At 72.0% G+C, this 224,771-nt stretch carries 211 protein-coding genes and 1 riboswitch (2 of these 212 running past the window's edge); of the genes, 95 read left to right on the top strand and 116 right to left on the bottom strand.

Going from position 1 to position 224,771, the window contains the following annotated elements; all coding sequences use genetic code 11:
* Positions 1-256, bottom strand: partial view of a phosphotriesterase family protein gene (locus K2F47_RS31570; protein ID WP_242909579.1) — the 5' portion only. 803 nt of this gene lie to the left of the window's left edge; 256 of the gene's 1,059 nt are visible here — the first part of the coding sequence; the start codon lies at positions 254-256; its stop codon lies beyond the left edge, outside the window.
* Complete coding sequence (locus K2F47_RS31565) at positions 253-1,230, bottom strand: phosphotriesterase family protein (protein WP_242909578.1); 978 nt, start codon at positions 1,228-1,230, stop codon at positions 253-255. Before K2F47_RS31565 ends, K2F47_RS31570 begins: the two co-directional genes overlap by 4 nt.
* A gap of 350 nt (positions 1,231-1,580) precedes the next feature.
* Here K2F47_RS31565 and K2F47_RS31560 point away from each other — a divergent pair, with 350 nt between their 5' ends.
* Both K2F47_RS31560 and K2F47_RS31555 read left to right on the top strand, forming a co-directional pair.
* Complete coding sequence (locus K2F47_RS31560; protein ID WP_242909577.1) at positions 1,581-1,967, top strand: STAS domain-containing protein; 387 nt, start codon at positions 1,581-1,583, stop codon at positions 1,965-1,967.
* A 227-nt stretch (positions 1,968-2,194) separates the two neighbouring features.
* Positions 2,195-2,704 (top strand): GAF domain-containing protein, encoded by a 510-nt coding sequence (locus tag K2F47_RS31555; protein ID WP_242909576.1) that lies wholly within the window; start codon positions 2,195-2,197, stop codon positions 2,702-2,704.
* Positions 2,705-2,757: 53 nt separating this feature from the next.
* Here K2F47_RS31555 and K2F47_RS41010 read toward each other — a convergent pair whose 3' ends face one another.
* Positions 2,758-2,892, bottom strand: coding sequence for a hypothetical protein (locus tag K2F47_RS41010; RefSeq protein WP_272497693.1), 135 nt, complete (start codon positions 2,890-2,892; stop codon positions 2,758-2,760).
* Positions 2,893-3,268: 376 nt separating this feature from the next.
* Here K2F47_RS41010 and K2F47_RS31550 point away from each other — a divergent pair, with 376 nt between their 5' ends.
* From K2F47_RS31550 to cutA, 6 genes are all read left to right on the top strand, one after another.
* Entirely contained in the window at positions 3,269-3,472 is a 204-nt protein-coding gene (locus K2F47_RS31550) for a cold-shock protein (RefSeq protein WP_067460243.1), read from the top strand.
* 157 nt (positions 3,473-3,629) lie between these two features.
* Positions 3,630-5,030: a DEAD/DEAH box helicase gene (locus tag K2F47_RS31545; RefSeq protein WP_242909575.1), complete on the top strand. Its 1,401-nt coding sequence runs from the start codon at positions 3,630-3,632 to the stop codon at positions 5,028-5,030.
* Positions 5,031-5,171: 141 nt separating this feature from the next.
* Entirely contained in the window at positions 5,172-5,873 is a 702-nt protein-coding gene (locus K2F47_RS31540; protein ID WP_242909574.1) for a hypothetical protein, read from the top strand.
* A gap of 12 nt (positions 5,874-5,885) precedes the next feature.
* Entirely contained in the window at positions 5,886-6,761 is an 876-nt protein-coding gene (locus tag K2F47_RS31535; RefSeq protein WP_242909573.1) for an MBL fold metallo-hydrolase, read from the top strand.
* A complete protein-coding gene (locus K2F47_RS31530; protein WP_242909571.1) occupies positions 6,758-7,318 on the top strand; it encodes a carboxymuconolactone decarboxylase family protein in 561 nt (186 codons plus the stop codon). The genes K2F47_RS31535 and K2F47_RS31530 overlap by 4 nt, the downstream gene beginning before the upstream one ends.
* 47 nt (positions 7,319-7,365) lie before the next feature.
* On the top strand, positions 7,366-7,701 hold the full coding sequence (gene cutA, locus K2F47_RS31525) for a divalent-cation tolerance protein CutA (protein ID WP_242909569.1): 336 nt from the start codon (positions 7,366-7,368) through the stop codon (positions 7,699-7,701).
* On the opposite strand, the gene K2F47_RS31520 is transcribed toward cutA, so the two are convergent.
* Positions 7,664-8,998 carry an NsdA family TPR-like regulatory protein gene (locus K2F47_RS31520; protein WP_242909567.1) on the bottom strand — a complete coding sequence of 445 codons (1,335 nt, stop codon included), beginning with the start codon at positions 8,996-8,998 and terminating at the stop codon, positions 7,664-7,666. The two genes, cutA and K2F47_RS31520, sit on opposite strands and share 38 nt — an antisense overlap.
* 248 nt (positions 8,999-9,246) lie before the next feature.
* On the opposite strand from K2F47_RS31520, the gene K2F47_RS31515 reads away from it, so the two are divergent.
* The 3 genes from K2F47_RS31515 to K2F47_RS31505 are packed head-to-tail and all read left to right on the top strand — an operon-like array spanning position 9,247 to position 10,478.
* Entirely contained in the window at positions 9,247-9,711 is a 465-nt protein-coding gene (locus K2F47_RS31515) for an ATP-binding protein (protein ID WP_242909565.1), read from the top strand.
* 35 nt (positions 9,712-9,746) lie between these two features.
* On the top strand, positions 9,747-9,950 hold the full coding sequence (locus K2F47_RS31510; protein ID WP_242909563.1) for a BldC family transcriptional regulator: 204 nt from the start codon (positions 9,747-9,749) through the stop codon (positions 9,948-9,950).
* Between the two features lie 39 nt (positions 9,951-9,989).
* On the top strand, positions 9,990-10,478 hold the full coding sequence (locus tag K2F47_RS31505) for a glycine-rich domain-containing protein (protein ID WP_242909561.1): 489 nt from the start codon (positions 9,990-9,992) through the stop codon (positions 10,476-10,478).
* 121 nt (positions 10,479-10,599) lie between these two features.
* Here K2F47_RS31505 and K2F47_RS31500 read toward each other — a convergent pair whose 3' ends face one another.
* The 9 genes from K2F47_RS31500 to K2F47_RS31460 form a co-directional block, all read right to left on the bottom strand.
* Positions 10,600-11,355 (bottom strand): methyltransferase domain-containing protein, encoded by a 756-nt coding sequence (locus K2F47_RS31500; RefSeq protein ID WP_242909560.1) that lies wholly within the window; start codon positions 11,353-11,355, stop codon positions 10,600-10,602.
* Between the two features lie 443 nt (positions 11,356-11,798).
* On the bottom strand, positions 11,799-12,632 hold the full coding sequence (locus tag K2F47_RS31495; protein ID WP_242909559.1) for an SDR family oxidoreductase: 834 nt from the start codon (positions 12,630-12,632) through the stop codon (positions 11,799-11,801).
* A 9-nt stretch (positions 12,633-12,641) separates the two neighbouring features.
* Complete coding sequence (locus K2F47_RS31490; protein ID WP_242909558.1) at positions 12,642-13,733, bottom strand: ABC transporter substrate-binding protein; 1,092 nt, start codon at positions 13,731-13,733, stop codon at positions 12,642-12,644.
* 65 nt (positions 13,734-13,798) lie between these two features.
* The gene (locus K2F47_RS31485) at positions 13,799-14,956 is read right to left on the bottom strand and encodes an acyl-CoA dehydrogenase family protein (protein WP_242909557.1); all 1,158 of its coding nucleotides are present in this window, start codon (positions 14,954-14,956) and stop codon (positions 13,799-13,801) included.
* The gene (locus K2F47_RS31480; protein WP_242909555.1) at positions 14,956-17,064 is read right to left on the bottom strand and encodes an acetate--CoA ligase family protein; all 2,109 of its coding nucleotides are present in this window, start codon (positions 17,062-17,064) and stop codon (positions 14,956-14,958) included. The genes K2F47_RS31485 and K2F47_RS31480 overlap by 1 nt, the downstream gene beginning before the upstream one ends.
* Entirely contained in the window at positions 17,064-17,852 is a 789-nt protein-coding gene (locus K2F47_RS31475; protein ID WP_242909554.1) for an enoyl-CoA hydratase/isomerase family protein, read from the bottom strand. Before K2F47_RS31475 ends, K2F47_RS31480 begins: the two co-directional genes overlap by 1 nt.
* Before the next feature lie 93 nt (positions 17,853-17,945).
* Positions 17,946-19,106 carry an ABC transporter ATP-binding protein gene (locus K2F47_RS31470; protein WP_242909553.1) on the bottom strand — a complete coding sequence of 387 codons (1,161 nt, stop codon included), beginning with the start codon at positions 19,104-19,106 and terminating at the stop codon, positions 17,946-17,948.
* Complete coding sequence (locus tag K2F47_RS31465; RefSeq protein WP_242909552.1) at positions 19,103-19,978, bottom strand: ABC transporter permease; 876 nt, start codon at positions 19,976-19,978, stop codon at positions 19,103-19,105. The genes K2F47_RS31470 and K2F47_RS31465 overlap by 4 nt, the downstream gene beginning before the upstream one ends.
* Positions 19,975-20,874 (bottom strand): ABC transporter permease, encoded by a 900-nt coding sequence (locus K2F47_RS31460; RefSeq protein ID WP_242909551.1) that lies wholly within the window; start codon positions 20,872-20,874, stop codon positions 19,975-19,977. Before K2F47_RS31460 ends, K2F47_RS31465 begins: the two co-directional genes overlap by 4 nt.
* A 328-nt stretch (positions 20,875-21,202) precedes the next feature.
* Between K2F47_RS31460 and K2F47_RS31455 the strand changes: the two genes are divergently transcribed.
* From K2F47_RS31455 to K2F47_RS31405, 11 genes are all read left to right on the top strand, one after another.
* Positions 21,203-22,492, top strand: coding sequence for a PucR family transcriptional regulator (locus K2F47_RS31455; RefSeq protein ID WP_242909549.1), 1,290 nt, complete (start codon positions 21,203-21,205; stop codon positions 22,490-22,492).
* A gap of 154 nt (positions 22,493-22,646) precedes the next feature.
* Positions 22,647-24,080 carry an aldehyde dehydrogenase family protein gene (locus K2F47_RS31450; RefSeq protein ID WP_242909548.1) on the top strand — a complete coding sequence of 478 codons (1,434 nt, stop codon included), beginning with the start codon at positions 22,647-22,649 and terminating at the stop codon, positions 24,078-24,080.
* Complete coding sequence (locus tag K2F47_RS31445) at positions 24,077-25,723, top strand: thiamine pyrophosphate-binding protein (protein ID WP_242909547.1); 1,647 nt, start codon at positions 24,077-24,079, stop codon at positions 25,721-25,723. The genes K2F47_RS31450 and K2F47_RS31445 overlap by 4 nt, the downstream gene beginning before the upstream one ends.
* Positions 25,724-25,797: 74 nt before the next feature.
* Complete coding sequence (locus tag K2F47_RS31440; RefSeq protein WP_242909546.1) at positions 25,798-26,409, top strand: PadR family transcriptional regulator; 612 nt, start codon at positions 25,798-25,800, stop codon at positions 26,407-26,409.
* A gap of 52 nt (positions 26,410-26,461) precedes the next feature.
* Positions 26,462-28,090, top strand: a complete 1,629-nt coding sequence (gene hutU / locus K2F47_RS31435) for a urocanate hydratase (RefSeq protein ID WP_242909545.1) — start codon at positions 26,462-26,464, stop codon at positions 28,088-28,090.
* Positions 28,087-29,244: a CaiB/BaiF CoA transferase family protein gene (locus K2F47_RS31430; RefSeq protein ID WP_242909543.1), complete on the top strand. Its 1,158-nt coding sequence runs from the start codon at positions 28,087-28,089 to the stop codon at positions 29,242-29,244. The genes hutU and K2F47_RS31430 overlap by 4 nt, the downstream gene beginning before the upstream one ends.
* Positions 29,241-30,347, top strand: a complete 1,107-nt coding sequence (locus tag K2F47_RS31425; protein ID WP_242909541.1) for a GDSL-type esterase/lipase family protein — start codon at positions 29,241-29,243, stop codon at positions 30,345-30,347. The genes K2F47_RS31430 and K2F47_RS31425 overlap by 4 nt, the downstream gene beginning before the upstream one ends.
* A gap of 92 nt (positions 30,348-30,439) precedes the next feature.
* Positions 30,440-31,657, top strand: a complete 1,218-nt coding sequence (locus K2F47_RS31420) for a M20 family metallopeptidase (RefSeq protein ID WP_242909540.1) — start codon at positions 30,440-30,442, stop codon at positions 31,655-31,657.
* The gene (locus tag K2F47_RS31415; protein ID WP_242909538.1) at positions 31,650-32,918 is read left to right on the top strand and encodes a M20/M25/M40 family metallo-hydrolase; all 1,269 of its coding nucleotides are present in this window, start codon (positions 31,650-31,652) and stop codon (positions 32,916-32,918) included. Before K2F47_RS31420 ends, K2F47_RS31415 begins: the two co-directional genes overlap by 8 nt.
* A gap of 7 nt (positions 32,919-32,925) precedes the next feature.
* Complete coding sequence (locus K2F47_RS31410; RefSeq protein ID WP_242909536.1) at positions 32,926-34,389, top strand: flavin-containing monooxygenase; 1,464 nt, start codon at positions 32,926-32,928, stop codon at positions 34,387-34,389.
* Positions 34,386-35,060 carry a carboxymuconolactone decarboxylase family protein gene (locus tag K2F47_RS31405; RefSeq protein ID WP_242909535.1) on the top strand — a complete coding sequence of 225 codons (675 nt, stop codon included), beginning with the start codon at positions 34,386-34,388 and terminating at the stop codon, positions 35,058-35,060. The genes K2F47_RS31410 and K2F47_RS31405 overlap by 4 nt, the downstream gene beginning before the upstream one ends.
* On the opposite strand, the gene K2F47_RS31400 is transcribed toward K2F47_RS31405, so the two are convergent.
* On the bottom strand, positions 35,057-35,371 hold the full coding sequence (locus K2F47_RS31400) for a DUF1330 domain-containing protein (protein WP_242909534.1): 315 nt from the start codon (positions 35,369-35,371) through the stop codon (positions 35,057-35,059). The genes K2F47_RS31405 and K2F47_RS31400 overlap by 4 nt on opposite strands.
* Before the next feature lie 79 nt (positions 35,372-35,450).
* Between K2F47_RS31400 and K2F47_RS31395 the strand changes: the two genes are divergently transcribed.
* The 4 genes from K2F47_RS31395 (at position 35,451) to K2F47_RS31380 (ending at position 38,230) form a co-directional block, all read left to right on the top strand.
* Positions 35,451-36,158 (top strand): TetR/AcrR family transcriptional regulator, encoded by a 708-nt coding sequence (locus K2F47_RS31395; RefSeq protein WP_242909533.1) that lies wholly within the window; start codon positions 35,451-35,453, stop codon positions 36,156-36,158.
* Between the two features lie 32 nt (positions 36,159-36,190).
* A complete protein-coding gene (locus K2F47_RS31390) occupies positions 36,191-36,586 on the top strand; it encodes a DUF3224 domain-containing protein (protein ID WP_242909532.1) in 396 nt (131 codons plus the stop codon).
* A gap of 133 nt (positions 36,587-36,719) precedes the next feature.
* The gene (locus tag K2F47_RS31385) at positions 36,720-37,919 is read left to right on the top strand and encodes a helix-turn-helix domain-containing protein (RefSeq protein WP_242909531.1); all 1,200 of its coding nucleotides are present in this window, start codon (positions 36,720-36,722) and stop codon (positions 37,917-37,919) included.
* Between the two features lie 50 nt (positions 37,920-37,969).
* A complete protein-coding gene (locus K2F47_RS31380) occupies positions 37,970-38,230 on the top strand; it encodes a hypothetical protein (RefSeq protein ID WP_242909530.1) in 261 nt (86 codons plus the stop codon).
* 286 nt (positions 38,231-38,516) lie between these two features.
* Here the strand turns inward: K2F47_RS31380 and K2F47_RS31375 are convergent, their stop codons facing one another.
* The 3 genes from K2F47_RS31375 to K2F47_RS31365 form a co-directional block, all read right to left on the bottom strand.
* Positions 38,517-38,975, bottom strand: a complete 459-nt coding sequence (locus K2F47_RS31375; RefSeq protein ID WP_242909529.1) for an SgcJ/EcaC family oxidoreductase — start codon at positions 38,973-38,975, stop codon at positions 38,517-38,519.
* Between the two features lie 203 nt (positions 38,976-39,178).
* The gene (locus K2F47_RS31370; protein ID WP_242909527.1) at positions 39,179-39,838 is read right to left on the bottom strand and encodes a DNA alkylation repair protein; all 660 of its coding nucleotides are present in this window, start codon (positions 39,836-39,838) and stop codon (positions 39,179-39,181) included.
* Between the two features lie 477 nt (positions 39,839-40,315).
* Positions 40,316-40,783 carry a cupin domain-containing protein gene (locus tag K2F47_RS31365; RefSeq protein WP_242909526.1) on the bottom strand — a complete coding sequence of 156 codons (468 nt, stop codon included), beginning with the start codon at positions 40,781-40,783 and terminating at the stop codon, positions 40,316-40,318.
* 104 nt (positions 40,784-40,887) lie between these two features.
* On the opposite strand from K2F47_RS31365, the gene K2F47_RS31360 reads away from it, so the two are divergent.
* Positions 40,888-41,532 carry a TetR/AcrR family transcriptional regulator gene (locus K2F47_RS31360; RefSeq protein WP_242909525.1) on the top strand — a complete coding sequence of 215 codons (645 nt, stop codon included), beginning with the start codon at positions 40,888-40,890 and terminating at the stop codon, positions 41,530-41,532.
* Here K2F47_RS31360 and K2F47_RS31355 read toward each other — a convergent pair.
* Genes K2F47_RS31355 through K2F47_RS31335 form a run of 5 tightly spaced genes read right to left on the bottom strand, consistent with a single transcriptional unit; the run spans position 41,508 to position 47,455 of the window.
* Complete coding sequence (locus K2F47_RS31355) at positions 41,508-43,118, bottom strand: TIR-like protein FxsC (protein ID WP_242909524.1); 1,611 nt, start codon at positions 43,116-43,118, stop codon at positions 41,508-41,510. The genes K2F47_RS31360 and K2F47_RS31355 overlap by 25 nt on opposite strands.
* Positions 43,115-44,392 (bottom strand): CHAT domain-containing protein, encoded by a 1,278-nt coding sequence (locus tag K2F47_RS31350; protein WP_242909523.1) that lies wholly within the window; start codon positions 44,390-44,392, stop codon positions 43,115-43,117. Before K2F47_RS31350 ends, K2F47_RS31355 begins: the two co-directional genes overlap by 4 nt.
* A 5-nt stretch (positions 44,393-44,397) precedes the next feature.
* Positions 44,398-46,113, bottom strand: a complete 1,716-nt coding sequence (locus tag K2F47_RS31345; protein WP_242909522.1) for a hypothetical protein — start codon at positions 46,111-46,113, stop codon at positions 44,398-44,400.
* 2 nt (positions 46,114-46,115) lie between these two features.
* Entirely contained in the window at positions 46,116-47,075 is a 960-nt protein-coding gene (locus tag K2F47_RS31340; RefSeq protein WP_242909521.1) for an AAA family ATPase, read from the bottom strand.
* A 26-nt stretch (positions 47,076-47,101) separates the two neighbouring features.
* Positions 47,102-47,455 carry a CU044_2847 family protein gene (locus K2F47_RS31335; protein ID WP_242909520.1) on the bottom strand — a complete coding sequence of 118 codons (354 nt, stop codon included), beginning with the start codon at positions 47,453-47,455 and terminating at the stop codon, positions 47,102-47,104.
* Between the two features lie 180 nt (positions 47,456-47,635).
* On the opposite strand from K2F47_RS31335, the gene K2F47_RS31330 reads away from it, so the two are divergent.
* Positions 47,636-48,559 (top strand): LLM class flavin-dependent oxidoreductase, encoded by a 924-nt coding sequence (locus tag K2F47_RS31330; RefSeq protein ID WP_242909519.1) that lies wholly within the window; start codon positions 47,636-47,638, stop codon positions 48,557-48,559.
* A 46-nt stretch (positions 48,560-48,605) separates the two neighbouring features.
* Here K2F47_RS31330 and K2F47_RS31325 read toward each other — a convergent pair whose 3' ends face one another.
* Entirely contained in the window at positions 48,606-49,607 is a 1,002-nt protein-coding gene (locus tag K2F47_RS31325) for an alpha/beta fold hydrolase (RefSeq protein WP_242909518.1), read from the bottom strand.
* Positions 49,608-49,819: 212 nt separating this feature from the next.
* On the bottom strand, positions 49,820-50,827 hold the full coding sequence (locus K2F47_RS31320; RefSeq protein ID WP_242909517.1) for an alpha/beta fold hydrolase: 1,008 nt from the start codon (positions 50,825-50,827) through the stop codon (positions 49,820-49,822).
* Between the two features lie 203 nt (positions 50,828-51,030).
* Between K2F47_RS31320 and K2F47_RS31315 the strand changes: the two genes are divergently transcribed.
* Complete coding sequence (locus K2F47_RS31315) at positions 51,031-52,326, top strand: lipase family protein (protein WP_242909516.1); 1,296 nt, start codon at positions 51,031-51,033, stop codon at positions 52,324-52,326.
* Here K2F47_RS31315 and K2F47_RS31310 read toward each other — a convergent pair.
* Entirely contained in the window at positions 52,323-53,999 is a 1,677-nt protein-coding gene (locus K2F47_RS31310) for a serine/threonine-protein kinase (RefSeq protein WP_242909515.1), read from the bottom strand. The genes K2F47_RS31315 and K2F47_RS31310 overlap by 4 nt on opposite strands.
* An 81-nt stretch (positions 54,000-54,080) precedes the next feature.
* Positions 54,081-54,542 carry a hypothetical protein gene (locus K2F47_RS31305; RefSeq protein WP_242909514.1) on the bottom strand — a complete coding sequence of 154 codons (462 nt, stop codon included), beginning with the start codon at positions 54,540-54,542 and terminating at the stop codon, positions 54,081-54,083.
* Between the two features lie 165 nt (positions 54,543-54,707).
* On the opposite strand from K2F47_RS31305, the gene K2F47_RS31300 reads away from it, so the two are divergent.
* The gene (locus K2F47_RS31300; protein WP_242909513.1) at positions 54,708-55,943 is read left to right on the top strand and encodes a PucR family transcriptional regulator; all 1,236 of its coding nucleotides are present in this window, start codon (positions 54,708-54,710) and stop codon (positions 55,941-55,943) included.
* Between the two features lie 173 nt (positions 55,944-56,116).
* Here the strand turns inward: K2F47_RS31300 and K2F47_RS31295 are convergent, their stop codons facing one another.
* The 11 genes from K2F47_RS31295 to ccrA all read right to left on the bottom strand — a co-directional run bounded on the left by K2F47_RS31295 (position 56,117) and on the right by ccrA (position 66,788).
* Positions 56,117-56,857: an NlpC/P60 family protein gene (locus tag K2F47_RS31295; protein WP_242909512.1), complete on the bottom strand. Its 741-nt coding sequence runs from the start codon at positions 56,855-56,857 to the stop codon at positions 56,117-56,119.
* A gap of 10 nt (positions 56,858-56,867) precedes the next feature.
* A riboswitch (cyclic di-AMP (ydaO/yuaA leader) is annotated at positions 56,868-57,008 on the bottom strand.
* A gap of 237 nt (positions 57,009-57,245) precedes the next feature.
* Complete coding sequence (locus K2F47_RS31290) at positions 57,246-58,280, bottom strand: zinc-binding dehydrogenase (protein ID WP_242909511.1); 1,035 nt, start codon at positions 58,278-58,280, stop codon at positions 57,246-57,248.
* A gap of 7 nt (positions 58,281-58,287) precedes the next feature.
* Positions 58,288-59,619: an MmgE/PrpD family protein gene (locus tag K2F47_RS31285; RefSeq protein WP_242909510.1), complete on the bottom strand. Its 1,332-nt coding sequence runs from the start codon at positions 59,617-59,619 to the stop codon at positions 58,288-58,290.
* Positions 59,616-59,864, bottom strand: coding sequence for a biotin/lipoyl-containing protein (locus tag K2F47_RS31280; RefSeq protein ID WP_242909509.1), 249 nt, complete (start codon positions 59,862-59,864; stop codon positions 59,616-59,618). Before K2F47_RS31280 ends, K2F47_RS31285 begins: the two co-directional genes overlap by 4 nt.
* The gene (locus K2F47_RS31275) at positions 59,861-60,850 is read right to left on the bottom strand and encodes an alpha-ketoacid dehydrogenase subunit beta (RefSeq protein ID WP_242909508.1); all 990 of its coding nucleotides are present in this window, start codon (positions 60,848-60,850) and stop codon (positions 59,861-59,863) included. Before K2F47_RS31275 ends, K2F47_RS31280 begins: the two co-directional genes overlap by 4 nt.
* Positions 60,847-61,818 carry a thiamine pyrophosphate-dependent dehydrogenase E1 component subunit alpha gene (locus tag K2F47_RS31270; RefSeq protein ID WP_242909507.1) on the bottom strand — a complete coding sequence of 324 codons (972 nt, stop codon included), beginning with the start codon at positions 61,816-61,818 and terminating at the stop codon, positions 60,847-60,849. The genes K2F47_RS31275 and K2F47_RS31270 overlap by 4 nt, the downstream gene beginning before the upstream one ends.
* Positions 61,815-62,261: an FAS1-like dehydratase domain-containing protein gene (locus tag K2F47_RS31265; RefSeq protein ID WP_242909506.1), complete on the bottom strand. Its 447-nt coding sequence runs from the start codon at positions 62,259-62,261 to the stop codon at positions 61,815-61,817. Before K2F47_RS31265 ends, K2F47_RS31270 begins: the two co-directional genes overlap by 4 nt.
* A complete protein-coding gene (locus K2F47_RS31260; RefSeq protein ID WP_242909505.1) occupies positions 62,258-62,728 on the bottom strand; it encodes an FAS1-like dehydratase domain-containing protein in 471 nt (156 codons plus the stop codon). Before K2F47_RS31260 ends, K2F47_RS31265 begins: the two co-directional genes overlap by 4 nt.
* A complete protein-coding gene (locus tag K2F47_RS31255) occupies positions 62,725-64,293 on the bottom strand; it encodes an AMP-binding protein (RefSeq protein WP_242909504.1) in 1,569 nt (522 codons plus the stop codon). The genes K2F47_RS31260 and K2F47_RS31255 overlap by 4 nt, the downstream gene beginning before the upstream one ends.
* A gap of 15 nt (positions 64,294-64,308) precedes the next feature.
* Entirely contained in the window at positions 64,309-65,454 is a 1,146-nt protein-coding gene (locus K2F47_RS31250) for an acyl-CoA dehydrogenase family protein (RefSeq protein WP_242909503.1), read from the bottom strand.
* An 89-nt stretch (positions 65,455-65,543) separates the two neighbouring features.
* Entirely contained in the window at positions 65,544-66,788 is a 1,245-nt protein-coding gene (gene ccrA, locus K2F47_RS31245) for a crotonyl-CoA carboxylase/reductase (RefSeq protein ID WP_242909502.1), read from the bottom strand.
* A 407-nt stretch (positions 66,789-67,195) separates the two neighbouring features.
* On the opposite strand from ccrA, the gene K2F47_RS31240 reads away from it, so the two are divergent.
* Positions 67,196-68,617, top strand: coding sequence for an amidase (locus K2F47_RS31240; protein WP_242909501.1), 1,422 nt, complete (start codon positions 67,196-67,198; stop codon positions 68,615-68,617).
* Positions 68,618-68,641: 24 nt separating this feature from the next.
* Here K2F47_RS31240 and K2F47_RS31235 read toward each other — a convergent pair whose 3' ends face one another.
* Positions 68,642-69,472, bottom strand: a complete 831-nt coding sequence (locus K2F47_RS31235; RefSeq protein ID WP_242909500.1) for an LLM class F420-dependent oxidoreductase — start codon at positions 69,470-69,472, stop codon at positions 68,642-68,644.
* A 513-nt stretch (positions 69,473-69,985) separates the two neighbouring features.
* Between K2F47_RS31235 and K2F47_RS31230 the strand changes: the two genes are divergently transcribed.
* Positions 69,986-71,425 carry an MFS transporter gene (locus K2F47_RS31230; protein WP_242909499.1) on the top strand — a complete coding sequence of 480 codons (1,440 nt, stop codon included), beginning with the start codon at positions 69,986-69,988 and terminating at the stop codon, positions 71,423-71,425.
* A 96-nt stretch (positions 71,426-71,521) separates the two neighbouring features.
* Here K2F47_RS31230 and K2F47_RS31225 read toward each other — a convergent pair whose 3' ends face one another.
* From K2F47_RS31225 to K2F47_RS41005, 4 genes are all read right to left on the bottom strand, one after another.
* On the bottom strand, positions 71,522-72,136 hold the full coding sequence (locus K2F47_RS31225; protein ID WP_242909498.1) for a TetR/AcrR family transcriptional regulator: 615 nt from the start codon (positions 72,134-72,136) through the stop codon (positions 71,522-71,524).
* 197 nt (positions 72,137-72,333) lie between these two features.
* On the bottom strand, positions 72,334-73,830 hold the full coding sequence (locus tag K2F47_RS31220) for an SDR family oxidoreductase (protein ID WP_242909497.1): 1,497 nt from the start codon (positions 73,828-73,830) through the stop codon (positions 72,334-72,336).
* Positions 73,827-75,137, bottom strand: coding sequence for a cryptochrome/photolyase family protein (locus K2F47_RS31215; protein WP_242909496.1), 1,311 nt, complete (start codon positions 75,135-75,137; stop codon positions 73,827-73,829). Before K2F47_RS31215 ends, K2F47_RS31220 begins: the two co-directional genes overlap by 4 nt.
* A gap of 133 nt (positions 75,138-75,270) precedes the next feature.
* Entirely contained in the window at positions 75,271-75,867 is a 597-nt protein-coding gene (locus K2F47_RS41005) for a calcium-binding protein (protein ID WP_272497691.1), read from the bottom strand.
* A gap of 267 nt (positions 75,868-76,134) precedes the next feature.
* On the opposite strand from K2F47_RS41005, the gene K2F47_RS31205 reads away from it, so the two are divergent.
* Positions 76,135-76,512 (top strand): BlaI/MecI/CopY family transcriptional regulator, encoded by a 378-nt coding sequence (locus tag K2F47_RS31205; protein ID WP_242909495.1) that lies wholly within the window; start codon positions 76,135-76,137, stop codon positions 76,510-76,512.
* The gene (locus K2F47_RS31200) at positions 76,509-77,399 is read left to right on the top strand and encodes a M48 family metalloprotease (protein WP_242909493.1); all 891 of its coding nucleotides are present in this window, start codon (positions 76,509-76,511) and stop codon (positions 77,397-77,399) included. Before K2F47_RS31205 ends, K2F47_RS31200 begins: the two co-directional genes overlap by 4 nt.
* Before the next feature lie 22 nt (positions 77,400-77,421).
* On the opposite strand, the gene K2F47_RS31195 is transcribed toward K2F47_RS31200, so the two are convergent.
* Complete coding sequence (locus tag K2F47_RS31195) at positions 77,422-77,877, bottom strand: tellurite resistance TerB family protein (protein ID WP_242909492.1); 456 nt, start codon at positions 77,875-77,877, stop codon at positions 77,422-77,424.
* Positions 77,878-78,105: 228 nt separating this feature from the next.
* Between K2F47_RS31195 and K2F47_RS31190 the strand changes: the two genes are divergently transcribed.
* The 9 genes from K2F47_RS31190 to K2F47_RS31150 all read left to right on the top strand — a co-directional run bounded on the left by K2F47_RS31190 (position 78,106) and on the right by K2F47_RS31150 (position 90,879).
* Positions 78,106-78,402 carry a hypothetical protein gene (locus tag K2F47_RS31190; protein ID WP_242909491.1) on the top strand — a complete coding sequence of 99 codons (297 nt, stop codon included), beginning with the start codon at positions 78,106-78,108 and terminating at the stop codon, positions 78,400-78,402.
* A 194-nt stretch (positions 78,403-78,596) separates the two neighbouring features.
* Positions 78,597-78,902 (top strand): hypothetical protein, encoded by a 306-nt coding sequence (locus K2F47_RS31185; protein ID WP_242909490.1) that lies wholly within the window; start codon positions 78,597-78,599, stop codon positions 78,900-78,902.
* A 193-nt stretch (positions 78,903-79,095) separates the two neighbouring features.
* Complete coding sequence (locus K2F47_RS31180) at positions 79,096-81,912, top strand: AAA family ATPase (protein ID WP_242909724.1); 2,817 nt, start codon at positions 79,096-79,098, stop codon at positions 81,910-81,912.
* Positions 81,909-83,108, top strand: a complete 1,200-nt coding sequence (locus K2F47_RS31175) for a serine/threonine-protein kinase (protein ID WP_242909489.1) — start codon at positions 81,909-81,911, stop codon at positions 83,106-83,108. The genes K2F47_RS31180 and K2F47_RS31175 overlap by 4 nt, the downstream gene beginning before the upstream one ends.
* Position 83,109: 1 nt before the next feature.
* A complete protein-coding gene (locus K2F47_RS31170) occupies positions 83,110-86,133 on the top strand; it encodes a hypothetical protein (protein ID WP_242909488.1) in 3,024 nt (1,007 codons plus the stop codon).
* Positions 86,130-87,236 carry a hypothetical protein gene (locus tag K2F47_RS31165; protein WP_242909481.1) on the top strand — a complete coding sequence of 369 codons (1,107 nt, stop codon included), beginning with the start codon at positions 86,130-86,132 and terminating at the stop codon, positions 87,234-87,236. Before K2F47_RS31170 ends, K2F47_RS31165 begins: the two co-directional genes overlap by 4 nt.
* A 16-nt stretch (positions 87,237-87,252) precedes the next feature.
* On the top strand, positions 87,253-87,708 hold the full coding sequence (locus K2F47_RS31160) for a hypothetical protein (protein WP_242909479.1): 456 nt from the start codon (positions 87,253-87,255) through the stop codon (positions 87,706-87,708).
* Positions 87,692-88,321: a hypothetical protein gene (locus K2F47_RS31155; RefSeq protein ID WP_242909477.1), complete on the top strand. Its 630-nt coding sequence runs from the start codon at positions 87,692-87,694 to the stop codon at positions 88,319-88,321. Before K2F47_RS31160 ends, K2F47_RS31155 begins: the two co-directional genes overlap by 17 nt.
* Positions 88,318-90,879 carry an Hsp70 family protein gene (locus K2F47_RS31150; protein WP_242909475.1) on the top strand — a complete coding sequence of 854 codons (2,562 nt, stop codon included), beginning with the start codon at positions 88,318-88,320 and terminating at the stop codon, positions 90,877-90,879. The genes K2F47_RS31155 and K2F47_RS31150 overlap by 4 nt, the downstream gene beginning before the upstream one ends.
* Before the next feature lie 398 nt (positions 90,880-91,277).
* Here the strand turns inward: K2F47_RS31150 and K2F47_RS31145 are convergent, their stop codons facing one another.
* Together K2F47_RS31145 and K2F47_RS31140 are read right to left on the bottom strand one after the other, a co-directional pair.
* On the bottom strand, positions 91,278-93,617 hold the full coding sequence (locus tag K2F47_RS31145; protein ID WP_242909474.1) for a CHAT domain-containing protein: 2,340 nt from the start codon (positions 93,615-93,617) through the stop codon (positions 91,278-91,280).
* Positions 93,607-94,017 (bottom strand): effector-associated constant component EACC1, encoded by a 411-nt coding sequence (locus K2F47_RS31140; RefSeq protein WP_242909472.1) that lies wholly within the window; start codon positions 94,015-94,017, stop codon positions 93,607-93,609. Before K2F47_RS31140 ends, K2F47_RS31145 begins: the two co-directional genes overlap by 11 nt.
* A gap of 263 nt (positions 94,018-94,280) precedes the next feature.
* Here K2F47_RS31140 and K2F47_RS31135 point away from each other — a divergent pair, with 263 nt between their 5' ends.
* Positions 94,281-95,588, top strand: coding sequence for a M20 metallopeptidase family protein (locus K2F47_RS31135; RefSeq protein ID WP_242909471.1), 1,308 nt, complete (start codon positions 94,281-94,283; stop codon positions 95,586-95,588).
* Positions 95,589-95,663: 75 nt separating this feature from the next.
* Here K2F47_RS31135 and K2F47_RS31130 read toward each other — a convergent pair whose 3' ends face one another.
* Positions 95,664-96,728, bottom strand: a complete 1,065-nt coding sequence (locus K2F47_RS31130) for a cobalamin-independent methionine synthase II family protein (RefSeq protein WP_242909470.1) — start codon at positions 96,726-96,728, stop codon at positions 95,664-95,666.
* Positions 96,729-96,851: 123 nt separating this feature from the next.
* Positions 96,852-97,574, bottom strand: a complete 723-nt coding sequence (locus K2F47_RS31125; protein ID WP_242909469.1) for a TetR/AcrR family transcriptional regulator — start codon at positions 97,572-97,574, stop codon at positions 96,852-96,854.
* Positions 97,575-97,631: 57 nt separating this feature from the next.
* On the opposite strand from K2F47_RS31125, the gene K2F47_RS31120 reads away from it, so the two are divergent.
* The gene (locus K2F47_RS31120) at positions 97,632-98,543 is read left to right on the top strand and encodes an MBL fold metallo-hydrolase (RefSeq protein WP_242909468.1); all 912 of its coding nucleotides are present in this window, start codon (positions 97,632-97,634) and stop codon (positions 98,541-98,543) included.
* Between the two features lie 60 nt (positions 98,544-98,603).
* The gene (locus tag K2F47_RS31115) at positions 98,604-99,830 is read left to right on the top strand and encodes a metal-dependent hydrolase family protein (protein WP_242909467.1); all 1,227 of its coding nucleotides are present in this window, start codon (positions 98,604-98,606) and stop codon (positions 99,828-99,830) included.
* Here the strand turns inward: K2F47_RS31115 and K2F47_RS31110 are convergent.
* The gene (locus K2F47_RS31110) at positions 99,827-100,612 is read right to left on the bottom strand and encodes a VOC family protein (RefSeq protein ID WP_242909466.1); all 786 of its coding nucleotides are present in this window, start codon (positions 100,610-100,612) and stop codon (positions 99,827-99,829) included. The genes K2F47_RS31115 and K2F47_RS31110 overlap by 4 nt on opposite strands.
* A 413-nt stretch (positions 100,613-101,025) precedes the next feature.
* On the opposite strand from K2F47_RS31110, the gene K2F47_RS31105 reads away from it, so the two are divergent.
* The gene (locus tag K2F47_RS31105; protein ID WP_372490945.1) at positions 101,026-101,265 is read left to right on the top strand and encodes a three-helix bundle dimerization domain-containing protein; all 240 of its coding nucleotides are present in this window, start codon (positions 101,026-101,028) and stop codon (positions 101,263-101,265) included.
* Between the two features lie 7 nt (positions 101,266-101,272).
* Here the strand turns inward: K2F47_RS31105 and K2F47_RS31100 are convergent, their stop codons facing one another.
* Both K2F47_RS31100 and K2F47_RS31095 read right to left on the bottom strand, forming a co-directional pair.
* The gene (locus K2F47_RS31100; protein WP_242909464.1) at positions 101,273-102,859 is read right to left on the bottom strand and encodes a glycosyltransferase family protein; all 1,587 of its coding nucleotides are present in this window, start codon (positions 102,857-102,859) and stop codon (positions 101,273-101,275) included.
* 379 nt (positions 102,860-103,238) lie between these two features.
* A complete protein-coding gene (locus tag K2F47_RS31095) occupies positions 103,239-104,258 on the bottom strand; it encodes a hypothetical protein (RefSeq protein WP_242909463.1) in 1,020 nt (339 codons plus the stop codon).
* 149 nt (positions 104,259-104,407) lie between these two features.
* Here K2F47_RS31095 and K2F47_RS31090 point away from each other — a divergent pair, with 149 nt between their 5' ends.
* Positions 104,408-105,619, top strand: a complete 1,212-nt coding sequence (locus tag K2F47_RS31090; protein ID WP_242909462.1) for a low temperature requirement protein A — start codon at positions 104,408-104,410, stop codon at positions 105,617-105,619.
* Here the strand turns inward: K2F47_RS31090 and K2F47_RS31085 are convergent.
* The gene (locus K2F47_RS31085) at positions 105,580-106,266 is read right to left on the bottom strand and encodes a response regulator (protein WP_242909461.1); all 687 of its coding nucleotides are present in this window, start codon (positions 106,264-106,266) and stop codon (positions 105,580-105,582) included. The genes K2F47_RS31090 and K2F47_RS31085 overlap by 40 nt on opposite strands.
* Positions 106,235-107,521 carry a sensor histidine kinase gene (locus K2F47_RS31080; protein WP_242909460.1) on the bottom strand — a complete coding sequence of 429 codons (1,287 nt, stop codon included), beginning with the start codon at positions 107,519-107,521 and terminating at the stop codon, positions 106,235-106,237. Before K2F47_RS31080 ends, K2F47_RS31085 begins: the two co-directional genes overlap by 32 nt.
* Before the next feature lie 199 nt (positions 107,522-107,720).
* On the opposite strand from K2F47_RS31080, the gene K2F47_RS31075 reads away from it, so the two are divergent.
* The 3 genes from K2F47_RS31075 (at position 107,721) to K2F47_RS31065 (ending at position 113,401) form a co-directional block, all read left to right on the top strand.
* Entirely contained in the window at positions 107,721-110,501 is a 2,781-nt protein-coding gene (locus K2F47_RS31075; RefSeq protein WP_242909458.1) for an AAA family ATPase, read from the top strand.
* A 28-nt stretch (positions 110,502-110,529) separates the two neighbouring features.
* The gene (locus K2F47_RS31070; RefSeq protein WP_242909456.1) at positions 110,530-111,720 is read left to right on the top strand and encodes a UDP-N-acetylglucosamine--N-acetylmuramyl-(pentapeptide) pyrophosphoryl-undecaprenol N-acetylglucosamine transferase; all 1,191 of its coding nucleotides are present in this window, start codon (positions 110,530-110,532) and stop codon (positions 111,718-111,720) included.
* Positions 111,721-112,012: 292 nt separating this feature from the next.
* Positions 112,013-113,401, top strand: coding sequence for a UDP-N-acetylmuramoyl-tripeptide--D-alanyl-D-alanine ligase (locus tag K2F47_RS31065; RefSeq protein WP_242909454.1), 1,389 nt, complete (start codon positions 112,013-112,015; stop codon positions 113,399-113,401).
* Between the two features lie 3 nt (positions 113,402-113,404).
* On the opposite strand, the gene K2F47_RS31060 is transcribed toward K2F47_RS31065, so the two are convergent.
* Positions 113,405-114,070 (bottom strand): S1 family peptidase, encoded by a 666-nt coding sequence (locus tag K2F47_RS31060; protein WP_242909452.1) that lies wholly within the window; start codon positions 114,068-114,070, stop codon positions 113,405-113,407.
* 241 nt (positions 114,071-114,311) lie between these two features.
* Between K2F47_RS31060 and K2F47_RS31055 the strand changes: the two genes are divergently transcribed.
* The 5 genes from K2F47_RS31055 to K2F47_RS31035 all read left to right on the top strand — a co-directional run bounded on the left by K2F47_RS31055 (position 114,312) and on the right by K2F47_RS31035 (position 119,789).
* The gene (locus K2F47_RS31055; RefSeq protein WP_242909450.1) at positions 114,312-114,986 is read left to right on the top strand and encodes a hypothetical protein; all 675 of its coding nucleotides are present in this window, start codon (positions 114,312-114,314) and stop codon (positions 114,984-114,986) included.
* Positions 114,983-115,849: an MNIO family bufferin maturase gene (gene bufB, locus K2F47_RS31050; RefSeq protein ID WP_242909448.1), complete on the top strand. Its 867-nt coding sequence runs from the start codon at positions 114,983-114,985 to the stop codon at positions 115,847-115,849. The genes K2F47_RS31055 and bufB overlap by 4 nt, the downstream gene beginning before the upstream one ends.
* Positions 115,842-116,642, top strand: coding sequence for an HvfC/BufC N-terminal domain-containing protein (locus tag K2F47_RS31045; protein ID WP_242909446.1), 801 nt, complete (start codon positions 115,842-115,844; stop codon positions 116,640-116,642). Before bufB ends, K2F47_RS31045 begins: the two co-directional genes overlap by 8 nt.
* Entirely contained in the window at positions 116,639-118,081 is a 1,443-nt protein-coding gene (locus tag K2F47_RS31040; protein WP_242909445.1) for a ferritin-like domain-containing protein, read from the top strand. The genes K2F47_RS31045 and K2F47_RS31040 overlap by 4 nt, the downstream gene beginning before the upstream one ends.
* A gap of 100 nt (positions 118,082-118,181) precedes the next feature.
* A complete protein-coding gene (locus tag K2F47_RS31035; RefSeq protein WP_242909443.1) occupies positions 118,182-119,789 on the top strand; it encodes an FAD-binding oxidoreductase in 1,608 nt (535 codons plus the stop codon).
* A gap of 171 nt (positions 119,790-119,960) precedes the next feature.
* Here the strand turns inward: K2F47_RS31035 and K2F47_RS31030 are convergent, their stop codons facing one another.
* The 25 genes from K2F47_RS31030 to K2F47_RS30910 form a co-directional block, all read right to left on the bottom strand.
* Complete coding sequence (locus tag K2F47_RS31030) at positions 119,961-121,076, bottom strand: LLM class flavin-dependent oxidoreductase (RefSeq protein WP_242909441.1); 1,116 nt, start codon at positions 121,074-121,076, stop codon at positions 119,961-119,963.
* The gene (locus K2F47_RS31025; RefSeq protein WP_242909439.1) at positions 121,073-122,230 is read right to left on the bottom strand and encodes an LLM class flavin-dependent oxidoreductase; all 1,158 of its coding nucleotides are present in this window, start codon (positions 122,228-122,230) and stop codon (positions 121,073-121,075) included. Before K2F47_RS31025 ends, K2F47_RS31030 begins: the two co-directional genes overlap by 4 nt.
* The gene (locus tag K2F47_RS31020; RefSeq protein WP_242909437.1) at positions 122,227-123,552 is read right to left on the bottom strand and encodes an NtaA/DmoA family FMN-dependent monooxygenase; all 1,326 of its coding nucleotides are present in this window, start codon (positions 123,550-123,552) and stop codon (positions 122,227-122,229) included. The genes K2F47_RS31025 and K2F47_RS31020 overlap by 4 nt, the downstream gene beginning before the upstream one ends.
* 15 nt (positions 123,553-123,567) lie before the next feature.
* Positions 123,568-124,095 (bottom strand): NADPH-dependent FMN reductase, encoded by a 528-nt coding sequence (locus K2F47_RS31015; RefSeq protein ID WP_242909435.1) that lies wholly within the window; start codon positions 124,093-124,095, stop codon positions 123,568-123,570.
* 13 nt (positions 124,096-124,108) lie between these two features.
* A complete protein-coding gene (locus tag K2F47_RS31010) occupies positions 124,109-124,606 on the bottom strand; it encodes a GNAT family N-acetyltransferase (RefSeq protein ID WP_242909434.1) in 498 nt (165 codons plus the stop codon).
* A gap of 10 nt (positions 124,607-124,616) precedes the next feature.
* Entirely contained in the window at positions 124,617-125,090 is a 474-nt protein-coding gene (locus K2F47_RS31005) for a flavin reductase family protein (protein WP_242909432.1), read from the bottom strand.
* Entirely contained in the window at positions 125,087-126,259 is a 1,173-nt protein-coding gene (locus K2F47_RS31000) for an LLM class flavin-dependent oxidoreductase (protein ID WP_242909431.1), read from the bottom strand. Before K2F47_RS31000 ends, K2F47_RS31005 begins: the two co-directional genes overlap by 4 nt.
* Positions 126,260-126,276: 17 nt before the next feature.
* The gene (locus K2F47_RS30995; protein ID WP_242909430.1) at positions 126,277-127,485 is read right to left on the bottom strand and encodes an SfnB family sulfur acquisition oxidoreductase; all 1,209 of its coding nucleotides are present in this window, start codon (positions 127,483-127,485) and stop codon (positions 126,277-126,279) included.
* An 8-nt stretch (positions 127,486-127,493) separates the two neighbouring features.
* Positions 127,494-128,726: an acyl-CoA dehydrogenase family protein gene (locus tag K2F47_RS30990; RefSeq protein ID WP_242909429.1), complete on the bottom strand. Its 1,233-nt coding sequence runs from the start codon at positions 128,724-128,726 to the stop codon at positions 127,494-127,496.
* Between the two features lie 23 nt (positions 128,727-128,749).
* A complete protein-coding gene (gene sfnG, locus K2F47_RS30985; protein ID WP_242909428.1) occupies positions 128,750-129,862 on the bottom strand; it encodes a dimethylsulfone monooxygenase SfnG in 1,113 nt (370 codons plus the stop codon).
* 57 nt (positions 129,863-129,919) lie between these two features.
* Positions 129,920-130,264 (bottom strand): 4Fe-4S dicluster domain-containing protein, encoded by a 345-nt coding sequence (locus K2F47_RS30980; protein WP_242909427.1) that lies wholly within the window; start codon positions 130,262-130,264, stop codon positions 129,920-129,922.
* On the bottom strand, positions 130,261-131,808 hold the full coding sequence (locus tag K2F47_RS30975) for an FAD-binding protein (RefSeq protein WP_242909426.1): 1,548 nt from the start codon (positions 131,806-131,808) through the stop codon (positions 130,261-130,263). Before K2F47_RS30975 ends, K2F47_RS30980 begins: the two co-directional genes overlap by 4 nt.
* A complete protein-coding gene (locus K2F47_RS30970; RefSeq protein ID WP_242909425.1) occupies positions 131,805-132,794 on the bottom strand; it encodes an ABC transporter substrate-binding protein in 990 nt (329 codons plus the stop codon). The genes K2F47_RS30975 and K2F47_RS30970 overlap by 4 nt, the downstream gene beginning before the upstream one ends.
* 72 nt (positions 132,795-132,866) lie before the next feature.
* Positions 132,867-133,211: a 4Fe-4S dicluster domain-containing protein gene (locus tag K2F47_RS30965; RefSeq protein ID WP_242909423.1), complete on the bottom strand. Its 345-nt coding sequence runs from the start codon at positions 133,209-133,211 to the stop codon at positions 132,867-132,869.
* Positions 133,208-134,788, bottom strand: coding sequence for an FAD-binding protein (locus K2F47_RS30960; RefSeq protein WP_242909421.1), 1,581 nt, complete (start codon positions 134,786-134,788; stop codon positions 133,208-133,210). The genes K2F47_RS30965 and K2F47_RS30960 overlap by 4 nt, the downstream gene beginning before the upstream one ends.
* Positions 134,785-135,537: an ABC transporter ATP-binding protein gene (locus K2F47_RS30955; RefSeq protein ID WP_242909420.1), complete on the bottom strand. Its 753-nt coding sequence runs from the start codon at positions 135,535-135,537 to the stop codon at positions 134,785-134,787. The genes K2F47_RS30960 and K2F47_RS30955 overlap by 4 nt, the downstream gene beginning before the upstream one ends.
* Complete coding sequence (locus tag K2F47_RS30950) at positions 135,534-136,382, bottom strand: ABC transporter permease (RefSeq protein WP_242909419.1); 849 nt, start codon at positions 136,380-136,382, stop codon at positions 135,534-135,536. Before K2F47_RS30950 ends, K2F47_RS30955 begins: the two co-directional genes overlap by 4 nt.
* A gap of 573 nt (positions 136,383-136,955) precedes the next feature.
* Positions 136,956-137,990: a 3-oxoacyl-ACP synthase III family protein gene (locus K2F47_RS30945; RefSeq protein WP_242909418.1), complete on the bottom strand. Its 1,035-nt coding sequence runs from the start codon at positions 137,988-137,990 to the stop codon at positions 136,956-136,958.
* 100 nt (positions 137,991-138,090) lie between these two features.
* The gene (locus tag K2F47_RS30940; protein ID WP_242909417.1) at positions 138,091-138,792 is read right to left on the bottom strand and encodes an HAD family hydrolase; all 702 of its coding nucleotides are present in this window, start codon (positions 138,790-138,792) and stop codon (positions 138,091-138,093) included.
* Positions 138,789-139,877 (bottom strand): ScbA/BarX family gamma-butyrolactone biosynthesis protein, encoded by a 1,089-nt coding sequence (locus K2F47_RS30935; RefSeq protein ID WP_242909416.1) that lies wholly within the window; start codon positions 139,875-139,877, stop codon positions 138,789-138,791. The genes K2F47_RS30940 and K2F47_RS30935 overlap by 4 nt, the downstream gene beginning before the upstream one ends.
* Positions 139,878-140,271: 394 nt before the next feature.
* The gene (locus tag K2F47_RS30930; protein WP_242909415.1) at positions 140,272-141,336 is read right to left on the bottom strand and encodes an aldo/keto reductase; all 1,065 of its coding nucleotides are present in this window, start codon (positions 141,334-141,336) and stop codon (positions 140,272-140,274) included.
* 99 nt (positions 141,337-141,435) lie between these two features.
* On the bottom strand, positions 141,436-143,073 hold the full coding sequence (locus K2F47_RS30925; protein ID WP_242909414.1) for an MFS transporter: 1,638 nt from the start codon (positions 143,071-143,073) through the stop codon (positions 141,436-141,438).
* 619 nt (positions 143,074-143,692) lie between these two features.
* Positions 143,693-144,655: an aldo/keto reductase gene (locus K2F47_RS30920; RefSeq protein ID WP_242909413.1), complete on the bottom strand. Its 963-nt coding sequence runs from the start codon at positions 144,653-144,655 to the stop codon at positions 143,693-143,695.
* A complete protein-coding gene (locus K2F47_RS30915; RefSeq protein ID WP_242909412.1) occupies positions 144,652-145,077 on the bottom strand; it encodes an Atu4866 domain-containing protein in 426 nt (141 codons plus the stop codon). Before K2F47_RS30915 ends, K2F47_RS30920 begins: the two co-directional genes overlap by 4 nt.
* 64 nt (positions 145,078-145,141) lie before the next feature.
* The gene (locus K2F47_RS30910; RefSeq protein WP_242909411.1) at positions 145,142-145,618 is read right to left on the bottom strand and encodes a cupredoxin domain-containing protein; all 477 of its coding nucleotides are present in this window, start codon (positions 145,616-145,618) and stop codon (positions 145,142-145,144) included.
* Between the two features lie 239 nt (positions 145,619-145,857).
* On the opposite strand from K2F47_RS30910, the gene K2F47_RS30905 reads away from it, so the two are divergent.
* From K2F47_RS30905 to K2F47_RS30895, 3 genes are all read left to right on the top strand, one after another.
* Positions 145,858-147,516: an FAD-dependent monooxygenase gene (locus K2F47_RS30905; protein ID WP_242909410.1), complete on the top strand. Its 1,659-nt coding sequence runs from the start codon at positions 145,858-145,860 to the stop codon at positions 147,514-147,516.
* A 24-nt stretch (positions 147,517-147,540) separates the two neighbouring features.
* Positions 147,541-147,999, top strand: coding sequence for a MarR family winged helix-turn-helix transcriptional regulator (locus tag K2F47_RS30900; protein WP_242909409.1), 459 nt, complete (start codon positions 147,541-147,543; stop codon positions 147,997-147,999).
* A 264-nt stretch (positions 148,000-148,263) separates the two neighbouring features.
* The gene (locus tag K2F47_RS30895; RefSeq protein WP_242909408.1) at positions 148,264-149,124 is read left to right on the top strand and encodes a helix-turn-helix domain-containing protein; all 861 of its coding nucleotides are present in this window, start codon (positions 148,264-148,266) and stop codon (positions 149,122-149,124) included.
* 2 nt (positions 149,125-149,126) lie between these two features.
* Here K2F47_RS30895 and K2F47_RS30890 read toward each other — a convergent pair whose 3' ends face one another.
* From K2F47_RS30890 to K2F47_RS30860, 7 genes are all read right to left on the bottom strand, one after another.
* The gene (locus K2F47_RS30890) at positions 149,127-150,899 is read right to left on the bottom strand and encodes an acetyl/propionyl/methylcrotonyl-CoA carboxylase subunit alpha (RefSeq protein WP_242909407.1); all 1,773 of its coding nucleotides are present in this window, start codon (positions 150,897-150,899) and stop codon (positions 149,127-149,129) included.
* A 26-nt stretch (positions 150,900-150,925) separates the two neighbouring features.
* Positions 150,926-151,303 (bottom strand): PNPOx family protein, encoded by a 378-nt coding sequence (locus K2F47_RS30885; protein WP_242909406.1) that lies wholly within the window; start codon positions 151,301-151,303, stop codon positions 150,926-150,928.
* Between the two features lie 54 nt (positions 151,304-151,357).
* Positions 151,358-152,866: an FAD-binding oxidoreductase gene (locus tag K2F47_RS30880; RefSeq protein ID WP_242909405.1), complete on the bottom strand. Its 1,509-nt coding sequence runs from the start codon at positions 152,864-152,866 to the stop codon at positions 151,358-151,360.
* Positions 152,867-152,870: 4 nt separating this feature from the next.
* Positions 152,871-153,398, bottom strand: a complete 528-nt coding sequence (locus K2F47_RS30875; RefSeq protein WP_242909404.1) for a flavin reductase family protein — start codon at positions 153,396-153,398, stop codon at positions 152,871-152,873.
* Positions 153,399-153,461: 63 nt separating this feature from the next.
* A complete protein-coding gene (locus tag K2F47_RS30870) occupies positions 153,462-154,109 on the bottom strand; it encodes a hemerythrin domain-containing protein (RefSeq protein ID WP_242909403.1) in 648 nt (215 codons plus the stop codon).
* Positions 154,106-154,582, bottom strand: coding sequence for a cupin domain-containing protein (locus tag K2F47_RS30865; RefSeq protein WP_242909402.1), 477 nt, complete (start codon positions 154,580-154,582; stop codon positions 154,106-154,108). Before K2F47_RS30865 ends, K2F47_RS30870 begins: the two co-directional genes overlap by 4 nt.
* Positions 154,579-156,300: an MFS transporter gene (locus tag K2F47_RS30860; protein ID WP_242909401.1), complete on the bottom strand. Its 1,722-nt coding sequence runs from the start codon at positions 156,298-156,300 to the stop codon at positions 154,579-154,581. The genes K2F47_RS30865 and K2F47_RS30860 overlap by 4 nt, the downstream gene beginning before the upstream one ends.
* Before the next feature lie 103 nt (positions 156,301-156,403).
* Between K2F47_RS30860 and K2F47_RS30855 the strand changes: the two genes are divergently transcribed.
* On the top strand, positions 156,404-156,934 hold the full coding sequence (locus K2F47_RS30855) for a MarR family winged helix-turn-helix transcriptional regulator (protein ID WP_242909400.1): 531 nt from the start codon (positions 156,404-156,406) through the stop codon (positions 156,932-156,934).
* 48 nt (positions 156,935-156,982) lie between these two features.
* On the opposite strand, the gene K2F47_RS30850 is transcribed toward K2F47_RS30855, so the two are convergent.
* The 13 genes from K2F47_RS30850 to K2F47_RS30790 form a co-directional block, all read right to left on the bottom strand.
* On the bottom strand, positions 156,983-158,272 hold the full coding sequence (locus K2F47_RS30850; protein WP_242909399.1) for a cation:proton antiporter domain-containing protein: 1,290 nt from the start codon (positions 158,270-158,272) through the stop codon (positions 156,983-156,985).
* Between the two features lie 12 nt (positions 158,273-158,284).
* Positions 158,285-158,944: a hemerythrin domain-containing protein gene (locus tag K2F47_RS30845; protein WP_242909398.1), complete on the bottom strand. Its 660-nt coding sequence runs from the start codon at positions 158,942-158,944 to the stop codon at positions 158,285-158,287.
* 46 nt (positions 158,945-158,990) lie between these two features.
* Positions 158,991-160,682, bottom strand: a complete 1,692-nt coding sequence (locus K2F47_RS30840; RefSeq protein ID WP_242909396.1) for an NAD(P)/FAD-dependent oxidoreductase — start codon at positions 160,680-160,682, stop codon at positions 158,991-158,993.
* Positions 160,682-161,839: an FAD-dependent monooxygenase gene (locus K2F47_RS30835; protein ID WP_242909395.1), complete on the bottom strand. Its 1,158-nt coding sequence runs from the start codon at positions 161,837-161,839 to the stop codon at positions 160,682-160,684. The genes K2F47_RS30840 and K2F47_RS30835 overlap by 1 nt, the downstream gene beginning before the upstream one ends.
* A gap of 1 nt (position 161,840) precedes the next feature.
* The gene (locus tag K2F47_RS30830) at positions 161,841-162,788 is read right to left on the bottom strand and encodes an aromatase/cyclase (RefSeq protein WP_242909393.1); all 948 of its coding nucleotides are present in this window, start codon (positions 162,786-162,788) and stop codon (positions 161,841-161,843) included.
* 32 nt (positions 162,789-162,820) lie between these two features.
* Positions 162,821-163,621 carry a 3-oxoacyl-ACP reductase FabG gene (gene fabG / locus K2F47_RS30825; RefSeq protein ID WP_242909391.1) on the bottom strand — a complete coding sequence of 267 codons (801 nt, stop codon included), beginning with the start codon at positions 163,619-163,621 and terminating at the stop codon, positions 162,821-162,823.
* A gap of 38 nt (positions 163,622-163,659) precedes the next feature.
* Positions 163,660-163,917 carry an acyl carrier protein gene (locus tag K2F47_RS30820; protein WP_242909389.1) on the bottom strand — a complete coding sequence of 86 codons (258 nt, stop codon included), beginning with the start codon at positions 163,915-163,917 and terminating at the stop codon, positions 163,660-163,662.
* Positions 163,918-163,941: 24 nt separating this feature from the next.
* Positions 163,942-165,171 carry a ketosynthase chain-length factor gene (locus K2F47_RS30815; protein ID WP_242909387.1) on the bottom strand — a complete coding sequence of 410 codons (1,230 nt, stop codon included), beginning with the start codon at positions 165,169-165,171 and terminating at the stop codon, positions 163,942-163,944.
* Positions 165,168-166,424 (bottom strand): beta-ketoacyl-[acyl-carrier-protein] synthase family protein, encoded by a 1,257-nt coding sequence (locus K2F47_RS30810; RefSeq protein ID WP_272497689.1) that lies wholly within the window; start codon positions 166,422-166,424, stop codon positions 165,168-165,170. Before K2F47_RS30810 ends, K2F47_RS30815 begins: the two co-directional genes overlap by 4 nt.
* Positions 166,425-166,444: 20 nt before the next feature.
* A complete protein-coding gene (locus K2F47_RS30805) occupies positions 166,445-166,771 on the bottom strand; it encodes a TcmI family type II polyketide cyclase (RefSeq protein ID WP_242909383.1) in 327 nt (108 codons plus the stop codon).
* 33 nt (positions 166,772-166,804) lie between these two features.
* Complete coding sequence (locus K2F47_RS30800) at positions 166,805-168,262, bottom strand: FAD-dependent monooxygenase (protein ID WP_242909382.1); 1,458 nt, start codon at positions 168,260-168,262, stop codon at positions 166,805-166,807.
* Between the two features lie 126 nt (positions 168,263-168,388).
* Positions 168,389-168,580 carry a hypothetical protein gene (locus K2F47_RS30795; protein ID WP_242909381.1) on the bottom strand — a complete coding sequence of 64 codons (192 nt, stop codon included), beginning with the start codon at positions 168,578-168,580 and terminating at the stop codon, positions 168,389-168,391.
* Positions 168,577-170,157, bottom strand: coding sequence for an acyl-CoA carboxylase subunit beta (locus K2F47_RS30790; protein WP_372490944.1), 1,581 nt, complete (start codon positions 170,155-170,157; stop codon positions 168,577-168,579). The genes K2F47_RS30795 and K2F47_RS30790 overlap by 4 nt, the downstream gene beginning before the upstream one ends.
* A gap of 1,143 nt (positions 170,158-171,300) precedes the next feature.
* Here K2F47_RS30790 and K2F47_RS30785 point away from each other — a divergent pair.
* The 4 genes from K2F47_RS30785 to K2F47_RS30770 all read left to right on the top strand — a co-directional run bounded on the left by K2F47_RS30785 (position 171,301) and on the right by K2F47_RS30770 (position 173,371).
* Complete coding sequence (locus K2F47_RS30785) at positions 171,301-171,702, top strand: hypothetical protein (protein ID WP_242909380.1); 402 nt, start codon at positions 171,301-171,303, stop codon at positions 171,700-171,702.
* Positions 171,699-171,890, top strand: a complete 192-nt coding sequence (locus tag K2F47_RS30780; protein ID WP_242909379.1) for a MerR family transcriptional regulator — start codon at positions 171,699-171,701, stop codon at positions 171,888-171,890. The genes K2F47_RS30785 and K2F47_RS30780 overlap by 4 nt, the downstream gene beginning before the upstream one ends.
* Positions 171,891-172,175: 285 nt before the next feature.
* Complete coding sequence (locus tag K2F47_RS30775; RefSeq protein WP_242909378.1) at positions 172,176-173,081, top strand: MarR family winged helix-turn-helix transcriptional regulator; 906 nt, start codon at positions 172,176-172,178, stop codon at positions 173,079-173,081.
* Positions 173,078-173,371 carry a hypothetical protein gene (locus K2F47_RS30770; RefSeq protein ID WP_242909377.1) on the top strand — a complete coding sequence of 98 codons (294 nt, stop codon included), beginning with the start codon at positions 173,078-173,080 and terminating at the stop codon, positions 173,369-173,371. The genes K2F47_RS30775 and K2F47_RS30770 overlap by 4 nt, the downstream gene beginning before the upstream one ends.
* A gap of 10 nt (positions 173,372-173,381) precedes the next feature.
* Here the strand turns inward: K2F47_RS30770 and K2F47_RS30765 are convergent, their stop codons facing one another.
* A complete protein-coding gene (locus K2F47_RS30765; protein WP_242909376.1) occupies positions 173,382-174,923 on the bottom strand; it encodes an alpha/beta fold hydrolase in 1,542 nt (513 codons plus the stop codon).
* 133 nt (positions 174,924-175,056) lie between these two features.
* Here K2F47_RS30765 and K2F47_RS30760 point away from each other — a divergent pair, with 133 nt between their 5' ends.
* The 20 genes from K2F47_RS30760 (at position 175,057) to K2F47_RS30665 (ending at position 201,571) form a co-directional block, all read left to right on the top strand.
* Positions 175,057-176,208 carry a sensor histidine kinase gene (locus tag K2F47_RS30760; protein ID WP_242909375.1) on the top strand — a complete coding sequence of 384 codons (1,152 nt, stop codon included), beginning with the start codon at positions 175,057-175,059 and terminating at the stop codon, positions 176,206-176,208.
* On the top strand, positions 176,196-176,864 hold the full coding sequence (locus tag K2F47_RS30755; RefSeq protein ID WP_242909374.1) for a response regulator transcription factor: 669 nt from the start codon (positions 176,196-176,198) through the stop codon (positions 176,862-176,864). The genes K2F47_RS30760 and K2F47_RS30755 overlap by 13 nt, the downstream gene beginning before the upstream one ends.
* A 338-nt stretch (positions 176,865-177,202) precedes the next feature.
* Positions 177,203-181,336, top strand: a complete 4,134-nt coding sequence (locus K2F47_RS30750; RefSeq protein WP_242909373.1) for a Pls/PosA family non-ribosomal peptide synthetase — start codon at positions 177,203-177,205, stop codon at positions 181,334-181,336.
* A gap of 51 nt (positions 181,337-181,387) precedes the next feature.
* Entirely contained in the window at positions 181,388-182,908 is a 1,521-nt protein-coding gene (locus K2F47_RS30745; RefSeq protein WP_242909372.1) for an MDR family MFS transporter, read from the top strand.
* Between the two features lie 366 nt (positions 182,909-183,274).
* Positions 183,275-184,858 (top strand): ABC transporter substrate-binding protein, encoded by a 1,584-nt coding sequence (locus tag K2F47_RS30740; RefSeq protein ID WP_242909371.1) that lies wholly within the window; start codon positions 183,275-183,277, stop codon positions 184,856-184,858.
* Positions 184,859-184,986: 128 nt separating this feature from the next.
* A complete protein-coding gene (locus tag K2F47_RS30735; RefSeq protein WP_242909370.1) occupies positions 184,987-185,931 on the top strand; it encodes an ABC transporter permease in 945 nt (314 codons plus the stop codon).
* Positions 185,928-186,848, top strand: a complete 921-nt coding sequence (locus tag K2F47_RS30730) for an ABC transporter permease (RefSeq protein WP_242909369.1) — start codon at positions 185,928-185,930, stop codon at positions 186,846-186,848. Before K2F47_RS30735 ends, K2F47_RS30730 begins: the two co-directional genes overlap by 4 nt.
* Positions 186,845-187,852, top strand: coding sequence for an ABC transporter ATP-binding protein (locus K2F47_RS30725; RefSeq protein WP_242909368.1), 1,008 nt, complete (start codon positions 186,845-186,847; stop codon positions 187,850-187,852). Before K2F47_RS30730 ends, K2F47_RS30725 begins: the two co-directional genes overlap by 4 nt.
* Positions 187,853-187,857: 5 nt before the next feature.
* Positions 187,858-188,928 carry an ABC transporter ATP-binding protein gene (locus tag K2F47_RS30720; RefSeq protein ID WP_242909367.1) on the top strand — a complete coding sequence of 357 codons (1,071 nt, stop codon included), beginning with the start codon at positions 187,858-187,860 and terminating at the stop codon, positions 188,926-188,928.
* A 100-nt stretch (positions 188,929-189,028) separates the two neighbouring features.
* Positions 189,029-189,709: a GntR family transcriptional regulator gene (locus K2F47_RS30715; RefSeq protein ID WP_242909366.1), complete on the top strand. Its 681-nt coding sequence runs from the start codon at positions 189,029-189,031 to the stop codon at positions 189,707-189,709.
* Positions 189,710-189,718: 9 nt separating this feature from the next.
* Complete coding sequence (locus K2F47_RS30710) at positions 189,719-190,894, top strand: thiolase family protein (protein ID WP_242909365.1); 1,176 nt, start codon at positions 189,719-189,721, stop codon at positions 190,892-190,894.
* 12 nt (positions 190,895-190,906) lie between these two features.
* Positions 190,907-191,326, top strand: a complete 420-nt coding sequence (locus K2F47_RS30705) for a Zn-ribbon domain-containing OB-fold protein (protein ID WP_242909364.1) — start codon at positions 190,907-190,909, stop codon at positions 191,324-191,326.
* Between the two features lie 162 nt (positions 191,327-191,488).
* Complete coding sequence (locus K2F47_RS30700; protein WP_242909363.1) at positions 191,489-193,822, top strand: CaiB/BaiF CoA-transferase family protein; 2,334 nt, start codon at positions 191,489-191,491, stop codon at positions 193,820-193,822.
* On the top strand, positions 193,819-194,994 hold the full coding sequence (locus K2F47_RS30695) for a thiolase domain-containing protein (RefSeq protein ID WP_242909361.1): 1,176 nt from the start codon (positions 193,819-193,821) through the stop codon (positions 194,992-194,994). Before K2F47_RS30700 ends, K2F47_RS30695 begins: the two co-directional genes overlap by 4 nt.
* Positions 194,991-195,434: a Zn-ribbon domain-containing OB-fold protein gene (locus K2F47_RS30690; protein WP_242909359.1), complete on the top strand. Its 444-nt coding sequence runs from the start codon at positions 194,991-194,993 to the stop codon at positions 195,432-195,434. The genes K2F47_RS30695 and K2F47_RS30690 overlap by 4 nt, the downstream gene beginning before the upstream one ends.
* Entirely contained in the window at positions 195,431-196,843 is a 1,413-nt protein-coding gene (locus K2F47_RS30685; protein ID WP_242909357.1) for a 3-oxoacid CoA-transferase, read from the top strand. The genes K2F47_RS30690 and K2F47_RS30685 overlap by 4 nt, the downstream gene beginning before the upstream one ends.
* A gap of 55 nt (positions 196,844-196,898) precedes the next feature.
* On the top strand, positions 196,899-198,329 hold the full coding sequence (locus K2F47_RS30680; protein ID WP_242909355.1) for an amidase: 1,431 nt from the start codon (positions 196,899-196,901) through the stop codon (positions 198,327-198,329).
* Positions 198,326-199,759 carry an aldehyde dehydrogenase family protein gene (locus K2F47_RS30675; RefSeq protein WP_242909353.1) on the top strand — a complete coding sequence of 478 codons (1,434 nt, stop codon included), beginning with the start codon at positions 198,326-198,328 and terminating at the stop codon, positions 199,757-199,759. Before K2F47_RS30680 ends, K2F47_RS30675 begins: the two co-directional genes overlap by 4 nt.
* A 1-nt stretch (position 199,760) precedes the next feature.
* Positions 199,761-200,810, top strand: coding sequence for an Ldh family oxidoreductase (locus K2F47_RS30670; protein ID WP_242909351.1), 1,050 nt, complete (start codon positions 199,761-199,763; stop codon positions 200,808-200,810).
* Positions 200,807-201,571 carry an N-acyl homoserine lactonase family protein gene (locus K2F47_RS30665; protein ID WP_242909349.1) on the top strand — a complete coding sequence of 255 codons (765 nt, stop codon included), beginning with the start codon at positions 200,807-200,809 and terminating at the stop codon, positions 201,569-201,571. The genes K2F47_RS30670 and K2F47_RS30665 overlap by 4 nt, the downstream gene beginning before the upstream one ends.
* Positions 201,572-201,704: 133 nt before the next feature.
* Here K2F47_RS30665 and K2F47_RS30660 read toward each other — a convergent pair whose 3' ends face one another.
* On the bottom strand, positions 201,705-202,034 hold the full coding sequence (locus K2F47_RS30660; protein WP_242909347.1) for a hypothetical protein: 330 nt from the start codon (positions 202,032-202,034) through the stop codon (positions 201,705-201,707).
* A gap of 287 nt (positions 202,035-202,321) precedes the next feature.
* Here K2F47_RS30660 and K2F47_RS30655 point away from each other — a divergent pair, with 287 nt between their 5' ends.
* Both K2F47_RS30655 and K2F47_RS30650 read left to right on the top strand, forming a co-directional pair.
* A complete protein-coding gene (locus K2F47_RS30655) occupies positions 202,322-202,654 on the top strand; it encodes a hypothetical protein (protein ID WP_242909346.1) in 333 nt (110 codons plus the stop codon).
* Between the two features lie 112 nt (positions 202,655-202,766).
* Positions 202,767-203,360, top strand: a complete 594-nt coding sequence (locus K2F47_RS30650; RefSeq protein ID WP_242909344.1) for an NUDIX domain-containing protein — start codon at positions 202,767-202,769, stop codon at positions 203,358-203,360.
* Here the strand turns inward: K2F47_RS30650 and K2F47_RS30645 are convergent.
* Positions 203,350-203,724 carry a VOC family protein gene (locus K2F47_RS30645; protein WP_242909343.1) on the bottom strand — a complete coding sequence of 125 codons (375 nt, stop codon included), beginning with the start codon at positions 203,722-203,724 and terminating at the stop codon, positions 203,350-203,352. The two genes, K2F47_RS30650 and K2F47_RS30645, sit on opposite strands and share 11 nt — an antisense overlap.
* Positions 203,725-203,978: 254 nt before the next feature.
* Here K2F47_RS30645 and K2F47_RS30640 point away from each other — a divergent pair, with 254 nt between their 5' ends.
* Positions 203,979-204,551 carry an RICIN domain-containing protein gene (locus K2F47_RS30640; RefSeq protein ID WP_242909342.1) on the top strand — a complete coding sequence of 191 codons (573 nt, stop codon included), beginning with the start codon at positions 203,979-203,981 and terminating at the stop codon, positions 204,549-204,551.
* 90 nt (positions 204,552-204,641) lie between these two features.
* Positions 204,642-205,109: an NUDIX domain-containing protein gene (locus tag K2F47_RS30635; RefSeq protein ID WP_242909341.1), complete on the top strand. Its 468-nt coding sequence runs from the start codon at positions 204,642-204,644 to the stop codon at positions 205,107-205,109.
* A gap of 30 nt (positions 205,110-205,139) precedes the next feature.
* On the opposite strand, the gene K2F47_RS30630 is transcribed toward K2F47_RS30635, so the two are convergent.
* The 3 genes from K2F47_RS30630 to K2F47_RS30620 all read right to left on the bottom strand — a co-directional run bounded on the left by K2F47_RS30630 (position 205,140) and on the right by K2F47_RS30620 (position 207,559).
* Complete coding sequence (locus K2F47_RS30630) at positions 205,140-206,408, bottom strand: FAD-dependent monooxygenase (protein WP_242909340.1); 1,269 nt, start codon at positions 206,406-206,408, stop codon at positions 205,140-205,142.
* A 156-nt stretch (positions 206,409-206,564) separates the two neighbouring features.
* Positions 206,565-206,759 carry a DUF397 domain-containing protein gene (locus K2F47_RS30625; RefSeq protein WP_242909339.1) on the bottom strand — a complete coding sequence of 65 codons (195 nt, stop codon included), beginning with the start codon at positions 206,757-206,759 and terminating at the stop codon, positions 206,565-206,567.
* Complete coding sequence (locus tag K2F47_RS30620; RefSeq protein WP_242909337.1) at positions 206,756-207,559, bottom strand: helix-turn-helix domain-containing protein; 804 nt, start codon at positions 207,557-207,559, stop codon at positions 206,756-206,758. The genes K2F47_RS30625 and K2F47_RS30620 overlap by 4 nt, the downstream gene beginning before the upstream one ends.
* A 428-nt stretch (positions 207,560-207,987) precedes the next feature.
* Here K2F47_RS30620 and K2F47_RS30615 point away from each other — a divergent pair, with 428 nt between their 5' ends.
* Complete coding sequence (locus tag K2F47_RS30615) at positions 207,988-208,452, top strand: ATP-binding protein (protein WP_242909335.1); 465 nt, start codon at positions 207,988-207,990, stop codon at positions 208,450-208,452.
* 25 nt (positions 208,453-208,477) lie between these two features.
* A complete protein-coding gene (locus K2F47_RS30610) occupies positions 208,478-208,681 on the top strand; it encodes a BldC family transcriptional regulator (protein WP_242909333.1) in 204 nt (67 codons plus the stop codon).
* 3 nt (positions 208,682-208,684) lie between these two features.
* On the opposite strand, the gene K2F47_RS41000 is transcribed toward K2F47_RS30610, so the two are convergent.
* Together K2F47_RS41000 and K2F47_RS30605 are read right to left on the bottom strand one after the other, a co-directional pair.
* Complete coding sequence (locus K2F47_RS41000) at positions 208,685-208,813, bottom strand: hypothetical protein (RefSeq protein ID WP_272497686.1); 129 nt, start codon at positions 208,811-208,813, stop codon at positions 208,685-208,687.
* Positions 208,814-209,181: 368 nt separating this feature from the next.
* Entirely contained in the window at positions 209,182-209,664 is a 483-nt protein-coding gene (locus tag K2F47_RS30605; RefSeq protein ID WP_242909331.1) for a hypothetical protein, read from the bottom strand.
* A 656-nt stretch (positions 209,665-210,320) separates the two neighbouring features.
* On the opposite strand from K2F47_RS30605, the gene K2F47_RS30600 reads away from it, so the two are divergent.
* On the top strand, positions 210,321-210,932 hold the full coding sequence (locus tag K2F47_RS30600; RefSeq protein ID WP_242909329.1) for a hypothetical protein: 612 nt from the start codon (positions 210,321-210,323) through the stop codon (positions 210,930-210,932).
* Positions 210,933-210,941: 9 nt separating this feature from the next.
* Complete coding sequence (locus tag K2F47_RS30595) at positions 210,942-211,355, top strand: hypothetical protein (protein ID WP_242909327.1); 414 nt, start codon at positions 210,942-210,944, stop codon at positions 211,353-211,355.
* Between the two features lie 495 nt (positions 211,356-211,850).
* Here the strand turns inward: K2F47_RS30595 and K2F47_RS30590 are convergent, their stop codons facing one another.
* Positions 211,851-212,057, bottom strand: coding sequence for a hypothetical protein (locus tag K2F47_RS30590; protein ID WP_242909325.1), 207 nt, complete (start codon positions 212,055-212,057; stop codon positions 211,851-211,853).
* A gap of 441 nt (positions 212,058-212,498) precedes the next feature.
* On the opposite strand from K2F47_RS30590, the gene K2F47_RS30585 reads away from it, so the two are divergent.
* Positions 212,499-212,867, top strand: coding sequence for an STAS domain-containing protein (locus K2F47_RS30585; protein WP_242909324.1), 369 nt, complete (start codon positions 212,499-212,501; stop codon positions 212,865-212,867).
* A 9-nt stretch (positions 212,868-212,876) separates the two neighbouring features.
* Here K2F47_RS30585 and K2F47_RS30580 read toward each other — a convergent pair whose 3' ends face one another.
* The 3 genes from K2F47_RS30580 to K2F47_RS30570 all read right to left on the bottom strand — a co-directional run bounded on the left by K2F47_RS30580 (position 212,877) and on the right by K2F47_RS30570 (position 215,868).
* On the bottom strand, positions 212,877-213,677 hold the full coding sequence (locus tag K2F47_RS30580) for an SAM-dependent methyltransferase (RefSeq protein ID WP_242909322.1): 801 nt from the start codon (positions 213,675-213,677) through the stop codon (positions 212,877-212,879).
* Positions 213,678-213,779: 102 nt separating this feature from the next.
* On the bottom strand, positions 213,780-214,676 hold the full coding sequence (locus K2F47_RS30575; protein WP_242909320.1) for a carbohydrate kinase family protein: 897 nt from the start codon (positions 214,674-214,676) through the stop codon (positions 213,780-213,782).
* 10 nt (positions 214,677-214,686) lie between these two features.
* Positions 214,687-215,868 carry an MFS transporter gene (locus tag K2F47_RS30570; RefSeq protein WP_242909318.1) on the bottom strand — a complete coding sequence of 394 codons (1,182 nt, stop codon included), beginning with the start codon at positions 215,866-215,868 and terminating at the stop codon, positions 214,687-214,689.
* 85 nt (positions 215,869-215,953) lie between these two features.
* Here K2F47_RS30570 and K2F47_RS30565 point away from each other — a divergent pair, with 85 nt between their 5' ends.
* Complete coding sequence (locus K2F47_RS30565; RefSeq protein ID WP_242909316.1) at positions 215,954-216,397, top strand: winged helix-turn-helix transcriptional regulator; 444 nt, start codon at positions 215,954-215,956, stop codon at positions 216,395-216,397.
* Between the two features lie 213 nt (positions 216,398-216,610).
* Entirely contained in the window at positions 216,611-216,976 is a 366-nt protein-coding gene (locus K2F47_RS30560; RefSeq protein ID WP_242909314.1) for a peptidase inhibitor family I36 protein, read from the top strand.
* A 73-nt stretch (positions 216,977-217,049) separates the two neighbouring features.
* Here K2F47_RS30560 and K2F47_RS30555 read toward each other — a convergent pair whose 3' ends face one another.
* The 6 genes in view from K2F47_RS30555 to K2F47_RS30530 are tightly spaced (at most 56 nt apart) and all read right to left on the bottom strand, a layout consistent with a single transcriptional unit that may run on beyond the window.
* The gene (locus K2F47_RS30555) at positions 217,050-217,949 is read right to left on the bottom strand and encodes a toll/interleukin-1 receptor domain-containing protein (RefSeq protein ID WP_242909312.1); all 900 of its coding nucleotides are present in this window, start codon (positions 217,947-217,949) and stop codon (positions 217,050-217,052) included.
* Complete coding sequence (locus tag K2F47_RS30550; protein WP_242909310.1) at positions 217,927-220,515, bottom strand: CHAT domain-containing protein; 2,589 nt, start codon at positions 220,513-220,515, stop codon at positions 217,927-217,929. The genes K2F47_RS30555 and K2F47_RS30550 overlap by 23 nt, the downstream gene beginning before the upstream one ends.
* 14 nt (positions 220,516-220,529) lie before the next feature.
* Complete coding sequence (locus K2F47_RS30545) at positions 220,530-222,551, bottom strand: hypothetical protein (RefSeq protein ID WP_242909308.1); 2,022 nt, start codon at positions 222,549-222,551, stop codon at positions 220,530-220,532.
* Positions 222,458-223,717 (bottom strand): hypothetical protein, encoded by a 1,260-nt coding sequence (locus tag K2F47_RS30540; protein WP_242909306.1) that lies wholly within the window; start codon positions 223,715-223,717, stop codon positions 222,458-222,460. Before K2F47_RS30540 ends, K2F47_RS30545 begins: the two co-directional genes overlap by 94 nt.
* 24 nt (positions 223,718-223,741) lie before the next feature.
* On the bottom strand, positions 223,742-224,548 hold the full coding sequence (locus tag K2F47_RS30535; RefSeq protein WP_242909304.1) for a hypothetical protein: 807 nt from the start codon (positions 224,546-224,548) through the stop codon (positions 223,742-223,744).
* Positions 224,549-224,604: 56 nt separating this feature from the next.
* Positions 224,605-224,771 carry the final stretch of a Crp/Fnr family transcriptional regulator gene (locus K2F47_RS30530; RefSeq protein ID WP_272497685.1) on the bottom strand. Its footprint extends 571 nt past the window's final position, so only the last 167 of its 738 coding nucleotides appear in the window; its start codon lies beyond the right edge, outside the window; it ends in the stop codon at positions 224,605-224,607.

The following is a 224,771-nucleotide window of genomic DNA, read 5'->3' as shown; positions in this document are numbered from 1 at the left end:
CGACCTCGGCGAGCATCTCCTCGAAGTCGGCGAGGACGTCGTTGTCGGCGTTGACGCCGCCGTGCCGCGTCCGGGCCAGGTTCTCGAGCGTCAGCGGTTCGAGCGCCTCGGGGGAGTCCTCGCCCGGACGCAGCGCGTGGGCCGGACGGCGCAGGTCGAGGAACAGGTGCTCGTGCATGAGCGTCGGGCCGAGCGCCGACGGGTCGACCGGTCCCGCGACCGTCAGCACCCGGCCGGCGAGGTTGGGGATGGTCATCGGCGTTCCTCCGTGATCGTCAGCCAGCGCGCCGGGTTCGCCTCGGTCAGGGCGTGCACGAGCGCGTCGTCCGCGCCCTGGAACCGCAGGAAGGGGACGAACTGCTGGACGACGAACCCGTACCCGCCGCCGCCGAAGCCCTTCAGGTCGATCTTGCGGGACACGCCGGGGGACAGCAGCACCCGGTCGGCGTGGCCCTGCCCCGCCAGCGCGAGGACGGCGGCGGCGACGTCCTGGTCGTCGACCTCCGTGTAGACGTTCGTGAGCCGCCCGAGCCGGTCGAACTGGACCGATACGCCGCGCTCGGCCAGCGAGGCGAGCGCGTCCGGGTCGGTGGCGAAGGTGTCGCAGGCGCCCACGGCGACGCGTGCCGGGTCCACCCCGTCCAGCAGGTCGAGGACGCGGTGCGTCGCCTCCGGGGTCGCGGCGCGGTCGATCAGCACCGGCGCGCCCGTCCGGCGGGCGGCCTCGGCGACGCACGCCGCCACGGCCCGGTGCGCCGCGCGGTCGGGGTCGAGCGTCCCGATCTTGCCGATCACGCCCGCGCGGACGCCGTCCACCCCGTCCACGATCTCGCGGACGATCTCGTTCGCGAAGCCCCTGGAGGAGCCCATGACGACGTTCACGCCGGTCGTGCGGGCGAGCCGCGCCAGGGCCAGCGGGTCGCGGCCGCGACCGGCGCCGGTCACGTCCACGACCGTCCCGCCGCCGAGCTTGGCGAAGTCGGCCAGTTCGGCGGCCGCGTTCTCCTCGGTCAGCCGCGCGTTGTCGCGGTTCGCGGCGCCCAGGCTGAGCGCGCCGAGCGACCCGATGCCGACCGGGGTGTCGTCGACGTCCCCGCCGTTCCGGTCGCCGTCCATGTCGCTCACCACGTGGACGGAGGTGACGGTGTGCCCGAGGGCGTCCGGGGCGACCGGCCCGGTGACGGTCATGACCCGCCCGGCCGCCGCCTCGGGTGTGTCGGGCGCGCTCATCGAGACTCCACCGGTTCTCCTCGCTCACAGACATAAGCCGCGCGGCACCGAAAACCGCGTCCCGCCTGCGTGAGCATAAAGGGGCGTCCACCTGCCCGCGCGAGCCGCCCCGCCTCGCGCGTCCCGCCCCGCGGCCCCGGAGGGCGTAGGCTCGGGTGCGGACAAGGGGTTCTCGACGCGGGCGGCCAAGCCCGTTTCCCCCTGGTTCGCCACTACGCGGCCTCCTGAAGGGTCCGGATCGGCCCGGCGCCCATGACGCCCCGACACCATCCCGCCCGGATGCCGGCAACGCCGTCCGCGCCATGGCGTCCGGACCCGGCGGTCGCGTACTCCGGATCGGAGACACCAGCATGACCAGCGCCGATCGTCCCGCATCCCCGACCGTGCTGAGCCGCGAGCGCCGCCCGGGAGCCATCGTCGTCGCCATCCACGGCGAACTCGACGTCGCGTCCACCCCGTCGCTGAGGGAGGGCCTGCGGATCGCCCTGCGCGACCCGGGCGCCCTCATCGTCATCGACCTCTCGGACGTGACCTTCTGCGACGCCTCCGGCCTCGCCCTCCTCGTCGGCACGCGGCGGCGGGCGGAGCGCGACGGCGCCGCCGTCGTGCTCGCCGCCCCCCGCCCGCAGCTCGCGAAGCTGCTGCGGGTCAGCGGCCTGGACCGGTACTTCAGCGTGCACGGCACCGTCGCCGCGGCCGGGTTCGCCGGGCCCGGCGGCGGATCGGCCGCGGCCTGAACACGCCGGGAACCGGGACGCCGCCCGAGGCGTCCCGGCCGAACGAGGAGACCCGGCAGGACCCCGTGCCCCCGCCCGGCGCCGCGCCTTCAGGGGGCGCCGCGCCTTCAGAGGGCGGTGCGGCTTCGCGGGGTGGTCCGGGGCCCGGAGGTCCGCCGATCAGCTGGCGGCCGGCGGCGGCGCGGCCCGCCGAGGACCGGCACCGGCTCGCGGCGACGTTCGACCTCATGGCCGCGATCCTCGCCGGAGCCGAGCCCGCGGAGGCGCTCGACCTCGTCGCCGAGCACGCCCGCGCCATGGCCCGGGCGCCGCTGGCGTTCGTCGCGCTGCCCGCCGAGGACGGCGGCAACACGCTGCGGATCGACGTCGCGGTCGGCGCCGGCGCCGACCGGCTGCGCGGGCTGACCGTCCGGCGCGGCCGGTCGATGATCGGACGCGTGTTCAGCTCACGGCGGGCCCTCTCCTCGCGGATCGCCGTCGACCAGGGGCTCAGCGATCTTCCGCCGGGGCCCGTGCTGATGCTCCCGCTGGAGACGGGCGAGGCGACCCGCGGGGTGCTGGCGGTCGTCGACCGGCCCGGCGCGTCGCCGTTCACGACGGCCGTCGCCCGGGACCTGATGCTCTTCGCCGACATGTCGGCGCGACTGATCGAGCTCGCGGAGGAACGCCGCGCGACCGGGCTCGCGGAGGAACGCCGCGAGACCGGGCCCGCCCCGGCGCCCAGGACGTGCTCCTGAGCGCGCGGTGCCGCACCGGCGGCCGGGACCTGCGAGCGGTGAAGGGCCCGGCCTCAGAGTGGAAAGAGCTTCGCGTACGGCGCCGGGATCCGCACCTTGCGGGTGCCGAAGTCGACGAAGACGGCGTCGCGCTCGACCTCGACGACACGGCCGAGGCCGTACTTGTCGTGGGTCACGCGGTCCTCCACGGCGAACTCCTTGACTGGCGGAGCCGGTGGCGGTGGCTTGAAGGGACTGGTGGGCAGGTGTCGCCGCTGCGCGGCTCGCGGGGGTCTCATCAGCGCCAGTATGCGCCTGTCCGGGCCGTGGTGGGGCCTCGATCGGTGACCGCTTGGCGAATTCGTTGCGTCCGAGGGGGCCAGAGGGGCTTCCAGGACGCTCCGGTGGAGGGGCCCCGCGGTCATGTGGTAGTCTCCACGATGTTGCGGTTCCCATAGACATTTGTGTGCGCCTGCTGGTTTCACCTCAGGCGCATTTTTGTTGTTCGGATCTTCCGGATGGGCCATCGCGGCGTCCGCGGGCCCACAAGGTGTGGGGCCCGGACTGAGCCAAAAGGAGATCACCATGGCCACCGGCACCGTCAAGTGGTTCAACGCCGAAAAGGGTTTCGGCTTCATCGAGCAGGACGGCGGAGGCGCTGACGTCTTCGCCCACTACTCCAACATCGCGGCGCAGGGCTTCCGCGAGCTCCAGGAAGGCCAGAAGGTGTCGTTCGACGTCACCCAGGGCCAGAAGGGCCTCCAGGCGGAGAACATCGTCCCCGCCTGACACCCTGTACGGCGCGGCGCGGGCGGGCCTCGGCCCGTCCGCGCCGTTCCGGCGTACATCGTCTCCCGGTTCGTTCTTGAGATTTCTTCGCCCGGCCCCAGGCCGGTCCCGCGCAGCGGAGCACTCCTCGACACGCGCCATCACTGAGGAAGGTTCCATGCCTCGATCCGCCACCCGCAGCCGCCGTTCCACTCATCACAGCGGCCCCACTGGTGCCGCTCGTCCCGCCCGCCCCGCCCGTCCCGCGCTGCCCCCGGTCGGCTCGTTCGCCGAGCTGGAGCTGCCGTCCGCCCTGCTCGCGGCGCTGACCCGCGAGGGCGTGACCGACCCGTTCCCGATCCAGGCGGCGACGCTCCCGAACGCCCTCGCCGGACGGGACGTCCTCGGCCGGGGCCGCACCGGCTCCGGCAAGACCCTCGCGTTCGGCCTCGCCACACTCGCCCGGCTCAACGGCCGGCGCGCCGAGCCCCGGCGCCCGCTGGCGCTGGTCCTCGTCCCGACCCGCGAGCTCGCGCAGCAGGTCACCACCGCGCTCACCCCGTACGCGGACGCGGTCCGCCTGCGGCTGGTCACCGTCGTCGGCGGCCTCCCGATCGCACGCCAGGCCACCGCGCTCGAACGCGGCGCCGACGTCCTGGTCGCCACGCCCGGCCGCCTCGCCGACCTGATCGAGCGCGGCGACTGCCGGCTCGGCGACGTGGAGATCACCGTCCTGGACGAGGCCGACCAGATGACCGACATGGGCTTCCTGCCGCAGGTCACCCGGCTCCTCGACCAGACCCCGCCGAGCGGGCAGCGGATGCTGTTCTCCGCGACGCTCGACCGGAACGTCGACACGCTCGTCCGCCGCTTCCTGGACGACCCGGTGACGCACTCCGTCGACCCGTTCGCGGGCGCGGTCACGACGATGGAGCACCACCTGCTGCACGTCGTCGACACCGACAAGCTGGAGACGACCGCGCACATCGCCGCCCGCGACGGCCGCGTGATCATGTTCGTGGGCAAGAAGCACGGCGCGGACCGGCTCGTCCGCAAGCTGCGGTCCCGGGGCGTGCTCGCCGCGGCGCTGCACGGCGGCAAGACCCAGTCGCAGCGCAACCGCACGCTGGAGGGCTTCAAGACCGGCGACGTCGCCGTCCTGGTCGCCACCAACGTCGCCGCGCGCGGCATCCACGTGGACGACCTCGACCTCGTCGTCAACGTCGACCCGCCCGCCGACCACAAGGACTACCTGCACCGGGGCGGCCGCACCGCGCGCGCCGGCGCGTCCGGGACCGTCGTCACGCTCGTCCTGCCCGACCAGCGCCGCGAGGTGGACGCGATGATGTCGGCCGCCGGGATCGCGCCGCGCACCACCCGCGTCCGTCCGGGCGACGAGGAACTGGCCCGGATCACCGGCGCCAAGGCACCGTCGGGCACCCCGGTCGCCGCACCCGCCCGCCCGGCGAGCAAGCCGGCCGCCAAGGCGGCTGCCAGGCCCGCCGCCGCACCGTCCGGCCAGGCGCGGCGCCCGCGCCGCCGCAAGCCCCGGCGCGGCGCCTCGTCCAACAACACCTGACCTCGCGTTACCGGCACCCCGCCTCTCCGGCGGGGTGCTTTCGCATGCCGTTGACATGGTGCAGAATGTATGGTTCATTCTGAATGATTGCTCGAACGATGTCTCCGCCCGCGCGGCCGGAGCGGAGGTGGCGACGGTCCCATGGGTGTACAACCGCTGAGCTGCCCGTTCTTTCACGCGGTGGGGCTGAACACCCGTCCGGACGCGCCCGAGAGTGAGAAGCGCGCACTCGCCGACTTCTACGACGAGGTCCACCTGCGCGAGGTCGTCGCCCTCAACGAGGGGTTCGTCAGCGCCGCGCGCTACGAGCTGACCGACTCCGGCGGCGCGGGCGACGGCGTCCCCCGCTTCCTGGCGGTCTACGGCATCGACGGCGAGGAGTCCGCGCGCCGCTTCCTCGCCCGCCTGGACGGCCCCGAAGAGCAGCGCGTCGCCTACACGCCGGGCCCCGACTGGGACCGCATCACGATCCTGTGGCGGATGATCTGGCGGAACACCGGCACGACCGGCGTGACCGACCTCACACCCGGCCGCATCGCCATGATCGGCATGGACCCGGCCGCCGATGCCTCGCCCGCCGAGGTCGCGGAGTTCGACGACTTCTACACACAAACGCACCTCCCGGAGGTCGTCGCCAACTTCGGCTACGACCGGGGGAGCCGCTTCCAGCTCTGGCACGAGTTCAGCCATCCCGCGCCCGGCTGCCCCGCCTACAACGCGGTCTACGAGGCGGAAGAGGCGAAGGCGCCCCCACCCCCGACGGGTGTCGCCCTCACACCGGGCCCCCGCGCGTGGGAAGAACGCCGAGTGCGATGGCGGGTCAAATATCAGCGGATGGGATAGGGGTGGTGGGACGTGGTCTCGGCGACGCTCGATGTCGGCCGCATGCGGGTGACGCACATCAGTGACGGGGTCGCGCAGCGGTCGAGCCGGTACTGGTTCCACGGCGTCGATCCGGCGGAGTGGATGCCCGCCGTGGGCGTCTCCGACCCCGACACGCCGTTCACCGTGACCTTCGGCGGTTTCCTCGTCACCGGCGACGGCCATGTGACATTGGTCGACACCGGCTGGGGCCACCGCGCGGGCGAGATCCCGGGGATGGCGGGCGCGGGCGAGCTGCCCGCGACGCTGGCGAAGCTCGGGGTGGAGCCCGGCGACGTCGACCGGATCGTCCAGACGCACCTGCACGCCGACCACTGCGGCTGGCTGGTGAAGGACGACGCGAACACGCTGACGTTCCCGAACGCGACCGTCTACGTCCACGAGCGCGAGGTCGACTACTGGACGAGCGACGAGGTCGACGAGATCCCGGTGAACCGCGAGTTCGCGACCAAGGCGCGCCCCCGCCTGCGCGCGGTCACCGGCGCCGGACGCCTGCACGCGTTCACCGGTGAGCTGCCGCTCTCCGACGAGATGACCATCCTCCCCACACCTGGCCACACCCCAGGCCATGTGTCGGTGATGGTGGCCTCCGCGGGCGAGACCGCGCTGCTGGTCGGCGACCTCGCGCATCACCCCGTCCACCTGGAACACCACTGCTGGCTGCCGAGGGTCGACCACGACCCGGTCCAGTCGCTCCGCAGCCGCGAGCGGATCACCGCGCTCGCCGCCGACCGGAACGCGACGATCCTCGCGCCGCACTTCCCGATCCCCACCGCCGTCGACCTTGACCGCGACCCGGCGGGCGCCCTGCGCACCGCCGTCCGAAACGACCTTGGGACACTCTCGTGAAAGAACCCCGCATCGCCCCGCTCCCCGTCGAGCAGTACCAGGCGCTCGAACGCGAACTGTTCGGCGACGCCGCGTTCACCGGAAACATGCACGTCGGCCGGACATGGGCGCACAACCCGGGCCTGATGAAGGCGCAGCGCCCGCTCCAGGAGTACCTGCTGAACGCCTCGTCGCTGCCCGGCCGCGACCGCGAGCTGGCGATCCTGCGGATCGTCTGGCGACGCGGCTCGGAGTACGCCTTCGGCCAGCACACCCGCATGGGCCGCGCCGCCGGCCTCACCGACGCGGAGATCGAACGCGTCCCCCACGGCCCCGACGCCGAAGGCTGGACGGCGTTCCAGAAGCTCCTCCTACAAGCAGTGGACGAACTCCACGACGACGGCCGCCTCTCCGACGACACCTGGCAGGCGCTCTCCCGCCGCTACGACACCGCCCAGCTCATCGACCTGATCGCCGTCGTAGGCCGCTACTGGGCAGTCGCCGTCATGCTGAAGACCGTAGGCGTCCAACCCGAACCCGGCCTCCCCGGCTTCCCCACCACCGCCCCCCAGAGTTAACGCCGCAACCGGACGAGGCCCGGCTGGGACAGGGTTAGGGTTCGAACATGGCTCAGAACCTTGAAGTGCACGTCACGGCGGGCAGCCGGGACGAGGCAGAGAAGGTCGTCCAGGCCGCGGTCAATGAACGGCTCGCTGCCTGTGCCCAGATCAGCGGGCCGATCACGTCCACCTACTGGTGGCAGGGAAAGCTGGAGAAGGACGAAGAGTTCTTCATCGCCATGAAGACGACCGACGAGCGTCTTGACGCACTGATCGCCAGCGTCAAGGCCAACCATTCGTACGACACCCCCGAAATCGTGGCCGTGCCGATCGTCGGGGGCTTGGGCGAGTACCTGACCTGGATCAAAGAAGAGACGGCGGCTCCGTCTTCGGACGGCTAGCCGAGTACTCCTCGCGGAACCGGTTCGCGGCCTGCGCCGTGCTGGCGGAGAACTCGTCCACGACGTGGTCGAGGCGGTCCCACCCGAGTGGGGCCGCCATGGCGGTGGTCGCCTCCAGCGACGAGCGCGCGCAGTTCACGGCTTCGGAGACGTCTCCGAGACGGAAAAAGGACAGTGCCAGGTCCGCCTGGACCACACAGAGCTTTTTGGTCTCGACGCCGGGTCCCATGAAGGCCGTGACCCGGCCACTGGCGTCCACGGCCCGATCTTCTTCGCGCACTCTGGAGTAGACCGAAAGGCACATGGAGGCGAATCGAGCCTGGTCAAGGAAGCAGGTCCACGGTCGTGCGTTGTGGTCGGCCCCTGCGTAGACGTCTTCGGCCTCCCTGATGGACTCCAGGGCGGTCCTACGGTCCCCGAGGAGAGCGGATTCCTCGCCCTTCCGAGCGAGAAGCCACGCTCTCGTCGCCGCATCGGCATCCCCCAGCCGTTCCAGGGCGCTTGAGGCCAGTTGGACCCCCACAGCGTGGTCCCCGCCGGTCATGTAGGTCTGATAGCCGGTCATGCAGGCCGCGGAAGCGGCATCCCCGGCCTGCTTCGCGGCGACTCCGACAAGATGAGCCTGCTCTCCCGCTCGGTGCGGATCTCCCAGTTCCCAAGCGAACCATGCGGCCAGGACGGCCGACTCCGCTGCCGCCATCGCGAGGCGATGACGCAACTCCTCGTCGCGATTGGCCTCCAGGAGTGAGCTGATCTCGTTGATGTGGGTCAGCAGAGCCGGATACAGCCGCTTGGCGGGGAGATGCTCCTCGATCCTGTGGAAGCCACGGGTTCGAGCTTCCAGATGTCGGACGGTCTCGATGTCCGGACGATGGGTTCCGGTGAGCGCTCGAAGAAGGCGCTCGCCGGGCTCAAGGGCGCTGGATCCCGCCGCCGCGATGGCGGCGAGTTGGAACAACGATCTTCTGTCCACGCGCTGACCCAGCCTTCCTACAGTCCAGGCGAGTAATAGGGGATCTACGAGTTCCTCTGGGCCCGTGGCCGGTACGGGATCGAAGACCTCTGAGTACCGGGCGAAGAGGCGCCGGTACAACTCCGCGTAGACCCGTCCCACGGGCGCGCCACTCTGGTGCGCCCGTATCCGGCGAGCGATCGAGTCGATGGAGGGTAGTTGTGCGCGCTCCTTGGGGGTCGCGGCATCCCGCATCTCTCTCGCCAGGTGATCCTGGGACCAGATCTTCCGCTCCAGGAGAAGCCGTATCTCGTTGGCCAGCTCCACCTGTCCATCATCGCTCACCGGCACGCCTCCGTCCGATGTCTCACCTGGACGATGTCCGCTGACATCCGCTCGCGTCCTTCTACATCCGCCATTTTGAACTAGAACTCGCGTCCTGTGGAGTGGTTTCTTTCATTCATCAGCTCGACGGACCCCGCCGTTTCGCTGATCAAGGAGCCCGACCTGTCGGGGAATGTCGGAATGTGGACTGTTCTGGGGTCAAGATACGCATGGCCGTTTTGCTCCAGCCTTTGTTCAAGGAGAGGTCGGTGACCACGACTCTGGACGACACGCGATTCTCGCCCCTGGCGGTGCGGCACAAGCTGGCCAGTACGCCGAGTGTGATTCCGAGCGTCCGGTGCTTGGTGCGGGCTGCGGCGAGCACCTACAACATCGGCGTGGAGACGACCGAGGACGCGGTACTCGTGGCCGTCGAACTCGTCACCAACTCGATCAAGGCGACCCACAAGCCGATCACACTACGGATGTTCGTCGGACGGGACGGCTTCCATATCGAGGTACACGATCGCTCCAAGGGCGAGCCTAAGAAGGGCGTGCCTGATCTGACGATGCCCGCCGGACCGGTTCCCGACGACGCGCCCGACCCGCACGGCTGGGGCTTGGCCATCGTGGAGGAACTCTCCCGGGACCACGGTATGAGAAAAGAGCGTGGCGGGAAGACGGTGTGGGCAGTGCTGCGCATCTCCTCCGTCCGGCGGCTTTCCCTTCCCTGAGTTCCCCAAGACCTTCAACCGGAGAACCCCCGACCATGCCACAAAAGACAACGGAAATTGATGCGCTGCTCACACCTGCGGAGGTCGCCGTCATGTTTCGCGTGGACGCCAAGACCGTCAACCGGTGGGCCCAGCGCGGATTGATCCCCCACGTCTGGACCCTGGGCGGCCACCGCCGCTATCCCGAAAAGGCTGTACGCGAACTACTCGCGCGAGACATCACACGCCGTGAGGCATAAGGAAGGCCGAATGGCCATCAAGGAGAACGGAGAAACCGCATGACGCTCACAATCCAGGCCCCACCTCGCAACCCCAGGGAGTTGGTCTCCCCCGACCTGTTCGACCGGCTCGTGGAGCGCCTCCGGAACGAGTACGTGTACGTCGCTCGCTTCTACGCCGAGGCGATGGTGGAGCAGATGATGTGCTTCCTCGCGACGGCCGCCGAGTACGACCCGGCCGACCCGCCCGAGGGCATCGTGCAGGACGAGGCGGAGTTCAACCACCTCACGCCGAGTAAGGAGATCGACGACGCGCTGCACGCCTTCCTGGACCTGACCGAGGACTACCGGGAATTCTGCGAGAAGCTGACCGGAGGCCGGTTCATCGATCACCAGCCGGTCACCAACTCGTCCATCACCGGTGGCCGGTCGGTCGCCATCACCGTCCGAGCGATGCGCCACTACGGGTGGCCGTTGGACGATCATTTCTGGGGAACGGGCACGAGCTGTTGTACGGACGTTTGCCAGGGCCGCGTCACCAAGAGGTAGGGACACATGAGGCGAAGCGACTGGAATGACCTGCCCGTCTCCGCACGGGAACTCGTTCACGACGTGGCCAAGGCGGTCCCACCCGAGTGGGGCCGTCATGGGGACGGCAGGAACGGCTATGTCACTGCCCGCCTGGGGGCTCATCCCTTGGGGAACGGAGCATCATGAACCGAGCACGGCCGTAGCGCTTCACAGTGGCCTCGCCGTCCTCGTGAACCACAAGGCTCACAAGTTCCCGCCGGTAGGGCGCGACGAGGATTCCGCCTGTCTTTGTTTGATCGATCCATTGCGGCGGAATTTCATCGATCCCGCAGGTGATATGTATCCGGTCGAAGGGAGCTTTACCGGGGAATCCGTCCACGCCGTCGCCGGTCACGAGATGTGGTGCGTAACCAGCGGACCGCAGGTGCTGTGCGGCCTGAATTCCGATCTCTTTGTCGATTTCGATCGAAGTGACGTTTCGGTCCCCGACGACGGCGCTTAGCAGCGCCGCCGTCCAGCCTGTTCCAGTGCCGATTTCGAGGACATTGTGCCCTTTGCTCGCACCTAGAAGCGATAGGAACGCGATGACGGTCGACGGCGCGGATGCCGACGATGTGAACCTAGCGCCGTCTTTCCCGGCGTCCGTTATGGGGTATTCACCGTCATTTATCTGAGTGATGATTGCCACGTCCATGTATGCGGAACGCAACCACTTTTCGGGGTCCGCTCTCCTGTCGATGATGTAGCTATCATCGTCGTCGGGCGACACGTAAGCGACGTCCGGAATGAACAGATGCCGGGGAACAGCCAGAAGTGCGTCACGCCACGGGCCGATATCTCCGAGTTCCTCAATCTCTCGGATCATCGCTCGGTTAAGGCGTTCCGCCTGGTTCACTTCCCCTTCTCGTGCTTCCCGCCTCCGTCAGGATTCGGCTTCTCTGGTGGTGGGATCGGTCGCCCCTTCTCCTGGCCATTTTTGCTCGGGTCGTTGTGGTTACCCATCGCGCCGTTACCCTCCTTGTTCGGTGGTTCTAGATCGTGCCTGTCAAGTGTTCACTCCGGGTCAAGTATCAAGATCGCAGAATCCATGCGCCTAGCCCACCTCCAACCTCGTGGGCACCGTGGCAAGTCTCTCCCACGAAAAACCCATTGCCTAGGCAGCTGGGGAGACAGTCCCGTCGCCTCCAACGCGCGAGTGATGATCGACCGGGAGCTCGCCTTACTGGGGACGCGGGACGTCCGCTCGCCGTCAGGAACGCGGAGGTATGTGCCTACCGGCCGGCCGTCCCTTCCGTGCACGGTGCTCGGGAGGGGGGTGGAGGCCGGCCGGTAGGACGTTCAGTGTCGCGTTCCAGCGGCGGGAGCGCCTCCTCCGTTGGTCGTGGTCTCGGTGAGGGGCGGGCCGTAGATCTGTTTGCCCAGCCACTGGCCGCCGTCGGCGGTGAGGGTCTCGCCGGTGATGTAGGACGCGCGGTCGCTGAGCAGGAAGCCGGTGAGGTCGCCGATCTCGGGCGGGCCCGCGAAGCGGTTCAGGGGTACCGACGCCAGGACGCGTGCGCGGTCCTCCGGGGTCGCCCATAGCGCGCCGCCCGCGCCGTCGGTCTCGGTGGGGCCGGGGGCGATGCAGTTCAGGCGGATGCCGTGCCGGGCCCACTCGACGGCGAGCGTCCGCGTCATCGAGACGACGCCCGCCTTGGCGGCGGCGCTGTGCACGGTGCCGGGGTGGCCCGTCCAGGCGTAGGTCGCGATCACGCTGACGATGGAGCCGGGGGTGCCCGCGTCGATCATCGCGCGGGCCACCGCCGAGGTGCAGTTCCAGGTGCCGTTGAGGACGATGTCGACGACCGCGCGCCAGCCGTTCGGGGAGAGGCGCTCGGCGGGCGTGACGAAGTTCCCGGCGGCGTTGTTGACGAGGCCGTCGACCCCTCCGAACCGGTCGAGGCTCGCGTCCAGGCCCGCTTGTACGGCTTCCGGGTCGCGGACGTCGGCGGGGAACGCCAGGGCGTGCCCGCCCCGGCGCTCCACCTCGGCGGCGACCGTCTCCAGCGGCTCCTTCCGGCGCCCGAGCACGGTCACGGACGCGCCGAGCCGGGCGAGGTGGAGCGCGGTGGCCGCGCCGATGCCGCTGCCGCCCCCGGTGACGAGGTAGGCACGGCCTGCCAGTGATTCCACAAATTCTCCTCAGGACTTCGCGAACTGCTGGAACCGCTTCAGGACGGCGTCGCGGTTCTTCCCCCACCACTCGCTGTTCTGGAGGAACTGGACCTCCAGGTTCGCCGGGTGGGAGGGGAGCGTCTTGGCGAACTCCTTGTCCATCAGCGCGAGCGCCTTGGAGTTCGCGGGGCCGTTCGGATACTTGCTCCAGATCGTCGCCTGCACCTGCGGCCGGACGGAGTACTCGATGAGCTTGAAGGCGTTCTCCTTGTTCGGCGCGCCCTTGGGCACCGACCAGCTCGCCAGCTCGAACATGCCGCCGTTGTAGGTGAAGTCGAGCGGCGCGCCCTTGGCCTTCAGCTCGCCGACCCGTCCGGAGAAGATGCTCGTGGCGCCGACCTGCTTGCTGACGAGCATCTGGCCCGGCTGGGCGCCCGACACCCACCACTGCGGCACCTGGCCCTTGATCCGGTCGAGGCTGCGGAACGCGCGGTCGACGTCAATTGGGTACACCGCCCTCGGGTCGACGCCGTCGCCGAGCACCGCGAACTCCATGTCCGGCGGGACGCCGTTGTCGGCGCCGCGCAGCGACCTGCGTCCGGGGAACTTCTGGGTGTCCCAGAAGTCACGCCAGCCGGTCAGCCGCTTACCGGCCCCGATCACGGAGGTGTTCCAGCCCAGCACGACCGAGAACAGGTAGTAGGTGACCCAGTTCTTGTCGACGTAGGACGGGTCGATGCCGGGGATGTTGAGCAGGTTGTCGGGCAGCGCCTCGAAGTACTCGCGCCCGATCGGCAGGACGGTGCCGGGCCCGCCCGCGATGAGGTCCCACTCGATGTTGCCGGTGTCGACCATTCCCTTGATCTTGGCGCCGGTCGGCGGGCCGGAGACGACGACCTCGATGCCGGTCTCCTTGCTGAACGGCTCGAAGATGTATTTCTTCTCGGCCTCGACGAGCGCGCCGCCCCAGTCGGCGACCACGACGCGCTTGCCGCCCCCGCCGCCGGAGCCGCCGCAGGCGCCGAGCACGGGCGCCGCCGCGAGGCTGCCCGCCAGCAGCGCGCCGCCCTTCAGGACGCCGCGGCGCGAGAGCGAGGGGGAGTTGCCGGTGATCTTCATGGCTGATCCTTCGTGGGGTGGGCGGCGGGTGTGACCTCGTGGTGAGTGGGCGGGCGGGACGGGGTTCAGAACATGCCGCGTTTCAGGAGCTGCCGGGCGAGGATGATGCGCTGGATCTCGGAGGTGCCCTCCCAGATCCGCTCGATCCGCGCGTTGCGGTAGGCGCGCTCGACGTAGGTCTCGTTCATGTAGCCGGTGCCGCCGAAGATCTGGAGGACGCGGTCGGCGACCCGGCCGAGCGCCTCGCTCGCGAACAGCTTGGCCGCCGACGCCCGGGCATGGACGATCTTGGGCGCCTCGCCCTGGTCGGCCGCCCACGCGGCGTTGTAGGTCATCAGCCGGGCGGCGTGCAGGTCGGTGGCGCAGTCGGCGAGCATGAACTGGATCGCCTGGTAGTCGGCGATGGGCTTGCCGAACTGCACCCGCTGCTTGGCCCACTCGACGCCGTCGTCGATGAGCCGGGCCATCGGGCCGAGGCAGCGCGCGGCGGTCATGATCCGTCCGCTGCTGAGCCCGCCGTGCGCGATGCCGAAACCGCGTCCCGGCTCGCCGAGCACGTTCCTCTCCGGGACGGCGCAGTCGTCGAAGACCAGCTCCGCCTGCCGGTAGCCGCGGTGCCCCATCGTCTTGTGGAGCTGCCCGACGCTGAACCCGGGCGTGCCCTTCTCGACGAGGAACGCGGTGATCCGGTCCTGCTCGCGGTCGGGGTGGGTGAGCGCGAAGACGATCGCGAAGTCGGCCGAGTCGCCGTGGCTGATGAAGCGCTTGCGCCCGTTGATCACCCAGGAGCCGTCGCGGAGCTGCGCGCGGGTGCTGATGCCCGCCGCGTCCGACCCGGTGTCGGGCTCGGTCAGCGCGAAGCACCACTGGATGTCGCCACGCACGCACGGCAGCAGGAACCGCTCGCGCTGCTCGCCCTCGCAGGCGAGCAGGATGCCCGGTGTCGTCGGGACGACCTCGGCGAGGCCGCCGAGCGCGCGGAACAGCTCCTCGGTGACCAGGACCTGGCTAAGCACGTCCAGCCCGCCGCCGCCGACCTCCTCGGGCATGCCCATCGAGTTCAGGCCCATCGCGACGGCGCGTTCCCGGATGCGGTGCTCGACCTCCTCGGGCAGCCCGTCGTGCTCCTCCACGTAGTCCTCGTGGGGGATCAGCTCGGTCTCGGTGAACCTGCGGACGGCCTCGCGGAACTCCACGAGGTGGTCGGGAATCGCGAAGTCCATCAGTTCCGCCCTCCTTTCTCCACCGGGCGGCGGACGACCAGCGCGTCGAGCGCGAGACAGCCGTCCGGCCCGGCCAGCAGTGGGTTGACGTCGAGCTCGGCGACCTCGGGCAGCTCGGCGAGCAGGCGGCCCACGGCGGTCGCCGCGTCCGCGAGCGCGCCGAGGTCGGCGGGGGGCGCGCCCCGGTAGCCGCGCAGGAGCGCGCCGATCCGCAGCCGGTCCACCGCGTCGAGGACGTCGTCGCGGGTGAACGGCCAGAGCAGGCCCACGGAGTCGCCGATCAGTTCGGTGAGCACGCCGCCTGCGCCGAGGACGACGAGGGAACCGGCGGCGTCGTTGCGCCCGCCGACGATCAGTTCGGTGCCGGGGCCCGCCATCCGCTCGACGAGCACGCTGGGGGCGTGCCGTGTCATCCGGGCGAACGCCTCGCGCAACGCGTCCTCGTCGCGCAGCCCGACCTCGACGCCGCCGATGTCGGACTTGTGGGCGATGCCGGGCGCGTGGAGCTTGCACACGACGGGGTAGCCGATGCGGTCGGCGATCGCGGCTGCGGTGTCGGTGTCGTTGGCGACCTCGCCGGGCGGCGACTCGATCCCGTAGAGCCTCAGCAGCTCCTTGGCCTGCGACTCCGACAGAGGCCCGCTTAGGAGTGCGGTGGCGCGGCGCCTCCTTTCGGGGTCGGCGGGCGGCTCGTCCACGCGGGGAATGGCCGGACGCGGCGTCCCCGCCAGCGCGATCGCCCGTAGCGCCGGACGCGCCCCCGCGAGCAGCGGCACACCGTGCCGCCGCGCCAGCGCGATCAGCCCGGACGTGACGTCGGTGGTCGTCGTCATCAGCACGACCGGCACGTCCAGCTCCGCCGCCGCCTCGCCCGCGCCGCCGACCATCTCCGGCCAGCCGATCTCGTCCAGCGGCTCGGAGTGGGTGGGGGCGTCGCCCACGAAAGCGACGACGTCCACGTCCGGCGAATTGCCCATGGCGAGCGCGGCCGTCCGGTACATGGCCTGGTCGCCCCACGCGTTGGCGCCGAGGTCGAGCGGGTTGCGCACCGGCATGTAGGGCGGCAGCGCGGCGGCCAGCCGGTCGCGCGCGACCGTGTCGAGGCCGGCGAGCGCGACGCCGGTCGCGTCGGCGAGGTCGGCGACCAGCCCGCACTCGCCGCCGGAGCTGGCGTAGACGCCGACGGTCCCGCCGCGCGGGCGGCGCGGCGCGGCCAGCAGTGCGCTGAGCGCGATCATCTCGTCCAGGTCGTCGACCCGGTGCACGCCGGTCTGCCGGAACAGCGCGTCGTAGGAGGCGTCCCGTCCGGCGAGCGTGCCGGTGTGCGCGACCGTCGCGGCCTCGCCCACCGCCGACCGCCCGACCTTCAGCACGATCACCGCGACGTCGCGCGCGGCGGCCCGCTCGGCCAGGACGCGGAACCGCGCCAGGTCGGCCAGCCCCTCCATCACCAGGCAGACGACGCGGACGCCGGGGTCGGTGAGGAAGTACTCCAGGCAGTCCGCGAGGTCGAGGACGGCCTGGTTGCCCGCCGACACCCCGTAGGCGACCGACGGGAGCCGTCCCGACAGCATCGTGGTCAGCGCCATGTTGCCGCTCTGCGCGGCGAGCGCGACGACGCCGTCGGCGTCCGCGTGCAGCAGCGGCAGTTCGATGCCCCAGAGCGCGGCGCGGCCCCGGAAGCTCGCGACGCCCAGGCAGTTCGGCCCGATCAGCGGGAGCCGTCCGTCGGCGGCGGCGACCAGGTCGCGTTGCAGGCGGCGGCCCGCCTCGTCCCGCTCGGCGAACCCGGCGCCGAACACGACCATGGAGCCCGCGCCGAGGTCGGCCGCCTCCGCCGCCAGCGCCGGGACGCCCGCCGCCGGGATCGCGGCGGCCACCGCGTCCGGCACCTCGGGCAGGTCGCGGAGCGAACGGTAGGCGCGCACCCCGTCCACCTCCGCATGGGACGGATGGACCGCGTACAGCCGCCCGGTGAACCCGGCGCCGCGCGTGTTCCGCAGCGTCCGCAGCCCGTAGCCGCCCTTCGGCGAGGCGCCGACGACCGCGACGCTCGCGGGACGGAACAGCCGGTCGAGCCGGTGCCTGACCGCGTGCTCGATTGTCATCAGCGCCCCACGAAGACCGGGCGGCGCTTCTCGATCGCCGCCTGGAGGCCCTCGGCCTTGTCCTCGGTGTGCACGCAGATGCGCGCGCCCCGGGCCTCGTTGCGCAGCGCCTCCTCGATCCCGATCGTGTGCCCGAGCCGGATGTTCTGCTTGGCCTCGCCGATCGCCACCGTCGGCCCGGACGCGAAGATCCGCGCCTGTTCCAGCGCCCGCTCCATCAGCTTCTCCGGCGGCACGACCTCGCTGACGACGCCGATGCGCAGCGCCTCGTCCGCGTCGATGATCCGGCCGGTGTAGATCAGCTCGGCGGCGCGGGTCTCGCCGACGAGCCGGGGCAGCAGGTAGGAGCCGCCCGCGTCGGGGCAGATGCCGCGCTGCGCGTAGACCTGGCCGAACCGGGCGGCGGTCGAGCCGAACCGCATGTCGGCGGTCAGCGCGAGGTCGAAGCCCGACCCGGCCGCGACGCCGTTCACCGCCGCGACGACCGGCTTCGGCAGCCAGTACAGGCGCGCGATCGTCCGGTGCATCTTCGCTGGCCAGGACTCCTCATCCGCGTCGGACCGCGCCGCCCACTCCTTGACGTCCGCGCCCGAGCAGAAGCCGCGCCCCGCCCCCGTGATCACCAGCGCGCGGACGGCGGGGTCCTTGCCCGCCCGCATGATCACGCGGTCCAGCTCGTCGATGTCGGTGTTGGCGATCGCGTTGAGCCGTTCCGGACGGTTCAGCGTCAGCACACCGACATCGCCGTCCATATGCCAGGTGCAGCACTCGAGTGCTGGGACTTCCATCACTTCGCCTTTCCGATGCGGATCACGGCATGCTCGAACAGAGGTCGCGGCGGGGGAGTGTCTTCTCGAACGCCGGTCGCCCGGCCGGGTGGATCAGTTGACGCGGGCGAGGAAGCGGCAGTCGCGCGCCGTCCAGCTCAGCCAGTGCGCCGAGCCGGTCGTGTACTCGGCCTTGGCCGCCGACGGCACGACGACCTGCATCTCCGCGCCCTGCTCGGTGCGCAGGTGCACCTCGATCTGCGGGCCGAGGTACACGTGCGCCGCGACCGTGCAGGCGACCGCGTTGCGCTCGGCCGTGTCGGGCTTGTCGGCACCGATCCGGATCCGCTCGGGACGGATCATGAACTCGCCGCCCGTCTCCGCCGAGCAGTCGTTCTCGGAGTCGACGAGGACGCGGCCCGCGATCCCCTCCACCTCCACGACCGTGTGCGCGCCCCGCTCCACCCGGGTCGCGGGCAGGCAGATCGAGTGGCCGAGGAACTTCGCGACGAACGAGTTGACGGGCTTCTCGTAGAGCTCGTCCGGCGGCGCGGTCTGCTGGAGGACGCCCTGGTGCATGACGCCGATCCGGTCGGACAGCGCCAGCGCCTCGTCCTGGTCGTGGGTGACGTACAGGACGGTCGCCCCGATCCGCCGCTGGAGCGACTTCAGCTCCAGCCGCATGTGGTCGCGCAGGTTGCGGTCGAGGGCGCCGAGCGGCTCGTCCATCAGCAGGACGCTCGGGTCGAACACGAACGCCCGCGCGAGCGCCACCCGCTGCTGCTGGCCGCCCGAAAGCTGGCGCGGGTAGCGGTCGCGGTACGGCGTGAGCTGCGTCATCGTCAGGACGCGGTCGACGTGCCCCTGCGCCTCGGCCTTCTTCATCCGCCGCATCCGCAGCGGGAACGCGATGTTCTGCGCGACGGTCATGTGCGGGAACAGCGCGTAGTTCTGGAACACGAGCCCGATGTTGCGCTTCTCGGGGACCTCGTCGGTGACCGCGCGTCCCGCGAGGTAGACCTCCCCGGCGGTCGCCGCCTCCAGGCCCGCGAGGATGCGCAGGCTCGTGGTCTTGCCCGAGCCGCTCGGCCCGAGCAGCGTCACGAACTCGCCCTTGCCGATCGCGAGGCTGAAGTCGTGCACGGCGGGCGCGTCCCCGTACCACTTGTGGACGCCGTCGAACACGACCTGCCCGGCCGCCCTCGCCGCGCCGGTCCCGGCGGGCCGCTCGTCGGTCATCTGCGCGCCGCGCCCGGCGCGTCCCTGCTCGGTCATCGGCGCTCCCGCCGCTCGCGGATGGTCTTGATCAGCTCGGAGAGGCAGAACAGCCCGACGCAGACGGCGATGAGGATCGTTCCGGCGACCGCGAGCGTGGGGGTCAGGTCGTAGCGCACGCTGTCCCACAGCTTGCGCGCGAGCGTGACCGAGTCGTTGCCGGCCACGAACAGGATGATCACGGCCTCGTCGAAGGCGATCACGAACGCGAACAGCGCGCCCGCCGAGATCGCCGAGGTCAGCGACGGCAGCGTGATCCGCAGCAGCGTCCGGGTCATGCCGGCGCCGAGCGTGCGCGCCGCGTTCTCCAGCTCGGGGTCGAACTGCTGGAGCGCGCTCGACACCGACACGAGGACGTAGGGGATGCCCATCACCGAGTACGCGACCGCGACCATCTGCCACTGGCCGATCAGCTTGTAGTCGGCGAACGTGAAGTAGTAGCTCATCGCGAGCACGATGATGGGGATCACCAGCGGCGAGTACAGCAGCGCGAACACCACGCCCTTGCCCCGGCTGGCGCTGCGGGCGAGGCCCCAGGCCGCGATCGTGCCGACCACGGTGGCGATCGCCGCCGCCAGCAGCGCGATCCGCGCGGACAGCAGCGTCGCGTCCACCCACGCCGAGTCGGCGAAGAACCGCCGGTAGTGGTGCAGCGACCAGCCCTCCAGCGGGAACGACAGGTAGTCGGCGCTGTTGAAGGACTCCAGCACGACGATCACGATCGGGATCACCAGGAACGCGAACACCAGCGTGACCACGCCCAGCAGCGACCAGTGCAGCACGTGCTCGACCGGCGTCGCGGGCAGCCGCTTCCGTCGCCGTGCCGGCGGCTTCACCCGTGCCGGGACGGTCGGCGCCTCGATCGCGCTCACAGGGACACCAGCCCCTTCACCTTCGTGAGGCGGCGCACGACCAGCGTCAGCGCGGTCGCCAGCACCAGCAGCATGGTCGCGAGCGTCGCGGCCATCCCCCAGTCGAAGTTCACCTGGACGTTCTGCGCGATCACCACGGCGATCGTGCTCTGCTTCGGGCCGCCGACCAGCGCGGGCGTGACGTAGAAGCCGAGCCCGATGACGAACACGAGCATGCCGCTGCTCACGATCGCCGGGACCGCCAGCGGCAGGTACACCTGGACGAACGCCCGTACCGGGCCCGCGCCGAGCGACCGCGCCGCGCGCGGCAGCGACGCGTCGATCTGGTCGAGCGTGCCCTTGATGATCAGGATCGGGAACGGGAGCAGGATGTGGGTCATGGCGATGACCACCGCGCTCTCGCTGTAGAGCAGGCCCTTCGAGTCCCCGGTGAGCGGGTCGAGCACCGTGGTCACCAGCCCGTTGTCGCCGAGCAGGACGATCCAGGCGAACGAGCGGACGAGGATGCTCGTCCAGAACGGAATGACCACGAGAAGGGAGAGGAAACGCGCTTTACGGGCGGACGTGCGGGCCAGGAAATAGGCCACCGGAAACCCGAGGACGACGGTCAGCACCGCCACTTCGAGTGACAGCCGAACGGTCACCCAGAGGACGTCCCAGATCGCGCCGTCGGTCGCCGCCTCGGTGAAGTTCCCGAATCCCGCCTTCGGCTCGGTGACGCTTTTCGCCAGCATCTTGCCGACCGGATAGGCGTACACGATCGCCATGAAGGCGACCGGCAGGCCGAGCGCCATCGTGACGAAGGTCGGACGCCTGCCGCGCGCTCTCGGCGCGACCCGTCCCGGGGAAACGCCACCGCCAGGGGGCGGCCTCGTAATGGTGGTGCGCGCCGTCATGATCTCACCGTCCCTCCGTTCCTGCGTGCACCCGGAACGGGCGACACGCGGTTCCGCTGGGGACCGGTGGCGCCGGTCCGCGCCGCATGTCGACACAGTCAACGTTCACGGCCGCCCGATGTCATGAGGTCGCGCTCACAAAAGTCGCTCAGGGCCCCTGTGCCGGTGACACAGTCCACAGGCGTGTTCACGGGGCGGAAGGGCGCCGGTGAGGGCCCGCGCCGTGCCCATAGGCCGTTGACGTGGGACGACATAGCGTGTTAGACCACCACGACCCGGGTCTTCGAGGCGCTGCCGATCTTGCGGGCCCGGTCCTGGGAGGGTGATCATGGCACCATCCGGCACGTCGCCCGCCACCGCCGATCACATGACGGCGGTGTCGCGCGAGTTGAGTTCGGCGTCGACGGCTCTCGCGAACGAGTTCGTCCGCCAGTACGTGACCACGACCGACTCCGGTTCGGTCGACCGCCAGGCGCCCGTCGAGGCGTTCGAGATGGCGGTCCACGTGATCGACCTGTGCGCGAACGGGCTGGTCGACCGTCCGCCGTCGGGCGGAGCCTCACCCGACGGGATGCCCGCGACCGGGCCGCCGTCCGCGCGCGGCGCCCGCATCGCCCTGCAAGGCAAGCCGGTCGCCGAGGCCGTCGAGTGGCTGCGGCTGCTGGAGCGGGTCGTCACCGACCACGTCCTCGCGCACGCCACCGGCGGGATGGACGAGGTCCGCGTCGTGCTCGGCAAGCTCGCCGAGCTGTTCGACGTCCTGTGCACGCGGGAGCTGGAGTCGTTCACCGCCACCTACAACGAGCTGGCCGGCTGGCAGGCGCGGGTCAGCACCGACCTGCTCAGCTGCCTGATCGCCGGGCCCGTGGTCGACGCGAGCACGGTGAACGACCAGGCCAGGATGCTCAACATCAACCCGCACCAGCGGTTCCGCGCGGTCGCCGCCTACCACGACCCGGCGCCGACCTCGCAGCAGTGGGTGCGGGCCCGGCGGCGGATCATGGAGGTGCTGTGGCGGCACGACCCGCGCCGGGAGATCCTGCTGCGCGAGCGGCGCGGGCTGCTGCTGGCGCTCGTGCCGATCGACCGGGCGGGCCCCGGCCTGGTCGACCTACTCACGACCATGCTGGACGGCGAGCCGGGCAGGGCGCTGTTCGTCTCGGCGGGCGAGCCGGGCCAGTCGCTGTCGGCCGCCGGGCACAGCTGCCGGCAGGCGCTGTCGGCCCTGGAGATCAGCATCTACCGGGACCAGCGCGGCCAGGTCACCCAGTGCACCGACGTGATCCTCGAAGTGCTGCTCGCGCACAACCGGTGGGTGTCCAAGCGGCTCATCGAGACCCGGATCGGGCAGCTCGTCGAGAAACCGCACCTGCTCGACACGCTGCGCGTCTATATCGCCTGCGATATGGCGTTGCAGCGCACCGCCGAGGAACTCGTCGTGCATCCGAACACGGTCGCCTACCGGCTCCGGCAGATCGCCACGCTCACCGGACGCGATATGCGCCGGATCACCGACATCGGCGATCTCAACGTGGCGTTGATGGCCTTTGACGCGATCCAGATGCGGCGCGACCGGGAAGAGGCGCGGACGGATCTGCGCGCGCGGTTGTTCGCCTGATCGGCGGGCGCTCGGGCCGGGCCCCTGTGCCGCCCACCCTGTGCCGCTCACATAATGACCGCCGGATTTCTTTGGTGGCCCGGCCCGAACAGGTCTTCGCCGTTTGATCCTAGGCTTCGAGACCAATCGCCCAGGACCTGGTGAGCGGAGCGTCATGGACCATCGTGCGGACACCTACATCGACGGGCAATGGGTCGAGAACAATGGCGACGACGTCATCGCGGTCATCGACCCCTCGACCGGGCAGTGCGTCGCCACCGTCCGCGAGTCGTCCACCGATGACATGGACCGGGCCGTCGCGGCGGCCGGGCGCGCCCGTCCCGTCCTGCGGGCGATGCCGCCGGAGGAGCGGGCCGCCCTCCTCGACCGGATCGCCGACGAGCTGGCGGCGCGGGAGGGCGGGCTCGCCGAGCTGATCTCCAGTGAGATGGGCATGCCGCGCAGGCACTGCCTCGGCTACCAGGTGCGGACCGCGATCGGAACGTTCCGCAACAGCGCGGCGGCGGCGCGCGGGATGGACTTCACCGAGCGGATCGGCGGGTCCACCGTGCTCCGCGAGCCGGTCGGCGTGGTCGCCGCGATGACGCCCTGGAACTTCCCGCTGCTGCAAACCGCCGCGAAGCTCGGCCCGGCGCTCGCGGCGGGCTGCCCGGTCGTGCTCAAGCCGAGCGAGATCACGCCGCTGGACGCGTTCGTGCTGGCGGAGGCCGTGCACGCGGCGGGCGCGCCGCCCGGCGCGCTCAACCTGCTGTTCGGAAACGGCCTGCACGTCGGCGAGTACATGACCCGCCATCCCGGGGTGTCGATGGTGTCGCTGACCGGCTCGACCCGCGCGGGCCGCCGGGTGGCCGAGCTGGCCGCCGCGTCCATCAAGCGGGTGACGCTGGAGCTGGGCGGCAAGTCGGCCGCGATCGTGCTGCCGGACGGGGACCTGGAGGCGGCGGTGGAGCGCGTCGTCCGCACGGTCGCGATCAACACCGGGCAGACGTGTACCGCGCTGACCCGGCTGCTCGTCCCGTTCGAGGCGATGCCGGACGCCGAGGAGCTGGTCGCGGCGGCGTTCGCCGGATACCGGGTCGGCCCGGCGCACGACCCGGACGCCGACGTCGGCCCGCTCGCCAGCGCGAACCAGCGGCACCGCGTGAACGACCACCTCGAACGCGCGCTCGTCGACGGCGCCCGCACGATCTGGGCCTACCCGGACGCGGAGCTGCCGCGCGCCGGGTTCTTCACCGGCCCCGCCGCGTTCGCGGTCTCCGACCCGCGCATCGTCCTCGCGCAGCAGGAGGTGTTCGGGCCCGTTCTCGCGGTGATCCCCTACGTCGGCGAGGACGAGGCGGTCGCGATCGCCAACGGCACCCCGTACGGGCTCGCGGGCGCGGTCTGGTCGCGCGACGAGGAGCACGCGCTGCGGGTCGCCGAGCGGATCGAGGCGGGCAGCATCGAGATCAACGGCGCGCCGTTCAACGGGCTCGCGCCGTTCGGCGGCTACAAGCAGTCGGGCTACGGGCGCGAGCTGGGCGCGCACGGCATCGCGCAGTTCACGGAGCTCAAGGCGATCCAGCGGCCGACGGCGGCGACCCGATGACCGCCCGCAACGGCGGCGACCTCGTCGCGGAGGCGCTGCTCGCGCTCGGCGTCGAGCACGTGTTCGGCGTGGCGAGCGTCCACAACCTGCCGATCCTGGACGCGATCCGGCGGCATGGCGGCATCACGGTCGTGAACGTCCGGCACGAGCAGGGCGCCGTGCACGCGGCCGACGGCTACGCCCGCGTCACCGGACGGCTCGGCGTCGCGCTGGCCTCGACCGGCCCCGGCACGGCCAACACGATGGGCGGGCTGTTCGAGGCGCACTTCGCGGGCTCGCCGGTGCTGCTGATCACCGGGCAGATCGAGAGCCGCTTCTACGGCCGGTCCAAGGGCTACCTGCACGAGGCGGAGCAGCAGCTCACGATGCTGCGCACGCTCACCCGCGAGGCGTGGACGGTGCGCCGCGCCGAGGACATCGGGGACACGGTCGTCACGGCGGGCCGCGCCGCGAGGACCGGGGCGCCGCGTCCGACCGCCGTCGAGATCCCTGTCGACCTCCAGTACGCGCCGGTACCGGAGTCGCTGACGGTCTCGGGGCCCGCGCCGGACGTCCACCCCGTGCCGCCCGAGGACCGGCTGCGCGCGGCGGCCGACCTGCTCGCGGGGGCGCGGCGGCCGCTGATCTGGGCGGGCGGCGGCGTGCTGAGCGGCGGCGCCTGGCCCGAGCTGCGCCGCCTCGTCGACCGGCTGGAGATCCCGGTGGTGACGTCCGTCCAAGGACGCGGCGCGCTGCCCGAGGACCACCCGCTCTGCCTCGGCGCGCTGGTCACGACGCCGCCGCTGCGCGAGAAGGTGGAGAGCGCCGACGTCGTCCTCGCCGTGGGCGCGCGGTTCCAGATGTACACGACGGACGCGTGGCGCCTCCGCCTCACCGACAAGCTCGTCCACATCGACGCCGACACCAGCGTGTTCGGCCGGACCTACCCGCCCGCCGTCGCCCTGCACGGCGACGCCCGCGCGACCCTCCGCGCGCTGGACGAGCGCGTCGCCACCTGCGACGCCGCCGCCGACTGGGTGCCGGGTGCGCGCGAGGCCGCGGCCCAGGCGCGGGAGGCGTCGCTGGAGGCGCTCGGCCCCGATCACCGCGCGATCGTCGAGGTCATCCGGCGGGCGCTGCCGCGCACGGGCGTGATCGTCCGCGACTCGACCGTGCCCGCCTACGCCTGGGGCGACCGGCTGCTGCCGATCCTGGCGGCGCGGACGTCGCTGCATCCCGCGTCCGCCGCGATCGGCCCCGGGCTGCCGCTCGGGATCGGCGCGGCGATCGGCAGCGGGGAGCGGACGGTCGTCGTGCACGGTGACGGCGGGATCATGCTGTCGATCGGCGAGCTGTCGACGCTCGCGCAGGCGGACGCGCCCGTGACCGTCTGCGTGTTCAACGACCAGGGGTACGGGGTGCTGCGCGACGTCCAGCGCGCCACCTTCGACGGCGCCCGCAACGACGTCGACCTGCACACCCCCGACTTCGTCGCGCTCGCGGCGGCGATGGGCGTGCGCGGCGAGAAGGTCACCGACGTCGCCGGGTTCGACCGGGCGCTCACCCGCTCGGTCGCCGGTTCGGGCCCGTACCTGATCGAGATCGACCTGGCCGCGCTGGCGCCGATGAAGCGCCGGATCGGCCGCCAGCAACTGCTGAGCTGAGCGTTCGCCGATGGTGCTGAACGGGAGACGAGCGTGCCCTATGACCGTCCAGAATGGATGGTACAGTTCGATCCATGACGATCCACCTCTCGTCCAGCTCGTACCTGGTGCTCGGCCTGATCGGCCTGCGCGGGCCGAGCTCGTCCTACCAGCTCAAGCGGGCCGTCGAGCGCTCGGTCGGCTACTTCTGGCCGTTCCCGCACAGCCAGCTCTACGTCGAGCCGAAGCGGCTGGCCGAAGCCGGCCTGCTGGAGGAGTCGGCGGAGACCGAGGGACGCCGCCGCCGCACGTACTCGCTGACCCCCGCCGGACGCGACGCCCTGCGCGCGTGGCTCGGCGACCCCGGCACCGAAGTCTTCCAGGTCCGCAACGAGGCGGAGCTGAAGCTGTTCTTCAGCGAGCTCGGCGACGAGGGGACGGTGGAGCGGCTCGCCGACGCGCAGGTCGGCTACCACAGCGAGCGCCTCGCCGGGTTCCGGGAGACGCTGGAGCGCCTCGGCACCGTCCCCGACCTGGAGAAGCGGGTCGCGCCGCTCGTCCTCGGCGTGCGGATCGAGGCGGCCTGCCTGTCGTTCTGGGAGGACGTCCGCGAGTCGGGCGTGGGCGGCGCGCTGGCCCGGACCGCGCCGGTCGCCGATGGCACCGCCGGGTCGCCGGATGGGAGATCGGGGCACCACCCGGGCTGAGCAACGCGCCCCGCGACACGCGGCCCCCGCCGCGGGAAGGAAGGGGACCAAGATGGTGATCGCCGACGCCGCCGGAGGCGGGACGCGCTGCCGGGGTCCGCGCCAGGAGACGCTGCTGCGCATGCTGGAGAACACGCTGGCGCACGCGGAGCGGCCCGACGAGCTGATCGTCTACGCGGGGCTGGCCAAGGCCGCCCGGGACCACGACGCGCTGAAGCAGATCGTCGCGGCGCTGGCGGAGCTGGAGGAGCACGAGACGCTCGTCGTCCAGTCCGGCAAGCCGATCGGGGTGTTCCCCACCGGGACGCGGGCGCCGCTGGTCCTCATGGCCAACAGCAACCTCGTCGGACGCTGGGCCACCGGCGAGCACTTCTACGAGCTGGAGCGGCGCGGGCTGATCGCCTGGGGCGGCTACACCGCGGGGGACTGGCAGTACATCGGGTCGCAGGGCATCGTCCAGGGCACCTACCAGACGCTCGCCGCCGTCGCCGCCGCGCACTTCGGCGGTGACCTGGCCGGACGCCTCGTCGTGACGGCCGGGCTCGGCGGCATGGGCGGCGCGCAGCCGCTGGCCGCGGTGATGGCGGGCGGCGTCGCGCTGTGCGTCGAGGTCGACCCCGACCGGATCCGGCGGCGGATCGACGGCGGCTACCTCGACCGCTCCACCGCCTCTCTCGATGAAGCGCTCGCCTGGGTGCGGGACGCCGTCGAGGCCCGCACGGCGTCATCGATCGGGCTGCTCGGCAACGCCGCCGAGGTGCTGCCCGCGCTGCGCGCACGCGGCCTCGTCCCGGACGTCGTCACCGACCAGACCGCCGCGCACGACCTGCTCTACGGGTACGTCCCGGCCGGGATGGCCCCGGCGGAGGCTGCCGAGCTGCGGACCACCGACCCGGACGAGCTGACCCGCCGGGCGCGCGCGTCCATCGCCACGCACGTGGAGGCCATGCTCGCCTGGCAGGAGGACGGCGCGGTCGTCTTCGAGTACGGCAACAACCTGCGCGCGCAGGCGGCCGAGAACGGCGTGGACGCCTTCCGCATCCCGATCTTCATCGAGCGCTACATCCGCCCGCTGTTCTGCCGGGGCCTCGGCCCGTTCCGGTGGGTCGCCTCGTCCGGGGACGCCACCGACATCGACTTCATCGACGCGCTGGTCGTGCGTGAGTTCCCGGACAACGACCTCGTCCAGCGGTGGATCCCGATCGCGCGCGAGCACGTCCGGCAGGCGGGGCTGCCCTCGCGCATCTCGTGGCTGGCGCACGGCGAGCGCGCGAAGCTCGCGCTGCTGGTCAACGACGCCGTCCGGCGCGGCGAGCTGAAGGGCCCGGTCGCCTTCACCCGCGACCACCTCGACGCGGGCGGGGTGTCGCAGCCGCTGCGCGAGACCGAGAACATGCCGGACGGCTCGGACGCCGTCTCCGACTGGCCGCTGCTGAACGCGCTGCTCAACGCCGGTTCGGGCGCCGACCTCGTCGCGATCCACGCCGGGGGAGGCGGCTACGCGGGCTACATGCAGAGCGCGGGCGTCACGCTGGTCGCCGACGGCACCGACGCCGCCGCCGACCGGATCCGCTCCGCGCTCACCGCCGACACCGGCATCGGGATCATGCGCTACGCCGACGCCGGATACGAGGACGCGGCCGACACCGTCCGCGCGAGCGGCCTGCGGTGGTTCGGATGACCGCCGCCCTCGACGACGTGCGCGTCCTGGACCTGAGCCGCATCCTGTCCGGCCCGCTGTGCACGCGGATGCTCGCCGACCTCGGCGCCGAGGTGATCAAGGTCGAGTCCCCGGCGGGCGACGACGGCCGGTTCTTCGGCCCGTTCGTCGACGGCGAGAGCACCTTCCACCGGCTGCTCAACCGCAACAAGCTCGGCGTCACGCTGAACCTCAAGGACCCCGCCGACCGGGAGCGGTTCGCGGGGCTGGTCGAGCGCTCCGACGTGCTGGTCGAGAACTTCCGGCCGGGCGTGCTCGACCGGCTCGGGTTCCCGCCCGAGGAGCTGGCGCGCCTCAACCCGGGGCTCGTCGCGGTCTCGATCAGCGGGTTCGGACGCGGCGGGCCGCTCGCCGACCGTCCGGCCTACGACCTGATCGTCCAGGCGATGTCGGGGCTGATGTCGGTCACCGGGCCGGACGGCGGGCCCGGCGTGCGCGTCGGCATCAGCGTCGGCGACATCGTGCCCGCGCTCTACGCGACGGTCGCGGTGCTGTCGGCGCTGCGCGAGCGCGAGCGGACCGGGCTTGGCCAGCACATCGACGTGTCCATGTTCGACGGCTTGGTGTCCGTGCTGGAGTCGGTCGCGATGCGGGCGCTGCACACCGACGAGCCTGTGCTGCCGACCGGCGGCCACCACGCGATCAGCGCGCCCTACGGGACGTTCGCGGTCAAGGACGGCACGATCACGATCGCGGTCGCCGGTGACGCGCTGTTCGCCCGGCTCGCCGCCGTCCTGGACCGGCCGCGCTGGCTGGAGGACGACCGCTACGCCAGCGACGCCGAACGCGGCCGCAACCGCGAACCGCTGCGGCTGGAGGTCGAGGAGGCGCTCGCCTGTTTGAACCGCGAACAGGCCCTCGCGTTGCTCGCGGAAGCCGGGGTGCCGTGCGGGCCGGTGCTCGGCGTCCGCGAGGCGTTGTCGCTTCCGCACACGCACGCCCGCGGCCTGGTCGCCGAGGAGGCCGACGGGTTCCGGACGCTCGCGGGCGGCGTCCGCACGACCGGCACGGTTCGCGAGTTCCGCCGCGCGCCCGACCAAGGCGAGCACGACCACCTGCTGGAACGCTGGCTGGCGGAGGAACCGCGCCATTCTCGGACGGAGGACGCGTCGTGACCGCGGTCGAATTCGACGGCCTATTGGCGGGCGCCCTCGATGTCGAGCGCACCGAGACCGGCCTTATCCCGCGCCGGTTGCCCGCATGGACGCGCCCGCAGATCACCGACTCCTATATGCGGCTGATGGTGCCGAGACCGGCCGGGGTTCGGCTCGTCCTGCGCACGGATGCCGACACCCTGGAACTGGACGTCTTCGTGACGCGGTTCCGCAACGCCTATTTCCCCCTGTTCCCCGTCGCGTTCGACGCGGTCGTGGACGGGACGCGCGTGCTCTCCCGCCCCGTCCGGGACGGCGAGCTGTGCGTCGTCCGCGCGGGCGCGGTCACCGACACCGTCCGGGGCGTGCCGGAGACGATCCGCTTCGACGATCTCGGCCCCGGCTGGAAGGACGTGGAGATCTGGTTGCCGCAGGCCGCCATCGTCGAACTGCGGGAACTGCGCGCCGACGGCGAGGTCACCCCCGGGCGGCTCCCCGAACGCAAATGGGTGCACTACGGCAGCTCGATCAGCCACTGCGCCGAGGCGGGCGGCCCCACCGACGCCTGGCCCGCCCGGGTCGCACGCGCCGCCGGACTCGACCTGACCTGCCTGGCGTTCGCGGGGAACTGCCACCTCGACCCCTTCGTCGCCCGGACGATCCGTGACCTGCCCGCCGACGTCATCACGCTCAAGGTCGGCATCAACGTCCAGAACCTCGACTCGCTCAAGGAGCGGACGTTCGGCCCGATGCTGCACGGCTTCCTCGACACGGTCCGCGAGGGGCACCCGGAGACGCCGCTGGTCGTGGTCTCGCCGATCCTGTGCCCGACCGCCGAGGACCGCGCCGGGCCCACCGTCCAGGACGGGAAGGGCCGCTACCACGCGACGGGCTCGACGTCGGGGCTGACGCTCGTCCGGATGCGGGAGCTGATCGCGGAGGTCGTCACGTCCCGGGAGGATGCCGCGCTCTCGTGCCTGGACGGCCGTTCCCTGTTCGGCCCGGACGACGCCGGCGACCTCTACGACGGCCTCCACCCGAACGCGGCCGGATATCGCCGAATCGCCGACCGTTTCCACGCACTCGTCTTCGGCCCGAATGGGACGGCTGTGCCGGGCGCATAGCCGTCCCGTGAATTCTTTGGTCCGGCGGCCCCAAGACGTCCCGCGAAAAGGCTCCTACGCTCGAAACGAATCGCATGGAACGGACGAATGCCATGACCACCGTAGCGACCGAGGACGACGCGGCCCGCGTGATCGGCGTCATCGATCAGCACGAACCGGAACTCGTCGCCTTTCTCCGCGACCTCATCCGCATTCCGAGCGTCTGGGGCGACGGACCCGCGCTCACGACGGCGGCCGAGCACCTCGCCGCCCCGCTCGCCGAGGCCGGGCTCATCGTCGAACTGCCCGATTCGGGTACCCCCGGCATGCCGAACATGCTCGCCCGCACGGGCACCGGCGACCCGTCCAACGCGCTGATCTTCAACGGCCACATGGAGGTGTACCCACCCTCGACCTCCTGGCGCCGCGACCCGTTCGGCGGCGAGATCGACGGCGGCGCCATCCACGGGGTGGGCGTCGCGGACATGAAGGCCGGGACGGCCGCGATGACGATGGCGGCGGTGATGCTCGCGCGGTCGGGCGTCCCGCTGCCCCGCGACGTCGTCGTGCTCGCCGTCCCGAACCACTTCGAGGGCGGCGAGGGCACCCGGCAGGCGCTGCGCGACGGGCTGCGCGGCGCGTACGCGATCAACTGCGAGCCCAGCGACCTGCGGGTCCTCACCGGCCAGCGCGGCATCGCCTACGTCACCGTCACCGTGCGCGGGCGCGCCGCGCACACCACCGCGCTCGACATCGGCGTGAACGCGGTCGCGCGGGCGGCGGAGGTCGTCCGCGCGGTGCTCGCGATGCCGATCACCGCCGCCGACGGCCGAGTGCTGGACGACGTCAAGATCTGCAACGTCGCGCAGATCTCCGGCGGCGTCGCGCACAACCTTGTCCCGGAACGCTGCGACATCACCTTCGACTTCCGCTTCCCGCCCGCGCAGACGCAGGACGACGTGCTCCGCGACGTCCGCGCCGCAGTGGAACGCGCGCTCGACGACCTCGCCGAGTTCCCCGTGGACGTGTCGCTGGAGGCGACCTGCGTGAAGAACCCGCGCAGCTCCCTCCAGGTGCCGGACGGCGAAGGCCTGCTCGCGGGCGTCGCCGCCGCGCACCGCGCCTCCACCGGACGGGACGCCGCGCACGGCTTCCACCAGGCGTGGCCCGACACACCGATCTTCTGGGAGGCGGGCATCAAGGCCGTCACCTACGGCCCCGGCTCGATGGACTGCTACTGGGACGACGAGTCCGTGCCGGTGGAGGACTACCTCGCCGCCGTCCGGACCTACGCCCTGGCCGCCCTGACCTTGGGCGACGCCGATGGCTGAGGTCGAGGAGATCTGCGCCGACCTGATCCGCTTCGACACCACCAACCCGGGCGGCCGCGAACGCGAGGCGGCCGAATACGTCGCGGCCCTCCTCTCCGACATGGGCCTGGACCCGAAGATCATCGAAGCCGAGCCCGGCCGCTCCAACGTGGTCGCCCGCGTCGTCGGCACCGACCCCTCGGCGCCCGCGCTGCTCGTCCAGGGCCACCTCGACACCGTCCCCGCGCAGGCCGCCGACTGGACGCGCCACCCCCACAGCGGCGACATCGCCGACGGCCACGTCTGGGGACGCGGCGCCGTCGACATGAAGAACGCCGTCGCGATGACGCTCTCGGCGTTCGGCACCGCGCTCGCCGAGGGCCGCCGTCCCCGCCGCGACATCGTCCTCGCGTTCGTCGCCGACGAGGAGACCGGCGGCCGCCTCGGCGCCGGACACCTCGTCGCCGAGCACGCCGACCTGTTCGAGGGCTGCCGCGCCGCGATCGGCGAGGTCGGCGGCTTCAACGTGCCGACCCCGTCCGGCCCGCCGCTGTTCGCGGTGTCGGTCGCCGACAAGGGCCTGCGCTGGTACGGGGTGCGCGCGAAGGGCGTCGCCGGGCACGGCAGCATGATCGCCCAGGACAACCCGATCCCGCGCCTCGCGAAGACGACGCTGCGGCTGCTGTCGGCCGACCGCCCCTACACGGTCACCGAGCCGATGCGCGTCCTCGCCTCGCGGGTCGCGGGCCGCCCGGTGTCCTCCCCGGCCGAGGTCGCGGACGTCCTCGCCACCCAGACCGGCCCCTTCGGACGGATGTTCGCCGCCGGTGTCCAGGGCACCGTCAACGTGACCCGGCTCGGCGCGGGCTACAAGGAGAACGTCATCCCCGGCGAGGCGTGGGCGCGGTTCGACTGCCGCTTCGTCCCGGGCCACGAGGACGAACTACACGAACACCTCTGCGCCCTCACCGAGGACGCGGAGGTGACGCTGCTCCGGCGCAGCCCACCCGTCCTCTCGTCCCATGAGGGTGAATGGTTCGCCCTCCTCACCCGCGCGCTGCACGCCGTAAGCCCCGGCTGCGACGTCGCCCCCTTCGTGTTCAGCGGCGGCACCGACAACAAATGGTTCCGGACGCTCGGAATGGAGACCTACGGCTTCACGCCGATGCTGTTCCCCACCGGCTACGACTATCCGGCGATGTTCCACGGCGTCGACGAACGCTGCCCGGTGGACGCGCTGCGGTTCGGCGTCCGGGTGATGGACGAACTGATATCCCTGTGAGGACCGGATGACACGGCGCAGTGCAAGCCCCCGGGTGGCGATCATCGGCTGCGGCCTCGGCGGAATCGCCACCGCGGTGAAACTGAAGAAGAAGGGCCTCACCCGGTTCACCGTCTTCGAGCAGTCCGCAGGCCCCGGCGGAACCTGGTGGGACAACCGCTACCCCGGCTGCGAGGTCGACATCGCCTCGCACGCCTACTCCTTCTCCTTCCTCACCTACGACTGGACGCGCACCCACGCCCGCCAACCGGAATTGCAGGCGTACGCCGAACACGTCCTCGACCGCTTCGACCTGCGCCGCCACTGCCGCTTCGGCGTCCGCGTCGAATCGGCGACCTGGGACGAGGAGAACTCCCGCTACGACCTCCTGCTGCCCGGCGGCCGGATCGAACGGTTCGACGTCGTGATCAGCTGCCTCGGCCTGCTGAACCAGCCCCGCTACCCCGACTGGCCCGGCCTGGACGACTTCGAGGGCCCGAAGTTCCACACCGCCCGCTGGCCGGCCGACCAGGACCTCACCGGCAAACGCGTCGCGGTCGTCGGCACCGGCTCCACCGCGACCCAGATCGTCCCGGCGATTGCCGAACAGGTCGAAAAGCTCTACGTCTTCCAACGCCAGCCCGGGTGGATCCTCCCCAAGGGCGAACGCGACTTCACCCCCCGCGAACGGGCGCTGTACCGGCTCCCGCTCGCTCAAAAACTGCGCCGACTGCGCCTCTTCTACCAGTTCCGCCAGATGTTCAAGGGCTACGACCTGCACGGCGAACGCCAACAGCAGAACCTCCGGGCCTGCCGCGCCTACATCAAATCCACAATCCACGACCCCGACCTCCGGGCCGCCCTCACCCCCGACTACCCCTGGGGATGCAAACGCCCGGTCCTGGCAACCGGCTTCTACCCGGCCCTCAACCGCCCGAACGTGTCCCTAGTTCCCCACGCCGTAACCCGCATAACACCCAAGGGAATCATCGACACCACGGGCACCGAACACGAGATCGACGTCCTCGTCATGGCCACCGGCTTCCGCGCGACGAAATACCTGGCCTCCCTAGAAGTGCGAGGAACGGGCGGCGTCTCCGTCCACGACACCTGGAAGGACGACCCGAGAGCGTTCCTCGGCATCACCGTCCCCGGCTATCCCAACTTCTTCATGCTCTACGGCCCCAACACCAACGGCGGCTTCTCCATCATCGCCCAGCTGGAACGCCAGGCCGAAGTGGCCGCCCGCATGGTCGCCCGAATGCGCCGCAAACGCCTACGCGTAGTCGACACCCGCCCCGGCGCCGCCGAACGCTGGGTCAACTGGGTGGACGCGCAACTCCACCGCCACGCGTCCGCGATGGAGGCGAACTGCACGAACTACTACCACGCCGAGAGCGGCCGCAACGTCACCCAATGGCCGAAACCCCACGGCGAGTACTACCTCCTGACAAAGGCCCTCCCCTTCCTAGGCTTCACAGGCCGCCGATGAACCCCCCGCTCCGCGCGCTCCTGGCGTCCGACCCCGAACTCCTGGCCGCCTGCACCGCCCTGGTAGACGTCCCCGCGAACCATGGCGCCCTCGACCCGAAGACCCAAGAACTGATAGCCCTGGCAGTGAACGCCGCCCCCACCCACCTCCACACCCCCGGCATCCGCCGCCACACCCGCGCCGCCCTGGCCCACGGCGCGACCCGCGAAGAAGTCATGGAAACCCTCCAGCTGGCCGCGACCCTGGGCATCCACGCCGCAAGCACAGGCTTCCCCCTCCTGGACGACCTCCCCGCCGCCACCCCCGAAACAGAACGACTGCGCGCCGAATTCACCCGCCGCCGCGGCTACTGGGACCCGTCCTGGGAAAACGTCCTACGCCACGCCCCCACCCTCTTCGCCGCATACCTGAACTTCTCCGCGATCCCCTGGACCAGAAACGCCCTCCCACCCAAAACCAAAGAACTCATCTACATAGCCATAGACGCCTCGGCGACCCATATGTTCACCGAAGGCCTAAAAGTCCACATCACCAACGCCAAAAACCACGGCGCCACCCCGCCCGAAATAGCCGCCACCCTAGAAATCGCAAGCCTCATAGGCCTCCAAACCCTAGAAGTAGCCCTCCCCATCCTCCAAGAAGAAACTGATCGACCCCCACTCGGCTCCTAGGAGGGGAGGGTGAAGCCTTCGGGTGGGGAGCCTTCGGCGAAGAGCAGCTCGACCCGGGCCTTGCCGTCCCGGATCTCTTTGGCCCGCCGGTACTCGGGGGAGTCGTACCACTGGCGGACGCGGTCCATGTCGGGGAACTCGATGATCTGGAGGCGGGAGGAGGGCCAGGAGCCCTCGGCCGGTTCGGGGACCGGGCCCGCGACCAGGTAGCGGCCGCCGTGGTCGAGGATCGACGGCTGGGCCGCGCGGGCGTAGGCCCAGCCGGCCTCCTCGTCGAGCACATCGACGAGGGCGATGACGTACGCGGGCATATGGAAACCCCGTTTCCTTTGGACACGGCGTGTACTTTTGACTCGGTGCAGAGTAACGCAACCCTGTAACCTGCTCAAGGTGGACATCGACGAGGGCGGGCTGAGCCGCCGGGAGCGGCTGCGTGTCGAGGCGAGCCGGGAGATCAAGGCCATCGCGCTCCGGCAGATGGCCGAGGGCGGGCCGGGAGCGATCTCGCTGCGGGGCATCGCCCGCGAGATGAGGATGACCGCGCGCGCGATCTACAGCTACTTCCCCACCCGGGACGACCTGATCACGGCACTGATCAGCGAGATCGCCGCATCGCTCGCCGAGGCGCTGGAGTCCGCCAGCGACGCGGTGCCCGACACCGACCCCGGTGGCAGGTTGATGGCCTGGGGCCAGGCGCTGAGGGATTGGGCACTGGCCCATCCGGAGAGCTTCCGCCTCTTCTACGGCCAGCCCGTCCCCGGCTACAAGCCCCCCGAGGACGGGCCGGTCGACCAGACGGCCCGCCGCGTGTGCCGCGAACTCACCCGCCTGGTGGCGACCGCATGGCCGCAGGCCCGGCACCACCAGCCCGAGGACACGTCCTGGTCCGACCTCCATCCGGACTACGTGGCGAAGATCCAGGAAGACCTCCCCGACGTGCCGCCCGCCGCGGCGGCGCTCGCGCTACGCGTCTGGGGCCGGATGCACGGCCTGGTCGCCCTGGAGATCGACGGCCACATCCACCCCGTGGCGGGCAACCCGGCCGCCCTGCACCGCGCCGAGATGCTCGACCTCGTCAAATCACTGGGCCTGGACTGAGCGGTCTCCACCGTGGACTAACCTCGGTCCTCATGTCTGACCAGCACGAAGAGCGCACCGTCGAGGCCAAATTCGAGATCGTCGAGTTCGACGAGACGGTCTACGAGGAGCCCGCCGACGGCCCCAAGCTGACCCGCGTCACGATCAGGAAGCGCTACGAGGGAGTCATCGAGGGCACGGGCGTGACCCACGTCCTCACGGCCCAAGGCGCGGCGGGCGGCGGCTACGTGGCGTCCGAACGAATCGAAGGCACCCTGGACGGCCGCCGGGGCACGTTCGTCATCCAGCACCACGGCCTGGCCGACGGCGAAACACAAAACAGCGACGGACGAATCATCCCGAACTCCGGAACCGGTGAACTCACCGGCATCTCAGGCAAAGCAATGGAACGGGAGTTCAAGGTACTCACCCTCGTCTACTCCCTCTGAAATGGTTTCCACACGGAAAGCCCGCGAGGTGACTCTTATGTAGCGTGCTGCGCTGGAACGAGTGGATCATCGCCGCCCCCCGACACGCTCGCCGTAGCCTGGGGACGCCGAGACCTCCGGAGGTGCGACGCCGATGTACGACGAGGCCACTATTGGAGCCAACGTACGAAGGTTGCGCCGCTGGCGGGGGATGTCGCTGCGAACCCTGGCTGACCTGGCAGGGCTCAGCCAGGGTTTCCTGTCCAAAGTGGAGAACGGCAAGCAGCCCCTTGACCGCCGCTCCCACATCGCCGCCGTCGCCCAGGCCCTCCAGGTCTCCGAAACCGACCTCATGGGCGGCCCCCACCTCACGCAGGATCCCGTGCAGGCCAGTGGCCACAGCGCTGTTCCGGCGCTACGGACGGCGCTCACCGTCAACACGCTTGACGACGCCAGGACCGATCGTCCGCGCCCCCTTGATGACCTCGCCGCCGCACTGGACGGACCAGTGCACAAGGCCGAGAAGAGCGCCGACTACGCCACGCGCGGTACCTTGCTCGCGCCGATCCTGGCGGAGTTGCATGCCCACGTCGCCGGAGGTGGAGAAGCGGACCAGCTTCGCGCCCTGCCGCTGCTCGTCCAGGCGAGTCACGGTGTCGCGATGACCGCACGGTTCCTCGGTTACGACGACCTTGCGGCGCTGGCCGCTCACCGTGCCTGTGAAGCGGCGGCGCGCCTGGAGGACCCTGTGGTCGGTGGACGCGCCGCATGGGTGAGGGCGCAGACGCTGCCACGCGGCACGGTCACCGGGAGGCGTGTCGCCGCGCATGCGGCCGACCATCTGCAGGGTATGGACAGCCCTGAGGCGCAGGAGACCTACGGGATGCTCCACCTGAACGCGGCGATGTGCGCTGCGACCCTCAACGACCTTGGGGCTGCCGAGGTGCACCTTGCCGAGGCTCGCGAGACCGCGTCCCGCATGGGTGAGCACCCCGGAGCCTGGGGCAGTTTCGGCCCTGCGAACGTGGGTGTGTGGGGCGTCGCCATCGCGACGGAGGTCGGCGACTACGAGGGCGCGGTTCGTACGGCCGAGACGGTCGACCCGGAGCAGTTGGGCAGTCGAGAGCGGCAGGCGATGCTGTGGGCTGACTTCGGGCGAGCGCTGGCACACATGCCAGGCCGTCAGCGGGACGCGGTGACCGCCCTCGTGCGCGCCGAGCGAATCGCCCCGCAGCGGATCCGCAACAGCGGTCCCGCGCGGCACGCCATCGAGGTCATGCTGTCGCAGGCGAGGGAGGCGGCCGTGGGGCGTGAGCTGCGGGGGATGGCCGCCCGAATGGGCGTCCCGCATTAGGTTTCCACATAGCATCACCGTGGGTGGTCATCTGGCTACCTTCTCGCGTCATGGACGCGACAATCACCGCACATCTGGAGCGGCTGGCGGGTGAGCTGAAGGTTCGGGGATGGCACGCGAAAATTCGTGTCGAGCCTGGCCGGACGCCCTGCCTGCATGTCCGCAACCCGGAGGCGCCTCGTATGAACGACGACGTCGTCGCCGACGCGTCCGCCTATCGGTGGACGTGGGGCAAGGACATCGGCCCGCTCTCGGAGACGGCGGCAGTAGCCGACCGTGTCATGTACGTACTGCGCACGAACGGCATGTGAAGACGTGAGCGCGGCGGCCGTGGCAAAGGCGCGGACGCGGCCGCCGTGCTCACTTGGAACGTCGCCCACGCTGTTCCCCGTGCCGGTGCTGTGATGGACGACGGTGCGTTCGTGAGGGCGCGGTGATCGGCGAGCGAGAAGGAGATGAGTGTGCGGGGCGATGGTGAGCGGAGGCCACAGGTGACAACCCGGCGGTAATGGCCCTGAAGCCCGTTTCGACGGCATCCCGCGCCGGGCGCGGCGTCGCCCCGTGACATGGAGTGGTTTCAGGCGCCGAGTTCGGTCCTCATCTGCCGGGGTCAAAGATAGGCCGGCTCGTCGTCGCCGAATCCAGCTCGTCATCGGGTGCGCCGATGTTCTGAGCGGCGGTCAGGAGCCACCTCCCGTTCTCCTTTGCCATGACCCACAGCGGAGAGCCCACGTCCGGCCCCTCGGGCGTCTGGTATATCTGGCGCAGCTTGACGGCAGCGACGTCAGGGCGGATGAACAGTACGTGCTCCAGTTCGAAGGTGATTGTCAGGTCCTGCATCCCACCAGGAAGCACTTGGTGTGTGAAGGCCGAGATCTCCTCGATGCCGAAGAGGCGCTTTCCGCCGCCCGTCGTCCAGATGGCGTCGGCTCGGAACAGCCTGAGGAATTCTTCGGGGAGTTCGTTGTTCTGTGCGTGTTCGACGCTGGCGATCACTTGCAGGATCGCTTCGATCTCAGCCTTGCTTGATTGTGCGTCGAGGCCCGATGTGCTCATGAAGGCTACTCTGCGACCTCGACCGTGCTTGAGGTCAAGATGTTTCGGGCGCCGTGTCACCGCTGCGTCGTGGGCGCGGTGGGGTCGCGGGTGCCAGCGCGGGTGGTATCGGCCAGGGGCGCGCGCACCTCGGCGGGCGGTGGACCGCACGGGCCAGTCCCCGTCCCGGTGTCGCCGGCCGTTGGCGTTGCGGGGATGTCGTGTCAGGGGACGTGGCGGGAGATCATTTCGGTGATCCAGGTGGGGGCGTAGGGGGACGTGCAGCCTGGGGGCGTCGGATAGTCCTTGAGTACTTCCAGGTGTTCGCCGATGTTGAGCGCGCGGGCGCGGTGGGTGGGGTGGGCTATGCCTATCTGGGCTAGGCAGTGGTTCATTTCCCATTGCAGGCGGTCTGGGGCGTCCTTCATTTGCGCTTCGATGGTGTCCAGGAGCGCTGGGAGGTCTAGGCCGTCGGGGTTCTTTGTTACGCGGTCGGTGGTCAGGGCCCAGGCGGCGCTGGCTACGACCGGGTCCGGGTCGGTGAACCAGGTCTGGCGTAGTTCTTCGGCGTGCGGGCTCTTCTTCACGACGTAGTTCACCAGCCAGTCGTGGACCTTGGGGGTGCGGGCCTCGCGCAGCATCGCGTCCAGGTCGGTGCTTTCGAAGTTCTTGGGGCGGCAGATCAGGGTGGCCAGGAGTTTCGCGGCGCTGTCGTCGGTCTGCCAGAGTTGGACCGCTAGTTCGTGTTGTGTCTTCAGTCGTTTCGCCAGTGCCCGAAGTTTGCTGAGGTTCACGGCGTGGTCGTCGCCGTGGCGCTCGTTCACCGCGCGTTTCTTCGGGTCCGCGAGGGCAGCCAGTTCGGCCATCACATCGTTGATCATCATGCTCAGCCTCCCACCGTCCGGGTTCAAAGTATGGCCGATTCCGATCGGAGGGGGTGTCGGAGGCCCGCAGGTCGGGGGAAAGAGTTTCGGCCGTGAACGGCCGCGTGGGGACTAGGGCCGGAACGTCGTCTGCCGTGGTTTCTTCAACCCTATTTCGATTTCGCTCCCGTGGTAATGTCACGTGCATGATCATTGAATTGAAGGGCTTGGCTGTTGGTCTGGTCACGATGGGGGTGACCGTAATTGCGCTCGCAGGCTCGGTCTCCGCGGAGCCGCCTCCGCCGGGTCAGCCGCCCGCCCTGTCGAGGGCAGAACAGCAACTGTTGGATTCGGGGGCGCCGAAAGACGTCGTCATCGACCCGCGTGATGGGCGGGTGCTATCGGTGACTCCGCGAAACGGTTTGCGGAGTTAACGGAGGTGGCGGGGGTGGGGGCCGGGCCGCCGGGCGTTCCCCTCTTGCGACCGGCGGCCCGGGGTCAGCGGGGCGGGCCTATGACGATCTGGCCGTAGGCGTCGGCGGCGGCTGACAGGGCTTCTTTCGAGATCTCGAAGTTTTCTGGGCGGGGAGTGGAGAGGTCGCGGCCGGCTTGGCGGAACATGCCCTCCAGGCCGCCGGGGGTGGCGATCATCAGGAGGTCCGCGCGGTCGGAGGTGATGCGGTAGCCGTGCGGGATGTTGCGGGGGAGGTAGACGATGCCGCCCTCGGACAGCTCCATCTCGTCGTCGCCCGCCCAGAGGAGGGCGGTGCCCTTGATGAGGAGGAAGACCTCGTCCTCGCGGGTGTGCATGTGGAACGGCGGCGCCTCGCCCTTGGAGACGTCGAACCGGCCGACGGTGAGTTGGCCCTCGGTCGCCGCCGCGTCCAGCAGGACGGAGAAGGTGCCGCCGTCGAGCCATTCGAGCTTCTGCTGGTCCTCGCGCTGGGCCAGGTACGGGATGCTCACGGCGCCTCCTTCGAAGCGGACGATTTCATCCGCTTAGCGCCGAGCATAGCTCGTCGCGAGGGTAAGCGGAAGCATTCGTCCGCTTTGCTGGCATACTGGGGCGCATGACTGCTGGTGGGCGGCGTCCGCGGCGCGACGCCGAGGCGAACCGTGAGCGGCTCCTTGCCGCGGCGGTCACGGCGATGCTCCGGGAGGGACGCGGCGTCCCGCTCGCGACCATCGCCGCCGAGGCGGGGGTCGGCGTCGGGACGCTGTATCGCAAGTATCCGGACCGGCAGGCGCTACTGCATGCGCTGGAGTACCGCGCTTATGGGCTGCTTGTCGACATGTTGGGGGATATTGACGAGCTGCGTTGTTCCGGGCTAGAGGCCGTCCAGGAGTATTTGAGGCGGAACGTTGAGGTGGGGGATCAGCTTGTTCTGCCGCTGCATGGGGCGCCGCCGTTGATGAGTGTGGAGGCGGTCGGGGCGCGGGGCGAAATTTATCGGTATTTGGACGGGTTTCTAGCGCGCGGGCGTGAGGACGGGAGTATCCGCGCGGACGTCAACGCCACCGATGTCATCGCGTTCGGCGCCCTCATCACGCAGCCGTTGTCGTTCGGGCCCCGTTGGCCGCGTATGGCGGAGCGTCAGATCGCGCTGTTCCTGAACGGACTTGCGGTGGTGGGGGTGGTTGGGCTTGGGGACGGGATTCGGCGCGAGGATATTGAGGACGCCTTTGCCCCTCAGTCTGGGCTTAGAGGGCCGTAGCGGCGGCGGATGGCGTGCGGGGACTGCGGTACATCCGCTGTCGTGAGATAACGGGACAGCGCCTCGTGGACGGCCGAGCGGAAGGCCAGGCGGAATGCGTCGAACGAGGGTATGCCGATGGTCGACCCGGTCAGCTCGCAGCTCCTCGGTAGCGTTTCGCGCAGCTCGCGGGAGAGTTCGGTCATCTCGTCCCTCGTCTGGGGGTCTGAGGAGTTGAGCGGGGCGAGCGTGATCAGGGGTTTCTCGTCCAGCTGCCGGAGGCGGTCGCGCAGGACGGGGTCCCGAAGTGCCCAGGGGTCGACGATCAGTACGCGCGGCGCGTCGGCGGGGTCGGGCAGGGCGTTGCCGAGGGTTTCGATGACGCAGTTGGTCTGGGAGGCGCTGAGCATCTGTTCGACGATCGGGATGCTCGTGTGTCCGCGGTAGGGAGTCCATTCGGACGGCTCGCGGCCGTAGTAGTAGGCGTCGCGACCGGACGGGAGCCGGCCGATGGACGGGACGACGAGCGTGAGCAGGACCAGTGGCAGGGTGGGGCGGCCCAGGTTGGCGGCGAACACGCTTTGCACCACGGAGAGGTCGGGGATGCGGCGGGGTGGGAGGGCGGTGAGCATCGCATGGTCGCGGATCGCGGCCGCGAGCCGCAGTACGGTCTCCTTGTACTGCTCACGGAACCGGCCCAGTTTCATGATCCCGTACAGGCCCTCCGCCGTGTAGGCGGGTGGGAAGTCCGAGGATATGAACTGCATTGAGCGCGCCGGCGCGGGGATGTCGGCGCTGCCCATCGGCATCCAGAGCGCGGGGACGATCGGCATGGGACGCGGCGCGTTCGGGGCCTCCAGCAGTGCCTCCTGCGCGCGTTCCTGGAACGCCGCCCATTCCTTCCCGCAGTATTCGCTGGCGAAATAGCCGGGCGAGAACAAGGGGACGAAGACGCGGCAGTTCGACAACGCGTTCATGATCTGGTTCGGCCAGCCGGCGGCCAGCGGCAGTTGGCGGTCCATGAAACCCGGGTTCGGTGAATCCGTCATCTGGCCGAGGTCCGCGCACAGGTCTTCGAAGAACTTGACCACCCATCGGTCGGTGTCCTCTGGACGGTAGCGTGAGCGCGCGTAGCTGAGGAAGAAGAGCGGGCGCTGGTCGTCGGCCGGGGACGGTTGTTCTTTGGGCCGCCTGGGGCGTGTCGACGGGATCTCGACCGGTTTCGACGGTGGGGGTGGTGAGCCGTCGTCTAGGACGGTGACCTGGAGTTCGTCGCTGCGTATCGTCGCGCCGCCCTGCGTCATCATCGTGAGCGTCAGCGGGTGTTTTCCCGGGTCGGTCGTGGGGGTCGGTCTGATGACGAAACGGGCCGGGCTGTAGCTTCCGCCGAAACGGTGGACGATCACCGTGTTGTCGTCCACCGACGAGACCGTGAAGTCGGGGCCGCCGTCCAGGACGCAGGTCAGCGCCACCTCCTCGGCCTCGTACGGCCAGGCTCCGGGCTCCTGGAGGACGCGGCATTCCACCGTGACGAGGTATTCCTCCCCGCGCCGCACCTGGCGCGGCCAGCCGATGACGGGTTGCAGGTTGACCGCGTGCACCGTCATGGTTCCCCGGCCTCCCTCGATCGCAGTTCGAGAACGGTGTCGGGATACCCGTAGTACACGTACATGAAGGCGTAGAAGAACGGGAAGAGGCGGCGGGCGGTTTCGGTGTCGGTGCCCCGGGACGGTTCCGGGGCGGTGGCGGCGATCCGGCGGCGGTAGTCGCGTAGCGCGGTGGCGATCGGCGCGTTTCCTGGGCGCATGACGTGGGCGACGAGGTCGCGTCCCGCCTCGTGTCCGGCGCGCATTCCGACGGCGCCGAGGGTCCCGATGAAACCGGACGCGCCGGAGCGCAGGAAGACCTCGGCGAAACCGCGCAGGGTGGCGTCGTCGAGTTCGGGGTCGAACGCCTGGCGTCCGGAATGGCAGGCGTTGAGGAACACCACGCTCCGCGAGGAGGAGATGCGGCGGAAGGTGCGGGCGTCGATGTCGCGGACGGTGACGACGTCCCAGTCGGCGGGGCCGTCCCTGAGCCTGATCTTCGCGCCGGACGGCTCGGCGGACGGGTACTCGCCGTGGCAGGCGATGTAGACGAGCGCGACCGGGTCGCCGGGCTGGTCGAGGTGGAGGAAGAGGCCGTCGAGCGAGTCGTCCCAGATCCGGGCGGAGAGGTGGTCGAGGAGGCGGCGGTCGGCGCGCATCTCCTTGTTGATGTAGGCGGCGACGTCGCCCTTGCAGGTCTCCGGCGGCGGTTCGGCCAGGCGCCGCCGCTCGACCGCCGTCGTGGACCGCGTCACGGTGACGAGGGCGCCCATCCATCCCTGCTCCGGCGGCTCGGTCAGCCAGAGCAGTTCCCAGGGCAGGTCGTAGTCGGTGAGGTCCAGGATGATCAGCCGGAGGTCGGCGCCGTGCGCGCGGCGGATCGCGGCGAGCCAGCCGTGCAGGCGCTCGTTGAGGTGGATCGACCACGACCTGAGGCGTTTCCACGTCTCGGACGGTGACTCGCCGCCCTCCTCGGGCGTGATCAGCGAGCCGAGCGACAGGCGCGGTGGGCGCGCCTGGGTGCGCGGGGCCGTGTAGGGGAGTTCGATGCCGCAGCAGCAGGCGCCGGTGAGCCCGAAGACCTCGGTGTCGCCGCTGTGGTCGCGGGTCACGGTCAGCCGCGCGGTCCCGGTCGGCAGCGCGTCGGTGAGGGCGGACGGCCGCGCCGCCAGGGCCACCGGTTCGGGCCGGTCGGCGGGCGGGGCGGGGCGGCGTCCGGTGGTGGGACGCGGCGGGCGGGCGAGCGGCCGTTGCAGCTTCTGCCCGGCGAGCGCCTTGTTCAGCCGACTGATCATGCCGCTCATGGCGCCTCGCGGTCGGACAGCAGCCGCGCGCCGAGCGCCTCGGACAGTTGGACGGTCAGCCGCGCGTTGTGCCGCGGCCCGGGGTCGACCACGACGGTCTCGACGTGGCCGAGGGCGCGGATCGTCCGGGCGACGTGCAGGCTGTCGCGGAAGCCCTCGCCGCCCGCGTAGTCCGGGAGCGCGCCGAGGCGGCTGGCGGCCAGCGGGACGTTGCCGCGCCCGTCGGTGACGACGACGAGCAGTACGTCCTCGGACGGCAGTCGCCCGCGGTGCATGCGGTCGCGCAGCAGCGAGGCGACCAGGTCGAGGCCGTGCGCGAGCGGTGTGCAGCGTCCGCGCGGGCGGTCGAGTGCCTGGAGGACGCGCGGGTCGAGCAGCCCGGCGGCGAGGAACCGCTGTGCGCGGGCCTCGCACGCCGCGTCCTGCGCGCCGACCTCGACCACGCAGACCGCCGCCCGCCCGGAGTAGGCCCACTGGAGGTACGGGGCTAAGGGCCGCGTCCAGTCCCACCGGTCGTGGCAGGTGTGGTCGAGGACGAGTGCCAGCAGCTTGTTCGGCCGCCCGCCGCGCCGGTAGGAGCGCAGGTCCGTCGCCCGCATGTGGGTCGCGTGGCCCGCCGTGAAGTGGTCGGGGCAGCGCCGCGCCTGGTGGCGGGCCGCTTCGAGGAACGTCGCGACGACCGCGATGTCGTCGACGCGGTCGGCGGGACGGACGCCGATCGGCCAGCCGCCGTTCAGCGCGGGCAGCGCCCTGCGGGACGGGCTCGGACGCAGCGTCCCCGGCTCCCGCCCGACCTCGACCTCGTCCTCGGGGTAGGGGGTGAACGGGGCGGCGAGGGTGAACGCGTCGGGACCGGTCGGCTCCGGGGCGTCCGGCTCGATGACCTCGCGGGTGACGGGCTCGGCCTCGGCGGCGGGCGGCCCCGAGGCGTCGCCCGGGCGGTCCGGTGAGGGTTCGTCGGCGCCGGGACGGTGGTCGGGACCGGCGGCCAGGCCGATCAGCGACGCGGCGGCGTCGACGTCGCCCATCGTCGTGGCCGCCCGTCCGGCGAGGGTCGCGAGCGCGCGGGCGAGCCTGATCAGCGCGAGTTCCCTGCGCATGCCGGGGGACGTTCGTCCGGTGAGCGCCATGACGTCGCCGATCACGTCCGAGGGGACCGTCGCGGGCGGCCCGGCCGGCAGGGAGTGGAGCCGGTCCAGCGCGTCCAGGACCTCCGGCGTCAGCTCGGACGCGTCGATCCGGATCGGGAACCGGTCGAGCAGGTGCGGGGACACCCGTCCGACGTCGGCGCGGGCGCACGCGGCGAGCCAGCGGCTGCGCGGCGTCCAGGTGAGGCTGAGGCCGTCGCGTTCCAGGTGGGCGACGTCGCCGTCCAGCAGCGTGATCGCGGCGCGGCGCTCGGCCAGCCCGAGCCGCGCCAGGTCGCCGACGACGACCACCGGGGGCGGGCCGTCCGGCGGGTCGACGAGCGGGCCGGGGGAGATCGTGATGCCGGAGCCCGCGCGGGGTGTCGGACGGCTCCACAGCGCGTCCTCGCGCGCGCCCGAGCCCAGGTGCGTCGTGCGTTCGGTTCCCAGCGCCTGCGCGAGGCGGCGGCCGAGCGGCGCGGCGAGTTCGGGACGCAGGTCGAACAGCAGTACGCCGCGCAGCTCGGGATCGAAGGCGGCGCAGGCCAGCGCCGTCGCCACGCGGTCGAGGACGGTGTCGGCCACGGCTATCCCGCCGTGATTTCGTCCAGCCGCTTCTGGTCGTCCTCGGTCCACTCGATGGCCTCGCCGAACGCCGCCTCGGGGAGCCGGTGCGCCAGCGCGTAGGGCGCGACGGCGCGCACGTCGGCCACGGTCGTCGTGTTCTCCCATCCGCGCAGCGCGGCATGGGCGCGCGCGGCGAGCGCCGTCACGATGTCGCCCCGGTGCCCGGCGACGCCGAACTCCGCCGCGATCGTCGCCGACAGCTCGACGATGTCGCCGGGGATCTCGTGCTTGCGGACGAGCCGCCGCGCCTCCTTGAGTTCGAGCCGCCGCCTCCGGTCGAACAGGTTGCCCTTCACCAGCCAGGACGACTTCGGGGCGTCCTTCTCCTGCTGGAACCGCAGGACGGTCTCGACCACGCGCCGCCGCACGAGCGCCGAGGTCTCCGTCGTGATCGGCACCAGCAGCCCGAACCGGTCGAGCAGCTGCGGGCGCAGCCCGCCCTCCTCCGGGTTCATCGTGCCGACCAGCGAGAACCGCACCGGGACCTCGGGCCGGTCGAGCCCCTCCCGCTGGACGTTGAGCACGCCCGTGGACGCCACGTCCAGGATCAGGTTGACCAGGTGGTCGTCGAGCAGGTTGACCTCGTCCACGTAGAGCAGGCCGGTCTTGTTGGCCTCCTCCAGCAGGCCGGGCTGCTGCCGCGTCTCGCCCGCCATCAGCGCGTCGATGCGCCAGCCGCCGAGCACGCGGTCGTCGGTGGCGTTGATGGGCAGCGTGACGGGCAGGGCGCCGAACATCATCCGGCTGAACGCGCGGACGGCCGTGGACTTCGCCGTCCCGCGCTCGCCGGTGATCAGCAGGCCGCCGATCCCGGGCTCGATGTAGGACAGCTCCAGGCACATGCGCAGCGCGTCCTGGCCCACGAGGTAGCTGTAGGGCAGGATCGGGACCGTGGGCTTGCCGGGCACGGGCACGGGCACGGGCCCGGTCTCCGCAGACTCGCCGGTCACGGGCGCGCGGGCTGCCAGCGGAGCGTGACCTGCAACTGGCAGCCGGACGTGAGTTCGACGATCTTCGCGCCGACCTTGCCGTCCACCTTCACGCCCATCTGGAGCTCGACCTCGTGCGGACGGGAGGCCGCGGGCATCGTCTCCAACTGCGCCGCGACCTCGTCGGCGCAGTTGCGGACGAGGGCGACGGCCTCCTGGAACAGCGGGCGGCTGACGCGCACGACCCGGTCGCCGGCGCCGCGCGTCTCCCTCCCGTCGTACAGGTCCGCGTGGTCGGCGGCGGGAGCGTCCTCGACCTCGATCTGGATGACGCCTCGTCCGTCGCTGCTCTCGTCGACCACCACGGCCATGGGACCCCCTGAAAACGGGTGCGGGACCGGCTTTCGCCGCGAATTTCCATCGTAATCACGCCGGTGCGGTGGGTCCCGGTATCGCCGCATCGCTGCCCGTATGTGGACACGGAAGGGCCCGCGCCCGCCGGGCCGACCCGGGCGGAGGCCGAGGTCACGCCTTGGGTTAGTGTCGGAAAGATGCGCTTCGCGATCTCCATTCCCCAGGACCTCACCGACCGCGCGTTCGACCCGGCCGCGTTCCGCGCCCACATGCGGCGGGTGGAGGAACTCGGGTTCGACGGCGCCTGGACGCAGGAGCAGGTGCTCGGTTCGGCGGGCCGGTCGAGCCCGGTCGAGATCCTCACCTACGCCGCCGCGTGCACCGAGCGGGTCCGGCTCGGCTGCGCGGTGTTCGTGACCACCACGCACAGCCCCGTCCACCTGGCCAAGAGCCTGAGCACGCTGGACCAGCTCAGCGGCGGACGGCTGGAGGTCGGCGTCGGCATCGGCAACCGGGGGCCGGGCATGGCGGCGTTCGGCGTCGATCCCGAGGACGGCCTGGTCGCCCGGTTCACCGAGGGCCTGGACGTGATGAAGGCGCTCTGGACCGAGCCCAGCGTCACCCTCGACGGACGGTTCTGGCAGCTCACCGACGCGACCATGGAGCCGAAGCCCTACCAGCGTCCGCACCCGCCGCTGTGGTTCGGCGCCCGCGCCCCGGCGGCGCTGCGGCGCGCGGTCCGGCGCGGGGACGGGTTCTTCGGCGCCGGGTCGTCGACGACCGCGCAGTTCACCGAGCAGGTCGGGATCGTCCGCGAGGCCCTCGCCGAGGACGGCCGCGACCCCGCGACGTTCTCCATCGCCAAGCGCGTCTACATCGCCGTGGGCGACGACGCGGCTGAGGTCCGGGAGCGGGTCGCCGCGTCTTTGGAGCGCCTCTACGGGCGGGGCGGCCTGGAGGCGGTCGCCGTCTCCGGGTCCGCCGACGCGTGCGCGGAGGGGTTGCGCGAGGTGCGGGACGCGGGCGCCGAGCTGGTCCTGCTCACCCCGCTCTACGACGACGCGGAGCAGATGGAACGGCTCGCCGCCGAGGTCGTCCCGCAGCTGACCGGGAAGAACTAACGGAAAGGCCCCGGAACGCGGGCTGCGTTCCGGGGCCGGACTCCGTCTACCGCGAGTGCTTGCGGAAGAACTTGTTCAGCGTCGGGTTGAAGACGTCCGAGCGCTCCCACTGCGGCATGTGGCCGCTCTCGTTGGCGACGACGGTCTCGACGCCGCGGATGTGGGACGCCATGACCCGCTGGACGCTCGGCGGGCTGTAGAGGTCGCCGTCGCCCCACAGCAGCAGCGTGGGGACGCGGATCTTCTCGACGTCGGCCCAGGAGGGCTTGTTGATGTTGGGCTGCGAGATCTCGGTGTGGATGGCCCGGTCGTGGATCTCGACCCATTCCTTCACACCGGCCGGGTTGAGCGCCCGGTAGGACGGCCCGAGCTCGATGAAGTCGGCCGGCATGTCGTAGAAGCCCTCGGGCCGCAGCCGGGCGAGCATGTCCTTGTAGGCCTGGTCGGTGATGCCGGTCAGGCTTCCGCTGAGGACCAGGCTGAGCAGCCGCTCGGGGTGGGTCAGCGCGTAGTCGAGCGCGATGCCGCCGCCCGCCGCGACGCCGACCGCGTGGAACTTCTTGATGCCGAGGTGCTCGATGAGGGCGTGCAGGTCGCCGGCACCGGTCCCGGGGTCGTCCTTCGAGCCCGCGTCGGACTTGAAGTAGCCGCGGCGCGAGTAGGCGATGACGCGGTACCCGGCCTTGGCGAAGTAGGGCTGCTGGTAGGGCCAGCTCTCCGCACTGCCGGTGCCGGGGTGCAGGAAGACGACGGGGGTTCCGTTGCCTCCGGTGTCCCAGTAGTACAGCCGCGCGCCGGGCACCGGCACGTAGCCCTCCCGCGCCCGGACCTGCTCGGGCACGGGGATGATGCGCAGCGGCGACGCCGGCCCGGGGATGCGGCCGCCACCGAGCGCTCCGGCGGCGCTCGCGGTGCCGGAGCCGACGGCGAGCGCCGCCCCCCCGGCGGCGAGCGCCGTCACGCCGCCCAGCAGGCCGCGGCGGCCGATGCCGCGGCGGTCGGTGCCGGGAACGCCACCCGTGCGTTCGGCGCTGTCGTTGGTCGTCACTCAAGACCTCCCAAGATCCTTGATGGGACGACCCCGCGTATCCCCCCGGGCGGCAGGGCTCGTCAGGCCAGGAATATAACTCACTGTTGATGCGATCAACAGCCCGCCTTGCAGGGAAAACATGCTGAAACGCCATTTACTGGCGATGTTGACGGAGACAACAGAGACGTCAGTTCGGGGTGGCTACCGTGAGCTACGGGCGGCCGGTGGGGTCACCGGGCCAGGAGTTCGGCGAGCGCGGCGTCGATGAACGCGGTGTCGACGGGGTTGCTGCCGTGGCCCGAGAAGTGCCCCCACACGCCGGGGATCACGCGCAGTTCCGCGTTCGGGATGTGCTGGACGGCCCACGCCTCGTCCTCGGGCGGGAAGTACAGGTCCTTCTCGCCCGGCATGACCAGCGCCCGCGCCTTGATGGACGCGAGGGCCGCCTTGGTGTCGCCGTTGAAGCCCGGGGTCAGGCCGACGTCGGCGTTCTGCCACGTCCACAGCATCGTGAGCAGGTTGTTCGCGTCGCGGTCGTCCAGGAAGAAGCCCTCCCAGAAGCCGACGAGGAAGTCCTCGAGCGAGCTGTAGCCGAGGGTCTCGTAGAGGCGGTCCCAGTAGAACGCCTGGGAGAACCCCCAGCCCGCGTAGACGCGGGCGGCGGCGCGCAGGCCGCGCGTCGGCGGCGAGGTGTACCAGCCCTCCGCGAACGCGGCGTCGGCGGTGAGCGCGGCCTTGACGCCTTCGAGGAACACCTTGTTGTGGTAGCTGGTGCGGGACGAGCCGCAGAACGGCGCGATGCGCTCGACCATCTCGGGGTGGCTGACGCCCCACTGGTAGGTCTGCCCGGCGCCCATCGACCAGCCGGTCACCAGCGGCAGCCGCTCGATGCCGAAGTGCTCGGTGACGAGCCGGTACTGCGCCTCGACGTTGTCGTACATCGTGACGTTCGGGAACCGGCTCTGGTTGTAGGGCGGCGGCGTGTTGCTCGGCGAGCTGGAGAGCCCGTTGCCGAGCATGTTCGGCACGATGATGAAGTAGCGGGACGGGTCCAGCGCCATGCCCTCGCCGATCAGCCACTCGTTGTCCTGGTGCCGCCCGGAGTACCAGGTCGGGTAGACGATCGCGTTGCCCTTGTCGGCCGCCAGCGTGCCGTAGGTCTCGTAGGTGAGCTGTGCGCCGCGCAGGGTCGCGCCGCCCTGGAGGACGAAGTCGCCGAGCTCGTATGTCGTGGCCATGTGGGAACCCCCTTATTTTCCGCCGAAACTATTTCGGACGGAACCAATGGTCAAGAGGGGACAGGACGGATCGCCCCCACGACGTCCCCACGCCGCCCCCCACTGTCGCCGTCCCCATCCGGCGGGGGGTGAATCCAGGTACACCCCCGGCGGGGGTCTAGGCGCATTGGGCGGCGGCCGGGCCCGCCCTAGCGTCGTTGGGCATGAAGAACTCCATCGTTCGCCTCCGGTCCCGCAGGGCCGGGGTCGCCCTCGTCGGCGGGGCGGTCGTCCTCACCGCCGTCCCCGCCGCCGCTTTCGCCTTCGACGACTCGGGGTCCTCCACCCCGGCTCACCACGTGTCCTCCAGGGACGCGGCGGCCGCGCCGGGACGCGGCACGGTCGTGTCGGCGACCCGCGTCGCCCACATGACGGGCAAGCAGACCGGCGCCTACCTCAAGGACAACGACGACGCCCTGGCGTCGCCGCGTCCGCGCAACGGCGTGGACGCCTACCGCGTCGTCTACCGGACGATCACGCCCACCGGGAGGCCCACGACCGCGAGCGGCATCGTGGCGCTGCCGTCGACGGCCCCGAGGAAGGCGTTGCGGGCGGTCAGCTTCGCCCACGGCACGCTCGCGAACAAGAAGGACGCGGGCGGGACCGCCGAGGACGGGCAGGGGCGGGTCGCCGCCGTCTACTACGCCGCCGCCGGATACGCGGGCGTCGCGCCCGACTACCTCGGGCTGGGGCTCGGGCCGGGCCCGCATCCGTACATGCACTCCGCGTCCGAGGCGTCGGCGTCGCTGGACATGCTGCGCGCCGCGCGGACGGTGGCGGCGTCCCACGGCGTCCGGTTCCAGCCGCGCGTCACGGTGACCGGGTTCTCCCAGGGCGGGGTGGCGGCCATGGCGCTCGGCCGCGAGTTGGGCCGTGGGGCCGATCCCCACCTGCGGCTCGGTCCGATCGCCACCATCAGCGGGCCGTTCGACCTGCTGCGCGCGCAGTTGCCGGAGTCGCTGTCGCCGAGGTCGACGCTCGCGCCGAAGGCGTCGGTGTTCTACCTCGCGTACATCACGACGGCCTGGAAGCACGGGTTCGGCCTGTACCGGTCGCCGTCGGAGGTGTTCAACGCCCCTTACGCCTCGATCGTGGAGGGGCTGTTCGACGGGTCGAAGAACGAGGTCACCGAGATCCTGCCGAAGCTCCCCGACACGCCGGAGCAGCTGCTCACCCCGGCGTACCGGAAGCGGCTGGCGCATCCGTCCGGCACGCTGCTGAAGGCGATCCGGTCGTCGGACGGGACGTGCGACTGGAGGCCGGACGTCCCGGTCCGGCTGTTCGCCGGGTCCGGTGACGAGCAGGTCGCCTACGCCAACACGCTCTCGTGCGCCCGCGCCCTCCGCGCGCACGGCGCGAGGCCGCAGGTCGTCGACTACGGGCCGAAGTCGCAGCACATGGGGTCGCTCAAGCGCGGCCTCCCCGACATCCTGCGCTGGCTGGGTCGGAGCGGGCGCTAGGAGTCTGCCGGGTAGGTCTTGATGACCTTGCCCTGGGTGTTGACCGCGAGGTAGCCGCCGTCGTACTCGTCGGTGAAGTGGATCATCATCGTGGGCCGGTCGCCGTTGAAGGTCCACTTGGCGCTGACGATGATGTACCGGTTCGTCGGCTTCGGCACCTTGAGCGTCCGCGCGGCCCGGTCGAGCAGGGCGGGTAGCGCGTCCCAGTTGAAGATGTTGGGGTCCACCTTGGCGTCGCCGGTCGTGATGGCGATGCTCGGACGGCTGCGGATCGCCGCGTCCGCGCCCTTCTCGTAGGTGTAGTTGTCGAAGGCGGCGCGGCGCCCGGCGACGGGGGCGTCGGCGTCCGCGCGCTCCTCGTACACGGTGAGCTCCGCGAACCGCTTGCTGCCCGACGCCTGCTCGAACTTCTTGATGACGTCGCGGACGGCGGCGGGGGTCAGCAGCGTCTTCGGCTCCGCGCCGCCCTTCTTGTCGCCGGTCCCGTTCCCGGTGCCTCCGCGCGGGGTGTTCGTGTGGGAGGTACCGGGAGGGCCGGCGGCCGCGCTGTCGAGTTCCTCCAGCAAGCGGGGGACGGCGATGACGACCGCGGTGAGGACCGCCGCGACCGCCCCGACCGCGAGGATGATGACGGCCGTCGCGTTCGTCCGCGACCGGCGGCGCGGAGGCGGCGGTGCCGCCGGGCCGGTGATCCGCATCGGCGGCGGGAACGTACTGGGGAACGAGCCGGGGTCTGTTCCACGCGGGGGCGGCGAGAACGAGCCGGGGTCGGTGCCGGGTGGGAGCGGGGGCGGCGGGGCCGGGAGGGAGACCGGCATCGCGCCCGAGCCCGAGGTGGCCGCCGACCCGGCGGCGTGGGCGAGCATGCGGTCGAGCTGGTCGGGCCCCGGACGGGCGGCCGGGTCGCGCACCAGCAGCGCGTGCAGGACGGGTGCCAGCCGCCCCGCGCGGTGGGCCGGGGGGATCTGCGCGGTCATGACGGCGGCGAGCGTCGCGGCGGGGGTCGGGCGCCGCACCGGGTTGCGGCCCTCCACGGCGACGTACAGCAGCATGCCGAGCGACCACAGGTCCGACGCCGGGTCGCCCTCGGTGCCGTGCAGCCGCTCCGGCGCGATGTACTCCGGCGAGCCCACGAGTCCGCCGGTCGCGGTGACGCGGGACGCCTCGTCCAGGACCGCGATGCCGAAGTCGGTGAGGACGGGCGTGCCGTCCGTCCGCAGGAGGACGTTGCCGGGCTTGACGTCGCGGTGGCAGATCCCGGCCTGGTGGGCCGCGCGCAACGCGGCGAGGATGCCGCGTCCGACGGCGGCGCCCTCGGCGGGCGACAGCGGCCCCTCCTCCAGCCGGTCCTGGAGGGACCTCCCCCGGACGAGCTCCATCACCAGCCACGGGTGCGGCATCTCGGGGGAGTCCACGATGTGGTGGATGGTCACCACGTTCGGGTGGTCGACGCGGGCGAGCGCGCGGGCCTCGCGCATCACCCGCTCGCGCAGCATCCGCGCGAGCTTCGGGTCGAGGGCGGACATGTCGGTCTCGGCGAGCCGCACCTCCTTGAGCGCGACCTCGCGTTCCAGCGCGAGGTCGAGCGCGCGCCAGACCGTGCCCATCCCGCCGCTGCCGAGCCGTTCCCGCAGCTCGAAGCGCCCGTCGATCACCATCTGCCCTGAGGTCACGGCGGACAGCCTAGAACGACGACCACCATGAAAGCGCCCAAATCGCCCTGGAGCGGGCTCGTGGTCCGGGGCTGGTCAGGGCTACCAGCGCGGCTTGGCGCCGAGGCGCCAGCCCTCCTCGCACGCGGCCATCCACGCGGCGCGTCCGGCCGGGAACTTGCCGCCGCCCTTGACGCCCTCCAGGTAGGACTTGGCGCAGAAGTTCGACGGCGCGGTCTTCATCGTCGCGCGCATGCCCGCCGCCAGCTGGGCCATCTTCGTGTAGGTGTAGCTCTTGCCGTCCGGGTCGATCATCACGATCGTCTTGCTTGTAGGGAGCTTGGGCTCGGTGGGCGAGGTCACCGGCTTCGTCGGGGACGGAACCGCCGCGCTGGGGCTGGTGGGCGCGGGGGTACTCGGCGCGGCCGCACTCGGCGTGGTGGCGGCCGCCGACGGCGTGGACGGCCCGGCCTTCGCCTCCTTCCCGCCGCCGTCGTCGTTGCACGCGGCGGCGCCCAGCATCAGCCCGCCGACGGCCAGCGTGATCGCGATCTTTTTGGGCACGGGACAGCTCCAGGGGGCCGGTAGGGGCATTGCGGTCGGACCCTAACAGAACGATCGGCAGCCGACCGCTGGCGGAGGGTCACGATCGCGGCCGGTACCGGTCGCGGCGGTGACGATCCACCGTCCCCTCTCGCGCGAATCAGCCGAGACTCGAAAGGGGACGGGATGGGAGATCTATTCGCGACGCTGGACAGGCGGGTGGACGCGAACGCGCGCAGGGCGGTGGAGCTCTACGCGCGTGAGCTGCCCGAGTACAAGGCGCTGGCCTCGGGCGACCGCGAGCACACCGACCTGCTGGAGTTCGCGGTGCTGCTGCGGCGCCGCGGGGTGGAGCTGGCCGCGCACGACCGGCCGTTCACGGGCGCCGACCTGGCGGTCATCGCCTCGGTCGGGCACGAGCGCGGCCGGGCGGGGATCTCGCTGCCCGCCCACCGGGCCGTCCTCGGCCTGCACTCCACGCTGACGGTGCGGGAGATCCACGAGGCGGCGGACCCCTCCGACCTGGACGACCTCATGCGGATCCTCGGCTGGATCGGCCCGCAGGGGACGGCCGCGCAGAACGCCTACACGCGCGGCTTCCTGGACGGGCAGCGGCACGTCCTGCCGTTCGCCGAGCGCGTCCAGGAGCTCGCGGCGGCGCTGCTCGGCGGGGACCCGTCGGGGCCCGAGCTGGCACGCCGGCTCGGCCTGCCCGTCCCGGAGGACTACCTGCTGACCGTGGTCCGGATCGCGGACCAGGACCCGCCGCTGCCGCCCGCCGCTCTCGCCGAGGCCATCGGCGTCCTGGTCGACCTGGAGCGGGTGCCGATGCGCTGGCAGGACCCCCGGGAGTTCGTCGCGCTGCTGCCGATCCCGAGCGGCGAGCCGTGCGAGGCCTCCGAGCGGGACGGGATGCCCGAGCGGGAGGGGGAGGCCGAACGCGACGGGGTGCCCGAGCCGATCAGGGAGCGTGCCTTAAGCATGGCCGCCGTCCTCGCCGAGACGACCGGACGGCGCTGCGCCGCCGGTGCCGCGGTCGCGGGCGTGGCCGCGCTGCCGGGCGCGCTGCCGCTCGCGCGGCGCATCAGCGGGGTGGCGCCGGTCGAGGCCGTCCCGCACCGGATCACGATGCTCGCCGACGTCTTCGTCGAGCTCGGCGCCGCGCGGGTGCCCGAGGTCGACCGCTGGCTCAAGGGGATCGCCGACCGCCTGTTCCAAGGGCCCGACCTGGTCTCCACCCTGGACGCCTACTACCGCCATGACATGAACCGGCTGCTCACGGCCGCGCACCTGTACGTCCACCCCCGCACCCTCGACTACCGCCTGCGCCGGGCGCGGGAGCTGACCGGCATCGACCCGACGAGCACGCGGGGCGTCCGGGCCCTGAGCGCCACCGTCGCCCGCATCCTCGCCGACACCTGAGCGAAACACCGAAGGCCCGGTGCCTGTACGGAAGCGCCTCAGCCGTCACGCGGGCGCGTAGCTGACCGGTGGGGCCGACGCCGAAGGCGAGGCCCCACCGGGAAGATCGCGAAGCGATTCCGCGCCCGCAAAGACGCGGCCGTGGGCCGGGTCTTCATGAACAGAGTGTGCGGTTAGAGGTTCGTCGGGCGGTATGCCTTGTACTCGCTGCCGGACGAGAGGCCGTAGTCGCGCGTCCGGTGGTCGGTGCCGTAGTGGCCGCGCTGCTCGTAGGCCCAGTAGGACGTGTGGGCGCTGTTCGCCCACTTCTCGAAGATGACGACGTGCCGGGTGGTGTTGGTGCCCGACGCGTCCATGACGAGGTCGCCCTTCTTCAGCTCCGACATCGAAATGCGCTCGGTGTAGCGCGAGGACGTCAGGCCGACGGTGTTCTCGCCGGGCTTGGGCAGGCCGAGCGCCATCGAGACGAAGCCCGAGCAGTCGGTGCGGTAGCCGTTGTGGTAGTCGGACTGGCTGTAGGAGACGCGGTCGGAGGTGCCCGGGTTCCAGGTTTTGGCCCGTTCGATGACCTCCGACCGGGGGCTGGCCACCGGTTCCGGGGTCGCCTCCTTGCGGCGCTCGCGGGACGCGCGGTCGCGGGTGTCGCGTTCGCGCACGTCCGACTTGCGCTTCTCGGCCTTGGGCCCCGCCGCCTCGGGCGCGGTCGCCGGGGACGGGTCCGCCTGTTTCGGTGCCCGCGGGACGGTCTGGACGGCGGCCACCGAGTCGGCGGAGCCGGAGCCGGAGCCGAACGGGTCGGCCGTGACCTGCACGATGCCGCCGATCACGCCGAGCGCGGCGACTCCGGCCAGGGCGCCTGCGGCGCGGGGGTTGAGGTTGCGGAAGGTCCGGTACTTGCCGTGCTTGCCTTGCACAGGGGGGAACTCCTTGGCTTCCAGACGCCTACCGGGTTAGCTGACGGGTTCGGGCTGGAAGTCGCCCTACGGCCTGGTGACAGGCCGATTCACCCCCATGCGAGGTTGGGTCCCCGGCTCCGCGCGACGGCGGACTCGGCGTCGCCGCTGCGGTGCAGCGGCGCTGATGTTGTGGCCCGGACGAGGAGAATCGCCCCGGGTCATATCAATGCCCCCATCTAGGGACACTGGTGACAGAGCGCCTGGATGGCGTCCGAGTGGGACAAGTTACTCATATCGCCAAGGGTTGGCAAACCCCCGCAAAATCAAAATCTAGCGTGAAGACGCACGTCAGGGCCCTGCGCGGCCTTGCGGCAGGGCCCTGCGGGGGTCTGGAGCACGTGTCGGGTCAGGGTTGGACGAGCACCTTCAGCGCCTCGCGGTCGCTCATCGCGCGGAAGCCGTCCGCGATGTCGTCCAGGCTCACCGAGAGGTCGAACACCTCGCCCGGCGTGATCGTGCCGTCGAGCACCTCGGCCAGCAGTTCGGGGACGTAGCGGCGGGCCGGGGCGACGCCGCCGGTGATGGTGAGGTTGCGCATGAAGACGTCGAAGTCCAGGCGCGCCTCGGTGTACTGCGGGACGCCGACCCGGCTGATCGTGCCGCCGTCGCGGACGCCGCCGAGCGCCGTCTCGAACGCCTCGCCGTTGCCGACGCATTCGAGCACGTGCGGGACGCCGTCGCCGCCGGTGAGCTCGCGCAGCGCGGCGACCGCCGCCGCGCCGCGCTCGGGGACCACGTCGGTCGCGCCGAACCGGCGGCCGAGGTCGGTGCGGGCCTGATGGCGGCCCAGCAGGACGATCCGCTCGGCGCCGAGCCGCGCGGCCGCCAGCACCGCGCACAGCCCGACCGCGCCGTCGCCGATGACCGCGACCGTGGCGCCCTTGCCGACCCCGGCGGTGACGGCGGCGTGGTGGCCGGTGGGCAGCACGTCCGACAGCGCCATCACCGACGGGATCACCGGGTCGTCGGCGCCGACCGGCAGCTTGATCAATGTGCCGTCGGCCTGCGGGACGCGGGCGGCCTCGCCCTGCCCGCCGTCCAGGCCGCCGACGGCCCAGCGGCCGCCGTTGCGGCAGGAGCCGTGCAGGCCGTCCCGGCAGAAGTCGCAGGAGTTGTCGCACCACAGGAACGGGACGAGCACGACGTCGCCGCGCCGCACCGAGCCCACGTCGGCGCCGGTCTCCTCGACGACGCCCATGAACTCGTGGCCGATGCGCAGCCCCTCGTCCACGGGGTCCATGCCGCGGTAGCGGTGCAGGTCGCTGCCGCAGACACAGGCACGCGTCACCCGCACGATCGCGTCGGTCGGCTCCCGCAGCACCGGGTCGGGCACCTCCTCGACCCGGACGTCGCCGCGGCCGTAGATGAGGGTGGCTCGCATCAGGGGGTCACTCCTTCGAGTCGATGATCGTTGCGTCGACCAGGTCGCGCACCGGCCGGTGGTCGAGGTCGAGGACGACCTCGACGAACTCCTCCAGCCGCGCGGGGGTCAGCGGCGTCTCGGCCGTCATCGCGCGCAGCCGGTCGGCGGTCTCGTCCCGGTCCCAGTCGAACGTGGACGGGTCGGGCGCGTGCTCGGCGACCCGCGTCCCGCCCTCCCGGGTCTGGACGGTGATCCGGCAGGCACCGCGCGGTATGCCCGCCGGGACGACCCTGACACGGCGGACCAGGTCCATCAGCTCGGGGTCGTCGTACCCGTAGAGGTCGTCCAGTTCGATGCCGCCCTTCCGGATCGCGACCGCGAGGCAGTAGGGCAGGCTCATCAGCGTCCCGCCGACGTCCCGGAACGGGCCGTGCGCGTCGACGCCGGGGTAGGCGGCGTCGTCCGCCGGGAGTTCGACGACGGCTTCCACGACGTCCTCGGCCCGGATGTCGAGGCCGGTCAGCAGCGTGACCGGGATCTGGTTGATCGCGCAGACCGGATACGGCTTGTAGGTGACGGACCGGAGCCGCCAGTCCTCGCCGAGCCGCAGCTCAGGGGTATCGGGGACGGTGCCGGTGAACGCGCGCAGGTGCCCGGCGGCGCCGTCGAGCGCGTCCGGTGCGCCGGTGACGCCGCGCGCGGCCAGCAGCGCCGCGACCATGCCGTTGCGGCTCGCCGCGCCGACCTGGTAGCGCCACTCCTGCGTGCCCGCGACCCACGTCTGGTTCGTGCCGCCGCCGAACGCGGCGGCGAGGCCGAGGGCCGAGACCGTCTGCTCGGCGGTCAGGCCCAGCAGCCGCGCCGACCCGGCCGCCGCCGCGAACGGCCCGTAGACGCTGCTCGCGCGGAACCCCCGCGCGGTCGAGACGTCGGCGTTGCCCTCCGCGATGACGGACGCGGCCTCGTATCCGGCGATCAGCGCGGCCAGCAGGTCGCTTCCGTGCAGCCCGGCGCGGTCGGCGAGCGCGAGCAGCGCGGGCAGCGTCGTCGCGCCGAGGTGCGTGGACACCGCGACCTGCGTGTCGTCCTGCGTCCGCGCGTGGACGAGCGCGCCGGTCGCGAGCGCGAACGCCTCGACCGTCACTGACGTGCCGTCGATCAGCAGCCGTGCGCCGTGCGGCGCGGCGCCCTCCTCGCGGGCGAACGCGTAGGCGGTCGCGGCGAGGCGGTGCCCGGCGAGGCCCACGCCGAGGTCGTGCAGGACCGTCACCTTCGCCTTCTCGACCAGCTCGGCGGGGACGGACGACAGCTTCAGGTTCGCGGTGAAGTCGGCGACGCGTTCGGCGAGGGTCGTCACGGCGCCTCGCCCTCCGCCGCCACGCGGGCGATGACCTGGCCCACGACGACGTCGGCGTCCTTCTCGACGAGCAGCTCCACGATCGTCCCGCCGACCGGGCTGACGATCTCGGCCTGCGCCTTGTCGGTCTCCATCTCGGCGATCGGCTCGTCCTCGGCGACCCGGTCGCCGACGTTCTTCAGCCACTGGACGATCGTCGCCTCGTCCATGGTCGCGCCCCATTTCGGTACCACGATGTCCGTCACGCCCTGGTCCTCTCGATCGTCGCGACGGCCGCCGACACCACGTCCTCGGCCCCGGGGTAGTAGGCGCGCTCCAGGTCGGGCGCGAACGGCACCGGCGCGAACGGTGGTCTGACCTGCGCGGCCGGTGCGCGCAGCGATGCGAACCCGTCGGTGGCGGCGAGCCGGACCACCTCCGAGCCGACGCTGCACGGGCCCTGCGCGTCCTGGACGACGACGAGCCGTCCCGTCCGGCGGAGCGACTCCAGGATCAGCGGCTCGTCGAGCGGGCTGAGCGTCCGCAGGTCGAGCACCTCGGCGTCCACGCCGCGATCGGCGAGCGTCTCGGCGGCCTCCGTCGCGACCGGGACCGTGTCGCCCCAGCAGACGAGCGTCACGTCCGTCCCCGGGCGGCGGACGAGCCCGGCGCCGATCGGCACGACGTGGTCGGGATCGTCGGGGACCTCGCCGCGCCGCGTCCACAGCCCGAGGCTCTCGATGACGATGACCGGGTCGTCGTCCCGGATCGCGGCCTTGAGCAGGCCCTTCGCGTCGGCGGGCGTGCCGCCCCAGACGACCTTCAGCCCGGGGACGGCCGCGAGCCAGCCCTCCAGGCTCTGCGAGTGCTGCGGGCCCGAGCCGCGGTGGCCGCCGCACAGCGTCCGGATCGTCAGCGGCACCGAGAACGCGCCGTCGGACATGTAGGACATCTTCGCGGCCTGGTTGACGAGCTGGTCCATCGCCAGCGTCATGAAGTCGAAGTACATGATCTCGGCGACCGGGCGCAGCCCCGCCATCGCCGCGCCCACCGCCATGCCGGTGAACGCCGCCTCGCTGATCGGGGTGTCGCGCACCCGCCACTCGCCGAACCTGTCCCGCAGCCCGCGCGTCGCCGCGAACGGGCCGCCGGGCACGCCGACGTCCTCGCCGAAGACGTGGACGGAGTCGTCGCGTTCGAGCTCCTCGTGCAGGGCCGCGTTCACCGCCCGCCAGTACTTGGTCGTGCTCATCGCGCGGCACCCCCGCTGTAGACGTGCGCGCTGTAGACGTGCGCGGTCACCGATCCGGGCGCGGCGAGCGGCTCCGCCTCGGCCGCGACGACGGCGTCCGCGATCTCCCGCTTCGCCTCCGCGTCGATCGCCGCGAGGTCGGACGCCGCGTCCGGGAGGGCGTCGGCCAGGCGTTTCAGCGGGTCGGCGGCCTTCCACTCCGCGACCTCGGCGTCCTCGCGGTACTGCTGCGGGTCGCCCTCGAAATGGCCGTGCCAGCGGTAGGTCATGCACTCCAGCAGGGTCGGGCCGCCGCCGTCGCGCGCCCGCCCCACCGCCTCGTCGGCCGCGCTCCGGACGGCCAGCACGTCGTTGCCGTCCACCCGCACGCCCGGGACGCCGTAGGGCGCGGCATGGTCGGCGACGCGCTTGGCGGCGAGGTGCACCGACACCGGCGTCAGCTCCGCATACAGGTTGTTCTCGCAGACCAGCACCAGCGGCAGCCGCCACAGCGCCGCGAGGTTCAGCGACTCGTGGAACACGCCCTGCGCGACCGCGCCTTCGCCGAAGAACGCGACCGCGACGCCGCCGCGTCCCTTCCGAGCGGCCGCGAAGGCGCCGCCGAGCGCGATCGGGATGCCCGCGCCGACGATCGCGTTCGCGCCGAGGATTCCGGCCGCCGGGTCGGCGATGTGCATCGAGCCCGACCGCCCGCCGCAGTACCCGGTCGCGCGGCCGAGCAGCTCGGCCAGCATCGACGTCGGCTCGCCGCCCTTGGCGAGGCAGTGCCCGTGGCCCCGGTGCGTGGTCGTGATGTGGTCGTCCTCGCGCAGGACGTCGCAGACGCCCGCCGCGACCGCCTCCTGGCCGATCGACACGTGCAGCGTGCCGGGCAGCTTCCCGGCCGCCATCAGCCGGGACGCCCCGATCTCGAACTGCCGGATCCGCGCCATCGTCCGGTAGAGGCGGAGAGCCGTTTCCGCGGTCATGGTCCGTCCTTCCTGGGGAGTCTCGGGAGTTCCAGGACGGCGGTGCCCGGCGCGCACAGCACCCCGTCGGCGTTGTGCTCCTCCAGCTCGCACTCGACGACCCCGGCGCCCGACTCGTCCACCCGGCAGGCGGTGACGACGCCCGTGCAGGTCAGCGTGTCGCCGGGGACGGCGATGTGCCGGTTGCGCCAGCCGAACCGGCGCAGCCGCGCGCCCGGCCCGGCCCAGGTGAGCGCCGTCCGAACGAGGAAGCAGCCGTGCAGATGGGACTGGACGAGGACGTCCGGATACCCCTCGCGCGCCGCGTACTCGATGTCGTAATGGATGCGGTGCGCGTTCCAGGTCGCCGCGCTGAACCGGAAGACCTGGACCCGGGTGGGCCGCATCGTGAGGGGGTCCAGTTTCGTGCCGGGCGCGACGTCCTCGAAGAAGCGTGTCGTCACAGTTCCGCCTCCGGACGCGCGATGAGGTTCTCCCGGGAGGTCACGAGCGGCGTGCCCGACGCGTCGCGGTAGGCGCGCAGCAGCGTGACGACCAGGAACGGGCCCGAGCGGCCCTCCTTGAGCGCCACGTCCTCGATCGAGGTCTCGCGCACGATGTGCGTGCCGTCGCGGACCGGCGCGTGGAAGTCGATGTCCTGACCGGCGCCCATCATCCGCAGTCCGGCGAGGGGGAGGTCGGCCATCTCGTCGTCGGTCGTGCCGTCGGGACGCAGCGCGTCCTGCGGCGGCCCGGCCTCCCAGCCGAGCACGCTGGTCGGGAACAGCGGCGGTGCCACCGCGCCCGGCGGCTCGCCCGCCGCGACCGCGAACCGCTGGAAGTCGCGCGCGGTCACGCGTCCGAGGTCCTCGCGGCGGGACGTCCCGACGTGCTCCAGGACGCGCCGGTACACCTCGTCGAGGGTGCTCATCGCTCATCTCCCCCTGGAAGCCCGGCGAGCCGCAGCCGCAGCAGCTTCTTCTCGATCTTGCCGATGGACGTCTTCGGAAGTTCGGGCACGACATGGATCCGGGTGGGCACCTTGAAGGCGGCGAGGCGCGTCCGGCAGTGCGCGGCGATCTCCTCGAACGTCGGGGCCTCGCCCGGCGGCGCGACGACGAACGCGACGACCTCCTCGTCGCGCACCGGGTCGCGCCCGGCGACGACCGCCGCCTCGGTGATCGCGGGATGGGCCAGCAGCGCGAACTCCACCTCGCTCGCCGACACGTTCTCCCCGGCGCGCTTGATGACGTCCTTGCGGCGGTCGAAGAAGTAGACGTAACCCTGCTCGTCCAGGTAGCCGTTGTCGCCGGTGTGCAGCCACCCGTCCCGGACGGTCGCGGCCGTGGCCTCCGGGTCCTTGAAGTAGCCCTTCATCAGCGTCCGGCCCGGCACCCCGGACACGAGGATCTCGCCGACCTCGCCCGCCGGGACGTCGCGCCCGTCCTCGCCGACGATCCGGATCCGGCGGTCGAAGTTCGGCAGCCCGATCGACGGCCACCGGCGGTCGCCGAACACCGGCGACATCGTGACGACGGTCCCGCCCTCCGACAGCCCGTACCCGTTGATCAGCTCGACGCCGAACCGGCGCTCGAAGGCGTCCTTCTCCTGCTCGGTGACATTGATCGCGTAGACGCAGCGGCGGATCTCGTGCTCGGCGTCCCGCTCGGTCGGCGGCTGCGCGAGCAGCGTCCGCGCCTGCATCGCGACCAGGCTCACCGCCGTCGCGCGGTGCCGCCGCACCGCCGCCCAGAACCCGCTCGCGTGGTAGTCCTCCAGCACGACGGCCGTTCCGCCGACGGTCAGCGCCGCCAGCAGCGTGATCTCCTGCGCGTTGATGTGGAACAGCGGCAGCGCGGTCAGCAGCCGGTCGCGCTCGTCCAGCGCGGCGCCGCGCGACACCCGCTCCCCGCCCCACAGGCAGTTCGCGTGCGTGATCATCACGGCCTTGGGGCGCGCGGTCGTGCCCGAGGTGAACAGCATCTCCGCCACGTCCTCGGGACCGATGTTCTCGGACGGCGGGGCGGGCGGCGCGGCCAGCAGGTCGGCGAACGGCACGAAACCGTCGGCGTCGCCGCGTGCGACGATCCGGTGCGCGACCTCCGGGACGTCCGCGAAGACGTCCGCGAAGAGGGCGATGTAGTCGGGTTCGGTGAGCACGCCGACGGCCTCGGAGTGCTCGATCAGATACGTCAGCTCGGCGGGGGAGTTCGCGATGTTCGACGGCACCATGACGGCGCCGAGCCAGGCCAGCCCGAACCAGGCGAACACGAACTCGGCGCTGTTGCGCAGGTGCAGGACGACCGCGTCGCCGCGTCCGACGCCGAGGGCCGCGAACCCGCCCGCCGCGCGGCGGACGGCGTCCAGCACCTCCGCGTAGGTGTACTCGGTGACGGCGCCCGCGCGGTCCTCGACGACGAGGCAGGCGCGGTGCGGGTGCCGTGCGTCCCGCTCGGTGAGCAGGTCGGCGAGGGTGCGGTTCCCGATCAGATCCATGACGGCTCCCGGTGCTCAGTCCCGCGAGGACAGGCCGAGCAGGTTGCGCGCGATCATCCAGCGGTGGATCTCCGAGGACCCGTGCCCGATCCGCCACACCCGCACCTGCCGGAAGAAGCTCTGGATCGGCAGCTCCTTGCTGTAGCCGAGGCCGCCGAACACCTGGAGGCAGCGGTCGGTGACGCGCTGGGCCATCTCGGTCGCGTACAGCTTGGCGATGAACGCCTCGTTGCGGATCGGCTGCCCCTCGTCGGCCATCCACGCGGCCCGGTACACCAGGTACCGCGCCGCCTCCAGCTCGACCGCGCTGTCGGCCAGCATCCACTGGACGCCCTGCCGCGTCGCGATCGGCTTGCCCCAGGTCACCCGCTCCTTGGCCCACTCGACGGCCATGTCCAGGCAGCGCTGGGCGATGCCGAGCTGGAACGCGGCGATCTTGAGACGGCCGTGCGTGAGCTGCTCGTTCGCGAGCGCCCAGCCGCCGCCGACCGGCCCGAGCCGCGCCGAGTCGGGGACGACGCAGTCGCTGAACGACAGCTCGTAGGGCTCCCAGTCGTCGCCCATCGTCGGGATCGGCCGGGACGCGTCGAAGCCGGGCGTCCCCATGTCGATCAGGAAGCAGGTGATGCCCCGCGACCCCGCCTCGGGATCGGTGCTGGCGAACAGGATGCAGAAGTCGGCGCGGTCGACCTCGGAGATGAAGATCTTCGTGCCGTTGATGGCCCAGTTGTCGCCGTCGCGCACGGCCGTCGTGGCGATGCGGGCGAAGTCCGAACCCGTGCCGGGCTCGGTGAAGGCGTAGCAGCTGCGCCGCTCGCCCTCGATGACCGGGTACAGGTAGCGCTTCTTCTGCTCCTCGTCCGCCTGGTAGAGGACGGGTTCGGGGCTGCCGCCGAACTCGAACATCCCCGGGTGCTTGTACAGCTCCTCGACGACCAGGCAGGTCGCGAGCGTGCCCATGCCCTGGCCGCCGTACTCCTCCGGCACGTCCAGCGCCCAGAGCCCCTGCGATCTGGCACGTTCCTGGAGGTCGCGGCGCTCCTGCGGGGTGAACCTCCCCTCGGTCAGGAACCGCTGCTCCAGCGGCATCAGCTCCCGCTCGCGGAAGCGCCGCACGGAGTCGACGAACATGCTGAGCTCGGCCGGGATGCTGAAGTCCATGCGCCGTCACCCTCCACGTTGTCCGGCTATCGACCGACTAGTCGGTCGGTTTCGACTTTTACACGGGCTCGGATCGGTGTCAACGGCCATCAGGTCGCCGCGCCCGCGTGCTCGTCGGGGGCGCCGACCAGCGCGACCCGGTTGCCGAACACCTCGATCCCGTTCGCCATGTCGTGGTGGGCGCGCCCGATCTCGTGGAAGGGGACGACCTCGCCCAGCGCCGGGTCGATCCGCTTCTCCCGGACCAGGTCGTTGTAGGCGCGGGCCTGCTCGTCGTTCGTCCCGTGCGAGCCCTGGAGCCGCTTCTGCATCACCCACTGGTAGCGAAGGTCTACCGTCGCCGAATACCCGGACGTCCCGGCGCAGATCACGACCATGCCACCGGGCGCGCACAGGAACACGCTCGTGGGGATCGTCGCCTCGCCCGGATGCTCGAACACGATGCGCGGGCTGCGCCGTCCCGCGATGTCCGTGAGCGCCTGCCGGAACCGGCGCGCCTCCTTCAGCCACGCGCCGTAGCCCGGCGCGTCGTCCCAGTGCGGCGGGACGCCCCAGTGCGCGAAGTCGTTCCGGTTCAGGTAGCCGATCGCGCCGAGGCGGGTCGCGTACTCGCCGCGCCGGTCGTCGGAGACCACGGCGACCGCGTCCGCGCCGTGCGCGACCGCCAGCTGGATCGCCTGCGTGCCGAGCCCGCCCGAGCCGCCCCACACGAGCACGAGGTCCCCGGGACGCAGCCGGTGCCCGTCCCAGCCGAACAGCATGCGGTAGGCGGTCGTCCCGACGAGCGTCGGCGCGGCGGCCTCCGCCCAGGTCAGGTGCGGTGCCTTCGGGAGGAGCTGGTGCTCCTGGGCCAGGCAGAACTGCGCGAACGACCCGAAGTTCGTGTTGTATCCCCAGATCTTGGCGCTGGGGGCGAGCATGGGATCGTTGCCGTCCTTCACCCACGGGTCGTCCGGGTCCCAGTAGCCGGGGTGGACGACGATGTGGTCGCCGGGCGACACCGACTCCACGCCCTCGCCCACCGCGTGGACGATCCCGGACGCGTCGCTCCCGCCGATGTGGAAGTCCCACGGCTCGCCCTTGCGCCGGCGGTCGGCGATCACGTCGATCGGCGTGCCGCGCGCCGCCCACACGTTGTTGAAGTTGATGCCCGCCGCCATCACCGCGACCAGCACCTCGCCGGGCCCCGGCTCGGGCACCGGCACCTCCTCGATCTGGAAGGCGGTCAGCGGGTCGCCGAACCGGCCCTGCCGGACGACCTGCGCGAACATGCGTCCGGGACGGGTGCCGGGGGGCGGCGTCTCGCCGACCGGAATCCTCGCGTCAATGGACAACGATCGCTCCTGCCTTTTCGGGGCTCACGGGTTGCTCGGATGCGCTGATCAACATTTCTCGACGACCGCCTGTTTCGGATGGAACTACGCGTCGCGGCGAAATGTCAATCCCCGTTCCCGGAGGGTTGACGGCTCTGCTATGGCGAGGTAACTTTAAGTCGCCCGACCGGTCGGTCGGGTCATGGTCGAGCGACGATCGCCTCGCGTCCACCTGCGTCGACACCCCATCATCCGCAGCTCACCTCCTGGCCAGCCCGGCGGGTTCCGCCGACCGGCTCGCCATTGTTTCCACCCCCTCTCCGAGCGTCGATCAATCGACGGCCGTCCCGTCGAGAATGCGCATCGACGTTTTCTCCTGCCCTTTTGGCGGAGTGTGGAATTTTCAGCCCGAATTCTCAGGAGGACCGATGGCCGGCGTCCGAGACGACAGCCCCACGGCGGCGGAGCTGGTGGCCGCCTACGCCGCCGGGACGATCTCCCCGGTGGAGGCGACGACCGCGGCCCTGGAGGCGATCCGGCGGCACGACGGCGACTACAACGCCTTCGCGCTCGTCGACGCCGAGAGCGCGCTGGCGGACGCCCGCGCGGCCGAGCGGCGCTGGCGGGACGGCACCCCGGCCAGCCCGATCGACGGCGTCCCGATGTCGATCAAGGACCTGTTCCTGACCCGGGGCTGGCCGACGCTGCGCGGCTCGCGGTGCGTGGACCCGAACCAGCCCTGGGACGTCGACAGCCCGGCCGCCGCCCGGCTGCGCGAGGCCGGGGCCGTCCTGCTCGGCAAGACCACCACGCCCGAGATGGGGTGGAAGGGCGTCTGCGACAACCCGCTGACCGGCGTGACCCGCAACCCCTGGGACACGACCCGCACCACGGGCGGCTCCAGCGGCGGCAGCGCGGCGGCGGTCGCGTCCGGCATGGGCGCGCTGTCGGTCGGCACCGACGGCGGCGGCTCGGTCCGCATCCCGGCGGCGTTCTGCGGCGTCGTCGGCCTGAAACCGACCCACGGCCGCGTCCCGCAGTACCCGCTGAGCGCCCTCGCGGTCCTCGCGCACGCCGGGCCGATGGCGCGCACCGTCGAGGACGCGGCGCTGCTGCTGGACGTGCTCGCGGGGCCCGACCCCCGCGACCCGTTCGCGCTCGGCCCGCTCGCCACCCCCTACACCGACGAGCTCGGCCGCGACGTCACCGGCGTCACCGCCGCCTTCTCCCCGGACCTCGGCCACGCACGGGTGGACCCCGAGATCGCCGCCGCCGTCGCGTCCGCCGCGCGGGCCCTGCAAGACGTCGGGGTCCGCGTCGAGCAGGCCGACCCGGGCTTCCCCGACCCCTACGACGCGTTCGACATCCTGTGGTGCGCGGGGGCGGCCAAGTGGCGCGACGTCCTCGGGGACGGCGCCGACATCGACCCCGGCCTGCGCGCCGTCATCGAACGCGGGCTCACCTGCTCCGCCGCCGACTACCTCGCGGCGGAGGTGGAGCGGGTCGCGCTCGGCGTCCGGATGGGCGAGTTCCACACCCGGCACGACGTGCTGATCACCCCGACCGTCCCGATCCCCGCGTTCGAGGCCGGGCACGACGTCCCGCCGGGGAGCGGGCTGAGCGACTGGCCGAGGTGGACGCCGTTCACCTACCCGTTCAACATGACCCACCAGCCCGCGATCAGCGTGCCGGTCGGCCGCACGTCCCGGGGGCTGCCGATCGGCCTCCAGATCGTCGGCCCCCGGCACGCGGACGCGCTGGTCCTGGCGGTGGCACGGGCGGTGGAGCGGGTGCACCCGATGCCGGGTCCACCCGCCGCCCACGCGACCGAGCCCGCCTCGACCTCCTGAGAGCGGTCAGCGTCCTGGGGGCGGTCAGCGCAGGGTGTCGGTGAAGGCGGCCAGTTCGTCCAGGGCGCGGAGCGAGTCGCCTTCGGACGTGGTCGGGTGCTCGAACGCGATCCGCTCCACGCCCGCCTCGGCGAGCGCCGCGACCCTCTCCGCGTCGGGGCCCAGCCCGGCCAGCGTGATCGGGACGTCCGGGCGGCCCCGCTCGGCCAGCCGCGCGGAGAACCGGCGGATCTCGTCGGGCGTCGTGGCGGCGCGGGGGAGCCAGCCGTCGCCGAACCGGGCGATCCGGTCGAGCGAGGCCTCGCTCTCCCCGCCGACGTAGATCGGCGGGTGCGGGCGGCGCTCCGGCTTCGGCCACAGGTGGATCGGGTCGAAGTCGACGTGCTCGCCGTGGAACTCGGCCTCGTCCTGCGTCCATATCGCCTTGATCGCGGCGAGCCGCTCGTTCAGCAGCGCGCCCCTGGTGCGCGGGTCGGTGCCGTGGTTGCGCATCTCCTCGCGGTTCCAGCCGGAGCCGACCCCGAGGATCACCCGCCCGCCGGACAGGACGTCGAGCGTCGCCACCTCCTTGGCGGTGTGGATCGGGTCCCGCTGGGCGAGCAGCGCGACGGCGGTGCCGAGCAGCAGCGTGGAGGTCACCGCCGACGCCGCCGCGAGCGCGGGGAAGGGCGCGAGCGTGCGGTAGTAGGCGTGCGGCAGCTCGGCGCTGCCCTGCCAGAGGGTCTCGCGGCGGACGGGAATATGCGAATGCTCGGCGATGAACAGCGAGTCGAAGCCGCGTTCCTCCGCCGCGCGCGCCAATACATCGGGCCGGATGCTCTCGGCCGTCAAAAGCGTGTAGATGCCGAACTTCATGGGGTCTCCGAGCGTTGTCGTCGTCCTGCTGATTTCGCCGGGGATGGCAGGGCCGATTTCCGTGTCCGGGCGACTTCGATCTTAGGTGGACGCGGCGCCGAGCGGCAACGCGACAACCCGGAGAAAACGCCAGCTCAAGGGTTGACACCCCCGGTAACGGCTGCAATCGTATTCATACGACCGACCGGTCGGTCGTCAACTCGGAGGCGCGGCGACGACACCGCTCAAAAGGCGGGCGACCACTGCGGATCCGGAACCGGTGGCCGTACAACCGCCGCCGTCGTGGGCGACCAGACACCGTCGGCGTGGGCACAGTCGACGGCCGCCCGGCGCCCCGTGGCACCGGCGGCCCTCCCAGCGCTGCCCGGGGGACTCAGCGCATACGTCGGCCGACACGCGAAACGCGCCGCCCGGACCGCTGCAATTTCCGGGTGATCACGCTTTCCGCGCGCATGGCAAGTGGTCGCGGGACCGCCGCCTGGCGGTCCGCCACGTCGCTGAAAGGAAAAGCGGATGGTCCCAGGAAAGACACCCCCGAAGGACGCATCCAAAAAGAGCACGCTGAAGATCGCCGCCGCGGCGCTGGCCGCGTCGAGCATCGAGAACTACGACTTCTTCATTTACGGGACCGCCGCCGCGCTGGTCTTCCCGGACCTGTTCTTTCCCGGTCAGAGCCCGCTGGCCGGAGCGCTGCTGTCGTTCTCCACGTTCGCGATCGGGTTCATCGCCCGGCCGGTGGGCGCGGTGATCTTCGGCCACCTCGGCGACGTGCACGGCCGCAAACGCTCGCTCGTCATGGTGCTGCTGACGATGGGCCTCGGCACCACGCTCATCGGCGTGCTGCCCACCTACGACGCGATCGGTCCCGGGGCGCCGCTGCTGCTGGTGGCGCTGCGGCTCGTCCAGGGGATCGCGCTCGGCGGCCAGACCGGCGGGGTGATCCTGCTGGCCATGGAGAGCGCGCCGCCGCGCCGCCGCGGCTTCTACTCCAGCTTCGCCCTGGCGGGCGGCCCGGCGGGCATCCTGGTCGGCAACTTCGCGTTCCTGATCACCGACGCCCTCACCGACTCGGGCTCGTTCGACTCGTGGGGCTGGCGGCTGCCGTTCCTCGCGAGCATGGCGCTGCTCGGCCTGACGATCTACATCCAGCTCCGGATCGAGGAGACCAAGGCGTTCAAGCGCCTCCAGGACGCCGTACAGGAGGGGAGCGGGGAGGAGGACGGGCGCGTCGTCGCCCCCGTGCCGGTGGCCAAGCCGGAGGGGCGTGCCGCACGGGCCGCGCGCTCGCCCGTGCTGGAGGCGGTGCGCCGCTACCCGAGGCGGATCGTCCTGATCGGCGGCGCCTACATCGGTATCAACGTGACCTACTACCTGTTCATGACCTTCGCCGTCGCCTACGGCACCAACGACGACATCCTCGACATGCCGAAGAGCCGGATGCTGGTGGGCGTGCTGTGCGGGGCGGCGGTCCAGCTCGTCATGCTGCCGGTCGCGGGCGCGCTGTCGGACCGCTTCGGCCGCAAGGGCATGCTGACGGCCGGGTCGGCGCTGGTCGGGACGTGGGCGTTCGTGTTCTGGCCGCTGCTCAACACCGAGTCGCCGGTCGTCATCGTGATCGCGTTCGTCGTCGGGCTCGGCCTGATGCACACGACGATGTACGCGCCGCAGGGCGCGTTCTTCGCCGAGACGTTCCCGACCGAGACGCGTTATTCGGCGATGTCGCTGAGCATCCAGGTCGCCTCGGTGGTCGGCGGGGCGCTGGCGCCGCTGATCGCGACGTCCCTGTACGCGTGGACGGATTCCTGGGTGGCGATCGCGGCCTACATGGCGGGCGTCTGCCTCATCACTGCGGTCTCGGTCCTGCTGTTGCCGGAAACCTTCCGGAACGACGACGACGCGGTCGCGGTGAGGCCCGCCGAAGCCGATGAGGCGGGCACGGTCACCAGTATTTGATCGCGGCCCGGCGTGCCCGCCCGGGGCCCTCGACGCACCGGGCGGGCGCGCCGGTCGGATATCTCAGCAAACACTGCGGCGGATATCGCAATGGTCTCAAGGGCGCAGCCCGCGGTAGGCGTAGTCCCAGAAAGCGTCGGCGATCTCCTCGTGCGTGAACTTCCCGTCGGAGTGGTACCACTGGTAGGCCCAGTTGCTCATCCCGAATATCGCGAGGCTGAACAGCTTGGTATCGACGTCGCGGAACGTTCCCGCCGCGATTCCGTCGCGGACGGCCTCCTCCACCATCGCCTCGTAGCGGGTGCGTTTCTCGGTGGCGACGGCGAGGTCGGCGTCGGGCAGTTCGCGGTGGTTCTCGAAGAACACCCGGCACTGGCCGCGCCTGGTCGCGATGTTCTCCAGGAAGTCGTGGATGACGCCGCGCAGCAGCTCGACCGGGTCGGCGCCGCGTTCGACGCGGGCGCGGTGCGCGTCGATCAGGCCGTCGATCAGCTCCTCGTGCATATACCACAGCAGTTCGGACTTGCTGCGGAAGTAGTGGTACAGAGTGGGCTTACCGATTCCGACGGCGGCGGCGATGTCGTCCATCGAGGCGCCCGCGTACCCCAGTTTCTCGAAGAGGTCGGCGGCGGTTCGGATGATCTCCGCGCGGCGCTCGTCCTTGGACATCTGGCGCCGCCTCGACCGCCGCTCGAAATCAGCTTCCGCCATCGGTGTTCACTCCGCATCGCTGGGAAATACCAAGGGTCGAGCCGACCGTGTGAGCCGGACGCGTGCCCCCGCCGGATCGCTCGTTCCCAAAGTATACCAGGATGTTCACAATTGGCTTACCGTGCTGCCTGATCACCGGTCGGATTGCGTGTCGGAAAGTGGTCGCCCGCGCACTTAACAATGCGAACTTCCGTGCATTATTGAGACTCTCGCGCGCTGCCGGCGTCCGACTCGGCCGCGGCGCGGGCGATGCCCCGGCACATGCCGCCGAAGATCCGGTCGTGGAAGGGGCGGAACGCCCACCAGTAGGCGTGCCCGGCGAGGCCGCGCGGGTGGAACAGCGCCCGCTGGGTGAGGCGCGCGCGGCCGTCCTCGTCCCCGACGCGCAGTTCGAGCCAGGCCAGGCCGGGGAGGCGCATCTCGGCGCGCAGCCGCAGCAGCCGTCCGGGCTCGATCGCCTCCACCCGCCAGAAGTCGACGCTCTCCCCGACCCGGAGGCGGCGCGGGTCCCGGCGCCCGCGCCGCAGGCCCACGCCGCCGACCAGCCGGTCGATAACGCCCCGGACGCGCCAGGCGAGCGGGAAGGAGTACCAGCCGCGCTCGCCGCCGATGCCCTCGACGACGTCCCACAGGCGGTGCGGCGGGGCGTCCGCGCGGCACGTCCGCTCGTCGGTGTAGAGGCTGCCGCCCGCCCAGTCCGGGTCGGTCGGCAGCGGGTCGCTGGGCGCGCCCGGGACGCTCGCCGACGACCAGCGCGTCGCGACGTCGGCCTCCCGGACGCGGCGCAGCGCCAGCTCCACCGACCGCTCGAAACCGGTCCCGCCGCCCGGCGGGGGCGGGACGTACCGGTCGATGTCGTCGTCCGCGGCCACCACCTCGTTGCGCAGCGACTCCACCAGCGGGCGCGCGAGGCCGCCCGGGACGGGGGTGATCGCGCCCACCCACAGGCTCGACAGCCAGGGGCTGAGCAGCGGGACGGGCGCGATCACGCGCCGCCTGAGCCCGGCGACGGCGGCGTAGCGGCGCATCATGTCGGCGTAGGTCAGCACGTCCGGGCCGCCGATGTCGAACCCCCGGCTGACCTCGGCGGGCAGGTCCGCGACGGCCACGAGGTAGCGCAGGACGTCCCGGATCGCGATCGGCTGGATGCGGGTGTGCACCCACGTCGGGGTGACCATCACCGGCAGCCGCTCGGTGAGGTAGCGCAGCATCTCGAACGACGCCGACCCCGACCCGATGATGACGGCGGCGCGCAGCCACGCCGTCGGGACGCCGCTGTCCAGCAGGATCTCGCCGACCTCGGCACGCGACCGCAGATGCGGCGACAGGTCCCCGCCGGGGGCCATGCCGCCGAGGTAGACCAGCCGCCCGATGCCCGCCCGGCGGGACGCGGCGGCGAACGTCCGGGCGGCGCGGCGGTCGTTCTCGGCGAAGCCCCCCGCGCCGCCGATCGCGTGGATCAGGTAGTAGGCGACGTCCACCCCGTCCAGGGCCCGCACGGTCGCCTCGGCGTCGGTGGCGTCGGCCTCCACGACCTCCACCCGGTCGGCCCAGGGGTGGTCGCGCAGCCGTCCGGCCGAGCGCGCCATGCAGCGCACCCGGTACCCGGCGTCGAGCAGCTCGGGGACGAGTCTCCCGCCGATGTAGCCGGTGGCCCCAGTGACCAGGCACAACGCACCTTCTGTTTCGCTCATTCGTCCTCCCCGGGCGTCCTGTACCCCGAGATGGGCGGCGGATAGTCGAGTGCGCGCCTGCGGTCGTCGGGCAGGGTCCAGGGGCGGTGGACGTGCCGCGCGTCCAGGTCCGCGAGCTCGGGCACGTAGCGCTGGACGTACACACCGCCCGGGTCGAACCGGGCGGCCTGCCGGAGCGGGTTCATCACCTGGCCCGGACGGGTGTTGTTGCCCGTTCCGGCGACCCACTGCCAGTTCCCGGCGTTGTCGGCGACGTCGCCGTCGGTCAGCCAGGCGTCGAAGTGGCGGAGGCCGTCGCGCCAGTCGATGTTCAGGTTCCGGGTGAGGAACGACGCCGTGACCAGGCGAGCGCGGTTGTGCATGTAGCCCTCGCGGCGGAGCTGGCGCATGCCCGCGTCCACGATCGGGACGCCGGTCGTGCCGTCCCGCCAGGCGGCGAGGGCGTCGTCGTCGCGGTTCCAGGCGCGCTCGCGCGGCCGGTAGTCGCGCCGGGCGAGCGCGGGGAAGGCGGCCGCGACCTGGTGGTGGAAGTCGCGCCAGGCGAGCTGGCGCCGGAACTCCTCCCGCTTCTCGCCCCGGACCGCCCGCGCCAGCTCCAGCGGCGAGACGCAGCCGAACTTGATGTACGGGCTGAGCCGCGAGGTGCGGTCGGCGGCGAGGTCGTCATGGATCCGGTCGTACTCGTCGGCCGTCTCGCGCAGCCACGCCTTCATCCGCGCCCGTCCCGCGCGCTCGCCGCCCGGCGCCGGATCGGGGGAGTAGGGACCGGACGTCAGCTCGGCGAGGTCGGGGAGCGGCCCGGCGTCCAGGCCGTCCGGCAGGCGGACCGTCTTCGGCGCGCGTGCCTCCGCACGCCACCGCGCCGCGTCCCAGGCGCGCCAGTACGGCGTGAAGACCCGGTAGTGGTCGCCGCTCACCGGGGTCAGCTCGCCCGGCGGGACGACCGTGACGCCCGGGTGCGCCGACACCGCGAGGTCCAGGTCCCGCAGCGCGGCGAGCCGCCGGGTCCCGTACGCGGACCGCTCGTCGGCGAGGTGCAGCGCGTCCGCGCCGGTCGCGCGGGCGAGCCGCGCGACCTCGGCGGCCGGATCGCCGCGCCGGACGAGGAGGTCGCCGCCCGCCGCCCGGAGCGAGTCGCGGAGGCCGGCGAGGCTCTCCAGCAGGAACCGGACGCGGTTCGGCACGCCGCGGATCGCGTCGTCGAGCACGAAGAGCGGCACGACCCGCTCCGCCCGGCACGCGGCGGCCAGCGCCGGGTTGTCGTGGACGCGCAGGTCACGGGTGAACAGCAGGATCGAGGTACTCATCACCCGTACTTCGTGGCGGCGCCCGCGACCGGATGCGTCCGCGGCGTGCGGATCTGCGGGCGCCCGGCCGTCTGGCGGTGACCGGCCGGGCGCGTTTCAGCGGGTGCGAAATTGTTATTCGAGCCGGGAAGAATCAGCTGAACTTTTCACAGTTGATGATGTACGCCTTATCGTCGCCACCAACGCAGGTGTCGATTCCGGGGCCGCCGTCGATGATGTCGCTGCCCTCTCCGGCGTCGATGTAGTCGTTCCCCTCACCGCCCCAGAGGTTGTCGTTTCCGTCCTCGCCCTTCAGGTGGTCGTTGCCGTCGTTGCCGATCAGGTTGTCGGTTCCGGCGTTGCCGTTGAGGTAGTCGTCGTTGGTGCCGCCGATCAGCGTGTCGGCGCCCGTCCCGCCGCGCGCCGAGATCGAGCCGGTGGGCTGGGCGATGTAGGAGCCGATCCAGTCGTTGTCGCCGTCGCCGCAGGTCACCGTGTCCGACGGGAACGGGCCGTCGGTGATCTGGTCGAGGAAGATCCGGTCGTCGCCGGCCAGCGTGGAGGCGACGTTGCCGTTCACGACCCAGGGGTTGTCGGAGCCGCTCCCGCCGAGGACGGTGACCGTCATGTCCTTGCCGGTCCGCTCGTCCTTGCAGGTCGCGAAGCCGGCCGAGGCCGAGCCCGCGGGCAGCACCGGGACCAGTGCCGCGCCGACCAGCGTCAGCGCCGTGGCGATCGTCTTGATGCGCATCTGTCCGTTCTCCCTCCGGCACCGGGCGATCGCCGGCGCCGCCTCCATTCGCACTTTCCGGGCCCGGTTGATCAAGCGCGGTGACCGGCTGAGGACAATGGACAATGATCAATGTCGAATGGATTGGGAACTGTCACAAAAGGCGGGCGGCGACTCACGCGGAATGACGAGTCCCGGCACGCGGTCGGGCGCGTGCGGACGGTGAGGGCGGCCGGGCCGGGATACGGTCTGTCGTGAATCGACGTCCGCCGTGAAGGGGTGAGGCCGGTGGCGCGCAGACCGCTCGGGCAACTGGAGGCGGAGGTGCTCGCCGCGCTGGCCGGGCTCGGCGGCTCGGCGCGGACGGCGGAGCTGGTCGAGCGCCTCGACGGCGCGCCCGCCTACACCACGGTCAACACGATCCTGCACCGGCTTTACGAGAAGCGGCTGGTCACCCGGACGCGGGCCGGGCGGCACTACCGCTACCGGCTCGCCATCGACGAGTCCGAGCTGGTCGCGGGCCGCATGCGCGAGCACCTGCGGCTCGCCAGCGACCCCGGGACGGTGCTGAGCCGGTTCGTGAGCACGCTCAGCGACGAGGAGGCGCGCCAGCTGCGCGAGTTCCTCGAAGGCGAGTCCCTCGACGGCCGGGGTGAACGGGGGTGAGCTGGTTCACCTTCCTGCCGCTCGCCATCATGCTCGCGCTCGGCACCGTGCTCGGCCGGGTGCCGGTGCCGCTGCATCCGTCCTGGTCGGCGCGGCTGCTGGCGACGACCGGCGCGATGAGCGCGGTCGCCGCGCTCGGCACCGGCGTGTTCGTGGCGATCAACTACGGGGCGACGCTGACGCCGTCCGCCGCAGCGCACGTCCCCGAGTGGGCGCTGTTCGGCGACGACCGCCCGGTGCCGGACGTGGTGGGGGTCCCGGCGGCGCTGCTGTCGGCCGCCGGGCTGCTCGTCGCCGCGTGGACGGTCGTGCGCTGGGCCCGCGAGCTGCGCGCCGTCCGGTCGCGGTCGGGGGCGCCGCTGGAGACCGAGGCGCCGATCGCGGTCGCGGTCCCGGGACGGCACGGGGGAGTGCTGCTGTCGCGCGGGCTGCTGCGGCGGCTGGCGCCCGCCGAGCTGCACGTGGTGTTCCAGCACGAGAGCTCGCACCTGCGGCACCGGCACCACCGCTACCTGGCGTCCGGCGCGCTGGCCCGCGCCCTGCTCCCGGCGCTGCGCCCGCTGGACCGGCGGCTGCGCCTCGCCGTGGAGCGCTGGGCGGACGAGGACGCCGCCGAGGCCGTCGGCGACCGCGCCTTCGTCGCCCGCACGATCGCCAAGGTCGCCCTCGCCCACCCGGCGGCGCCGGGCCCCGCCGCGGCGTTCGCCGAGTCGGGCGTCATGGAGCGCGTCGAGGCGCTGCTCGACGCGCCGCCCGCCAAGAATTCCGTCACCGGACCGCTGCTGTTCATGGGCAACGGCGTCGTCACCAGCACGCTCACCGCCGCGACCCTCCAACTGGACCACGCCCTCGCGTCGGCCCTGCTGGCCCTGCTCGCGCTCCGCTGAAAGATCCGCTGAAAGAGGCGGGTCAGAGCTCGAACTCGGACGGGTCCAGGCCGACGGCGAAGCACGCCTCGCGGACCACGGCCTTCTCGCTCTCGTCGAAGTGGCCGTCGGCGCCGCCGATGATGATGCCGATCTGGATGACGGCGCGCGCCTCGGCGGGCTTCTTCTTGGTCTTGCCGATGTCCTGGAGGACGCCGACCTTCCCGAAGTCGAAGTCGGCGGTCAGCTTGGAGACGTAGTCGTTGAAGCGCCGCTGGAGGTCGTCGGCCGGGAAGTTCTGGAGCACCTCGTTGGAGGCGATGAGCGAGGCCGTCCGCTGGCGCTCGGACGGGTCGACGCTGCCGTCGGCCGCCGCCACCAGCGCGCACATCGCCATGCTCGCGTCCCGGAACGCCCCGCTCTTCAGTTCGTTCTTCTTGCTGAGGAGCTGCGTCTGCATGGTCTGTGTGGATTCGCGCAGCTTGTCCCAGAAGGGCATTGGATCCTCCGCTCGTCGTCGGTCATCCCCGACCCTAACCGACCTGCTACATCTGTAGCAGAAGCCCCCGGCGCCCCACGCCGGCGCCTGGAACGCTCCCCGCGACCGTCTCCGGCCACGCGGCTGTACGGCGCGCAGCCGGACGCGCACACTCGGGGGCGCCCCTGTCCGGCCGTTCGCCGGAGGAACGCGGAGTACCCCGGCGGCCCTGTCCAGACCTGGAATGCCATGCGCCCGCACGCACGCACGAGGATCGTCCTGACGGCCGCCACCGTGGCGTCCGTCGCCGCCCTGTCGCCGCCGGCATCCGCCGACCTGGCCCGCCCGGACCCGCAATTGCCCCGGTGCACGATCCTGACGAACGTGCCGGAGGGGTACCGCAAGATCGTCGAGAGCTACTTCACCTGCGAGCTCTGCTTCAGGGACGGCGACTACGGCCTCGCCCACGGAGCCTGGACCGACTACCGCTGCAAGAAGTACTTCGTCGGCCTGGACGTCTTCGCCGCCCTGTGGGTCTACCCCTGAGAAACCTCGGCCCCCGAGGCCCGGCTCCGCGTCACCGGTCGCGGCTCGGAAATCGGACCGCTCCCTTTCGACCGTCTCCGGCCACGCGGCTGTACGGCGCGCAGTCGGACGCGCACACTCGGGGGCGCCCCCATCCGGCCGTTCGCCGGAGGCACGCGGAGTACCCCGGCGGCCCCGTCCAGACTTGGAATGCCATGCGCCCGCACGCACTCAAGCGACTCGTGCTGACGGCCGTCACCGTCCTGGCGCCCGTCGCCGCCCTGTCGCCGCCGGCCCACGCCGACACGGCGGGTGCCGCCGCCTCTTCGGACAAATGCACGATGTGGCCGTGGCCGCCGGTTCCGCCGGGCTTCCAGAAGATCGCCGACGGCTACTTCACCTGCGAGAGCTGCTCCCACGACGGGGAGTACGGCCTCGCCCGCGGAAGCTGGACCGACTACCGCTGCGTCACGCACCAGGCGGGCATGGAGGTCTTCGACGCGCTGTACGTCCTCCGCTGAGAGCGGGCGTCCGCACTCCGGGTTCGCGTCACGGGACACAGTTCAGAAAGTCCTGCGACGGTAGGGTCTGTTCCGGTGTGTGCAATCGTCCATACCCTTTTCATGACGTGGCTGGTATCACCACCGAAGGCGGGGGATTTTTGCCACCATGACCGGGGAACGGGCAAACACATTGGAGTGATCATTGCTGTTCGTGGACGGCGTCCTCTCCCCGGCCGACCTCGCCGACCCACGGGTGGCCGATGTGCTGTACGCCGCCACCGACCGGGCGGGCGCGCGGGTCCGCCCCAGCGACCTGCTGTACGCCGCGATCGACTCCGCGGACCAGGGCATGCGCTCGATGCTCGCCCGCGCGTTGCAGGACGGCGCCTACGTCCGTGACCTGCTGGAGAGCATCGGGGCGTACAACCCGGGCGGCTCCGGCCGCGGCGCTTTCGGCGGTCGCCGCGAGGACTTCAGCCCCGAGGCGCTCGCCGCGCTCGACGAGTTCGTCCAACGGCTGGGCGCACTCCCGCCGGAGGGCGACCACGGGAAGCGGCTCGGGCTGGAGCTGTTCGTCGGGTGCGTGCTGTCCCATCTGGACGACGACGACCGCCTCTACCTGACCTACCTCGACGCCGAGCGGGCCGCCGCCGCCCTCTTCGAGCAGGTGCGGGTCGAGACCGAGCCGCTGCCCCCGCTGCTGGACGAGGCGTCCGGCCGCGTCCGGTCCGAGGAGTTCACCGAGGCGGCGTGGGCGGCGCTGGAGCAGTCCGGCGAGCAGGCCGCCGAACTCGGCTACGACCGCGTCCTGCCGCCGCACCTGCTGCTGGCCCTGCTCGCCGAGACCGAGGGCCCGGCCGAGCACCTCATGCGGTTGCAGGTGCAGCCGCAGATCGGGCTGGCGAAGGTCGCCTCGTCGCTGGCCGACGCCTTCCGCATCGCGCAGCGCAAACGCGGCGCGGCCGCGCTCGCGCCGAGCCGCGAGGCGTTCGGGCTGCCGCTCCTCGACCTGCTGGGGCGGGCGCAGCGCAGCGCGGCCGTCTGGGACTGCGAGCGCATCGACACCCCGCACCTGCTGGACGCGCTGCTGGAGGACCCGCCCGCCCGGCTCGTGTCGGTGCTCCAGGCCCCGCCGCTGAAGCTGAGCCTCGACCAGCTGCGCGCCCACCTCGACGAGGAGCTGCGGGAGGTGGGCGGCGCGTCGACGGCCCGCGAGAACGCGTTCCGCCTGCCCGCGGGTCCGGCGCCGTCCCAGGACCTGACCTGGCTCGCCCGCACCGAGGGCATCACGCCCGCCCTGCACGTCGACGGCCAGGTGGAGCTGCTGAGCAAGGCCCTGCACCGCGTCACCGCGCCGCACGTCGTCATCACCGGCCTGCCCGGCGTCGGGACGACGACGCTGCTGCGCGAGCTGGCCCGGCGCGCCGCCGAGGGCGAGATCCGCTTCCTCGCGCGCAAGCGCTTCCTGCACGTCGACTGCGGCGACCTCGCCCCGGCCGACAGCGGGGACGCGCTGGCCGAGATCATCGAGCACATCGCCGGCCGTACCGACGTGATCGTCTGCGTCGACGGGCTCGGCTCGCTGATCCGCGGCCCGGGCGGCACCGACCACCGGCTGACGCTGCGCAGCGCCCTCAAGCAGGGCCGCCTCCACCTCGTCGGCGTGATGTCCGCGCACGAGTTCGACGACCTCATCGGCTCCGACCGCACCCTGCGGGAGCTGGTCTCCCGGGTCGACACGGCCGAGCCGGGCCGGGCCGAGACGCAGGACATGGCCGCCGCCGCGGCGCGCGCCCTCGCGGCCGAGTTCGGCGTCGGCGTCGACGAGCGGGCGGTCGAGGACGCCGTCGCGCTGTCCACCGACTTCATCCTCAACGAGCGGCAGCCGTCGAAGGCGATCCGCGTCCTGCGCCGCGCCTGCGACGACCTCCACTACCGCCGCACCCAGGCGGGCAGCGCGGACGCCCGGGTCGGCACCGCCGACATCGTCGCCGTCGTCGCGGAGATCTCCGGCGTGCCCGCCGAGCAGATCTCGGGCACCGGCGGCGCCCGGATCGACTTCGAGCGCTCGCTCGGCGAGGTCGTGGTCGGGCAGCAGGAGGCGGTGCGGGTCGTCGCGAGCGAGCTGCGCCGGATCAAGCTGGGGCTGACCGGCGTCGGCGGGCGTCCCGCCTCGGTGATGCTGTTCGCGGGTCTCACCGGCGTCGGCAAGACCGAGCTGGCGAAGGCGGTCGCGCGGTTCTACTCCGCGTCCAAGGGGCTGCACGTCTACCCGATGGAGAACTACTCCGAGCCGCAGAGCGTCTCGGGGATCATCGGCGTCCCGGCCGGCTACCACGGCCACGACCAGGGCGGCCCGCTCATCAACGACCTCAACGCCGACCCGTACTGCGTGTTCCTGCTGGACGAGGGGGAGAAGGCGCACCCCGAGGTGTGGCGGCCGTTCCTCAACCTGTTCGACGAGGGCTGGATCGTCGACCGGCGCGGCGTCAAGGCGTTCGGCGACCGCGCCATCTTCATCATCACCTCCAACGCCGGGCACGAGACCATCGCGCGGCTGAGCGAGCGCGGCGCCGCGGAGGAGGAGATCGCCGAGGCCGTCCGCCGCGACCTGCTGAACATCCGCGACCGGCACCACCAGGCGGTGTTCGCGCCGGAGTTCCTCGGCCGGCTGCGGCAGATCATCGTCTTCCGCCCGCTGGACCGCGCCGCCATGCTCGGGATCTCCCGCAAGGTGTTCGACGAGCAGCGCGAGCTGTGGGAGCGGCGCGGCAAGGTGCTCGTGGTGCCGGACGCCCTCGTCGAGTACGTCGCCGACCGCAGCCACGAGACCGACCGGCGCTCCGGGGGCACCGAGGGCGGCCGGATCGTCGCCAAGACGGTCGCCCGGCTGGTGGAGGACGAGATCACGCTGGCCGCCGAGCGGCAGCAGGCGGCGTTCGAGCGGAGCACGCGGATCGAGCTGGCGTTCCGGCCGGGCGGCGTCCCGCCCGTCGGGGTCGCCTTCGGCGGCGGGGACCCGGTATGAGCGCCGGCGGCGCGGGCGACGCGGAGCTGAAGGGCCTGCTCGGACGGGTGATCGACGGCCGCTACGAGCTGCGCGAGTTCATCGGCGGCGGCGCGTTCGGGGCCGTGTTCCGGGCGCAGCAGCGGCTGCTCGGCGTCCCCGTCCGGCAGGTCGCGGTGAAGCTGTCCCGCAAGGGCGGGCTGAGCGAGGAGGTCGCCCGCGACCAGTTCGCCGACGCGCTGCTGCTGGCCGGCGCGCTGGAGGAGATGACCGACGCGGAGGCGCGCGACCACCTCGTCCCGGTCTATGACGCGGGGGTGGCGCTGGAGGCGGGCCGCCGCGCGTTCCTGGTCATGGAGCACGTCCGGGGGCGGACGCTCGGGGAGGAGTTCGCCGGGTTCGGCGCCGGGGTGCCCGCCGCCTCGCTCATCCGATGGGGGCGGCAGATCTGCCTCGCGCTCCGCGGCCTGCACGGGCTCGTCCCGGCGCTGCTGCACCGCGACCTCAAGCCGGACAACGTGCTGGTCGACGAGCTCACCGGCCGGGCGCGGGTCGTCGACTTCGGGCTGGCCGCCCGGCTGATCGAGCGCGGGCACGCCCCGGGCGCGGCGGGAGCGCTCCACTACAGGGCGCCGGAGTCCGTCCGGGGGGAGAGCGTGCCCGCCTCCGACCTGTACGCGGTCGGGATGATCCTCTACGAGGGCCTCACCGGCAGGCACCCCTACGGGCAGCTCCAGCCGCCGGACCACCTTCCGGTCGCGCTCCACGGCGACTGGCTGGTCGAGGCGCGGGACAACTGCGTGGTCCCGCCGCCGTCGGCGCTGAACTACTCGGTCGGCGAGGCGCTGGACGAACTCGTGCTGCGCTGCCTCGACCCCGACCCGAGGCGCCGGTTCACCTCGGCGAGCGAACTGATGCGGGCGCTGGAGAAGGCCGACCGCCCCGCCGCCCCGCGCGCCCGGCCCCCCGCCGAGCAGGTCGGCGACCTCGTGCAGCAGGCCGGGAGGCAGCTGGGATCGAGGCGGGGCCAGGCCGCCGTCCAGTCGTGCCTGGACGCCTGGAAGATCATCGACCGGCACCCGGCCGCGCTGCCGAGCCGCGTCGAGCGCGCCGACCTCGCCGCGACGACCGCCCGCGCCTACGAGCTCACGGGCAACGCCTTCCAGGCCGCGCGCTGGCGGCGGCGCCGCGACGACGAGCTGAACGGGGGACGCTGAGGTGCTCGATCGCGTCCGCGGAACCCGGCGGCTCCGCAGGGCGGTGCACAACGCGGCCGGCGACCACGACCCGGCCGGCGCGCTGGCGGCGCTGCGCCAGGCGCGCGCCGAGGTCTCCGGGGCGCTCGCCGACGCCGACGAGGCGGCGCTGACCGAACTCGTCGAGGCGACCGTGCGGCCCGCGCTCCTCCCGCTGCTCATCGAGGCCGACTTCCACGAGCTGGAGGCCGTCGGCCTCCACGTCGTGCGGGCCGCCGCCGAGCGGCACGAGCCGAGCGGCGCCTGGCGTCCGCTGCTCGCCGCCCGCGACGCCCGCGGGGAGTACGACGCCGCGCGCGGGCTGCTGATGCGGGTCTATCCGGTCCTCGACCCGGCGGACCCGGCGAAGCAGGAGGTCGCGACCGCGCTGGCGCGCCGCAGCGTCCTGCCCGGCGAGACCGAGGCACCGGAGACCGAACTCTCGATCTACGTGGACGCGCTGACCCGCGAGCCCGCGTTCATGCGGGAGATCATCGACGTCGTCGCGTCCGTGCTGCGGGTCGACCTGGAGTCCGGCGAGCGGCGGATGCGGCAGGCGGCCGAGCTGGCGCTGGACCTGTCCAACCGGAAGATCCCGGCGCCCGGCCTGGACGCCGCGCTCGGCCTCGCCCACCTGATCGTCATGGACCGGCCCGACACCGCGATCACCTATCTGATCCGGGCGCGGGACGCGGGGCGCGACGACGAGGCGTTCCGCGCCATGCTCACCGCCGCCTACCTGCGGGCCGGCGACCGGGTGGCGGCGGAGGCGCTCGGTGGGCACGCGGCGCCGACCTCGTCCCGGTGGGCCAGGGAGATCGCGTTCCTGCTGCGGACGCTGACCTGGTTGGACGATCCGGCGAGCGAGGAGCCGCCCCCGATCGAGGCCGCCGCGCTCCGGGACTTCGTGATCGGCGAGCTGACCGGGCCGTGGCTCGGCTACGCGGCCGGGCGCATGTTCCTGCTGGAGGGCGACCAGCGGAGCGCGGCGTCCCTGCTCCTGCCGCTGGTGGACGCCGATCCTGTCCGCCCGGACTGGATCTACCACGCGGCCTGGGCGGCGCTGCTCACCGGCGACCGGGCGGGCGTCGCGCGGTGCTTCGACCGGGTCCGCGGCCAGCCCATGGAATGGGCGGTCGCCTGCCTCTGCCTCGACGCCGACCCCGAGAGCGACCGCGCCGACGAGATCGCCGACGCGGTGCGGGCCGCGCCGCCGCCGTTCACCGCCCTCGCCGAGATCCGCGCGTGGATGGCGCGCGGCGGAAACGTCCGCGCGGACACCGGGCCCGACCCGGAACTGGAGTGGGACCCCACCGAGGGCATGCTGCCCGAGCTGCTCGAAGCCTTCCGGACGGTCATGGCCCGCCATGTCGGACGGAAGGACGACCGGCTCGCCCAGCTCGTCGACCTGCCGCCGTTCGTCCGGCTCCCCGGCCAGGAACGCCTGATGTGGATGGGGCTCTCGCTCCGCGCGACCGAGCCCGACCAGGGACGCGAGCTGCTGGACCAGGCCGCGCGCGTCTACGGCTACGGCCGCGCCGCGCTCGTCCTCGCCGCGTGGGACGCCGGGGAGAACCGTCCCGGGACGGCGCTGGAGCTGCTCGGCGACGACGTACCGCGCGCGGGCGTCAAGGCGGCGTCGCTGGCGGCCTGGGCCATGGCCCGCGAAGGCCGGGACGCCGAGGCGTCGGAGATCCTGCACGAGCTGAAGGAGCGCGGGCAGCACCAGGCGGGCTTCATGCTCGGGCAGCTCCGGATGCGCGCCGCGCTCGAACGGCACGCCGCCGGTGACCCCGCCGGGGCGCGGCAGATCGCCGCCGAGGCCGCGTCGGAGCTGGCGGAGGCCGTCGCGACGGTCCCGGCCGGCACCGGCGAGATCGCGCGCCTGCTCGGCGGCGCCGCCGCGGCCTTCGCCGGGACGGGCGGCCCGGAGGCCCCGGCGCCGCAGCCGTCCATGCAGGCCCACCCGTGGGCCGTCTGGATCCTCGGGATCGCCGCCGCGACCCGTGACCCCGCCGGCGCCGACCTCGGCCTCCTCGAATACCTCGTGATCCTGCTCGACCGGGACGACCGGCTCGGCCCCGAGCCCTACATCGACCTCGCCCGGGCCCTCGCGCTCGCCTGCCACCGCGGCCGCGACCGCGCCCGCACGGGCACGCTGGTCGAGCTGCTCGGGCGGCTCGCGGCACGGGCCCGGGGGCGTGCCGACCTCGCCGAGGTCGTGGCGCTGCACGACCGCGCGGTCCTCGGGCAGGCGCAGCGGGAGTCCGACGAGTCCGCGCCGCCCCTCCCGGCCGCCCCCGGCAGCGTGGCGGTCGCGATCGTGCAGGCCGCGCGCGTGCTCGACGGCGGCGACCCCGCCGAGGCGGCGCGGCTGCTGCGCGAGGCCGGCGACGGCGACGACACGGGCGGCACGGACGCCTGGATCTGCGCGGTCCTCGCGGGCGCGGTGCAGGGGACCCCGGTCGCGGACGCGGCGCCGGAACCGCCGCTCGACGACCTCTCCGCGCGGGCGCGGCTGGCCGTCCACCTCGCCGAGGCGGCGAGCCTCTCGGTGGACGAGCCGGAACGCTGCCTCGAACAGGTCGCCGCGCTGCTGTCGTCCCCCGGCGCGGAGGCGGTCTCGCGCCTGGTCGACATCGACCGCGTCCTGCCCATGCTGTGCGCCGCGAAGGGCGGCACGCGGCGGGCGTCGTCGTCGCCGCTGGCCGAGTTCGTGGAGGGGCTGGCCGAGACGCCGGGCGTGCGGTTCGACCCGGTCGTCCTCGCCCGCTGCGCCACGGCGACCGGCGCGCTGGACACCGCCGACCGGCTGTGGCGGCGCGCCCTGGCCGCCGCCGGGCCCGACCCGGCCGCGTCCCTGCGCGAGGAGTTCGCCCGCCTCCTCTGCCACCGCGCCCAGCGCGCCCGGCAGGAGGGGTCCCCTCTGGACGCGGCGAGACTGCTCCGGCAGGCCGGGCATGTCCTGTCGACCGGCTCCCCCATTCCAGAAGGGACGACCACGTGAGATCGATGCCGTCCGCCGACGACCTTTTCGCGCTCGCCGACGCCCTGGAACTGGAGGCGTGCTCGGACCGTCTGATCGCTCTGGAATCCCTTGAGGGCCCGGAGTCGATGAAACGCAGCGGCCGTTACCGCAAGCTCGAAGCCGCCATTGCGGAGAACGGCGATCTGCGGGCGGCCCTGCTCCAGGAGACCGACGCCGAGGCGGCCCGGCAATGGGCGCGGCATCTGGAGGTGCAGGGGCCGGACATCGACGTCTACCACACGCTCGCGGTCGCCTATCGGGAAAGGGCGTTCCGGCGGACGGCCGACACCGGCCCGGCGGAGGCGGAACTGGAGGCGGCCACCGCGCTCTGGTTCCTGCTGCTGGCCAGCCCGGCGTTCTGGGAGCGCCAGGGCGACCTGGACGACGAGGCCCGCGTCCGCGCGTCGCTCGCCCGCGAGCTGCTGGAGATCCACGCCCGCGAGGGCGCCCGGGCCCTGGCGGCGGGCGACCACCTGGTCGCCCGCCTGCACGTGCACTGCCTCGCCACCTGCCGGTCGGGGAGCGACGCGGTCGAGGCGCTGCTCCAGCGGCAGGGGCTCCCCTACGACTACGCGGTGGACCGCGAGCGCGCGGACGAGATCGCCGAGATCGCCGCCGGACTCCTCGACGACTGGTGCGCCGACGCCGTCCAGACCGCCGAGCGGATGACGACCGACGCCGAGCGGGTGGGCCGGCTGCCGGCGGGGCTCACCGCCGACTACGCCGCCGGAATAGATCACCTGAAGCCTTTTCTGAGCCTCGGCGTTCCGTTCAAACGCGCGCTGCGAACATCTCTGGAATGGTATAACTTGTGGTCTGTTTTCCTGTGGAACGACCGCGCGGAGACGCGGGCCGGGGAGGTCGTGAACCAGGCCCGGCCCTGCGCGGAGGAACTGGCCGCGATCTGCGAAAAGGGAGAATCGCTGAAGATCGAGAATCAGGCCCTCTCCATCCATTACTACCATCGCGCCGTCATGCTCGGCCGCGAATTCGACGCCGAACGCGAGTTGGCCGCGGCGCTGGAATGGAACCCGAGCAACGTCCAGGCCAGCGAGGCGCTCGCGGAAATCCGGCCGCGGTGACGGGAGGGGCCGGACGGTGAGCGACATGCCGGGGGTCAACCCCTTCCACGTGCTCGGGCTGCCCGTCGACGCCGACCGGGAGCTCATCGTCGAGCGCGGCCAGGAGCTGGCCGACCTCGCCGCCACCGACGAGGAGCGCGGCCGCATCCAGTGGGCCGTCGGCGAACTGATCCACGACGAGGCCGTCCGCCGCGTCCACGCGATCCTCGAGGTCCCCGGGACCGACTACGACGACGGCCGCTGGGCCCGGTTCCAGCGGCGGCACCGCGGCAACCCGGTGGACCTCAAGACCCTCGGCGCGGTGGGCCCGCCCTCGCCCGAGGTGTTCGACATCCCGCAGATCATCGACGTCGTCCTGGACTGGAGGCTCACCCCGCCCGAGGTGGACGTCGACGAGGCCGTCCGGCACGTACCCGTCCGACCCCGGCTCGACGAGCCACCGCTGGAGGTGTCCGATGTCCTCTTCGGATGAGGGCGAGCGCCCCGTCCCCGACGGCCTGCCCTACGGGTGGGACGTCTTCGCGGACCGTCCGGCGCCCCCGGACCCGGTGCTCGTCTCGCCCGCCGCCGAGATGGGCGCGGCGCTCCAGCTGCACCGGTCCGCGCTCAACGCCGAGCGGAAGCGCGCCCGGGCCGAGCTCGACCAGACCCTCGACGTGGCCTACGACCTGGTGACCCTCCTCGCCCAGTGGGACGCGGCGCTGACCCGGAGCCGGGACGCGCTCACCGATGCGGGGCTGGGCCGCGTCCACCAGCAGTTCCGGCTGCTGAAGGACGACGCGCTGGAGATCCTGCGGCGCGGCGGCGTCACCTACGAGGACCCGGCCGACCGGCCGCTCGCCGAGGTCGAGGACCGGGTCGAGGTGAAGGGCTGGAAGTACAGCGCCGACTACACCACCGAGGTCGTGGCGCGGACGATCGATCCGATCGTGCTCCGCGACGGGGCGGTGGTCCGTCCCGGGCTGGTGCAGATGGGGGCGCCGCCCCGCGAGGAAGAAGCAGCCGAAGCGGCCGAGGAACAACCGGCCGAGGAACAAGCAGGACACGACGCAAGCGACGACCATGATGGGGAAGGCACGCGATGACACAGATCGTGAGCAAGGCGGTCGGCATCGACCTCGGCACCACCAACAGCGCCGTCGCCATCATGGATCCGACCGACACCGACATCGTCATCCACCGCGACCCGGTCACCAAGTTCCGCACGACGCCGAGCTGCGTCTGGCGCTCGGGCCCGGACGCCGATCTCGTGGTCGGACGCCGGGCGCGCAACCAGGTCGGGCGCCGCCCCGAGCCGATCACCTCGATCAAGCGGAGCATGGGGCAGCAGACGAGCGTGCAGCTCGCGGGCGCGCCGATCACGCCCGAGGCGGTGTCGGCGGCGATCCTCGCCGAGATGAAGCGCCAGATCGAGGAGGACGTCGCGAACTTCGCGACCTCCGACACGACCTGGCAGGTGGACCGCGCGATCGTCACCGTGCCCGCCTACTTCGACCAGCCGCAGATCGACGCGACCCGCCGGGCCGCCGAGATGGCGGGCCTGGAATGCCTGGAGCTGCTGCACGAGCCGACGGCCGCCGCGTCCCACCACTGCTGGCGCACCGGCCGCCGCGACGGGACGTTCATGGTCTACGACCTCGGCGGCGGGACGTTCGACGTCAGCGTCGTGCGGTGCACGGCCGGGGTCTACGAGGTGCTCGGGATCAGCGGCAACAACCGGCTCGGCGGCGACGACATCGACGCCGACTTCACCCGGCACCTGCTGGAGATGCTGTGCGCCGAGGGCGCCGCGCTCGACCTCGACCCGAACGGCGACGCCGACGACCGGCTGCTGTTCGACGACGTCAAGCGGCTCGCCGAGGGCGTCAAGGTCGGGCTGTCCAGCGAGCCCGAGTACGCCTGGCGGGAGAACGGGCGGCTGCTCGACAAGGCGGGCGACCCCGTCCTGATCGAGGCGGTGATCGAGCGGTCCGAGCTCGACGCGGTCGTCCGGCCGCACGTCGAGCGGACGCTCCTCTACTGCCACGAGGCCCTCGAACGCGCGCAGGAGAAGGCGGGGATCTCCCTGTCGGACGTGGACGAGATCATCCTCGCGGGCGGCTCGACGCACATCCCGCTCGTCCGGGAGATGGTCGCCGCCGAGCTCTGCGCGGGCGCCAAGTGCGACGAGCCCGTCTACGACCAGGTCGACACGGTCGTGGCCATGGGCGCCGCGATCCGCGCGGCGGTGACGGGCGGGATGTCGGTCTACGACCCGGGACGCACCGTCCGGGTCTCCTTCCGCGGCACCTCGGCCAGCGCGCGGGAGACCACGCACGTCGGCGGGACGGTCGAGTCGCTCACCGGGGAGCACGACCTCACCGGCGGCTACGTCAAGCTCCAGACCCCCGACGGCGTGGAGGACGACTCCGACATCGACGCGCGCGGCAACTTCGCCTTCAAGGGCGTCGCGCTCCGGCCGGGCGTGGAGACGATGCTCGGATTCGAGGTGTTCGACGGTGACGAGCAGCTCGTCGCGGCCGTCGGGCGTCCGATCACCCAGAGCGAGAAGGCGCGCAAGCTGCCCAGCGTGAGCAACACCGCCGTCTGCCCCAAGGCCGTTCTGCTGGAGGTCAACCAGGGCGGCCAGAAGGTGCGCAAGACGCTCATTCCCGAGCTCCAGGAACTGCCGACGAGCGCGGAGTTCGACTTCTCCCACCCCGGCGACACCGACACGCTGCTGTTCCCCATCTACCAGCGCAGCAAGAACATTCAGGTGATCCGGATCCCGGTGGACTCCTCGACGCCGAGCGGCACGCGGATTCGCCTGGAAGTGCAGATGGACCGCCATTCCTACCTCACCGCCCAGGGCACGATCGGCGACCAGCCTTTCGAGTTCGACGTGCAGGCCCCGGCGGAACGCGAGATGCCCGCGCCCGACGAGGTCGCCGGGCTGGAGCAGGGCTTCGAGGACGCCGCGTCCTTCCTGCCCGCCGGACGCCGCGCCACGGCCTCCATCCAGTTCGACATGGCGCGCAAGGCGTTCCAGCGCTCGCGGGAGACCGGCGACGAGAAGGGCGCCGTGCACGAGTTCGAGCAGATGGAGGAGATCCTCGCCGGCATCCAGGTGGCCACCACGCCGCTCCAGCCGCCGAAGGAGGACTTCGACAAGCTCGTCAACGACTGCGTCGAGGTCAACTCCGCCGTGACGGACGTGGACAAGGTCCACGACGCGCAGGAGATGAGCCGCGCGATCGAGGCGCAGCGCGCCCGGGGCGAGAAGGCGTTCCGGGAGGGCGACCAGGCCGTCTACAGCGAGGTCCTCCGGCAGCTGGAGGCGTACATGTCCCATCTCATCAGCCGCTACCGGCAGAACAGGCCGGCGGGGTCGGAGCTGACGCCGGAGCAGCGGGCCGACCTGCTCGTGGAGATCGCGGAGGAGGAGGCCGAGTCCGTCCACCGCCACGCCGTGCTCATGCGGCGGAACGATCTGCGGGGCGAGGTCGAGCAGGTCCAGCGGGAGCTGAAGGGGCTCGCCGGGCGCGCCGCCCGCGAACCGCAGCCGGTCACCGCGCGGGCGCAGCAGCTGCGCGCCCAGCTGAAGCGGATCAAGCACCGCCTCCAGGGCGACGACGGCGTGGACAACCTCGTCAAGGCGCACTAGGAGGGGTTCGATGGACATGGGTTCGATGAACGCGGAACCGATGAACGCGGGTTCGATGAACGCGGTGACGGTGAAATGCCCCTTCCCGCGGTGCGGGGCCGAGAACGGATACGACGCGGCTGAATGCGGCAGGTGCGGGGCGCCTATCGGGAGCTACGCCCTGCTGTCGGTGTATTCCGCGCACCTGTTCAACCGGGGCCTTGCGGCGGCGCGGGAGGACCGGCTCGCGGAGGCGCACGGCTATTTCGCGGCGGTGGTGCACTGGTGCCCGTCCGACATCGAGGCGCGCAACGCACTCGCGCTCGCCTGCCAGGCGCTCGGCCATTCCGCCGAGGCGCGGGACGCGTGGGAGGAGGTGCTGCGCCGCAGGCCGGGCGACCGGCTCGCGGACCTCGGGCTCAACCCGCCGAAGGCTGCTTCCGATCCTCCTCCGGATCCGGTTCCCGTTCCCGCTGATCCTCCGCTGGACGAGGGTCGGGAACCGGCTGCGGCTCCGGCGGCTCCGGGTCGGCCGACCGGAGGTCCATGAGCAGCCGGTCGATGTCCACGCCGAGCTGGCTGAGGAACATGTGGGCGGCGGACTTCGGGTCCGACAGCAGGACGCGCAGGACCGCCGCCTCGCCGATCGGCACGCCCGCGCCGTCGTCCCAGGCCTTGGTGAGGGCGCCGAACGAGCGCTGGGTGAACTTCTTCGGCCTGATGCCCGGCGCGTAGAGGACGTGGAGGGCGTCCTCGGCCGTGCTGCCCTGCGCCTCCAGCGCCCGGCGCAGGACCGTGCTGCCCGCCGCGCCGAACCCCTGGAGGAAGGTGTGCGACTCGACCGGCCGCCGCTTGCCCGCCGCCAGGACGAGGGCCGCGGTGACGGCCTTGAGCGTGCCGTCGTCCAGCAGTTCGGCGGGTAGCTTCCCGTTCGCGTCGAGCAGCGGGTCCGGCTTCGTCGTCTTCGCCGACGGCGCGATCTTCACGTCGGGCTCGGTGGGGGCGACGGTGCCGGTCGCAGTGCCGGTCGCGGTGTTGGGCGCGGTGTCGGTCGGTGTGTCGGTCGCGGTGTTGGGCGCGGTGTCGGTCGGTGTGTCGGTCGCGATGTTCGTCGCGTCGCTCAGGGCGGTGGCCGCGTCGGTGGCCGTGTCGGGTGGTGTGTTGGTGGCCGTGTCGGGCGCCGTCTCGGTGGGCGCGTCGGTCTCGGGGGCGGCCGGGGCGTCGAGGCCGAAGAGCTCGCGGACCGTGACGCCGACGACCTCCGGGATCTCCGCCGACGTCCCGCCGTCGGTGCCGGCGAACGCGAGCGCGATGTCGTGCGGGCTGATGATCGTGCGGCCCTGGGCCGTCGCGTCCTCCTCGGCCTGGAGCAGGACGCCGTGGACGGTGTCCGACAGCTCGATCTCCTCCGACTGCCGCTCGACGACGCCGTCCTTCGTACCGACGATCATGTGCAGTATCGCGGAGAGCATCGCCAGCCGCTCGGCCCCCACCCCGCGCACCATCGTGGACTGGAGTTCGGTCTCGGTGATGAGGGCGAAGAGCAGTTCGACGGAGGTGACCAGGCCGCTGGTCTCCGCGACGGTGAAGGCGCGGCGCATCAGTTCGGTGGCCGACGCGGAATAGTTGACCTGCCCTTCGTCGTCCTCCGCCGCCGCAGGGGGCGCGGCCGCCGCGACCGGGGGCGGGCCGCCCGTGATGTGCACCCCGGGGTTGCTGTACAGGAGGAAGGACGCCCATCCGGCGTCGGCCTCGTCCAGCAGGGCGTAGCGCGCGTTGCGCACCGCCGAGCCGGCCGTCTGGTCCTTCAGCAGCCGCTGGTAGAACTCCTCGGCGAACAGCTTGGCGCTGCGTTCGGAGACCTCGACCCGGGTGCCCACGACCACCTTCGCGCCCATCGTCAGGAACGACAGGCACAGGTTCGCGATCGGACGGGCGGACTGGCAGCCGTTGATGAACACCACGGGCGGCGCCCCCACCATCGCGGCGACCCGCAGCGCGGCCTCGTTGAGGATCTCGCGGCCGTGCAGCATCAGACCGCTGTCGGCCGGCTTGTTCATGATGGAGACGTGCCCGCAGTAGTGCAGCAGGTCGAAGGGGGTGGAGATGAGGAGCCTGACGACGCTGATCAGCGTGGCCTGGGCGCCCACCAGCAGCGTGCACTCCGTCCCCTGCCTGGTCAGCCAGGCGGCGACGTGCTCGGCCTCCGCCCGCGCCATGGGCAGGTCCCCGAGGGGGTCGCCGACGATCAGCGCCCGCTCGATGCGGCCCACCTCCCGGCCGCTGAGCGGGACCTTCTGCACGACCGACCCCTGCCCGAGATCCTGGGTGAGGCCGAGGAAGTCCGTCCCGTCGTGGAGCAGGTCCCAGGGGACCAGCGACTCGTAGGTCCGCACGAGCAGCGGACCCGGCGACAGGCGCATGCGGGCCACGATCTCGGGCTCGTCGGCGCCCTGCGTCGACTGGAACAGGAACTTGTACAGCAGGTGCCCGTACTCGGCGAGCTTCGCGCGGTGGTCCACCAGGTCGCCCGGCCCGGCCTGGCCGCTCGTCGCCCTGTCGAGCGCCGATCGCAGGACGTTGTTGATGTCGTTGCAGACGCCCTCGATCAGCCCCTGGTGCACCTCGACCGTGTACTCGTACTCCAGCGCGCCGCCGACCTCGCTGCCGGCGGTGCGCAGGCCGTAGGAGTAGTGCCGGGTCGGCCCCTCGTTCCGGCCGACCATGACGCGCAGCATCGTCGCCGGTTCATTGCCCATCGTGGCCGCCCGCGTTGCCGTGCACGGCGATGAACCGCTCGATGATCTCCGTTTCGGCCGGGGTCGGCGGGCTGGTCATGGTCAGGGAGTTCGCGCCGAACGTCAGCGTGATCGAGGGCGGCGGCGCCTCCGTTTCGCGCGGGGTCCGCTGGAGCCAGATCTGCACGATCTGGACCACGGTGGCGAGCGTCGCGGCCGACTCCACGACCAGGCCGAAGATCTCCGACGTGGCGGCCCGCCGGCCGGGGGGCGGCGTTCCGACGTTGACCTCGTGGATCTTGCGGACGGCGGCGTCCGGGGAGTCCTCCAGCGTGTTCCGCAGCTCACGGCGCAGTCGCTCCGCGTAATGGTGATCGTCGACTCCGTCGAGTCTCAGTTCGAATTCCAGACGGGGGCTCATGGGGATTGTTCCTCTGCGGACGCGTTCGACCAGGGACGACCTCAACTCTGCCATCAACCGCTCGTCGAAATCGAGCGGTTCGCCATGAAGCCGGTGGGCGGAACCTCACACATTGTTCGTCCGGCCGAAGTCGCGCTTCGATTGATCGCGATTAGGACCTTCGGGCGAGGCGGCGGATGGCGCTTTGGAGGGGAGACGGTTCGGCGCGGCGGCTTCTAGCGTTCGGAACGGCGGCTACCGAACACGTCACTATCTCTGGGGGAATGGTGTCACAGTCCAAGAAGCCCGTCCTGACCCGTCGGTCCCTGCTCGGCGGCGCCACCGTCGCGGGCGTCGGAGCGGCGTTCGGCTCCGTTCTGCCCGCCCACGCCGACGGGCGGAGCGCGGTCCGGCCGAACGCGATCGAGCAGGCGCGGATCGACGCGGTCACGGCGCGGCTCGACCGCGACCTGGTCCGGTTGCGCCGCGACATCCACCGGCACCCCGAGGCGGCGGGCGAGGAGCGGCGCACCGCCGCGCTGGTGGCGGCCCGGCTCCGCGCCGCCGGGCTCTCGGTGCGGCGCGGCGTCGGCGGGACCGGCGTCGTCGGCCTACTGGACGGCGCGCTCCCCGGCCGCACCGTCGCCTACCGCGCCGACATGGACGCGGTGCCCCCGCAGGACCAGATCGAGGGCGGTCCGGAGGTCGCGCACTGCTGCGGGCACGATCTGCACACGGTGATCGGCGTCGGCATCGCGCAGGTCCTCGCGCGCCTGCGCGACCGGCTCAGCGGCAGGCTGGTGTTCTTCTTCCAGCCGGGCGAGGAGGCCCTGATGGGCGCCCGCGCGATGATCGACGCCGGGGTGCTGGAGTGGACGCGGCCCGAGGAGATCCACGCGCTGCACTGCGGCCCGTTCCCGGTCGGCCGGTTCGCGGTCACGCCGGGGGTGGGGCTGCCGGGGCTGGACCGTCCGAGCGTCGTCCTGCCGGGGCCGGACGCGCCGGAGCAGGCCGCCCGCCTCGTCGACGCGATCAACGGGCTCAGCACGGTCGCGTGGCCGCAGACGCCGGCGGACTACGAGCGGGTCGTCCACGAGCTGGAGACGCCGGACGGCCCGCTGGCGCGGTTCGTGCTGACCAACGCGCGGGCGGGCGAGCCCGACGCGGCGGGCCGCGTCACGGTGGAGGCGGCGTACCGCTGCTGGCCCGAGGAGCGGTACGTGGAGGTCAGGGAGCAGATCAGCCGTCTCGCCGCGGCCTACCCGGGCGCGCGGGTGGACTTCGGCGGCGACCCGTTCCCCGCGATGGTCTGCCCGGAGAAGGACGCGCTCGCGCTGAACGGCTACCTGCGCGGCACGTTCGGCTCCGACGCCACGACCGAGTTGCACGCCGCGTTCCCGTTCAACGGCGAGGACTTCGCGCTGTTCCTCGACCGCCTGCCCGGCACGTTCACCTTCCTCGGCGTCCGGAGGCCCGGCGCGGGCATCACGACCTGCTACCCGCACTTCGGCAGCTTCGACCCGGACGAGCGGGCGATCGGCGCCGGCGTCCGCGCGATGTCGGGCTGGCTCGCAGAGCGCCTCCGGAAGTGACGCGGGTTTGACGCCGTGGTCCCGGCCGGGAGCCGCTCCGGCCGGGACCACGGCAATGGCCCTTGAGACCCCGGGTCAGACCCCGAGCTGCTCGGACGCGAGCGCCGTGCCCTCGACCCGGGCGCGGACCTTGGCGAACGCGATGTCGCGGGAGGTGGAGGTGTCGTCGGCGAAGGGCGAGAACCCGCAGTCGTCGCAGCTGCCGAGGCGGTCGGCCGGCAGGTGGCGGGCGGCGGCGAGGACGCGGTCGCGCACCTCCTCCGCCGACTCGACGCGCGGGTCGATCGGGTCGGTCACGCCGACGAAGACCCGGGCCTCGGCGGGCAGGTGCTCGGCGATGACCGCCAGCACCCGGTCGGGGTCGGGTTCGCTGGCGAGCTGGAGGTAGAAGTTGCCGGCCTTGAGCTGGAACAGCTTCGGCAGCAGCCCGGCGTAGTCGACGTCGAGGCTGTGCGTGGAGTCCTGGTCGCCGCCCGGGCAGGAGTGCACGCCGATGCGGGCGCGCTCCTCGTCGCCGAACCGCTCCAGCACCTGGTTGTTGAGCGCGATGAAGTTGTCGAGGAGGCCGCCGCTCGGGTCGAGCTTCAGCGAGAGCCGCGCCTCGGTGAAGTCGATCTGGACGACGTGCGCGCCCGCGTCCAGGCAGGCACGGATGTCGGCCTCGGCCTCCGCAGCCAGGTCGTCGAGGAACTCCTTGGTCGGATACCCGTCGATGCCGTCGGCGGGGTAGAGCAGGCTCAGCACGGACGGCGCGATCACCGCCTGCTTGACCGGGACGGTCGCGTGCTCCCGCGCGGCGCGCAGGTAGGACTCGGCCCGTTCCGCGTAGCGGAACGGACCCGCCGTCAGCTGGGGGAGCTGCCGGGTGTGGCCGTCGGCGAACGGGATGACGACGCCGTCGGGGGCGAGCCCGGACAGGCCCGCGATCGGGTAGGTGGCGAAGCTCGGCTTGGTCTGCTCGCCATCGGTGACGACCGGCGAGCCGGCCTCCTCCAGCCGCCGGATCGTGTCGGCGACGGCCCGGCTGCCGGCCTCGCCCAGTTCGGCGTCGCTCAGGCCGCCCTCGGCGTGCGCCTGGACGGCGGCCAGCAGCTCGGCGGGACGGGGAATGCTGCCGATCGGTTCGGTGGGGATGCCCATACGGCGAACCTAGATCACCGCATCGGCCATTTCAATTACGCAGCGTTATTTTCTGGCTACCTGGCCGCATCAGGTCATCCGGCGGCCTGGAAGGCCGTCCGGGAACGCCAATTATCCCCAGTCTCATTCTGCATCGGCGCCGCGATTACGCCAGCTTTTCTGGGATGAATTTTCGTGGTTTTCCGGAGTTGTCGGTTTGGTCGCCGCGAGCCGCTCGGAGTGGGCGGATCCGGCGGCCGGCCACCCGCCCTCCGGCGGCGGCGCCTCGTGGGCCAGCCCCGCGAGGACGGCCCGCACGAGCCGTTCCGCCTCAAGCTCGACCGCGCGCCGTCCGTCCAGCCGGACGAGACCCTCCATGAGCAGCGTGGCGAGCCCGTGGACGGCGGCCCAGAAGAGGAACTCGGCGCCGGGACGCGACGAGGGCGCGAGGCCGCCGGAGGCCAGCAGCCGGTCGAGTTCCACGGTGAGCGCGTCGTGCGGGTGCGGCGAGACCGGGCCGACCGTCCCCCCGGCGCCGAAGGCGAGGCGCGCGACGGCCGGGTCGTCCACGGCCCAGGTGACGTAGCCGCGGCCGTAGGCGATGAGGCGTTCCAGCGGGTCGGCGGACGCGGCGTCCGCGTCCCGCGCGAGCCGTTCGCCGAGCCGCGCGAGGACGCGCTGGGAGAGGGCGCCGACGAGCGCGCCGCGCGAGTCGAAGTGGTGGTAGGCGGCGCTGGGGCTGACGCCGACCCGGGCCGACGCCTCGCGCAGCGACCAGCCGTCCGGTCCGCGCTCGCGGACGAGCGCCTCGGCGGCGTCGAGCAGCGCGCCCCTGAGGTCGCCGTGGTGGTAGCGGGCCCTGGCCATGGCCGCGATCTTAACACCGTTCAGATATGCGCTACGCTCGGACGTAGTATCTGAACAGTGCTCAGATTGGAGTTCGCCATGTGCCCATCGCCCACTGTTTCCGAGCAGGCGCCGCCGCCCCGCGTCCAGGGGGAGCCGGTCGAGGTCGCGCCCGGGGTGTTCGTGATCGCGGATCGCCGGGTGCCGATCGTCCCCAACGTCGGGATCGTCCTCGGCGCGGACGCGGCGCTGGTCATCGACACCGGTATCGGCCCGCGCAACGGCGCGTACGTCCTGGAGCAGGCAAAACGGCTGACAGAAGACCGGCCGCTCTACCTGACCCTCACCCATTTCCACCCCGAGCACGGGTTCGGCGCGCAGGCGTTCAAGGGCGAGGCGACGATCGTCTACAACCGCGCCCAGCGGGACGAGCTGCACCGCAAGGGCGCCGGATATGTCGAGATGTTCAGGGGACTGAGCCCGGCGGTCGCCGCCGAACTCGAAGGCGTCCGGCTGGTCGACCCGGACGTGGTCTACACCGGCGAGGCGGAGATCGACCTCGGCGGGCGGACCGCCCTGCTGCGCGAGGTCGGCCCGGCGCACACCGTCGGCGACCAGGTCGTCCTCGTGGACGGCCGGACGCTGTTCGGCGGCGACCTGCTGGAGACCCGCATGTTCCCGATCACGCCGTTCTTCCCGCCGCACGACACCGACGTCGACGCGGGCCGGTGGATCGATGTGCTCGACGACCTCCTCGCGCTCGACCCCGAGGTCGTCGTCCCCGGCCACGGCGAGGTGGGCGGCGCCGGGATCGTCAAGGACGTGCGCGGCTACCTCGACCACGTCCGGGCCGAGACGGCGCGGCTGCGCGCCAGCGGCGTCCCCGTCGAGGAGGCGGCCGAGACGATCGGCGCGGACGCCCGCGCCCGCTGGGACACCTGGGACCACGGGGAATGGATCGGCCTCGCCGTCCGCGTCTTCTACGGCTGAGCCCGGCGACCCGGCCTTCCCAGTGATCGTCACGGGTCGGTACGGTCGGGGCGGAGGTGCATGGTGGCGAGTCTGGTGTTGCGGAACGCGTCCCTGCTCGACGTCGAGTCGGGGGAGTACCGGGAAGGCGATCTGCTGTCGGTGGACGGGCGGATCGCGGAGAGCGGGCCGGGGCTGCGGGCCCCGGCCGATGCCGAGACGCTGGAGCTCGGCGGCGCGGTGGTGCTGCCCGGCCTGATCGACGCGCACGTCCATGTCGCGGCCGCGACGGCGGACATGGCCGAGATGGCGGTCTGGCCGCCGTCCTACACGGCCGCGCGCGCGGCGCGGATCATGGCGGGGATGCTGGAGCGCGGGTTCACCACCGTCCGGGACGTGGGGGGCGCCGACTTCGGGCTCGCCGACGCGCAGGCCGAGGGGCTGATCCGGGGGCCGCGGCTCGCGTTCTGCGGGCACGCGCTGAGCCAGACCGGCGGCCACGGCGACATGCGCGTGCGCGGCGACGACACCCCGGCCGAGCTGAAGTGCTGCCTCGGCTCCGACCGGGTGGCCGACGGCGTGGACGGGGTCCGCGTCGCCGCCCGCGACGAGCTGCGCAAGGGCGCCGACCTCATCAAGGTCAACGCCGCCGGGGGGATCGCCTCGCCCACCGACCGCATCGACTCCACCCAGTACTCGATGGAGGAGCTGCGCGCGATCGTGGACGAGGCGGAGGCGGCCAACCGGTACGTCGCCGCGCACGCCTACACCGCGCGTGCGGTGAACCGGGCGCTGGAGGCGGGCGTCCGCAGCATCGAGCACGGCAACTACATCGACGACCGCAGCGTGGAGCTGTTCCTCGAACGCGGCGCGTTCCTCGTGCCGACGCTCGCGACGTACTGGGCGATGGAGCGGGAGGGCGCCGCCTACGGGCTCCCCGAGGTCAGCCGCCGCAAGGCCGCGGGCGTGCTGGAGGCCGGGATGGAGGCGCTCGAACGCGCCCAGCGCGGCGGCGTCACTATCGTGTTCGGCACCGACCTGCTCGGCCCGGCACACCGCTACCAGAACGAGGAGTTCCGGATCCGCGCGAAGGTCCAGGAGCCGATCGACATCATCCGGTCGGCGACGTCGACCGCCGCCGAACTGCTGCGCAGGACCGGCGAGATCGGCACGCTGCGGGACGGCGCGCTCGCCGACCTGGTCGTGCTGGACGGCGACCCGCTGGCCGACATCAACGTCCTCGCCGACCCCTCCCACATCCGCCACGTCATTCAGGACGGCGTCGTCCAGGACGGCCGGGTCCGCTAGAACACACGCCCCGGGGTCACGATCGCGAGCCGCGCCCCGACCGGGTCGTTCATCACCGCGAACCGCGCGGTCGGGACGTCGCTCGGCGGGACGCGCAGCCGCGCGCCGAGCTCGACCGCGCGCTCGGCGGAGGCGTCGCAGTCGGCGACGGCGAAGTAGGGCATCCAGTGCGTGGGGTGGTCGGCGGGCCAGAACTCGTCCATCGGGATCATGCCCGCGACCGGCCGGTCGTCCACGTGGCAGACGTAGTAGCCGGAGCGGTAGTAGGGGCGCTCGATCGTCGTCCAGCCGAAGACCTCGCCGTAGAAGCGCTCGGCCTCCACGATGTCGGGGGTGACGAGTTCCACCCAGGCGAGCGCGGACGGCTCGTCCCACAGGGCCGCGCCGTGGAACTCATACGGCTCCCAGACGCCGAAGTCGGCGCCGCGCGTGTCGGCGAACTGCGCGATGCGTCCGAGGTGGGCGACCGGGTAGGGCTCGGCCTGCTCCTGCCCGCCCGCGGCGGCGACGGCGCGCGAGGCCTCCTCGGCGTCGCGGGTGCTGAAGTAGCACGTCCAGCTCGGCTCCTCGGTGCTGTCGAGGAGCGTCTGCATCGCCGCCACCTCCGGCCCCTGGACGCCGCCGAGCGTGAACATCTCGTAGTCGCCGAACGCCTCGACGGTGAGCGTGTAGGAGGACCATCCGAACAGCCCGCGGTAGAACTCCTTGGACGCCGCGACGTCGGGGCTGGCCAGGTCGACCCAGCAGGGCGCCCCGGTGCCGTACCGGGTCACCTCGGCCATCGGCGCCCCTGGAGATCGGGCGTGGACACCGCAGTACACATGCGCTCCACGCTACGGCCGGATCCGCAATCGCAATGGCGGCGGGCGTGAGGGGACTCTTCAAGTCCGTGCCAATACCTCGTATTGTCGCCCGCCCGACTTGCCGGTGTTACGTCATTGGTGAACCGGGTGCGCCGAGTCGTCCCGAGTGACGCGTGTGAACGATTCCTGGTGACAGCGCGTGACGGGCGTCGAACGCGGGCCGAATTGGCGTGGTCCTACTGATCGTCCCCGTACTGAGCGCACGCTCAATACCATCGGCATACCCTACGGGAAAAAGCTTTCATGTTCCGTGTACGACGCTTGTTCGTGGGTCATAATCACGTCACGGTAAAGGGCAGGGATATGAATCGCTAACCCGAAGGGGGCAGGCGTTGTCCACGCAGGGCGATCCAGCGGTACGCGAGGCACAGGCACTGAAGGAGGTGACCGACCGCCTGCGGCGGTCGTTCGGGGACAGCTACAGCGAGCACCAGGTCACCGAGACGGTGACCGCCGTCCTCCACCGCTTCGACGACAGACCCATCCGCGACTTCGTCCCGATCCTCGTCGAGCGCATGGCGCGCGAGCGGCTCGGCGCCGCTGACTCGCTCGGCCCGGCCGACACGCTCTGATCCATCCCTATCCGGGGGCGAGCCGGTAGACGCGGACCACGCGGTCGGTGGTCCCGTAGACCGGCCGCCATCCGGGCCCGGCCCAGACCGGATCGCGCAGCATGGTCTGGGCCGACACCCGGCAGAGCGCGCACACCCGCCCTGTCTCGGCGTCGAACACCACGAGCAGGTCCCCGGGCCGGGGCCGCTCGCCGCCCGGCAGGGCCGAGCGGATCCGCCCCGGCCACGCCTGCCCGCCGAACGCGCCGTTCTGGTAGACCCCGAGCACCTTCCGGGTGTGCTTGTCGGTCCACACCCGCGTGTTCGGACCCTGGTCGTTGCCGTGCATCCAGGACCGCAGGGCCTCCAGCTGCGTCCCGCCGCCCGCCCTGGTCGCGGGCCCCGCCCACCACGAGTGCGCGGCGGTGCCGACCGTGATCGCGGCGACGGCCAGGACGGCGGCGGCGGGCAGCACGGCCGACAGCTTCGGCCGCGCCGTCCACCGCGTCCGTCCGGCCAGGGCGGTTGTCGCGATCCAGATGAGGCCGACGCCGCCCAGCACGAACGCCGGGAAGACGGGGAACCAGTACCGGATCAGTTGCAGCCGCAGCTTGGGGGCGCTCGGGTCCAGGACGCCGCCGAGCAGCGTCAGCGGCAGCCACAGCGACGCGCAGGCCGCCACCAGGACGAGTATCCGCCGCATCCGCAGCAGCCCGCCCACCAGCGTCAGCCCGAGCATCAGCTCAAGGAGGCGCCCCTCCGGATAGTCGCGCAGCGTGTGCGGCAGCCGCAGCACGTACGCCATCCGGGGCTTGTCGCGGTAGGACGCGGCGATGCTCGGCGTGGACGGCCGCTGCCCGTGCCCGAGGACCGCCTTCGCCCGCGCGAGCGGGTCGCCGTAGAGCTGCCAGCACAGCGCCAGCTCGGCGATGCCGATGACGGCGATCGGGGCCGCGACCCACAGCAGGCCGGTCCAGCGCGTCCGGTGGAACAGCACGGCCACGACGACCGGCCACATGAACACGACGAACTCGCGGGCCAGATAGGACCAGCCGAGCAGCGCCCCCACGGCCAGCAGCGCCCCGGGCCCCGGCGCGTCCGGACGCCGCCGCAGCCACACCGCGAGCGCCAGCGCGCACACGAACAAACCGGTCGCGAACACGTCCGGCAGCAGATCGGTGGAGTCGATGGCGACCGGCGTCGCCGCGACCACGATCAGCGCGCCCGCCACCCCGGCCGAGCGGGCGAACAGGAGCGTTCCGAGCGCGTAGGTGCCGAGCAGCAGCGTCAGCGTCGCGAGGATCGGCACGGTCGCGTACGCGGCCTGCGAGTACCCGAACACCATGATCGCCAGCCGCACCGGGACGATCAGCCCGAACCGCGTCACCTGGTGCATCTCCGTGGTGGCCTCGACCCGGCGCGGGAAGCGGTCCGCCGCCAGCATGTAGTTGAGCTGGTCGGACGGCACCGGCGTGCGCAGGTTGACGATCAGCACCCCGAGCCAGGCCAGCCCGAGGAGCCCCGGCACGAGCCAGGGTGAGTCCGTCCAGCGGCGGGCCGGTGAGTCCGGCGGGTCCGCCCGCCGGGACGCGGTGTCGGTCAAGCCCACGGGCACGTGGGCAATCTCCCCGCATCCACCCGACGCCCCGGCGTCCAAACGGTGTCCAACGGATGAATTCCCCCAGGCCAGCGCCCTGATCGCCCGCTATTTCACCCGATCTCACCACTTACCGGGCGCCCCTCCGGGGCGGTCCAGCTGCTCAGCTGTGTTTATTGCAATCTCGGCCCAGCGTGCTCGCCTGGCGGCTCGCACACTGACCAATCTTGTGCGGGCGCGGATCGCTTCGCGATCTTCGCGGTGGGGCCTCGCCTCCGGCGTCGGCCCCACCGCTCAGCTACGCGCCCGCGTGACGGCTGAGGTCGCTGCGCAACACGCCCTCGACCTTCAGCGACTCCCGCACCGGCTCGAACGCCGAGTCGGTTTCGTGGTCGCGCTAGACGGGCTCGGCCTTCAGCAGTTCCCGCACGGGCTCGAAGGCCGAGTTCTTGGGCCAGCGCCGGTCGACGTCGCGGGACAGGGTGGCGACCCGGTCGATGAGGGTGGCGTAGCCGTGGTTGTCGGGGAGCGTGGCGAGAGCCTTCAGTGTCTCGTCGGCGGCGGCGTCCAAGAGCCCGCTCTTGGCCCGGGCCTCGGCCAGGTTGAGCCGAGCGTGGCAGCGTATTACGTGCGCGTTCTCGGGAAGCGTGTTGAGGGCTTCGTGCGTGTGGGCCTCGACCGCCGCGAGAAGCTGTGCGAAGGGCACGAGAGAACGCGCGGCGAACGCGTGGGCCTGAGGCTTGGTCCACGTGCTCAGCGTTGGCGCCTCGGGGTCACCGGCCAGGTGCACCGACTGTTCGACCGCCTGTACGGCTTCCCGGCACTCGTAGCGCTGTGACGCCAGCCTTGCGCGTAGGGCATATACCGGGCCCAGTCTTTGCGCGGACTTACCGTGCTGGCCCGCGATGTACATGCTGGTACGTACGGTGCGGTCCGGAGCGTGCCACCAGATGCCCGCCACGCTCTCGTGGTAGTGGGTGAGGGAGATGAGGTCGTTGTCGCCCGCGATGCGGGCATAGACCCCGGCCGTATCGAACCACTTCGGGCCGTTCTTGCTGTCCATGGTGGTGATCGCGTTGGCCCCCGCGTTGATTGCGGTGCGGGCCTTTAGGGCGGCGACCGCCCTGTTGGTGTGCTGGCCGAGCCCGACGAGGTTGGCCCAGGTGGCGTAGATGGCCACCCGGATCTCGGACGAAGGGCGGAGCGGCTCGTTGACGGCGATCCAGTCGAGTTCGCGGCTGATCCGGTCGAGTTCTTCGGCCAGCGAGCCGCGCTCGTCGAAGAGGCGGGTGTAGGGCGCGACGGCGTTGAGGAGCGGGGCGGCCAGGGCGACCCCAGCGATCTTGGTGGAAGCGGCCAGGATGTCTCGTCGGCTCTCCATGGTTCGAGCATCCGTGCTGCGAGGAAAGATGTCCATGGCTCCGGCCTCCCCGGGCTCTGCCTGGCGTGGGACACCGAATGTAGACGAGTGATCTACGGTGTGTGAGGGATTTCTGGGAAGGACGGCCAGAGCTGTCGTCGTGGTTAGGTAGCTCTGACCAGCGTGGACGGCGGCGGAGGAGTGGGATGAGCATTGGCGGGCCGCTGCGGCGGGTCATGGGCGGGCGCGATCCGGGGGAGGAGCACCGGGCCTCGACGCCGCTTGAGCTGCTGTTCGACCTGACGTTCGTGGTCGCGGTCTCGCAGGCCGCGGCCCAGCTCCACCACGCCCTGGCCGAGGACCACCTCGGCTCGGGGCTGGCGGGGTACGCGGCGGTGTTCTTCGCGATCTGGTGGGCGTGGATGAACTTCACGTGGTTCGCGTCCTCCTATGACACGGACGACGTGTTCTACCGGCTGCTGACGCTCGTCCAGATGGGCGGGGTGCTGGTGCTCGCGTCTGGAGTGGAGGACGCGTTCGACGGCGACTTCAAGCTCGTCGTGGTCGGGTACGTCATCATGCGCGTCGCGCTGATCGCGCAGTGGCTGCGCGCCGCCGCCGAGCATCCCGCCGGACGCGCGGCGGCGTTCCGGTACGCGGCCGGTGTCGCCGTCGTGCAGGCCGGGTGGATCGCGCGGTTGTGGGCCACCGGCGTGTGGGAGCCGGTCACCTTCGTCGCGCTGGTCGTGGCGGAGCTGGCCGTCCCCGCGTGGGCCGAGTTCCGGGGCAACCCGACCAACTGGCATCCCGGCCACATCGCCGAGCGCTACGGGCTGTTCACGATCATCGTGCTCGGGGAGGTCATCCTCGGCACGCAGTCGGCCGTGCGGGCGGCGGTCACCGACCGGGGGCTGTCCGCGCCCGTGCTGCTGATCGCGATCGGCGGGCTGCTGCTGGTCTTCGCGCTCTGGTGGATCTACTTCACCGGCGCGCAGGCCGGGCTCACGACGTTGCGGACGGCGCTGACCTGGGGATATGGGCACTACTTCGTGTTCGCGTCGGTGGCCGCGCTCGGCGCGGGGCTGGAGGTCGCGCTGGAGACCACCGAGCACCACGCGCACCTGACCGAGCGGGCGGCGGGGCTGGCGGTCGCCGTCCCGGTGGTGGTCGTGCTGGCCGTGCTCGGCGTCCTGCACCGGCTGACCGGGACCGGCGCGGTCGGGCACGGGCTGCTGGTCGCGGGCGGGGCGCTGGTGGTGCTGGCGCTCGGCTTCAGTCCGCCTGTGTTCGGGCTCGGCGGCGCCGTGCTCGGGATGGGGCTCGCGGTCGCGTTGACGCTGGCCGCCAACATCGCCGTGCTGCGCCGCGGGACGGGCGGTCAGGGGGCCGCGCGGGGGGCGACGAGCCCGGTGTCGTAGGCGAGGATCACCGCCTGGACGCGGCTGCGGAGCTGGAACTTCTCGAAGATGTTCGCGATGTGCGTCTTGATCGTCGCCTCGCTGACCGTGAGGTGCTCGGCGATCTCGGCGTTGGACAGGCCGCTCGCCATCGCGCGCAGGACGTCCAGCTCGCGGGCGGTGAGGGCGTCCAGGCTCCGGGGGACCGCCGCCTCCTCCGGCTGGGGCTGCTCCTGTTCCGGGATGCGGGCGAAGCGGTCCAGGAGCCTGCGGGTCACGCGCGGGGCGAGGATCGCGTCGCCGGTGGCGACGGTCCTGATCGCGGCGACGAGGGAGTCGGCCGGGCCGTCCTTCACCAGGAAGCCGCTGGCCCCGGCCCGCAGCGCGTCCAGGACGTGGGCGTCGAGGTCGAAGGTGGTCAGGATGATGACCCTGCTCGTGGGCCCGGACCCCGCGATGAGCCGGGTGGCCTCGACGCCGTCCAGCCTCGGCATGCGGATGTCCATCAGGACGATGTCGGGCCGCAGCGCGGCGGTGTCGCGCACGGCGGCCATGCCGTCCGCGGACTCGCCGACCACTTCGATGTCCGGCTCGGTCTCCAGGATGAGCCGGAAACCGGTGCGGATCATCGGCTGGTCATCGACCAGCAGAACACGGATCGGCGGCATCGGGGGTTCCTTCGTTGGCGGACACGGGCACGGGGATGGTGGCGTGCACGCAGAACCCGCCTCCGGGGCGTGGACCTGTCTCCAGTATCCCGCCGACCGCGGCGATCCGCTCGGCCATCCCGACGAGTCCGTGGCCTGTTCTCCGGGACGGGTCGGCCGCGACCGGTTCGCCGTCGCGGCGCTCCCCGTCGTCGCAGATTCGCAGGTTCAGGCGGCGCGGAGCCTCCAGCCAGGAGACGGTCAGCCGGCACTCGGTGGGCCCGGCGTGCTTGAGCGTGTTGGTGAACGCCTCCTGGACGACGCGGTAGGCGGCCAGCTCCGTCCCGGCGGGCAGCGGGACGGGGGCGCCGCTCGCCCGGTACTCGACCCGCAGGCCCGCGGCGCGCATCGACTCGACCAGGTCGGGCAGGGCCGCGATCGTGGGCTGCGGCGGCTGCGGGCACTGGTCGGAGTCCGCGTCGCCCTCGTCGTCGGTCCGCAGCACGTCGAGCAGCCGCCGCAGCTCGGCGACCGTCGCCCGGCCCGTCTCCTCGATCGCGCGGTGCAGCTCGTGCGTCTTGGCCTGGTCGCGCTCCTGCATCCGGTCGGCGGCGATGGTCTGCACCACCATCAGACTGACGTTGTGGGCGACGATGTCGTGCAGCTCGCGGGCGATGCGCGTCCGCTCGTGCGCGACGGCCTCGCGGGCGACCGCCGTCTGCTCGCGGGCGACGGCCGCGGCGCGCCGCACCGCCTCCTGCCCGACGAGGCGGCGCGCGACGAACAGCGTCCCGACCGTCCAGGCGCCGAGGATCAGCACCGCCGCCGCGGACGCGGTCCCGACCCAGTAGGCGCGGGTGAGCAGCGCCTCGGTGACGACGACCGCCACGGACAGGACGAGGAGGAACCACGTCGCCCCGGGCGCGCGCAGCACGGTCAGGAACACCGCGATCGTGATCCCCACGTAGGGCGCGCCGACGGCGGGGCCGCCCCACGGGCCCATCATCGGGTAGATGTAGTCGCAGCCCTGCAAGACCAGGGTCGCGACGCACATCGTGACCACCACCGGCACCGGGCGGAGGCGGTGGACGGCCATCGGCGCCGCGGTCGCCAGCAGGAGCAGCACCGCCCACACGTCCAGCGGCCGTAACTCCTCCTTGCCGGGCGCCTTCCCGGTGACGGTGACGACGCTGCCCACCAGGATCATCACGGCCAGCGGAACGTCGACGGCCATGGGCGGGAGGCGGCGCCGCACGATCGCGTCGAAGAGGCCCATGGCTCGACGGTAGCGCCGGCTCCGGTGGTCGCGCTCTAGTCCTTTCGTGGGAGGGAGGGCGGCTCCTCCTCTTTTCGAACCGCGTCGGGAGGGGCCCAACATCCTCTGCGCGGCCGAAGAAAAACGACCTGCCGCGCTCATACCGTTCATGTCATGAACGGGGAGACGCCACCCGCATTCGCGTGCAGGGCGGGTGATCATGAAGACATGTGAACCGGACATCGACGGCGGGCCGGGCGTCCGCCCTGGCGGGAGGCTGTACGGGCGGGAGTCCGAGACGGCTGCCCTCACCTCCGCGCTGGACGCCGCCGAGCGCGGGCTGCGGATGCTCTCGCTCGAAGGCGCGGCGGGCGCCGGCCGGAGCGCGCTGCTCGCCGCCGTCCGCGACGACGCCCGGCGGCGCGGCTGGACGCTGCTGGCCGGACGCGCCACGATCCTGGAGACCGCCAACGACTTCGGCGTGCTGCGGCAGATCCTCGCCGGGCTGCCCGCGCCGCCGGACGGGCGGCCCGCCACCGCGCTCGCCGCGCGCGGCGGGGACGCCTCGCCGTTCGAGGTGTTCGAGCGGGTGTCGGCCCACCTGTGCGGGGTCACCCGCGGCGGCCCGACGCTGATCACGCTGGACGACGCGCAGTGGTGCGACGCGCTGACGCTGCGCTGGCTCGCCCACCTCGCGCACCGCAGCGTCGACCGGCCGCTCGCGATCGTGCTCGCCCGCTCGCCGGGCGAGAGCGGCGAGCGGCGGCTGCTGCTGGACGAGTTGGTCGCGGCGAGTGAGCGGCGGGTGCTGCGGCCGCTGACGCCCGCGCAGGTCAGGCAGTGGATCACCGATGTCATGGGGGCCCGCCCCGACGAGGCGTTCGCCGAGCGGTGTCACCGCGCGACGCGCGGCAACGCGGCGCTGCTGGCCTCGCTGCTGCCCGCGCTCGCGGTGCGGTCCGTCCCGCCGGTGCGGGCGTCGGCGGGCTCGATCGAGAGCATGGGCGTGATGGCGGGCCGCCGGATGCTGCCGTGGATCATGCGGGGCGGGCCGGAGGCGCTGGCCGTCGCGCAGGCGGTGGTCGTGCTCGGCGACGACAGCGAGCCGGTGCTGGTCGCCAAGCTCGCGGGCCTGGAGCTGGACGAGGCCGCCGCCGCGCTCGACCGGCTGATCGAGCTCGGCATCCTGTCCGACAGCACGCCGCTGCGCTACGTCCATCCGCTGGTGCGGGCGGCCGTGGACGCGCAGATCTCCACCGGCCTGCGGACCTCGCAGCGGCTGCGCGCGGCCCGCATGGTCCGCGACCACCACGCCGAGCCGGAGCGGGCCGCCGACCACCTGATGGCCGTCGAGATGCTCGGCGAGCCGTGGGCGCTCGACACGCTCCGCGCCGCCGCCGCGAACGCGCTGGACGGCGGCCTGCCGCAGCGCGCGCTCGGCTACCTGCGCCGCGCGCTCGCCGAGCCGATGAGCGAATCCGTCCGCGCGGAGTTACTGGCCGACATCGGCGCGGCGGAGATCGGCGCGGGCGTCCCCGGCGGGGAGCGGACGCTGCTGGAGGCGCTCGGGCTGGCGGACGAGCCGTCCCTGCGGGCCCGGATCGGCGCCGAGCTGGCCCGCCTGCACGCGTGTGCCGGGCGTCCGCTGAACACGGCGCTGAAGGTCGTCGAGGAGGTGCGGTCGCTGGTGCCGCCCGAGCGCGGCGAGGTGGCGGTCGAGGTGGAGCTGGGCGCGTTCGTCGCGTACGCGGCGTCCGCAGACGCCGACGAGTTCGTCGAGCGGCGGCTCCCGGACCTCGCGGAACTGGCCGCAGGCGACGCCCGGCTGAGCGCACTGACCGGCATCGCCGACGCGTGGACCGACACCCGGCACGGCCGCGAGCGCGCGGCGAGCGTGCGGCGCGCAAAGGCCGCGATGCGGGCCATCGACCCGCACCGGACGTGGGAGGCGCGGCTCGGGATGCTGGCGCATTGCGTCCTGCTCAGCGCCGACCAGGACGGCACGGCCTGGGATCCGGACGAGAGCGGCGGCCACTCCACGCGCTGCCAGACCGTGCCGGGCGGCGCGGCGCTCATCGCCTACGCGCGCGGATGCGTCCTGCACGGCCGCGGCGCGCTCCGCGAGGCGCGGGCGGAGCTCGACGCGGCGCTGGAGGCCCCGTTCGACGTCGGCACGGCCGCGGCGGCGCGGCTGACGCGCGTCCTGACCGACCTCGGCGATCTGGACGCGGCCGACCAGCTGCTCCGCGACCGCGCCGCGCTGTCGCACGCGTCGCCCGCCTGGGCCGCCGCCGTGTTCGCGTTCGCGAGGGCGTCGCTGGCGATGGCCCGCGACCAGCACGAGGACGCGCTGGAGGCGTTCCTGGAGACGGGCGAGACGCTGCGCCCGCTCGGCATCGCCAACCCGGCGCTGTCGGCGTGGCGGTCGGGGGCCGCGCGGTGCGCCGCCGTGCTCGGCGACACGCGGGCGGCGGCGTCGCTGGCCGCGGAGGAGCTCGCGCTGGCCCGCCGGTGGGGCGCGCCGCGTCCGTTGAGCGCCGCGCTCGCCGCGTCCGCCGTGGTCAACGCGGACCCCGACGCGGCGCGCGAGGCCGTCGCCGTCCTCGACCCGCTGGAGGACGCCGGGCTGCACCGCGCGGCGGCGCTGATCGACCTCGGCGCCGTCCTGCTGCGCGGCGGCGACACCGAGCGGGCCCACGAGCGCCTCCAGGACGGGTTCGCGCTGGCCCACGAGATCGGCGCGCGGCCGCTCTGGCTGCGCGCGGCCCGCCACCTGCGCCGTGCGGGCGGCAAGCCCGACCTCGGGCGGCTCAGCGGCGTCAGCGCGCTCACCGCGCAGGAGCGCGCCGCCGCCGACCGCGCCGCCTCCGGCGCCACCAACCGCCAGATCGCCGAGGAGATGGTGCTGACCCAGCGCACCGTCGAGCAGTACCTCACCAGCGCCTACCGCAAGCTCGGCATCACCGGGCGCCGCCAGCTCGCCGCCGCCCTCTCCGCCTGAGCCCCGATTTCCGTCCCATGGAGCGGTCATGACGCATGTCGTCGTTCCCCAAGCCCTGATCGACCGGCGCGACCCGGTCCGGCTCGTCGTCAGCGGCGGCGGCAGCGGCGGCCACACGTTCCCCGCCGTCGCGGTCGTGCGGGCGGCGCGGACCGCGTTCCGCGCCCACGGCCTGGAGCTCCAGCCGTTCTGGGTGGGCGGCGAGCGCGGCGTCGAGGCCAAGGTCGCGGCGGAGGAGGGCGTGCCGTTCACCGCGATCCCCACCGGCGGAACGTTCCGCGGAAGTAACCGGCTCTCCCGGCTGTCGTCCGCCGTGGGCCGGGTGCCGGTCGGGGTGCGGGAGGCGGTCAACATCGTCCGGGGGATTCGTCCCCACGCCGTGCTGTGCACCGGTGGGTACGCGTCGGTGCCGGTCGGGCTGGCGGCGCGGCTCTGCCACCGGCCGCTGCTCGTCCACGAGCAGGCGGTGCGGGTGGAGCTCGCCAACCGGATCACGATGCGGGGTGCGGCGCGCGTCGCGCTCAGCGCCGAGCCGACCATGGACCTGCTCCCCGAGCGGCTGCGCGGGCGCGCGGTGGTGACCGGCAACCCGCTGCGTCCGGGCCTCGCGGACGGCGACGCGCGGGCCGCGCCCGCACGGCTGGGCTGGGACGGCTGGACGCCCTCGCTGCCGACCGTCTACGTCACCGGCGGCTCCCGGGGCGCGCGCCACATCAACGAGCTGGTCACCGCGGCCCTGCCCGAGCTGCTGCGCTACGCCAACGTGTTCCACCAGGCGGGCGCGGAGCCGGCCGGGCCGGTGCCGGCGGCGGTCGAGCGGCTGCCGCCCGACCTGCGTCCCCGGTATCTCGCGCGCGGGTTCGTCGGCGAGGAGCTCGCCGACCTGCTCGCCCTCGCCGATGTCGTGGTCTCGGGCGGCGGCTGCGGGACGGTCGGCGAGCTGACCGCGCTCGGCAAGCCGTCGGTGCTCGTGCTGCCCGCCCGCCCGGCCGGGGACGAGCGGCGCCGCAACGCCGAGCACCTCGCCGCGCACGGCGCCGCCCGCGTGCTGGTCGGGGAGGAGGCGGCGCCCGCGCGACTGGTCGGGGAGCTGGCGCTGCTGCTGACCGATCCGCTGCGCCGCTCGGAGATGTCGGCGATGGCGCGCCGCCTCGGCCGGCCGGGCGCCGCCGCCGCGCTGACCAACGAGGTCCTCGCGCTCTGCGCGGCGGCGTCATGAGCTGCGATCGGGCCGGCCGATGCCCGGTGCGGGGAGCCGGAACCCCCGGTGCGGCCGCGCCGAATGCCCGGTATCCCGGTGTGTTTACCCCGTTTTACGATCTGGCGCAGACGGGTGGCGGCGAAGCCGGACGGGAGACCATGCAGGCGATCACTGGACTCCTGAGGGGGGAGTACCGTCCCGTCGTCGGGGGCGATCGGGACGGTACCTGGAGGCCGGAACCGCCCACGGCGGTCGTCGAGACCGCCGTGGGCGGGGCCGGTGGGCCCCGCCGGACGGCGCGGCCCGTCCCGTGATCCCGCTGACCCTGCACGAGATCGCGCTGGCGGTCGGCGGAACGGTGCACGGCGCCCCGGCGCCCGGGCCCACCGTCACCGGGCCCGTCGTCGCCGACCCGCGGGACGCCACCGCCGGCGCGCTGTTCGTGGCCCTCGCCGGGCGGCGGGGAGACGGGCACGACCTCGCCGAGCGCGCCTACGCCTTCGGCGCGTGCGCGGTGCTCGGCACCCGCGCCGTCGACGGGCCGTGCGTCGTCGTCGACGAGGTCGTCTCCGCGCTGACCGACCTCGCCATGTTCGTCCGGGACATGCTGGACCTGGTCGTCATCGGCGTCACGGGGTCGGTCGGCAAGACCACGACCAAGGACCTGCTCGCCCAGATCCTCGAACGCGAGGCGCCGACGGTGGCCAGCACCGGCTCGCGGGACGACGAGGTCGGGCTGCCGCTGACGGTGCTGCGCGCCGACCGGTGGACGCGCTACCTCGTCCTGGAGATGGGGGCGGCGCGTCCGGGCGACATCACCCATCTCGCGTGGGTGGCGCGCCCCCAGTTCGGGCTGGTGCTGAACGTCGGGCCCGCGCACCTGCTCACGCTCGGCGGGATCGTCGGCGTCGCGCGGGCGAAGACCGAGCTGGTGCGGGCGCTGCCCCCGGCGGGGGAGGGCGGCCTCGCGTTCCTCAACGCCGACGACGCGGCCGTGGCGTCCATGGAGGGCGCGACGTCGGCGGGCGTCGTCACCTACGGGACGGACGCCGGCGCGGCCGTCCGGGCGGTCGGCGTCACGGTCGACGGCGCCGGGCACGCGTCGTTCATCCTGCACACGCCGTCCGGCGCGGCGGTCGTGCGGCTGGGGCTGCCCGGCGAGCACCAGGTCGGCAACGCGCTGGCCGCCGCGAGCGTCGCCGACGTCCTCGGCGTCACGACCCGGCGGATCGCGGCGCGGCTGAGCAGCGCCGCGCCGCGCTCGCCGAACCGGTTCCAACTGGTCGAGCGGGACGACGGCGTCACGGTCATCGACGACGCCTGCCACGCCAACCCCGTCTCCATGCGCGCCGCGCTGCGCACGCTGGCGACGATGTCGGCCGGACGCCGGACGATCGCCGTCCTCGGCGAGATGACCGGGCAGGCCGGGGAGACGGCACGGGAGCACGCCGCCGTCGGCAGGCTCGCCGCCGAACTGGGCGTCGCGATCCTCGTCGTGGTCGGGTCGGGGGAGGGGCCCGAGGCCCTGTCCGAGGCCGCCCGCCGGGCGGGCGTGGTCACCCACGCGCTGCCGCGCCGCCGGGACGTGGTGCACCTGCTGCGCGTGCTGCTGCGGCCGTCCGACCTCGTGCTGGTGAAGGCGTCGGACGAGGTGGGCCTGTCCGCGGTCGCGACGGCGCTGCGGGACCCGCGCCCCTGATCGTCAGTAGACGGCGACTCCGAAGGCGCTGAGGACCGGGCTGATCGGCTGGAAGTAGGACGAGGTGCCGCCGACGCAGCCACCGGAGGTCCCGATCTCCATCCCGACCGCTCTGCCGTCGGTGAAGTAGGGCGCGCCCGGGAGCTCGCTCGCGCAGATGCTCGTCCGCGAGACGCCGTTGATCACTCCGTCCGGGAGGTTGATGGTCTGGTTGACCGCCGTGACGGACCCGCAGACCACGTGGCTCACCGGGCCGCTGCGGCAGACCCGCTGGCCGACGGACGGCATCCCCGCCGACGTGATCTCCAGTGAGCCGGGATAGGTGTGGACGGTGCCGGGCTGCTGCTTCTTCGGGTCCACGTACTGGGCGAGCGCGACCTTGAAGCCGCCGCCCATGACCTGGGCGACCGTGCCGAGCGGGACGGTCCGGGCCTCGTCGGCGTAGATGTGCAGGCCGCCCTGCGCGCAGCCGCCCGCGGTGAGGAAGTAGTAGCTGCCGTTCCTGACCACGTTGAACCCGATCACGCAGCGCGCGCCGTTGCTCCCGAAGATCGCCCGCCCGCCCTCCGGCGGCGGCGGGGCGGTGGTCGCGCCGGCGGCCGTGCCGGGGACGAGCAGGCTCAGGGCGGTCGCGACACACGCGAAGATCACAGAAATGCGGGCTCTCACGGGGCCTCCTACCGGGGGGCTGTTCTTCCGGAATAGTGCGGAAAAGGCGCGGCCCCCGGCAAGGGGAGGAACTGCCAAGGTTGGCTGCCGCCTTGTATCAAAATCAGGTGATCGTCAATTTTCGGTCAACGGCGGCGCATGTCGATTCCGCGTGTCGTAATAAGTCGAGCCGCGCGCTTACTGATCTTCGTCCCGGGTGAAGACGCAGGTGGACCGGCAATTCGCTGAATTTGGGGACGGCATGGCAAAGGTGAGGCGCGAGCACAACGGGCACGACCGGGCGGCGGGCCCGGAGGTGCTGTCGTCGCAGGACTACGCGGTCGAGCAGCACTACGACGCCAGCGGGCGCAGTTTCGGGGGCGCGAGTTGCGGCGCGCCCGCCGAGGGACTGGAACAGCACGTGTGCATGGGCCTGAACGCCTGCAACGCCTTCGACATCGACGGCGGGGCCGTGATGGCGGGAACCGGGAACTGCGCGACCGTCCGCCATGTCTGCCACGGCGAGGGGCAGTGCCGCGGGCAGGGCGGCTGCGGCTACGCCGGAAGCGACGAGCAGCAGTGGCGGCCCGGGGAGCAGTCGTGCCGGTTCAACGGGAGCTGCGCGAGCCCGCTCAACGTCAGCCGCGTGTTCAGCGCCGGGCCGATGAAGGGCCGGAGCGTGTGGATGCAGGCCCGGCGGCTCATGGAGGACCGCATGTACCGGTCGGGGCTCGCCTTCGGCCCGTCCCCGGGCGACGGGATTCCCGACGACCTGCTGCCCGAGTACGACGTCGACGACGGCCAGGACCTGGTGGGCCCGGTGGGGCGGCGCGGCGCCGCGTCCGGGGACGGGGCGCGCAAGCGCGCGGCGGGCGACGGCGCGCGCCGCAAGAGCACCGCCAAGACCCGGAGGGCCGCGCCGAGGAAGGCCCGGTGACCTGGGCCGACGCTGCCACGAACACGTTGGGGTTCGGGATCGGGCTGCGCGGGCCGCACATGGACCACGTCCGGCGGCACCGGCCGGACGTCGGCTTCTTCGAGGTGATCTCGGAGAACTTCATGGACTGCGCGGGCGGCCGCCGCCGCGCCCTGGAGGCGATCGCCGAGCACTACCCGATCGCGCTGCACGGGGTCTCGCTGTCGATCGGCGGCACCGACCCGCTCGACCTCGGCTACCTGGCGCGGCTGCGCGACCTGGCCGCGGCGGTGCGGGCGCCGCTCGTCTCCGACCACGTCTGCTGGACGGGGGTCATGGGCCGCAACACCCACGACCTGCTCCCGCTCCCCTTCACCGAGGCGGCGCTGGCGCACGTGGTGCAACGCGTCCGGATCGCGCAGGACGTCCTGGAACGCAGGCTGGTGCTGGAGAACCCGAGCACCTATGTCGGGTTCACCGCCTCGACGATGCCCGAGCAGGAGTTCATGACCCGGCTGGCCGAGGACGCCGGCTGCGGGCTGCTGCTGGACGTCAACAACGTCTACGTCTCGGCGACCAACCACGACTTCGACCCGGTCGACTATCTCGACGCGCTGCCGCTGGAGCGCGTCGAGCAGATCCATCTGGCCGGGCACGCCGATCACGGGACCCACCTCATCGACACCCACGACCGTCCGGTCACCGACGCCGTCTGGGACCTCTACCGGCTCGTCACCGAACGCGCCGGGCCGATTCCCACGCTGCTCGAATGGGACGACCGGCTCCCGGAATTCCCCGTCCTGGAGGCCGAACTCGACAAGGCGAGGCTCGCCGCCGCCGGACGCGACCCGGTCTCGGCCCTTCAGGGTGCCCCGGATGCCTGAACCGGCGGCGGAACTGGCCGGAATCCAGCGGTGGATGCAGGCCGCCATTCTCGGCGACGACACGGCCGACGGCGTCGAGGAACTGCTCACGACATCCTCCGCGCTCACCGCGCGGCAGCGGCTCGGGATCTACTGGCGCGGCTACCGGCTCCGGCTGCTGGAGAACATGCGCGGCCTGCACCCCGGGCTGACCCGGCTGCTCGGCGAGGACATGTTCGACCGGTTCGCCCTCGACTACCTGGACGCGCGGCCGTCCCAGGCGTACACGCTCACCCGCCTGGACGAGGAGTTCGCCGACCACCTCGCGGCGACCCGGCCGGACGACGCGGCGCACCGCGAGCGCTGGCCCGACCTCATCATCGACATGGCCCGGCTGGAGCGGATCATCACGGAGGTCGTCGAGGGCCCCGGCACCGAGGACGGCCCCGTCCTGCACCCGGACGACCTCCCGCCGACCCCCGACCTGCGCCTGGAGCCGGCGCCGTGCCTGCGGCTGCCGGTCTTCGCCTTCCCCGTCAACGAGTACCTGGCGGCCGTCCGGCGCGGCGAGGACCCCGAGCCGCCCGCGCCGCGTCCGGTGGCGCTGGCGGTCAGCCGCCGCGACTACCGGGTCGTGATGCGCGAACTCGACCCCGCCGCGCACCGGGCGCTGCGGGCGCTGGCCGGGGGCGCGACGGTGGGCGAAGCCCTCGCGGGCCCGGCCCCGGACGCGCTCCGCCGCTGGGCCGCACTCGGCTACTTCACCCGCGCGTACCGCGTACCGGAACACCCGAAAGAGAGGGCGACACGATGACCACCGCCACGACCAGGACGAAGTCCGGCAAGACCGCCTCCAAGACACAGTCCAGGACGCAGACGAAGACGAAGGCGAAGGCACGGGCCACGGCGGCCAAGACGAGGAAGGACGCGCGGAAGGCGGGCGACCGGCTGGTGCGGACGCGGCCGATCCGGCAGCTCGACCCGGCGGCCGGCATCAAGACCGTGGGCGACCTGGCCGACCACCTGTACGTCGCCGCGCAGGTGGAGCTGTCCACGATCCCGATGTACCTGTTCGCCGCGTACTCGATCAGGACGCGCGGGCACTCGCAGTGGGCCGCGCCGCGCGGCGTGCTGCGCTCGCTGATCGGGATCTCGATCGAGGAGATGCTGCACCTGTCGCTGGTGCGCAACCTGATGGTCGCCATCGGGTACGGCGACGACATCTCCTTCTACGACGAGGACTTCATCCCGTCCTACCCGAGCACGATGCTGAACCGCTACAACCCCGAGGACCCGGACGGCCCGGAGATCGTCCTCACCCTGGAGCGCCTGTCCAGGGACCAGGTCGGCACGTTCCGCCGGGTCGAGATGCCCGACGACATCGACCTCGGCGCGACCGCGTTCGCGCGGCACCCGGAGGACATCGGCCAGTACCGGAGCCTCGGCGAGTTCTACCGCGCGATCGAACAGGGCTTCATCGATCTGGAGGACGAGATCGAGTGGGCGGTCGACGACGTGCGCAAGCAGTACAAGCGCGGGTTCTGGAACGAGTTCGGCAACGGCAAGCCGATCCGCGTCCACAACCTCGCCACCGCCCGGCAGGCGCTGCGGATCATCATCGAGCAGGGCGAGGGCACGATCACCGACCACAAGACGATCGAGGTCAGGCCCGGCGTCGAGGACTACACCCACTACGAGAAGTTCGTCCGCATCCAGGACGGCATCGAGGGCATCGGCGCGGTCGACGGCGGACGCGACCACGAGATCGGCATCGACGACCCGGAGGCGACCTACCCGGTCGTCGCCGACCCGCGCGTCGAGGACTTCGACGGCCAGCCGGGCGTCCAGAGCCTGATGACGCTGTTCAACGCCGCCTACTGCTACACGCTGTGCCTGCTGGACGAGACCTACGCGCATTCCACCGACGACGTGAAGACCAGGAAGTTCCCGGGCACCGGCCGCGAGGAGATGTTCAGCCACCGGTACGGGCTCGAACGCAACGACGTCGCCGCGATGCAGGGCATCCTCTACCCCCTCGCGCAGGCGCTGGTCACGACGCCGATCCTGGACGGCGGGCACAAGGGCGAGCACGCCGCGCCCTCGTTCGAGTTCTACGACTTCGACGCGGACGAGTTCGGGCGCACCAAGAAGCAGCAGCTCGTCGACCTGTGCGCGGACGCCATCGAGCACTTCCCGATTCTCGGCGGCCCGGACGGCGTCGAACGGCAGATCGGGCTGCTCATGGACATCTGACATCCGGGGGCCTGAGTCCACCGTCGAGGTGGTGCCAGGCCCCGTGACCGCGTTCCGCGCCCTCCCTACGTTGTTGGTCATTCGCGATCGAGGAGCCTGAATGACCGAGCACACCAGGAGGAACGTCCTGTGGGGCGGGCTGGCCGCGACGGCGGCGGGAATCGCGGCGCCCGCCCTGGGGACCGCCCCGGCGGAGGCCGCCGCGCCCTTCACGTCACCGCCGCCTCCGGCGTCCGAGGTCGGACGCGGTGACCCGCGCTACCCGTCCCTCGCCGGGCGCGGCTACAACCGGCGGTTCGTCGGCGACCCCGAGCACGTCTGGGTGGTCGGGACGACCGAGGACGTCGTCCGGGCGGTGCAGAAGGCCGTCGACACCGGGAAGCGGGTGACGGTCCGCAGCGGTGGCCACGGTTTCGAGGGGTTCGTCGGCGATCCCGCCGTCCAGGTCGTCGTGGACACCTCCGCCATGACCGGCGTCTACTACGACGCCTCCCGCCGCGCCTTCGCCGTGGAGGCGGGCGCCCTGCTCGGCGACGTGTACCGCAGGCTCTACCTGGGGTGGGGCGTCACGATTCCCGCCGGGTGGTGCCCGACGGTCGGCGCGGGCGGGCACGTGCCGGGCGGCGGCTTCGGACCCCTGTCGCGCATGCTGGGCCTGGCCGTCGACCACCTCCACGGCGTCGAGGTGGTGGTCGTGGGCCGGGACGGGCGGGCCCGCGGCGTCGTCGCGACGGCCGACGCGTCCGACCCGAACCGGGACCTGTGGTGGGCGCACACCGGCGGCGGGGGCGGCACGTTCGGCATCGTCACCCGCTACTGGTTCCGCACGCCGGGCGCGCGCGGCGACGACCCGTCCCGGCTGCTGCCCGCGCCGCCGTCGACGGCGCTGACCTTCTCCGTCGACTGGGACTGGAAGAAGATCGACAAAGCGGGGTTCGAGCGGCTCGTCCGCAACCACGGCACGTGGGTGGAGCGCAACAGCGCCCCGGGCTCTCCGGCGACCGCCCTCTACAGCGAACTCCAGCTGAGCCGTGCGGCGTTCGGGACGATCGGCATGATCGGCCAGGTCGCCGCCGGGTCGGGGCTGCCCGCCGCCGAGCGGCTGCTCGACGACCACATCGCCGCGATCAACGAGGGCGTGCCGGTCACGCCGGTCCGGACGGTGCGCGGGCGCGACTGGCTCGCCGCCGCGCTGGCCGGGTCCCCGGGCGACCCCGGGCCGCTCTACCGGCTGAAGGTGAAGTCGGCCTACCTGCGCCGCCGCCTGACCGACCGGCAGATCGACGTCCTGCACCGCCACCTGACCCGGACCGACTACGACCACCCGGGCGCGTTCCTCAGCCTCTACACCTTCGGCGGGCAGGTGAACACCGCCCGCCCGGACGCGACGGCGGCGCCGCACCGCGACACGATCATGAAGGTGTTCCTCATCAACGGGTGGGAGGACGTCGCCGACGACGCCCGGCACATCGCGTTCACGCGCGAGGTCTACCGCGACCTCTTCGCGGACACCGGCGGCGTGCCCGCCGCCGACGACGGCGCGTTCATCAACTACCCCGACACCGACCTCGCGGACCCGGCCCTGAACAACGGCGCGCCGTGGCACGTCCTGTACTTCCGGGACAATTACCCGCGGCTCCAGCAGATCAAGGCGAAATGGGATCCGCACGACGTCTTCCGCCACGCGCTGTCCGTCCGCGCCACGTGAGCGCGTACCGCAGAGGCTCGAAAAGTGTCCTATGTGGTGCGTCGATTGCGCCTTGCGCGCAGCGGCGTAACGTGGGACTACACGGCGCCGTGGACGCAGCGGAGGCTGGACCCCAACAACCTGGCCACGATGGTGCGGGTGTACTGCTGAGGCCGGTGCACGGCACCCGCCCTAGGCCGCCCACGCCTCGGCGATCAGCTCGAACGAGCGGACGCGGTCGGCGTGGTCGTGGGTGATGGTGGTGAGCAGCAGCTCGTCCGCGCCGGTGACGCGGCGCAGCGTCTCCAGCTGCGCGACGACCGTGCGGGGCGTCCCGACGAACTGGGTCTCGACGCGGTCGGCGACGAGGTCGAGGTCCTCGGCCCGCCACTCGTGTGCGGCGGCCTGCGCGGGCGTCGGGAACGGGATCGCGCCGCCGCCCGCCCGGATGCTGTGCACCCACAGCGCGTAGGGGGCGGCGAGCTCGCGCGCCTCCGCCTCGGTGGGCGCCGCGACCACGTCGGCGGAGACGAGGACGTACGGCTCGGCCAGCGTCGCGGACGGGCGGAACGCCGCGCGGTAGGCGTCCACGGCCTCCAGCACGCTCGCCGGGGCGACGTGGTAGTTCGCCGCGAACGGCAGCCCCCGCTCGCCCGCGACGCGGGCGCTCTCGCCGCCGCTGCTGCCGAGGATCCACAGCGCGAGCGCCGCGCCCTCGCCGGGGGTGGCGTGCGCGTCGACGCCGTCGCGGCTGAGCGTCCCGTCCAGGAGCGCGATGATCTCGTCGATGGCGTCGGTGAAGCGCGGTGGCCGCGCCCCGGCCTGGCGCAGCAGCGAGTCCTGGAGCAGCAGCCTCGGCGACGACGCGGCCCGCGTGGTGTCGTAGGGGGTGGGGAGGAGCAGGCCGTCCACGAACGTGGCCTCGCGCGCGGGACGCTTCGGCGCGCCCGACCGGCTCGCGGCCTCCTGGCGCTTCTGCCCGGAGCGGCCGATGCCGAGGTCGACGCGGCCCGGGTGGAGCGCGTCCAACGTGCCGAACTGCTCGACGATCGCCAGCGGCGTCCAGTGCCCGGTCTGGACGGCGCCGGACCCGACCCTGATCCGGGACGTGGCGGCCGCGACCGCGCCGATCAGCACCTGCGGCGCCGCGCTCGCGACGCCCGGCGAGAGGTGGTGCTCGGCGAGCCAGTACCGGTGGTAGCCGGCGGCCTCGGCCCGGCGCGCGAGGTCGAGGACGTTGCGCACGGCGTCGCGCGCGGTGCCGCCGGCCGACACCGGCGCGAGGTCGAGGACGGACAGCGGTGTCACGGGCGGCTCCCGGGGTCGGATGCGGCGTAGCGGTTCGCGGGGCGCGGCAGCCCGAGGTGCCCGCGCAGCGTCGCCGCCTCGTAGGCGTCGCGGAACGCGCCGCGCCCGCGCAGGATCGGCACCAGCTCGCGCGTGATCGCGACGAGGTCGGACGGCAGCACGCCCGGCCGCAGCCGGAACCCGTCCAGGCCCGCCTCGCCCCAGTCGACCAGCAGGTCGGCGAGGTCGCCGGGGGTACCGGTGAACGTCTCGGCGTCGAAGGCGCGGCTCGGGTCGAAGGCGAGGCTCGCGGGGCCGTCCAGCCGGGCGCGCCGGGCGTTCGCGGCCCCGGGCACCGAGTCGAGGAACACGACCAGCTCGCCGAGGATGCGCAGCGGCTCGCCGGTCCGCTCGACGGTGCGCTCGGCCTCCCTGACCTGGGCGACGACGGTCACGGCGTCCCGGCGGGAGCGCGGGGCGACCAGGACGACGTCGGCGGCGCGCGCCGCGAACTCATAGCCGTCGACGTCGTCGGCCAGCACGGTCACCGGCGGCTGGCCCTGCGGCGGGCGCGGCGTGATCGACGGCCCCCGGACCCGGAGGTGCTCGCCCGCGAAGTCGATGTAGTGCAGCTTCTCCCGGTCCAGGAACCGGCCGGTGGCGACGTCGCGGATCTCCGCGTCGTCCTCCCAGGAGTCCCACAGCCGCCGGACGATCTCGGTGTACTCGGCCGCCTCGTCGAGCAGCGGCGTGCCGGGGAGGTCGCGGCGGCCGAAGTGCGCGGCGTGGGCGTGGTGGGCGGGGTCGGTGTCGGGCCGCCAGCCGGCGCGGCCGCGGCTCGCGTGGTCGAGCGAGGCGATGCCGATCGACACGTGGAACGGCTCGGTGTGCGGGACGACGGTCGCGGGCACGAGCCCGATCCGGGACGTCGCGGGCGCGAGCCGCGCGGCGATCAGCACGGCGTCCAGCCGCGCCGGGACCCCCTTGTCCAAGGCGGGCGGGCCGAGCGCGTCCTCGATCGTGACGAAGTCGAGCAGGCCCCGCTCGGCCTCGGCGGCGAGGCCGCTCCAGTACCCGGCGGTGAACAGCTCGGCCGGGCGGGCCGCCGGGTCGCGCCACGCCGCCGAGTGCCATCCGGCGTCGTGCAGCGCGGCGGCGAGATGCAACCGCGTCATCGCGCCTCCAGCCCGAGGTGGTCGCGCAGCGTCGGGCCGGTGTAGTCGGCGCGGAAGACGCCCTTCTCCTGGAGCAGCGGCACGACGTGGTCGACCAGGTCGTCCAGGCCGGTCGGGGTCAGGTGCGGGACGAGCACGAACCCGTCCGCGGCGTCGGTCTGCACGAACTCGTCGATCTGGTCGGCGACCGAGCGCGGCGTGCCGACGAACGTCTGCCGCCCGGTGGCCTCGATGACCAGCTCGCGGATCGTGAGGCCGCGCTCCCCGGCCAGCGCCCGCCACCGGCGGACGGTCTCGCCGCGGTCGCCGCGGAACTGGGCCCGGCCCTTGGAGACGCCCTCGCCGAGGTCGGGCTCGATGTCGGGCAGCGGGCCGTCCGGGTCGTGGCCGGACAGGTCGCGCCCCCAGTAGCCCTCCAGGTAGGCCAGCGCGCCCTGCGGGGTGACCTGCGCGCGGCGGATGTCGGCGGCGCGCTCGGCGGCGTCCTCCTCGGTGTCGCCGAGCACGTAGGTGACGGCGGGCATGATCTTCAGCTCGTCGGGGCGGCGGCCGTACCTGGCGAGCCTGCTCTTGACGTCCTTGTAGAAGGCGCGGCCGTCCTCCAGCGTGCCGTGCCGGCTGAAGATGACGTCGGCTTCGGCGGCGGCGAACTCGCGTCCCTCCGGCGAGTCCCCGGCCTGGATGATGACCGGGTGGCCCTGCGGCGGGCGCGGCGCGTTGAACCGTCCGGCGATGTCGAACTGCGGGCCGTGGTGCGCGAACGTCCCGGCGCCCGGACGGGCGAACGTGCCCGAGGCGGGGTCGGCGACGAGGTCGCCGTGCGTCCAGGAGTCCCACAGCTCGCGGGCGGTGCGCAGGAACTCGCGGGCGCGGTTGTAGCGGTCCTCCTCCGCCAGGTACCCGCCGCGCCGGAAGTTCTCGCCGGTGAACGCGTCCCAGCTGGTGACGACGTTCCAGGCGGCGCGTCCGGCGCTGAGGTGGTCGAGGGTCGCGAGGCGCCGCGCCACCTCGTAGGGCTCGTTGAACGTCGAGTTGACGGTCGCGGCGAGCCCGAGCCGGGTGGTGACGGCCGACAGCGCCGACAGGACGGTCAGCGACTCGGGCCGCCCGGCGACGTCGAGGTCGTGGATGCGGCCCTTCATCTCGCGCAGCCGCAGCCCCTCCGCGAGAAAGAAGAAGTCGAACCTGCCGTGTTCGGCGGTCTCCGCGAGGTGGGTGAAGGAGTCGAAGTCGATCTGGCTCCCTGATTTTGGATCGGACCAGACCGTCGTGTTGTTGACGCCGGGGAAATGGGCGGCCAGATGGATCTGCTTGACCGGCACCGGGGACCTCCTTTCTCAGATCCGCGCGGCGTCGCGGGCGAGCTCCGCCGCCACCACCTGCGGCGCGACCGTGCCCGCCCACGCGCCGAGCACCTCGTCGGCGTCCGGGAGCTGCGACTCCAGGAACGCCAGCCCCGGCGTGGGGACGACCGCGCCCAGCTCCACCAGCAGGGGCCGCAGGTGCACCTCCACCGCGAGGGAGTGCTTGGGATGGCCCATCACCAGCAGCGGCACCGCGATCGTCGACTCCAGCGCGCCCCCCGGCAGCCGGTCGAGGAACACCTTCAGCAGGCCGGTGTAGGTGCCCTTGTAGGTCGGGCTCGCGACCAGCAGGATGTCGGCGCCGGCGACCCGGTCCAGCGCCTCCTGTACCTCCTGGGGTGGGACGACGCTGAGCAGGTCGGGCGCCAGGGCCGACAGATCGACGGCGTCGAGGGGGTCGCCGTCCCCGATCCGTTCGGCTATCGCGGCCGCGGCTTTCAGAGCGATCTGAAAGGTTCGGGACTGGGGGCGAGGATTCCCCACCAGAACGACGATGCTCATGTTCACTCCTTAGTTACAACACTTTTGCCATGCAAATCGAGAAATGCAACCGTTCGTACGGGGGAAATATCGGGACGCGGGTGTAGCCCGCGCGCTCGTACAGCCGGACCGCGTCCGGCTGCCGGTCACCGGTCTGCAAGACGAGCCGGGGCGCGCCGAGCGCGCGCGCCGCGTCCTCCATCGCCGCCAGCAGCGCCGTGGAGACGCCCGTGCCGCGCGCGGCGGACGCGACGTACATCCGCTTCAGCTCCAGGTCACCGCCCTCCAGGCGGCGCAGCGCCGCGTGCCCCACGGGCTCACCGGAGGCGTAGGCGACGGCGACGTGGACGGCCTCGTGCGGTTCGACCACGAGCGCGCTCCGCCAGTCGGGCTCGGTGACGAGCGCCTCGATCTCCTCCAGCCGGTCCTCGTAGCGGTCGCGCATCTCCGCGTCCATGGCTTTGCGCAGCGCCTCGGCGGCGGGGTCGTCCCAGGGCGTGGCGCGGACTTCGACGTGGACGCTGACGGGCAACGCGGGCTCCTTAGCGAAGGGAACGGAACGTGCTGGCGTGGAACACCAGCGGGGGGACGTCGTGCGCGGCGTCCAGGTCTTCGACGCGGAAGACGACGATGTCGTGGTCCCCGGAGCGGACCTGCTGCTCGACGACGCAGTCGAACCACGCCGACGCGCCCTCCACCAGCACGGAGCCGTCGTCGGTGGCCCGCCACTCGACGCCCGCGAACCGGTCGCCGTCGCGGGCGCCGAGGCGGCGGCCGACGTGCTCCTGGTGCGCGCCGAGCACGCTGATCCCGATGCTGCGCCGCTCGCGCAGCCGGGGCCAGGTCGTGGACGTGTGCGCGACGCACACCGACACCAGCGGCGGGTCGAGCGACACCGGCACGAACGAGCTGGCGGCGATCCCGGCGGGGCGCCCGCCGACCAGGCCCGCGACCACCGCGACGCCGGTCGGGTAGGCGCCGTAGACGCGGCGCAGGTCGAGTCCGAGCGCCGTCATCGCGCCGCGCCCTTCGGCAGGAACGCCGTCGCACCCGAGGCCGCTCCGGGCGAACCGTGGAAGAGGCCGCGTTCGGCCAGGCGGGGCAGCACGCCCTCGCCGACCCAGTACAGCTCCTCCAGGTGCGGGTAGCCCGACAGGACGAACTCGTCGATGCCGAGCTCGGCGTACTCGGCGATGCGGTCCGCGACCTCGGCGTGGCTGCCGACCAGCGCGGTCCCGGCGCCGCCCCGGACGAGTCCGACGCCCGCCCACAGGTTCGGCGCGATCTCCAGGGCGCGGGGGTCGCGCCACGAGCCGTTCGAGCGGCTCGTCTCGTGGAGTTCGCGCATCCGCCGCTGGCCGACGGACTCGCTGCGGGCGAGCGCGGCCTGGGCGGCGGCGACGGTGTCCTCGCCGAGCGCCTCGACCAGCCGTCCCGCGAGCTGCCACGCCTCCTCGGCGGTGTCGCGGGTGATGACGTGCAGCCGTATTCCGAACCTCGGTTTCCGGCCTCGGGACGCGGCGAGCCCGCGAATCCACTCGACCTTGGCGGCCACCGCGTCGAGCGGCTCGCCCCAGGTCAGGTACACGTCGGCGTGCTCGGCGGCGACCGGCCCGGCGGCGGCCGACGACCCGCCGAAGTACAGCGGCGGGACGGGGACGGGGAGGGTCGGCAGCCGCGCCGCGTCGATGTCCAGGTGCGTGCCGCGATGGGTGACGGTCTCGCCGTCCCACAGCCGCCGCACGACCGAGAGGAACTCGGCGCAGCGCGCGTACCGCTCGTCCTTGGACAGGTGGTCGCCGTAGGCGCGCTGCTCGTGCGCCTCGCCGCCGGTGACGACGTTGAGCAGCAGCCGTCCCGGCGCGTGCGCGCTGAACGTGGCGGCCATCTGCGCGGCGAGCGTCGGGCTGATCAGTCCGGGCCGGAACGCGACCAGGAACGCCAGCCGCTCGGACTCGCGCGCCAGCATCGCCGTGGTCAGCCACGCGTCCTCGCACCACGCGCCGGTCGGGGTGAGCGCGCCGGTGAAGCCCAGCTCCTCGGCGCCGCGCACGATCGAGGACAGGTAGCCGATCGAGGCGCGCCGGTCGCCGGACGCCGCGTCCGCGAGGCGGCCGTGGCCGCCGCCCACGATGAAGCGCGAGTCGCCGTAGGTGGGCAGGAACCAGTGGAACGACAGGGTCACGGTCAGGGATTCCTTCCTCAGAGCTGCCCGTGCCGGGGCGGGGGCGTCCCGGTCAGCAGCCAGCGTCCGATGTGCTGCACCTTCCAGCGTTCGGGGTCGTGCAGGGTGTGGGTGCGCGCGTCCCGCCAGTGCCGCGACAGGTTCAGCGCGCCCGCCGCCGACCGCGTCCCGCCCAGCTCGAACAGGGTCGAGGCGGCGTCCAGCGCGGCACGTCCGGTGGCGACCTTGGCGGCGGCGGTCGCGATCGACGCCTGCGCGGTCGCATCCGCGGACGGGTCGCGCTCGGCCGCGTCGATCGCCTCGGCGGCCTCCCGCAGCAGCGCCTCGGCGGCCCGGACGGTGATCTCCAGCTCGCCCGCCCGCTGGACGAGCAGCGGGTCGCCGGTCGCGGTCTCGGCGCCGCTCTCGAACCACGGCCGGGCCTTTCCGGCGGCGGTGACGGCTGCGGCGACCGCGCCCCGGGCGATGCCCGCGTCCAGCGCGGCGTGCAGCACCTGCGCCCGCGCGCCGTAGGTCGTCGGCCCGTCGAAGATGGCGTTGTAGGGGACGACGTCCTTCGCGCCGACCCGGACGCCCTCCAGCCGGACCGTTCCACTCGCGGTGGTCCGCTGCCCCATGCCGTCCCAGTCGTCTTCGATGACGACGCCGGGGGTGTCGCGCGGGATGTAGGCGAGCGCCTTGGGCGCCGACCCGTCCGGCAGCGGCGGCTCGTCGGCGAGGACGGCGCGGACGACCAGCACGTCGGCGAACAGCGCGCCGGTGCTGTAGTACTTCACCCCGTCGAGGACGTAGCGGCCGGGTTTCGTCAGGCGGAGTGCGGTCGCGTCGTCGGTGACGGTGCGGCCGCCGCGCTCGGTCTGGGCGTTGGCGAAGCGCGCGCCGTCCAGCGCCTTCGCGAAGTAGCGGGCCTGCTGCTGCTCGCTGCCCTGCCGCCGCAGCGCGTCCAGGAACACGAAATGGCTCTGCGGGATCTGCGCGAGGCTCGCGTCGGCGGCGGCGAGCGTCCGGAACACCTCGGCCAGCACGGCGACGCCCACCTCGGCGCCGCCGTGCCGGGCGGGCACCGTGACGCCGAGCAGGCCCGAGCGCGACAGCTCGTCCAGCTCGGCGGCCGGTGCCCGCCGGTCCCGGTCGCGCTCGCCCGCCTGCACGGCGACGGCGGCGGCGAGCTTGCGCGCGACCTCCACGGCCTCCGCGCCCGAGCGGATCACGTGCGCGTTCGGCATCGTCGTCCTCAGCGGTAGAGGGAGAAGGCGGGGGCGCGGCGGTTCAGCGTCCAGTCGCCGACCTCGCGTGCCTTGTAGGCGACCGGGTCGTGGACGGTGTGCGTGCGCAGGTTCCGCCAGTGCCGGTCGAAGCCGTAGGCGCTGGTCGTGGCCCGCGCGCCCTGGATCTCGAACAGCCGGGACGCGACCGACAGCGCGACCTTCGTCGACAGGTACTTGGCCTCGTAGACCGCGACCGCCGCGTCCGCGCGCTCCTCCTCGGTGATCGACTCGCCGATGCCGAGCGCGTGCTGGAGCGCGTCCCCGGCCCGGTCGGCGAGCAGGGCGGCGGCGCGGATCTCGCTGCGCAGCTCCCCGACGGTTTGCAGGACGTACGGGTCGTCGGTCGCGCTGTCGACGCCGGAGGTCTCCCACGGGGCGGCGTGCAGGCGCGTCCAGTCCAGCGCCTCGTCGAGGGCGCCCTCCGCCGTACCCACATAGAAGTTCACGAACGCCAGCTGCCAGTGCGGGGTGACGAGCGTCTGGTACGGGGTGATCGTCCGTCCGGTGAGCGGGTCGGGGCCGAGGATCTCGTGCCGCTCGACGGGCGTCGCGGTGAACTCGACGCCGCCGGAATCGGTGAGCCGCTGGCCGATGTTGTCCCAGTCGCCGAGTGCGCGGAAGCCCTTGCGCCCGCCGGGCAGCGCGACGAACACCAGCTCGCCCTCGAAGGCGGCGGTGACCGACAGGTAGTCGCCGAGCCCGGCGCCCGAGGCGAACGAGCGGCGGCCGTCCAGCCGGAACCGGTCGCCGTCGCGCGTCAGCACGACGTCGGAGCCGCCGCGCGGGTTCTGCACGCCGCCCCAGAACACCTTCTCCTGAGCGTTGCGGCGCGACAGCTCGGCGTCCTGCTCGGGCGTGCCGAACAGCGAGGCGACGCGGGTCTGCGCGTAGTGGTAGCCGATCAGGTGCGCGATCGAGGTGTCGCCGCGCGCGATCCGCCGCACGATCTGCGCCGCCTGCGCGAACGACAGCCCGTCCCCGCCGTACTCGACGGGCTCCTGCACCTGGAGCAGGTCGGCCCGGCGCAGCAGCTCGACCTCCTCGCGCGGCGTCCGGTTGGCGCGGTCGCGTTCGGCGGCGGTGGCGCGCAGCTCGGCGGCGACGAGGTCGGCGCGGTGCAGCGCCGCCGCGAAACGCTCGTCCTGCGTCGTCTGGATGCTCTGCTCGGTCTCGACGGACTGCTCGGTCTCGACGGACATTGCCTCTCCTGTCTCGGGGGTTTTCAGGAGTTCACGCGTGCGGGAGTCTTCAGGTCCGCTTCCAGCTCGCGTACGAGGGGGAGGATGCGCTTGCCGAAGTACTCGACGTCCTCCAGGTAGTGCAGGAAGCCGAGCAGGAACAGGTCGACGCCGAGCCGCTTGTAGGCGACGATCCGCTCGGCGATCTGCTCGGGCGTGCCGATCAGGCCGGTGCGGAACCCGTCGTTGTACTGGACGAGGTCGGCGAACTCCGAGTCCTGCCACATGCCCTTGCCGTCCGACGCCGACTGCCCGGCCTGCTTCACCGCCGCCCCGAAGCCCTCCACGGCCTTCCGGTCGGCCTTCGCGACGATCTCGCGCAGCACCTCGCGGGCCTCGGCCTCGGTGTCGCGCGCGATCAGGAAGGCGTTCAGCCCGAACCGGACGCGCCGCCCGTACAGCCCGGCCTCGGCCCGCACGTCGTGGATCTGCTCGGTGACGCCGTCGAAGTCGCGGCCGTTGCTGAAGTACCAGTCCGACACCCGCCCGGCCATCCGGCGGGCGCTGGTGGAGTTGCCGCCCTGGAAGATCTCCGGGTGCGGGCGGCCCGGCCCCGACACCGGCTTCGGCCGCAGGTCGAAGTCGTGCAGCCGGTAGAAGTCGCCGCCGAACTCCGCGTGCTCGGACGTCCAGATCTCCCGCAGGACCCGGATGAACTCCTCGCTGCGCCGGTACCGCTCGTCGTGCTCCAGCCACGGCTCGCCGAGCTTGGTGAACTCGTCCTTGAACCAGCCGCTGACGACGTTGACGGCGGCGCGGCCGCCGGAGAGCTGGTCGGCGGTCGCGATGAACTTCGAGAGCACCCCCGGGTGCCACAGCCCGGGGTGGACGGCGGCGATCACCTTCAGCCGCCGCGTCGCGAGCAGCAGCGCGAGGCTGAACCCGGTCGACTCGTGCTGGTAGGCGGCGCCGTAGGAGGCGATGTAGCGGACCTGGCTGAGCGCGTACTCGAAACCGTTCTCCTCGGCGAGAACGGCCAGTGCCCGGTTGTAGTCGTAGCCCCAGTCGGTGCGCTGCTCGATGGTGCTGACGACGAGCCCGCCGCTGACGTTGGGGACCCAGTAGGCGAACTTCAGGGGTTCGTGGCTATTTTCCATATTCCCTACTGACATAGTGTGAATTGTGCGCGTGTCGCCCCGTCCGGGTCAATGCCGTCAGCGGGGCGATCGGATCCGCTCGGTGAAGATGTGGTTGCGGTCGGCGCGGCTGCCCGGCGTCCGGCCGCGCCCCCAGCCGACGATCCGCCGGTACTCGCCGAACGCGTCGGCGAGCGCCGCCTCGTCGGTGTGCGGGGAGCCGTCCGGCGCGGGGCCGCTGAACGGCGCCACGTACAGGGCGTCCGTCGGGCAGTGGGCCTCGCACATGAAGCACGACTGGCAGTCGCTCTGCCGAGCGATCACCGGAAGGCCGTCCGGGCCCCTTTCGAACACGTCCGTCGGGCAGACCTTGACGCACACGTCGCACTTCACGCAGCGCTCCGCGCTCACGACCTCGATCACGCCGCCGCCTCCTGGGGCTCGGTGGACGTCCACGGCTCGTCCAGGCCGCCGACCAGCAGGCGGTGCTCGAAGCGCCGCAGCGTCGGCAGGCCGTCCAGCCGGTGCATGCCCCGGGACTCCTCGCGCGCCAGCGCCGCGCGGTAGCACCAGCGGGCGTGCGCGGCCATCGCCGCCGCCGACCGGGCGCGCAGCCGTTCGCGGCCGGTCCCGGCGATGCCCTCGGACGTGACGCGCTCCCATAGCGCGTCCAGCGAGGCGAGCGAGGCGCGGAGCCCGTCGCGCGTCCGGAACAGGTTGCGGTCGAGCGGCAGGATCTCGTCCTGGACGGCGCGGACGACTTGCGCCGCGTCCAGCGACCCGGGCGTCAGTCCCGCGCGCCCGGCTGGGCGGGTGCGCGTCCGATCCCGGCCGAGGCCGAAGCGGGCGGCGCCGCGTCCGGCCCAGGTGCCCGACGAGATCGCCCAGGCGCCGTTGTAGGCGCCGCCGCCGGTGACCGCGCCGGACACCAGCTCGCGGGTCGCGACGTCCCCGGCCGCGTACAGGCCGGGGACGGTCGTCGCGCAGTCGTCGCCGACGATCCGCAGGCCGCCCGTGCCCCGGACGGTGCCCTCCAGCACCATCCGCACCTCGTAGGTGTCGCGGAACGGGTCGATCCCGGCCTTGTCCAGCGGCAGGAAGTAGTTCGGCTGCGCGTCGCGCATCGCCTGCCGCAGGTCGGCGGGCGCCCGGTCGAGCCGCGCGAAGACCTTCCGCCCGGCCGCGAGGCGCTCGGCGATCTGTGCCCTCGCCCACAGCGGGTCGGGGACCTCGATGCGCGTGCCGTCCTCGGCGTAGTACGTCGCGAACTGCATCATCAGGCCCTTGGTGTGCGCCCCGTGCGCGGGCGACAGCCCGTACACGCTGGAGAACTCCATCCCCGACAGTTCCGCGCCCAGCTCGGCGGCCATCAGGTGCCCGTCGCCGGTGTCGACGTTCGTGCCGAACGCGCCGGACAGGAACGCGCAGCCGCCGGTCGCGAGCACGACCGCGCCCGCGCGGACCGTCCAGGGCGCCCCGTCGAGCTGCCGGGCGATGCCGGACGCGCCCGCCACGATCCCCGAGGAGTCGGTGAGCAGCCGCAGCGCCGGATGGTGGTCGAGGATCAGCACCCCCGACCGGTGGACGCGGCGCCGCATCCGCTTCATGTACTCCGGGCCCTGGAGGCTGCCGCGCCGCTCCACCCCGTCGTGGACGGGGAACGGGTAGCCGAACGAGGCGAGGTCGTCGACGCGGCGGTACGTCTCGTCCAGGACGCGGGCCATCCAGCGGCGGTCGGCGAGCCGGGCACTCTGCTCGAACCGCGCGCCGACCTCGCGCTCGCGCTCCGCCGCGCGCGGGGGGACGTACCAGAGGTTGTTGCCGCCCGACGCGGTCGGCCCGCTGGTGCCGCAGTACCCCTTGTCGGCGAGGACGACCCGCGCCCCGGCGGCGACGGCGGCCAGCGCCGCCCACGCCCCGGCGGGCCCGCCGCCGAGCACGAGGACGTCCGCGTCGTGCTCGATCACTGCGTCACCCCCGGCGCGGAGCGGGCGCCCGGGGCCAGCCACGAGTCGATCGGGAAGTCGTTCTTGAGCAGCTTCTGCCCGGCGAGGAACCCCTTGGTGCCGTCGAGCAGCTTCAGCCCCTCCGGCGTGAACGGCTGGTCGGGCAGCTGCTCCTTCAGCGTCGTCTTGATCGAGACCTGGGGCGCGTAGCCGCCGGTCCGCGCGACATAGGCGGTGTAGGCGGGCCAGTTCGCCTTGGCCACCCGGGTCGCCTTGGTCTCGGCGCTCTGCCACACCTTGACGATGTCCTTGTGCCCGGACAGGTACTTCTCCGTCACGACGGTCGCGGACGTGCCGAGCAGGTCGGGATGGTCGCGGGAGGCGACGTCGATCGAGCGGTACCCCTTCGCCTCCTCGGCGACCTGGTCGGCCGAGACGAGCCCGCCCGCGTCGATCGCGTTCTTCTCCAGCGCCGCGATGATCGCGGGCGTGTACATGTGGATGATCTGCTTGGGCTTCACCCCCGCCTGCTGGAGCGCGCCGAGCAGGTAGCGGTGGATGTAGGAGCCGGTCTGCACGCCGATCCGCTTGCCCTCCAGGTCCTTGAGCGTGGTGGGCCCGCCGTCCTTCTTGGCGACGACCGCCGCGTCCAGCCGGACGGTGTTCAGCGACACCAGCCGGGTCGGCAGGCCCTGCCCGCGCCCGATCAGCGCGGGGGTGTCGCCGTAGATCCCGATGTCGAGCGACCCGCCCGCGAGGGCCTGGTTCAGGTCGGGGCCGTTCTGGAACGTCGCGACCTGGATCTTGTCGATCCCGGCGGCCTTCAGCTCGGGCAGCAGCTCGCCGCGCTCGTCGAGGAACCCGACGGTGCGGTTCAGCTTGTTGCCGGCGGCCGTCCCGATCACTCCGACGCGCAGCGTCTTGGAGCCGCCCGCGGCCGCGGACGACCCGCACGCCGCCGCGCCCAGCACGAGCAGCCCGGCGGCCAGGATCTTGGGGATCTTCACGGTTCTTTCCTCTCGGTGGTTCAGGACGGCCCAGTGGTGAGGGCGGCTCGGTGGTGAGGGCGGCTCGGTGGATCAGGAGGTGAGCGGGGCGCCGGAGCGGTTCAGCGACGGGCCGACGGCGAGCCTCGCGCCGGGGGTGCGGCCGCGCCCCCAGCCGATCTGCTCGCGGTAGCTGCCGAGCAGCCCGTCCGCGGCGAGGCCCGCCTCGTCGGGCGGCTCGGGCAGCGGGTGCGAGCGCGGGTCGACGAACAGCGCGTCGACCGGGCAGTACGCCTCGCACATGAAGCAGGTCTGGCAGTCGCTCTGCCGGGTCAGGACGGGGATGCCGTCCGGGCCCCGGTCGAAGACGTTCGTCGGGCACACGACCACGCACTTGTCGCAGGCGATGCACCGCTCCCGCGACACGATCTCGATCACGACGCCACCGCCAGCGCGGCGGTCTCGGGACGCGTCCACACCTCGTGCAGGCCGCCGGTGACCAGGCGGTGCCGCTGGGACGGGTCCTGCTCGGGCAGGTCCTGCCGCTTGTGCATGCCGCGCGTCTCCGTCCGGGCGAGCGCGGCGCTGTACATCCAGCGGGCGTGCGCGGCCATCGCGGCGGCCGACCGCGCCCGGACGAGTCCGGCGCCCTCGCCGCGCAGCGTGCCGGTCAGGTCGCGCCACGTCCGGTCGAGGGCGTCCAGCGCCGGGACGAGCCGGTCGGCGTGCCGCAGCAGGTTCTTGTCGTAGGGCAGCACCTCGGCCTGGACGGCCTTCACGTACCCGGTGTGGTCGGCGGTCGCGGGGCCCGCCGGGCGGACCCCCGCCTCGCCGAGCGCGCGGACGGCGCGTCCCGTGGCGCGTCCGCCCAGCTCGGCGGCGTGCCGCGCGGCGCCCCGTCCCGCCCACGTGCCCGACGACATCGCCCACGCGGAGTTGTGGCTGCCGCCGCCGGTGAACCCGCCGCAGATCAGCTCGCGGGTCGCGGCGTCGCCCGCCGCGTACAGGCCGGGCACGGTCGTCGCGCAGTCCGGGCCGGTGATCCGGATGCCGCCGGTGCCGCGCACGGTGCCCTCGGCGAGCAGCGTGACCGGGAACAGGTCGGTGAAGGGGTCGATGCCCTGCCGGTCGAACGGCAGGAAGAAGTTCGCCTGCGCGAGCCGCATCGCCTGCTGCTCCTCCGGCGTCGCCTTGTCGATCCGGCACAGGACGGGCTCGGTGAGCAGCGTCCGCGCGATGACCGAGCGGCCGCGCTGGCTGCCCGCGCCTTCGAGGACGCTCCCGTCCGCGTGGTAGAAGGTCGCGAACGAGTAGAACGCCGTCTTCGTCACGGATGTGAACGCCGGGGCGATCGCGTAGGCGTTGGAGAACTCCATCCCCGACAGCTCCGCGCCCGCCTCCACCGCGAACAGCGCGCCGTCGCCGGTGTTGACGTCGCAGCCCAGCGCCTTGCTGAGGAACGCGCAGCCGCCGGTGGCGAGCACCACCGCGCGGGCCGTGACGCGGAACGCGTGGTCCTCGCGCAGCCGGTACCCGGCGGCGCCCGCGACCGCGCCCGAGCCGTCGGCGAGCAGTTCGGTGATCGGGCTGTGGTCCAGGACCCGCACGCCCGCCCGGCGCACCCGGACGCGCATCCGCCGCATGTACTCGGGCCCTTGCAGGCCGCGCCGGATCTGCCGGCCGTCGCCGTCGACCGGGAACGGGTACCGCGACACCTCGGCCAGCTCGTTCATGTTCGCGTAGGTCTGGTCGAGGACGCGGGCCATCCACTCCCGGTCGGCGAGGTACCCGCCGAGGCCCTCGCGGCTCGCCATCGCCGCCTCCCGGGCCGCCGGCTCCGGCTCGACGTACCAGACGCCGGTGCCCGCCGACGCGGTCGCGCCGCTCGTCCCGAGGTAGCCCTTGTCGGCGAGGACGACGCTCGCGCCCGCCTCCGCCGCCTTCACCGCGGCCCACGCCCCGGCGGGCCCGCCGCCCGCGACCAGCACGTCCGCGTCGATCTCGGTGGTCGTCACAGTGTCTCCCTGGCGTTCGTGGTGGTGGCGGCGCGGACGCCGAGCCCGGCGAGCAGGTCGCGGCGCAGCGCGACGAAGCGGGGGTCGTCCATCGAGCGGGGGCGCGGCAGGTCGACGGCGTACTCGCGGGCGATCCGGCCGTCCGCGAGCAGCAGCGCCCGGTCGGCGAGCAGCAGCGCCTCCTCGACGTCGTGGGTGACCAGCAGCACGGCGGGCCGGTGCTCGGCCCACAGGTCGGCGACGAGCGCCTGGGCGTTGAGCCTGGTCAGCGCGTCGAGGGCGCCGAACGGCTCGTCCAGCAGCAGCAGGTCGGGGGTGCGGACGAGGGCCCGCGCCAGCGCGACCCGCTGCGACTCGCCGCCCGACAGCGTGAGCGGCCAGGCGTCGGCACGGGCGGCGAGCCCGACCTCGGCCAGCGCGTCCTCAGCGCGGGCGCGCAGGTTCCGGCCGCGCAGGCCCAGGACGACGTTGTCCCACACCCGGCTCCACGGCAGCAGCCGGTGCTCCTGGTAGACGACGGCGCGCTTGGCGGGGACGTCGATCTCGCCGCTCCCCTCGCCGTCCAGCCCGGCCAGCGCGCGCAGCAGCGTGCTCTTGCCCGAGCCGCTCGCGCCGAGCAGCGCGACGAACTCGCCGGGGGCGATGTCGAGGTCCACCCCGTCCAGGACGGTCCGCTCCCCGAACGAGCGCGTGAGCCCGCGCACCCGCACGCTGTTCCTCGTGGCGACGTTTCTCGTGCCGGTGGTCATCGCGCCACCAGCCCTCGCCGCCAGGCCAGGACGCGGCGCTCGATCAGCCGCACCAGCAGGTCCGTCGAGACGCCGAGCAGCGCGTAGACGACGAGCACGAGGAAGACCGTGTCCATCTGGAGGAACTGCGTGGCCTGGTTGATGACGAAGCCGATGCCGCTGGCCGTCGCCGACTGCTCCACGACCACGAGCGTCAGCCAGGCGACGCCGAGCGATAGCCGCAGCCCGACGAGGATCTGCGGGAGCGCGCCGGGCAGGATCACCTTGCGGACGAGCCCGATCCGGCCGAGCCCGCAGGTCCGCGCGGACTCCACCAGCCGCTCGTCCACGCCCCGGATGCCGTGGAACACGTTGATGTAGAGCGGGAACACCACGCCGACCGCGATCAGGCCGACCTTGGAGGTCTCGCCGATCCCGAACCAGATGATGAACAGCGGCACCAGCGCCAGGTGCGGCAGCATCCGGACGGCCTGGAGCGGCGCGTCGATGACGTCCTCGCTGACCCGGAACAGCCCCGACAGCAGGCCGAGCCCGAGGCCGAGCGGCAGCCCGATCGCGAGGCCCTTCAGCACCCGCAGCAGCGAGACCCCGAGGTTGTCGGTCAGCTCACCGGAGGAGGTCATCTCCCAGCCCCGCTGCGCGACGTCGCTGAGCGGCGGCGTGGTGCTGCCGAGCCAGCCGGCCCGCGCGCCGACCTCCCACAACGCGAGCACCAGGACGAGGCCGCTGACCTTGCGGGCGCGGCGCAGCAGCGCCAGCGCCACGGCGCCCGAGCGCGCTGCGGTCCGCGGCGCCGCCGCGCGTGGCAGCGCGGAGCGGGGTGGATCGAGCAGCTCAGTGGACATGCGTTACCTCCAGGGGGCAGGACGCGAGCAGGAAGGCAGGGGTGTCCGGCGGGCATGGGGCCGGCGGCGACAAGGCGTGAGGGGGAGAAAAGAAGAGAAGGGGCGGCGGATCAGCGGCCGGGGCGTGCGGAAGGGCGGGTCAACAGGACGCGCTGCACACGCGGAGGAGGTCGATGTGGCGCCTCGCCACCAGTGCCTCCGTTGCGTTCATGCTCCTAGCATGCACATGGACGCACGCTGGGGGAAGACCCCGAAAAGCCCGCTCGACCTGCGGAGACGTCACGGAGGTCGAGTAAAACCGACAAAACCTACTGCTTTACCAGGGAATATGTCGTATCGGACGGCCGGTGATGATCATGGCCACGGTAACCCAGATCACACCGTCCGGAAACACCGTGGTAGACGGACCGTAACTCGGTCCGGACGCAGGGTCCACGGTCCATCAACGGTGGTGGCCGTGCCCGGGGTCCTGGTTCCCCGAACACGGCCACCTTTCCGGAGTGCCGCCGGCGGGCCGCGTCGCTCCCCAGCGGGACCCGCCGGCCGGCAGTGGTACCTACACCGCGGCGCTGCCTAGACCGCGGCTCCCGCCGGGGTCTGGACGGACCCGGTCAGCCGCGGGCTCGTCCAGCGGACCAGCGACGCGCCGAGCGCCATCCCGCCGCCGAAGCCCGCCAGCAGGACGAGGTCGCCGGGCCCGATCGCGCCGCGCCGGTACGCGGCGTCCAGCGTGATCGGGATCGACGCCGCGCCCGTGTTGCCGTAGCGCTCGACGGTCAGGTGCGTGTGCGCGGTCGTGAGCCCGAGGGAGGGCACGATGTCGGCGAGCATCGCGCCGTTGGCCTGGTGCGGGACGAAGTGCCGCACCTCCTCGGGCGGCACCCCGCCGCGCCGCAGCAGCTCTCGCACGGTCTCGGGCAGGGTGTCGTGGACGAACTCGCGCACGCCCCGCCCGTCCATCTTGAAGAAGTGCTGGCCTTCCTCCAGCGTGTGCTCGGACGCGGGCATGCGGCTCCCGCCCGCCGGGACGCGGATCAGGCCGTGCATGTCGCCGCGGCTCATCAGCAGCGCGTCGGCGAGCCCGCCCCCGGCCGGGGACGGGCCGAGCACGACCGCGCCCGCGCCGTCGCCGAACAGGATCGCCGTCCTGCGGTCGGAGTAGTCGAGGATGCGCGAGTAGATGTCGACGCCGACCACGACGCCGTATCCGCCGCCGCCGTCCCCGCGCAGCAGCCGCTCGGTCACCATCAGCGCGTAGACGAAGCCGCTGCACACGGCGTTCATGTCGAACGCGCCCGCGCCCTCGGCGCCGATCAGGTGCTGCACGATGCTCGCGGTCGCGGGCAGCGGGTGGTCGGGCGTGGACGTGGCGACGACCACGTAGTCGAGCTGGTCGGGGGTCAGCCCGGCCTGGTCGAGGGCCCGCCGCGCGGCGGCCGCCGCGAGGTCGGAGGACGCCTCGTGCGCGGCGGCCCGCCGCCGCTCGACGATGCCGGTCTTGCGGACGATCCAGTCGGCCGACACTCCGGCCGGCCCCGCGATCTCGTCGTTGCCGACGACGCGGTCGGGCAGGTAGGAACCCGTGCTGAGAATGCCTATCTGGGCCATGAGAAGGATTGCTCCAGTTCTTGGGTTGGCCTGGCACAGGGCGCGGTCACCGCGCGGTGCTACGCCGCGCGGCGCGGGGCCGCGCGGTGACCGCTGCGGGTCAGGAGACCGCGGCGCGGGGCACGGTCCCGGTGCGCAGCCTGCGCCACCGCCGCAGATTCGCGCGGTCCAGCAGGAGCGGGTCGTCACCGACCACGACCGGGTCGCCCACGGCCTCCAGCAGGTGGAGGTCGGTGGCGTGGTCGCCGTAGGCGCTGCACCGGGCGAGGTCCAGGCCGCGGACGGCGGCGGTGGCCCGCGCGGCGCGGCCCTTCGCGACGCCGATCAGCGGTGTGAGCACCTCGCCGGTCAGCCTGCCGCGCCGGACGACCGGCCGCGTGCCGACCGCCCAGCAGTGGCCGCCCAGCGCCTCGGCGATCGGGTCGAGGCACGCGAAGAACGAGCCCGACAGCAGCACGACGAGGTTCCCCCGTGCCTGGTGCCGCCGGTACTCGCGCAGCGTCCCGGTCAGGAAGGGCGAGCGGTCCCGCGACTCCTCGGCGAACCAGGCGGCGCCGCTCTCGGCCAGCCGGCGCGCGTCCTCCCCCGCGAAGAGCCGGTAGTACCGCCGGTTGACCTCTGCCCTGCCCGCCCCGGCCGCCGCGGCGGCGTGCAGCTCGCCGGCGAGGCGCCCGTAGGTGCCCTCCGGCTCGCCCTGCGTCCTCAGGTGGTACCGCAGGAAACGGAACATGCTCTTGAAGTGGACGAGCGTCTCGTCCACGTCGAAGAACGCGGCCGCCCCCGCGGGCGCGTCGCCGCTCACCGGCCGTGGACGCCGGTGAGCACGCAGCCGACCGCGCAGATCGAGCGGTCGTTCTGCCTGATGTCCACGTCGGCGGCGACCGTGAGCGGCGGGGCCGCCGGGTCGCCGGTAAGGCCCTCGATCTCCCCGGGGCCCGCCGCCGTGTAGGTGATGCCGTCCTCGGTCAGCGGGCTCCCCGGCCCGGTGCCGGGCACGGGCGCGTCGACGGAGGCGTGGAGCGTGATGTCGCGCTCCAGTTCGCCGAACGCGCTGAACGTGGCGGTCAGTTCGGTGAGGTAGCTCTTGACCGCGGACACGCCGCGGACCTCCAGCGCTCCGTAGTGGACGATCTGGCGGGCCGCCTCGGCGAGCACCATCCCCGGGATGTGGTCCTGGGGGTGGTCGAACAGGCTCGGGTGGCCGGCCGCCAGCCGCAGCACCGCGCTCGCGCCGGAACGTTCCGCCTTCGCGTCGCACAGCACGACGTTGTCGGGCAGCGTCCGGCCGACCAGGTGCGGCGCGACCGGAGCGCCCGGGCTCTGCTCGGGCGGGACCGACGTCGAGCGCAGCAGCGCGCCGTCGCGGTTGCGGAGCCGGAGGGCCATGTAGCTCTCCGGCGACTTGAACCGCATGCCGATCCCGGCGGTGCCGATCTCGAAGCCCGCGATCTCCAGCCGCATCGTGTAGTCGATGCCCGTGATTCGGTCGTCGCGGACGCGGCGCGCGGTCTGGACGCGCATCGTCACCCGTCGCGGCTTCGCGCCGACCGTGAGCAGCTCCGGCCGCTCGATCCTGATCCGCATGTCGGTCAGGATGAACTTGTGGTCGAGCGGCACGTCGTAGTGCCGGTGCGCGCCGAGGATGGCCCCCTGGCGGCACGCCTCCAGCAGCAGCATCGGATCGTAGGCGGCCGGGGTGAGCAGGTGGTCGCCGTAGTAGGCGTGCGAGCGGGGCAGGAACGCGGCCACCGCGTAGGTGTCCTCGTCCAGTTGCCGGCTGTCGGTGAGAAAGACTTCGGCGAGCGATTCACGGTGCACCAGTGTGCGGTCAATGGTGCGTGCGAATTCGAGATCGATCGCCTGCGGGCTGATTTTCGTGTGGGCCATGGTGTCATCCTCTCCAATCGACCATGGTGACGGCATCAGCTATCGAATGATCTTGCTCTCGATAAGGTTATGGGTGTCCAGAAGGCACTGTCAACGCGCATTAAGGGACCAGTGGCGCCTCCGAGAATTGCTTTTTAGAAAGGGTCGTCTGAAATAGCGGTAGCGGGGATTTTCGGTCGTCCGGATAGGGGTGGCCATGGGGCTGATCAGCTACGACGCGGGCCGCCTCCGATGGCCCGGTGGTGGACTGTGATCCGGCTCTCATGGTCTTCGCGGTACATCGCATTCCCGTCCAGACGGCGAATAGGGGACGAACGCGACGCCGAGTTTCCAAACCCGGGCAGGAATGCTGGAATTCTCGGCGCCGCGGCTCAGGGACCGGTCGTGCGACCGGTCAGGGGTAGACGTCGCCCGGCAGCTTCCGGTCGGCGCCGACCGTGCGGATGTGCCAGTACGGGTAGGGCGCGGGAACCTCGCTGACCTTGTCGAGGCGCTCGATCTCCGCCTCGGTCAGCGTCCATTCCATGGCGCTCAGGTTGTCCTCCAGCTGGCTCGGCTTGCTCGCGCCGACCACCGCCGCCGTGATGCCGGGCTTGGCCAGCACCCAGTTCAGCGCGACCTGCGGCACCGTCACGCCGCGCTCGGCGGCGATCTCGGCCAGCTCGTCGACGATGTCGTAGGCCTGCTCCTCGTCGGTCAGCGGCGCCGACTCGGCGGCGGTCGCGTTGGCGAGCCGGCTGCCCTCGGGCCGCCCCTCACCGCGCCGGTACTTGCCGGTCAGGAAGCCCCCGGCCAGCGGCGACCACACGGTGATGCCGACGTTCTGGTCCACGCTCAGCGGGACGATCTCCCGCTCCAGCTCGCGCGCGGCGAGGTTGTAGTAGCCCTGGTAGGTCACGACGCGCGCCAGGTTGCGCCGCTCGGACACCGACAGCGCCTTCATCAGGTGCCAGGCCGCGAAGTTCGACACCCCGAGGTAGCGGACCTTGCCCGACCGGACCAGGTCGTCCAGGGCGCGCAGCGTCTCGTCCAGCGAGGTACGCGGGTCGAAGCCGTGCAGGTGGTAGATGTCGATGTAGTCGGTGTTCAGCCGGCGCAGGCTGGCCTCGACGGCGGCGAACAAATGGTGCCGGGACGAACCGAGGTCGTTCGGGTCGTCGGTGATGCGCCAGCGCCCCTTCGTCCCGATGACGACCCGGTCGCGGACGTTCTTCAGCGCGACGCCGAGGAACTGCTCGCCCATGCCGTTCTTGTACACGTCGGCGGTGTCGAAGAAGTTCACGCCCGCGTCGAGCGCGGTGTTCACGAGGCGGAACACCTCCTGCTCCTCGACCGTCCCGAACTCGGCCCAGTCGCGGTCGGGCGCGCCGAGGAACGGGGCCTTGCCGCCGAAGTTGAACGACCCGTAGCACAGCTCCGACACCATCAACCCGGTGTCGCCCATATAGCGGTACCGCATCGCGTTTCCTTTCCGTGTTGTGAATCCGTGCGGGGGTGCTCCGCGCGGCGCGGGGTCCGCGCGGGAGCGGGGCATCTGTGTAGTTCAGGCGCCGGTAATTCAGGCCCCGGCCGGGCCCGGCTCGGCGGTGCCGCTGCCCGCCTTGGCCGGGGTCTCGTTGGTCTCGGCGGCCTCGTTGGTCTCGGTGGCGCCCTCGGCCGCGTCGTCGAACTCGCGGTCGCGGATCACCGCGTAGGTGGTGATCGCGCCGAGCAGCGCGAGCCCGGCCAGCAGCAGGAATGCGGTGTGCATCGCGGAGGTGAGCCCGTGCGCGGCGGCGTCCAGCGCGTACTGCCGCTGGTCGGACGGGACGGAGTCCAGCGCGCCGTCGATGCGTCCCTGCACGCCCTCGCCCGCGAGGTCGCGCGCGTTCCCCGACAGCGAGGGCGCGCGGTCGTTCAGGTCGCGCAGCGTGAGGCTCGCCAGCAGCGCGGCGGCGCCCGCGATCGCGACCGACTCGCCGGTGATGCGCATCGTGTTGAAGATCCCGGACGCCATGCCCGCGCGCTCGACCGGCGCGACGCTCACCGCCGCGTTGTCCATGACGCCGAACGCGCTGCCGACGCCGACGCCGAACACCAGCAGCGGGCCGGCGAGCCCTGTCCAGGAGGCGTCCGGCTGGAGGGTCATCAGCCAGAGGGAGCCGGCGGCGATCAGCGTCGACGACGCGGCGAGCATCACGCGCAGCGGGATCTTGGCGGCGATCCGCCCCGCCACCAGGGGGACGAGGAAGACCGGCACGGTCAGCGGGAGCAGCAGCGCGCCCGCCTCGGTCGCCGTGTGCCCGCCCGCGCCCTGGAAGTAGGGCGGCAGGTACACCAGCAGCACCACGAACCCGAACGTGATCGTGAACGGCTGGCACACGACGACGATGAACGTCGGTCGGCGGAACAGCGACAGGTCGAACATCGGGTGCTCCACCCGCAGCTCGACCAGCACGAACGCGACCATCAGCGCGACCGCGCCCGCCAGCGAGCCGAGCGTCGCCGGGGTGAGCCAGCCCTGGTCGGGTCCCTCGACGAACATCAGCGCGAGCAGCCCGAGGCTGCCGCTGAACGTCGCGGCGCCGCCCCAGTCGACCCGGGTCGCGACCGGGTTGCGGGACTCGGGGATGAACCGGGCGAGCGCGACCACCACGAGCCCGACGACCACGTTGATGGCGAAGACCGCGCGCCAGCTGCCCGCGCTCACCAGCGCGCCCGCGGTCAGCGGCCCGAGCGCCAGGCCGCAGCCGAACGAGCCGCCGAGCACGCCGAACGCCTGCGCCCGCGCCGGGCCCTGGAACGAGGCGGCCAGGATCGCGGCGCCGCTGGTCAGCACGCCTGCCGCGCCGACGCCCTGGACGGCGCGCGCGATGTCCACGAGCAGCATGCTCGTCGCCACCGTGCACACCAGCGACATGAGGCAGAACAGCGCGAGGCCGGTCAGCAGGACGCGGCGGCGGCCGAAGCGGTCGGCGAGCCCGCCCGCCGCCAGCAGGCAGGCGGCGAACGTGACGCCGTAGGCGTTCTGGACCCACTGGGCCGCGGCGACGCTGGAGCCGAGGTCGGCCGCCATGTCCGACAGGGCGACGGCGGGGCCCGTCACGGTCAGCGGGAGCGTGATGCTCGCGAGCGCGATGGCGGCCAGGGTGGGAACGGTGTGCACCCGTTCCCGCGGGCCCGGCCGCGCAATTTCCGATTCCGTGCCGGCAGTCATGCGGCCAGCTCCCTCCCCTATGAGGACGAAATATCATCAGGTACCGAGCAACTATAAGGTCTCTTACAGTGCGGCGCAAGGTAACGAGAGATGAATGTAGGTCACCGGTTTCCCCATCAACCGAAGGTATGACGGGAGTTGTCATACTCGGGTTGCAGTTTCTCGCGGGCGCTGAATGTAATTCTGTTCTCACCGTGCGAAGTTGTCGGTGGTTATTCGCCTGAGGGCGGCCGGAGTGCGGCTTCGATCCCGTCCGGCAAGGGCCATGAGTGGTGCCCATATGTTCGAGACGCGGTCTTATCATGAATGATAAAGTCGGCGGCGGGATATGGTCGGGGGCGCAAAGAGCCGCACGTGGTGCAGCGTTTCCGGCGTCCCCGGGGCAGAATCTGTGCCCGGTAACCGTCCCGGTGACCGGGCCCGCTCGACGCCATGTTCGCGTCGCGCGGCCGAGACGGCCGTTCGGGAGGACGGGCCGCCGCGGATGGCGTTCAGGGAGAGGAGCGCGATCCGCGGAAAATGGCGCTGGGTCGGCACCGGGTTACTCCGGTGCCGACCCGGCCGTCATCCGGCCCGCTCCCCGGTTACGGGGCCCGGGGGCCGGGCAGATCGTCTTCGGTCAGTAGCGGTCGCCGGTCACCTGGTCGGCGAGCGGGGCGAGGGCCTCCAGGTCGGCGGCGGTCAGCCGCACCTCGGCCGCGCCGAGGTTCTCCTCCAGGTAGGTCAGGCGCTTGGTGCCGGGGATCGGGACGATGTCCTCGCCGAGCGCGAGCACCCAGGCCAGCGCCACCTGCGCGGGCGTCGCGCCGCGCTCGCGGGCGACCTCGTCGACGACGGCGACCACGCGCCGGTTCCGCTCGATCGTCTCGGCCTGGAAGCGCGGGTTGCCGCGCCGCCAGTCGCCCTCCTCCAACTGGTCTGCCGTGGTCAGCACGCCGGTGAGGTAGCCGCGGCCGAGCGGGGAGTAGGCGATGAACGCCGCGTCGTGCTCCCGGCACCACGGGACGACCTTGTCGAGCTGGTCCCGGCTCCACAGCGACAGCTCGCTCTGGACGGTCCCGACCGGGTGGATCGCGTGCGCCGCCGCGAGCTGGTCCACGTTCGCCTCGGACATGCCGATGTGGCGCACCTTGCCCTCGGTGACCAGCTGGGCCATCGCGCCCCAGCTGTCCTCGACCGGGACCGCCGGGTCCACCCGGTGGAGCTGGTAGAGGTCGATCACGTCCACGCCGAGGCGCCGGAGCGAGCCCTCGGCGGCGGCGCGGATGTGGTCCGGGCGACCGCTCGGGACGATCTCCCCGTCCCGCACCACCAGGCCGCACTTGCTGGCCAGCACCACCTCGTCGCGGCGGCCGCGCAGCGCGCGCCCGACCAGCTCCTCGTTGGTGAACGGGCCGTAGACGTCCGCGGTGTCGATGAGCGTGACGCCCTGGTCGATCGCGGTGTTGACGACGCGGACCGACTCCTCGTCGTCGCGCCGGCCGGGGCTGTAGGCGAAGCTCATCCCCATGCATCCGAGGCCGATGGCCCCCACGGTCAGGCCCGTCGATCCGAGAGTCCTCTGCTGCACGGTCTCGTTCATCCCTTCTTGGTGAGCGTCGATCCGCTGAGCGAGATCGATCCTGTCGTGACCGTCCCGTTCGCGGTGACGCCCGTCTTGTCGTTGAGCGTCAGCGTCGATCCGCTGACGGTGTACTTGCCGGAGTAGGCGGCCTTCTGGCCGTTGTAGTCCTCGACGAATGTGCCGTCCTTGTTGAGGACGAGGCGCAGGCTGCCGTCGGCGCTGGCCCAGGTGCCGACCACCCCGGGGGCCGTGCCCTCGGCGGAGGGCGCCGAGGGCACGGCCGACGAGGACACGGCCGCCTGCGGGGCGGCCGACGTGGTCCCGGCAGACGGGGGGGCTGCCTTGGGATCGTCCTCGTCGCTCGAACAGGCCGTGGTGGTCAGCGAGACGGCGAGCAACGCGGCGGCGAGCGCGGCGCCGGGGGAGATGGTCCTGGACACGTCGGTCTCCTTCTCGATGCGGTCCGGGTCGGGGCGGTGGCGCGGCGGGGTGAGGGAGGGCGGGTCAGCCGGTCATCTCCAGGACGCCCTCCATGCCGTCGCTCCGGTGCCCGCCGACCGAGCAGTAGAACGCGTAGCGGCCGGGGGTGAGCCCGGTGACCAGCGCCTGGGTCTCGCCCTTGGTGATCACGCGGGTGCGGCCGGCGACCCGGCCGTCCCGCTCGATCACCATGTCGTGCGGGATGCCCGAGTCGTTGCGGAAGAGCAGCACGATCCGGTCGCCGGACGCGGTGTGCCGGTTGTGGTCGAAGGCGTGCGACCCGTCGCTCCGCGCGGCGAGCCGGAACACCGGTGCGCCCGCCGCGCCGGCCGGTGTCCCGGAGTCGCCCGCCCCCTCGGGGCCGAGGGTGATCGCGCCGCCGGCCGTCCCGTGCGCGTGCGCGCCGGTGCCGTCGGGCGACCCGGCGCAGCTCGCGATGACGACGGCGAGGGCGCACAGCGACGCGCCGATCGCGCCCACGACACTGATCTTGGAATTCATCGCCTGCCTCCCCCTCGGCGCGATGGTGCCCGGTCTTCTCCATCGTGTGGGGAGCGGCGGCGGGTGCCCAGGGTTCTGTCTTTCCTGGGTCCGGGTTACCTAGGTCTGGCGTGACCACCCTTCCGGGAGCGGCGCCGCCGGACCGATTGCTACATTCGATGTCTTATGGCTATCTGGCACCGAATGCCGATAAAGTTCCGGACATCGGGAAGACGGACCGTACGGGGAGGTTTGACCTCTTGAGTTCCGACACGAAACCCACCACTGCCGCGGGCGGCGGTGCCGAACCGGCGGAGGAGCCGGGGGAGGTGCTGATCGTCGGCGCGGGGCCGACCGGGCTGATGGCCGCCTGCGAACTGCTGCGGCGCGGCGTCGGTGTGCGGCTGATCGACCGGGCGCCCGCCCCCTCGCCCTTTCCGAAGGCGCTGCTGCTGTGGCCGCGCAGCCTGGACCTCCTGGAGGATCTCGGCGCGCTCGACGCCGCCCACGAGGCGGGCCTGCTGATCAACGCCTTCGACTACTACTCCGCCGGACGGCCGCTTGCGACGTTCGACTTCCCGCCCGCGCTCGCCCCGCTCTGCCTTCCGCAGAGCGAGACCGAGCGGGTGCTGACCGGCGCCCTGCACGCGCTCGGCGGGACGATCGAGCGCGGCGTGCGGCTGCTCGCCTTCGACGGCCTCGACTACTCGGGCCGCATCGCCGAGGGCGGCTCGGTGACCTCGATCCTCGAACACTCCGGGGACGGGCGGGTCGAGCGCGCCCGGCACCGGTTCGTCATCGGCGCGGACGGCGCGGGCAGCGCCGTCCGGGCGCAGCTCGGCACCGCCTTCACCGGCGCCACCTACGAGACCGCGTTCGCGCTGGTCGACGCGCACATCGAGGGGGAGCTGCCGCCGGACCGCGCGCTGTACTACCAGTCGCCCGCCGGGGCGCTGGTCGTCGTCGCGCTGCCGAAGGGCGTGTACCGGTTCTTCACCAGCCTGCCGCCGGGGCAGCAGGTCAGCGTGCCGCTGCTGCAACGCGTCGTCGACGAGCAGGGACCGCGGGGCGTGCGGCTGGTCGATCCGGTGTGGGAGGCGGTCTTCCGCGTGCACCGGCGGCACGCGACCGACTTCCAGCTCGGCCGCGTGTTCCTCGCGGGCGACGCCGCGCACGTGCACAGCCCGGCGGGCGGGCAGGGGCTCAACACCGGGCTCCAGGACGCGCACAACCTCGCGTGGAAGATCGCGGCGGTGCTGCGTGAAGAGGCTCCGGGGGAGCTGCTCGCGAGCTACGAGCCCGAGCGCAAGGCGGTCGCGCGGCGCGTCGTCCGGGAGACCGACATCCAGACGCGCGGGTGGATGCTCAAGCACCCGCTCCAGGTCGCCGCCCGCGACGCGGCGTTCCGCCTGCTCGACCGGTCGGGGGTGATGGCGCGGCACTACGTCCCGGTGATGGCCGGGCGCCGGCTCGCCTACCCGCAGGCGCGCGAGACCCAGGAGCCCGCCGACCGGACCGGCTGCCGCCTGTCGCGCGGCCGCCTGCCGGGCGGGGGCCTGCGCATCGGGGGAGTGTTCCCGCGCGAGGGCGCGAGCGAGACCGCCCCGGGGTGGACGCTGGTCGCGACCGCGCGCGGCGACGAGACGTGGCGCGGCGCGCTGGAGGAGGCCGTGGCGGGGTGGCCGCAGGTGCGCGTCACCGAGACGCCGGGAGCGCGGGGGTGGGCGTGCGCGCGGCCGTCCTACCACCTCGTCCGGCCGGACGGGCATCTCGCGGCGCACGGCCACGACGGGGACCTCGACCGGCTGAGGGAGGAACTGCGTGCGACGCTCGGAGCGGCGGCCCCGGCCGCGGTCACGTCCGGGGCGACTACCACGGCTGATAGTGGTCAACCCTCGAAATGGAATCAGACACCTTAATAGTATCTGGTCTATGATGGCACAATGAGTGCACTTCCGATCGAGCAGCGGCTCGGCCATCATCTGAAACGGGTCGAGCAGGAGCTCATCGCCGCGAAGACCGTGGCCCTGCGGCCGTTCGGACTGAACGTCCCGCAGTACACGGTGCTTCTCGTCCTCTCCCACGAGCCCGGCCTGTCCGGGGCGGCGCTGGCACGACGTTGCCTGGTCACACCGCAGACGATGTCGTCCGTCCTCGCGACGCTCGAATCACGGAGGCTGGTGGAGCGGACGCCGCACCCGATCCACAGCCACATCCTTGAGGTCCGGTTGACGAGGAAGGCGAGATCGTTGCTGGCCGAGGCGGACGCCGCCGCGGTCACGATCGAGTCGAGGTTGAGCGCGGAGTTCGAGCCCAGGGAGGCGGATCAGCTGATCGAGTACCTAGGCCGCTGCTCGGGCGTGCTGACGGCGGCGGTCGACGCCCCGAAGAAGGCGCGCTGAGCGGTACGAAAGGACAGGTTGTACCGATGAAAAGGCTGTGCGGGATGCCGGGGAGAGGCCGACACCCCGCACAGCGTCTGCGTCGCCCGTTCCGGCGCGGGGGGCACCGCCGGGATCGGTGCCGTTCATCATCATCCCGCCGGTGCATGCTCGAATCATGCTCCTTAGGCGGGATGCTGCCCAGTGTCCTGACGTCCCTAGGACTCTGTTACCTAGGTCTACCAGGCACAGGCACCAGAAGGGGAAAGGGGTGACACTGGAACCATGGACCAGCGAACCGAACTCGGGGAGTTCCTGAGGTCCAGGCGCGCCCGCCTGAGCCCGGAGGACGTCGGGCTGCCGGCCCTCGGCAAACGGCGGGTGCCCGGCCTGCGCAGGGAGGAGCTGGCGCAGCTCGCGGGCGTCAGCGTGGACTACTACGTCCGGCTCGAACAGGGCCGGGCCCGCAACGCCTCGGCCGCCGTGCTCGACGCCGTCGCGCAGGCGCTGCGGCTGAACGAGGACGAGCAGGCCTACCTGCGCAACATCGCCAAGCCCGTGCCGGCGCGGCGGCGGCCGCCCCGGCCGGAGCGGGTGCGGCCGGGGTTGCAGCGGCTGCTCGACATGAGCGTGAACGTCCCCGCGTACGTGGTGGGGCGGCGGGTGGACGTGCTCGCCTGGAACCGGCTCGCGTGCGTGCTGTTCACCGACTTCGCCGCGCGGCCGCCCGCGCTGCGCAACTGGGGCCGCATGATCTTCCTGGAGCAGGAGATCCGCGACCTGTTCGACGACTGGACGGTCAAGGCCCGCGAGACCGTGTCCTACCTGCGCCTGCAAGCGGGCAACCATCCGAACGACCCGGAGCTGGCCGCGCTGGTCGGCGAGCTGTCGGTGAAGAGCGCGGACTTCCGGCACTGGTGGGCGAACCACGACGTGCACGACAAGGCGCACGGCCGCAAGCACCTGCGGCACCCGGTCGCGGGCGACCTCGTGCTCGACTTCGAGACGCTGAAGCTGCCGGGCGACCCCGACCAGGTGCTCGTCACCTACACCGCCGAGGCCGGGACGGCGTCGGCGGAGGCGCTCAACTTCCTGACGAGCTGGAGCGCCGACACCCCCGACCACGCCGCCGAGCGCCCGAGCTGAGTTCAGCCCTCGATCGTGCAGAGCACGGCCCCCGACGTCACGGTCTGGCCGACCTCGGCGGACAGCGACGTCACCGTCCCGGCCTTGTGCGCGGCGAGGGGCTGCTCCATCTTCATGGCCTCCAGCACCAGGACGGTGTCGCCCGCCGCGACGGTCGCGCCGTCCCCCGCGACGATCTTGGCGATCGTGCCCTGCATGGGGGAGACGAGCGCGTCGCCGGACGTCCGGGCGCCGCGCTCCCTCCCGGGCCGCCGCCGCACCGGGGCAGCGGCGTTGAGCGCCGGGACGCCCGGCGCCGGGGCGCCGAACCCGGGCGGGAACACCAGCTCGACGCGCCTGCCGTCGACCTCGACGGTCATCCGCTCCCGCTCGCGCTCACCGGTGTCCGGGTCGGGCGCCGCGTCCGGCTCCCACGGCGGGATCCGGTTGTCGAACTTGGTCTCGATCCACCGGGTGTGGACGGTGAACGGCGCCTCGTCGTCGGACGGGACGAACGCCGGGTCGTCCAGCACCGCCCGGTGGAACGGCAGCACGGTCGGCATGCCCTCGACGGCGAACTCGGCCAGCGCGCGGCGGGCGCGCTCGACCGCCTGGCGGCGGGTGGCGCCGGTGACGACCAGCTTCGCGATCAGTGAGTCGAACACCTGCGGAACGGTCTGCCCGCACGTGTACCCCGAGTCCAGCCGGACGCCCGGCCCCGACGGCGGCTCCCACCGCGCGAGCGTCCCGGCGGCGGGCAGGAATCCCCGGCCCGCGTCCTCGGCGTTGATCCGGAACTCGATCGAGTGGCCGCGCGCCGGCGGGTCGTCGTAGCCGAGCGGCTCCCCGGCCGCGACGCGGAACATCTCCCGGACGAGGTCGAGGCCCGCGACCTCCTCGGTCACCGGGTGCTCGACCTGCAACCGGGTGTTGACCTCCAGGAACGAGATCGTGCCGTCCTGCGCCACGAGGAACTCGCAGGTCCCGACGCCCACATACCCGGCCGCGCGCAGCAGCGCCTTCGACGATTCGCGCAGCAGCGCGTCCTGCTCGGCGGTGAGGAACGGCGCGGGGGCCTCCTCGACGAGCTTCTGGTGGCGGCGTTGCAGCGAGCAGTCGCGGGTGGACGCGACGACCACGTTGCCGTGCGCGTCCGCCACGCACTGCGTCTCGACGTGGCGCGGCCGGTCGAGGTAGCGCTCGACGAAGCAGTCGCCGCGGCCGAACGCGGCGACGGCCTCACGGACGGCCGACTCGTACAGCTCGGCGACCTCGTCCATCGTCCGCGCGACCTTCAGACCGCGCCCGCCGCCGCCGTAGGCCGCCTTGATCGCGACCGGCAGCCCGTGCGCGCGGGCGAACGCCTCGACCTCCCCGGCGCCGGACACCGGCCCGTCCGTCCCCGCGACCAGCGGCGCGCCGACCTCCTGCGCGAGGCGGCGCGCCCTGACCTTGTCGCCGAGCGCGTTGATCGCTTCCGGGGGCGGGCCGATCCACGTCAGCCCCGAGTCCTGGACCGCCCGCGCGAAGCAGGCGTTCTCGGCCAGGAACCCGTAGCCGGGATGGACGGCGTCCGCGCCCGCCCGCTTCGCCGCTTCGAGGACCCCGCCGATGTCCAGGTAGGAGTCCGCCGCGGTCGCGCCGCCCAGCGCGTACGCCTCGTCGGCGACCTGGACGTGCAGCGCGTCCAGGTCGGGCTCGGCGTAGACGGCCACACTGGTCAGCCCGGCGTCGCGGCAGGCGCGGGCGATGCGGACCGCGATCTCGCCGCGGTTGGCGATCAGTATCCTGCGCACGGCATCTCCTCTCGGCGAAGGCTTCCTCAGACGGGGTTGAGCACCATGAAGTGGGTGATGCCAAGCCGCAGCAGGACGAACCGGATATGGGCCGGGATGTCGTGCTGCCGCTTGTCGACGATCACCTGCGGGTCGGCGAGCTTCACCCGCCGCCCGCTCGTGCGCAGCTCGCAGCCGCCCGCGGCGAGGACGTTGCGCGCCCAGTCGCAGTCGGGCCCGTACGGCATCGGCAGCACGTAGACGCCGCCGCGCCGGAACACCTTGACCGGGATGCGGTAGAGCCGTCCGGACCTGCGGCCGGTGTGGAACAGCGCGCCGAACCCGGGCATGCGCGCCATCGGACGGCCGATGACGCGGTTGGCGACGATCTTGTTGAATCTCGCGAGCCGTCGTTGGATCGACATGGGGGGATACCTCTCATCAGTCCGGGGGTACGGGGCGTTGTCCAGGCGCCGGGGTCAGCGGATGCCCTGGGCGAAGCGGAACACGCCGTGCGGGTCGTAGGCGTGCTTGATCCGGCGCAGCCGCGGGTGGTTCTCGGCGTAGTAGGCGCGCTGCCAGCCGGGCAGGGCCGGGTCGATGAAGTTCTGGTAGGACTCGCGGCCGGAGTAGGGGTCGATCGCCTGGAATCCGGCGTCCACCCAGGCGCGGGCGGCGGCGCGTCCCTCGTCGGTGGGCCGGAACACGGGCGCCACGTACTGGATGTTGAAGAGGCTGTCGCGGTGGACGTAGGCCGTGTCGGTCCGTCCCGGGGCGTTCGCGGCGCCGCCGAGCGCGAGCACCTCCATCTGGTGGCGCTGCCCGGGGACGCGCGCGGTGTCGAACACGGCGAGCGCCTCGTCCCAGGCGGCGCGCGGGACGGGCCCCTCGAACAGGCGGCTGCGGGCCAGGCCGAACGGCGTGCGCGGCAGCCGGGCGTCCGGCCGGCTGCCGACGCGGCGGCACTGGTCGGTGGTGTAGCTCGCGCAGCCGTAGACGTTCATCATCAGGTCTCGGTACGGCAGCACGTCCACGCGGGTCGACAGCGGGGCCTTGCCGACGAGCGACAGCATCCGGTTCACCTCGGCGGTGAGCCGCTCGGGGCCGTCCGTGCCGACGAACTGCTGCGCCACGACCGGTGGGGTGCCGGGCGCCGCGTCCGGCAGGAACACGAGGACGATGCCGCCGATCGAGTGCGGCGCGTCCACCAGCCAGCGGGTGTAGCCGTCGAGCAGGTCGGCGGCGTCGTCGAAGCGCCACGCGAGGGCGGCCGCCGCGACCGTCTCGACCTCCGCGGTGGTCGCGGTGTAGGAGGTGACCACGCCGAAGTTGCCGCCACCGCCGCCGCGCAGCGCCCAGAACAGATCGGGATGCCGCCGCCGGGACGCGGTGACGGCGCGCCCGTCGGCGAGCACGACCTCGGCCGAGGTCAGCGCGTCGCAGGCCATGCCGAGCCGCCGGGTCAGGAAGCCGACCCCGCCGCCCTGGACGAACCCGCCCGCCGCGACCGTCGCGTGCGCGCCGCCGACGACCGCCCGCCCGTGCGGGGCGAGCCCGGTGAGCAGGTCGATGTTCTGCGCGCCCGCGCCGAACCGGACCGTGCCGTCCCCCGGGGCGACGGCGTCGAGCCGCGAGACGTCCACGATCAGGCCCTGGGACGTGGAGTACCCGCCGAGGCTGTGGCCGCCGCTGCGCGGGGTCGGCACGACGCCGTGGTCCTGCGCGAAGCGCAGGCACAGCGACACGTCGACCGGGCTCGCGCAGTAGGCGACCGCCTCCGGGCGCGCCGCGTCGAACTGCCCGAGGTCGAGCTGTTTGGCCTGCTCGTAGGCCGCGTCGCCGGGCCGGACGAGGGTACCGCGCAACCGGGAGGCGAGCGCGTCCCACGGCGTGGTCCGCGCCCGGGCCGGGCTCGGTGAGCCCACCACGAGGGGCGACGCGAGGGCGCCCGCTCCGGCGCCGAGGAAGGTTCTGCGACTGACCGTCATGGTCTCACCCGTCCAGGATGGGGTGGATGCCGAGCAGCTGCTCCTCCAGGACCCCCATGGAGCCCCGGAAGAAGACCAGCGGCTCCGCGCCGTGGCGGGAGCCGCCGAGTTCGGCGACCTCCCCGAGATAGATGGTGTGGTCGCCGCCGTCGTACTCGTTCACCACCCGGCAGGCGAGGAACGCCAGCGCCTCGCCGAGCACCGGCACGCCGGTCTCGGTGGTGTGGTGGACGGCCGACGCCAGCGCGTCGGGATCGCGGCCGGCGAACGCCCACGCGAGGCGCTCCTGCCGGCCGGCGAGGAAGTTCACGCCGAACCGGCGCGAGCGCGCCAGCGCGGGCGTGAGCCGCGAATCCTTGTGCAGGCAGAACAGGACGAGCGGGGGATCGAGGGAGACCGAGGTGAAGGAGTTGACCGTGGTGCCGGTCGGCTTCCCCTGCTCCTCGGTGGTGATGACGGTGACGCCGGTGACGAACAGCCCGCAGACGTTCCGCAGGGTCTTCGGGTCGATCACGGACACATCAACCTCCATGGACGGAAACGATCCCCGGCCCGGACGTGCCGGACCGAGGATCGTTAGGGCGGAGCGGGCGGACTACCAGCGGCTGACCTTGCGGTAGCGGGGCACCCAGACGCGCCGGTAGATCAGGCGCGCGGGCGGGGGCAGCATGCTCAGCACCCGCTTGACCTCGCCGTCGGTCGCGCCCTCGGTGACCCACGGCATGAACTCCGGCGCGCCCGACATCGACGCCCGCGTGATGCCCGAGACGATCTTCTTCCACTCCTTCTCGGGGATCGCCTCGACGATCATCGGGATCGCGTCCTGCTCCTCGTGGGTGAGGTGGTGGCTGACCTTGGTGTTCAGCTCGTCCAGCACGCCGGGCAGGTCGGCGGTGTCGTGGTGGTCGAAGGCGTAGTCGACCGAGCGCAGCAGCGGGTCGATGATCGCGTGCTCGGCGTCCATGTCGTCCAGGACGGACATCGCCGCGTCGCTGCCCGCCATGTTCCGCCGCAGGCTCGGCCAGAGGAACCTGTCCTCGTGCGAGTGGTGCTGCTCCAGCTGGTTCTTGAAGACGGCCCACCCGTTGAGGATCGACCTGCGGTGCGCCGGATCGCGAAAGTTGGCGACCGTGGCCACGCGCGCCATCTTGGCCAGGTCGCGCCGGAAGGCCGCGTGGGAGGCGTTGAGCGCGATGAGCCGCTCGTTGTCGACGTACCGGGAACTGACGCTGTGAGTGGTCATGTCCTCTCCCCAGGTGAGGATGTCGCGGGTGGGTGGGCGATGATGCCGTGGCGGGCCGCGAGCTCGCGCATCCGCGGCCACTCGGGCGGCGCCGCGCCCGACATCAGGTCGGAGAGCTCCTCGAAGAAGTCTTCGATGCCCCCCGGGGTGGTGACGCAGAGGATCTTGCTGGTCGTCGTCCCGCTGTTGCGGAACGCGTGCGGGATCGCGCGCGGGCAGAACAGCACCGTGCCCGGGCGCAGGACGAACTCCTCGTCGCCCAGCCGGACGGTGATCTGGCCTTCGAGGACGAAGAACGTCTCGTCCATGTGCTCGTGCGTGTGGACGATCGACCCCTCGTTCGCCGGGAGGCTGACCTCGTAGAGGGAGAACCGCCCGGCGGTCTCGGTGCCGCGCAGCAGGAACCGCGCGGCCTCCTGCCCGCCCCAGCGGACGGGGGTGACGTCGTCCAGGTGCAGTGGTCTGGTCATCATTCGATGTCCGCCAGGGTCGAGTCGTAGGTCGCGCGGCGCGGCAGCGTGAACATCCCGAGGAAGCAGATGACCAGCGCGCCGATCAGGTACCAGAGCCCCATCGAGAACGAGCTGGAGAAGTCCTTGGCGTTGGCCTCCGTGCCGTTGTCGGTGAGAATCTTGGCGACCTGCCGGGCGGCCTGCGGGTTCGGCGCGCCCATGACCGGCCGCCGGCAGCTTTCCGGCGTGGCGCTCGGGTCGGTGGCGTTCGCCCGGTCGGTCACGCAGGTGCGGAAGCCCTGGATCAGGTCGTCCTGGTTGCGCCCGGTGATCTGGACGGCCGCCAGGTCGGCCCGCAGCCTCGGCTCGACCTTGTCGACGCTGCCGTCCGCCTCCTGGGCGATCAGGTGGAACATGAGCACGCCGACGAGCGCGATGCCGAGCGCCGCGCCGAGCTGCTGGGTGGTGTTGAACAGGCCGGACGCCGACCCGGCGTCCCGGGTCGGGACCCCGGACAGGACGATGTCGGTGATCGGCGCGACCACGAGGCCGAAGCCGAAGCCCGACACCACGAGCGGGGCCACCATCTCCCAGGAGGTGATGTCGGTGCCGAAGTGGTGGATCGCCCAGATGTAGCCGCCGAACCCGGCCGCGTTGAGCAGCGCCCCGGCCATGACGACCTTGCGCCCGAACTTGGGCGTGAGGACCTGGATGGAGATGCCCGCGGCGGGCGCGGCGCCCAGCGCGAACGAGACCGCGGTCAGGCCGGCGTGCAGTGCCGTCCAGCCGAGGCCGAACTGCATGTAGAGCGTCCAGACGAAGAAGAACGCGCCGAGCGCGACCTGGAACAGCAGCCAGACCAGCAGGCCGCCGTCGAAGGCGCGGGCCTTGAACAGGCGCAGCACCACCAGCGGGGAGCCGACCGTCGCGGTGCGGCGCCGCTCGTAGACGACGAACACCGCGAGCACGGGGATCGCGCTGAGCATCATCAGGTAGCCCCACAGCGGCCAGCCGTTGGCGCGGCCCTCGGTCAGCGGGTAGATGACCAGCAGCACCGCCGCCGTGACCAGCACGACGCCGAGCAGGTCGAGCTTCGCGGCCGTGGGGGACCTGGACTCGCGCAGCACCCGCCATGCCAGGATCGAAACGATCAGCCCGACCGGAATGTTCACGAGGAAGATGGGACGCCATTGCAGGTCCCACAGGTTCGCCTCCACCAGGACGCCGCCGAGGATCGGCCCGGCCACCGCGGCGGAGCCGATGATGCCCCCGAACAGCCCGAACACCTTGCCGCGCTCCTCGGGCGGGAACGTGACGTGGATGATGGCGAGGATCTGCGGGACCATCAGCGCCGCCATGGCGCCCTGGAGGAACCGCGAGCCGATCAGCACCGCCGGCGTCGGCGCGATACCGCACAGGGCGGACGCGACCGTGAAGCCGAGGACGCCGATCAGGAACACGCGTTTGCGGCCGACGATGTCGCCGAGCCGGCCGCCGGTGATGAGGACCGAGGCGAAGGCCAGCAGGTAGGCCGACACCATCCATTCGATCGAGGCGTACTGGGCGTCGAGGTCGCGCTGGATGCTGGGGATCGCCACGTTGACGATCGTGGCGTCCAGCAGGTCCATGAATCCGGCGACCAGTACGAGCGAGAGGCCGAGCCACCGCCGGGGGTCCAGGTCCTCCCAGTCGGCGGGAGGGCCCGGCGGGTCGGGCCGGCTGTGCACGTCCTGGACCACGAGGAGCCTCCAGTTACCTTAGTTGAGGGGCTCATCCGAGCCCTTAATCGATAAGCTACTGAACTATATAGATGCTAAGGAAACCGGTTTTGAGGTGTCAAGGATGACGACGGACCCGCACGGGGACATCCGCCGGCTGATGGCCGCCACCCAGGAGGTCGCACTCGCGGCGGTGGCGCTCAACTCCGCGGGCGCGGCCCTCATGGGCATGAGCCCGAGCGACTCGTTCTGCCTGTGGCACGTCACCGAGGCCGGCCAGGACGAGCCGGTCACCTCCGGCCGGCTCGCCGAGCTGACCGGGCTGACGACCGGCGCGATCACCGGGGTCGTCGACCGGCTGGAGGCGGCCGGGTTCGTCCGCCGCGAGCGCGACCCGAGGGACCGCCGCCGGCAGCTGATCCGGCCCGTCCCGGAGAAGATCGCCGAGCTGTACCGGCTGTTCGAGCCGCTCGACGAGACCTACGAGGGCCTCCGGCTGGCCCTCGGCCCCGCCGAGCGCGACGTCATCCTCGACTACCTGCGGACGGTCTCCGGCATCATGCGCGCCCACGTCACCGTGCTCCGCGAGGCGCACAAGCGCTCGAAGGCCCCGGCCCGCCCCCGCCGGAACGGATCAGCCGAACGGACCGGCTGACCGGACCGGCTGACCGGACCGGCTGAACGGGCGGGGCCCGCCGGTCGCCTAGGCCGCGACCAGGTCGGCGGGACGCTCCTGGAGCCGCCGCAGGGACTCGCCCCGCGGCAGCAGCGGACCCGCCAGCGCGGTCGTGGCCAGCGCCATCAGCACCATCATCGTGAACATCTGGCCGTCCAGGACGCCGAGCCCGACGGCCGCGTTGAGGATGATCAGCTCGGTCAGCCCGCGGGTGTTCATCAGCAGCCCGAGCGTCCCGGTCTCCCGCCAGCTCATCCCCGCCAGCCGCGCGGGCGCGGCGGCCCCCACGATCTTGCCGGTGCACGCCACCAGGACGATCAGCGCGAGCTCCAGGTACTGCGCGCCGTGCAGCCCGCCGATGTCGACGCCGAGGCCGGTGACGATGAAGAACACCGGCAGCAGGATCAGGCTGAGGTGCTCCAGCGGCCGCCGGACGTGCTCGACCAGCGGCTCCACCGGCTCGCGCGGCGTGACGAACCCGAACAGGAACGCCCCGAAGATGGCGTGGATGCCGATCCAGGTCGTCGCCCAGGCCGACAGCATCGCCCCCGCGCACAGCACCGCGAGCAGCGGCCGCCACTGCGCGGCCCCGGCGAGCCGTGCCACCAGCCTGCCGAGCAGCGGCCGGACGGCCAGGAACATCAGCGCGAGGTAGATCGCGGAGCGCAGCGCGATCGTGCCGAGCTCCGTCGGGTCGCCGTCCGAGGTGACCAGCGCCGACACGTAGGCGAGCATGCACCAGGCGAGCACGTCGTCGACGGCGGCGCTGGCCATCGCCAGCGTTCCGATCCGCGTCCCGGCCATCCGGTGGTCGCTGAGGATGCGGGCCAGTACCGGGAAGGCGGTGACCGACATCGCGGCGCCGAGGAACACCGAGAACGCGAGCGCGGAGACGTGGTGCCCGTCCACCGTGTCGTGCCGCGGGTACAGCACCGCGGCGGCGGCCACGCCGAGCCCGAAGGCCAGCGCGACCGACATCAGCGAGACGCCCGCCGCCGCGGTGAGGTGCCTGCGGATGAGCCGCTTCTCGAACTCCCACCCGACGGAGAACATGAACAGGATCACGCCGATCTGCGCGACCGCCGACAGCAGCGGCCGCACGTCCCGGGGGAAGAGTTCTCCGGTCGGATTACCCGGGAATTGGCCGAGGAGACTCGGGCCGAGCACGATGCCGGCCGTGATCTCGCCGATGACGAGCGGCTGGCGGACGGTTTTCGCGATCCGGCCGAACAGGGCCCCGGTGAGCAGGACCACCGCCACCCCGGCGAACATGACCGCGATCCTGGTGTCGGCCGGCGGAGCCATGGAATCGAGCATCGGAGGCCTTCCTCACCAGCGGGCGGTCCGGGCGTAGTCGGGTCTCCACTCCTGGCGGTAGACCGCCCGGAACGGCGGGGGCACGATCGTCTCGATGCGCTCCAGCTCCTCGCCCGTCGCCCCGTCGGCCAGCCACGGCAGGTACTCGGCGACGAAGGCGAGGTCGGCCGAGGCCCGGATCGCGTCCATGACATCGTCCCATTCGGCGTCGCTGAGGGCCATGGCGATCAGCGGCAGCGCGTCCCGCTCCTCGTGGGCGAGGTGGGCCGACAGCGCCTCGTGCAGCTCGCGGACGGCGGCCTCGGCCGCCGCCCGCCCGGGCCGCCCCGTCCCGCCGCCGGCGCCGCGCTGACCAGGCGGTTCGAGGACGTCGTCGACGGCCTTCAGCAGCACGTCGAGCCGGGCGTGCTCGGCGTCCATCTCGGCCAGCACCGACAGCGCGTTCTCGCTGCCGGCGAGCCGCTCGCGCAGGCGCGGCCAGATGTGGTCGTCCTCGCCCTCGTGGTGTTTGCGCATCTGGGTCTTGAACGTGCGCCAGCCCGCCAGCAGCGCGGCGCGGCGGCGGGGGTCGTCGAGGTCGGCGTGCCCGGCGGTGGTGGCCAGCCGGTCCAGGTCGCGGCGGAAGGCCGCGTGCGCGGCGTTCATCGCCAGCAGACGGTCGGGCGCTTTCATGTCTCTCCCTTGGTTTGGGGTGTAGGTGCGGGTCGACCGTCGGGCGTCAGAGCAGCTTCCGCATCTTCACGCCGTTCTTGAGGATGCCCTTCATGAACTCGCGGCCCAGCTCCTTCATCTCGGGCGGGCCCTGCACCGACGCCCAGTACAGGAACCGCGCGATCATGAACGTGCTGGGGAAGATGTGCCGCTGCTCCGGGTCCCGCCAGCCGAACACGGGGTTGACGATGTCGGTGGTCTGGATGAGCCGGTGGACGATCGCGGCGGCCTCGCTCCCGGTCAGCGCGCCGGCCTCGTACTTCTCGCACGCCTCGGCCGCGCCTTCGAGGAGGTTCTTGAACTTGTCGCTCTCGGGCCACCACAGGCCGGGGTAGGGGGCGTCCTCCAGTTCGAGGAAGGTCTCGTCCCTGCCGTACTTGAGGTAGAGCATGCGGGCGCGGGTGAGCCGCATGACGCCGGGCGTGATGAACGCGCCCCAGACCCGGAACATCGCGTTCCACAGCTCGAAGTTCTCGAACGAGATGAACGAGCTGTTGACGAGCTCGTCGTTGAAGTGCAGCAGGCCCCGTTCGAGCTGCTCGACGTAGGCGAAGCGCTCCTCGCTGAAGTCGTCGTCCTTCAGCGCGCCGAGCAGCCGGTGCACGAGCGCGTCCACGACCTCGAAGGTGTTGGACAGGCCGCGCGAGAACAGCGGGTCGATGAACCCGGCGGCGTGCGACATCAGGCACCAGCGGTCGCCGATCGTCCGGGACGAGGAGTACTGGAGCCGGTCGGTCGAGACCCACTCGCGGACCCGGTGCGCGTCCGTGAACTGCCGCTTGACCGCCGGATACTGGTCGAGGAAGGACTCGAACTCCTCCTCGGGCGTCATGTCGGCGGGCTTGGGGTAGCGGCGCGGATCGATGGTGAGGCCGACGCTGCACAGCGGGTTCTTGGACTTCTTGTAGCTGTCGAACGGGATGATCCAGAACCAGCCGCGCTCGATGAGGTGGTGCATCGTGCCCTCGTGCCAGGATTTCGGCGGGCGCTCCTTACGCGGGTGCCGGCTCACCTCGTCGAACGGCCGGACGCCGACGAAGTGCGTGAACAGCGACCGCGAGTGGTGCTTGAACCGGGCGGGCGTCTCGCGCAGCCCGAACTTCTCGGCGAGCGGCGAGCGGAAGCCGCTCGCGTCGATCAGGTACCGGGCGCGGAACACCTCCCCGTTCTTGCCGGTGACCGTGACGCCGTCGGCGTCGAAGTCCAGGTCGGTGGCGCGCCAGTTCTGCCGGGTGACGCTGCCGTACCGGCAGGCGGCGTGGAACATGAACGAGTCGGAGTCCTGGCGGAACATGTGGCTCGCCTGGGTGAGGATCTTGGGGATCGTGAACTGGGTGGACTCGCGCGGGTCGGGCTCCTTGCCCGGGTGGTGCCGCATGAATCCGAAGTGCGCCTTGTTGCCGAACGTCGGGCCGATCATGCGGGTGCTGGCCGTGATCGAGGTCAGGCCCTTGATCTCGGGGACGTCGTAGCGCTCGGCGAGGATGTGCAGCCACTCGACCAGCTGCGGGGTCATCGACTCGCCGATCGCGAAGCGGGGGTGCTGCGAGGCGTCGATCAGCGCGACCTGGACGCCCTGGCGCGCGAGGATCGAGGCGGTGACCGAACCGGCCAGCCCGGAGCCGAGGATCACCACGTCGACGTGGTGGGTCTTCCCGTCGCTCTTCTCGGGGCTCTTCATCGTCACGGTCTTGGACATCAGTTCTCCTCTGCGTCGTTCTCTTCCTGCGAATCGAGGCCGCTGACGAACGCGGCGAGCTCGTGCCGGACCGACCGGTGCGCCATCAGGCCGGCGATCAGGGTGCGGTGCGGGTCCTGCTCGGGGCCGCCGAGCAGCAGCTGCTCCTGGACGCGCATGGTGCTGAGCGCCTTGCGCACCGCCGCGTGCCGCCGGTCGTGGTAGGCGTCCAGCAGCGACTCGGGGCCGCGTCCGGTGGCGACGGCGGCCAGGGCCGCGCCGAGCGCGTGCGCGTCCTGGATGCCGAGGTTGATCGGCAGCCCGCCGACCGGCATCTGCCGGTGGGCGGCGTCGCCCGCCAGCAGGATCCGGCCGCGCCGGAACCGCTCGGCCTGCCGCGCGGCGTTGTCGAACGCGTGCAGCCAGACGGGCTCGCCGTGCCCGATGCCCTCGCCGGTCACCGTCCGCCAGGCGGCGGCGACCTCGCTGAAGGAGGGCGCGCCGATCCGGCGGGGCGCGAGGTGGCCGTGCCGGTGGACCATCACGCGGGTCAGTCCGTCCGGCCGCCTGGACGCGACGGCCAGCCCCGCCGGGAACCGCTCGAACCGCCGGTTCGGGATGTCGATCCCGGCGACGTCCGCCGCGAGCAGCTCATGGGTGGCGGGCGTGCCGGGGAACGCGATCCCCGCCTCGCTCCGTACCGTGCTGTCCTGGCCGTCGCAGCCGACGAGGTAGGCCGCGCGCATCGGCTCGTCGAGCCCCTCGCCGTCGACTTCCGCGAACTTCGAGCGGACGCGCACCGAGCGGACGCCGACGCCGCGCCGCACCTGCGCCCCCTGCTCGACGGCCCATTTCTCCAGCAGTTCCTCGACCCGCGTCTGGGGGACCTTCCACTGGCCCGGATAGCGGGAGTCGACCCCGGACAGGTCGAGCGGAATCCCGCCGAAGTGCCCCATCGGCTCGTTGGGCGGGACGCCGAGCAGGTCCAGCAGGCCCAGCTCGTCGAAGATCTCCATCGTCCGGGCGTTCAACGTGGTGGCGCGGGTCTCGGTGGCGCGCTCGGTGCGGCGCTCCAGCACCGTCACCTCGGCCCCGCCGATGCGGAGCGCCCCGGCGAGCAGCAGCCCCGCGGGGCCCGCTCCGACCACGACGACCTGCCGCGCGGCGTCGGCCGCCACCTCAGCGCCTGCTCTCGGCGTATTCCCTGGCGTGGCCGAGCGTCGCGGTGCTGTTGCGGCTGAGCGCGTCCTGGACGAACCGCGCCGCCTCCGGGACGCCCGCGTCCGCGCCGAGCACCCTCGCGATGCTGCCGGTGTTCAGCACGACCGTGTGCTGGGAGGTGACGAGGACGCCGTCCCCGTCCTCCTCCAGCAGCCAGTAGCCGGTGTGCAGGTCCATCAGCGCGGGCAGCGTCACCTGCTTGTAGACGATCTTCTCGTGCGGGAAGCACACCCGCACCGACTTGGTCGTGTGCGTCGAGCCGTCCGCGGTGCGGGTGTCCATCTCCAGGATCTGGAGGCCCGGCCTGTCCTCGGTGAGCGCGACCCGGGCGACGTGCGGGAGCCGCTCGGCCCACAGCCCGGCCTCGTTGAGGAAGTCGTACACGTCCTTGGCGGAGCCGTCGACGCGCAGCGAGTCCTCGAAGGACAGCAGCCGCTCGGGCTCGGTGCCGCCGAGTTCGGCGCTGGCCTTGAGCGCGGCCAGTTCGGCGTCGCTGTTGCGGTCGACGGCGGTGTCGATCCAGGCCAGGCCGTCCGGGTCGTCGTCGAGCGCGCGGTAGTGGTGCAGCAGCCGCACCAGGCACTCCTCGCCCGAGACCTCGTCGACGATCCAGGTGCCGCCCATCGTCGCGACCGGCGCCGCCGTGACCTCCTGCGCGAACCCGATGCGCCGCGCCGCGGGGTCCAGCAGGCGCCGCGACGTCCAGCCCTTCGCCTCGCCGTTGGCGGTCGCCCAGATCTGGATCCGCTCGCCGCCGTCCACCTCGCCGATCCGCTCGACGTGCACGGTCGGCGGGAACAGCCGCGGCCAGTTCCCGACGTCGGCGATGAGCCGGTAGACCTCGGCCGCCGGCGCCCGCACCGTGACGGTGTGCTCGACCTCGTGCAGGCCGGATGGGGCAGTCATATGTCCACTCCTCTGCTCAGAAGTTCCGAGTCTCAGAAATTCCCCAGGCCGCCGCAGACGTTGAGCGCCTGCGCGGTGATGGACGCGGCCGTGTCGGTCGCGAGGTAGCCGACGAGGCCGGCGACCTCGTCCGGGGTGGAGTAGCGGCCGAGCGGGATCTTCGCCTGGAACCTCGTGAGGATCTCGTCCTCGGACACGCTGTAGGCGGCGGCGTATCCGCTGCGCACCCGCTGCGCCATCGGCGTCTCGACGTAGCCGGGGCAGACCGCGTTGACCGTGATGCCGTGCGGGGCGAGCTCGTTGCCGAGGGCCTTGGTGAACCCGACGACGCCGTGCTTGGACGCCGAGTACGGCGCGCCGAGCACCACGCCCTGCTTGCCCGCGGTGGAGGCGATGTTGATGATCCGGCCCCGGCCGCGCTCGCGCATCCCGCCGGTCGTCAGCACCTCCCGGGTGACGCGGAAGACGCTGGTGAGGTTGGTGTCCAGGACGTCCAGCCACAGCTCGTCGGGCAGTTCGGCGGTGACGCCGCCGCCGCTGCGGCCCGCGTTGTTGACCAGCACGTGCACCGGCCCGTACCGCTCGACGGCCGCGCTGACGAACGCCCTGACCTGCTCCTGGTCGCGGACGTCGCAGGGCGTCCCGTCGACCGCCAGGCCCTCCTCGGCCAGCTCCTTGAGCGTCGTCCGCAGGGTCTCGGCGGTGCGGGCGCAGATGTACACCCGGTACCCCGCGGCGGCGAGCCGCCGGGTGACGGCGAGCCCGATCCCGCTGGTCGCGCCGGTGACGAGGGCGACGCGGCCCTCCTCGGCGCACTGCTCGGTGGTCGGCATCGTTGTTCCTTTCGGGGTCATTGCGGTTCGGGGACGGGTCAGGCGGCGTCGGCCGAGCCCTGGCGGTTGACGACCGCCAGGAACAGGCGCGGCGTCGTCGCCTCGCCGACGGTCTCGTCGTCGAGCCGGATGCCGAGCTGCCGCTCGATCCGTCCGGCGGCCTCCAGCAGGGCGATGGAGTCGTAGCCGATCTCGGCGAAGTCGAGGTCGAGGGCGTCGGCGCCGACCTCCACCCCGCTCTCGCCGGCGGCTTCGCGCAGCACGCGGCCGAGGTCCTCGACGGTGAATTCGGGCATCGTGGTTCCTTCCATACGGCCTGGTCAGGCAGGTACGGCGGCGGGCGCCCCGGCGGTGGTGAGGACCATCGCCGAGTTGAACCCGCCCTGGCCCCGCGCCAGGACCAGGGCGGTGCCGACGGCGGCCTCGCGCGCGTCGCGGACGAGGTCGAGCCCGTAGGCGGGGGACGGGTCGCGGGTCAGGGTGGGCGGGATCAGCCCATCCCGCATCGCGTAGAGCGCGGTGCTCAGCGCGAGGGGTCCGGCGCCGGAGTTGAGGCGTCCGGTCATGGTCTGCGGCGCGGTGACCGGGACGCCGCCCGGCCCGAACAGCGCGTTGATCGCCTCGGCCTCGACCCGGTCGAGGTCGGGGATCGCCGCCGCGTCGGCGAACACGACGTCGATGCCGGACGGGGCGAGCGCCGCGTCCCGTAACGCGATCTCCGCTGCCCGGCGCAGCCCTGGTTCGCGCCCGGTGTCGGGGTGCGGGTCGAAGGTGGAGCCGTAGCCGGCGACGCGCCCGTAGATCCGTGCCCCGCGCGCCCGCGCCGCGTCCTCCTCCTCCAGCACCAGCAGGGCGCCGCCCTCGCCGGGGACGTGCCCGGCGGCGTCGGCGGCGAACGGGCGGTAGGCCCGCCCCGGGTCGGCGTCGGTGCTGAGCCGCCCGCCCGCGAGCTGCGCCACCCACCCCCACGGGCAGATCGACCCGTCCACGCCCCCGGCGAGGATCAGGCCGCCGCCCTTGCGGATCTGGCGGCGGGCCTGCGCGACCGCGTCCAGCCCGCCCGCCTGGTCGGACACGAGGACGCCGCCGGGCCCGCGCAGCCCGTTGCGGATCGAGATCTGGCCGCTGTTCACCGCGTAGAACCAGGCGAAGGACTGGTACGCGCTGACGTACTGGCCGCCCTTGCTCCACAGGTTCTTCAGCTCGCCCTGCCCGAACTCGAACCCGCCCGACGAGCTCGCCGTCATGACGCCGATGCCGAACTCGGGCCACTCGGACGGCACGATGCCCGCGTCGGCGAGCGCCCAGTCGGCCGCGACCAGCGCGAGCCGGGTCATGTGGTCGGTCTGCGGGATCAGCCGGCTCGGCAGATGGTCGTCCGCGACGAACCCGGGGACCTCGCCGGCCAGCGTCGCCGGGTACCCGGTGGCGTCGAACCGTCCGACGGGTCCGATGCCGGTGCGGCCCGCGCGCGTCGCGTCCCAGAAGTCGTCCTTGCCGAGGCCGTTCGGCGCGGTCACGCCCGTCCCGGTCACCACCACCGATCTCATGCGACGCTCCGCAGCACCATCGCGCTCTGGAAGCCGCCGAACCCGCTGCCGACCGTGAGCACGGTGTCGGTGCGCTGCTCGCGCGCGGTGAGCGGGACGTAGTCGAGGTCGCACTCGGGGTCGGGCGTGTGCAGGTTCGCGGTCGGCGGGACGAGGTCGTACTCGATCGCCAGCGCCGACGCGGCGATCTCGATCGAGCCGATCGCGCCGAGCGAGTGCCCGACCATCGACTTGATCGAGCTGACCGGCGTCCGGTAGGCGTGCTCGCCGAGGCTGCGCTTGAACGCGGCGGTCTCGTGCCGGTCGTTCTGCTTGGTGCCCGACCCGTGCGCGTTCACATAGTCGACGTCGGCCGGGTCGGTGCGCGCCTCGTCCAGCGCCGCCCGGATCGCCTCGGCCATCTCGCGGCCGTCCGGGCGCAGGCCCGTCATGTGGAAGGCGTTGCACCGCGTCGCGAACCCGGCGATCTCGGCGTAGACGTGCGCGCCGCGCCGCCGCGCCCGCTCCAGGCTCTCGATGACGAACATCGCCGACCCCTCGCCGAGCACGAACCCGTTGCGGGACCCGTCGAACGGCCGCGACGCGTGCTCGGGGTCGTCGTTGCGCGCGGTGGTCGCCTTGATCGCGTCGAAGCACGCCACCGTGATCGGCGAGATCGGCGCGTCGGACGCCCCCGCGACCATGACGTCCACCTCGCCGTCGCGGACCAGCTCGATCGCGTGGCCGACGGCGTCCAGCCCGGACGTGCACCCGGTCGACACGACGGTCGCCGGGCCCTCCGCCCCGGTCGACCAGGCGACCTCCTTCGCGAACGAGCTCGGCACGAAGTAGTCGTACAGGTGCGGGACCGCGTAGGAGTGGTCGACGAGGTCGAGCCTGCCGCCGTCGCTGACCACCCGGTACTCCCGGTCGAGGCCCATCGTCGCGCCGACCGCCGTCCCGACCGTGACCCCGACCCGGTGCGGGTCGAGGCCATCGCGCTCCAACCCGCTGTCGGCCATCGCCTCGGCGGCGGTGACGACGGCGAGCTGCGCGCCCCGGTCCATCCGGCGGACCTCCTGCGGCCCGAGGCCGTGCGCCCCCGGATCGAAGTCGATCTCCGCCGCGACCCGGGACCGGAACGGCGCCGGGTCGAAGAAGCTGATCGTGCGGGTGGCCGTGCGTCCCTCGGCGAGCAGGTTCCAGAACGCCTTGGCGCCGATGCCGCCCGGTGCCGTCACACCGATTCCCGTGATCACTGCTCGCTGCCTCATCGAGGCGTCGCCCCCTCGGCTCATTCGGTGGACCAGTGGTAGAAGCGCGTCGCCATCGCGTCGGACGGCGAGCGCCAGGTCGCGGGGTCGTAGGCGGTGATGTGCGCGCGGAGGTCATCGCTGACCCGCACGAAAAGCGGATGGGTCTTGGCCTGCTCGATGGCCTCGCCGCCGTGGTCGTCGGCGAAGTCCTGGAGGTGGAAGTACAGGCCCTTGTAGTGGAAGAGCTGGCGGCGGCGGGTGCCCATCAGCCCGGGCATCTCGGTCTTGTCGAACGCGCCGAACAGCTCCGCGACCTCCGCCCCGGACTCGGGTGCCATCCGGGCGACGATGAGGGTGCTGTGCATCGGATCTCTCCTTCGCTCGCGAGGGGGTCCTGACTAGCGGGGTGGACCGAACCAGGGGGACGCGGCGTCCCGCAGCTCGGAGCCGTCGTCGCCGGCCCAGACGACGTAGCCGTCGGGACGGACCAGCAGCGCCGCGGTGCCGTGCAGGGGGCTCCCGTCGGGCAGCCCGTGCGGTTCGGCGTCGACGACCTCGACCTCGGCGGCGAGGCCCGCCGCCGGTTCCAGGCCGGCGCGCAGCCGCAGCAGCACCGGGCGGCCGCCGTGCAGCAGCTCGAACGTGCTGGTCTTGGTGTCGCCGACGAGCAGTTCGACCTTGGGGACGCGGCGTCCGAGCAGCGGGTGCGCGCCCGGCCCGACGTCGTAGCGGACGTCCAGGCCGCTGACCATCCCGGCCAGCCGCCGCCGGACGTTCGGGTCGTCCATCAGCTCGCCGAAGACCGTGCGGAGCGGTTCCATCTCGACGCCGCTGAGGTAGAGCATCCCCTGCGCCTGGGTGTTCATGAGCAGCCGCGCCCCGACCGGGTGGCGCTCGTCGTGGTAGCTGTCGAGCAGGCCGTCGGGGGCGCGGCCGCGGACGGTGGCGGCGAGCTTCCAGCCGAGGTTGAAGGCGTCCTGGACGCTGACGCTGAGGCCCTGGCCGCCCGCCGGGAGGTGGGTGTGGGCCGCGTCCCCGGCGATCAGCACGTTCCCCCGGCGGTACCGCGTGACCTGTCGGGTGGCGTCGCCGAACGAGCTGACCCAGCGGGCGTGGCCGCCGTGCAGGGACTGCCCGGTGAGGCGCTGCCACGCGTCCGCGACCTCGGCGAAGTCGGGCGGGCTGGTGCGCCGGCGCGGCGGGGTGCCGCGCTCGACGACGATGACGCGGTCGAAGCCGTCGCCGAGCGGCGCCGACATCACCATCCCGCCGGGGACCTTCTCGCCGATCTGGCGCGGCTCGATCACGCAGCCGCCGACGTCGGCGAGGAACATCTCGATCGTCGAGTCGGTGCCGGGGAACTCGAACCCGGCGAGCCCGCGGACGGTGCTGTGCCCGCCGTCGCACGCGACCACGTAGCGGGACCGCAGCGTCAGCGGGCCGTCGGGGCCGACCGCCTCGACGTCGACGCCCTCGCCGTCGTCGGTGAGGCCGACGACCTCGACGCCGCGCCGGATGTCGGCGCCGAGCCCGGTCGCCCAGCCCTCCAGTACCTCCTCGGTGCGCGACTGCGGAATCCCGCGCGCCCCGAAATGGGCGTCCGCGAGGACCGAGTAGTCCATTGGAATGCCACCGAAGTGGCCCTGCGGGCTCGTCTCGACCTCGCCGAAGCGGGGCACGAGCCCGCGCTGGTCGAACATCTCCAGCGTGCGCGCGGTGAATCCGAGCCCCCGCGACTCCCCGGAGCGCTTTCTCAGCTTCTCCAGGACGATGACCGGGGCGCCGCCGAGGCGCAGCTCGGCCGCCAGGACCAGCCCCGAGGGACCGGCGCCGACGACGATGACAGGCGTGTCCACCAAACCTCCCTGATTGGGAAAGGAAGAAGGGATGAGGAAGGCCGGACCTGGTGCCAGGCCCGGCCTCGCGTTTCACTGGTGGCGGGTGACCATCGGGAGCATCGGGGGAACATCGGGGTAGCAGGGTCAGGGACGGCCGGGCTCCCTGCACGTCCAGCTGTGCGGGGGCACGAACGGCGGAGGTATAAGGACGCTCCGCCCCCCGGGTGCGACGACGGAGGACGCGGACGCCTGCCGCGCCAGATGGAGCGCCATGACCAGCCCGGCCAGCTCGGCGGCGTCCAGCGTTCCCCCGGAAATGCGCAGCACGGCGCTCATTGGGGCGGGATTCCGTGCTTGCGGGTGGGCGGGACGGCGTGCTTCGCGCTCAGCATCCGGAACGCCCCGCAGAGCGCGGCGCGCGTCTCGCCCGGCTCGATGATGTCGTCCACGAGCCCCCGCTCGGCGGCGTAGTAGGGGTGCATCAGCTCGTCCCGGTACTCCTTGATCTTCTGCTTCCTGGCCTCCTCCGGGTCCGGCGCGGCGGCGATCTCGCGCCGGAAGATCACGCCCGCGGCACCCTCGGCGCCCATCACCGCGATCTCGTTGCCGGGCCAGGCCAGCGACAGGTCGGTGCCGACCGAGCGGGAGTCCATGACGATGTAGGCGCCGCCGTAGGCCTTGCGCAGGATGACCTGGACGCGCGGCACGGTCGCCTCGCAGTACGCGTACAGCAGCTTGGCGCCGTGCCGGATCACCCCGCCGTGCTCCTGGTCCACGCCCGGCAGGAAGCCGGGGACGTCGACCAGCGTCACGAGCGGGATGTTGAAGGCATCACAGAACCGGACGAACCGGGCGGCCTTCTGGCCGGCGTCGAGGTCCAGCACCCCGGCGAGGACGGCGGGCTGGTTGGCGACGACGCCGACCGTCCGCCCGTCCAGCAGGCCGAACGCGCAGACCACGTTCGCCGCCCAGTGCGCCTGGACCTCGATGTACTCGCCGAGGTCGAGGATCTCCGCCAGGACGTCGCGCACGTCGTAGGACCGGTGGGGCTCGGCCGGCACCAGCCGTTCGAGCGCGTCGGTGCGGCGGTCGGCCGGGTCGCGGGTGACGCGCACCGGCGCGGTCTCCCGGTTGTTGGCGGGCAGCAGCGAGATCAGGTAGCGGACGTCGGCGAGGCAGCTCTCCTCGTCGTCGTGCACGAAGTGGCACAGCCCCGACGTCGTCGCGTGCATGTCGGCGCCGCCGAGCGTCTCCTGCGAGACCTCCTCGCCGGTGACGGACTGGACGACGTCCGGCCCGGTGAGGAACATCCGGGACACGCCGCGCACCATGAACACGAAGTCGGTGAGCGCGGGGGAGTAGGCCGCGCCGCCCGCGCACGGCCCGAGCATGACGCTGATCTGCGGGATCACCCCGGACGCCCGGACGTTGCGGGTGAAGATGCCGCCGTATCCGGCGAGCGCGGTCACGCCCTCCTGGATCCGGGCGCCCGCGCCGTCGTTGAGGCCGACCAGCGGGGCGCCCGCCGCCAGCGCCATGTCCATCACCTTGTGGATCTTCTCGGCGTGCGCCTCGCCGAGCGCGCCGCCGAAGATCCGGAAGTCGTGCGCGTAGACGAAGACGGTGCGGCCGAAGACCGTGCCCCAGCCGGTGATGACACCGTCGGAGTGCGGCCTGCGCCGCTCCATCCCGAAACCGGTCGCGCGGTGCCTGCGCAGCCCCTCGACCTCGGTGAAGCTGCCCTCGTCGAGCAGCAGCGCGACGCGTTCGCGCGCGGTGAGCTTGCCCTTGCGGTGCTGGCGCCGGGTGGCCTCGGGGTCGGCCCCGCGGCGCACGGTCTCCTTGAGGGCGCGCAGTTCGTCCAGCCGGCCGTCCGGCGCGAGGTCGTCCTCGGTCTGTCCCTGGGTGGGCAACGTCGCCAACTCCTCGAATGAGCGGACTGTCAAAGCCTCCGGACCCTCTCCCGGCTCTCCTGCCTCCCAGGTCTCCTCCGCCTCGCGCCGAAGCGACATGGATGGGCCCTGTGCGGCCACCGTGGGCGTCGGCGAGATGGGCACGATCCCGGGCGGGCGCTCCGCTCGATGGTCGAGGGGACGCCGGGCCGGGACGGACCCGCGGAAGAGGAGGGAGATCGCGATCACGGAGTGAGACCGTGCGGGGCGGGAGAGGTTCTCGGTGCCGTCTCGGCCGAGTGCACAGCTCTGCCGCCGGAATCAGCGTGACATCATCCGGCGACGGATGTCAACGCCGGAAATCCGATCGGCTCCGAGCTGGAAAGACGAGCCGGTCAGAGCTCATTTCATAACGTGAGGTGGCATTCACAAAATGTGGCCCGAACGGCGATTGAAGATCATCGGGTGGGGTGATCAATGCTCGGGCGCGGCCGCGCAATGAAACCTCTGAGACGGCGCGCGGGCAAGAGAAGTTAGGGCAAGAGCATGTCCAGGTGTGGACATCCAGTTGATTGGTACACAGACTGGACGGAACCAGGGCAGGTTCCTTAGCGTTCGATCGTGAAGCGGCGGAGGACAGGCCGCCGCGGAAACCGCGAGCAATGATCGATGCGGAACGCGAGATTAACGACGGGGGGCTATACGGCTGTGGGCTTGTATCCGGGAACGTAGCGTACTAATTCTCTCACCGTGAGGGTTCTTCGCCGCTCAGGCGGACGCCGGCGGCGAAAACAGGGTAGGCGAGCCGAGGGGCATCGCTGAACTGTCGTGCCGAGCATGCACGCGATGGTCCCCGCCCATCTTGCCCGTTGACTGGTCCTTAGTTGTCAGGTGATCAAAATGGACATAGTTCTTTGTGGCGGACCTAGCTGCGGCGACACCCGACCCAGGCGGCGGCGCCAGACCCCGCGGCCCGGAAGCCGGGTCTGCGCCGCGTGTCACGAATCCACCCGCACCGCCGTCGAGCAGCTCCCCGACCTCTTCGACGAGTGCGCGGCCGCGCTCGCCCGCACGGCCGGACCGCCGGTCGGCCAGATCCGCAGAGGGAGCCGCCGAACTGGGATAACGCTCAACGAAAGGGCCGTCGCCGCGCGGTCGGCGATCGTGTCCACGCTCGCGTCCTGGGCGGCCCTCATCGCCGACGAGCGGCGGGTGTGCCGGCCGGAGCGGCGCGAGCCGCGCGCGCTGGCGGCGTTCGTCCTGCGCCATCTCGACTGGATGCTGGCGCATTCCGCGGCGGTCGAATTCGCCAACGAGATCGCCGCGGTGGCGCGGGTCGGCCGGGACTCGACGCCGGACGCCGGGCGGCTGGAGATCGGCGAATGCGTCCGGCCCGGCTGCGGCGCGAAGATCATGGCCACTCCACGCGAATGGGACGGCCGTGGCACGCGCGATGTCAAGTGCGAGGCGGGCCATGTTTGGCGTCCTCATCAATGGCTTGAACTAGCCCATCGGCTACGGCGCAGAGAAAATCCGGGCGACGAACTCATGGGGGGCACCGAATGACCCCGCGAAAGCCGGGACGCCTCGTTCCGACCGAACTCGCCGCGCTCGCCGCCGGCGTTTCCGAGGCCACGATCAGGAAGTGGGCGAGCCGCCGCAAGCTCACCCGGCACGGCACCACGAGAAGGGCGCTGTACGACCTTGACGAAATCATCGACCTGACGGCGGTGGAAAGCAGGCGTTCGGCCTAGCCGCCGGGCGCTCCTGGGTGTGCGGTGCGGCGGCCCCGCCTGCCGCACCGCACACGTCCGGCGTCCCCTCCCGGAGCCGGGGAGCGATCACGCCAGAGGCGATCGTCACCGAAATTCGCCGTAAAATCCGGCACGTCCGATAAGGGCGCCGATCGCATTACATTCAGTGACAAAACGGACATGGTCCCCCCGCGTCCCGCCTGTCTGAGCGGGTTCCACGGTAGCGTCCACCCGTTTAATGGTCAAGGAGCTTAATCATTCGGGAACTTTGCTAGGCTTGTACCGATGACCAGCGAAGACATGACTCCCCCCGGCGCCGGCCATGGGCTGCTCGACTACACCGGGCACCTGATGAAGCGCGCGTTCCTCCATGTCCACGCGCACGGCACCGAGGCCATGCCCGCCGGTCGCCACCCGCGCGAGATCGGCGTGCTGCTCCTGCTCATCCACGCCGGGCCGCTGTCGCAGGCCCGGGTGGGGGCGCTGCTCGACATCAGCCGCACCGACATGGTCAAGGTCGTGGACGGCCTCGAAACCCCCGGCTACGTCGTTCGCGAGCGCGACCGGGACGATCGCCGCCGGTACGCGCTGCGCGCGACCGAGGCCGGGGAGCGCGCGTGCGCGGAGCTGCGGGCGGCGGCCGACGGGGCCGACCGGGCCGCGTTCGGGTGCCTGTCGGCGGACGAGCGGGCCCGGCTCGTCGCGATCCTGCTCGACCTGATCCCCGACCTGCGGGACGCGCTGCCCGGCGAGCTGCTGGCGCGCCCCGGCTTCCTCATCGCCCGCTGCCACCACCGGCTCCGCCGGCGCGGCGAGCAGCGGCTCGCCTCGCGGGGCCTGCGGCCGCGCCACTTCGGCCTGCTCACCGCACTGGCGGGCGTCGAGCCCTGCTCGCAGCAGCGGCTCGCCGGGCTGATGGGCGTGAGCGGCCCCGCGATCATCCAGTCGATCGACGAGTTGGAGCACGCCGGGCTGATCCGCCGCGACCGCAACCCCGACGACCGCCGCGAGCACCTGCTCCACATCACCGCGGACGGGCGGCGGCGCCACCGCGAGGCCCGCGACGATATGGACGACTTCCAGCGGGAACTGAATACAGAGATCGGAGCCGAGCGGATCGCCGAGCTGAACCGCCTGCTGCTCGCGCTCATCCCGAGCGAGGCTCCCACGCCCCAGAGGAGGACCCCATGACCGTTCTGGTCGTCGGCCGAGGTCGGCACATCGTCGACTCCGTCATCGCCGCCATGGGCGGCCACGGCATCGAGGGGACGGGCGTCACCGTCGACGCCGACGCGCTCGCCCATCTCGGCGGCGGGAACATCGACCTGCTGGTGATCGGCGGCGGCGTCGAGGCCGGCTCCCGCTCGCTGCTGAAGAAACAGGCCGCGGCCCACGGCGTCCGCGTGCTGGAGACGCCGCTGAAGGGCCGCGACCCGGGCACCTACGTCCTGGAGGAGATCGTCCCCCTGCTGAACGCCTGACGCGCCGCCGCTACCCGTCGCACGTCAGGTCCCTGGACGGCAGCGTCCCGGACGAGAGATAGGCGTTCACCCGCGCGTCGACGCAGGGGGCGCCGTACTCGCCGTAGATGCCGTGGGCGATGACGCCGCGCAGGGTGAGCAGGCGTGAACCCGTCATCAGCTCGTGCAGCCCGAGCGCGCCCCGGTAGGTCGTGGCGGTGTCGCCGGTGGCGGACACCAGCAGCGCCGGGGCCCCGGTCGTGATCGTGGTCGGCTGCTCGCGCGGCGGCGCGGCCCAGAACGCGCAGGGCCCGATGTTGTTGGTGATCGGCCCGAAGAGGGGATGGCGCCGCCGGGAGCGCTGGACGTCGTCCCAGTAGAGGTCGGGGTCGCGCGGGGCCGCCCGGTCGCCGCACATGATCGCCGCCGCCGGGCTGACGAGCGCGGAGCCCTCGCCGCTCAGGTTGAACCGCAGCCTCCCCTCCAGCTCGGGCGTGGGCGTGACGTCGGCGCCGCGCGCCGCCGCGTCCAGCACCTTCACGCTGGAGGCGAACGAGGCGCGCGCCTCGTCGCGGTCGTTGCCGACGCCGCCGTAGACCAGGTACGGGACGAGATGCTCGTCGACCGTGTACCGGCCGACGCGCAGCGGACGCGCCGCCGAGGCCCGGACGATCCGCGCGACGGTGCCGAGCACGGCGGTCCGCGTCCCGCCGAGGCCGTACTCGCCGTGCCGCGCCGCCGTCCAGGACGCCCACGCGCGCAGCGCCCGCTCCGAGGGCTCCTCGGTGCCGGTCAGCCGGGGACCCCACACGCGCGGGTCGCCGGGGCTGTCGAGCACCATCCGGTCGGTGCGTCCGGGGAACATCTGCGCGTAGACGGCGCCGAGATAGGAGCCGTAGGAGTAGCCGAAGTAGGAGAGGCGGCGCTCGCCGAGCACCGCGCGGACGACGTCGATGTCGCGGGCGGTGTCGCGGGTGTTCGCGTACGGCAGCACGTCGCCGCTGTTGCGCGCGCAGCGTTCGGCCAGGTCCTTCTGGAGGGCGACCTGGCCGTCGAAGGCGGCCCTCGTGGTGCCCGCCGAGCGGATCCACATGCCGCTGGGCCATCCGCAGTCGAGCGGGGTGCTGCGTCCGACGAAGCGCGGGTCCATCCCCACCAGGTCGTAGCGCGTGCTCACCGCGCCCATGTACCGGCGGGCCTCCAGCGGCATGCCGAGGGTCGGTTCGGCGGGGCCGCCCTCGTTGAGCATCATCGCGCCGACCCGGTGGGCGCTGTCGGTGGCGGCGAGCCGGGAGAGCGCGAGGGTGATCGTCCGGCCGCCGGGGCGGGTGTAGTCCAGCGGGACGGTGATCCGCGTGCAGCGGGCTCCCGCCCGGTCCAGTTCGCGGCCCTGCTCGTCGTCCGCGCCCTGTTGGCAGTCCGTCCAGGTGACGTGCTGGTCGTAGTAGCGGGCGAGGCCCGGCGCAGGGCTCTGGGCGGCGGCGGCCACCGTGCCCGAGGCGATCAGAACCGGTAGCGCGGCGAGCGCGCCCAGCCGTCGCGCCAGGGCGCGGGTGCGTGTTCTCGGTGTCATGGCCGGGACGCTAGGTCCGCGCGCCCGCCGGAAGAATGCAGCCCACTGCGGGTCATGACTACAGGTAGCTGTAGTGCCGGAAGGGCGCGGCGCCCGGATACTGAGGGCTCGGCGGCGGCGGAGGGGGCCAGACATGCGTGACCGGTGGGTGGCCGCGTCCTATCTGTTCGGTGCGCTGTGCACGGCGGTCGTCACGGTGGTCGGGGCGCCGCTGCTCGCCGTCCCGGCCCAGGGGCGCGCCTGGGCGGACCGGCACCGGCGGCGCGCCGGCCGGCTGCTGGGCGTACCGGTGCCTCCGATGCCCCCGGCCCGCGTCGGCCCGGCGTTGCGGCGCGGTCTGCTGTGGCCGGTCGTGCACGTCGCCACCGCGCTTCCGTTCGGGCTCGCGCTGGTGCTGTGCGTGGGCAACATCGTCACGGCCGTGGTGGCGATGACGACGTGGTGGGCGTTCCCGGCGGACGCGCCGCCCCACCTTCAATGGGACGTCCCGGTGGACGGCTGGACGGTCGCGCTGACCGCCGCGCCCGCGCAGGCCGCCGTCCTCGTCGCGGTGGCGTGGTGGGGCGGCCCGCCGCTGGCACGCCTCCACGCGAGGATCTGCCTCGCGCTGCTCGCGCCGACGCCCGCCGAAATGTTGTCGGATCGGCTCTCCGCGCGGGTGGAGACGCTGACCCGCACCCGCGCGGACGCCCTGGACGCCCACGCCGCCGAGCTCCGCCGGATCGAGCGCGACCTGCACGACGGCGTCCAGGCCCGGCTGGTGGCGGTCGCGGTGCGGCTCGGCGTCGCCCGCGAGTCGCTCACCGGCGCCCCCGCGGACGTGGCCACGCTGGTGGGAGACGCGCACGAGGGCGTCGAGGAGGCGATGACCGAGCTGCGCGGCGTCGTGCGCGGCGTCTACCCGCCGATCCTCGCCGACCGGGGCCTCGCCGGGGCGCTCGCGGCGCTGGCCGCCGACTCCGCCGTGCCGACCCGGCTGCGCGTCGGACGGCTGGACGCCGTCCCGGCCGCCGTCGAGACCGTGGCCTACTTCGCCGTCACCGAGGCGCTCGCCAACATCGCGAAGCACGCCCGCGCCACCCGCGCCGAGGTGCGGGTCGAGCGCGCGGGCGACCGGCTGTCGATCCTCGTCACCGACGACGGCGCCGGCGGCGCGGGCGAGGCGCGCGGCACCGGCCTCGCGGGCATCCGCCGCCGGGTGGCGGCGCTCGACGGCGCGCTGCACGTCACGAGCCCGCCCGGCGGCCCGACCGCGCTCGCCGTGGAGGTGCCGTGCGGGTCGTGATCGCCGAGGACAACGTGCTGCTGTCCAGCGGCCTGGAGCTGCTGCTGGCCGCGCGGGGCTTCGAGGTCGCCGCCGTCGCCCGCGAGGCGCCCGCCTTCCTGGACGCGGTCGCCGCGCACCGCCCGGACGTGACGATCGTCGACGTGCGGCTGCCGCCGTCCTACAAGGACGAGGGCATCCGCGCGGCGCTGCGCGCGCGCCGGCTGCACGAGGGACTGCCCGTGCTGGTGTTGTCGCAATATGTCGAGCGTGAATACGCGAGAGAACTGCTCTCCGACGGGCGCGGGGGAATCGGCTATCTGCTCAAGGACAGGGTGAGCCGGGTGGCGGAGTTCACCGACGGTCTGCGCCGGGTGGCGGCCGGCGGCACGGCGATGGACCCGGAGGTCATCTCGCAGCTTCTCGTCCGCCGCGAGGACGACGCCCTGGCGCGTCTCAGCCCGCGCGAACATCAGGTGCTCGCGCTCATGGCGGAGGGGCACGACAACGCCGCCATCGGGGGTCGGCTGCGCATCACGGGGAACGCCGTCCACAAACACATCGGCTCGGTCTTCGCCAAACTCGGGTTGCCTCCCGCCGCGGGCGGCCACCGCCGTGTCCAGGCGGTCCTCACCTACCTTGACCACCGGCGGGGCCCCGGCGGCACGACCGAATAGTCGGGCGGGGCGCGGTGGTATACCCCGCAGGTTTCCTTTGGGGTGGTTGTGGTAGACCATCTGTGAATTGTGAGGAAGGCCACCCTCCGGGCGCGTGCCGAATATCGCCCCGACCATTTTGCTGGAATGAGGCGGGGCGGGTGCGCCGGTGAACCGATATTGAAACGTTCAAACCCATATCGCGCGCCTGTCAATGGTTATGCCTGCCAGCCTGCCCAATGACCGTCTCCGGTCATTGTCGTTGGAATCCCAATGTCAGGGTTAGACCATCTTTCGATTCTGACCTCTCTTCTTTGCGGTTCTTGACATGGCCGCGGAGGCGATTCGAGGAGTTTCAGTTGGGCGGTACGAAGAGCACGACGGAGGCGGGCGACCGGATACCGGTCGGCTCGGCGGAGACGGCCCGGCACGTCACCGCGGACCACGTCCTGGTCCCCACGGGGCACGGGCGGGAGATCCGCTGGCGGCCGGGCGAACGGCTGGAGGGGTTGTTCGAGGAACGTTGCGACCGGTTTCTGGCGGAGGGAAGGGAGGACCACCCGGCAGTCGACACGGGCCAGTCCACACTGGGCTTCGGCGGGCTCGACGAGCGCGCCAACCGGCTCGCCCGGCACCTGCTGGCCTGCGGCGTGCGGCCCGGGGACCGGGTCGCGCTGCTGTTCGACGAGGCCGTGCGCTCCTATGTGGCGATGCTGGCCGTCCTCAAGGTCAACGCGGCGTTCGTGCCGCTCGACGCGGGATACCCGCCGGACCGGTTGGCCTACATCGTCGAGGACGCGGGCGTCCGCACGGTCTTGTCGCTGTCCCACCTACGCGACCATTTGCGGCAGGCCGAGGCCGAGGTGCTGTGCCTGGACGAGGCGGACGAGCGGATCGGCGCGCTGCCCGCGCACCGCCTCACCGCCGCCGAGAAGGGCGCCGCGCCCGACGACCTGTGCTACATCGTCTACACCTCGGGGTCCACGGGCCGTCCGAAGGGCGTGGCGATCGAGCACGCCGCGATCTGCAACTTCGTGCGGGTGGCCGTCGAGGTGTACGGCGTCCAGGACACCGACCGCATGTACCAGGGCATGACGATCGCGTTCGACTTCTCCGTCGAGGAGATCTGGGTGCCGCTGCTGGCGGGCGCGACGCTCGTCCCGAAGCCGAGCGGCTCGGTGCTGGTCGGCGCCGACCTGCGCGACTTCCTGCTGGAGCGGGGCGTGACCGCGATGGCCTGCGTCCCGACGCTGCTCGCGACCCTCGACGGCGACCTGCCCCGGCTGCGCTTCCTGCTGGTGTCGGGTGAGGCGTGCCCGCAGGAGCTGGTGGCGCGCTGGCACCGTCCGGGACGCAGGTTCCTCAACGTGTACGGGCCGACCGAGGCGACGGTGACCGCGACGTGGACGCCGCTGGACCCCGGCCGTCCGGTGACGATCGGCATCCCGCTCCCCACCTACGCGGTGGTGATCCTCGACCCCGACGAGGACCGGGCGCTGCCGCCGGGCGAGGCGGGCGAGATCGGCATCGCGGGCATCGGGCTCGCGCGCGGCTATGTGAACCGGGACGACCTCACCGCGCGCAAGTTCGTCCCCGACTTCATCGGCATCGAGGGCAACTCCTCCGGACGGATCTACCGCACCGGCGACCTCGGCCGGATCACCCCCGACGGCGAGATCGAGTACCAGGGCCGCATCGACACCCAGGTCAAGATCCGCGGCTACCGGATCGAGCTGACCGAGATCGAGTCGGTGCTGTCGCAGGCGCCCGACGTCGCGCAGGTCGTGGTCGGCACGCACGAGCCCGAACCGGGCAAGGCCGAGTTGGTGGCCTACTACACGCGTCGCAACGCCGGCGTCCCGGTCGACCGCGACGCGCTGCGCGGACGGGCGCGCGAGCGGCTGCCCGGGTACATGGTCCCCGCCTACTTCGAGGAGCTGGAGGCCATCCCCATGCTCCCGAGCGACAAGGCCGACCGCGCCCGGCTGCCCGCGCCCACCGCGCCGCGCGTGCTCGCCGGGCGGCGCGGCCACCTCGCGCCCGAGACCGACGCCGAGCGCGCGGTCGCCGCGACGCTGGCCGGGGTCATGCGGGTGGAGCGGGTGTCGGCCGACGCGAACTTCTTCGACGACCTCGGCGCCGACTCGCTGCTGATGGCGCGGTTCTGCGCCGAACTGCGGGACCGCACCGACCTGCCGGTGTCGATGCCGGACGTCTACCAGAACCCCGACGTCAGGGGCCTGGCGGCGGTGCTCGCCGAACGGGCGCTCGACCAGGCCGCGGAGGCGGACGCGGCGTCGAGCGAGGAGGTGCCCGAGGCGGGCGTGCGGACGCGCCGGCACGAGTACGTGATCTGCGGCGTCCTGCAACTGCTGCTGTTCGCCGCGACCGTCTACCTCGGCTCGCTCGTCGCGACGGCCGGTTACGAGTGGACGTCGGACTGGGAGGGGTTCACCGACCTCTACCTGCGGTGCGTCGTGTTCGGCACCGCGACGTTCGGGTACCTGTGCGCGCTGCCCGTGCTGGCGAAGTGGGCGCTGATCGGCCGCTGGAAACCCCGGCGGATCCGCGTGTGGAGCCTCGGCTACGTACGGTTCTGGACGGTGAAGACGCTCGTCCGGACGAGCCCGCTGATGCTGCTGGCCGGGTCGCCGCTGCACGTCCTGTACCTGCGGGCGCTCGGCGCGAAGATCGGCCCGGGTGCCGTCGTGCTCTCCCGGACGATGGTCTGCACCGACCTGCTCACGATCGGCGCCGGGACGCTCGTCCGGGAGAACTGCGCGATGCCCGGCTACCGCGCCGACGGCGGCGTGATCCGGACGGGCCCGATCACGCTCGGCGACCGCGTGTTCGTCGGGGCCAAGACCGTGCTGGACGTCGACACGGTCATGGGCGACGACACCCAGCTCGGGCACGCCTCGTCGCTGCACGCCGGGCAGGTCGTGCCCGCCGGCGAGCGCTGGCACGGCTGCCCGGCCCGGCCCACGACCACCGGCTACCTGAAGGTCCCGGCGCGCCGCTGCGGCACCGCGCGCAGGTTCGGCTACGGCGTCGCGCAGCTGTTCGCGCTGCTCGCGGTCGCCTGGCCGCTGGCGATCATCATTCCGGTCGCGCTGCTCACCCGGCTCCCGCTGCTCGCCGACATCATGACGGCCGACACCGAGGGCCTCGGCGGCATGGCGATCTACGGCGACGCCATCATCATCTCGGGGCCGCTGTTCTTCGGCGGCGCGGTGTTCGGGCTCGCGTTCGTGCTCACCGTCCCGCGGCTGCTCACCCTTTTCGTCAAGCCCGGCAAGGTCTACCGGCTGTACGGGTGGCATTACTGGGTCGTCCGGGCGATCCGGCGCCTGACGAACGTGACCTTCTTCCACGACCTGTTCGGCGACAGTTCCTACATCGTCGGCTACCTGCGCGCGCTCGGCTACCGCTTCGCCCGTCCGATCGTGCAGACGGGAAGCAACTTCGGCACCGAGTTGGAGCACCATTCGCCGTACCTGACGACCGTCGGCAGCGGCACCATGGTCTCGGACGCGCTGGTGGTGATGAACACGGACTTCTCCAGCACGTCGTTCACGGTGGCGGAGGTGCGGATCGGGGCGCGCAACTTCCTCGGCAACAACATCGCGTTCCCGGCGGGCGCGGCCGTCGGCGACAACGTCCTGCTCGGGACGAAGGTCGCGGTCCCCGTCGACGGCCCGGTCCGCGAGAACACCGGCCTGCTGGGCTCGCCCTGCTTCGAGATCCCGCGGACGGTCGAGCGCGACCACGCGTTCGCCGAGCTGGAGCACGGCGAGGAGTTCCGCCGCCGGCTCGCGGCCAAGAACCGCTACAACATCGCCACCATGCTCCTCTTCCTCGCGGTGCGGTGGTTCCGGCTGTTCTGCGTGACGGTCCTGTGGCTGCTCGCCGAGGAGCAGTTCCACGCCGACGCGGCGGTGGGGGTCATGGCCGGGGTGGTCTCCACGCTGCTGTTCGGCGCGGCCTACGGCGTGCTGGTCGAACGCGCCCTGCTGCACTTCCGCTCGCTCGAACCGCGGCTCTGCTCGATCTACGACCCGTACTTCTGGTTCCACGAGCGGCTCTGGAAGATGGGCGGGCAGGCGCTGTTCAGCGGCACCCCGTACAAGAACGTGCTGTGGCGGCTGCTCGGGGTGCGCGTCGGTCGCCGCGTCTTCGACGACGGCTGCGCCATTCCCGAGAAGACGCTGGTGACGCTCGGCGACGAATGCACGCTCAACGCGGGCAGCGTGATCCAGTGCCATTCGCTGGAGGAGGGGGTCTTCAAGTCGGGCCGCACCAGCATCGGCGCCCGCTGCACCGTCGGCGTGGAGGCGTTCATCCACTACGACGTGGAGATGGGCGAGGGGTCCACGCTCGACGCCGACTCCTTCCTGATGAAGGGCGAGCGGGTGCCGCCGAGCGCCCGCTGGCGCGGCAACCCGGCGGGCCAGACGCGGCTGCCGAGCCCGGCGGCGACCATGATCGAATAAATTTTCGGGTGGGAGCGATGAGTTCTCCGTCCGGCGCCGGTCTACCCCGGTATGGACACCACACCTGAAGCCGCACCCCACCGCGAGCCGGGCCGCGAGGCGGTCGCCCCCGAGGAGGCGACCGCCTCCGGCTCCGGCGGGCGGACCCCCGCCGTCGTCCGGTTGCTGGTGCTCGCCACGTTCGTCGTCATCCTCAACGAGACGATCATGATCAACGCGATCCCGCGGCTGATGGCGGACCTGAGCATCACCGAGCAGGCGGCGCAGTGGGTGTCGACGGCGTTCATGCTGACGATGGCGGCGGTGATCCCGGTGACCGGGTGGTTCCTGCAACGGGTCAGCACCCGCCGCGCCTACGCCACGGCGATGGGGGTCTTCCTCACCGGCACGGCGCTGGCGACGGTCGCGCCGGTCTTCGAGGTGCTGCTGCTCGCGCGGATCGTGCAGGCGGCGGGCACGGCGGTGATGATGCCGCTGCTGATGACGACGCTGATGACCGTCGTGCCCGAGCGCGACCGCGGCCGGGTGATGGGCACGGTGACGATGGCGATCTCGGTCGCGCCCGCGCTCGGCCCGGCGGTCTCCGGAGTGATCCTCCAGCTCGGCTCGTGGCGGCTGCTGTTCGCGGCGGTGCTGCCGATCGCGGCGCTGGTCACCTGGCGCGGGCTCGCGCGGCTGGAGAACGTCGGCGAGCCGCAGCTGTCGGCCATCGACTGGTTCAGCGTCGTCGCCGCCGCCGCCGGGTTCGGCTCGCTGGTGTACGGGCTCAGCCGGTACGGCACGGGCGGCGCGGCGATGCCCACGGTGATCGTCGCGACCGGGCTCGCGCTGATCGCGGTGTTCGCCGTCCGGCAGCTGAGGTTGCAGCGCCGCGACGTCCCGCTGCTGGACCTGCGCGTCCTGCGGCACTCGACCTACGCGCTGGCGCTGGTGCTGATGTCGCTCGGGTTCCTGGCGATGATGGGCGCGATGATCCTGTTGCCGATCTACCTCCAGAACCTGCGCGGCCTCTCCCCGCTGGAGACCGGGCTGCTGATGATGCCGGGCGGCCTCGCGATGGGCCTGCTCGGCCCGACGGTGGGACGGCTGTACGACCGCTTCGGCGGCCGGCCGCTGGTGATCCCCGGGTCCGCAGGCATCGTGGTCGCGCTGGCCGGGTTCACCCAGATCTCGGGGACGATGCCGTACTGGCAGGTGCTCGGCATGCACACGCTGCTGATGGTCTCCCTGGCCACGACGTTCACGCCGGTGTTCACGCTCGGCCTCGGCGCGCTCCCGGCGCACCTGTACTCGCACGGCAGCTCCATGCTGGGGACGCTCCAGCAGGTCGCGGCGGCGCTCGGCACGGCGCTGGTCGTCACGGTCATGGCGCGCCGCGCCGACTCCCGGATCGCGGGCGGCGTCTCGGAGACCCTCGCCCAGCTGGACGGGATGCGGCTGGCGTTCCTGGTCGCCGCCGGGCTGGCCGTCGTGACGATCGTGGTGGCGCTGCTGCTGCCGGGGCGCCCGGCCGGCGCCGGGGAGCCGGAGGTGTCCGACACGACGGACCGGAGCCTCGAACCGGTCGGCTGATCATCTTCTGAGGTCTCGGCGGGGATACCCGCGCGAAGAGGTTTCCGCCCGGCGGGCCGGAGGCGAGTTCGACACTCGCCTCCGGCCCGTCGGCGTTTCCCCGGTCAAGCGAATGAATCTTGACGGGCAAGCAGACGTATGTTCTCATTCATCAGACAAAGTACAAACGTCGCCACGGCGACCCCGTGGCAGTCCGCTCCGCCACCACCCTCCGAGCGATCGGGCCCGTCTCCTCCGGACGCAGGAACCCTGCGAGCGATCAGGCCCCGTCCCCTCCGGACGCGGAATACCGCGCCATCCGGACCGCAAAAGGCCACCCCCCACCCGCGTTTCCCCCTCCCACATCTTGGTTCGGAGGACTCCTTGATGCGGAAAAGGCATTTCGTCGCGGTAGCCGCGGCATTGCTCACCCTCACGACCGCGTGCAGCGCGGCAGATGACGACAGCGGCGGCACCGGGGCGGGCAAACCGGCGCAGAACGTCGCGTGCCCCCCGGTCGACAAGGCCGCGATCGACAAGAGCGCCACGTTCACGTGGATGTACAGCGTCGCCAACACGAGCTTCGACCCGGACAAGATCACCACCAGCAACAGTTGGATGTACCTGTATCCGGTCTACGACACGCTCATCCGCATGGACGCGAACGGCGAGCCGAAGCCGATGCTGGCGAAGAAGTGGAAGATCGGCGACAAGGGGAAGTCGCTGACGCTGACGCTCATCGACAACTGGAAATACCACGACGGGACGGCGTTCGACGCCGCGTCCGTCAAGGCGAACATCGACCGGCACCGCGACGCCAAGAGCTTCAACAAGCAGGCGCTCCAGGACGTCGCCTCGGTCGAGGTCGTCGACTCCGCCACCGTCCGCGTGCGCACGAAGAACGGTGCCGCCCCGCTCATCGGAATCCTCGGCAGTTCGGCGGGCATGATGATGAGCCCGAAGGTCTTCGACGACCCGAACCAGGCGCGGATGCCCACCGGCGGGTCGGGCGCCTTCAAGGTCACCGGCTACGAGCCGAACACCAAGGTCGAGTACACGCCGGTCAAGGGCTACTGGGACCCGGCGGCGGTCAACGTCGCGAAGATGGTCTTCCTGATCTCCAGCAACGACAACGCGCGGCTGAACGCCACCATCACCGGGCAGGCCGACGTCACGTTCCTGCGCTCCAGCATGTACAAGCCCGCCAAGGACGCGGGGCTCGCCGTCTGCCAGAAGCCGAGCCTCGCGAGTTTCACGATCGCGCTGAACGTCAAACGGCCGCCGTTCGACAAGAAGGAAGTGCGGCAGGCGCTGAACTACGCCATCGACCGCGCGTCGGTGAACGAACTCCAGGGCGGATTCTGCCAGCCCGGCGTGCAGATGTTCCCCTCCACCTACTACGCCTCCGACCCCTCGCTGACGGGGAACGCCTATCCGCATGACCCCGCGAAGGCGAAGGAGCTGCTCGCCAAGGCCGGGATCAAGAACGGTTTCAACTTCACGCTGGAGACCGACAACCTCGACGCCTACCAGCGGGTGGCGGAGCTCATCCAGGCGAACCTGCAAGAGATCGGCGTCAAGATGACGATCCGGCCGGTCGAGCTGCCCAAACTGATGGAGGGCTTCTCGGTGAACAAGTCGGTGGACGCCATTATGGTGCAGCAGAAGGCCGACGCCGATCCGAGCATCCAGATCTCGTCCTATTACGGCGCGGACGGGTTCAGCAACCCCGGCGGCTATTCGAATCCGACGATCAACGACCTCGCCGCCAAGGCGCAGGGCGCCGAGAACCGGGAGAGCCGCGCGGCCATCTACAAGCAGCTGTTCCGGGCCGCGCACGACGACGCTGCCTCACCGGTCACGCTGTGCCATCTCAACACGCCTCTCGCGATGAACTCCAGGGTGATGGGAGTCGAGGTCTTCGTCGACGGGTCCCGCCAGTTCCGCGGCGTCGCGGTCAAGAAGAAGTGACGCGCCGATAGCGGGCGGGTTCCGGCCGGTGCCCTTTCGCGAAAACCGTGCCCTTCCGCGAGAACGGTGCTCTTCCGCGATGACCGTGCCCGGCCGGAATCCGCCACCACAGAAACGGAGGCCCCGGCGTGCTGCGTCTGCTGTCCGTCCGACTCCTGGCGATGGTTCCCATGCTGCTCATCGTCAGCTTCCTGATCTACAGCCTCATCGCGTTGGTGCCGGGCGGGCCCGAGGTGGCGCTCGCCGGGAACAACCCGACGCCCGAGAGAATCCAGGCGATCCGCGAACAGCTCGGCCTCGACAAGTCGTTCATGTCCCAGTACTGGAGCTGGCTGACCGGCGCGCTGCACGGCGACCTCGGAAAGTCCTTCGTGGACGGGCAGAGCGTCCGCTCTGCGGTCGCCTCCGGGTTCCCGGTCACGCTCTCGCTGGTCGTCCTGACGCTGGTCATCGCGGCGGTGCTGGGTCTCGCGCTCGGCCTCGCGGCCGGGCTGCGCCCGGGCACCTGGGCGGACCGGCTCTCGACCGTCACCGCGAGCGCGTTCATGTCGCTGCCCTACTTCTGGGTCGGCATGATGCTCGTGCTCGTGTTCGCCATTCAGATGCGGACGCTTCCGGCCGTCGGCTACGTGCCGCTCACCGAAAGCCCGCTGGAATGGTTCCAGCACCTCATCCTCCCGGCCTTCTCGCTCGCGACCGTGCCGACCGCCGTCGTCGCCAGGCAGACCCGCGCGTCGGTGACCTCGGTCATGCAGGAGGACTTCATCCGGACGGCCCGCGCGAAAGGACTGCACCCGAGCCGCCTCGTCGTCAAGCACGTGCTGAAGAACGCCGCCGTCCCCGTGGTCACCGCGTTCGGCGTCGAGGCGAACCGGCTGATCGGCGCGACCGTCGTCATCGAGCAGTTGTTCGCGCTGCCCGGCGTCGGGAAGCTGGCCTACTTCTCGGTGTTCTCCCGGGACTTCCCGATGGTGCAGGGAATCCTGCTGATCACGGCCATTCTGATCATGCTCATCAACCTGGCGGTCGACCTTTCGTACGGCTACTTCAATCCGAAGGTCAAGGTGTCATGACGCGAAGCCCCAGCGTGGACATCAGGAAACCGGACCCGGTCCCGGAACCGGAGAACGACGCCGCCGTCCCCGCGTCCCGCGGGCGCGCGCTGCTGCGCCGGTTCGGCGGCAACAAATCGGCCGTCGCCGGCTTCGGGCTGCTGCTGGCGATCATCATCGTGACCGCGGCGGCCCCGCTCCTCGCCCCCTACGGACCGGCGCAGGTCGACATCGGCGACCGGCTGTCGGGCCCGACCGCCGAGCACTGGCTCGGCACCGACACGCTCGGCCGCGACACGCTGAGCCGGCTCATGCACGGCGGCCGGGTGTCGCTCGCGGCGGCCGGGCTGGCGGTCGCGATCGCCACCGCCATCGGCCTGCCGCTCGGCCTGCTCGCCGGCTACTTCGGCGGCATCGTCGACTGGCTGCTGGACCGCGCCGCCGACGTGCTGATGGCCTTCCCCGCGATCATCCTGACCATCGCGATCATCGCGGCGGTCGGGCCCGGGCTCACGACCGCGATGACCTCGCTCGGCATCGTCTACGCGCCGCGGATGTTCCGCGTGGTCAGGGGCAGCACCATGGAGGTCAGGCGGGCGGTCTACATCGAGGCGTCCACCAGCATCGGGACGCCGAGCCTGATGATCCTGCGCAAACGGGTGCTGCCGAACATCCTGCCCGCCGCGCTCGTCCAGCTGTCGTTCCTGCTCGCGTCCGCGCTGCTGGCCGAGGTGACGATCAGCCTGCTCGGCCTCGGCGCGCTGCCGCCGACGGCGAGCTGGGGGAGCATGCTCGGGCAGGCGTTCCTGGAGATGCGCGGCAACCCGTCCCTCGCCGTGTATCCCGGCATCGCGATCGCGATCGCGACCCTGTGCTTCAACCTCATCGGCGACGGCCTGCGGGACGCCTTCGGCCGGGAGACGAGGAAGGCGTCATGACGTCCGAGAAAGACCCTCAGAAACTGCTGGAGATCGAGGACCTGCACGTCGACTTCCTCACCGACCGGGGCTGGACGAACGTCGTCGCGGGCGTGTCCTTCGACGTCGGGCCCGGCGAGATCGTGGGCCTGGTGGGGGAGTCCGGCTCGGGCAAGAGCGTCACGAGCCTGTCGGTGCTGCGGCTGCTGCCGCCCGCCTACACCCGGACACCCGGCGGCGCCGTCCGCTACCGGGGCCGCGACCTGATCGGCATGCCGCAGCGGGAGCTGCGCGACATCCGCGGCAACGAGATCTCGATGATCTTCCAGGAGCCGATGACGAGCCTGAACCCCGCCTACACGATCGGCGACCAGATCGCCGAGGGCTACCGGCGGCACAAGGGCGGCTCGCGGCGCGCCGCGTTCGCCCGCGCCGCCGAGATGCTCGACCTCGTCGGCATCCCGGACGCGGGCCACCGCGTCCGGGACTACCCGCACGAGTTCTCCGGCGGCATGCGGCAGCGCGCGATGATCGCGATGGCGCTGGCGTGCGAGCCGAAGCTGCTGATCGCCGACGAGCCCGCGACCGCCCTCGACGTGACCGTGCAGGCGCAGATCGTCGCGCTGCTGGCGCGGCTGCGCGACGAGACCGGCTGCGGCATCCTGTTCATCACCCACGACCTCGGGCTCGTCGCCGAGCTCGCCGACCGAGTCGTTGTGATGTACGCGGGCGAGGTCGTCGAGACCGCGCCCGCGCTCGACCTGTACGACACGCCGAAGCACCCGTACACGGCGGGGCTGCTGAGCGCGATGCCGCATCTCGGCGTCCGGGGCGAGGAGCTGCCGACGATCCCCGGCCGCACCCCCGAGCCCTGGCGGATGCCGGAGGGGTGCCGGTTCAGCCCCCGGTGCGGGCACGCGAACGAGCAGTGCACGGCCGCGCCGCCGGAGTTCCGGATCGTCCAGGAGGGCCGCGGCTGCCGCTGCTGCCGTACTGAGCAACTGCGTCTGGTGGGTTCCCCATGAGCGTCATGAAGTCGAGCGCGGAGGTCCCGGCGCCCGGTTCGCCGGAGCCGGTGCCCGCGTCCGGGCCGCTGGTGGACGTCCGCGGCCTCAGCGTCGTGTTCCGCAAGCGGCGGACGCTCGCGGCCCCGAGGGTCGTCCGCGCCGTCAACGACATCTCCTTCCACATCGCCCAGGGCGAGACGTTCGGCCTGGTCGGCGAGTCGGGGTCGGGCAAGTCGACGACCGGGCGGGCGCTGCTGAAGCTGGTTCCGGCGGCGGGCGGGTCGATCACGGTCGCCGGGCACGACGTCACGCACCTGCGCGGCCGGGCCCTGCGGATGGCGCGGCGGAGCATGCAGATGGTCTTCCAGGACCCGTACTCGTCGCTGGACCCGTCCGCCACCGTGGCGGCGAGCATCGCCGAGCCGCTGATCGTCCACGAGAGGCTCTCGGGACGGGACGCGCGCGAGCGGGTGCACGAGCTGATCGAGATGGTCGGCCTCCGCGCCAGCTACGCCGACCGCTATCCCTACGAGTTCTCCGGCGGGCAGCGCCAGCGGCTCGCGATCGCGCGGGCGATCGCGCTGAAGCCGAGCTTCGTCGTCTGCGACGAGGCCGTGTCCGCGCTGGACGTCTCCACCCAGAACCAGGTCATCAACCTGCTGGAGCGGCTGCGCGCCGAGTTCGGGCTGACCTACCTGTTCATCGCGCACGACCTCGCGATCGTCCGGCACATCTCGCACCGGGTCGGCGTGATGTACCTCGGCCGGATCGTCGAGACCGGTCCGGCGGAACGGGTCTACACCGCGCCCGCGCATCCCTACACTCGGGCGCTGCTGTCGGCGATTCCCGATCCGCGCCGGAAATCGGAAAGGATCGTGCTGGAGGGGGACCTGCCCGATCCGGCGCACCCTCCGGTGGGGTGCCCATTCCAAACCCGGTGCGCCCACGTGATGGACATCTGCCGGCAGCGGGTCCCCGAGCCGACCGTTGTGGAGGGCGGTGGAGAAGTCTCGTGCCATTTGCAAACGAGCGGTCCTATGTTGGCGGGGGCGCCGCTCGGCGCCCTCCCGAAGAAGCCGGGACCGGTGGCATGAGGCGGCGATCCGCATTCCTGACCCGTGATCCGGCTCACCTTGACCGCCTTCTGCTGGCAGACGTAGTCTGTAGTACGTCAGACAAAAGTAAGGGACTGCCGTGACCGACCCGAAGCTCGACCTGCTGATCGACCGCCCCACCGAGTCCATTCCCGAGATGGTCGTCCGGCGGATCAGGCACGCGATCGCCTCGGGCCTGCTCCCCCCGGGCCGCAAGCTCACCGAGCGCGAGCTCGTCGAGCTGACCGGCGTGAGCCGTACGTCGGTCCGGGAGGCCATGCGGCACCTCCAGACCCTGGGGCTCGTGGAGCCCTCGCCGAGCCGCGGCGTCCGCGTCGCGCGCCTCGGCAGCGCCGAGGTACGGGAGATCTACGAGGTCCGCGACGCGCTGGAGCCGGCCGCGGCCGAGCTGTTCGTGCTGCGCGCGACCGACGAGGAGGTCGCCGAGCTGGTGGAGAAGACCCGCCCCCGCCCGCGCGGCGAGGAGCGGCTCCAGGCCATATACGAGTTCGACGAGCTGCTCGTCGCGGGCGCCCGCAACTCGCTGCTGGCCTCCATGCTCGGCCCGCTGCACACCCGTATCCACGCGCTGCGCAGCCTTTCCGTGACCATTCCAGGACGGCTCGAATCGTCGGTGCAGGAGTACGTCGAGCTCGGCGAGGCGATCAGCGCGCGCTCGCCCGAGCGGGCGGCGGAGGCCGCGCACCGGCATATCCGCGCGGCCGCGAAGGCGGCGCTCGAAGCCGTCGAGATCCTGGAGAAAGAGCACCCGACGTCATAGCGCGACTTCGTGGCCGCGGGCCACGACCTGCACGAGTACAAGGGTGATATCGCGATGGCCATGAAAGACGTGGCGATCGTCGGTGTCGGCACGTCGGACTTCCGGCGGCTGTACGCCGACAAGAGCCAGAAGAACGATGTCCACCAACTCGCCGCCGAGGCTTTCAGGGACGCGCTCGAGGACTGCGGCGCCACCCAGAAGGACGTCGACGGGCTGCTGTGCGTCAACATCAAGTACGGTCCCTTCGGCGACATGACCGGTCTCACCGGCCCGGGGTTCGTCCATGACCTGGAGGGCACCGGGCGGATGAGCGGCGTCGCGCTCCAGGAGGCGTGCGCGCTCGTGGAGTCGGGCGCCGCGCACACCGTCGCCGTCGTGTACGCGACGAACGGCCGGACGGCGGGCACGAAGTACGGCGGCGGCGACGCCGACCCCGCCGGGGCCTACGACGCCATGTACGGCATGACCTCCACCGGCGCGTACCTGTCGATGATGTACCAGCGCTACCGGCACCTGTACGGCGCCCCGGAGGACGCGCTGGCCCCCCTCGCGATCAACAACCGCGCCAACGGCGCCCGCAACCCGATCGCGGTGTTCCAGCAGGAGATCACCAAGGACGAGTACCTGGCGTCGCGGTACATCTCCGCGCCGCTGCGCAAACTCGACTACTGCATCATCAACGACGGCGCGGTCGCGTTCATCGTCACATCGATGGACCGCGCCCGGGGAATGCGGAAGAAGCCCGTCCGGGTGGCCGCCACGGCGGGCCGCGCGGAACTGGGCCGCAGCTACATCAGCCCCGACTTCTACTACGCCACGAGCGCGGCGGTCGCCGAGTACCTCTACAAGAAGTCCGGGATCGGGCCCGACCAGATCGACTGCATGCAGGTCTACGACAACTTCCTCCCGACGATCCTGTTCACGCTGGAGGGCTTCGGGCACGCGCCGCGCGGCACCTCCTGGGAATGGATTCGCGACGGCCGGATCGAACTCGGCGGCGAGCGGCCCATGAACACCTCGGGCGGCCACACGAGCGAGAGCTACATGCAGGGCTTCGCGCTCCATGTGGAAGCGGTGCGGCAGGTCCGCGGGGAGGCCGGCGACCGGCAGGTCGAGAACTGCGACACCGTGCAGTACATGTGCGTATCGCCCATCGTGACGTCGCACATCTTCACGGCCGACTAGAAGGGCACGCCGATGGACGTCGCCGCGTACGCGAAGCTGCTTCCCGATATCACCCCACGAAACCAGCCGTACTGGGACGGCCTCGCCGCCGGAGAGCTGCGGTTGCAGAAATGCTCGGCCTGCGGCCGCCACCGCTTCCCGGACGCGCCGCTGTGTCCGGAGTGCCTTTCCGGCGAGGCCTCCTGGGAGGCCGTGAGCGGCACCGGGACCATCTGGTCCTGGTGCACGATGCACCAGAAGTACTTCGCCGCCTTCGCCGACGAGGTCCCCTACCGACTCGTGTACGTGCGGCTCGCCGAAGGGCCGCTCGTGATCAGCGTGCTCGCCGACGGCACGGCCGAACCACAGATCGATCAGCAGGTTCACGCGGTCTTCCAGCCCATTGCCGGAGACCGGCCCGTTTTGAAATTCAGCATCGGCGCGGCGGCGTGAGCCGACCGCGCCGCCGGCCGGGCGGAACGGCCCCGGCCGGCGGCGCGGCCGCCCATAGGCATGTGAGGTTGTATTTCCCATGGATTCGCTACCTGATCATGATTGTGTGCACGAAGCGGTGACCTCGGCTTGCGTTTCCGACCGCGCGGGTGCGGGTCCGCGATGAGCGAGAGATCCCGTACCGGGGGTCGGGGGAGGCCCCTGCGGGTCGTCGAACTCGGCGACGGCGCGGCGGTCCAGGTCTGCGGACGGCTGTTCGCGGGCCTCGGCCACCACGTCACCCGGTGCGAGCCGCCCGGCGGAGATCCGCTCCGCACGCGGGAACCGGTCGACGCGAACGGCCTGAGCCACGCCTTCGCCGCGCTGAACGCCGACAAGCGCAGCGTCCAGCTGGACCTGGCGGACGGGGACGACCGGGCCCGGCTGTCCGCGCTGCTGGCGGCGGCCGACATCGTGATCACCGGCCTCGGCCCGGCCCGCGCGGCGGAGACCGGCCTGGCCCCGGAGCGGCTGCGCGCGGACCACCCGCGGCTGGTCGTCGTCGCGATCACCGGCTACGGCATGGCCGACCCAAGGTCGGACGCCCCCGCCGACAGCCTGCTCGCCGAGGCCTACGGCGGGCTGGCCGCGATGGTCGGCGAGCCCGACCGGGCGCCGCTGGCGCTCGGCGGCGAGCAGACCGCGCACGCCGCCGCGTTCGTCGGCTTCTACGGGTCGATGCTCGCCGCGCGGCGGCCCGGCGGGGACGTCGTCGACGTCGCGCTGTGCGACGTCGCCGCCTACATCGACTGGAAGAGCGACGTCGTCTACGCCGAGACCGGCCAGGTCCCCGGCCGGACGGGCACGAACAGCGGCCGCTGGCGCACGGTCCGCGCGGCGGACGGCTGGGTCGGGATCATCTTCCTGCCCGAGCAGTGGGACGCCTTCGTCTCGCTCGTCGGCGACCCCGCGCTGGAGGACCCCGAGCTGCGCAGCGACCAGGTCCGCTTCGAACGGATGGACGCCTGGTGGCCGGTCGTCGAGCGGTGGGCCGCGCGGCACCCCAAGCGCGAGATCTACCAGGACGCGCAGCGCCTCGGCCTGCCGTTCGGCTACAGCGCGGACCTGGCCGACCTCGCGTCCGACCCGCAGTACCGGGCGCGCTCGTTCTTCCCGGAACCGGGACGGGACGGCGGGCTGGCCCCCGTCACCGGCCTGCCGTGGCGGTTCGGCCCCCCGCCGAGCCTCGCCGACGCCGACACCGGCGAGATCCCCCCGCCGCGCCGCGCCGAGCCCGTGCCGGACGGCGCCGACCGCGCCCCGCTCGACGGCGTCGTCGTCCTCGACCTCGGCACGATCACCGCGGGCGCCGCCACCGGACGGCTCCTCGCCGACTACGGCGCCACCGTCGTCAAGATCGAGTCGATGGGACGGCCGGACGCGTTCCGGCTGTGGCCCTCGCCGACCTCGGCCGACGCCGAGGTCACCGAGGAGTCGCCGCTGTTCGAGTCCAACAACGCGGGCAAGCTCGGGATCACGCTCGACCTGAAGTCCGAGGATGGCCGGGCGGAGATGCGGCGGCTCGTCGCCCGCGCGGACGTCCTGATCGAGAACTTCACCGTCGGCGTGACGCGCCGGCTCGGCATCGACCCCGGGACGCTGCACGAGGTCAACCCGGACCTGATCTACCTGTCCCTGTCGAGCCAGGGGCAGTCGGGCCCCGAGTCGGGCGTCCGCTCCTACGGATCGACGCTCGACCTGCTCTCCGGCCTGGCCTCGGTCACGGGCTACCCCGGCGACAGGCCGATGTGGTCGTCGGCGGACATCAACTACCCCGACCAGCTCGTGTCGCTGTTCGGCGCCGGGATGATCGCCTACTGCCTGGCCCAGGGCCTGCGCGGCACCTACCTTGACGTTTCCCAGCGCGAGCTGGTGAGCTGGACTCTCGCGGACCGTATCGTCGAGTACCTCGCCGCCGGGACCGTTCCACAGCCGACCGGCAACCGCCGTCCCGGCAGCACGCCGCACGACGTCTACCGGTGCTCGGGCGACGACCAGTGGATCGCGATCGCCTGCACGGCGGACGCGGAACGCGCCGCGCTGGCCGCACTGGTCGGCGCCGGTCACGCCGCCGACCGGCCGGCGTCCTGGTGGGAGCGCGACCACGAAGAGATGGACGGCGCGATCACCGCGTGGACGCGCGGGCGCTCGAAACAGGAGTGCCTGCGCGAGCTGACCCGCGCCGGTATCCCGGCCGCGCCCGTCCAGACGGCCCGGGAACGGGCCGAGGACCCACATTTCAGACTTCGGCGGGTCTTCCTCGACGGGCCCCGCCGCCAGAAGGGGTATCCGCTGCGCCTGCTGGGCCACGAGCCGCGGCAGCCACGTCCGGCGCCGCGGCTAGGCGAACACGACGCCGACGCCCGCGCCCCCCATTGGCCCCACGCGGCGCCCGTCGCGGCGCCCGTGCCGGCGCCCGCGCAAGTGCCGTCCCAGCGTCCGGGAGGAACGACATGAACGTCAACGATGCCGCCGTGATCATCGGCGCCTACGAACATCCGGGGAGGGAGCTGCCCGACAAGTCGCTGGCCCAGATCCACGCCGAGGTCGCGATCGGGGCCCTCGCGGACGCCGGGCTGACGCTCGACGACGTCGACGGCTACTTCTGCGGCCACGACGCGCCGGGCTACGGCGGCGGCTGGGTCTCGATGGCCGAGTACCTCGGCCTGCGCGACCTCACCTACATGGACTCGACCGAGAGCGGCGGCGCCTCCCCGATCTACCACGTCTCGCACGCGATCGCGGCGATCGCGGCGGGCAAGTGCAACGTCGCGCTGATCACGCTCGCGGGCAAGCCGCGGACGGGGATCCAGCCGGGCGGCGGCGGCCCGATCCGTCCCGAGGACTCCTTCGAGATGGGCATGTTCACCGGCGCCGGGCTGGTCAGCACCTACGCTCTCGCGGCCCAGCGGCACATGTACGAGTACGGGACGACCAGCGAGCAGCTCGCCGAGATCAAGGTCGCCGCGACCAAGCACGCCTCGCACAACCCGCACGCCTTCTTCCAGAAGGTGCTGACGGTCGAGGACGTCGTCAACTCGCCGATGGTCGCCGACCCGCTGCACCGCGCCGACTGCTGCCTGGTCACCGACGGCGGCGGCGCGCTCGTCGTGGTCAGCAAGGAGATCGCGAAGAACCTGAAGCGGCAGCCGGTGCGGGTCATGGGCCAGGGCGAGTCGGCGAAGCTGACCAACGGCGGGCGGCTCGACCTGACCTACACGAGCGCGGTCTGGTCCGGGCCGCGCGCGTTCGAGCAGGCCGGGGTCACGGTCCGCGACATCGACTACGTGTCGATCTACGACAGCTTCACGATCACCGTCCTGGAGATCCTGGAGGACCTCGGCTTCTGCGAGAAGGGCGAGGGCGGCCGGTTCGTCATGGACGGCGCGCTCGTCGCCCCGCACGGGCGGCTGCCGTTCAACACCGACGGCGGCGGGCTGGCCAACAACCACCCCGGCCACCGCGGCGGCGTCACCAAGATCATCGAGGCGGTGCGGCAGCTGCGCGGCGAGGCCAACGCGGGCGTGCAGGTGCCCGACTGCGAGATCGCCCTGGTCCACGGCAACGGCGGCGACCTCGGTACCCGGATGCGCAGCGCGACCATGATCCTCGGAAGGGAAGCCAAATGAGTGAGGTTCGGAGCCCGGTTCTCCCCGCCGCCCGGCCGGTGGTGAACCCCGACACCGAGGAGTTCTGGAAGGCGACGGCCGAGGGGAGGTTCCTCGGGCGCCGGTGCGACGACTGCGGGTCGGCGATCTGGTACCCGCGTCCGATCTGCCCCTTCTGCCACAGCACCAACACGCGCTGGGAGGAGTTCACCGGACGCGGAACCGTCTACTCCTACAGCGTCGTCCACCGGGCCGGGGGCGAGTGGAAGGGCGTCACCCCCTACGTCCTCGCCTATGTGGAGCTTGAAGAGGGACCTCGGGTGATGACCAACATCGTCGACTGCGACGTCACGGCGGTCGGCATCGGGGACGAGGTCGAGGTGGTGTTCGAGGACACGGGACACGGCAGCGCACTGCCCCGTTTCCGTCCGGTGCGCGCGAAGGCAGGGAGCCAGGCATGACGATCAACAAGGTGTACGAGTCGCCGCAGGCGGCGGTGGCGGACGTCCCGGACGGCGCGTCGGTGTCGATCGCCGGGTTCGGGATGACCCACAGCTTCCCGACGAGCCTGACCGTGGCGCTGCGCGAGCAGGGCGCGAAAAGGCTGTGCATCGTCGCGAACTCGCTCGGCACGGGCGACTACCGCTCGAACACGCTCATCGAGAACGGGCAGGTCAACCGGCTGATCGTGTCGTTCTCCGCGCGGGCGGGCGAGGCGACCTCGGCGGCCGAGAAGCAGATCGCCGCCGGTGAGATCGAGGTCGAGCTGGTCCCGCAGGGCACGCTGGTCGAGCGGCTGCGCGCCGGCGGCGCCGGGATCGGGGCGTTCTTCACCCGCACCGCGGTCGGCACCGCCGTCGCGGAGGGCAAGGAGACCCGCGTGATCGACGGGGTCGAGCATGTCCTGGAGATGGGGCTGAAGGTCGACTACGCGCTGATCCGCGCGACCAAGGCCGACCGGTTCGGCAACCTGTCGTTCGAGGGCGTCGGCCGCAACTTCATGCCCGCGTTCGCCAAGGGCGCCAAGATCGCGATCGCCGAGGTGGACGAGATCGTCGACGGCGAGCTCGACCCCGAGACCGTCGGGCTGCCGGGGATCTTCGTGAGCCGGGTCGTCCGCAAGACCGTGGACGTCCCGCACGACCACATGGCGCCGAGGGAGGGGCGCGGCGCCGACAGCGCCCGCACCTACAACGGCAAGCCCGGCCTGACCCGCCTCCAGATGGCGGAGGTCGCGGCGGGCCTCGTGCCCAACGGCAGCTACATGAACCTGGGCCTCGGCATCCCCACGCTGATCTCGAACTACATCTCCGGGCGCGACATCGTCCTGCACTCGGAGAACGGCGTGCTCGGCTACGGCACGATCGCGGGTCGCGACGACTACAACCCCGAGATCTACAACGCGGGCGGCCAGTACGTCCACCTGGAGAAGGGCGCCTCGTTCTTCGAGAGCGTGACCTCGTTCGAGATGGTGCGCGGCGGCAAGGTCGACTTCGTCGCGCTCGGCGCGTTCCAGGTGGACGCGGCGGGCAACCTCGCCAACTGGAGCACGCCGAACATGATCGGCGGCGGTATCGGCGGCGCGATGGACCTGGTCGCGGGCGACGTCACGGTGATGGTGCTGACGACCCACCTCGACTCCAAGGGGCGGCCGAAGCTCGTCAAGGAGTGCGAGTACCCGCTGACCGGCCTGGATTGTGTGGACATCGTCGTCACCGACCTGTGCGTGCTGCGCCGCGGCGAGGCCGGCTTCAAGCTGGAGTACGTGGCGCCCGGGTTCACCGAGGCCGAGGTCGCCGAGCTCACCGAGTTCCCGATCATCGGCCTGGACGCGGAAGGCGCGGCGGCGGATGCGCCCGCGGCGAGCTGATCGTCCCGGGCGGGTGGATCGTCCTTTCGGCAGGCCACGGACCTAGGGGGTCCCCATGTCCGATCTCCTCGGGATGACCGCCGCCGAGCTGGTGGAGGCCTACGGGCGGGGCGAGATCTCGCCGGTCGAGGCCACCCGCGCCGCGCTGGACGCGATCGAGGCACGCGACGCCGAGCTGAACGCGTTCGTGCTGGTCGACGCCGAAAGCGCGGTGCGGTCGGCCGCCGAGTCGGAGGCGCGCTGGGCGGCGGGGACCCAGCGCGGCCCGGCCGACGGCGTCCCCACCACCGTCAAGGATCTCGAACAGGCCCGGGGCTGGCCGACGCTGCGCGGAAGCTGGCTGTCGGGCGACCCGGTCCCGGGCCGCGAGGACTCGCCGAGCGTGGCGCGGCTGCGCGAGGCGGGCGCCGTCATCCTCGGCAAGACCACGACCCCGGAGTTCGGCTGGAAGGGCGTCACCGACTCCGGCCGCTTCGGGATCACGAGGAACCCGTGGGATCCGGCGCTGACGCCCGGCGGGTCCAGCGGCGGATCGGCGGCGGCGGTCGCGGCCGGGATGGGCACCTGGTCGGTCGGCACCGACGGCGGGGGATCGGTGCGCGTCCCGGCGGCCTTCACCGGGACGGTCGGGCTCAAGCCGACCGGCGGGCTCGTCCCGGCGTTCCCGCCCGGCAGCAACGGGCACCTGTCGCACCGCGGCCCGATCGCGCTGTCGGTGCTGGACGCGGCGACGCTGCTCGACGTCCTCGCCCGTCCCGACCACCGCGACTGGGCGGCGGGGACCCACCCGGGCGGCTCGTTCACCGAGGGGATCGAGAACGGCGTCGCCGGGCTGACCATTGGATACTCGCCCGACCTCGGCTACGGCCGGGGTGATCCCGAGGTCGAGGCGCTGGCCGCGGCGGCGGTCGAAACGCTCGCGGGCCTCGGCGCGCGGGTGCGCGAAGTCGAGCCGGTCTTCGCCGACCCCGTCGCGGCCTTCCAGACGCTGTGGTGCGCCGGGATCGCGCGGACGCTCCGTCCGTTCGAGCCCGACCACCTCACCCGCGTCGACCCGGCGCTGCTGGAGTACGGGGAGCGGGGCCGCCGGATCAGCGCCGTCTCCTACCTGGACGCGATGGCGGTGTGCGCGGACCTCGGCCTGAGGATGGCGAGGTTCCACGAGACCTATGACGTGCTGGTCACGCCGACCGTCCCGTGCGTCGCGTTCCCGGCGGGCCGCAACGGGCCCACCCCCGAGCAGTCGGACGTCTGGGCGTCCTGGACGCCCTACACCTACCCCTTCAACATGACCAGGCAGCCGGCGCTGAGCGTGCCGTGCGGAGTCACCCCTGCCGGGCTTCCCGCCGGGCTCCAGATCGTGGGCCCCCGCCACCAGGACGCCCGCGTCCTGCGGGTGGGCCGCGCCTACGAACGGCACACCGGCTGGTCCCCGGTGGCCGAGGCGTCGCGGGCGCGGGCAACGACGAGAGGACGACCGTCATGACAGATCTGCCCACCGTCGCCAACCTGATCAACGGCGAATGGCTGACGACCGACCAGGAACGCCTGGTGCACCACAAGTTCACCGGCGAGCCCATCGCCGCGGCCTCCGACGCGACCGTCGAGATGGTCGGCGACGCCGTCTCGGCCGCCCGCGAGGCCAGTAAGACGCCGCTGGAGCCGCTGGAGCGCTTCGAGATCCTGCGGACGGTGTCCGGCATGATCGCCGACAACCGCGAGACCCTCGCGCTGGACGTGGCGCGCGAGTCCGGCTTCAGCGTGAAGGACTGCCTGGGCGACACCGACCGGGCCGTCCAGACCATGCTGATCTCGGCGGAGGAGGCCAAGCGGATCGACGGCTCGGTCGTCCCGATCCAGGCCGCGCCCGGTTTCGCGCACCGGCTCGCGTTCACGATCCGCCGTCCGGTGGGCGTGGTCGGCGCGATCACGCCGTTCAACTCGCCGCTGAACACCGTCGCCCACAAGGTCGGCCCCGCGCTGGCCGCCGGGAACGCGGCGATCGTCAAGCCGTCGCCGTTCACCCCGGTCGCGGCCGCCGCGCTCTGCCGGATGCTGCTGGACGCGGGCCTGCCCGCTGGGCTGATCGGCCTCGTGCTCGGCCCCGGCGACCCGGTCGGCACCGCGCTCGTCGAGGACGAGCGCGTCGACTTCGTGACGTTCACCGGCAGCACCGCCGCGGGCAAGGCGATCTCCGCCAAGCTCGGCATGCGGCGCGCGACGATGGAGTGCGGCAACGTGTCCGCGACGATCGTCTGCCGGGACGCCGACATTCCGTCCGCCGCGGCGCAGTGCGCGCGCGGCGCGTTCCGCAAGTCGGGCCAGGTGTGCACGTCGGTGCAGCGCCTCTACGTCCACGCGGACGTACTGGAGGAGTTCCTCGAAGCGCTGTCGGCCGCCGCCGCCAAGTTCGTCGTCGGCGACCCCGAGGACCCGGCGACCGACATCGGCCCGATGATCAGCGAGGCCGCGGCCGAGCGCGCCGAGCAGTGGGTGGAGGCGGCCGTCGGCCAGGGCGCCCGCGTCGTCGCGGGTGGGAAGCGGTCGGGGCCGGTGATGAGCCCGACGATCCTGGTGGACGTCCCGTCCCGCGCGCGGCTGCTGTGCGAGGAGGCGTTCGCGCCCGTCGTCTCCGTCGTCCCCTTCGACGACCTGGACGCCGTGATCGAGACCGTCAACGACACCCCCTACGGCCTCCAGGCGGGCATCTTCACCCGCGACCTCAACACCGCCCTCACCGCCGCGCAGACCCTCCGGATGGGCGGCGTCGTGATCAACTCGCCGTCCAGTACCCGCGCCGACCTCATGCCCTACGGCGGCGTGAAGGACAGCGGGTACGGTGTCGAGGGGCCGCGTTACGCCGTCCGCGAGATGAGCGAGGAAAGGCTGATCCTGGTCGAGCCGGCAGGGGCCTGAAGTGGCGTCCGCCCGGATTTCCGCCGGCGAACTCCGCGAAGCGACCACACAGATCTTCGCCGCTTCCGGCGTCCCGCTGGAGGACGCCGCGCTGGTGGCCGACAGCCTCGTCCAGGCCGACCTGTGGGGCCACCAGTCGCACGGGGTGCTGCGCGTCGGCTGGTACGTCGACCGCATCCGGTCGGGCGTGATGCACGCGGAGACGAAGATCGAGATTGTCTCCGACCTGGGCGCCGTGCTGACCCTGGACGGCCACGACGGCGTCGGCCAGGTCATCACGGCGCACGCCGCCCGCACGGCGGTCGACCGCGCCGCCCGGCACGGCGTGGGCGTCGTCGCCGTCCGCAACTCCAACCATTTCGGCACCGCCGCCTACTTCACGAGAATGGCGCCCCCGCGCGGCCAGATCAGCATCCTGACGACGAACTCCAGCCCCGCGATGGCCCCCTGGGACGGCCGCGGGAAACTCGTCGGCAGCAACCCCTGGTCGATAGCCGCGCCCCTGGACGGCGACCGCCAGATGGTGCTGGACATCGCCAACACCGCCGTAGCCCGGGGCAAGATCTACCTGGCCCGCAACCAGGGCGCGCAGATCCCGAACGGCTGGGCGGTCACCGCCGAGGGCGCCCCCACCCGCGACCCGGAAGAGGCCCTGCTCGGCACGGTGCTGCCGATGGCCGGGCACAAGGGATACGGGATCTCGGTGATGATGGACGTCCTGTCCGGCGTGCTCAGCGGGAGCGGCTTCGGCTCCCTCGTCAACGGCCCCTACCAGTCAGAGCATCCCGGCCGCTCGGGCCACCTCTACATGGCCCTCGACATCGCCGCCTTCGGCCCGCCGGCCGAGTTCGAGGAACGGATAGAGACCCTCGTGGCGGAACTGAAATCAGGTTCCCGCGAAGGCGCCGAAGAAGTGCGCTACCCGGGCGAGCTGGAGGCCCTGGCCGAGGCGCGCAACCTCCGGGAGGGCCTGCTCCTCCCCGAACGAACCCTCACCGACCTGCGCCGCGTCGCCGATTCCCTGGGAGTCGAAGTGCTGGTGGACCGATGAAGGTGACCCCGTTCCGCGTGGGACGCTCCCGCGACGTCCCGCTGCCCGCCGCCGTCTACGGCTCGGCGAGCGACGAGACCATCGACATCATCATGTTCATGTTCGTCATCGAGTCCGCCGGGACGCGCGTGATCGTGGACACCGGAACTCTGGAGCCCGAATACGTCCGGCGGCACCATGCCTACGACTTCGCGCGCGACCCGAAGGAGACCCCGGAGACCGTCCTGCGCGAGGCCGGGATCGAACCCGACGACATCGACTACGTGGTCAACACCCACCTGCACTGGGACCACTGCTCGAACAACGCCCTGTTCAGAAACGCCCGCGTCCTCGTCAACCGCCGCGAACTCGAATACGCGATCAACCCGCTCCCGATCCACGAACGCGCCTACGAGAAACTGCCCGGCCTCCAGGCCCCCTGGATGTCGGCCTGGGACCGCACCGAGGCGATAGCCGGCGAGCAGCGCATCTGCCCGGGCGTCACGGTCGTCCCGATGCCGGGCCACACTCCCGGCTCCCAGGGCGTCCTCGTCGAAGCCGACAACGGCCGCTACCTCCTCGCGGGCGACGCGATCGGCGTCTACGAGAACTGGCATTCCGGAAACTGGCGCCAGAGCATCGCGCCGACCATCCACACCAACCTGATCGAATGCTACGAGACCTTCGAATACGTGGCGTCCCTCGACTGCGAGGTAATTCCCAGCCACGACCACCGGGCCCTGACGAGCCCCCTCTTCCACTCCACCGCGCCGCCGACCTGAAAGCACCCTGCCTCCCCGGGAACCGGGGAGGCAGGGTATCGGTGAAGCGCCCTCAGCTCGCCGAGCGCGACCGGTGACCTGTCCGGTGGTGTGCGCGCATCATGCGTCCGGCGCCGCTGAGGGGGTCCTCGGGCTAGTCGTTCACGGCGCGGCAGTCCTTGCCCAGCACGTCGACGAACCCCGGGTGCCGCCCGGGACGGGACTGGGCGTGCGCGCAGCGCCAGGAGTCCCCGTGCGGGAAGTTGATCTGCACGTTCTGGAAGTGGCCGACGAGGGGCGGAGTGCAGTCGAGCCCGTTGACCCACGGCGGGTAGATGAGCGGCACGGGACCCGCCTCGGCACAGTTGAAGACGACCCTGGCGGGGGGGCTCTGCGGGGCGGCGGCCTGGGCGGGGGCGGTGGCCAGGCCGGCGCTCAGCGCCACGGCGCCCGCGGCCACGGCGAGCGGAGTGAACAGACGCATCGGTGTTCCTCTCGAAAGACGGGGACTTGCTACCGAGTGCTCATACTCCACTACTTAACGTGACCGTAGTGGTGAAGGTGCCATATCAATCCCGTCCGATGCCTATTACCACGCCAGATGTGCCCTATTTGGGCGAGAAGTCCGGTCACATTCCGATCTCGCGCGATATACCTGCGACACAGATCGTCACAAGCCACCCGCAAGTGGTAGTTGCCTCGTCCCGCGGTCGGGCCCCTCTTATCGTCATGTGAGCTTCCCCGCCTCACCCGTCGGGGAGAAATGACGACATGACCCGCTTCAAGCGCCTACGCGCCACGACCGCGATAATCGCGACCGGACTAGCGCTGCCCATTGGCGCCTTCACCGCGAATGCATATGCCGCAACAGGCACATTCTTCTACCACTCGCCGGAATCCGGCGACCTGGAGATCAATAATCCCGACGACGGCGAATGCCGCCTGCTGCTCCAGGGCGCGGACAGGGCGAGGAACGCCACGAACGCCACCGCGTCCCTCTTCTCGGACCGCGGCTGCGAAAACGCGCACAGCACCCTCAGCCCCGGCCAGTCCAAATCCTTCCCCGCCTCAAATCTCCCCCACAGCGTCCTCTTCCACCGCTAACAGGGCCCGCCTGCCGGCGGGGTGCCCCCACACCCCACCGGCACCGCGTCGACCGAACTCAGGCGACAATAAGTCGGGTCCGTGCATCGCAGCCCACCAGCGAGGACCCCCTATGTCGTCGGCAGCGGGCAACGCCCGGCGGATCGTCCGAGACCTGCTCACCAGGGTCACGCCCGGCGACGGGCAGGAGGCCGCCGACCAGCGGCGGACGCTCGACTGGGTCGATTCCGGCGCCCCGCTGTTCCGCGTCCGGAAGCCGGACGTCCCGCCGCGCCACCTGGCCGTATACGCGGCCCTTCTGGACGAGCCGACCCGCTCGGTCATGGTCGTCGCACACCGACTCGCTCAGGCATGGCTGTTCCCCGGAGGCCATGTCGACGACAACGAAGACCCCCGCAGAGCGATCACGCGCGAGCTGGCGGAGGAATTGCGGATTCGGCCGCAATTCCATTCCGCGTTCGGCGACGACCCCTTCTTCCTCACCGTCACGCAGACCCGCGGTGACCACAGCCATACGGACGTGACCATGTGGTTCGTCTTTCAGGCCGACCGCGACGGGCGAGTCACGACCGACCCGCGCGAGTTCGGCGACGTCCGATGGGCGCCGGTCGATGACCGTGGTTCCTGGCCGGACGGCGCGACCGACCCGGGAATGGATCGTTTCCTGAGGAAGCTGGGCTCCGTGCGGGGCGGGGCTAGCCGATGATGATCAGGGTGTTGGCGTCGCGGTCCCTGAGGGTGAACATGGGCGGCACGCCGGGCCACTGGAGGAGGTCGTCCACGTCGACGCCCTGCTCCTTGAGACGTGCGTGGACGGCCGGGACGTCGCCGGCGGTGAGCCTGATCCCGGTGTCGACGCCCTTGGACGCGCCGGGGACGAGCGCGATGGTGGTCTCGGACCCGGCCGGGGCGACGGTGATCCAGCGCCCGCCGATCTGCTCCAGCGGAACGTCCAGCCGCTTCTCCAGTCCCAGGACGCCGACGTAGAACTCGAGGGCCTTGTCCTGGTCGCTGACGGGAACGGCGACGGTGCCGATGCCGGTGATGCGCGCCTGGTCCTGCTCAGTCATCGCTGCTCTCCTCTGTAGGGGTGGATTCACTAGTTTGGACCAGCGAGCCCGGCAAAACTCATCGCTCCCCGCGGCCGCCACCGGCTGCACCTGGCGGACAAGCCCCGCGCACGCTCGGGGCGGCCGTCAATGGCGGTGCTTGACACATTTGACCAATGAAGGTCAAAGCCGTTCGCAGCCCAGGCAAACCCGCTGCGCGTCCTCACTGTGACCGAGCCCACCCTACGGAAAGGAACGGGACAATGTGGAAGCGGATGAGGGCGAGAGGCATCGCGGCGGGTTCGATGGCCGGAGTCGCGGTCGCGGGGATAGTCGCGGGCACCACCACGCTCGCGCAGGCGGCCGCGCGCGACGAGCTGGACACCTTTCCGATCGGTGGATTCAGGGCGCCCGTCAAGGTCATCGACGTGGCCGGCTGGTCGACGGAGGACAGAGGCAGAGTGCACCTGTGGGCTCTCAGAAGAACCGGGGACGTGCGGAACCAGCGGTGGACCCCCGTGCACTCCGGCGAGGTCAACGGCCACACTCTCTTCAAATTCGTCAACGAGTACTCGGGGAAGTGCCTCGACAAGTCCGAGGACGCTCCCAACGGCAACGGGAACGTGGTCTACCAGCACACGTGCCACAACGGGCCCAACCAGCTGTGGGAGAGGATTCCGTTCAACGACAGCAGCTACACGCAGCTCAAGAACCTCGCGGGGGGCCGCTGCCTCGACGTCGAGGGCCCCACCTGGCAGGACGGCACGACGATCCATGTCTGGGACTGCTACTCGGTCAACGGTGAACCGGCGCAGAGCCAGCGCTGGAACATAACCGAGGGAGGGTAGTCGAGTACCGGCCCCCTCGGCCCGCCCCGGCTCGCCGGGACGGGGCCGGGGGACGGCGGTGCGGTCGGCCGCCTCCTACGCTCGATGTCCGTGACCGATGACCCGGTGGCGTCCTTCGCCCGCGCCCGAGCGGCGGCGGGTGTCCTGTTCTTCGACGATGACGACCGCGTCATGCTCGTCGATCCGTCGTACAAGGATTACCGGGATATCCCCGGTGGCTACGTTGAGCATGACGAAACGCCGCACCAGGCCGCGGTACGCGAGGTCGCCGAGGAGTTGGGCATCCGCCCGCGGATCGGTCGGCTCCTGGCCGCCGACTGGGCGCCCAATGCGGCCGAGGGCGACAAAATCCTCTTTCTCTTCGACGGTGGCCGCCTCACCGCTGACCAGCTCGACGCCGTCCGGCTCGATCCGGGCGAACTCGTCGGTTATCGCTTCCACGACATCGCCCGGATTCACGACCTGACCATTCCGCGCCTCGCCCGCCGCCTCGTCCACGCCCATGCCGCCCACCGCGACGGGACCACCCGCTACCTCGAACACGGCGAACGCGTCTGAGCAGGCACATCGCGTGGTCCCGCGCGGCGGTTACGGCTTGGACGGCGAGGCGATCGGCGGTCCGGCGGAGTCCGGCACCCCCGCGTAGTCGGGCAGCTCGACGCCGTTGATCGCGCGGCCGACCAGCTCCATGAACCACTCGCCGGTGAAATCGGGGAGCGGCTCGGCGTCGGGGCCGGGGACCTCGCGGCTGCGGGCGTTCAGCCGGCCGATCTCCTGGTTGGCCTCGACGAACGAGCGCATCCGCTCCTCGTAGCGGGCGAACCCGGCGGCCGGGTCCCATCCGGCGGCGGCCAGCTCTCCGGCCAGCAGGTAGGCGCCGACCAGGGCCAGGCCGGTGCCCTGCCCGGACATCGGCGAGGAGCAGAACGCCGCGTCCCCGAGCAGCCCCACCCGTCCACTCGACCAGCGGTCCAGCACCACCTGGGCGACCTGGTCGAGGTAGAAGTCGGGGGTGTCGTCCAGGTGCGCGAGGATGCCCGGGGTCAACCAGCCGAGGCCCGCCATCCGCTCGCGCACCAGGGCCTTCTGGGCCGCGACGTCGCGGTGGTCGACGGTGAAGTCGGCCGAGGGGAAGTAGAACATGGCCATCGCGCGGGTGGCGTCCTGGATGGGCCGCAGCAAAGCGGAGCGCCCGGACTCCTGGTCCTGGTGCTCCAGCAGCCAGCGGTCCAGGCCGAACTCGTTGGGCACACTGTAGAAGGCGAGCACCTGCCCGAGGTGGCGGAGGAACCGCTCATGCGGCCCGAAGACCATCGCCCGCAGCTCCGAGTGCAGCCCGTCGGCCCCGATCACCAGGTCGAAGCGCCGCCGGTCGCCGCCCGCGAAGACCACGTCGACCCCGTCCGCGTCCTGGTCGAGCCCGGCGATCCGGTCGCCGAAGACGTACTCGACGCCGTCGCGGGTGTCGTCGTAGAGCACTTGGGCGAGGTCCCCGCGCAGGATCTCGATGTCCGCGATGTACCCGTCGCCCCCGTCGTCTTCGGCGTGGAAGGTCTCCAGCACCTTCCCGTCCGCGTCCACGGTGTGCGCGCCCGCGGTGTCGGTGCACGCCGCGCGCACCGCCGCGTCCAGCCCCATCCGCTCGATGACCTCCCTGGCGACCCCGCGCGCGTCCACCGCCTGCCCGCCGGGACGCAGCTCGGGAGCCCGCTCCACCACGGTCACCTCGGCCCCCCGCCGCCGCAGCCAGTGCGCCAGCGCGGGTCCCGCGATGCTCGCCCCCGCCACCAGGACCTTGGGAGCCCCCTGCCCACCGGTCCGGACGGTGTGCCCCTGCCGGGAGTCGTCGACGCTCATCACTGCCTCCATGTGCTCCTCCGCGCCGGAACGCTCCCGGCACGGCCCACCGCTGCCGGTGTGTCCAGCCGTATCGACCACGGACACACACGAAACTCATCGCCACGACCCATAAAAGAACCCCTCGACCGAGGTCGAGGGGCTCCCTTGTGGCGGCTAGAGGTCTAGTTCCCCGGACTTGATCCGACCGAGGAGGCCCGCCAGGGCCTCGCGGCCAACGCTGAGGTGGGGGCCCTGCGGGTCCTTGCTGTCCCGGACGCCGACCGAGCTGTCCAAGGAGGCCAGCTCGACGCACTGACCACCTTCTCCGCCGCTGTGGCTCGACTTGCGCCACGTGACCTGGTTGATCATCCAGCCTCCATCACCGATCGGATCAGAGCCTCGGAATCGGCTGCTGCCAGGGCTGATTCCCTAATCAGCTCGAACCCTACTCCCAGCTCTGTCACGTGTGGGCCCGGCTCCAGGAGCCGACCCCTACCTCCTACCGACTCTTCGTACCCAAGATCGGGCTCGTTGTCGAAGGACAGGACGGTGAAGCTGCTCTCGGGGAAGACCTGAGCGTTGGCCGGGATGACGTAGATCGCGATGTTGGGTTCTCGGATGAGCATCAGCAGGTGGGAGAGTTGCTGTCTGGTGACCTCGGGAGTCCCAGCCATCTTCCTCAGGACGCCTTCCTCCAGGAGAACGACGACGCTCGGCGGATCCTCTCGTCGAAGGACTTCCTGGCGCTCCATTCGCGTTGCGACCAACTCTCCGACCCTGTCGGGTCGCCTACCGGCCTTGACGACCGCTCGGGCGTAATCCTCAGTCTGGAGCAGTCCGGGGATGTAGTTCTGGTTGTACATGCGAATCTGGGACGCTCGCACCTCCTCCTCGACGTACTCCCAGAACCCCGGCGGCAGCCCGACCTCCTCGGCGATGCGGGGGAGCATGGCCTCGAAGAACTTCGGGACCTCGTACAGCCTGTCCATGGCGACGGACATTTTGGTGTTGAAGCGGCGCTTCTTCGTCTCCACAAGGCCGACCATTTTGCCCGTGTAGCCGACCTTGCCGCCGAGGGCTTCCTGCGATAGCCCCGCCGCTTCGCGGTACCGCTTCATGTGGAAGATGTAGAAGTCGTGCGCGGAGGTCATGGGGTCAATCTCGGACATGTGCGAACCTTTCCGGCCAACCTACCGCAGGCTGTAGGTATTGGGGGGCGTCTGTAGGCGCGGTTCTGTAGCCGATGATAGCCCGGAGTTTAACGATGTGTTGCAGACAACGCAGACACACGAAATCTGGATGTTCCCATGGACCATCAGAGATCCACAAAATCGAGCAGTGGCCGCAGTATGGACATTCCGTACATTGAAGCGAGTGACCCGCTTCCGGGTGCCGGTGAGCAGGTAGGACGCTGGGCGGAGCCGTACCAGAGGGCGGACGACGAAATGTGGGTGGTGCACCTCCGGCTGCCCGAATTGTTGGGGGGCGATGTCCGTCTGGTGGACACTCTCACAGCTACTAACAGGGAAAGTCTCGCTGCGCTTATGGAGCAGCAGGACGTCCTGGCCGACCGCGCCCGGCCGGGGGTGAGTGGGGCATGACCCCGCGCGTCGATGAGAGGGCCTCGGTCATGGTGGCGGTGCGCCACAAGCTGGCCGCCACGCCGAGTGTGCTGCCCGATGTGCGGTGCCTGGTGCGGGCGGCGGCGGCCGCCTACAACATCGGGACCGAGACCACCGAGGACGCCGTCCTGGTGGCCGTCGAGCTGGTCTCCAACGCCATCCGGGCGACCAGGCGTCCGATCACGTTGCGGATGTTCGTCTCCAAGGACGGCTTCCATATCGAGGTCCACGACTACGCCAAGAAGCAGCCCAAGAAGGGCGAACCCGACCTGGCCATGCCCACCGAACCCGTACCGGACGACGCACCCGACCCGCACGGGTGGGGCATGACCATCGTGCAGGCCCTGTCCCGGCGCCACGGCGTGCGCAAAGAGCGCAGCGGCAAGACGGTGTGGGCCGTACTGCGCATCACCTCCGTCCGGCGCCTCACCCTCCCCTGAACGCCACCCCCCAAGGAGACCCCCAATGGCGAAGAGAACAGCAGAGTTCGAGGCCCTCCTCACCCCGGGCGAGGTCGCCAACATGTTCCGCGTGGACGCCAAGACCGTCACACGCTGGGCACAGCAAGGGAAGATCCCCTTCGTCTGGACGCTCGGCGGCCACCGCCGCTACCCCGAGAAGAAGATCCACGCACTCCTCGCCCAGGGCACCACACAACGAAAGGCGTAGCAGTCACGACGGCTTGCAGGCGACGCCACCCCAGCACGTCCAGGCGGCGAAGAAGCGGCTGACGCCCTCGTGCGCCCGGAAGGTCACCCGGTAGCCCATCGCGTCGTTGAGGGCCTTCTCGGCCGCTGGCATCTGCTCCGGCAGCTGGTCGATCTCGGAGTTGCACCGCGCCCCCTCCGCATCCCCCTTCGGAGTTGCTTCGCATGGCCCTCTCACACCCTGACGCGCTCGGTTACGACGCTCAGGCGCTTTTCGAGATGCGCGGCGGCGTCGTTGGCGTCGCCTCCGGTACGGCGATTCCGGCCGTGACGATCACGTCGGCAGGTTCCTTCTGTACGTCCTCGCGGGTGCCGTAGACACCCGTGCCCGTCGTGTTCGCACATCACCGACCCCGCCCAGTCAAGCGCGACGCCCCTGGCCGGCGAGGTGCTGACCGACAGCACCCGCGCCGCCGACCTGCACCTGGCCCCCGACCTCCACAACCAGGGACTCGACGACGGTCAGAAGATCTTCTTCCATCTTCCGCAGGTCCGCTTATACGGCTTGGACACTTTGACCAGGCATTCTCGGACCCAGAACCCGTCGTTGTAGGCCGTGGTCCAGTCGAACTTCGCCTTTCCGGGCCCAGGATTTGGTTTGCGACTGCGTCTCTTGAGGAGAGTTAGAGGTTGAATAATGCCCTCTCCCCTCTCGGCCACGAGAAAGTCGATCCCCGCCGCGTACCTGTCACGCCGAGAATCCTTGAGGTAGCCGTTGATGTTCACCCGGTCGGGGTACCAGGCGAAGCTTCCGGCGGCACTGACGGTCCTGGAGCCGTCGACGCTCCTCCACTTCCCCCGGTGGCTGCCTGCCCAGCCAATCCGAGCAGCGGGATCGCCTTGGGGCAACTTCACGTCATCGAGCGAGACGGTCATCTTACTGCCTAACACGGCGACATCGGCCGGATTTCCGCTCTCGGCCAACGCCGGTGACGCGGTCATCATGAGCGCAAGCGGGATCAGCGCACCCGCAACCCTAGGGGCCGACAGCTTGCATTCTGTAAGCCTTCGATACCGCAAAATCCAACCTCCTTGATCGCGGTGAAAGTCGAAATCAACTTACAGATGACTCCTGTGTCAGACCATCGGGGAAAATACGTACACCAGATGTACAGGGGTTTCTTCGGTTCCTTGAGGCCCGTAATCGAGCGGCCATAGGCCCCCGCGCACGCCCTGCCCGCCAGGCGTCGAGCGCGAGTACACGAAGGTTCTTCGGGGCTTCCCATGGGGCTAACCGTCCTGGCATGTACGTGGGTCGACACCCCGCTTCGCCGCCCGCCCCTAGGCCCGACGTGCCTGATCTCCTGCCTGCGGTTCGCCTGTACGCGTTCCCCACGAGCATTATGAGCAACTCGCATTCCAACCAGCAGTAAGGTGTCGGTGTATTCCCGGATGGGGAAATCTGCCCGGCGTTGGCATGATCGCCCCAATGCGAGACGGTCGGCAGCCCCCAGAGGAACCTGGCAAGAGCGTGACCGCCCCGCCGCCGTTTCATCGACATTCATCCGATCGCGCGCTAGTAGGGAGCGCCGCGAACGGACACTGCCTTCAAGGATGGATTGCATCACCTCGATCACCAGACGAAAGGGGAACGACTACCCGTGAGCAAACGACTCGCCACCCTCAGTATCGCCACGGCTGGACTGGCAGCCCTCCCGATGTCAACAGTTGCCTCTGCAAGCCAGGTCAGCGGCAGCGCGGCCGGTGCACCCCGAGCTGAATCGGCGGCGCTACCGGCCAAGAACTCCGAGGCCTTCGACTTCGAGGTGACAGCCCCAGGAAAGCCAAAGGTCACCGTCCGCTGTAGGGCCGCCAGCAACAACAACATCGTCGCTCACTACGCAAGGCATGTCCTCGTCGGCCTCGGTGCCAAGTACGGTTTCAGGGTGAACTGCACCGACGGTGGCGTTACCAGCATGGCGACCACGGCTCGCGAGAAGTTCAACCACCACATCGTGGGCCGCGCTAGAACCGACATCTGCACCAGCAGCAAGAAATGCAACCCCGGCGTCCATTCCCACGCCACTGAGGTCTGTGAGGCCGGCCCCCGCTGCGCGGGTCTGTGGCGGGTGAACGCTACCTGGATCATTACACTCAAGCGCGGCGTTCGCTGGGGCCGCATCCCTGGCGACTGCCGGCGCGTGCCAAAGAATCCGCAACGTGTGACCTGCAACTCCACCTCGTCGGGAGTCAGGGTTCCCGCCAGGCACTAGACTCCTTCCATGAAAGCCAAAGTCTCCTACGAATTTGGCCTAGTCTGTGTGCTGGCGACCGAACTGGCCGCCGACGAGCATTGCGGATACATCGAGCCAGATCACATCGCGAGGGCGCTGGCCGCATTCGAGCGCGGCCAGCGGCCCGCCGATCTCGACCACGAGGCGGTCGCTACTTCCCACGCAGGCCCCGTCTACTCAACGGCGACCTCGCGTCTCCTGGATAGCGCGATCGATCGCGCTGCCACTGCACAGATGGTTGAACGGCGCCACCTCCTGGAAGCGATCACCGCGGCCGACGCCCATCTGCTCCCGACGGAACTGTCCTCGACCGATTGGGCCGATCAACCCCTGACGGGACCAGTGACGACCGTGACCTGGACGGAAACGTCGGTAACGCAAGCAGAGGCCGAACTCGAATAGCGGTACGCCGCACCCGCTCCGCGGGTCAGCGAGCGATGAATTCTTGCTGCTCGTGAGGCGCGGAGTAGCGGCGTCTGACGCGTACCGTCACGACGGTCACCCGATCCGCGACGCCACGTGCCCTCCGGTGGCGCCGCCCTGATCCTGCTAGACGCCGCCCGCGGCGACCGCGCTGGACGATCATCCGGGTTCGAGGCCACGATGTGGCCCATGAACGGTCCGCCGCCGTCCTCGAATTGGTCGGTTTCGGGGGTCGGAGCGGCGCCGTAGCCCGGCCGGCGCTCACAGGGTCGAGGTGCAGCCCAGGCACACGGCGTGGTGTGGGGCGCCGATCTCCTCGGGGGCGCTGCCCATTGCCCTCCACGTCCACCACGACGTACCGGTACGTCCGCCACGGTGCCGTCACATCCAGGCTGCGCCCCTCCGGAGTCTCGCTTGGTGTCTAGGTGAGGGTCGCGTGCTCGGCTCTGTTCTGGCCGCTGCTCGTGTGGCGGGTCATGCGAAGTCTCTCTTCCCGTCGGGCCTGTGCCGGCTCGGGTCGGCCTGCCAGCCGATGGGCGCGCGGCCGTGTCGGCGGATCAGGTGCGGGTGTCCGGCGTCGTGGATCTGGAACGCGAAACGGTGCTGGAGCCGGTAGCGGGGCTGTCCGTCGGGCAACCCGTCCACGATCGCGGCCTGGTCGCTGACCCCCAGCACCCGCAACCCTGCCGCCTTGGGCAGCGGCGTGGTGGCCTCTCGGGGCTGTGTCGCCGGGGGAACGCGGTGCGCGGCGGCACAGCGGTCGAGCTGTGCGGGCCGGGCGGATGTCGCACAGCCCCCGCACGCCGTAGTGCCCGTTGTAGTCCGGCAGGCCATGCGCGGAGGAGACCGCGCAGGAGGTCTTGCGGAACAGCGGGGCGGCCCCGGGCGGGCGGAGCCTGAACGCCGGTGGGGTGGGTGGGGCTGGAGGGGCGTGGTTGGGCACGTCGTTGGCACAAGTGTCGGCGTCTGCTACCCCTGTAGGCGATTACCTGAAATAATGTTCAGCCGAGTGAGTGGTATCTCCGGAGGTGATCGTGTGGCGCCCCTGAACAGCGCAGGTAGAAGCTTCCTGACCGACCACACCCGGTCGCTGATCCGTACCGTGTCCTCGGGCAGTCCGCGGTGACGCCCGCGCTGACGGTCCGGCGGTCGGAGCTGGGCGGCTACGCCCTGGTGACCGCCGCCGGGTCGATCGACGTCCACACCCATCCGATGCTGGCCGAGTGCCTGGAACAGGCGATCACGGCGACCGGCCTGGCGGTGATCGTGGACATGACCGGCGTCGTGTTCTGCGACTCCAGCGGCCTGAACACCTTCGTACGCTCCTACCAACGCGCGGACGGGCACGGCGTCAGCATGGTCGCCGCGGGGTTGCAGGACCGCGTCCGCCGCGTGTTCACGATCACCGGCCTGGACCGGGGCGTCCACGTGCAACCCGACGTGGCGACCGCGGTGCGGTGGCTGGACAGCGGCACCCGCACCATGACCTGACAGGGCCGCTCACGGTTTGCGGGCCACACCGCCCCACATGCCCGTCGTCGTGGGCGGCGGGGGCGATTCCGGACGCCATTCCTGGACGGCGACCACGCCGGGGTCGAGCAGGTCCAGGCCGGTGAAGAAATGGCCGACGCCCTCGTGCGTCCGGAACGTGACGCGGTAGCCCATCGCGTCGGTGAGGGCCTTTTCGGCCGCCGCCATGTGGTCCGGCAGCTGGTCGATGCCGGGATGGGTGACCGCGAGGAAACTGCCCGGCGCCAGGGCGTCCATCAGGGTCTGGACGATCTGCCCCGGCTTCTCCTCGTCCGGCACGCAATGCAGGATCGCTATCAGCAGCAGGCCCACCGGACGGGTGAAGTCGAGCAGTTCGGCCGCGCCTTCCAGAATCCGGTCGGTGTCGCGCAGGTCGGCGTCGATGAAGGAGGTGGGCGCCGTCACGCCGGACAGCAGCGCCCGGGCATGCGTCAGGACGATCGGGTCGTTGTCGACATAGACGACGCGGCTCTCGGGGCTCGCCGCCTGCGCGATCAGGTGGGTGTTGTCGGCGGTGGGAATACCGGTGCCGATATCGAGGAACTGGGTCACCCCCTCCGCCACCATGAAACGGACCACGCGGCTGAGGAAGGCACGGTTCGCGGTCACGCCCGGCTTGACCGTCGGGGTCGTCGCTATCACCCGTTCGGCGGCGAGGCGGTCCACCTCGAAGTTGTCCTTGCCGCCGAGCCAGTAATCGTAGATTCGCGCTATGTGCGCGGTGTGGACATCGATTCCCCGGGGCGCGTTGGTCTCGTCGTCGGCGGCCATCGGGCCAGGCTAGCCCGAACCCATCGCTGTGATCACGCCTCAAATTATTGCCGCCATCCCAAAACCCACTGGCGCGCACCCCCGAAACAAAGGCCCCGCGCGTTACAGGGCCTCGGCGATTTCCGCCGCCGTCGGCGGATCGGCTCCGGGGCGCATACAGGTAATGGCGGCGGACACCAGCGCCGTGGCGAGCGGAACCGACAGCGACTCGCCGCCGTTCGCGAGGTCGGCGCGGCGCGCGGGGTCGAGCAGGTCGGCCGCCAGCAGCGCCGACACCAGGCCCGCCATGAACGCGTCGCCCGCGCCCACGGTTTCGACGACCTCGACCGGCGGGGCGGGACGTTCGACCTGCCCGGACGCGGTGACGGCGACGCAGCCGCGTGGCCCCCGGGTGACGACGACGAGCGCGGGCCCGAGACCGCGCCACCGGTGCGCGACGTGCACGGGATCGGCCCCGGGGTAGAGCCAGGCGAGGTCCTCGTCGCTGGCCTTGACCACGTCGGCGAGGGCGACCTGCCGCTCGACCCGCCGCCGCTCGGCCGCCCGGTCGCCGAGCAGCGCAGGCCTGATGTTCGGGTCGTAGCAGGCCGTGGGCCCCCCGGCCAGCGCGGCCTCGGCCGCTTCCGCCGCGAGCGCCGCCGCCAGCGAGCCGGTGCACACGACGGCGGCGTCCGACGGGATGACCGGCGGCGAAGGCGTCCAGGAGAGCGCGAAGTCATAGGACGGGACGCCCGCGCCGTCGACCGACACCACCGCGAGCGAGGTGAACGGCGCGGCGGACACGTCGGGCGTCACACCCGAGGCGACCAGGTGGTCGGTGACGAGGCGGCCGAACGCGTCGGCGCCGAGGCCGGTCGCGAGCGTGACGGCGTTGCCGAGCCGTCCGAGCCCGACGGCGAGGTTGGCCGGGCTGCCGCCGGGGTCGGCCCGGTACCGGCGCCCCCCGGGCTCGCCGACCAGGTCGACCAGCGCCTCGCCGAACACCAGGATCCGGGCCATCGCGTCCCCCTCAGCAGAGCACCTTTTCCGGTTCGACATTCTCCCTGGTCGGGACGCCGCTGAAGGCCCAGATGGCGAGCGCGCCCAGCGTGAGCGCGGCGCCGAGGACGGTCGGCCCCGTCCAACCGAAGGCACCGTACAGGGCGGTGGTCGCCGCCGCGCCCGACGCCGACCCGAGGGAGTAGAAGACCATGTACGCGCCGATGGTCGTGCTGGTGCGGTCGGCGTAGGCGGTGGTGAGCGTGTGCTGGTTGCTCACGTGCACCGCCTGGACGGCGAAGTCGAGCACGATCACGCCGATGACCAGCAGCGGCAGCGACCACGAGAGCTGCCCGATCGCGGCCCACGAGCCGAGCAGCAGCACGAGGGCGGCCCCGGTGACGCGGCGCGCGTGCCCGGCGTCGCCCCACCGTCCGGACCGGGCGGCGCCGAGCGCACCGGCGAGCCCGGCGACGCCGAAGAGCCCGATCTGCGCCTCGCTGAGATGCCACGGTGCCCCGGCCAGCGGCAGCGCCATCCCGCTCCACAGGGTGCCGAACGACGCGAACAGGAAGAACGCGATCAGCCCCCGGCTGAGGAACAGCGGTCGGCCGAACAACCCGGCGAACGAACGGAGGACCTCCCCATACCGCGCCGCGCCCGGACGGACGTCCGCGGGCAGCAGCGCGAGCGTCAGCAGCGCGAGCACCCCGGCCAGGACCGCAAGGACCAGGTAGATGCTGCGCCACCCCCACACGTCCGCGAGCACCCCCGCGACGACCCGCGCGCCGAGGATGCCGATCACGACGCCCGAGGTCACGACGCCGAGGTTGCGCCCGCGCTCGGCGGGCGGCGACACCGACGCCGTGTACGCGACGGCGGTCTGCACCACCACCGCGAACACGCCCGCGACGGCCAGCCCGGCGAACGCCGCCCACGCGCCCGGCGCCGCGGCGGTGATCGCCATGCCCACGGCGACCAGGACGAGATGCCCGGCGATCAGGCGCCTGCGGTCGAGCATGTCGCCGAGCGGCACCAGCAGTGCGAGCCCCGCCAGGTAGCCGAGCTGCCCGGCGGCCACGAACCAGCCGAGCGAGCCCACGGGAACGCCCAGGTCACGGCCCATCGGTCCCAGCACCGGCTGCCCGGCGTACACGCTCGCCACCGCGACGCCGCACACGACCGCCAGCAGCAGCCTCGTTCCCCACCTCATCGGCCCCACCCCAATCAGTTTCGTTTTGCAACCAACGCGACCGTAGGCCAGAATGGTTGCAATACGCAACTCTTGGGAGGGTGCGATGGCCCGCGACGAGCGCGACTGGACCGATCCGACCTGCCCGGTCGCCCGCACGCTCGACCTGGTCGGCGACCGGTGGAGCCTGCTCATCGTCCGCGACGCGATGGACGGCGCCCGCTCGTTCACCGACTTCCAGCAGCGCACCGGGATCGCCCGCAACATCCTCACCGACCGGCTCCGCAAGCTCACCGCGCACGGCCTGCTCGCGCAGGTGGAGGTGCCCACGGGCAGGCGCCGGCTCTACACGCTCACCGGCGCGGGCAAGGCGCTGTTCCCCGTGATCGTCACGCTGCGCCAGTGGGGCGAGCACCACGCCTTCGAGCCGGACGAGCCGCACTCGGTCCTGGTCGACGCCGGCGGCGCCCCCGTTCCCGCCCTCGTCCCCACCGCACCGGACGGGGCGCCCCTGACCAGCGACACGACCTCGGTGCGCCGCCCCGGCTGAGCCCGCGGCCGTCCGCGGCCGCCCGCCGGTGCCCGGTGGAGCCGACCGGACTGCCCGGGTGTCCAAGGCGCATTGCCCGGTGTCCCGGGGAAACGCGCCCGGCCTAACCTTCCCGCATGTCCAGACCGGACTGAGGAATGGCGGTAATGCCGCTCCTCGATCAATTCACTGTTTCGCCACCACAGCGCGAGACACAACGGGAAAAGGGCGGGCATGAAACTCAAGAGGACGATGACCGTCGGGGCGCTCGCGGCGGCCTGCGCGGCGGGGACCATGGCCGGCACCGCCGGCGTCGCGAACGCCGACTGGCACGACTGCCCCAACGGCTCCGTTTGTGTTTGGGAGCACTCCAACTACAACGGACGTTTCCTGTCCGGCGGAACCTCGGTGGGCAACGTCGGATCCGCCATGAACGACAAGACGACCTCCCTCTGGAACCGCACCGGCACGGTCGTCTGCTACTTCGAGCACACGAACTCCGGCGGGCGTGCCGTTTACGTGACCGGCCCCGGCGATTCGTCCGCCAACATCGGTGCCAGCGCCAACGACAAGATCTCCTCCTGGGGCCCGTGCAACTGAGCCGCAAGGCCCAGCGAGGCCTAGCGAGGCCAGGCGAGGCCACAGGGGCGGGTGCGGGTCCGCCCCTGTGGCCTCAGCGGCGGCCGCGGGGGATGAGGTGGCCGAACGCCTTCCGCAGCACCGAGCGGCGGACGGCCGGGGTCAGCCCCGGATATCCGTAATCCGGATCGCGGCGGAAGACGACGTCCGTTTGCTCGCCCTCTAAGGAGACCAGCCCCAGCGTCACCTTCAGGTCGATGACGGAACCGTCGGCGACGCCGATCCGGTCGAGGGGGAGGTCGGGGACCGGCCGCTCGTCTACCAGCAGGTCGTAGGAGAAGTGCACGCTCAACCGGCCGCCCAGCCCGCCCCCGAAATCGAGGGGCTCGTCCATGAGGGCCAGTTCGGCGCGGACCTGCGCGCGCAGCTCCGCGCCGGTGGCGTCGGCCGGGACGGCGAGCACGTGCGAGACGTCCAGGGCGCGGTTGCGTATGTAGATCGTGTTCGTACGCAGGCCAGCGCCCCCGGCCGAGCCGGGTGCGGGCAGGACAGGATGTCCGAGGGCGCGGTCACGCCGCCAGGTTCCGGCGAGCTCGCCCACCGCCCTGTCCCAGTCGGCGAACGCGTCGAACCTCCTCCGGGCCGACAGCAGCGCCGGGATGTCGCTGCCGTCCAGCCGCAGGACGAACAGGAACCCGCGGTTCCGGTGCAGCGCGCCCCGCCACTCCTCGCGCAACGTCGAGTGCCACTGGTCGCGCAGCCAGGGTTCGTCGGCGCAGGCGCTCGACCACAGGAGCAGGAAGTAGTCCGACTCCCCGATGTGCTTCTCGATCGTGTGGACGATCTGGTCGCCGGGAAGCGTGTCGCGCTGGGGGCGGAACGTCCGGACGCCGAGGCCGACGAGGTCCTCGTGCAGGCGGTCGGCGCTGCCCTGGTCCGCGTCGGCGTAGCACAGGTAGACCTGCGGGTTGTCACTCCGGGCGCGTGGCCGCATCCTCGCTCCTCCTCCGCCGCCGTTCGGCCAGCCCGCGCCTCCGCCGCCGCAGCAGCCCGGCCCGTGTCTGCAAGCCCGCGTCGCCGTACAGGGTCCAGCACGCCCAGCGGGACGGATCTCGCGGAAACGGCACACCGACGTCGTCCGTCGCATGGACGTCGCGCATCGCCGCCCGCAGCGCCAGGTCGCGCGGCTGGACGCGCAGGTGGTGCTGCAACCGGTCGAGCAGGGCCCGGGCGGGCAGGTCGGGCGCGATCCACCGGGCCGCGACCACGGACGCGGCCCCGGCGGTGAACCCGGCCCGCACGAAGCCGTGCCGTTCGTCGCGTCCGAGCCGCTGGGCCATGCCCGACTCGCAGGCGCCGAGCACGAGCGTCCCGCAACCGCGCAGGTCCATCTGCTCCAGCTCCTGGGAGGACAGCGGGCTCCCCGCGAGCCTGATGAGCGAGCGTCCCGGCTCGTCGTGGTCGTGGAGACCGTGGCTGTCGATGCGGACGATCTGCTCGCTGCGCTTCGCGAGTTCTTCGCGCAACCGCTCCGGTGTGGCGCTGGGCCCGCTCAACGAGACGCGCGCGGACGCGGTCGACGGCGCCAGACCGTCGTTCCCCGGCCGCACCAACAGGAGGTCGTCGCCGCGCAGCGCGTGCGCGCGTGCGCGCAGCGGCGCCAGCGCCGACAGGCACGGCAGGTCCGACAGTGCGTAGCGCAGGCCGAGCGGTCCGCCGCCGTCCGGCAGCGGCAGCCCGGCGAGCGGGACGTCCGCCACCTCGTTCCCGGCGACGACGGCGAGCCGCCGGATGTGCGCGGGCAGGCGGCCGACCACCGCGGCGACGGCGAGCCGCGCGGCGATCTCGGCGAGGCGGCGTTCGAACTCGCCGCTGGCCGCGCTCGCCTCCAGGGAGTCGGTGGTCTCCCAGCACAGCGCGAGGTCGTCGATGGCCTCGTGCAGTTCGGCGCGGTTGGACGCGGCGAAGCTGTGCTGGAGCTTCCGGCAGACGATGACGTGGTGCACCGTGTCGGGGGTCGTGTGGATCAGCCAGGCTGCCTGGTCGCGCGGTAGCGCGGCGGCCATCCCGCGCGCCCACCGCAGCGCGCCCGCCGGGTCGCCCGGGCCGGGCAGGTCGCGCACGCGGTCCTCGTCGGCGGGCAGCACCAGCGGCAGGACCAGCGCGCCGCGCGCGGCCTCCAGCGCGACCGCGATCGGCGCCGCGGTCGGGCTGCGCCCCGCGTAGACCCGCTCGACCGTCGCGCGGACGCGCTCGTCGTGCTCGGTCGGGACGGCCGCCAGCATCGGGACCCGGTACCGGTCGCTGGGCTGGCGCCCGGCGATCTCCTCCTCCAGCCGGTGGGCCCTCGCCAGGAATTCCATGGCGGCGTCGTCGGCACCCGGGTGGTCGAGTTCGCGCAGCGCGTTGCCGAGTATCCGCCACGCGGCGACCCGCGCCTCCTGGAGCGCGCCCGTCGTGGCCAGGTTCGCCGCCACGGTGGCGTGGCCCACGCATTCGTGCAGCGGCGCGGGGTCGCCGGGAGAAAGGTCGGCCCGCGCCTGCTCGACCTCGGCCGCCGCGAGATGCCACAGGACGTGGTCGCGCCGCGAGGCGGCCTGGTCGCGCAGCTCGACCAGCAGCTTCTCCGCGTCGGCCGTCCGGTCCTCTTCGAGCAGGCGGTGGACGTACTCGACGCGCGCGTCGAAACGTCGCGGGAGCGGGCCTCCCTCGGGAACCTCCTGCCCGAGGAGCGAGTCGGCCTCGGCCTGGGCGGCCGCCCGGTCCGGCGCGTGGCCGGCGGCCTCGCCGAGCAGGCCGCCGAGACGTCCGACCAGGTCGGGACGGCGCAACGCCCACGCGAGGACGGCCAGCTCCCGGACGACGGGCCAGTGCAGGTCGGGCTCGGAGTTGAACTCGGGCATGTCCAGGACGTTCGTGAGCGTCTCCAGCGCCTCCTCGTAGCGGGCCTCGTGCCGGAGCTCCTCGGCGCGCCGCAGATGGTCGACGACGGTGACCGGCGGCGGGGCGTCCGCGGCGACCGGGCCGTGCTCGCCCTCGCGTCCGCGCACGGCGCGGATCACTTTGTCGATCTCGCGGAGCTCGTCCGGCTGACCGGAGCTCTCGAACCACGCCCGCGCGGTGAGGAGATGCCGCAGGGCCCGCGCGTCCTGCCCGGCGTTCGACAGCACCAGCCCGCGAACGCGATGCAGGCGCGCCTCCTGCTCCTTCGACAGCTCGTCCCCGCTGTCGGCGATGGCGTCGGCCGCCGCACCGGCGCGCGCGTGGTCGCCCACCAGGACGAGGATCTCGGCGTACAGCAGCCGCAGCCCGAGCGGGGGACGCGGCGCGTGCTCGGCCAGGTACCCCTCGCAGCGGTCCCGCGCGAGCCTGCGATTCCCCAGGGTGGCGAGGCAGTTCAGGTGGTCCTCCTGGAGTTCCTCACGGATGCCCGGGTCCCTCACGGCCGCCGCGACGGCGGCGCGGTAGGCGCGGTCGCATCCGGCGGCGTCCCGGACCTCGAAGCACCGCACGGCCTCGGTGACGTGGTCCGCGCTGGGATGGTTCGGACGAATCTCCATCAGGACTCCAGGGGTCAGGGCACGCAGGTGTGGTCGCGGTCGCCGGCGGCGGGGCAGGCGAGCAGGACCGGCACCAGCACGGTCCCGGGACGCGCCTGTCCGGACGGCGACGGAGAAGGGGGCGGGGTCGGGCTGGACGACTCGGAAGGACCCGTCACCGGAGGGAAAGGCCTCCACGGCACCGGGGAGTTACCCGGTCGGCCGCCCGGGCCGGTCACACGCAGCCAGGTCGTCGACTGTCCCCGGCCGTTCTGCTGCTGGTAGGCGTCGGCGAGGACGCCCGGGCTCTCGGCGGCGGTGGTGACCTCCACCATCGCCTTCTGGACGGTGACCTTCTGGCGGCGCTTCGGCCAGTCGCTGCTCAGCAGACCGTCGTTGATCACGTAGGGGTACAGCTTGCCGTCCACCAGCACGTTGTTCTCCTTGGCCAGCTCGCCCAGTTCCATCTCCCGCCACCCCGCACCGGGGATGATCCGGCCCTGGCCGTGGTGGACGGGGTGCCCCGCCTCGACGCCGATCCGCGGCCTGGAGCGGGCCGGGTCCGTGCCGAGCGCCTCCCGCACCCGGACGCCGAACGGGCCGTCGGCGGGAGTGATGACCACCTTGTCCGCGCCGACGATGGCCGTGCCGTCCTCGCCGAGCGGGACGCCCCGCGCGAGTCCGTCGTGGGCGGCCACGGCCTCCTGCCGCGCCGCGAGGATCTGGTCGAATTCGCGAAGGAACGCCCCCGCCTCCGCGGTGCCGCGCGGCCCCATCTTCTGGTCGTCGAGCCGGACCCAGACCCTGTTGTCGTCCCAGCGGACGTCGGACCGGTGCCCGCCCGTGTCCTCGACGTACATCTGGCGCGCCCCGTGGGACGGGTCGCCGATGACGGCCCGGCTCGGCGAGCCGGACGGACGCACCGGGAACTCCCACCAGCCCTTCGACCTCGCCGGCGGCGGACGCGGCTGTATCGGCAGCCCGTCGGGCCCCACGGAGACCGGCAGGCCCAGGAAGAACTCGGGCGCGCCCCGCCCGTCCGGGCGGCCCAGCCGGAACTCCATCCCGTCGCCGGGCGGCCCGACGTCGCCGGTGATCCGGAACCAGGCCGAGTCGGTCCCGCCGCCGACCTTGTAGCAGTCGCCGTAGCGGAACAGGACGGAGTCGCGGGCGGGCTCGCCCTTCTCCTGGTACGACTGCAATGCCAGCCGGACGCGTTCCAGCGGCCCCCTGACCCAGCTCAGCACGACCCGTCCCCCGGTCGACTGCGCCACCAGGCGTCCCCATTCGCTGCCCTGGAACGTGATGCGTTCGGAGAGGTACCCCCCGCCGGCCTCGCGTGCGATGTGCAGCTTGCGCTGCGCCTTCTCCTTGCGCCAGACCTTCAGCCCGCCGAAGAAGCCGCCCCGCCCTTCCTGGCCGGTGGTCTCGGTGACCGCGTCGCCGCGCTTGCCGTGCGTGAGGCTGCGGTCGACGCGTTCGTCGACCCCGCCCTGTTCGTCCAGCCGGACCTGGCCGATCTCGCCGTCGCCGGTGGCGGGGTCCAGCTTGGAGGACGAGTCGTAGAGCCCGGCACGGTCGTCCTCCCGGGGGAGCGGCGTACTGGGACGCCACGACTCGTCGCCCGCGCGGTGCAGGGAGTCGGCGAGCGACACCCCTCCGCCGAAGTACTGGAATCCGCAGAACTCGCGCGGTTCGGACAGCCTCGTGATCACCGTCTCGTGCCGCGCCCCCGAGACGAACGCGAACTTCTCCCGCTCCCGCAGTTCGGAGTGGTCCGCGTACCACCCCTCGAAGTTCAGGTCCCGGCGCCGGACACCGGCGCCGTCGAGCCCGGGAATGCCCGGCACGCCGGCCTTTTCGGTGAGCCATTCCAAGGCCCCCGACCACCGCATGATCTGCTCAAGCCGCGCGTACTGGGGCTCGTAGTCGGCGACGTCCTGGAAATGCCGGTTCCACCATTTCAGCCCTCGTCCGAAGTGGTAGCTGGGCTCGATTTCGCCGTCGCCCGATGACGTGCGCTGGAACAGCCGGGTCGCCCGCTCGCCGATGTCCACCCGGTCGTCGCCGAAGCGGAACCCGGTGTCGTTCTGCCCGAACCAGAGCCGCCCGCTTTCCTCCCCCGACCCCCTGTTCGCAGGGCAGAGCCCGGCGGGTATCGAGGGGTCCGGGTCGGGAACGAAACCTTGACCTTTTTAACGGGGACACCGGTCCCAATCCCGAATGACCAGTTTTTTGCAATCAGGTCGGTGTAGAAGAGCGTCATGCCGACCTCGGTGCCCTCGAGCCCTCCCTCGTAGCGGGCCCGGTGGTACATCCGCCCGTGCGGGACCAGCGGGCCCCGGCGGCCGGGCGGGTCGAGCGAGAACCCGGGAGTGCCGCCGGAATCCTTGAGGTATCCCTCCTGAATCGCGGCGACATCGGCGGGGGAGAGCGGAGGGGCGGTGCCGCTCTGCCATTTCCAGCCCCCGGCCCAGATCTCGCCTCCTCGCCGCTCCAGCGTGGAGAGGTGCCGGGTGCGCTTGAGGAACCCGGTCAGCCGATCGCGCCCGTCCACGCGCATCACGACGTAGCCGTTCGCCTCGCGGGCCCGCGCCGCCTTCTGCGTCTCGTCCGCCCCGACCCGGATCGTCTGCGCGGACCTGTCGATCGTGTAGCGGTGGACCCGCACCCCCTCCGGATCGGCCCCGTGGTCGGTGCGGTGCTGGTCGAGCAGCAGGGCGATGCTGCGGGACGCGTTCGGATCGTCGGCCGCGATCAGCAGGTGGAGGACCCGCCCGTCGAACAGCGCGCGCCCCGGCCCGGTGGGCTGCGCGGCCAGGTCGGCGAGCCCCGCGTCCCTGACCGGGGTGGCGTCGTAGACGGCGGAGCGGTAGCGCCTGCTGTCCAGGTGCAGGTGGGCGGCCAGCGCGGAGCGGAGCCAGTCGCGCAACTGCTCCCGCTTCTCCTCGTCCGACAGGTCCCCGAGACGGCTCGCCGCCCCGCTGTAGGAGACCGTGAACGGCCCGTCGGCCGGAAGCGGCGGCGGTGAGGCGGTGGCGGACCCGCCGGTGCCCGGAGTCGGGCCGGGGATCCGGCCCGGGCCGGAGCCCTTCGACGGTCGGTCGAAGATCAGGACGACGATCAGTCCGAGCGCCAGCGCCGCCGTGAGCAGCACGGCGATCGTCCGGACGCGCTGGACCAGCAGCGACGGCGGTAGTTTGCGGCGGGTCTCGGGGAGCATGGCGGCGACCTCTCCGGGCCCGGATCAGATCTGGCCGGGGAGCCGGAAGCTCCGGCCGGACGGATGCGCCCACGCCGCCATGCGCTGCCCCGCGCGCTCGACCGACACCGACTCGAACCCGTCCGGGAGGCAGACGCGCTGGACGCGGCCGTCCCCAAAGGCACGGTCATCGGGGACGCCGTCCGGCGTCTGCCCGTGCGCGGGCCCGCCGCCCGAGAGGCCGCCGTCCGGCGACCCGCCGTCGAGCGACCCGCCGTCGAGCGACCCGCCGCGCGGTGCGTCGACGCACGCCTCGGGGCTACGCGCGGCGCGGCCGTCCGGCCCCGACGTGGGTGGGATCAGGTCGTCCAGGAGCGGGGCGGAGATGAGGACCCCGACGCCGCGCTCGGGGCCGTTCGCGAGCACGGCGTGGGCGGCCGAGTCGGTGCACAGCCAGCACACCGCCGACACGACGCGCCCCTCGAAGCCGCTGTCGGTCAGCCAGGTCGTGCCCTCGTCGAACGCGACGACCACGCGGAGCGGGTCGAGGGCGGCCCGCGGGTCGGTGACGACCTCCTCGTCCAGGCACCGCACCAGGTCGGTGATGGCGCGCGGCTCGTCTATCCCGATGGGCATCGCCAGCAGGACGGCCGCGCCCCCGGCCTGCCGCGCGAGCGCCGGGTTGTGCTCCTGGAGCAGCGCGAGGTCCAGTCCGGCGGTGACGCAGGCGCTCCGCACCGCCGCCACCATCCGCCGGTAGGGGCGGCCGCCGGGGGCCTCGTCCGGGACGGCCTGTCCCTGGTGGACGGCGATGCCCGCGCACAGCCGTCGTATGGGATCGGAGTCGTACATCTGGGCCTTTCCGCGCCGCGCCGGTCGGGGACCCGTTCACTATGGGGGGCCGCGCGTCAGGCAACCCCGTATTCCGGCGGGATCTCGTCGATCCCCGCGGCGGCGCACAACCCCGGCCAGTCGCGGATCACGATCTTCTGGCCCTTCTTCCCGTTGACCCCGGACCTGAGCAGTCCGGCCAGCGTCTTCTGGACGGTCGGCTCCTCGGCCCCGATCAGCCCGC

This window comes from Actinomadura terrae (genome assembly GCF_022751215.1).
GTDB lineage: Bacteria > Actinomycetota > Actinomycetes > Streptosporangiales > Streptosporangiaceae > Spirillospora > Spirillospora terrae.
The sequence above is the reverse complement of the archived record's forward strand: the minus strand, read 5'-3'. Positions and strand labels throughout refer to the sequence as shown.

What these genes read in the sequence shown, in the direction of transcription:
- K2F47_RS31565 (WP_242909578.1), bottom strand. Translation starts at nt 1,230, where the DNA reads ATGAGCGCGCCCGACACACCCGAGGCGGCGGCCGGGCGGGTCATGACC.
- K2F47_RS31560 (WP_242909577.1), top strand. Translation starts at nt 1,581, where the DNA reads ATGACCAGCGCCGATCGTCCCGCATCCCCGACCGTGCTGAGCCGCGAG.
- K2F47_RS31555 (WP_242909576.1), top strand. Translation starts at nt 2,195, where the DNA reads ATGGCCGCGATCCTCGCCGGAGCCGAGCCCGCGGAGGCGCTCGACCTC.
- K2F47_RS31550 (WP_067460243.1), top strand. Translation starts at nt 3,269, where the DNA reads ATGGCCACCGGCACCGTCAAGTGGTTCAACGCCGAAAAGGGTTTCGGC.
- K2F47_RS31545 (WP_242909575.1), top strand. Translation starts at nt 3,630, where the DNA reads ATGCCTCGATCCGCCACCCGCAGCCGCCGTTCCACTCATCACAGCGGC.
- K2F47_RS31540 (WP_242909574.1), top strand. Translation starts at nt 5,172, where the DNA reads ATGGGTGTACAACCGCTGAGCTGCCCGTTCTTTCACGCGGTGGGGCTG.
- cutA (WP_242909569.1), top strand. Translation starts at nt 7,366, where the DNA reads ATGGCTCAGAACCTTGAAGTGCACGTCACGGCGGGCAGCCGGGACGAG.
- K2F47_RS31510 (WP_242909563.1), top strand. Translation starts at nt 9,747, where the DNA reads ATGCCACAAAAGACAACGGAAATTGATGCGCTGCTCACACCTGCGGAG.
- K2F47_RS31505 (WP_242909561.1), top strand. Translation starts at nt 9,990, where the DNA reads ATGACGCTCACAATCCAGGCCCCACCTCGCAACCCCAGGGAGTTGGTC.
- K2F47_RS31490 (WP_242909558.1), bottom strand. Translation starts at nt 13,733, where the DNA reads ATGAAGATCACCGGCAACTCCCCCTCGCTCTCGCGCCGCGGCGTCCTG.
- K2F47_RS31485 (WP_242909557.1), bottom strand. Translation starts at nt 14,956, where the DNA reads ATGGACTTCGCGATTCCCGACCACCTCGTGGAGTTCCGCGAGGCCGTC.
- K2F47_RS31480 (WP_242909555.1), bottom strand. Translation starts at nt 17,064, where the DNA reads ATGACAATCGAGCACGCGGTCAGGCACCGGCTCGACCGGCTGTTCCGT.
- K2F47_RS31475 (WP_242909554.1), bottom strand. Translation starts at nt 17,852, where the DNA reads ATGGAAGTCCCAGCACTCGAGTGCTGCACCTGGCATATGGACGGCGAT.
- K2F47_RS31470 (WP_242909553.1), bottom strand. Translation starts at nt 19,106, where the DNA reads ATGACCGAGCAGGGACGCGCCGGGCGCGGCGCGCAGATGACCGACGAG.
- K2F47_RS31460 (WP_242909551.1), bottom strand. Translation starts at nt 20,874, where the DNA reads ATGACGGCGCGCACCACCATTACGAGGCCGCCCCCTGGCGGTGGCGTT.
- K2F47_RS31455 (WP_242909549.1), top strand. Translation starts at nt 21,203, where the DNA reads ATGGCACCATCCGGCACGTCGCCCGCCACCGCCGATCACATGACGGCG.
- K2F47_RS31450 (WP_242909548.1), top strand. Translation starts at nt 22,647, where the DNA reads ATGGACCATCGTGCGGACACCTACATCGACGGGCAATGGGTCGAGAAC.
- K2F47_RS31445 (WP_242909547.1), top strand. Translation starts at nt 24,077, where the DNA reads ATGACCGCCCGCAACGGCGGCGACCTCGTCGCGGAGGCGCTGCTCGCG.
- K2F47_RS31440 (WP_242909546.1), top strand. Translation starts at nt 25,798, where the DNA reads ATGACGATCCACCTCTCGTCCAGCTCGTACCTGGTGCTCGGCCTGATC.
- hutU (WP_242909545.1), top strand. Translation starts at nt 26,462, where the DNA reads ATGGTGATCGCCGACGCCGCCGGAGGCGGGACGCGCTGCCGGGGTCCG.
- K2F47_RS31430 (WP_242909543.1), top strand. Translation starts at nt 28,087, where the DNA reads ATGACCGCCGCCCTCGACGACGTGCGCGTCCTGGACCTGAGCCGCATC.
- K2F47_RS31420 (WP_242909540.1), top strand. Translation starts at nt 30,440, where the DNA reads ATGACCACCGTAGCGACCGAGGACGACGCGGCCCGCGTGATCGGCGTC.
- K2F47_RS31415 (WP_242909538.1), top strand. Translation starts at nt 31,650, where the DNA reads ATGGCTGAGGTCGAGGAGATCTGCGCCGACCTGATCCGCTTCGACACC.
- K2F47_RS31410 (WP_242909536.1), top strand. Translation starts at nt 32,926, where the DNA reads ATGACACGGCGCAGTGCAAGCCCCCGGGTGGCGATCATCGGCTGCGGC.
- K2F47_RS31405 (WP_242909535.1), top strand. Translation starts at nt 34,386, where the DNA reads ATGAACCCCCCGCTCCGCGCGCTCCTGGCGTCCGACCCCGAACTCCTG.
- K2F47_RS31400 (WP_242909534.1), bottom strand. Translation starts at nt 35,371, where the DNA reads ATGCCCGCGTACGTCATCGCCCTCGTCGATGTGCTCGACGAGGAGGCC.
- K2F47_RS31390 (WP_242909532.1), top strand. Translation starts at nt 36,191, where the DNA reads ATGTCTGACCAGCACGAAGAGCGCACCGTCGAGGCCAAATTCGAGATC.
- K2F47_RS31385 (WP_242909531.1), top strand. Translation starts at nt 36,720, where the DNA reads ATGTACGACGAGGCCACTATTGGAGCCAACGTACGAAGGTTGCGCCGC.
- K2F47_RS31380 (WP_242909530.1), top strand. Translation starts at nt 37,970, where the DNA reads ATGGACGCGACAATCACCGCACATCTGGAGCGGCTGGCGGGTGAGCTG.
- K2F47_RS31375 (WP_242909529.1), bottom strand. Translation starts at nt 38,975, where the DNA reads ATGAGCACATCGGGCCTCGACGCACAATCAAGCAAGGCTGAGATCGAA.
- K2F47_RS31370 (WP_242909527.1), bottom strand. Translation starts at nt 39,838, where the DNA reads ATGATGATCAACGATGTGATGGCCGAACTGGCTGCCCTCGCGGACCCG.
- K2F47_RS31360 (WP_242909525.1), top strand. Translation starts at nt 40,888, where the DNA reads ATGACTGCTGGTGGGCGGCGTCCGCGGCGCGACGCCGAGGCGAACCGT.
- K2F47_RS31355 (WP_242909524.1), bottom strand. Translation starts at nt 43,118, where the DNA reads ATGACGGTGCACGCGGTCAACCTGCAACCCGTCATCGGCTGGCCGCGC.
- K2F47_RS31350 (WP_242909523.1), bottom strand. Translation starts at nt 44,392, where the DNA reads ATGATCAGTCGGCTGAACAAGGCGCTCGCCGGGCAGAAGCTGCAACGG.
- K2F47_RS31335 (WP_242909520.1), bottom strand. Translation starts at nt 47,455, where the DNA reads ATGGCCGTGGTGGTCGACGAGAGCAGCGACGGACGAGGCGTCATCCAG.
- K2F47_RS31330 (WP_242909519.1), top strand. Translation starts at nt 47,636, where the DNA reads ATGCGCTTCGCGATCTCCATTCCCCAGGACCTCACCGACCGCGCGTTC.
- K2F47_RS31320 (WP_242909517.1), bottom strand. Translation starts at nt 50,827, where the DNA reads ATGGCCACGACATACGAGCTCGGCGACTTCGTCCTCCAGGGCGGCGCG.
- K2F47_RS31315 (WP_242909516.1), top strand. Translation starts at nt 51,031, where the DNA reads ATGAAGAACTCCATCGTTCGCCTCCGGTCCCGCAGGGCCGGGGTCGCC.
- K2F47_RS31300 (WP_242909513.1), top strand. Translation starts at nt 54,708, where the DNA reads ATGGGAGATCTATTCGCGACGCTGGACAGGCGGGTGGACGCGAACGCG.
- K2F47_RS31290 (WP_242909511.1), bottom strand. Translation starts at nt 58,280, where the DNA reads ATGCGAGCCACCCTCATCTACGGCCGCGGCGACGTCCGGGTCGAGGAG.
- K2F47_RS31275 (WP_242909508.1), bottom strand. Translation starts at nt 60,850, where the DNA reads ATGAGCACGACCAAGTACTGGCGGGCGGTGAACGCGGCCCTGCACGAG.
- K2F47_RS31270 (WP_242909507.1), bottom strand. Translation starts at nt 61,818, where the DNA reads ATGACCGCGGAAACGGCTCTCCGCCTCTACCGGACGATGGCGCGGATC.
- K2F47_RS31260 (WP_242909505.1), bottom strand. Translation starts at nt 62,728, where the DNA reads ATGAGCACCCTCGACGAGGTGTACCGGCGCGTCCTGGAGCACGTCGGG.
- K2F47_RS31255 (WP_242909504.1), bottom strand. Translation starts at nt 64,293, where the DNA reads ATGGATCTGATCGGGAACCGCACCCTCGCCGACCTGCTCACCGAGCGG.
- K2F47_RS31250 (WP_242909503.1), bottom strand. Translation starts at nt 65,454, where the DNA reads ATGGACTTCAGCATCCCGGCCGAGCTCAGCATGTTCGTCGACTCCGTG.
- K2F47_RS31240 (WP_242909501.1), top strand. Translation starts at nt 67,196, where the DNA reads ATGGCCGGCGTCCGAGACGACAGCCCCACGGCGGCGGAGCTGGTGGCC.
- K2F47_RS31235 (WP_242909500.1), bottom strand. Translation starts at nt 69,472, where the DNA reads ATGAAGTTCGGCATCTACACGCTTTTGACGGCCGAGAGCATCCGGCCC.
- K2F47_RS31230 (WP_242909499.1), top strand. Translation starts at nt 69,986, where the DNA reads ATGGTCCCAGGAAAGACACCCCCGAAGGACGCATCCAAAAAGAGCACG.
- K2F47_RS31225 (WP_242909498.1), bottom strand. Translation starts at nt 72,136, where the DNA reads ATGGCGGAAGCTGATTTCGAGCGGCGGTCGAGGCGGCGCCAGATGTCC.
- K2F47_RS31220 (WP_242909497.1), bottom strand. Translation starts at nt 73,830, where the DNA reads ATGAGCGAAACAGAAGGTGCGTTGTGCCTGGTCACTGGGGCCACCGGC.
- K2F47_RS31215 (WP_242909496.1), bottom strand. Translation starts at nt 75,137, where the DNA reads ATGAGTACCTCGATCCTGCTGTTCACCCGTGACCTGCGCGTCCACGAC.
- K2F47_RS41005 (WP_272497691.1), bottom strand. Translation starts at nt 75,867, where the DNA reads ATGCGCATCAAGACGATCGCCACGGCGCTGACGCTGGTCGGCGCGGCA.
- K2F47_RS31195 (WP_242909492.1), bottom strand. Translation starts at nt 77,877, where the DNA reads ATGCCCTTCTGGGACAAGCTGCGCGAATCCACACAGACCATGCAGACG.
- K2F47_RS31190 (WP_242909491.1), top strand. Translation starts at nt 78,106, where the DNA reads ATGCGCCCGCACGCACGCACGAGGATCGTCCTGACGGCCGCCACCGTG.
- K2F47_RS31185 (WP_242909490.1), top strand. Translation starts at nt 78,597, where the DNA reads ATGCGCCCGCACGCACTCAAGCGACTCGTGCTGACGGCCGTCACCGTC.
- K2F47_RS31175 (WP_242909489.1), top strand. Translation starts at nt 81,909, where the DNA reads ATGAGCGCCGGCGGCGCGGGCGACGCGGAGCTGAAGGGCCTGCTCGGA.
- K2F47_RS31155 (WP_242909477.1), top strand. Translation starts at nt 87,692, where the DNA reads ATGTCCTCTTCGGATGAGGGCGAGCGCCCCGTCCCCGACGGCCTGCCC.
- K2F47_RS31150 (WP_242909475.1), top strand. Translation starts at nt 88,318, where the DNA reads ATGACACAGATCGTGAGCAAGGCGGTCGGCATCGACCTCGGCACCACC.
- K2F47_RS31145 (WP_242909474.1), bottom strand. Translation starts at nt 93,617, where the DNA reads ATGGGCAATGAACCGGCGACGATGCTGCGCGTCATGGTCGGCCGGAAC.
- K2F47_RS31140 (WP_242909472.1), bottom strand. Translation starts at nt 94,017, where the DNA reads ATGAGCCCCCGTCTGGAATTCGAACTGAGACTCGACGGAGTCGACGAT.
- K2F47_RS31135 (WP_242909471.1), top strand. Translation starts at nt 94,281, where the DNA reads ATGGTGTCACAGTCCAAGAAGCCCGTCCTGACCCGTCGGTCCCTGCTC.
- K2F47_RS31130 (WP_242909470.1), bottom strand. Translation starts at nt 96,728, where the DNA reads ATGGGCATCCCCACCGAACCGATCGGCAGCATTCCCCGTCCCGCCGAG.
- K2F47_RS31125 (WP_242909469.1), bottom strand. Translation starts at nt 97,574, where the DNA reads ATGGCCAGGGCCCGCTACCACCACGGCGACCTCAGGGGCGCGCTGCTC.
- K2F47_RS31115 (WP_242909467.1), top strand. Translation starts at nt 98,604, where the DNA reads ATGGTGGCGAGTCTGGTGTTGCGGAACGCGTCCCTGCTCGACGTCGAG.
- K2F47_RS31110 (WP_242909466.1), bottom strand. Translation starts at nt 100,612, where the DNA reads ATGGCCGAGGTGACCCGGTACGGCACCGGGGCGCCCTGCTGGGTCGAC.
- K2F47_RS31095 (WP_242909463.1), bottom strand. Translation starts at nt 104,258, where the DNA reads ATGGACATCTTTCCTCGCAGCACGGATGCTCGAACCATGGAGAGCCGA.
- K2F47_RS31090 (WP_242909462.1), top strand. Translation starts at nt 104,408, where the DNA reads ATGAGCATTGGCGGGCCGCTGCGGCGGGTCATGGGCGGGCGCGATCCG.
- K2F47_RS31085 (WP_242909461.1), bottom strand. Translation starts at nt 106,266, where the DNA reads ATGCCGCCGATCCGTGTTCTGCTGGTCGATGACCAGCCGATGATCCGC.
- K2F47_RS31080 (WP_242909460.1), bottom strand. Translation starts at nt 107,521, where the DNA reads ATGGGCCTCTTCGACGCGATCGTGCGGCGCCGCCTCCCGCCCATGGCC.
- K2F47_RS31075 (WP_242909458.1), top strand. Translation starts at nt 107,721, where the DNA reads ATGAAGACATGTGAACCGGACATCGACGGCGGGCCGGGCGTCCGCCCT.
- K2F47_RS31070 (WP_242909456.1), top strand. Translation starts at nt 110,530, where the DNA reads ATGACGCATGTCGTCGTTCCCCAAGCCCTGATCGACCGGCGCGACCCG.
- K2F47_RS31055 (WP_242909450.1), top strand. Translation starts at nt 114,312, where the DNA reads ATGGCAAAGGTGAGGCGCGAGCACAACGGGCACGACCGGGCGGCGGGC.
- K2F47_RS31045 (WP_242909446.1), top strand. Translation starts at nt 115,842, where the DNA reads ATGCCTGAACCGGCGGCGGAACTGGCCGGAATCCAGCGGTGGATGCAG.
- K2F47_RS31040 (WP_242909445.1), top strand. Translation starts at nt 116,639, where the DNA reads ATGACCACCGCCACGACCAGGACGAAGTCCGGCAAGACCGCCTCCAAG.
- K2F47_RS31035 (WP_242909443.1), top strand. Translation starts at nt 118,182, where the DNA reads ATGACCGAGCACACCAGGAGGAACGTCCTGTGGGGCGGGCTGGCCGCG.
- K2F47_RS31025 (WP_242909439.1), bottom strand. Translation starts at nt 122,230, where the DNA reads ATGACGCGGTTGCATCTCGCCGCCGCGCTGCACGACGCCGGATGGCAC.
- K2F47_RS31015 (WP_242909435.1), bottom strand. Translation starts at nt 124,095, where the DNA reads ATGAGCATCGTCGTTCTGGTGGGGAATCCTCGCCCCCAGTCCCGAACC.
- K2F47_RS31005 (WP_242909432.1), bottom strand. Translation starts at nt 125,090, where the DNA reads ATGACGGCGCTCGGACTCGACCTGCGCCGCGTCTACGGCGCCTACCCG.
- K2F47_RS30995 (WP_242909430.1), bottom strand. Translation starts at nt 127,485, where the DNA reads ATGCCGAACGCGCACGTGATCCGCTCGGGCGCGGAGGCCGTGGAGGTC.
- K2F47_RS30990 (WP_242909429.1), bottom strand. Translation starts at nt 128,726, where the DNA reads ATGTCCGTCGAGACCGAGCAGTCCGTCGAGACCGAGCAGAGCATCCAG.
- sfnG (WP_242909428.1), bottom strand. Translation starts at nt 129,862, where the DNA reads ATGGAAAATAGCCACGAACCCCTGAAGTTCGCCTACTGGGTCCCCAAC.
- K2F47_RS30955 (WP_242909420.1), bottom strand. Translation starts at nt 135,537, where the DNA reads ATGACCACCGGCACGAGAAACGTCGCCACGAGGAACAGCGTGCGGGTG.
- K2F47_RS30950 (WP_242909419.1), bottom strand. Translation starts at nt 136,382, where the DNA reads ATGTCCACTGAGCTGCTCGATCCACCCCGCTCCGCGCTGCCACGCGCG.
- K2F47_RS30945 (WP_242909418.1), bottom strand. Translation starts at nt 137,990, where the DNA reads ATGGCCCAGATAGGCATTCTCAGCACGGGTTCCTACCTGCCCGACCGC.
- K2F47_RS30935 (WP_242909416.1), bottom strand. Translation starts at nt 139,877, where the DNA reads ATGGCCCACACGAAAATCAGCCCGCAGGCGATCGATCTCGAATTCGCA.
- K2F47_RS30930 (WP_242909415.1), bottom strand. Translation starts at nt 141,336, where the DNA reads ATGCGGTACCGCTATATGGGCGACACCGGGTTGATGGTGTCGGAGCTG.
- K2F47_RS30925 (WP_242909414.1), bottom strand. Translation starts at nt 143,073, where the DNA reads ATGACTGCCGGCACGGAATCGGAAATTGCGCGGCCGGGCCCGCGGGAA.
- K2F47_RS30920 (WP_242909413.1), bottom strand. Translation starts at nt 144,655, where the DNA reads ATGAACGAGACCGTGCAGCAGAGGACTCTCGGATCGACGGGCCTGACC.
- K2F47_RS30910 (WP_242909411.1), bottom strand. Translation starts at nt 145,618, where the DNA reads ATGAATTCCAAGATCAGTGTCGTGGGCGCGATCGGCGCGTCGCTGTGC.
- K2F47_RS30900 (WP_242909409.1), top strand. Translation starts at nt 147,541, where the DNA reads ATGAGTGCACTTCCGATCGAGCAGCGGCTCGGCCATCATCTGAAACGG.
- K2F47_RS30895 (WP_242909408.1), top strand. Translation starts at nt 148,264, where the DNA reads ATGGACCAGCGAACCGAACTCGGGGAGTTCCTGAGGTCCAGGCGCGCC.
- K2F47_RS30885 (WP_242909406.1), bottom strand. Translation starts at nt 151,303, where the DNA reads ATGTCGATCCAACGACGGCTCGCGAGATTCAACAAGATCGTCGCCAAC.
- K2F47_RS30880 (WP_242909405.1), bottom strand. Translation starts at nt 152,866, where the DNA reads ATGACGGTCAGTCGCAGAACCTTCCTCGGCGCCGGAGCGGGCGCCCTC.
- K2F47_RS30875 (WP_242909404.1), bottom strand. Translation starts at nt 153,398, where the DNA reads ATGGAGGTTGATGTGTCCGTGATCGACCCGAAGACCCTGCGGAACGTC.
- K2F47_RS30870 (WP_242909403.1), bottom strand. Translation starts at nt 154,109, where the DNA reads ATGACCACTCACAGCGTCAGTTCCCGGTACGTCGACAACGAGCGGCTC.
- K2F47_RS30865 (WP_242909402.1), bottom strand. Translation starts at nt 154,582, where the DNA reads ATGATGACCAGACCACTGCACCTGGACGACGTCACCCCCGTCCGCTGG.
- K2F47_RS30855 (WP_242909400.1), top strand. Translation starts at nt 156,404, where the DNA reads ATGACGACGGACCCGCACGGGGACATCCGCCGGCTGATGGCCGCCACC.
- K2F47_RS30850 (WP_242909399.1), bottom strand. Translation starts at nt 158,272, where the DNA reads ATGCTCGATTCCATGGCTCCGCCGGCCGACACCAGGATCGCGGTCATG.
- K2F47_RS30845 (WP_242909398.1), bottom strand. Translation starts at nt 158,944, where the DNA reads ATGAAAGCGCCCGACCGTCTGCTGGCGATGAACGCCGCGCACGCGGCC.
- K2F47_RS30840 (WP_242909396.1), bottom strand. Translation starts at nt 160,682, where the DNA reads ATGTCCAAGACCGTGACGATGAAGAGCCCCGAGAAGAGCGACGGGAAG.
- K2F47_RS30830 (WP_242909393.1), bottom strand. Translation starts at nt 162,788, where the DNA reads ATGACTGCCCCATCCGGCCTGCACGAGGTCGAGCACACCGTCACGGTG.
- fabG (WP_242909391.1), bottom strand. Translation starts at nt 163,621, where the DNA reads ATGCCGACCACCGAGCAGTGCGCCGAGGAGGGCCGCGTCGCCCTCGTC.
- K2F47_RS30820 (WP_242909389.1), bottom strand. Translation starts at nt 163,917, where the DNA reads ATGCCCGAATTCACCGTCGAGGACCTCGGCCGCGTGCTGCGCGAAGCC.
- K2F47_RS30815 (WP_242909387.1), bottom strand. Translation starts at nt 165,171, where the DNA reads ATGAGATCGGTGGTGGTGACCGGGACGGGCGTGACCGCGCCGAACGGC.
- K2F47_RS30810 (WP_272497689.1), bottom strand. Translation starts at nt 166,424, where the DNA reads ATGAGGCAGCGAGCAGTGATCACGGGAATCGGTGTGACGGCACCGGGC.
- K2F47_RS30805 (WP_242909383.1), bottom strand. Translation starts at nt 166,771, where the DNA reads ATGCACAGCACCCTCATCGTCGCCCGGATGGCACCCGAGTCCGGGGCG.
- K2F47_RS30795 (WP_242909381.1), bottom strand. Translation starts at nt 168,580, where the DNA reads ATGAGCGCCGTGCTGCGCATTTCCGGGGGAACGCTGGACGCCGCCGAG.
- K2F47_RS30780 (WP_242909379.1), top strand. Translation starts at nt 171,699, where the DNA reads ATGACCCCGCGAAAGCCGGGACGCCTCGTTCCGACCGAACTCGCCGCG.
- K2F47_RS30775 (WP_242909378.1), top strand. Translation starts at nt 172,176, where the DNA reads ATGACCAGCGAAGACATGACTCCCCCCGGCGCCGGCCATGGGCTGCTC.
- K2F47_RS30770 (WP_242909377.1), top strand. Translation starts at nt 173,078, where the DNA reads ATGACCGTTCTGGTCGTCGGCCGAGGTCGGCACATCGTCGACTCCGTC.
- K2F47_RS30765 (WP_242909376.1), bottom strand. Translation starts at nt 174,923, where the DNA reads ATGACACCGAGAACACGCACCCGCGCCCTGGCGCGACGGCTGGGCGCG.
- K2F47_RS30760 (WP_242909375.1), top strand. Translation starts at nt 175,057, where the DNA reads ATGCGTGACCGGTGGGTGGCCGCGTCCTATCTGTTCGGTGCGCTGTGC.
- K2F47_RS30745 (WP_242909372.1), top strand. Translation starts at nt 181,388, where the DNA reads ATGGACACCACACCTGAAGCCGCACCCCACCGCGAGCCGGGCCGCGAG.
- K2F47_RS30740 (WP_242909371.1), top strand. Translation starts at nt 183,275, where the DNA reads ATGCGGAAAAGGCATTTCGTCGCGGTAGCCGCGGCATTGCTCACCCTC.
- K2F47_RS30730 (WP_242909369.1), top strand. Translation starts at nt 185,928, where the DNA reads ATGACGCGAAGCCCCAGCGTGGACATCAGGAAACCGGACCCGGTCCCG.
- K2F47_RS30725 (WP_242909368.1), top strand. Translation starts at nt 186,845, where the DNA reads ATGACGTCCGAGAAAGACCCTCAGAAACTGCTGGAGATCGAGGACCTG.
- K2F47_RS30720 (WP_242909367.1), top strand. Translation starts at nt 187,858, where the DNA reads ATGAAGTCGAGCGCGGAGGTCCCGGCGCCCGGTTCGCCGGAGCCGGTG.
- K2F47_RS30705 (WP_242909364.1), top strand. Translation starts at nt 190,907, where the DNA reads ATGGACGTCGCCGCGTACGCGAAGCTGCTTCCCGATATCACCCCACGA.
- K2F47_RS30700 (WP_242909363.1), top strand. Translation starts at nt 191,489, where the DNA reads ATGAGCGAGAGATCCCGTACCGGGGGTCGGGGGAGGCCCCTGCGGGTC.
- K2F47_RS30695 (WP_242909361.1), top strand. Translation starts at nt 193,819, where the DNA reads ATGAACGTCAACGATGCCGCCGTGATCATCGGCGCCTACGAACATCCG.
- K2F47_RS30690 (WP_242909359.1), top strand. Translation starts at nt 194,991, where the DNA reads ATGAGTGAGGTTCGGAGCCCGGTTCTCCCCGCCGCCCGGCCGGTGGTG.
- K2F47_RS30685 (WP_242909357.1), top strand. Translation starts at nt 195,431, where the DNA reads ATGACGATCAACAAGGTGTACGAGTCGCCGCAGGCGGCGGTGGCGGAC.
- K2F47_RS30680 (WP_242909355.1), top strand. Translation starts at nt 196,899, where the DNA reads ATGTCCGATCTCCTCGGGATGACCGCCGCCGAGCTGGTGGAGGCCTAC.
- K2F47_RS30675 (WP_242909353.1), top strand. Translation starts at nt 198,326, where the DNA reads ATGACAGATCTGCCCACCGTCGCCAACCTGATCAACGGCGAATGGCTG.
- K2F47_RS30665 (WP_242909349.1), top strand. Translation starts at nt 200,807, where the DNA reads ATGAAGGTGACCCCGTTCCGCGTGGGACGCTCCCGCGACGTCCCGCTG.
- K2F47_RS30660 (WP_242909347.1), bottom strand. Translation starts at nt 202,034, where the DNA reads ATGCGTCTGTTCACTCCGCTCGCCGTGGCCGCGGGCGCCGTGGCGCTG.
- K2F47_RS30655 (WP_242909346.1), top strand. Translation starts at nt 202,322, where the DNA reads ATGACCCGCTTCAAGCGCCTACGCGCCACGACCGCGATAATCGCGACC.
- K2F47_RS30650 (WP_242909344.1), top strand. Translation starts at nt 202,767, where the DNA reads ATGTCGTCGGCAGCGGGCAACGCCCGGCGGATCGTCCGAGACCTGCTC.
- K2F47_RS30645 (WP_242909343.1), bottom strand. Translation starts at nt 203,724, where the DNA reads ATGACTGAGCAGGACCAGGCGCGCATCACCGGCATCGGCACCGTCGCC.
- K2F47_RS30640 (WP_242909342.1), top strand. Translation starts at nt 203,979, where the DNA reads ATGAGGGCGAGAGGCATCGCGGCGGGTTCGATGGCCGGAGTCGCGGTC.
- K2F47_RS30630 (WP_242909340.1), bottom strand. Translation starts at nt 206,408, where the DNA reads ATGAGCGTCGACGACTCCCGGCAGGGGCACACCGTCCGGACCGGTGGG.
- K2F47_RS30625 (WP_242909339.1), bottom strand. Translation starts at nt 206,759, where the DNA reads ATGATCAACCAGGTCACGTGGCGCAAGTCGAGCCACAGCGGCGGAGAA.
- K2F47_RS30620 (WP_242909337.1), bottom strand. Translation starts at nt 207,559, where the DNA reads ATGTCCGAGATTGACCCCATGACCTCCGCGCACGACTTCTACATCTTC.
- K2F47_RS30615 (WP_242909335.1), top strand. Translation starts at nt 207,988, where the DNA reads ATGACCCCGCGCGTCGATGAGAGGGCCTCGGTCATGGTGGCGGTGCGC.
- K2F47_RS30610 (WP_242909333.1), top strand. Translation starts at nt 208,478, where the DNA reads ATGGCGAAGAGAACAGCAGAGTTCGAGGCCCTCCTCACCCCGGGCGAG.
- K2F47_RS41000 (WP_272497686.1), bottom strand. Translation starts at nt 208,813, where the DNA reads ATGCCAGCGGCCGAGAAGGCCCTCAACGACGCGATGGGCTACCGGGTG.
- K2F47_RS30605 (WP_242909331.1), bottom strand. Translation starts at nt 209,664, where the DNA reads ATGATGACCGCGTCACCGGCGTTGGCCGAGAGCGGAAATCCGGCCGAT.
- K2F47_RS30595 (WP_242909327.1), top strand. Translation starts at nt 210,942, where the DNA reads ATGAAAGCCAAAGTCTCCTACGAATTTGGCCTAGTCTGTGTGCTGGCG.
- K2F47_RS30580 (WP_242909322.1), bottom strand. Translation starts at nt 213,677, where the DNA reads ATGGCCGCCGACGACGAGACCAACGCGCCCCGGGGAATCGATGTCCAC.
- K2F47_RS30575 (WP_242909320.1), bottom strand. Translation starts at nt 214,676, where the DNA reads ATGGCCCGGATCCTGGTGTTCGGCGAGGCGCTGGTCGACCTGGTCGGC.
- K2F47_RS30570 (WP_242909318.1), bottom strand. Translation starts at nt 215,868, where the DNA reads ATGAGGTGGGGAACGAGGCTGCTGCTGGCGGTCGTGTGCGGCGTCGCG.
- K2F47_RS30565 (WP_242909316.1), top strand. Translation starts at nt 215,954, where the DNA reads ATGGCCCGCGACGAGCGCGACTGGACCGATCCGACCTGCCCGGTCGCC.
- K2F47_RS30560 (WP_242909314.1), top strand. Translation starts at nt 216,611, where the DNA reads ATGAAACTCAAGAGGACGATGACCGTCGGGGCGCTCGCGGCGGCCTGC.
- K2F47_RS30555 (WP_242909312.1), bottom strand. Translation starts at nt 217,949, where the DNA reads ATGCGGCCACGCGCCCGGAGTGACAACCCGCAGGTCTACCTGTGCTAC.
- K2F47_RS30550 (WP_242909310.1), bottom strand. Translation starts at nt 220,515, where the DNA reads ATGGAGATTCGTCCGAACCATCCCAGCGCGGACCACGTCACCGAGGCC.
- K2F47_RS30540 (WP_242909306.1), bottom strand. Translation starts at nt 223,717, where the DNA reads ATGCTCCCCGAGACCCGCCGCAAACTACCGCCGTCGCTGCTGGTCCAG.
- K2F47_RS30535 (WP_242909304.1), bottom strand. Translation starts at nt 224,548, where the DNA reads ATGTACGACTCCGATCCCATACGACGGCTGTGCGCGGGCATCGCCGTC.